At 72.6% G+C, this 224930-nt stretch carries 225 protein-coding genes and 1 tRNA gene (2 of these 226 running past the window's edge); 135 read left to right on the forward strand and 91 right to left on the reverse strand.

Annotation, left to right across the window (positions count from 1 at the left end; translation table 11 throughout):
• Together HGAM_RS10920 and HGAM_RS10925 are read right to left on the reverse strand one after the other, a co-directional pair.
• Window positions 1-368 carry the 5' end (the start) of a sigma-70 family RNA polymerase sigma factor gene (locus tag HGAM_RS10920; RefSeq protein ID WP_019145528.1) on the reverse strand. It extends 577 nt beyond the left edge of the window, so 368 of the gene's 945 nt are visible here — the first part of the coding sequence; the start codon lies at window positions 366-368; the stop codon falls past the left edge of the window.
• An 87-nt stretch (window positions 369-455) separates the two neighbouring features.
• Window positions 456-1034 carry a TetR/AcrR family transcriptional regulator gene (locus HGAM_RS10925; protein ID WP_019145529.1) on the reverse strand — a complete coding sequence of 193 codons (579 nt, stop codon included), beginning with the start codon at window positions 1032-1034 and terminating at the stop codon, window positions 456-458.
• Window positions 1035-1103: 69 nt separating this feature from the next.
• Between HGAM_RS10925 and HGAM_RS10930 the strand changes: the two genes are divergently transcribed.
• A complete protein-coding gene (locus HGAM_RS10930) occupies window positions 1104-1646 on the forward strand; it encodes a hypothetical protein (protein WP_019145530.1) in 543 nt (180 codons plus the stop codon).
• 3 nt (window positions 1647-1649) lie between these two features.
• Here the strand turns inward: HGAM_RS10930 and HGAM_RS10935 are convergent, their stop codons facing one another.
• Window positions 1650-3752, reverse strand: a complete 2103-nt coding sequence (locus HGAM_RS10935) for a S9 family peptidase (RefSeq protein ID WP_019145531.1) — start codon at window positions 3750-3752, stop codon at window positions 1650-1652.
• The gene (locus HGAM_RS18930; RefSeq protein ID WP_019145532.1) at window positions 3749-5068 is read right to left on the reverse strand and encodes a DNA polymerase IV; all 1320 of its coding nucleotides are present in this window, start codon (window positions 5066-5068) and stop codon (window positions 3749-3751) included. The genes HGAM_RS10935 and HGAM_RS18930 overlap by 4 nt, the downstream gene beginning before the upstream one ends.
• A 115-nt stretch (window positions 5069-5183) precedes the next feature.
• Here HGAM_RS18930 and HGAM_RS10945 point away from each other — a divergent pair, with 115 nt between their 5' ends.
• The 5 genes from HGAM_RS10945 (at window position 5184) to HGAM_RS10965 (ending at window position 10045) form a co-directional block, all read left to right on the forward strand.
• On the forward strand, window positions 5184-6188 hold the full coding sequence (locus HGAM_RS10945; RefSeq protein WP_019145533.1) for a DUF4192 domain-containing protein: 1005 nt from the start codon (window positions 5184-5186) through the stop codon (window positions 6186-6188).
• A gap of 10 nt (window positions 6189-6198) precedes the next feature.
• The gene (locus HGAM_RS10950) at window positions 6199-7674 is read left to right on the forward strand and encodes a glutamate-cysteine ligase family protein (protein ID WP_019145534.1); all 1476 of its coding nucleotides are present in this window, start codon (window positions 6199-6201) and stop codon (window positions 7672-7674) included.
• A 130-nt stretch (window positions 7675-7804) separates the two neighbouring features.
• The gene (locus HGAM_RS18935; protein ID WP_019145535.1) at window positions 7805-9133 is read left to right on the forward strand and encodes an RNA polymerase sigma factor; all 1329 of its coding nucleotides are present in this window, start codon (window positions 7805-7807) and stop codon (window positions 9131-9133) included.
• 119 nt (window positions 9134-9252) lie between these two features.
• On the forward strand, window positions 9253-9645 hold the full coding sequence (locus HGAM_RS10960; protein ID WP_147543670.1) for a hypothetical protein: 393 nt from the start codon (window positions 9253-9255) through the stop codon (window positions 9643-9645).
• Between the two features lie 43 nt (window positions 9646-9688).
• Window positions 9689-10045: a VOC family protein gene (locus HGAM_RS10965; RefSeq protein ID WP_019145537.1), complete on the forward strand. Its 357-nt coding sequence runs from the start codon at window positions 9689-9691 to the stop codon at window positions 10043-10045.
• On the opposite strand, the gene HGAM_RS10970 is transcribed toward HGAM_RS10965, so the two are convergent.
• The 3 genes from HGAM_RS10970 to HGAM_RS10980 form a co-directional block, all read right to left on the reverse strand.
• Window positions 9994-10710, reverse strand: a complete 717-nt coding sequence (locus HGAM_RS10970) for a hypothetical protein (protein WP_019145538.1) — start codon at window positions 10708-10710, stop codon at window positions 9994-9996. The two genes, HGAM_RS10965 and HGAM_RS10970, sit on opposite strands and share 52 nt — an antisense overlap.
• Window positions 10711-10790: 80 nt before the next feature.
• Window positions 10791-11165 (reverse strand): PH domain-containing protein, encoded by a 375-nt coding sequence (locus tag HGAM_RS10975; protein ID WP_019145539.1) that lies wholly within the window; start codon window positions 11163-11165, stop codon window positions 10791-10793.
• 90 nt (window positions 11166-11255) lie between these two features.
• Window positions 11256-11480: a DUF7455 domain-containing protein gene (locus HGAM_RS10980; RefSeq protein WP_019145540.1), complete on the reverse strand. Its 225-nt coding sequence runs from the start codon at window positions 11478-11480 to the stop codon at window positions 11256-11258.
• A gap of 158 nt (window positions 11481-11638) precedes the next feature.
• Between HGAM_RS10980 and HGAM_RS18940 the strand changes: the two genes are divergently transcribed.
• The 8 genes from HGAM_RS18940 to HGAM_RS18955 all read left to right on the forward strand — a co-directional run bounded on the left by HGAM_RS18940 (window position 11639) and on the right by HGAM_RS18955 (window position 19062).
• Window positions 11639-13774 (forward strand): DNA gyrase/topoisomerase IV subunit B, encoded by a 2136-nt coding sequence (locus tag HGAM_RS18940; protein ID WP_081591955.1) that lies wholly within the window; start codon window positions 11639-11641, stop codon window positions 13772-13774.
• Between the two features lie 118 nt (window positions 13775-13892).
• Window positions 13893-14441, forward strand: a complete 549-nt coding sequence (gene idi, locus HGAM_RS18945) for an isopentenyl-diphosphate Delta-isomerase (protein WP_049798321.1) — start codon at window positions 13893-13895, stop codon at window positions 14439-14441.
• Window positions 14441-15325: a phytoene/squalene synthase family protein gene (locus tag HGAM_RS10995; protein WP_038951757.1), complete on the forward strand. Its 885-nt coding sequence runs from the start codon at window positions 14441-14443 to the stop codon at window positions 15323-15325. Before idi ends, HGAM_RS10995 begins: the two co-directional genes overlap by 1 nt.
• Complete coding sequence (gene crtI / locus HGAM_RS11000) at window positions 15322-16899, forward strand: phytoene desaturase family protein (protein WP_019145544.1); 1578 nt, start codon at window positions 15322-15324, stop codon at window positions 16897-16899. The genes HGAM_RS10995 and crtI overlap by 4 nt, the downstream gene beginning before the upstream one ends.
• A gap of 76 nt (window positions 16900-16975) precedes the next feature.
• Window positions 16976-17326 carry a lycopene cyclase domain-containing protein gene (locus tag HGAM_RS18950; RefSeq protein ID WP_019145545.1) on the forward strand — a complete coding sequence of 117 codons (351 nt, stop codon included), beginning with the start codon at window positions 16976-16978 and terminating at the stop codon, window positions 17324-17326.
• Complete coding sequence (locus HGAM_RS20395) at window positions 17323-17634, forward strand: lycopene cyclase domain-containing protein (protein WP_019145546.1); 312 nt, start codon at window positions 17323-17325, stop codon at window positions 17632-17634. Before HGAM_RS18950 ends, HGAM_RS20395 begins: the two co-directional genes overlap by 4 nt.
• Window positions 17631-18524 carry a prenyltransferase gene (locus HGAM_RS11015; RefSeq protein WP_019145547.1) on the forward strand — a complete coding sequence of 298 codons (894 nt, stop codon included), beginning with the start codon at window positions 17631-17633 and terminating at the stop codon, window positions 18522-18524. The genes HGAM_RS20395 and HGAM_RS11015 overlap by 4 nt, the downstream gene beginning before the upstream one ends.
• A gap of 145 nt (window positions 18525-18669) precedes the next feature.
• Window positions 18670-19062: an ATP-binding protein gene (locus HGAM_RS18955; RefSeq protein WP_019145548.1), complete on the forward strand. Its 393-nt coding sequence runs from the start codon at window positions 18670-18672 to the stop codon at window positions 19060-19062.
• A gap of 10 nt (window positions 19063-19072) precedes the next feature.
• Here the strand turns inward: HGAM_RS18955 and HGAM_RS11025 are convergent, their stop codons facing one another.
• From HGAM_RS11025 to HGAM_RS11055, 7 genes are all read right to left on the reverse strand, one after another.
• Window positions 19073-19810, reverse strand: a complete 738-nt coding sequence (locus HGAM_RS11025; RefSeq protein WP_019145549.1) for a glycosyltransferase family 2 protein — start codon at window positions 19808-19810, stop codon at window positions 19073-19075.
• Window positions 19807-20409 carry a DUF2238 domain-containing protein gene (locus HGAM_RS11030; protein WP_019145550.1) on the reverse strand — a complete coding sequence of 201 codons (603 nt, stop codon included), beginning with the start codon at window positions 20407-20409 and terminating at the stop codon, window positions 19807-19809. Before HGAM_RS11030 ends, HGAM_RS11025 begins: the two co-directional genes overlap by 4 nt.
• Window positions 20391-20822 (reverse strand): SRPBCC family protein, encoded by a 432-nt coding sequence (locus HGAM_RS11035; protein WP_019145551.1) that lies wholly within the window; start codon window positions 20820-20822, stop codon window positions 20391-20393. The genes HGAM_RS11030 and HGAM_RS11035 overlap by 19 nt, the downstream gene beginning before the upstream one ends.
• A 69-nt stretch (window positions 20823-20891) precedes the next feature.
• Window positions 20892-21389, reverse strand: coding sequence for a beta-class carbonic anhydrase (locus tag HGAM_RS11040; RefSeq protein ID WP_019145552.1), 498 nt, complete (start codon window positions 21387-21389; stop codon window positions 20892-20894).
• A 20-nt stretch (window positions 21390-21409) separates the two neighbouring features.
• Window positions 21410-23146, reverse strand: a complete 1737-nt coding sequence (locus HGAM_RS11045; RefSeq protein ID WP_019145553.1) for an MFS transporter — start codon at window positions 23144-23146, stop codon at window positions 21410-21412.
• A gap of 1 nt (window position 23147) precedes the next feature.
• Window positions 23148-23840 (reverse strand): LppX_LprAFG lipoprotein, encoded by a 693-nt coding sequence (locus tag HGAM_RS18960; protein ID WP_020691627.1) that lies wholly within the window; start codon window positions 23838-23840, stop codon window positions 23148-23150.
• A 7-nt stretch (window positions 23841-23847) separates the two neighbouring features.
• A complete protein-coding gene (locus HGAM_RS11055) occupies window positions 23848-26307 on the reverse strand; it encodes a DNA gyrase/topoisomerase IV subunit A (RefSeq protein WP_019145555.1) in 2460 nt (819 codons plus the stop codon).
• A gap of 121 nt (window positions 26308-26428) precedes the next feature.
• On the opposite strand from HGAM_RS11055, the gene HGAM_RS11060 reads away from it, so the two are divergent.
• Genes HGAM_RS11060 through HGAM_RS11075 form a run of 4 tightly spaced genes read left to right on the forward strand, consistent with a single transcriptional unit; the run spans window position 26429 to window position 31501 of the window.
• Window positions 26429-29122 carry a bifunctional acetate--CoA ligase family protein/GNAT family N-acetyltransferase gene (locus tag HGAM_RS11060; RefSeq protein WP_019145556.1) on the forward strand — a complete coding sequence of 898 codons (2694 nt, stop codon included), beginning with the start codon at window positions 26429-26431 and terminating at the stop codon, window positions 29120-29122.
• Complete coding sequence (locus HGAM_RS11065; RefSeq protein WP_019145557.1) at window positions 29119-29691, forward strand: DUF5998 family protein; 573 nt, start codon at window positions 29119-29121, stop codon at window positions 29689-29691. The genes HGAM_RS11060 and HGAM_RS11065 overlap by 4 nt, the downstream gene beginning before the upstream one ends.
• Window positions 29688-30818 carry an alkaline phosphatase family protein gene (locus HGAM_RS11070; RefSeq protein WP_019145558.1) on the forward strand — a complete coding sequence of 377 codons (1131 nt, stop codon included), beginning with the start codon at window positions 29688-29690 and terminating at the stop codon, window positions 30816-30818. Before HGAM_RS11065 ends, HGAM_RS11070 begins: the two co-directional genes overlap by 4 nt.
• Window positions 30819-30847: 29 nt before the next feature.
• Window positions 30848-31501 (forward strand): thymidine kinase, encoded by a 654-nt coding sequence (locus tag HGAM_RS11075; RefSeq protein ID WP_019145559.1) that lies wholly within the window; start codon window positions 30848-30850, stop codon window positions 31499-31501.
• Between the two features lie 110 nt (window positions 31502-31611).
• Here the strand turns inward: HGAM_RS11075 and sepH are convergent, their stop codons facing one another.
• Window positions 31612-32583 (reverse strand): septation protein SepH, encoded by a 972-nt coding sequence (gene sepH / locus HGAM_RS11080; RefSeq protein WP_019145560.1) that lies wholly within the window; start codon window positions 32581-32583, stop codon window positions 31612-31614.
• Between the two features lie 141 nt (window positions 32584-32724).
• On the opposite strand from sepH, the gene HGAM_RS11085 reads away from it, so the two are divergent.
• On the forward strand, window positions 32725-33120 hold the full coding sequence (locus HGAM_RS11085; protein ID WP_019145561.1) for a VOC family protein: 396 nt from the start codon (window positions 32725-32727) through the stop codon (window positions 33118-33120).
• On the opposite strand, the gene HGAM_RS18965 is transcribed toward HGAM_RS11085, so the two are convergent.
• Window positions 33117-36581 (reverse strand): bifunctional proline dehydrogenase/L-glutamate gamma-semialdehyde dehydrogenase, encoded by a 3465-nt coding sequence (locus HGAM_RS18965; RefSeq protein ID WP_019145562.1) that lies wholly within the window; start codon window positions 36579-36581, stop codon window positions 33117-33119. The two genes, HGAM_RS11085 and HGAM_RS18965, sit on opposite strands and share 4 nt — an antisense overlap.
• An 89-nt stretch (window positions 36582-36670) precedes the next feature.
• Window positions 36671-37882 (reverse strand): MFS transporter, encoded by a 1212-nt coding sequence (locus HGAM_RS11095; protein ID WP_019145563.1) that lies wholly within the window; start codon window positions 37880-37882, stop codon window positions 36671-36673.
• Between the two features lie 69 nt (window positions 37883-37951).
• Here HGAM_RS11095 and HGAM_RS11100 point away from each other — a divergent pair, with 69 nt between their 5' ends.
• The 3 genes from HGAM_RS11100 (at window position 37952) to HGAM_RS11110 (ending at window position 40150) form a co-directional block, all read left to right on the forward strand.
• The gene (locus HGAM_RS11100; protein WP_019145564.1) at window positions 37952-38992 is read left to right on the forward strand and encodes a ferrochelatase; all 1041 of its coding nucleotides are present in this window, start codon (window positions 37952-37954) and stop codon (window positions 38990-38992) included.
• Window positions 38989-39789, forward strand: coding sequence for an inositol monophosphatase family protein (locus tag HGAM_RS11105; protein ID WP_019145565.1), 801 nt, complete (start codon window positions 38989-38991; stop codon window positions 39787-39789). The genes HGAM_RS11100 and HGAM_RS11105 overlap by 4 nt, the downstream gene beginning before the upstream one ends.
• Window positions 39790-39850: 61 nt before the next feature.
• A complete protein-coding gene (locus HGAM_RS11110) occupies window positions 39851-40150 on the forward strand; it encodes a DUF4193 domain-containing protein (RefSeq protein WP_019145566.1) in 300 nt (99 codons plus the stop codon).
• A gap of 79 nt (window positions 40151-40229) precedes the next feature.
• Here the strand turns inward: HGAM_RS11110 and HGAM_RS18970 are convergent, their stop codons facing one another.
• Window positions 40230-40586, reverse strand: coding sequence for a DUF4235 domain-containing protein (locus HGAM_RS18970; protein ID WP_019145567.1), 357 nt, complete (start codon window positions 40584-40586; stop codon window positions 40230-40232).
• A complete protein-coding gene (locus HGAM_RS18975) occupies window positions 40561-41055 on the reverse strand; it encodes a DUF3093 family protein (RefSeq protein WP_019145568.1) in 495 nt (164 codons plus the stop codon). Before HGAM_RS18975 ends, HGAM_RS18970 begins: the two co-directional genes overlap by 26 nt.
• Window positions 41056-41119: 64 nt before the next feature.
• Here HGAM_RS18975 and dut point away from each other — a divergent pair, with 64 nt between their 5' ends.
• The 4 genes from dut (at window position 41120) to HGAM_RS11140 (ending at window position 43422) form a co-directional block, all read left to right on the forward strand.
• Window positions 41120-41563 carry a dUTP diphosphatase gene (dut, locus tag HGAM_RS11125; protein ID WP_019145569.1) on the forward strand — a complete coding sequence of 148 codons (444 nt, stop codon included), beginning with the start codon at window positions 41120-41122 and terminating at the stop codon, window positions 41561-41563.
• 4 nt (window positions 41564-41567) lie between these two features.
• Complete coding sequence (locus tag HGAM_RS11130) at window positions 41568-42131, forward strand: GrpB family protein (protein WP_019145570.1); 564 nt, start codon at window positions 41568-41570, stop codon at window positions 42129-42131.
• 29 nt (window positions 42132-42160) lie between these two features.
• A complete protein-coding gene (locus tag HGAM_RS11135) occupies window positions 42161-42520 on the forward strand; it encodes an OB-fold nucleic acid binding domain-containing protein (RefSeq protein WP_019145571.1) in 360 nt (119 codons plus the stop codon).
• A gap of 236 nt (window positions 42521-42756) precedes the next feature.
• Window positions 42757-43422 carry a DUF3159 domain-containing protein gene (locus HGAM_RS11140; RefSeq protein WP_019145572.1) on the forward strand — a complete coding sequence of 222 codons (666 nt, stop codon included), beginning with the start codon at window positions 42757-42759 and terminating at the stop codon, window positions 43420-43422.
• A gap of 3 nt (window positions 43423-43425) precedes the next feature.
• Here HGAM_RS11140 and HGAM_RS11145 read toward each other — a convergent pair whose 3' ends face one another.
• Window positions 43426-44088: a potassium channel family protein gene (locus HGAM_RS11145; protein WP_019145573.1), complete on the reverse strand. Its 663-nt coding sequence runs from the start codon at window positions 44086-44088 to the stop codon at window positions 43426-43428.
• Window positions 44085-44750 carry a potassium channel family protein gene (locus tag HGAM_RS11150; RefSeq protein ID WP_019145574.1) on the reverse strand — a complete coding sequence of 222 codons (666 nt, stop codon included), beginning with the start codon at window positions 44748-44750 and terminating at the stop codon, window positions 44085-44087. Before HGAM_RS11150 ends, HGAM_RS11145 begins: the two co-directional genes overlap by 4 nt.
• Before the next feature lie 68 nt (window positions 44751-44818).
• Between HGAM_RS11150 and HGAM_RS18980 the strand changes: the two genes are divergently transcribed.
• Both HGAM_RS18980 and HGAM_RS11160 read left to right on the forward strand, forming a co-directional pair.
• Window positions 44819-46822: an APC family permease gene (locus tag HGAM_RS18980; protein ID WP_049798247.1), complete on the forward strand. Its 2004-nt coding sequence runs from the start codon at window positions 44819-44821 to the stop codon at window positions 46820-46822.
• Window positions 46809-48050, forward strand: a complete 1242-nt coding sequence (locus HGAM_RS11160) for a class I SAM-dependent RNA methyltransferase (RefSeq protein ID WP_020691619.1) — start codon at window positions 46809-46811, stop codon at window positions 48048-48050. Before HGAM_RS18980 ends, HGAM_RS11160 begins: the two co-directional genes overlap by 14 nt.
• Window positions 48051-48078: 28 nt before the next feature.
• Here HGAM_RS11160 and HGAM_RS11165 read toward each other — a convergent pair whose 3' ends face one another.
• Window positions 48079-48633: a cyclophilin-like fold protein gene (locus tag HGAM_RS11165; RefSeq protein WP_019145577.1), complete on the reverse strand. Its 555-nt coding sequence runs from the start codon at window positions 48631-48633 to the stop codon at window positions 48079-48081.
• Between the two features lie 152 nt (window positions 48634-48785).
• Here HGAM_RS11165 and HGAM_RS11170 point away from each other — a divergent pair, with 152 nt between their 5' ends.
• The 7 genes from HGAM_RS11170 (at window position 48786) to HGAM_RS11200 (ending at window position 59417) form a co-directional block, all read left to right on the forward strand.
• Window positions 48786-51338 carry an SCO7613 C-terminal domain-containing membrane protein gene (locus HGAM_RS11170; protein WP_019145578.1) on the forward strand — a complete coding sequence of 851 codons (2553 nt, stop codon included), beginning with the start codon at window positions 48786-48788 and terminating at the stop codon, window positions 51336-51338.
• Window positions 51339-51384: 46 nt separating this feature from the next.
• Window positions 51385-52083 (forward strand): RDD family protein, encoded by a 699-nt coding sequence (locus HGAM_RS11175; protein ID WP_019145579.1) that lies wholly within the window; start codon window positions 51385-51387, stop codon window positions 52081-52083.
• A 145-nt stretch (window positions 52084-52228) separates the two neighbouring features.
• The gene (locus HGAM_RS11180; protein WP_019145580.1) at window positions 52229-55072 is read left to right on the forward strand and encodes an aconitate hydratase; all 2844 of its coding nucleotides are present in this window, start codon (window positions 52229-52231) and stop codon (window positions 55070-55072) included.
• A gap of 102 nt (window positions 55073-55174) precedes the next feature.
• Window positions 55175-55684, forward strand: a complete 510-nt coding sequence (locus HGAM_RS11185; protein WP_019145581.1) for a flavin reductase family protein — start codon at window positions 55175-55177, stop codon at window positions 55682-55684.
• 73 nt (window positions 55685-55757) lie between these two features.
• On the forward strand, window positions 55758-57638 hold the full coding sequence (gene dxs, locus HGAM_RS11190) for a 1-deoxy-D-xylulose-5-phosphate synthase (RefSeq protein ID WP_019145582.1): 1881 nt from the start codon (window positions 55758-55760) through the stop codon (window positions 57636-57638).
• A gap of 10 nt (window positions 57639-57648) precedes the next feature.
• The gene (locus tag HGAM_RS18985) at window positions 57649-58542 is read left to right on the forward strand and encodes a PAC2 family protein (RefSeq protein WP_019145583.1); all 894 of its coding nucleotides are present in this window, start codon (window positions 57649-57651) and stop codon (window positions 58540-58542) included.
• Window positions 58539-59417 (forward strand): acyl-CoA thioesterase, encoded by an 879-nt coding sequence (locus tag HGAM_RS11200; protein ID WP_019145584.1) that lies wholly within the window; start codon window positions 58539-58541, stop codon window positions 59415-59417. The genes HGAM_RS18985 and HGAM_RS11200 overlap by 4 nt, the downstream gene beginning before the upstream one ends.
• A gap of 142 nt (window positions 59418-59559) precedes the next feature.
• On the opposite strand, the gene HGAM_RS11205 is transcribed toward HGAM_RS11200, so the two are convergent.
• Window positions 59560-60441: a MaoC/PaaZ C-terminal domain-containing protein gene (locus HGAM_RS11205; protein ID WP_019145585.1), complete on the reverse strand. Its 882-nt coding sequence runs from the start codon at window positions 60439-60441 to the stop codon at window positions 59560-59562.
• A gap of 1 nt (window position 60442) precedes the next feature.
• On the reverse strand, window positions 60443-61789 hold the full coding sequence (locus HGAM_RS11210) for a 3-oxoacyl-ACP reductase (protein ID WP_019145586.1): 1347 nt from the start codon (window positions 61787-61789) through the stop codon (window positions 60443-60445).
• A 142-nt stretch (window positions 61790-61931) separates the two neighbouring features.
• Here HGAM_RS11210 and HGAM_RS11215 point away from each other — a divergent pair, with 142 nt between their 5' ends.
• The 3 genes from HGAM_RS11215 to HGAM_RS11225 all read left to right on the forward strand — a co-directional run bounded on the left by HGAM_RS11215 (window position 61932) and on the right by HGAM_RS11225 (window position 66558).
• Window positions 61932-63254: an acetyl-CoA C-acetyltransferase gene (locus tag HGAM_RS11215; protein WP_019145587.1), complete on the forward strand. Its 1323-nt coding sequence runs from the start codon at window positions 61932-61934 to the stop codon at window positions 63252-63254.
• 61 nt (window positions 63255-63315) lie between these two features.
• A complete protein-coding gene (gene uvrB, locus HGAM_RS11220; protein WP_019145588.1) occupies window positions 63316-65400 on the forward strand; it encodes an excinuclease ABC subunit UvrB in 2085 nt (694 codons plus the stop codon).
• 183 nt (window positions 65401-65583) lie between these two features.
• Window positions 65584-66558, forward strand: coding sequence for a TerC family protein (locus HGAM_RS11225; protein WP_020691616.1), 975 nt, complete (start codon window positions 65584-65586; stop codon window positions 66556-66558).
• 54 nt (window positions 66559-66612) lie between these two features.
• Here HGAM_RS11225 and HGAM_RS11230 read toward each other — a convergent pair whose 3' ends face one another.
• Window positions 66613-68037: an APC family permease gene (locus HGAM_RS11230; protein ID WP_019145590.1), complete on the reverse strand. Its 1425-nt coding sequence runs from the start codon at window positions 68035-68037 to the stop codon at window positions 66613-66615.
• Between the two features lie 91 nt (window positions 68038-68128).
• Here HGAM_RS11230 and HGAM_RS11235 point away from each other — a divergent pair, with 91 nt between their 5' ends.
• Together HGAM_RS11235 and HGAM_RS11240 are read left to right on the forward strand one after the other, a co-directional pair.
• Window positions 68129-69436, forward strand: a complete 1308-nt coding sequence (locus HGAM_RS11235) for a cytochrome P450 (protein ID WP_019145591.1) — start codon at window positions 68129-68131, stop codon at window positions 69434-69436.
• Window positions 69433-70416 carry a hypothetical protein gene (locus HGAM_RS11240; protein WP_019145592.1) on the forward strand — a complete coding sequence of 328 codons (984 nt, stop codon included), beginning with the start codon at window positions 69433-69435 and terminating at the stop codon, window positions 70414-70416. Before HGAM_RS11235 ends, HGAM_RS11240 begins: the two co-directional genes overlap by 4 nt.
• 37 nt (window positions 70417-70453) lie before the next feature.
• Here the strand turns inward: HGAM_RS11240 and HGAM_RS11245 are convergent, their stop codons facing one another.
• A complete protein-coding gene (locus tag HGAM_RS11245) occupies window positions 70454-71224 on the reverse strand; it encodes a putative protein N(5)-glutamine methyltransferase (RefSeq protein WP_019145593.1) in 771 nt (256 codons plus the stop codon).
• A 44-nt stretch (window positions 71225-71268) separates the two neighbouring features.
• On the opposite strand from HGAM_RS11245, the gene HGAM_RS11250 reads away from it, so the two are divergent.
• Window positions 71269-71622, forward strand: a complete 354-nt coding sequence (locus HGAM_RS11250) for a hypothetical protein (protein WP_019145594.1) — start codon at window positions 71269-71271, stop codon at window positions 71620-71622.
• Between the two features lie 118 nt (window positions 71623-71740).
• Here the strand turns inward: HGAM_RS11250 and HGAM_RS11255 are convergent, their stop codons facing one another.
• The gene (locus HGAM_RS11255) at window positions 71741-72397 is read right to left on the reverse strand and encodes an MBL fold metallo-hydrolase (RefSeq protein WP_019145595.1); all 657 of its coding nucleotides are present in this window, start codon (window positions 72395-72397) and stop codon (window positions 71741-71743) included.
• A gap of 122 nt (window positions 72398-72519) precedes the next feature.
• Here HGAM_RS11255 and uvrA point away from each other — a divergent pair, with 122 nt between their 5' ends.
• From uvrA to HGAM_RS11305, 10 genes are all read left to right on the forward strand, one after another.
• A complete protein-coding gene (uvrA, locus tag HGAM_RS11260; protein WP_019145596.1) occupies window positions 72520-75399 on the forward strand; it encodes an excinuclease ABC subunit UvrA in 2880 nt (959 codons plus the stop codon).
• Entirely contained in the window at window positions 75399-77351 is a 1953-nt protein-coding gene (uvrC, locus tag HGAM_RS11265; protein ID WP_019145597.1) for an excinuclease ABC subunit UvrC, read from the forward strand. Before uvrA ends, uvrC begins: the two co-directional genes overlap by 1 nt.
• Window positions 77352-78215: an RNase adapter RapZ gene (rapZ, locus tag HGAM_RS11270; protein ID WP_019145598.1), complete on the forward strand. Its 864-nt coding sequence runs from the start codon at window positions 77352-77354 to the stop codon at window positions 78213-78215. It abuts the gene before it with no gap.
• A complete protein-coding gene (locus HGAM_RS18990; RefSeq protein WP_019145599.1) occupies window positions 78212-79210 on the forward strand; it encodes a gluconeogenesis factor YvcK family protein in 999 nt (332 codons plus the stop codon). The genes rapZ and HGAM_RS18990 overlap by 4 nt, the downstream gene beginning before the upstream one ends.
• A 4-nt stretch (window positions 79211-79214) precedes the next feature.
• The gene (gene whiA, locus HGAM_RS11280) at window positions 79215-80201 is read left to right on the forward strand and encodes a DNA-binding protein WhiA (protein WP_019145600.1); all 987 of its coding nucleotides are present in this window, start codon (window positions 79215-79217) and stop codon (window positions 80199-80201) included.
• Window positions 80202-80299: 98 nt separating this feature from the next.
• Window positions 80300-81304, forward strand: coding sequence for a type I glyceraldehyde-3-phosphate dehydrogenase (gene gap, locus HGAM_RS11285; RefSeq protein ID WP_020691609.1), 1005 nt, complete (start codon window positions 80300-80302; stop codon window positions 81302-81304).
• Window positions 81305-81306: 2 nt separating this feature from the next.
• Complete coding sequence (locus tag HGAM_RS11290; RefSeq protein ID WP_019145602.1) at window positions 81307-82500, forward strand: phosphoglycerate kinase; 1194 nt, start codon at window positions 81307-81309, stop codon at window positions 82498-82500.
• Between the two features lie 17 nt (window positions 82501-82517).
• Window positions 82518-83291 carry a triose-phosphate isomerase gene (gene tpiA / locus HGAM_RS11295; RefSeq protein WP_049798325.1) on the forward strand — a complete coding sequence of 258 codons (774 nt, stop codon included), beginning with the start codon at window positions 82518-82520 and terminating at the stop codon, window positions 83289-83291.
• A gap of 30 nt (window positions 83292-83321) precedes the next feature.
• Entirely contained in the window at window positions 83322-83558 is a 237-nt protein-coding gene (secG, locus tag HGAM_RS11300; protein WP_019145604.1) for a preprotein translocase subunit SecG, read from the forward strand.
• Window positions 83558-83911 carry an RNA polymerase-binding protein RbpA gene (locus HGAM_RS11305; protein WP_019145605.1) on the forward strand — a complete coding sequence of 118 codons (354 nt, stop codon included), beginning with the start codon at window positions 83558-83560 and terminating at the stop codon, window positions 83909-83911. Before secG ends, HGAM_RS11305 begins: the two co-directional genes overlap by 1 nt.
• A 74-nt stretch (window positions 83912-83985) precedes the next feature.
• On the opposite strand, the gene pgl is transcribed toward HGAM_RS11305, so the two are convergent.
• From pgl to tkt, 6 genes are read right to left on the reverse strand one after another with little or no spacing between them, the layout of a single operon-like run.
• A complete protein-coding gene (gene pgl, locus HGAM_RS11310; RefSeq protein ID WP_019145606.1) occupies window positions 83986-84687 on the reverse strand; it encodes a 6-phosphogluconolactonase in 702 nt (233 codons plus the stop codon).
• Window positions 84684-85589, reverse strand: a complete 906-nt coding sequence (locus HGAM_RS11315; RefSeq protein ID WP_019145607.1) for a glucose-6-phosphate dehydrogenase assembly protein OpcA — start codon at window positions 85587-85589, stop codon at window positions 84684-84686. Before HGAM_RS11315 ends, pgl begins: the two co-directional genes overlap by 4 nt.
• Before the next feature lie 18 nt (window positions 85590-85607).
• Window positions 85608-87140 (reverse strand): glucose-6-phosphate dehydrogenase, encoded by a 1533-nt coding sequence (gene zwf, locus HGAM_RS11320; protein ID WP_019145608.1) that lies wholly within the window; start codon window positions 87138-87140, stop codon window positions 85608-85610.
• Complete coding sequence (locus HGAM_RS11325) at window positions 87137-88717, reverse strand: hypothetical protein (RefSeq protein WP_019145609.1); 1581 nt, start codon at window positions 88715-88717, stop codon at window positions 87137-87139. The genes zwf and HGAM_RS11325 overlap by 4 nt, the downstream gene beginning before the upstream one ends.
• Before the next feature lie 3 nt (window positions 88718-88720).
• Window positions 88721-89809 carry a transaldolase gene (tal, locus tag HGAM_RS11330; RefSeq protein ID WP_019145610.1) on the reverse strand — a complete coding sequence of 363 codons (1089 nt, stop codon included), beginning with the start codon at window positions 89807-89809 and terminating at the stop codon, window positions 88721-88723.
• A 26-nt stretch (window positions 89810-89835) separates the two neighbouring features.
• A complete protein-coding gene (gene tkt, locus HGAM_RS18995) occupies window positions 89836-92043 on the reverse strand; it encodes a transketolase (RefSeq protein ID WP_019145611.1) in 2208 nt (735 codons plus the stop codon).
• A 128-nt stretch (window positions 92044-92171) separates the two neighbouring features.
• Between tkt and HGAM_RS19000 the strand changes: the two genes are divergently transcribed.
• The 4 genes from HGAM_RS19000 to HGAM_RS11355 are packed head-to-tail and all read left to right on the forward strand — an operon-like array spanning window position 92172 to window position 94252.
• Window positions 92172-93083, forward strand: a complete 912-nt coding sequence (locus tag HGAM_RS19000) for a heme o synthase (RefSeq protein ID WP_019145612.1) — start codon at window positions 92172-92174, stop codon at window positions 93081-93083.
• Window positions 93080-93439, forward strand: a complete 360-nt coding sequence (locus HGAM_RS19005; RefSeq protein ID WP_019145613.1) for a hypothetical protein — start codon at window positions 93080-93082, stop codon at window positions 93437-93439. The genes HGAM_RS19000 and HGAM_RS19005 overlap by 4 nt, the downstream gene beginning before the upstream one ends.
• A gap of 10 nt (window positions 93440-93449) precedes the next feature.
• Window positions 93450-93836: a hypothetical protein gene (locus tag HGAM_RS11350; RefSeq protein WP_019145614.1), complete on the forward strand. Its 387-nt coding sequence runs from the start codon at window positions 93450-93452 to the stop codon at window positions 93834-93836.
• Between the two features lie 53 nt (window positions 93837-93889).
• Window positions 93890-94252, forward strand: coding sequence for a DUF1330 domain-containing protein (locus HGAM_RS11355; protein WP_019145615.1), 363 nt, complete (start codon window positions 93890-93892; stop codon window positions 94250-94252).
• A gap of 1 nt (window position 94253) precedes the next feature.
• Here the strand turns inward: HGAM_RS11355 and HGAM_RS19010 are convergent, their stop codons facing one another.
• Genes HGAM_RS19010 through HGAM_RS11370 form a run of 3 tightly spaced genes read right to left on the reverse strand, consistent with a single transcriptional unit; the run spans window position 94254 to window position 96843 of the window.
• Window positions 94254-95147, reverse strand: coding sequence for a COX15/CtaA family protein (locus HGAM_RS19010; RefSeq protein WP_245532116.1), 894 nt, complete (start codon window positions 95145-95147; stop codon window positions 94254-94256).
• A 2-nt stretch (window positions 95148-95149) separates the two neighbouring features.
• Complete coding sequence (locus HGAM_RS11365) at window positions 95150-95926, reverse strand: ABC transporter permease (protein WP_019145617.1); 777 nt, start codon at window positions 95924-95926, stop codon at window positions 95150-95152.
• Window positions 95923-96843: an ABC transporter ATP-binding protein gene (locus tag HGAM_RS11370; protein ID WP_038951765.1), complete on the reverse strand. Its 921-nt coding sequence runs from the start codon at window positions 96841-96843 to the stop codon at window positions 95923-95925. Before HGAM_RS11370 ends, HGAM_RS11365 begins: the two co-directional genes overlap by 4 nt.
• Window positions 96844-96925: 82 nt before the next feature.
• Here HGAM_RS11370 and HGAM_RS11375 point away from each other — a divergent pair, with 82 nt between their 5' ends.
• Window positions 96926-97258, forward strand: a complete 333-nt coding sequence (locus HGAM_RS11375) for a VOC family protein (protein WP_038951766.1) — start codon at window positions 96926-96928, stop codon at window positions 97256-97258.
• A gap of 1 nt (window position 97259) precedes the next feature.
• Here the strand turns inward: HGAM_RS11375 and HGAM_RS11380 are convergent, their stop codons facing one another.
• Window positions 97260-98786 carry an ATP-dependent DNA ligase gene (locus HGAM_RS11380; RefSeq protein ID WP_019145620.1) on the reverse strand — a complete coding sequence of 509 codons (1527 nt, stop codon included), beginning with the start codon at window positions 98784-98786 and terminating at the stop codon, window positions 97260-97262.
• A 72-nt stretch (window positions 98787-98858) separates the two neighbouring features.
• Here HGAM_RS11380 and HGAM_RS11385 point away from each other — a divergent pair, with 72 nt between their 5' ends.
• Window positions 98859-99950 (forward strand): ATP-dependent DNA ligase, encoded by a 1092-nt coding sequence (locus HGAM_RS11385; RefSeq protein WP_019145621.1) that lies wholly within the window; start codon window positions 98859-98861, stop codon window positions 99948-99950.
• Window positions 99951-99954: 4 nt separating this feature from the next.
• Here HGAM_RS11385 and HGAM_RS11390 read toward each other — a convergent pair whose 3' ends face one another.
• Together HGAM_RS11390 and HGAM_RS11395 are read right to left on the reverse strand one after the other, a co-directional pair.
• Window positions 99955-101265, reverse strand: a complete 1311-nt coding sequence (locus HGAM_RS11390) for an HNH endonuclease signature motif containing protein (protein ID WP_019145622.1) — start codon at window positions 101263-101265, stop codon at window positions 99955-99957.
• Between the two features lie 275 nt (window positions 101266-101540).
• Window positions 101541-102341: a GTP pyrophosphokinase gene (locus HGAM_RS11395; RefSeq protein WP_019145623.1), complete on the reverse strand. Its 801-nt coding sequence runs from the start codon at window positions 102339-102341 to the stop codon at window positions 101541-101543.
• A 287-nt stretch (window positions 102342-102628) separates the two neighbouring features.
• Here HGAM_RS11395 and HGAM_RS11400 point away from each other — a divergent pair, with 287 nt between their 5' ends.
• The 3 genes from HGAM_RS11400 to HGAM_RS11410 all read left to right on the forward strand — a co-directional run bounded on the left by HGAM_RS11400 (window position 102629) and on the right by HGAM_RS11410 (window position 105031).
• Window positions 102629-103486, forward strand: coding sequence for an ATP-grasp domain-containing protein (locus HGAM_RS11400; RefSeq protein WP_019145624.1), 858 nt, complete (start codon window positions 102629-102631; stop codon window positions 103484-103486).
• Between the two features lie 41 nt (window positions 103487-103527).
• Window positions 103528-103779 (forward strand): hypothetical protein, encoded by a 252-nt coding sequence (locus tag HGAM_RS11405; protein WP_019145625.1) that lies wholly within the window; start codon window positions 103528-103530, stop codon window positions 103777-103779.
• Window positions 103780-103873: 94 nt separating this feature from the next.
• Window positions 103874-105031 carry a GGDEF domain-containing protein gene (locus tag HGAM_RS11410; RefSeq protein WP_019145626.1) on the forward strand — a complete coding sequence of 386 codons (1158 nt, stop codon included), beginning with the start codon at window positions 103874-103876 and terminating at the stop codon, window positions 105029-105031.
• Between the two features lies 1 nt (window position 105032).
• On the opposite strand, the gene HGAM_RS11415 is transcribed toward HGAM_RS11410, so the two are convergent.
• On the reverse strand, window positions 105033-106091 hold the full coding sequence (locus HGAM_RS11415; RefSeq protein ID WP_019145627.1) for a DNA polymerase domain-containing protein: 1059 nt from the start codon (window positions 106089-106091) through the stop codon (window positions 105033-105035).
• A 124-nt stretch (window positions 106092-106215) separates the two neighbouring features.
• Here HGAM_RS11415 and HGAM_RS11420 point away from each other — a divergent pair, with 124 nt between their 5' ends.
• The 9 genes from HGAM_RS11420 to HGAM_RS11460 all read left to right on the forward strand — a co-directional run bounded on the left by HGAM_RS11420 (window position 106216) and on the right by HGAM_RS11460 (window position 114497).
• Window positions 106216-106896 carry a helix-turn-helix transcriptional regulator gene (locus HGAM_RS11420; protein ID WP_019145628.1) on the forward strand — a complete coding sequence of 227 codons (681 nt, stop codon included), beginning with the start codon at window positions 106216-106218 and terminating at the stop codon, window positions 106894-106896.
• On the forward strand, window positions 106893-108329 hold the full coding sequence (sufB, locus tag HGAM_RS11425) for a Fe-S cluster assembly protein SufB (RefSeq protein WP_019145629.1): 1437 nt from the start codon (window positions 106893-106895) through the stop codon (window positions 108327-108329). Before HGAM_RS11420 ends, sufB begins: the two co-directional genes overlap by 4 nt.
• Window positions 108330-108373: 44 nt before the next feature.
• Window positions 108374-109537, forward strand: coding sequence for a Fe-S cluster assembly protein SufD (sufD, locus tag HGAM_RS11430; protein WP_019145630.1), 1164 nt, complete (start codon window positions 108374-108376; stop codon window positions 109535-109537).
• The gene (locus HGAM_RS11435) at window positions 109534-109854 is read left to right on the forward strand and encodes a non-heme iron oxygenase ferredoxin subunit (protein ID WP_019145631.1); all 321 of its coding nucleotides are present in this window, start codon (window positions 109534-109536) and stop codon (window positions 109852-109854) included. The genes sufD and HGAM_RS11435 overlap by 4 nt, the downstream gene beginning before the upstream one ends.
• 6 nt (window positions 109855-109860) lie before the next feature.
• Complete coding sequence (sufC, locus tag HGAM_RS11440) at window positions 109861-110628, forward strand: Fe-S cluster assembly ATPase SufC (RefSeq protein WP_019145632.1); 768 nt, start codon at window positions 109861-109863, stop codon at window positions 110626-110628.
• Window positions 110625-111878, forward strand: a complete 1254-nt coding sequence (locus HGAM_RS11445; protein WP_019145633.1) for a cysteine desulfurase — start codon at window positions 110625-110627, stop codon at window positions 111876-111878. Before sufC ends, HGAM_RS11445 begins: the two co-directional genes overlap by 4 nt.
• 2 nt (window positions 111879-111880) lie before the next feature.
• Entirely contained in the window at window positions 111881-112333 is a 453-nt protein-coding gene (gene sufU, locus HGAM_RS11450; protein ID WP_038951768.1) for a Fe-S cluster assembly sulfur transfer protein SufU, read from the forward strand.
• Window positions 112334-112341: 8 nt separating this feature from the next.
• On the forward strand, window positions 112342-112698 hold the full coding sequence (locus tag HGAM_RS11455) for a metal-sulfur cluster assembly factor (protein WP_038951769.1): 357 nt from the start codon (window positions 112342-112344) through the stop codon (window positions 112696-112698).
• A 200-nt stretch (window positions 112699-112898) separates the two neighbouring features.
• Window positions 112899-114497: an ABC-F family ATP-binding cassette domain-containing protein gene (locus HGAM_RS11460; protein ID WP_019145636.1), complete on the forward strand. Its 1599-nt coding sequence runs from the start codon at window positions 112899-112901 to the stop codon at window positions 114495-114497.
• On the opposite strand, the gene HGAM_RS19015 is transcribed toward HGAM_RS11460, so the two are convergent.
• Entirely contained in the window at window positions 114470-115270 is an 801-nt protein-coding gene (locus tag HGAM_RS19015; RefSeq protein WP_049798248.1) for an SURF1 family cytochrome oxidase biogenesis protein, read from the reverse strand. The two genes, HGAM_RS11460 and HGAM_RS19015, sit on opposite strands and share 28 nt — an antisense overlap.
• A 79-nt stretch (window positions 115271-115349) precedes the next feature.
• Here HGAM_RS19015 and moaA point away from each other — a divergent pair, with 79 nt between their 5' ends.
• The gene (gene moaA, locus HGAM_RS11470; protein WP_019145638.1) at window positions 115350-116336 is read left to right on the forward strand and encodes a GTP 3',8-cyclase MoaA; all 987 of its coding nucleotides are present in this window, start codon (window positions 115350-115352) and stop codon (window positions 116334-116336) included.
• Window positions 116337-116356: 20 nt separating this feature from the next.
• Here the strand turns inward: moaA and HGAM_RS21000 are convergent, their stop codons facing one another.
• Window positions 116357-116479, reverse strand: a complete 123-nt coding sequence (locus tag HGAM_RS21000) for an LbetaH domain-containing protein (RefSeq protein ID WP_019145639.1) — start codon at window positions 116477-116479, stop codon at window positions 116357-116359.
• 86 nt (window positions 116480-116565) lie between these two features.
• On the opposite strand from HGAM_RS21000, the gene HGAM_RS20790 reads away from it, so the two are divergent.
• The gene (locus tag HGAM_RS20790; protein WP_019145640.1) at window positions 116566-116952 is read left to right on the forward strand and encodes a hypothetical protein; all 387 of its coding nucleotides are present in this window, start codon (window positions 116566-116568) and stop codon (window positions 116950-116952) included.
• Here HGAM_RS20790 and HGAM_RS11485 read toward each other — a convergent pair.
• Window positions 116949-117155 carry a hypothetical protein gene (locus HGAM_RS11485; RefSeq protein ID WP_019145641.1) on the reverse strand — a complete coding sequence of 69 codons (207 nt, stop codon included), beginning with the start codon at window positions 117153-117155 and terminating at the stop codon, window positions 116949-116951. The genes HGAM_RS20790 and HGAM_RS11485 overlap by 4 nt on opposite strands.
• Window positions 117148-117465: a DUF3099 domain-containing protein gene (locus HGAM_RS19020; RefSeq protein WP_019145642.1), complete on the reverse strand. Its 318-nt coding sequence runs from the start codon at window positions 117463-117465 to the stop codon at window positions 117148-117150. The genes HGAM_RS11485 and HGAM_RS19020 overlap by 8 nt, the downstream gene beginning before the upstream one ends.
• Before the next feature lie 42 nt (window positions 117466-117507).
• On the opposite strand from HGAM_RS19020, the gene HGAM_RS11495 reads away from it, so the two are divergent.
• Window positions 117508-117723 carry a dodecin gene (locus HGAM_RS11495; RefSeq protein WP_019145643.1) on the forward strand — a complete coding sequence of 72 codons (216 nt, stop codon included), beginning with the start codon at window positions 117508-117510 and terminating at the stop codon, window positions 117721-117723.
• A 3-nt stretch (window positions 117724-117726) separates the two neighbouring features.
• On the opposite strand, the gene HGAM_RS19025 is transcribed toward HGAM_RS11495, so the two are convergent.
• Complete coding sequence (locus tag HGAM_RS19025; RefSeq protein WP_019145644.1) at window positions 117727-118935, reverse strand: MFS transporter; 1209 nt, start codon at window positions 118933-118935, stop codon at window positions 117727-117729.
• A gap of 80 nt (window positions 118936-119015) precedes the next feature.
• Here HGAM_RS19025 and HGAM_RS11505 point away from each other — a divergent pair, with 80 nt between their 5' ends.
• From HGAM_RS11505 to HGAM_RS11515, 3 genes are all read left to right on the forward strand, one after another.
• On the forward strand, window positions 119016-119333 hold the full coding sequence (locus HGAM_RS11505) for an ArsR/SmtB family transcription factor (protein WP_019145645.1): 318 nt from the start codon (window positions 119016-119018) through the stop codon (window positions 119331-119333).
• A gap of 61 nt (window positions 119334-119394) precedes the next feature.
• Complete coding sequence (locus tag HGAM_RS11510) at window positions 119395-120318, forward strand: helix-turn-helix domain-containing protein (protein WP_019145646.1); 924 nt, start codon at window positions 119395-119397, stop codon at window positions 120316-120318.
• Entirely contained in the window at window positions 120315-120869 is a 555-nt protein-coding gene (locus tag HGAM_RS11515; protein WP_019145647.1) for a dihydrofolate reductase family protein, read from the forward strand. The genes HGAM_RS11510 and HGAM_RS11515 overlap by 4 nt, the downstream gene beginning before the upstream one ends.
• Window positions 120870-120964: 95 nt before the next feature.
• On the opposite strand, the gene serB is transcribed toward HGAM_RS11515, so the two are convergent.
• On the reverse strand, window positions 120965-122185 hold the full coding sequence (gene serB, locus HGAM_RS11520; RefSeq protein ID WP_019145648.1) for a phosphoserine phosphatase SerB: 1221 nt from the start codon (window positions 122183-122185) through the stop codon (window positions 120965-120967).
• Window positions 122186-122268: 83 nt separating this feature from the next.
• On the opposite strand from serB, the gene HGAM_RS11525 reads away from it, so the two are divergent.
• From HGAM_RS11525 to HGAM_RS11535, 3 genes are read left to right on the forward strand one after another with little or no spacing between them, the layout of a single operon-like run.
• Entirely contained in the window at window positions 122269-123075 is an 807-nt protein-coding gene (locus HGAM_RS11525; protein WP_019145649.1) for an ABC transporter ATP-binding protein, read from the forward strand.
• Between the two features lie 30 nt (window positions 123076-123105).
• Window positions 123106-123573: an NfeD family protein gene (locus HGAM_RS11530; protein WP_019145650.1), complete on the forward strand. Its 468-nt coding sequence runs from the start codon at window positions 123106-123108 to the stop codon at window positions 123571-123573.
• Window positions 123573-124628: an SPFH domain-containing protein gene (locus tag HGAM_RS11535; protein ID WP_020691603.1), complete on the forward strand. Its 1056-nt coding sequence runs from the start codon at window positions 123573-123575 to the stop codon at window positions 124626-124628. Before HGAM_RS11530 ends, HGAM_RS11535 begins: the two co-directional genes overlap by 1 nt.
• 107 nt (window positions 124629-124735) lie before the next feature.
• On the opposite strand, the gene HGAM_RS11540 is transcribed toward HGAM_RS11535, so the two are convergent.
• Window positions 124736-125263, reverse strand: a complete 528-nt coding sequence (locus HGAM_RS11540; protein WP_019145652.1) for a YbhB/YbcL family Raf kinase inhibitor-like protein — start codon at window positions 125261-125263, stop codon at window positions 124736-124738.
• 18 nt (window positions 125264-125281) lie between these two features.
• On the opposite strand from HGAM_RS11540, the gene HGAM_RS11545 reads away from it, so the two are divergent.
• Window positions 125282-126082 (forward strand): TrmH family RNA methyltransferase, encoded by an 801-nt coding sequence (locus tag HGAM_RS11545; protein WP_019145653.1) that lies wholly within the window; start codon window positions 125282-125284, stop codon window positions 126080-126082.
• Window positions 126083-126184: 102 nt separating this feature from the next.
• On the opposite strand, the gene def is transcribed toward HGAM_RS11545, so the two are convergent.
• A complete protein-coding gene (gene def / locus HGAM_RS11550; RefSeq protein WP_019145654.1) occupies window positions 126185-126775 on the reverse strand; it encodes a peptide deformylase in 591 nt (196 codons plus the stop codon).
• Between the two features lie 129 nt (window positions 126776-126904).
• Between def and HGAM_RS11555 the strand changes: the two genes are divergently transcribed.
• The 3 genes from HGAM_RS11555 to HGAM_RS11565 are packed head-to-tail and all read left to right on the forward strand — an operon-like array spanning window position 126905 to window position 129917.
• The gene (locus HGAM_RS11555; protein WP_019145655.1) at window positions 126905-128215 is read left to right on the forward strand and encodes an acyl-CoA dehydrogenase family protein; all 1311 of its coding nucleotides are present in this window, start codon (window positions 126905-126907) and stop codon (window positions 128213-128215) included.
• 11 nt (window positions 128216-128226) lie between these two features.
• Window positions 128227-129435 (forward strand): acyl-CoA dehydrogenase family protein, encoded by a 1209-nt coding sequence (locus HGAM_RS11560; protein ID WP_019145656.1) that lies wholly within the window; start codon window positions 128227-128229, stop codon window positions 129433-129435.
• 35 nt (window positions 129436-129470) lie between these two features.
• Window positions 129471-129917, forward strand: a complete 447-nt coding sequence (locus HGAM_RS11565; RefSeq protein WP_019145657.1) for a MarR family winged helix-turn-helix transcriptional regulator — start codon at window positions 129471-129473, stop codon at window positions 129915-129917.
• A gap of 6 nt (window positions 129918-129923) precedes the next feature.
• Here the strand turns inward: HGAM_RS11565 and HGAM_RS11570 are convergent, their stop codons facing one another.
• Window positions 129924-130970, reverse strand: a complete 1047-nt coding sequence (locus HGAM_RS11570; RefSeq protein WP_038951774.1) for a zinc-dependent alcohol dehydrogenase family protein — start codon at window positions 130968-130970, stop codon at window positions 129924-129926.
• Between the two features lie 61 nt (window positions 130971-131031).
• Between HGAM_RS11570 and HGAM_RS11575 the strand changes: the two genes are divergently transcribed.
• Window positions 131032-131391 (forward strand): FKBP-type peptidyl-prolyl cis-trans isomerase, encoded by a 360-nt coding sequence (locus HGAM_RS11575; protein ID WP_019145659.1) that lies wholly within the window; start codon window positions 131032-131034, stop codon window positions 131389-131391.
• A gap of 72 nt (window positions 131392-131463) precedes the next feature.
• Here HGAM_RS11575 and hrpA read toward each other — a convergent pair whose 3' ends face one another.
• The 3 genes from hrpA to ypfJ are packed head-to-tail and all read right to left on the reverse strand — an operon-like array spanning window position 131464 to window position 136771.
• Window positions 131464-135108 carry an ATP-dependent RNA helicase HrpA gene (hrpA, locus tag HGAM_RS19030; RefSeq protein ID WP_019145660.1) on the reverse strand — a complete coding sequence of 1215 codons (3645 nt, stop codon included), beginning with the start codon at window positions 135106-135108 and terminating at the stop codon, window positions 131464-131466.
• On the reverse strand, window positions 135108-135878 hold the full coding sequence (locus HGAM_RS19035) for a CPBP family intramembrane glutamic endopeptidase (protein ID WP_019145661.1): 771 nt from the start codon (window positions 135876-135878) through the stop codon (window positions 135108-135110). Before HGAM_RS19035 ends, hrpA begins: the two co-directional genes overlap by 1 nt.
• Entirely contained in the window at window positions 135875-136771 is an 897-nt protein-coding gene (gene ypfJ / locus HGAM_RS11590) for a KPN_02809 family neutral zinc metallopeptidase (protein ID WP_019145662.1), read from the reverse strand. Before ypfJ ends, HGAM_RS19035 begins: the two co-directional genes overlap by 4 nt.
• A 219-nt stretch (window positions 136772-136990) precedes the next feature.
• Between ypfJ and HGAM_RS11595 the strand changes: the two genes are divergently transcribed.
• Window positions 136991-138250 carry a DUF445 domain-containing protein gene (locus tag HGAM_RS11595; protein ID WP_019145663.1) on the forward strand — a complete coding sequence of 420 codons (1260 nt, stop codon included), beginning with the start codon at window positions 136991-136993 and terminating at the stop codon, window positions 138248-138250.
• Window positions 138251-138704: 454 nt separating this feature from the next.
• Window positions 138705-138789: transfer RNA gene (locus tag HGAM_RS11600), tRNA-Leu, on the forward strand.
• A gap of 58 nt (window positions 138790-138847) precedes the next feature.
• Here HGAM_RS11600 and HGAM_RS11605 read toward each other — a convergent pair.
• Entirely contained in the window at window positions 138848-139516 is a 669-nt protein-coding gene (locus HGAM_RS11605) for a TetR/AcrR family transcriptional regulator (RefSeq protein WP_019145664.1), read from the reverse strand.
• Window positions 139517-139622: 106 nt separating this feature from the next.
• Between HGAM_RS11605 and HGAM_RS19040 the strand changes: the two genes are divergently transcribed.
• The 4 genes from HGAM_RS19040 to HGAM_RS11625 all read left to right on the forward strand — a co-directional run bounded on the left by HGAM_RS19040 (window position 139623) and on the right by HGAM_RS11625 (window position 144861).
• Complete coding sequence (locus HGAM_RS19040; protein ID WP_019145665.1) at window positions 139623-141047, forward strand: flavin monoamine oxidase family protein; 1425 nt, start codon at window positions 139623-139625, stop codon at window positions 141045-141047.
• A 2-nt stretch (window positions 141048-141049) separates the two neighbouring features.
• A complete protein-coding gene (locus HGAM_RS11615; RefSeq protein WP_019145666.1) occupies window positions 141050-141925 on the forward strand; it encodes a universal stress protein in 876 nt (291 codons plus the stop codon).
• A gap of 58 nt (window positions 141926-141983) precedes the next feature.
• Window positions 141984-143507 (forward strand): APC family permease, encoded by a 1524-nt coding sequence (locus HGAM_RS11620; RefSeq protein WP_019145667.1) that lies wholly within the window; start codon window positions 141984-141986, stop codon window positions 143505-143507.
• Window positions 143508-143682: 175 nt separating this feature from the next.
• Window positions 143683-144861, forward strand: a complete 1179-nt coding sequence (locus HGAM_RS11625; protein ID WP_019145668.1) for a GGDEF domain-containing protein — start codon at window positions 143683-143685, stop codon at window positions 144859-144861.
• Here the strand turns inward: HGAM_RS11625 and HGAM_RS19045 are convergent.
• Window positions 144858-145748 carry a patatin-like phospholipase family protein gene (locus HGAM_RS19045; RefSeq protein WP_019145669.1) on the reverse strand — a complete coding sequence of 297 codons (891 nt, stop codon included), beginning with the start codon at window positions 145746-145748 and terminating at the stop codon, window positions 144858-144860. The two genes, HGAM_RS11625 and HGAM_RS19045, sit on opposite strands and share 4 nt — an antisense overlap.
• A 226-nt stretch (window positions 145749-145974) precedes the next feature.
• On the opposite strand from HGAM_RS19045, the gene HGAM_RS11635 reads away from it, so the two are divergent.
• Window positions 145975-147120 carry a GGDEF domain-containing protein gene (locus HGAM_RS11635; protein WP_019145670.1) on the forward strand — a complete coding sequence of 382 codons (1146 nt, stop codon included), beginning with the start codon at window positions 145975-145977 and terminating at the stop codon, window positions 147118-147120.
• Window positions 147121-147130: 10 nt separating this feature from the next.
• On the opposite strand, the gene HGAM_RS20400 is transcribed toward HGAM_RS11635, so the two are convergent.
• Window positions 147131-147292, reverse strand: a complete 162-nt coding sequence (locus HGAM_RS20400; RefSeq protein WP_019145671.1) for a hypothetical protein — start codon at window positions 147290-147292, stop codon at window positions 147131-147133.
• 89 nt (window positions 147293-147381) lie between these two features.
• Window positions 147382-147807: a DoxX family protein gene (locus HGAM_RS11645; protein ID WP_019145672.1), complete on the reverse strand. Its 426-nt coding sequence runs from the start codon at window positions 147805-147807 to the stop codon at window positions 147382-147384.
• Between the two features lie 69 nt (window positions 147808-147876).
• Here HGAM_RS11645 and HGAM_RS11650 point away from each other — a divergent pair, with 69 nt between their 5' ends.
• On the forward strand, window positions 147877-150396 hold the full coding sequence (locus HGAM_RS11650; protein ID WP_019145673.1) for a DEAD/DEAH box helicase: 2520 nt from the start codon (window positions 147877-147879) through the stop codon (window positions 150394-150396).
• A gap of 46 nt (window positions 150397-150442) precedes the next feature.
• On the forward strand, window positions 150443-151423 hold the full coding sequence (locus HGAM_RS11655; RefSeq protein WP_019145674.1) for a TIGR03557 family F420-dependent LLM class oxidoreductase: 981 nt from the start codon (window positions 150443-150445) through the stop codon (window positions 151421-151423).
• Between the two features lies 1 nt (window position 151424).
• Here HGAM_RS11655 and HGAM_RS11660 read toward each other — a convergent pair whose 3' ends face one another.
• From HGAM_RS11660 to HGAM_RS11690, 7 genes are all read right to left on the reverse strand, one after another.
• On the reverse strand, window positions 151425-151724 hold the full coding sequence (locus HGAM_RS11660) for a GNAT family N-acetyltransferase (protein WP_019145675.1): 300 nt from the start codon (window positions 151722-151724) through the stop codon (window positions 151425-151427).
• A 14-nt stretch (window positions 151725-151738) separates the two neighbouring features.
• A complete protein-coding gene (locus tag HGAM_RS19050) occupies window positions 151739-152152 on the reverse strand; it encodes a pyridoxamine 5'-phosphate oxidase family protein (protein WP_019145676.1) in 414 nt (137 codons plus the stop codon).
• On the reverse strand, window positions 152149-153003 hold the full coding sequence (locus HGAM_RS11670) for a hypothetical protein (RefSeq protein ID WP_019145677.1): 855 nt from the start codon (window positions 153001-153003) through the stop codon (window positions 152149-152151). Before HGAM_RS11670 ends, HGAM_RS19050 begins: the two co-directional genes overlap by 4 nt.
• A gap of 37 nt (window positions 153004-153040) precedes the next feature.
• A complete protein-coding gene (locus HGAM_RS20890; RefSeq protein WP_019145678.1) occupies window positions 153041-153382 on the reverse strand; it encodes a TraR/DksA family transcriptional regulator in 342 nt (113 codons plus the stop codon).
• 8 nt (window positions 153383-153390) lie between these two features.
• A complete protein-coding gene (locus HGAM_RS20895) occupies window positions 153391-153549 on the reverse strand; it encodes a hypothetical protein (RefSeq protein ID WP_019145679.1) in 159 nt (52 codons plus the stop codon).
• A 97-nt stretch (window positions 153550-153646) separates the two neighbouring features.
• The gene (locus tag HGAM_RS11685) at window positions 153647-155050 is read right to left on the reverse strand and encodes a VWA domain-containing protein (RefSeq protein ID WP_019145680.1); all 1404 of its coding nucleotides are present in this window, start codon (window positions 155048-155050) and stop codon (window positions 153647-153649) included.
• Window positions 155047-155928 (reverse strand): AAA family ATPase, encoded by an 882-nt coding sequence (locus HGAM_RS11690; RefSeq protein WP_019145681.1) that lies wholly within the window; start codon window positions 155926-155928, stop codon window positions 155047-155049. The genes HGAM_RS11685 and HGAM_RS11690 overlap by 4 nt, the downstream gene beginning before the upstream one ends.
• A gap of 50 nt (window positions 155929-155978) precedes the next feature.
• On the opposite strand from HGAM_RS11690, the gene HGAM_RS11695 reads away from it, so the two are divergent.
• Together HGAM_RS11695 and HGAM_RS11700 are read left to right on the forward strand one after the other, a co-directional pair.
• Window positions 155979-156380, forward strand: coding sequence for an SRPBCC family protein (locus HGAM_RS11695; protein ID WP_019145682.1), 402 nt, complete (start codon window positions 155979-155981; stop codon window positions 156378-156380).
• Window positions 156381-156423: 43 nt separating this feature from the next.
• On the forward strand, window positions 156424-157719 hold the full coding sequence (locus HGAM_RS11700) for a M20/M25/M40 family metallo-hydrolase (protein WP_019145683.1): 1296 nt from the start codon (window positions 156424-156426) through the stop codon (window positions 157717-157719).
• Between the two features lie 90 nt (window positions 157720-157809).
• On the opposite strand, the gene HGAM_RS11705 is transcribed toward HGAM_RS11700, so the two are convergent.
• Both HGAM_RS11705 and HGAM_RS11710 read right to left on the reverse strand, forming a co-directional pair.
• Window positions 157810-157992, reverse strand: a complete 183-nt coding sequence (locus HGAM_RS11705) for a DUF5703 family protein (protein WP_019145684.1) — start codon at window positions 157990-157992, stop codon at window positions 157810-157812.
• Window positions 157992-158945, reverse strand: coding sequence for an aldo/keto reductase (locus HGAM_RS11710; protein ID WP_019145685.1), 954 nt, complete (start codon window positions 158943-158945; stop codon window positions 157992-157994). Before HGAM_RS11710 ends, HGAM_RS11705 begins: the two co-directional genes overlap by 1 nt.
• 48 nt (window positions 158946-158993) lie before the next feature.
• Between HGAM_RS11710 and HGAM_RS11715 the strand changes: the two genes are divergently transcribed.
• Entirely contained in the window at window positions 158994-159824 is an 831-nt protein-coding gene (locus HGAM_RS11715) for an undecaprenyl-diphosphate phosphatase (RefSeq protein ID WP_019145686.1), read from the forward strand.
• A gap of 122 nt (window positions 159825-159946) precedes the next feature.
• On the opposite strand, the gene corA is transcribed toward HGAM_RS11715, so the two are convergent.
• A complete protein-coding gene (gene corA, locus HGAM_RS11720) occupies window positions 159947-160912 on the reverse strand; it encodes a magnesium/cobalt transporter CorA (protein WP_019145687.1) in 966 nt (321 codons plus the stop codon).
• Window positions 160913-160994: 82 nt separating this feature from the next.
• Here corA and mshC point away from each other — a divergent pair, with 82 nt between their 5' ends.
• Window positions 160995-162218 (forward strand): cysteine--1-D-myo-inosityl 2-amino-2-deoxy-alpha-D-glucopyranoside ligase, encoded by a 1224-nt coding sequence (gene mshC, locus HGAM_RS11725; RefSeq protein ID WP_019145688.1) that lies wholly within the window; start codon window positions 160995-160997, stop codon window positions 162216-162218.
• Here mshC and HGAM_RS11730 read toward each other — a convergent pair whose 3' ends face one another.
• The 5 genes from HGAM_RS11730 to metH all read right to left on the reverse strand — a co-directional run bounded on the left by HGAM_RS11730 (window position 162219) and on the right by metH (window position 169620).
• Window positions 162219-163061 (reverse strand): PAC2 family protein, encoded by an 843-nt coding sequence (locus tag HGAM_RS11730; protein ID WP_019145689.1) that lies wholly within the window; start codon window positions 163059-163061, stop codon window positions 162219-162221.
• A gap of 60 nt (window positions 163062-163121) precedes the next feature.
• Complete coding sequence (locus HGAM_RS11735) at window positions 163122-164618, reverse strand: FAD-dependent oxidoreductase (protein WP_019145690.1); 1497 nt, start codon at window positions 164616-164618, stop codon at window positions 163122-163124.
• Window positions 164619-164629: 11 nt separating this feature from the next.
• Window positions 164630-164842: a CDGSH iron-sulfur domain-containing protein gene (locus tag HGAM_RS11740; RefSeq protein ID WP_020691588.1), complete on the reverse strand. Its 213-nt coding sequence runs from the start codon at window positions 164840-164842 to the stop codon at window positions 164630-164632.
• Complete coding sequence (locus HGAM_RS11745; RefSeq protein WP_019145692.1) at window positions 164835-165785, reverse strand: iron-containing redox enzyme family protein; 951 nt, start codon at window positions 165783-165785, stop codon at window positions 164835-164837. The genes HGAM_RS11740 and HGAM_RS11745 overlap by 8 nt, the downstream gene beginning before the upstream one ends.
• A 148-nt stretch (window positions 165786-165933) precedes the next feature.
• Entirely contained in the window at window positions 165934-169620 is a 3687-nt protein-coding gene (metH, locus tag HGAM_RS11750; RefSeq protein ID WP_245532125.1) for a methionine synthase, read from the reverse strand.
• 255 nt (window positions 169621-169875) lie between these two features.
• On the opposite strand from metH, the gene HGAM_RS11755 reads away from it, so the two are divergent.
• Entirely contained in the window at window positions 169876-170520 is a 645-nt protein-coding gene (locus tag HGAM_RS11755; protein WP_019145694.1) for an HAD family hydrolase, read from the forward strand.
• A gap of 91 nt (window positions 170521-170611) precedes the next feature.
• Here the strand turns inward: HGAM_RS11755 and HGAM_RS11760 are convergent, their stop codons facing one another.
• Window positions 170612-171463: a RecB family exonuclease gene (locus HGAM_RS11760; protein ID WP_019145695.1), complete on the reverse strand. Its 852-nt coding sequence runs from the start codon at window positions 171461-171463 to the stop codon at window positions 170612-170614.
• An 86-nt stretch (window positions 171464-171549) separates the two neighbouring features.
• Between HGAM_RS11760 and HGAM_RS19055 the strand changes: the two genes are divergently transcribed.
• Together HGAM_RS19055 and HGAM_RS11770 are read left to right on the forward strand one after the other, a co-directional pair.
• Window positions 171550-172482, forward strand: a complete 933-nt coding sequence (locus HGAM_RS19055) for a site-2 protease family protein (RefSeq protein WP_019145696.1) — start codon at window positions 171550-171552, stop codon at window positions 172480-172482.
• Between the two features lie 42 nt (window positions 172483-172524).
• Window positions 172525-173448 (forward strand): tRNA (adenine-N1)-methyltransferase, encoded by a 924-nt coding sequence (locus HGAM_RS11770; protein WP_019145697.1) that lies wholly within the window; start codon window positions 172525-172527, stop codon window positions 173446-173448.
• A gap of 21 nt (window positions 173449-173469) precedes the next feature.
• On the opposite strand, the gene HGAM_RS11775 is transcribed toward HGAM_RS11770, so the two are convergent.
• A complete protein-coding gene (locus tag HGAM_RS11775; protein ID WP_019145698.1) occupies window positions 173470-174012 on the reverse strand; it encodes a dihydrofolate reductase family protein in 543 nt (180 codons plus the stop codon).
• A gap of 28 nt (window positions 174013-174040) precedes the next feature.
• The gene (locus HGAM_RS11780; protein WP_019145699.1) at window positions 174041-175351 is read right to left on the reverse strand and encodes an HNH endonuclease signature motif containing protein; all 1311 of its coding nucleotides are present in this window, start codon (window positions 175349-175351) and stop codon (window positions 174041-174043) included.
• 415 nt (window positions 175352-175766) lie between these two features.
• On the opposite strand from HGAM_RS11780, the gene arc reads away from it, so the two are divergent.
• The 5 genes from arc to dop all read left to right on the forward strand — a co-directional run bounded on the left by arc (window position 175767) and on the right by dop (window position 181195).
• A complete protein-coding gene (gene arc / locus HGAM_RS11785) occupies window positions 175767-177491 on the forward strand; it encodes a proteasome ATPase (RefSeq protein WP_019145700.1) in 1725 nt (574 codons plus the stop codon).
• 50 nt (window positions 177492-177541) lie between these two features.
• Window positions 177542-177958, forward strand: a complete 417-nt coding sequence (locus HGAM_RS11790; protein WP_147543672.1) for a GNAT family N-acetyltransferase — start codon at window positions 177542-177544, stop codon at window positions 177956-177958.
• Window positions 177959-178034: 76 nt separating this feature from the next.
• Window positions 178035-178718, forward strand: a complete 684-nt coding sequence (locus HGAM_RS11795) for a TetR/AcrR family transcriptional regulator (protein WP_038951780.1) — start codon at window positions 178035-178037, stop codon at window positions 178716-178718.
• Window positions 178715-179638: a TIGR01777 family oxidoreductase gene (locus HGAM_RS11800; RefSeq protein WP_019145703.1), complete on the forward strand. Its 924-nt coding sequence runs from the start codon at window positions 178715-178717 to the stop codon at window positions 179636-179638. The genes HGAM_RS11795 and HGAM_RS11800 overlap by 4 nt, the downstream gene beginning before the upstream one ends.
• A gap of 54 nt (window positions 179639-179692) precedes the next feature.
• Complete coding sequence (dop, locus tag HGAM_RS11805) at window positions 179693-181195, forward strand: depupylase/deamidase Dop (protein ID WP_038951781.1); 1503 nt, start codon at window positions 179693-179695, stop codon at window positions 181193-181195.
• 26 nt (window positions 181196-181221) lie between these two features.
• On the opposite strand, the gene HGAM_RS11810 is transcribed toward dop, so the two are convergent.
• Complete coding sequence (locus HGAM_RS11810; RefSeq protein ID WP_019145705.1) at window positions 181222-181629, reverse strand: VOC family protein; 408 nt, start codon at window positions 181627-181629, stop codon at window positions 181222-181224.
• A gap of 92 nt (window positions 181630-181721) precedes the next feature.
• On the opposite strand from HGAM_RS11810, the gene HGAM_RS11815 reads away from it, so the two are divergent.
• The 11 genes from HGAM_RS11815 to HGAM_RS11865 all read left to right on the forward strand — a co-directional run bounded on the left by HGAM_RS11815 (window position 181722) and on the right by HGAM_RS11865 (window position 192518).
• Window positions 181722-181916: a ubiquitin-like protein Pup gene (locus tag HGAM_RS11815; protein ID WP_019145706.1), complete on the forward strand. Its 195-nt coding sequence runs from the start codon at window positions 181722-181724 to the stop codon at window positions 181914-181916.
• Entirely contained in the window at window positions 181917-182732 is an 816-nt protein-coding gene (gene prcB / locus HGAM_RS11820; RefSeq protein WP_019145707.1) for a proteasome subunit beta, read from the forward strand.
• Window positions 182733-182756: 24 nt separating this feature from the next.
• On the forward strand, window positions 182757-183452 hold the full coding sequence (gene prcA, locus HGAM_RS19060) for a proteasome subunit alpha (protein WP_019145708.1): 696 nt from the start codon (window positions 182757-182759) through the stop codon (window positions 183450-183452).
• A gap of 57 nt (window positions 183453-183509) precedes the next feature.
• On the forward strand, window positions 183510-184871 hold the full coding sequence (gene pafA, locus HGAM_RS11830; protein WP_019145709.1) for a Pup--protein ligase: 1362 nt from the start codon (window positions 183510-183512) through the stop codon (window positions 184869-184871).
• A 93-nt stretch (window positions 184872-184964) separates the two neighbouring features.
• On the forward strand, window positions 184965-185882 hold the full coding sequence (locus tag HGAM_RS11835) for an FKBP-type peptidyl-prolyl cis-trans isomerase (protein ID WP_147543674.1): 918 nt from the start codon (window positions 184965-184967) through the stop codon (window positions 185880-185882).
• Window positions 185883-185894: 12 nt separating this feature from the next.
• The gene (locus HGAM_RS11840) at window positions 185895-186857 is read left to right on the forward strand and encodes a helix-turn-helix transcriptional regulator (protein ID WP_019145711.1); all 963 of its coding nucleotides are present in this window, start codon (window positions 185895-185897) and stop codon (window positions 186855-186857) included.
• Complete coding sequence (locus HGAM_RS11845; protein ID WP_019145712.1) at window positions 186854-187840, forward strand: helix-turn-helix transcriptional regulator; 987 nt, start codon at window positions 186854-186856, stop codon at window positions 187838-187840. Before HGAM_RS11840 ends, HGAM_RS11845 begins: the two co-directional genes overlap by 4 nt.
• 1 nt (window position 187841) lies before the next feature.
• Window positions 187842-188066, forward strand: a complete 225-nt coding sequence (tatA, locus tag HGAM_RS11850; protein WP_019145713.1) for a Sec-independent protein translocase subunit TatA — start codon at window positions 187842-187844, stop codon at window positions 188064-188066.
• Window positions 188067-188882 carry a twin-arginine translocase subunit TatC gene (gene tatC / locus HGAM_RS19065; protein WP_019145714.1) on the forward strand — a complete coding sequence of 272 codons (816 nt, stop codon included), beginning with the start codon at window positions 188067-188069 and terminating at the stop codon, window positions 188880-188882.
• A 10-nt stretch (window positions 188883-188892) separates the two neighbouring features.
• The gene (locus HGAM_RS11860; RefSeq protein WP_019145715.1) at window positions 188893-189765 is read left to right on the forward strand and encodes a diacylglycerol/lipid kinase family protein; all 873 of its coding nucleotides are present in this window, start codon (window positions 188893-188895) and stop codon (window positions 189763-189765) included.
• A gap of 29 nt (window positions 189766-189794) precedes the next feature.
• The gene (locus HGAM_RS11865; protein ID WP_019145716.1) at window positions 189795-192518 is read left to right on the forward strand and encodes a DEAD/DEAH box helicase; all 2724 of its coding nucleotides are present in this window, start codon (window positions 189795-189797) and stop codon (window positions 192516-192518) included.
• Between the two features lie 108 nt (window positions 192519-192626).
• Here HGAM_RS11865 and HGAM_RS11870 read toward each other — a convergent pair whose 3' ends face one another.
• Window positions 192627-193559 (reverse strand): 5'-3' exonuclease, encoded by a 933-nt coding sequence (locus HGAM_RS11870; RefSeq protein ID WP_019145717.1) that lies wholly within the window; start codon window positions 193557-193559, stop codon window positions 192627-192629.
• 41 nt (window positions 193560-193600) lie between these two features.
• Between HGAM_RS11870 and HGAM_RS11875 the strand changes: the two genes are divergently transcribed.
• Entirely contained in the window at window positions 193601-194692 is a 1092-nt protein-coding gene (locus HGAM_RS11875) for a M24 family metallopeptidase (RefSeq protein WP_019145718.1), read from the forward strand.
• A gap of 290 nt (window positions 194693-194982) precedes the next feature.
• Window positions 194983-196461 carry an apolipoprotein N-acyltransferase gene (lnt, locus tag HGAM_RS19070; RefSeq protein ID WP_019145719.1) on the forward strand — a complete coding sequence of 493 codons (1479 nt, stop codon included), beginning with the start codon at window positions 194983-194985 and terminating at the stop codon, window positions 196459-196461.
• Between the two features lie 89 nt (window positions 196462-196550).
• Here lnt and HGAM_RS11885 read toward each other — a convergent pair whose 3' ends face one another.
• From HGAM_RS11885 to HGAM_RS11895, 3 genes are all read right to left on the reverse strand, one after another.
• Window positions 196551-196928, reverse strand: coding sequence for an RNA polymerase-binding protein RbpA (locus tag HGAM_RS11885; RefSeq protein ID WP_020691578.1), 378 nt, complete (start codon window positions 196926-196928; stop codon window positions 196551-196553).
• Window positions 196929-197018: 90 nt separating this feature from the next.
• Window positions 197019-198395, reverse strand: coding sequence for an MFS transporter (locus tag HGAM_RS11890; RefSeq protein ID WP_019145721.1), 1377 nt, complete (start codon window positions 198393-198395; stop codon window positions 197019-197021).
• Complete coding sequence (locus HGAM_RS11895) at window positions 198392-199183, reverse strand: glycerophosphodiester phosphodiesterase family protein (RefSeq protein WP_019145722.1); 792 nt, start codon at window positions 199181-199183, stop codon at window positions 198392-198394. Before HGAM_RS11895 ends, HGAM_RS11890 begins: the two co-directional genes overlap by 4 nt.
• 61 nt (window positions 199184-199244) lie before the next feature.
• Here HGAM_RS11895 and HGAM_RS11900 point away from each other — a divergent pair, with 61 nt between their 5' ends.
• Complete coding sequence (locus HGAM_RS11900; RefSeq protein ID WP_019145723.1) at window positions 199245-199865, forward strand: CG0192-related protein; 621 nt, start codon at window positions 199245-199247, stop codon at window positions 199863-199865.
• Window positions 199866-199869: 4 nt separating this feature from the next.
• Here the strand turns inward: HGAM_RS11900 and HGAM_RS11905 are convergent, their stop codons facing one another.
• The 3 genes from HGAM_RS11905 to HGAM_RS19075 all read right to left on the reverse strand — a co-directional run bounded on the left by HGAM_RS11905 (window position 199870) and on the right by HGAM_RS19075 (window position 203753).
• Window positions 199870-201411, reverse strand: a complete 1542-nt coding sequence (locus HGAM_RS11905; RefSeq protein WP_038951784.1) for a UDP-N-acetylglucosamine 1-carboxyvinyltransferase — start codon at window positions 201409-201411, stop codon at window positions 199870-199872.
• A gap of 56 nt (window positions 201412-201467) precedes the next feature.
• The gene (locus HGAM_RS11910; protein ID WP_019145725.1) at window positions 201468-202109 is read right to left on the reverse strand and encodes an MBL fold metallo-hydrolase; all 642 of its coding nucleotides are present in this window, start codon (window positions 202107-202109) and stop codon (window positions 201468-201470) included.
• A 93-nt stretch (window positions 202110-202202) separates the two neighbouring features.
• Window positions 202203-203753, reverse strand: coding sequence for a M20/M25/M40 family metallo-hydrolase (locus HGAM_RS19075; protein ID WP_019145726.1), 1551 nt, complete (start codon window positions 203751-203753; stop codon window positions 202203-202205).
• Between the two features lie 259 nt (window positions 203754-204012).
• On the opposite strand from HGAM_RS19075, the gene HGAM_RS19080 reads away from it, so the two are divergent.
• Complete coding sequence (locus tag HGAM_RS19080; protein WP_019145727.1) at window positions 204013-204795, forward strand: siderophore-interacting protein; 783 nt, start codon at window positions 204013-204015, stop codon at window positions 204793-204795.
• Here HGAM_RS19080 and HGAM_RS11925 read toward each other — a convergent pair.
• Window positions 204792-205121 (reverse strand): hypothetical protein, encoded by a 330-nt coding sequence (locus tag HGAM_RS11925; RefSeq protein WP_019145728.1) that lies wholly within the window; start codon window positions 205119-205121, stop codon window positions 204792-204794. The two genes, HGAM_RS19080 and HGAM_RS11925, sit on opposite strands and share 4 nt — an antisense overlap.
• Window positions 205122-205332: 211 nt before the next feature.
• On the opposite strand from HGAM_RS11925, the gene HGAM_RS11930 reads away from it, so the two are divergent.
• The 5 genes from HGAM_RS11930 (at window position 205333) to HGAM_RS11950 (ending at window position 210124) form a co-directional block, all read left to right on the forward strand.
• Window positions 205333-207711 (forward strand): ATP-binding cassette domain-containing protein, encoded by a 2379-nt coding sequence (locus HGAM_RS11930; RefSeq protein ID WP_019145729.1) that lies wholly within the window; start codon window positions 205333-205335, stop codon window positions 207709-207711.
• Window positions 207712-207864: 153 nt separating this feature from the next.
• Window positions 207865-208161, forward strand: coding sequence for a hypothetical protein (locus tag HGAM_RS11935; RefSeq protein ID WP_019145730.1), 297 nt, complete (start codon window positions 207865-207867; stop codon window positions 208159-208161).
• A gap of 47 nt (window positions 208162-208208) precedes the next feature.
• Entirely contained in the window at window positions 208209-208814 is a 606-nt protein-coding gene (locus tag HGAM_RS11940; protein ID WP_019145731.1) for a helix-turn-helix domain-containing protein, read from the forward strand.
• The gene (locus tag HGAM_RS19085; protein ID WP_019145732.1) at window positions 208807-209691 is read left to right on the forward strand and encodes an EamA family transporter; all 885 of its coding nucleotides are present in this window, start codon (window positions 208807-208809) and stop codon (window positions 209689-209691) included. Before HGAM_RS11940 ends, HGAM_RS19085 begins: the two co-directional genes overlap by 8 nt.
• Before the next feature lie 43 nt (window positions 209692-209734).
• On the forward strand, window positions 209735-210124 hold the full coding sequence (locus HGAM_RS11950; protein WP_019145733.1) for a nuclear transport factor 2 family protein: 390 nt from the start codon (window positions 209735-209737) through the stop codon (window positions 210122-210124).
• Between the two features lie 10 nt (window positions 210125-210134).
• On the opposite strand, the gene HGAM_RS11955 is transcribed toward HGAM_RS11950, so the two are convergent.
• Window positions 210135-210776: an MSMEG_1061 family FMN-dependent PPOX-type flavoprotein gene (locus tag HGAM_RS11955; protein WP_019145734.1), complete on the reverse strand. Its 642-nt coding sequence runs from the start codon at window positions 210774-210776 to the stop codon at window positions 210135-210137.
• Between the two features lie 127 nt (window positions 210777-210903).
• Between HGAM_RS11955 and HGAM_RS19090 the strand changes: the two genes are divergently transcribed.
• Window positions 210904-213060, forward strand: a complete 2157-nt coding sequence (locus HGAM_RS19090) for a zinc-dependent metalloprotease family protein (RefSeq protein ID WP_147543678.1) — start codon at window positions 210904-210906, stop codon at window positions 213058-213060.
• Here HGAM_RS19090 and HGAM_RS11965 read toward each other — a convergent pair.
• Window positions 213057-213725 carry a hypothetical protein gene (locus tag HGAM_RS11965; RefSeq protein WP_019145736.1) on the reverse strand — a complete coding sequence of 223 codons (669 nt, stop codon included), beginning with the start codon at window positions 213723-213725 and terminating at the stop codon, window positions 213057-213059. The genes HGAM_RS19090 and HGAM_RS11965 overlap by 4 nt on opposite strands.
• Window positions 213726-213833: 108 nt before the next feature.
• On the opposite strand from HGAM_RS11965, the gene HGAM_RS11970 reads away from it, so the two are divergent.
• The 5 genes from HGAM_RS11970 to HGAM_RS19095 all read left to right on the forward strand — a co-directional run bounded on the left by HGAM_RS11970 (window position 213834) and on the right by HGAM_RS19095 (window position 216989).
• Complete coding sequence (locus HGAM_RS11970) at window positions 213834-214184, forward strand: DUF1304 domain-containing protein (RefSeq protein ID WP_019145737.1); 351 nt, start codon at window positions 213834-213836, stop codon at window positions 214182-214184.
• Window positions 214185-214245: 61 nt separating this feature from the next.
• A complete protein-coding gene (locus HGAM_RS11975) occupies window positions 214246-214812 on the forward strand; it encodes a DnaJ family domain-containing protein (protein ID WP_019145738.1) in 567 nt (188 codons plus the stop codon).
• A gap of 34 nt (window positions 214813-214846) precedes the next feature.
• Window positions 214847-215761, forward strand: a complete 915-nt coding sequence (locus tag HGAM_RS11980) for a DNA-3-methyladenine glycosylase family protein (protein ID WP_019145739.1) — start codon at window positions 214847-214849, stop codon at window positions 215759-215761.
• Entirely contained in the window at window positions 215761-216420 is a 660-nt protein-coding gene (locus tag HGAM_RS11985) for a maleylpyruvate isomerase N-terminal domain-containing protein (RefSeq protein ID WP_019145740.1), read from the forward strand. Before HGAM_RS11980 ends, HGAM_RS11985 begins: the two co-directional genes overlap by 1 nt.
• Before the next feature lie 71 nt (window positions 216421-216491).
• Window positions 216492-216989 (forward strand): universal stress protein, encoded by a 498-nt coding sequence (locus HGAM_RS19095; RefSeq protein WP_019145741.1) that lies wholly within the window; start codon window positions 216492-216494, stop codon window positions 216987-216989.
• 1 nt (window position 216990) lies between these two features.
• On the opposite strand, the gene HGAM_RS11995 is transcribed toward HGAM_RS19095, so the two are convergent.
• Entirely contained in the window at window positions 216991-217440 is a 450-nt protein-coding gene (locus tag HGAM_RS11995; protein WP_019145742.1) for a GNAT family N-acetyltransferase, read from the reverse strand.
• Window positions 217441-217462: 22 nt separating this feature from the next.
• A complete protein-coding gene (locus HGAM_RS12000) occupies window positions 217463-218086 on the reverse strand; it encodes an L-threonylcarbamoyladenylate synthase (RefSeq protein WP_020691568.1) in 624 nt (207 codons plus the stop codon).
• Window positions 218087-218215: 129 nt separating this feature from the next.
• Here HGAM_RS12000 and HGAM_RS12005 point away from each other — a divergent pair, with 129 nt between their 5' ends.
• Genes HGAM_RS12005 through cobA form a run of 4 tightly spaced genes read left to right on the forward strand, consistent with a single transcriptional unit; the run spans window position 218216 to window position 222406 of the window.
• Window positions 218216-218998, forward strand: coding sequence for a phosphoadenylyl-sulfate reductase (locus HGAM_RS12005; protein ID WP_019145745.1), 783 nt, complete (start codon window positions 218216-218218; stop codon window positions 218996-218998).
• Between the two features lie 11 nt (window positions 218999-219009).
• A complete protein-coding gene (gene cysD / locus HGAM_RS12010; RefSeq protein WP_019145746.1) occupies window positions 219010-219921 on the forward strand; it encodes a sulfate adenylyltransferase subunit CysD in 912 nt (303 codons plus the stop codon).
• A complete protein-coding gene (locus HGAM_RS12015; protein WP_019145747.1) occupies window positions 219921-221204 on the forward strand; it encodes a sulfate adenylyltransferase subunit 1 in 1284 nt (427 codons plus the stop codon). The genes cysD and HGAM_RS12015 overlap by 1 nt, the downstream gene beginning before the upstream one ends.
• Window positions 221204-222406 (forward strand): uroporphyrinogen-III C-methyltransferase, encoded by a 1203-nt coding sequence (gene cobA, locus HGAM_RS19100; RefSeq protein ID WP_019145748.1) that lies wholly within the window; start codon window positions 221204-221206, stop codon window positions 222404-222406. The genes HGAM_RS12015 and cobA overlap by 1 nt, the downstream gene beginning before the upstream one ends.
• A 129-nt stretch (window positions 222407-222535) precedes the next feature.
• On the opposite strand, the gene HGAM_RS12025 is transcribed toward cobA, so the two are convergent.
• The 3 genes from HGAM_RS12025 to HGAM_RS12035 are packed head-to-tail and all read right to left on the reverse strand — an operon-like array spanning window position 222536 to window position 223809.
• Entirely contained in the window at window positions 222536-223012 is a 477-nt protein-coding gene (locus HGAM_RS12025; RefSeq protein WP_019145749.1) for an SRPBCC family protein, read from the reverse strand.
• Between the two features lie 40 nt (window positions 223013-223052).
• Complete coding sequence (locus HGAM_RS12030; protein WP_019145750.1) at window positions 223053-223451, reverse strand: hypothetical protein; 399 nt, start codon at window positions 223449-223451, stop codon at window positions 223053-223055.
• Window positions 223444-223809: a hypothetical protein gene (locus tag HGAM_RS12035; RefSeq protein ID WP_019145751.1), complete on the reverse strand. Its 366-nt coding sequence runs from the start codon at window positions 223807-223809 to the stop codon at window positions 223444-223446. Before HGAM_RS12035 ends, HGAM_RS12030 begins: the two co-directional genes overlap by 8 nt.
• 106 nt (window positions 223810-223915) lie before the next feature.
• Here HGAM_RS12035 and HGAM_RS12040 point away from each other — a divergent pair, with 106 nt between their 5' ends.
• Window positions 223916-224656, forward strand: coding sequence for an alpha/beta fold hydrolase (locus HGAM_RS12040; protein WP_038951787.1), 741 nt, complete (start codon window positions 223916-223918; stop codon window positions 224654-224656).
• Window positions 224657-224659: 3 nt separating this feature from the next.
• Here HGAM_RS12040 and gcvP read toward each other — a convergent pair whose 3' ends face one another.
• Window positions 224660-224930 carry the 3' portion of an aminomethyl-transferring glycine dehydrogenase gene (gcvP, locus tag HGAM_RS12045; protein WP_019145753.1) on the reverse strand. The gene runs 2549 nt beyond the window's last position, so 271 of the gene's 2820 nt are visible here — the last part of the coding sequence; its start codon lies beyond the right edge, outside the window — the gene reads right to left on this strand; the stop codon is at window positions 224660-224662.

Here is a 224930-nt window from a genome sequence, read left to right on the forward strand (position 1 = left end):
TTCTCGACCGCGCGGATCAGGCCGGTGTTGCCCTCCTGGACCAGGTCCAGCATGGGCATCTGGGCGCGGCCGTACTTGCGCGCGATGGAGACGACCAGGCGCAGGTTGGCCTGCGTGAACTCCTCCTGGGCGCGCTCGCCCTCGGCCACCATCCACTCCAGCTCCTCGGCGGTGGCCGACTTCGGGGCGCCGCCCTTGCGGCGTCCGACGCGGCCCGTCTCGAGCAGGTGCTGCGCGAACAGACCGGCCTCGATCGCCTTGGCCAGCTCGACCTCGCGCGCTGCGTCCAGCAGCGGGGTGCGCGCGATCTCGGCCAGGTACATGCCGACGCTGTCCTTGCCCTCGACCTCAGTGCTCGTGCTCGCCATCAGTTCTTCACCACTCTCGTCCGGTTTGCTCCGTCCACGTACCCTCAACGGCCTCCCCGGGTGAATGATTCCGCTCTCAGGCGCTTCTTAGCCGTGGTGTGACGCGATCCGCTCCAGCTCGGCCCGCAGGAGCGTGCGCGCCCACGTGGTGTCCTCCGCCGGGTCCTGGTGCAGGAGGTGGAGCGCGAGGCCGTCCAGCAGGGCGTGCAGGCGGCGGGTCTCGTCGGGGTCCGGACGTCCGGAGAGGTGCTCGACGATCTGGGCGCACAGCCCGCCGAGGGCCTCGTGGGCCTCGTCGCGGATGGCCGCGAGCCGGGGGAGTGCCGGGGCCTCGGCGACCAGGGCGAGGTTGACCTCCATCTCGGTGCGTCGCTCGGCGTCCAGCGGCAGCAGCTCGTCCAGGACGCGCTGGGCGTGCCGCACGGTGTCGTCCTCGGCGGGCACGGCCGCGATCCGCTCGGTGGCCCGCCGCACGATCAGCTCGGTGGAGAACTCGAGCAGCTCGGCGCGGGTGGGGAAGACGTGGCGCAGGGAGCCGACCGCGACGCCGGCCTCCTGGGCGACCGTGCGCACCGACACCGCCCCGACGCCCTGCTCGCGCACGACCCTCCAGACCGCCCCGGCGAGCTCGGCGCGACGGGCTTCGTGGTCCATGCGAGGCGGCATGGCGGCAACCTAGCACGACTGTGCTACGTTCTGTCTGGCACGACCGTGCTACAAGACGCAGGAGGAGAGATGGACCTGATCCTGGCCGTGATCGTGGCCTGCGAGGTGGGCTTCTGGGTGCTGATCGGCGCCGGCCTGGTGGCCCGCTACCTCCTGCGGCGGCCGCGGCTCGGCCTGCTGCTGCTCGCGCTGACGCCGGTGGTCGACCTCGTGCTGCTGGGCGCGACGGTGCTGGACCTGCGGCACGGCGCGACGGCCGGCGTCGCGCACGGGCTGGCGGCGCTGTACCTGGGCTTCTCGCTGGCCTACGGCCACGCGATGATCCGCTGGGCCGACGTGCGGTTCGCCCAGCGGTTCGCCGGCGGACCGCCACCGGTCAAGCTCCATGGCGCGGCGTACGCGCGCAAGTGCTGGACCGACGTGCTGCGCACGGCGTCCGGCGCAGCCGTCGCCGCAGGACTCCTGCTGCTGCTCGAGCACCTCGTGGACGACGCGTCGCGCACCGAGGCCCTGCACGGCCTCTACCCCGTGCTGGGCGTCGTGCTGGTGGTCGAGCTGGTGTGGGCGGTCTCGTACACCCTGTGGCCGCGCCGGGAGCCGGCGCGGACCTGACCCTCAGGCGTCCTGGGTCGCGGTGTCGATGATCCAGGCCAGCTCCCAGGCGCGCTCGTGCCAGGAGGCGTACCGGCCGCTGACCCCGCCGTGGCCGGCGTTCATCTCGGTCTTGAGCAGGATCGGGCGCTCGGTGCGGGCCGTGGCGCGCAGCCGCGCGACCCACTTGGCCGGCTCGACGTAGAGCACGCGGGTGTCGTTGAGGCTCGTGACCGCGCAGATCGCCGGGTAGGCGTGCTCGCCGACGTTCTCGTACGGCGCGTACGACTTCATGTACGCGTACACGTCGGGGTCGTCCAGCGGGTTGCCCCACTCGTCCCACTCGATGACCGTCAGCGGCAGCGAGGGGTCGAGGATCGTCGTGAGGTTGTCGACGAACGGCACCTCGGCCAGGATGCCGCGGAACGCCTGCGGGGCGAGGTTCGCGACGGCGCCCATGAGCAGGCCGCCCGCGCTGCCGCCCTCGGCGACGAGCCGGTCGGCGCTCGTCCAGCCCTCGGCGACCAGGTGCTCGGCCGCGGCCACGAAGTCGGTGAACGTGTTGCGCTTGGTCAGCGTCTTGCCCTCGTCGTACCAGCGGCGGCCCATCTCGCCGCCGCCGCGCACGTGGGCCACGGCGAACACGAAGCCGCGGTCCAGCAGCGACAGCCGGCTGATCGAGAACGCCGGGTCGATGCTGATCTCGTACGAGCCGTAGCCGTAGAGCAGCGCGGGAGCCGTGCCGTCGCGCGGGGTGTCGCGGCGCGCGACGACCGAGACGGGCACCTGCGTGCCGTCCGGGGCCGTGGCCCAGGTGCGGTGCTGCTCGTACTGGCTCGCGTCGTAGCCGCCGCGGACGACGACCTGCTTGCGCAGGTGGCGCTCGCCGGTCTCGACGTCGTAGTCGTAGACCGACGGCGGGGTGACGAACGAGGCGTAGCCGACCCGGACCAGGCGCTGGTCCCACTCGGCGTTCGCGCCGACGCCGGTGCTCGACAGCTCCTCGCCGAAGTCGATCTCGGTGAGGGCGCCGAAGCCGTCGTCGCCCAGGCGCATGAGCGCCACCCGGGGCAGCGCGTCGCGGCGGTAGGAGACGAGCACCTGGCGCTTGAAGACGTCGACGTCCTCGAGCCGGACCTCGTCGCTGCCGGGGATGACGACCGTGCGGCGGTGCGGCGCGTCGACCGGGACGCTGACCAGCTCGAAGTCGGGGGCGCCGTCGTTGTGCAGGATCAGGAAGACGTCCTCGCCGCCGACCACGGCGTGCTCGAGCGAGTACTCGACGCCCTCGCGGCGCGGCCACACGACGCGCGGCTCGCCCTCGGGGTCGTCCGCGGGCAGCACCCGCACCTCGCTGGTGATCTTGGACGAGGCGGCCACGACGATCCACTGCTCGGAGTGGGTCATGCCGACACCGGCGAAGAACCGCTCGTCGGTCTCCTCGTGCACCAGGACGTCGGCGGCGTCCGACCCGAGCGCGTGGCGCCACACGCGGTGAGGACGCCAGGCGTCGTCGACGGTCGTGTAGAAGAGGTGGGTGCCCCGGCCGGACCAGGTGACGCCGGCGGAGGCGCCGGTGATCTCGTCGCCGAGGAGCTCGCCGGTGCGCAGGTCCTTCACGCGGATCGTGTAGCGCTCGTCGCCCTCGACGTCGACCGAGTACGCCAGCAGGTGGCCGTCGGGGGAGACGGTGAAGGCGCCGAGCGAGAAGAACTCGTGGCCCTCGGCCTCGACGTTGGAGTCGAGCAGCACCTGCTCGCCGTCGATCGGCTGCGTGGGGTCGAGCTCGGGCGGCGTCCAGTCGTCCGGGTCGGCCAGCGGGCAGCGGCAGCGCAGGGCGTACTCCTGGCCCTCGACGGTGCGCGAGTAGTACCACCAGCCGTCGTGGCGCGTGGGCACCGACAGGTCGGTCTCCTGCGTGCGTCCCTTGATCTCCTCGAAGATCGTCTGGCGCAGCTCGGCCAGGTGCTCGGTCTGCGCCTCGGTGTAGGCGTTCTCGGCCTGCAGGTAGGCCAGCGTGTCGGGGGAGTCCTTGTCGCGCAGCCACTCGTAGTCGTCGACGAACACGTCGCCGTGGTGCGTGCGGGTGGTGGGGACGACCTTCGCGAGGGGGGCTTCCGACGTCATGTGTGCAAGGTACCCGGGGCGTCCGGGCCGCGGTGCCCGGCGTGCAGGGCGGGGTCGTCGGCCCGGAAGGTGTGCACCGGTCCCGGCGGGGTGTGCCGGGTCTCGAAGCGCACCGTCACGCGTCCGAGCCCGGCGCCCCACACCCAGCCGTCGCCGTGCTCGTCGTGCGAGGCGTCCATGCCCGGGTACCAGCGCGGCACCTCGGGCTCGTACGCCTCGGGGACGTCCTCGTCGGGCTCCTCGGGAGCGCTCGCCCCGAACAGGTCGTCCTGCACCCAGTCGGCCAGCCCGCTGACGCCGACCCCGAGCAGCCGCAGGCCGCCGCCGAGGTCGGTCTGGGCGAGCAGCGCGCGGGCGGTGTCGGCGAGCAGCGCGGCGCTGTCGGTGGGGCCGGCGAGGGTGGTCGAGCGCGTGTGCGTCTCGAAGTCGTGGTGGCGCACCTTCAGCGTCACCGTGCGGCCAGACAGGCCGTGCGAGGCGAGCCGCGCGGCCACGCGCCGGGCCATGCGCTCGGCGACGAGCTCGAGCTGGGCACGGTCGGTGACGTCGGTGGCGAAGGTGTCCTCGACGCTCACCGACTTCGTCTCGCGCTCGGCGACCACCGGACGGTCGTCGTCGGCGCGGGCCAGCCGGTACAGGGAGGTGCCGGACGCGTTGCCGAGCAGCCGCGCCAGCTCGTCCGGCGACGGGCCGCGCAGCTCCTCGACCGTGGTGATGCCGACCCGGCGCAGGCGCTCGGCGGTGGCGGGCCCCACGCCCGGGATGGCCGTGACCTGCATCGGTCCGAGCAGCTCCTGCTCGCTGCCGGGCGCCACGACGAACGAGCCGGCGGGCTTCTCCAGCTCGCTGGCGATCTTGGCCATGAGCTTGCTGGACGCGACGCCGACCGAGGCGGTGAGCCCGCCGGTCAGCCGCTCGACGTCGGCGCGCAGGCGCTCGACCTGGTCACGCACCCGCGCCGGGTCGAAGTCGTCGCCCGCGGCCAGGTCGACGAACGCCTCGTCCAGCGACAGCGGCTCGACGAGCGGCGACTCCTCGCGCAGCCGGTCCATGACGATGCGGCTCGCCTCGCGGTAGGCGTCGAAGCGTCCGCCCAGGAACGCGGCGTGCGGGCAGCGGGCGCGCGCCTCGGTGGTGCGCATGGCGGAGCGGACCCCGTGGACCCGCGCCTCGTAGGACGCGGTCGAGACGACGCCGCGCGGGCCGATGCCGCCGACCACCACCGGCTTGCCACGCAGGGAGGGCTTGTCGCGCTGCTCGACCGAGGCGAAGAACGCGTCGAGGTCGAGGTGCATGATCGACGCCTCCGCCCGCATGGCGTCCATCCTGCCCGAGGCCCCGGACGTCCACAGACGCGCCGTGCGGGGCACCCGTCCACAGCGCCGCGGCAGGACGACCGGCGGCGTCGGCGCTCGCCCACAGCGTGGGGGCATGACCTCACGCCACGTCTGCCACGACGTCCCCGACATCCTCGACCTGCTGCCGGCGCTGTTCGGCTTCGTCCCGCATGAGTCGCTCGTCGCCGTCGCGACCCATGGCGAGCGCGTCCGGTTCGGCTTCCGGCTGCGGCTCGACCTGCCGGCGGCGCCCGACGTCGACGCGGCCGCCCGGGTCGTCGCGCACCACCTGCGTCAGGCGAGCCCCGACGGGCTGGTGCTCGTCACGGTCACCGACGGCGACGGCTACGTGGCCGACGCGCTGTGCGACGCCGTGGCCGACCTCCTCGAGCCGGTCCCGGTCGTCGTCGCCGCCCGCACCGACGGCTGCTCGCGGTACTGGCTGCCCGGTGGTCCGGACGAGGGCACGCCCTACGCGCCGGGCACGAGCCCGGCGACGGTGGCGGCCGTCCTCGACGGCCGCGAGATCCTGCCCTCGCGCGACGCGCTGGTCGCTCGGTACGCCGCGGCCACGGGGGAGCGGCGGGCCCGGGCCGAGGCCGCCACCGAGGCGGCGGTCGACGAGCTCGTCGCGGCGCGGCGCACCCCGGGCCCGCCGTCCCTGGCCGAGCGCGGCCGGCGAGCCCTCGACGAGGTGCGCGACGCCTTCCTGCGCACCGGCCGGGTGCCCGACGACGCGGCGCTGGTGCGGCTCGGCGTCTGGACGGCCGTCCCCGAGGTCCGCGACCACGCCTGGTGGGGACTGAGCCGCGACGAGGCGACGGTGCACCTGCGGCTCTGGACGGCGGCGGCTCCGCTGGCCGTCGCACCGTTCGACGCGCACGTGCTGGCCGTCGCGGGGTTCCTGGCCTGGCGCAGCGGCGACGGAGCGGCCGCCCTCGTGGCCACCGAGCGAGCACTGGCGGCGTCGCCGGTGCAGTCGCTCGCGCGCACCGTCCACGAGCTGCTCGTCGCCGGCGTGCCACCGAGCCGCTGGGACGACCTGCTGGCCGCCGACGGCGGCGGCGCTCGCACGGACGAGAACGGCTCCAGCCCCTAGGCTGAGCGGCATGGGACGCGACGTCGAGGACCGCGAGTTCACCCGCGAGGACCGCACCCGCTACCGCGCCAAGGTGCGCCGGTGCCTGGACGTGCTGGCCCGCATGCTCACCACCCACGACTTCTCGGTGAACGTGCCGCACATCGGCATCGAGATCGAGTTCAACCTGGTCGACGACGACGGACGTCCGGCGCTGCGCAACCAGGAGGCCCTCGACGCCATCGCCGACGAGGATTTCCAGACCGAGCTCGGGCTGTTCAACGTCGAGATCAACGTCCCGCCGCGGCCGCTGACCGGTGACGGCCTGGCCGTGCTCGAGGAGGACCTGCGCGGCGACCTCAACGGCGCCCAGGGCAAGGCGGCCACCATCGGCACGCACCTGCTGATGATCGGCATCCTGCCGACGCTCGACGAGTCGCACATGACCACCGAGGCCATCTCGCCGAACCCGCGCTACAAGCTGCTGTCCGACGAGATCCTCAAGGCGCGCGGCGAGGACATCGCCATCTCCATCGACGGCGTCGACCGGCTCGAGACGACGACCGACACGATCATGCCCGAGGCGGCCTGCACCAGCACCCAGCTGCACCTGCAGGTCGAGCCCGACGACTTCGCGCCCGCGTGGAACGCCTCGCAGGCGATCGCCGGCGTGCAGCTGGCGCTCGGCGCGAACTCGCCGCTGCTGCTGGGCCGTCAGCTGTGGCACGAGACCCGCATCGCGCTGTTCGACCAGTCCACCGACACCCGCAGCGACGAGCTGAAGGCCCAGGGCGTCCGCCCGCGGGTCTGGTTCGGCGAGAAGTGGATCACCTCCGTCTTCGACCTGTTCGAGGAGAACGTCAAGTACTTCCCGGCGCTGCTGCCGATCGTCGAGGACGAGGACCCGGTCGCCGAGGTCGAGGCCGGGCGCATCCCGTCGCTGGCCGAGCTCAACCTGCACAATGGCACCATCTACCGCTGGAACCGGCCGATCTACGACGTCTCGGACGGCTTCCCGCACCTGCGGGTCGAGAACCGCGTCCTGCCGGCCGGCCCGACCGTCGTCGACACGCTGGCCAACGCCGCCCTCTACTACGGCCTCGTGCGGGCGCTGGTGCGGGCCGAGCGTCCGCTGTGGTCGCAGCTGTCGTTCCAGGCGGCGCAGGAGAACTTCTACGCCGGCGCCCGCGAGGGCATCGACGCTCAGCTGTTCTGGCCGGGCCTGGGCACCGTGCCGGCCACCGAGCTGGTGCTGCGCCGTCTGCTGCCGATGGCCCACGACGGGCTGAGGGGTGCCGGCGTCGAGGACGCGCTCCGTGAGCGCCTGCTGGGCGTCGTCGAGCAGCGCTGCCTGACCGGCCGCAACGGGGCGACCTGGCTGATCGAGGAGTTCGGCCACCGTCGCAAGTCCGGCCAGGACCGCGCCGAGGCGCTGCGGGCGACGACGAAGGCCTACCAGGAGCGCATGCACGCGAACGAGCCCGTGCACTCCTGGGGCCACGACTGAGCGATCCGCCTGCCCTCGCAGGCATCCTCCGACCTGGCACATGAGAGTTTGCTGAGACGTGCCACACTGGTCTCGCTGAGGTTGACCGCAGGGCAGTTCGTTGCGCCCTCGATCCGATGAAGGGGTGCTGATGGCCGTCAAGAAGACTGTGTCTCCGGCGACCGCCGACACCTCGACCCCGTCCCCGTCGAAGCCCGCGACCCAAAAGAGCACCGTGACGAAGACTGCTGCCAAGACCACGTCCACCGCCGCCAAGAAGGCGCCCGCCAAGAAGGCCGCTGCGGCCAAGAAGGCGCCTGCGAAGAAGACGGCCGCCGCCAAGAAGGCGGCCGCGAAGGCCGACCAGGTCGACGTGTCCGGTGACGACACGTCCGCCGCGACGGTCCTCGTCGACGCGACCGGCAAGAAGGTGCTGCCCGACATCTCGGACACGGAGTTCGAGAAGGACCTGGCGACCGACCCGACGCTGAAGGAGGACGAGAAGTCCGGCTTCACGCTGTCGGCCGCCGACGAGTCCGACGAGCCCGTCCAGCAGGTCATGGTCGCCGGCGCCACCGCCGACCCGGTCAAGGACTACCTCAAGCAGATCGGCAAGGTCGCGCTGCTGACCGCCGCCGAGGAGGTCGAGCTGGCCAAGCGCATCGAGGCCGGCCTGTTCGCCGAGGAGAAGCTCGCCGCCGGCGGCCGGATCACGCCGAAGGTGCTCGAAGAGCTCGAGTGGATCGTTCAGGACGGTCGCCGGGCCAAGAACCACCTGCTCGAGGCCAACCTGCGTCTCGTCGTCTCGCTGGCCAAGCGCTACACCGGCCGCGGCATGCTCTTCCTGGACCTGATCCAGGAGGGCAACCTCGGTCTGATCCGCGCGGTCGAGAAGTTCGACTACACCAAGGGCTTCAAGTTCTCGACCTACGCGACGTGGTGGATCCGCCAGGCGATCACCCGTGCCATGGCCGACCAGGCCCGCACCATCCGCATCCCGGTGCACATGGTCGAGGTCATCAACAAGCTCGCCCGCGTCCAGCGCCAGATGCTGCAGGACCTGGGCCGCGAGCCCACCCCGGAGGAGCTCGCCAAGGAGCTCGACATGACCCCGGAGAAGGTCGTCGAGGTCCAGAAGTACGGGCGTGAGCCCATCTCGCTGCACACGCCGCTCGGCGAGGACGGCGACAGCGAGTTCGGCGACCTGATCGAGGACTCCGAGGCGATCGTCCCGGCCGACGCGGTCTCGTTCACGCTGCTGCAGGAGCAGCTGCACGCGGTGCTCGACACGCTCAGCGAGCGCGAGGCGGGCGTCGTCTCGATGCGCTTCGGCCTGACCGACGGCCAGCCCAAGACGCTCGACGAGATCGGCAAGGTCTACGGCGTGACGCGTGAGCGCATCCGTCAGATCGAGTCCAAGACGATGAGCAAGCTGCGTCACCCGTCGCGCTCGCAGGTGCTGCGCGACTACCTCGACTGAGTCGCACGCACGCACGAAGGGCCTCGGTTCCGCTCGGAACCGGGGCCCTTCGCCGTCTCGGGCGGCCGTCGTGCCCCCGGGCGCCTAGCCTGGACGGGGTGTCGAGCGAGGGGAGCGTCGTGGACCGCAGGAGCGTCACGCAGCAGGTGATGAAGTACGGGCCCCTGGCGGCCAAGCAGCTGCCTCGGCTGTGGCCGCTGCTGCTGGAGTCGCGCAACCGCGAGAGGGTCACCGGCATGCTCCGCGACCTGTCGGACAAGTCGCCGGCCAAGCGGCTGGACGCCCGGCTCGATCTCACCGCCGCGCTCGCCGAGCAGATCGGCCAGGAGGCGCGGACGCCGCAGGAACGGGAGCAGGCGGACGCGTGGCGCGACCGGGCCCGCAACCTGCAGCGTCGCGCGGAGGTGCCGGTGGGCGGCGTCCGGTCGCGGGCGGCGCACCGGCGCTCCGTGCGCGAGCAGCTCGCGGCCCTGCACGCCGAGATGGACGCGCACCTGGGCGGACCGGCCTAGCCCAGGCCTTGCCGTCGGTGGACGTCGGGCCTAGCGTCCGAGGATGGACCTGTACGCCGGACTGCCCGTGACCGAGGTTGACCGTGCCTCCGCCTGGTACGAACGGCTGCTCGGTGAGCCGGCCACCTTCGTGGCGTCGCCCCAGGAGTCGGTGTGGGACCTGGACGAGGGGCGGGCGGTGTTCGTCGAGCACGCGCCCGAGCACGCCGGCCACGCCCGCGTGATGCTGTTCGTCGACGACCTGGAGGCGCGCGTGGCCGAGGTGGCCGCCCGCGGACTCGAGCCGGTGTCGCGCGAGGAGTACGACAACGGCGTCCGCAAGGCCAACTACCTCGACCCCGACGGCAATCAGGTCAGCCTGGGCGGGCTGACGTCCGTGGATGCCGGGGGAGCGGAGTAACCGGGCGTGCCGCGGTCGGTGTGCGGGCGCAGCCGCTCGCCCCACGCGAACGTCGACTCGGGCAGGCGCTCGGCGAGCTGGTCGGCCAGCGTCTCGCGTGCCTCGACGGCGGTGACGTCGAACCCCGGCTGCCGGAGGTAGAAGCCGACGTCCCCCGGGTAGCCGACCGTGCCGTCGTCGCCGAGCCGCAGCTCCAGCAGCGTGTACAGGTCGTGCTGCTCGAGCCTGGGAAGCACCCGAGCCGCCTCCACCAGGTCGGAGGGCGCAAGCAGGCGGTGCAGGACGGGCGCAGCCACGTCGCACAGGCCCCAGGCGACGCTCCCGGGCTCGAACGCCGATGGCGCCTGGTCGTCGGTGTCGTAGCGGGGCGGCCCCGCCTCGACGTACGGACGCACACGCTCGCCCCAGGCGCAGTCGGTGCGACAGATCGCGTCGGTCAGCCCGGAGGCGAGGGCGTCCCGGGCCTCGGCGCCGCCGTCGCCGGGGTCGTGGTCGTCCACGCCGACGTGCAGCTCGCCCTCGTCGCCGAACGCGAACCGCGCGTCGACCCGTCCCCGCTTGGAGCGGACGGCCACCAGCCGCAACGGGTCGCCCGGCCGCACGACCTGCGCCACCACCGGCGCGACGACCTGGGTCAGCGCCCAGCGCACGGCTCCGTCAGTCATGCCCGCACCCTAGGGGCCGGGGACGCGCAAGGGCCCGGTTCCGAGTGGAACCGGGCCCTGCGGTGGAAGTCTGGTGTCGTCTACAGCACGTACGAGGCGATCAGCCGGCTCACGCCCTGGATGTCGCTCTGGCCCTTCACCTCGAAGCGCACCTTGCCCAGGCCGCTGAAGTACATCTCGAGCTCGGCGTCACGGTCGAACGAGCCGGCGGTCTCGATCGAGAAGGCCTGGATCTTGCTGTAGGGCAGCGACGTGAAGTCCCGCTTCTTGCCGGTGATGCCCTGGACGTTCACGGCGATGATCCGCTTCGTGGTGAAGGTGACGAAGTCCCGCGGTCCCTTGAACGCCAGCACGAGCTGCTCGTCCTGGAGCAGGATCTCGTGCACGGCGCCGGCGATCTCGTCCGGCGCGCAGGGGCTCAGCTTGAAGACGCTGTTGCTGTTGAAGTCGATCATCCCCGCACCCTAGGGGGCCGGGAACGCGCAAGGGCCCGGTTCCGAGTGAAACCGGGCCCTGCGGTGGAAGTCTGGTGTCGTCGTGCCTGCTCAGGCCTCGTCGCCGCTCGCGGCGGCCGGGGTCGCCACGAGGCGTCCGGTCTCGTCGTGGATGCGGCTCGAGACCTCGCGCAGCTTGTCCTCGTGCTCACGGGCGTGGTGCGCGCAGAACAGCAGCTCGCCGCCGCTGCCGAGCGTGACCCGCACGTAGGCCTGGGCGCCGCAACGGTCACACCGGTCGGTGGCGTTCAGCGTGGGCTCTGCGAGTGTCTCCACAGTGACCTTCTCTCCTGGTCGTCGGGTCCGTGCGTTGTCGCTCTGGTCAACATCCAACCACGAAGGGCTATTCCGGGGCGGTCGAGGTGACCTGTGTCCCACGATCCTTGCCGATCGGCCCAAACCCACGCACCTTGAGGCGTGTCCGGCACGGATTCATCAGGGCTCGGTCGTTATCGTGGAGCAGTCAATCTCCCCGGCGCCGCAGGGCGCCACGCATCGAGGCAGGCCGCACCATCGAGAGCACGTACGACGCCCGCAACCTCCTGGTCCTGGAAGGACTCGAGGCGGTCCGCAAGCGACCCGGCATGTACATCGGGTCGACCGACACGCGCGGTCTCATGCACTGCCTGTGGGAGATCATCGACAACGCGGTCGACGAGGCCCTCGGCGGCTACTGCGAGCACATCGACATCCTGCTCCACGCCGACGGCTCGGTGGAGGTGCGTGACGACGGACGCGGCGTCCCGGTCGACGTCGAGCCCAAGACCGGCCTGACCGGCGTCGAGGTCGTCTTCACCAAGCTGCACGCCGGCGGCAAGTTCGGCGGCGGCTCCTACAACGCCACTGGCGGCCTGCACGGCGTCGGCGCCTCGGTCGTCAACGCGCTGTCGCAGCGGCTCGACGTCGAGGTCGACAAGGGCGGCGCCACGTGGGCCATGTCGTTCCGCCGCGGCGTCCCCGGCGTCTTCGACGGCGACGGCCCGGACGCGCCGTTCACGCCGACCAACGAGCTGCGCAAGGTCGGCAAGGTCAAGAAGACCGTCACCGGCACCCGCGTGCGCTACTGGTCGGACCCGCAGATCTTCATCAAGGACGCGGCCTTCAGCTACGACAACCTGGTCTCGCGCGCGCGGCAGACGACGTTCCTGGTGCCCGGCCTGGAGATCGTCATCCGCGACGAGCGCGCCGGCGAGCTGCACGAGGAGAAGTTCCGCCACGAGGGCGGCATCTCGGAGTTCTGCGACTTCCTGGCCGCCGACGAGCCGGTCACCGACGTGCTGCGCCTGCAGGGCGAGGGCACGTTCACCGAGACCGTGCCGGTTCTCGACGAGGCCGGCCACATGACTCCGCAGGACGTCGAGCGCGAGCTGGGTGTCGACATCGCCGTGCGCTGGGGCACCGGCTACGAGAACGACGTGCGCTCGTTCGTGAACATCATCGCCACGCCCAAGGGCGGCACCCACGTGCAGGGCTTCGAGCGGGCGCTGACCAAGACGTTCAACGAGGTGCTGCGCGCCAGCCGGGTGCTCAAGGCCAACGACGCCGACGTGACGAAGGACGACGTGCTCGAGGGCCTCACCGCCGTCGTGACCGTCCGCCTGGCCGAGCCGCAGTTCGAGGGCCAGACCAAGGAGGTGCTGGGCACCCCCGCGGTCACGCGCATCGTCAACAAGGTCGTCGCCGCCGAGCTGAAGACCTTCCTGACGTCCACCAAGGTCGCGCACAAGGCCAAGGCGCGCCTGGTGATGGACAAGGTGGCCTCGGCGGCCCGCACCCGCCTGATGGCGCGCCAGCAGCGCGACACCCAGCGGCGCAAGAACGCGCTGGAGTCCAGCGCGCTGCCGGCCAAGCTCGCCGACTGCCGCGCCACCGACGCCGAGCGCACCGAGCTGTTCATCGTCGAGGGCGACTCCGCGCTGGGCACCGCGAAGGCGGCGCGCGACTCGGAGTTCCAGGCGCTGCTGCCGATCCGCGGCAAGATCCTCAACGTCCAGAAGGCGTCGATCGGCGACATGCTCAAGAACGCCGAGTGCTCCTCGATCATCCAGGTCGTCGGCGCCGGCTCCGGGCGCACGTTCGACCTGGACGCCGCCCGGTACGGCCGGGTCATCTTCATGGCCGACGCCGACTCCGACGGCGCGCACATCCGCTGCCTGCTGGCCACGCTGTTCTTCCGCTACATGCGCCCGCTCGTCGAGGCCGGCCGGGTGTACTCGGCGGTGCCGCCGCTGCACCGCATCGAGCTGGTCAACCCCAAGAAGGGCCAGGACAAGTACGTCTACACGTACTCCGACCCCGAGCTGCAGCGCACGCTCGCGTCGCTGGCCAAGAAGGGCGTCCGCTGGAAGGACCCGGTGCAGCGCTACAAGGGCCTGGGCGAGATGGATGCCCACCAGCTGGCCGAGACCACGATGGAGCCGCAGCACCGCACGCTGCGCCGTCTGACCATGGACGACGCGGAGGAGGCCAGCTCGGTCTTCGAGCTGCTCATGGGCAACGAGGTTGCCCCGCGCAAGCAGTTCATCGTCGCCAACGGCGGCAACATCAGCGACGACGACCTGGACTTCTGACGCCGGCGCGCACCGGAGGGTGCGCGCCTTGCCGGGGCCGTGTTTACTCGGCCTCGCCGGGGGTCACGTTCCCCGGCCCGCCGTCGGGCGTCCCGGCGCCGCCGAGAGGGAGAGAACCCTGCACGCAGCCGAAGACCTCGTGGTCCTGCTCGACGCCGAGCACCGGCCGTCGGGCACCGCGCCGCGCCGCGAGGTGCACACCACCCGCACCCCGCTCCATCTCGCCTTCTCCTGCTACCTGCTGGACGAGGCCGGACGCGTGCTGCTCACCCGCCGGGCGACCTCGAAGCAAACCTTCGCGGGCGTGTGGACGAACTCCTTCTGCGGACACCCTCGTCCGCACGAGCCGATGGAGGACGCCGTGCACCGCTACGCCACCCGCGAGCTCGGCACGACGCTGCGCGACCTGCGCTGCGTGCTGCCGACGTTCCGCTACCGCGCCGTCGACGCGTCCGGGATCGTGGAGAACGAGGTGTGCCCGGTCTTCGTGGCCACCTGCGACGGCCCGCTGCGGCCGAACCCGGACGAGGTCGACGCCCTGCGCTGGGTGACCGACACCGAGCTGCGCGACGCGGTGGCGGCCGCCCCGTGGGCGCTCAGCCCGTGGATGGTGGAGCAGATGGCCGAGCTCGAGTCGTCCGGTGCGTGGGGGCGGGTGGCTTCGTGATGTTGCTCGACCGCCGAGGATCCGCCCGGCCGTGCCCGGCCGACCAGTACGACGCGCTCGCCACGTCGACCGCGCGGCTGGTGATCCGCCGCTACTCCACGTCGTTCGGCCTGGCCGCGCGCCTGCTGGACGAGCCGGTGCGCACCCACGTCCGCAACGTCTACGCGCTGGTCCGGGTGGCCGACGAGATCGTCGACGCGCCGCGGCCGGGGGAGGGCGATGAGGCTCGCCGCACGCTGCTGGACGCGCTGGAGACCGAGACGCTGGCCGCGATGACCAGCGGCCACAGCGCCAACCTGGTCGTGCACGCGTTCGCCCGCACGGCCGTCGCGCGCGGCATCGAGCCGGCGCTCGTCACCCCGTTCTTCGCCTCCATGCGCACCGACCTGGACGTCCTGGAGCACGACCAGGAGAGCCTGGACGCGTACGTGTACGGCTCGGCCGAGGTCGTCGGGCTCATGTGCCTGCGCGTGTTCCTGCGCGACGAGACCGACCCGCAGGGCGCCTACGCGGCCCTGCACCCGGGCGCGTGCCGCCTCGGCGCGGCGTTCCAGAAGCTGAACTTCCTGCGCGACCTGGCCGCCGACCACGAGGAGCTCGGCCGGCGCTACTTCCCGGGCATCGACCCGGCCGCGCTCACCACCGCCCAGCGCGACGCCGTGCTCGACGACATCGAGGCCGACCTGCAGGTGGCGGCCGCGGCGATCGAGCAGCTGCCGCCAAGCAGCCGCCGCGCCGTCCGGGTCGCGCACACGCTGTTCGCCGAGCTGGCCCGGCGCCTGCGGCGCACGCCGGCCGAGCAGATCCGCACCGAGCGCGTCCGCGTGCCCAACACGGTCAAGTCGCGCCTGGTGGCGCGCGAGCTGCTGCGAGGACGCTCGTGAGCGCCCGCGAGCCCGGCCGCGCCGTCGTCGTCGGCGGCGGCGTCGCGGGCCTGGCCACGGCGGCGCTGCTGGCCCGCGACGGCTGGTCGGTGGACCTGGTGGAGAAGCAGCCCGCCCTCGGCGGCCGCGCCGGCACGTGGGAGCAGGACGGCTTCCGGTTCGACACCGGACCGTCCTGGTACCTCATGCCCGAGGTGTTCGAGCACTTCTTCGCGCTCATGGGCACCAGCGCCGACGCCGAGCTCGACCTCGTGCGGCTCGACCCCGCGTACCGGGTCTTCTTCGAGCAGCACGACGAGCCGCTCGAGATGACCGGCGACCGCACGGCGAACGTCGCCGCCTTCGAGGCGGTGGAGCCCGGGGCCGGGCCGGCGCTGGAGCGTTACCTGGACTCCGCGCGCGACGTCTACGACCTGGCGGTGCAGCGGTTCCTGTACGGCACGTTCGCCTCGCGGACGTCGATCGTGCGTCCCGACGTGCTCCGCCGCGGCCCGCGTCTGGCCCGCCTGCTCACCCAGTCGCTGGAGTCGTTCGTGGCCCGCCGGTTCACCGACCCGCGGCTTCGCCAGGTGCTGGGCTACCCGGCGGTCTTCCTCGGCACCTCGCCCGAGCGCGCGCCCAGCCTCTACCACCTGATGAGCTGGCTCGACCTCGACGACGGCGTCTACTACCCGCAGGGCGGCTTCGGCACGTTCGTGGACGCGCTGGTGCGCGTCGCCGAGCGGGCCGGGGTCCGGCTGCACACGTCGACCCCCGCGACCGCCGTGGAGGTCGAGCGCGACGGACGCCCGCGGGTCCGCGGCATCCGCGTCCGGACGCCCGGGGGAGCCGACACGCTCGTCGAGGCCGACCTCGTCGTCGGCGCGGCCGACCTGCACCACGTCGAGACGCAGCTCGTGCCGGCCGACCTGCGCACGTACGACGAGGACTACTGGGCCCGGCGCGACCCCGGGCCCGGTGCGGTGCTCGCGTGCCTGGGCGTGCGCGGCGAGCTGCCGCAGCTCGCGCACCACACGCTGTTCTTCACCGAGGACTGGCGGTCGAACTTCGACGCCATCTTCGAGACGCCGAGCCGCGTGCCCGACCCGGCCTCGCTGTACGTGTGCCGCCCGTCGGCGACCGACCCGAGCGTCGCGCCGGTCGGCCACGAGAACCTGTTCGTGCTGGTGCCGGTGCCGGCCGACCCGGGCCTGGGCCGCGGCGGTCTCGACGGCGCCGGCGACGCGGTCGTCGAGAAGGCGGTCGACGCCGCCATCGCGACCATCGCCGACAAGGCGGGCGTGCCCGACCTCGCCGAGCGCGTCGTGGTGCGCCGCAGCATCGCGCCGGGCGACTTCGCCGCCGACCTGAACGCGTGGTCCGGCGGCGCCCTCGGCCCTGCGCACGTGCTGCGGCAGAGCGCGTTCTTCCGGGCCGGCAACGCGTCGCGGACGATCGACGGACTCGTGTACGCCGGCAACGGCACGATTCCCGGCATCGGCCTGCCGATGTGCCTGATCAGCGCCGAGCTCGCGCTCAAGCGCGTCCGCGGCGACCGCACGACCACCCCGCTGCCCGTGGGTGACCGCCCGTGAGCGAGCGCAGCGAGCGAGCCATGAGCCTCGTCACGGGCGGGCCTACGTACCGTTCCTTCTCCACGGAGGACCGCCGGTGAGCGCGCTGTACCTGCTGGCGATCGTCGGGTCCACGGTCTGCATGGGCCTGGTCGACCGGCGCTGGCGGCTGTTCCTGTTCGACCGTCCGCGCCGGGCCGCCGGCGTCGTGGCGGCCGGCGTCGCGTTCTTCCTCGCGTGGGACGTCGTGGCGATCTCGCTGGGCATCTACGAGCGGGGCGACTCGCCGGCGATGACCGGGCTCGAGGTGGCCGACGAGCTGCCGGTCGAGGAGATCTTCTTCGTGCTGTTCTTCTGCTACCTGACGATGGTGCTCCACCGCCTGCTGCTGCGGGTCGTGCTGCCGGCGCTCGACGCCCGTCCGGTCGGTGGGAGGAGCGGCCGATGACCTACGCGACCCTCGCGGTGCCCTTCGTGGGCCTGGCCGCCGCGCTGCTCGCCGTCGCCGCGGCCGTGCGGCGTCCGGGACGCCGGTGGTGGACGGCCACGGGCCTGACGCTGCTCTCGCTGCTGGTGCTCACGGCGGTCTTCGACAACGTGATGATCGCCGCCGACCTGTTCCGGTACGACGACGCGATCACGTCCGGGCTGCGGGTCGGCCTCGCGCCGCTGGAGGACTTCGCGTGGCCGCTGGCCGCGGGCCTCGGCCTGCCCGCGGTGGCGCTGCTCGTGGGACGCGACGAGGTGCCGGCATGAGCGCGGTGTCGCACGGCGGCGCGCCGGCGCGGCACCCGCTGCGCCAGGTGCTGGGGTCGTCCCGGCCGCTCAGCTGGGTCAACACGGCCTACCCGTTCGGGGCCGCGTACCTGCTGGCCGGCGGCGGTGTCGACCTGGCCTTCGTCGTCGGCGTCCTGTACTTCCTGGTGCCGTACAACCTGCTGATGTACGGCGTGAACGACGTCTTCGACTACGAGTCCGACGTGCGCAACCCGCGCAAGGGCGGCGTCGAGGGCGTCGTGCTCGACCGCCGTGTGCACCGCACGACGATCGTCGCCGCGGTGACCAGCAACGTGCCGTTCCTGGTCGCGCTGCTCGTGCTCGGCGACCTGCGATCGGCGCTCGTGCTGGCGGTCAGCGTGTTCGCGGTGGTCGCCTACTCGGCGCCGGGCCTGCGGTTCAAGGAACGGCCGTTCCTGGACTCGGTCACGTCCAGCACGCACTTCGTCAGCCCGGCCGTGGTCGGCCTGGCGCTGGCCGGTGCGTCGCTCACCGACAACGCCGCGGCCCTCGTCGGCTTCTTCCTGTGGGGCATGGGCTCGCACGCGTTCGGAGCGGTGCAGGACGTCGAGGCCGACCGGGCCGGCGGCATCGGGTCGATCGGCACCGTCCTCGGAGCCGCACCCACCACGTGGTTCGCGCTCGGCTGCTACGTGGTGGGCGGCCTGGTGCTGCTCACGCTGCCGTGGCCCTACACCCTGGCGGCCGCCCTCGCCGTGCCGTACGTGCTCAACGTGCTGCCGTTCCTGCGGCTGCGCGACGCCGACTGCGAGCGGGCGAACGCCGGCTGGCGGCGCTTCCTGTGGCTGAACTACCTGACCGGCTTCCTGCTCACGCAGCTGCTGATCTGGCCGCACGTCTCCTGGTGACGACCGGGGGAGGGCGGACGGTCACGGTTCTGCCGATTCCGGTCGCCTCCTCGGTCGCCGAGGGGTAGCGTCGACGTCACCCGGGCCGGGCCCAGACCCCGCCGACGACCTGGTCTCTCGGTCGTCGACATGGTCTGGATGCGCGATGAACTGGTCGTACCACGTCCTGCTCCCCGGTGAGCCCCGCAGCGCGGGCCACGCACGGGTGTTCGCCCACGGCGTGCTGGAGGACCACGAGCTGAGCCGCCTGCGCGGCGACGTGTCGCTGGTCGTCGGCGAGCTCGCCGCCAACGCCGCGGTCCACGCGCGGACGCCGTTCGTCGTGACCGTGTCCGGGCACAGCACGGCGTTGTTCGTCCGCGTGCGCGACCTGGCCCCGTCCGCGCCCGTGCTGCGCCAGCTCGTCGGCCGCGCGGACGACGACCCGGCCCTCGGTGGACGCGGCCTCATGCTGGTCGAGGCGGTCAGCACGGCGTGGGGCGTCGATCCGGGCCCGGGTGGAGGCAAGTCCGTGTGGGCCATGTTCGACCTCGACTGAACCTCAGCCCTCAGACGCCGCGGTGCAGCCGGTCGCGCCAGCGCAGCCACGGCGGGCTCGTGCGCCAGTTCAGCTCCAGCGTGGTCCGCGCCCGTCCGAAGCGTCGTCGCATCTGGGCACCGCCCCGCACCGACCGCGCCGAGACCCCCACCACGACCGGCACGAGCCGGATGCGGCGAGCCGGGCCCAGGGCGAAGGCGAGGTCCATGTCGTCGTGCACGTCCGCGTCGCGGTGCACGGACGCGGCGACGGCAGTCCAGGACGTGCGGCGCAGCGCCATGTTCGAGCCCCACAGCACGGTGTGGCCCAGCGCGAGGTGCGAGGTCACGTAGTACGCGCCGAGGTAGACGACGGTGAGCATGACCCGCAGGCCGCGCGGTCCGTCGCGGAAGACGCCCAGCCCGGTCACCGCGTCCAGGCGCGGGTCGCGCTCGAGCGGGGCGACGAGCCGTTCCAGCCAGCGCCGGTCCGGCAGGCTGTCGGCGTCGCAGCGGACGATCACGTCCCCGGTCGCCGCGTCGTAGCCGGTCGCGGCCGCCCGCGGGATGCCTCGACGTGGCTCGGTGACGACCCGGGCGCCGTGGGCTCGGGCGACGGCGGCTGAGGCGTCCGTCGAGCCGTTGTCGACCACGACGACCTGGTCCGGCGGCCGGGTCTGCCGTCCGACCCGCTCGAGGCAGTGGGCGAGGGCGGTGGCGTCGTCGAGCACCGGCACGACGACGGTCACGCGGGCGCGGACGGACGTCACCGCGCTGCGTCCGTCGGCCGGAGGCGACAGAGGACGACGGCCGCGACGAGGGCGCCCAGGCCGCCGGCCAGCAGGTCGCCGGCGGTGTCGCTCGCGCCGATCTGGATGCGGTCGTCGAGGTAGGTGTGACCGAGCCACTCGCCGAGCTCCCAGACGGCGGCCAGCACCAGCCCGAGCGCGGTGGTCAGCGCGGCCGAGCCGGCCCCGGATCGCGCCGCGGAGGGCTCGGGCAGCAGGCGGACGCGCGCGAGCGTCAGGTGGGCGACGGCGGCGATCAGCCCGGTGGCGATCGCGTGGACGACGAGGTCGAGCCAGTCGACGGCCAGGTACCAGTCGAGCTGGGCGGCCCAGGCCGCCAGCAGGATCGTCGCGCAGAACGGCATGTCCAGGGCCGTGGGCAGGCCCAGCGCCCGCGGCAGCATGGTGCCGCCGAGCACGAGCAGGAACAGTGCCACGCCGACGAACCCGTACAGCGGCGCGGCCACCACCACGCTGGCCAGCGCCGCCGCGCGCAGCAGGTCGCCCGCCACCCACGTCGGGGCGGCGGGCGACCGGTGGTCGGCGGGCTCGGCGGCCCGGCTCAGAGGCGTCGCAGGCACTGTTCCATCTGCTCCGCGGCGTCGTCGCCGAGCTTCTTCAGGCCCAACGGCAGCAGCGGCTCGACCAGCTTGGCCGCCCCCTGCGGGTGGAACTCCGCGACGTAGCGCACCGTCGTCCGCGGGCCGTCCTGCTCGATCGTGATGGTGTCGTGCAGCTTCACCGAGCCGGCGTCGCCGTCGAGCTCGAGTCGGTGCGGCGCCTCGTGGACGACGACCGTGTAGGTCACCTCGGTCTCCTTCCCCAGCAGTTTGGAGACGTTCCGGTAGACCGTGCCCACCCCGCCGTCGCCGGAGACCCGCTCGGTCGACTGCGTCGGCGGGTCCCACTGCTCGGTCGTGGTGAAGTCGGACAGGAAGTCCCACACCGCCTGCTGGTCGGCGTCGACGGTGATGGTGCGGTCGATGTCAGGCACGGTCGGCTCCGGAGGGGTCGGGGAACGGTCGTCGGCGTCGTACCCGCGGGCACGGGCCGTGAACCGTCCCTACTCCTGGACCGGCTCGAGCAGGCCGGAGTCGACGTCGTAGACGAAGCCGCCGACCTTGGCGCGGTCGCCGATCAGCGGGTGGCTGCGCACGCGGTGCAGGTCGTGGCGGATGGTCTGCTGCTGGTCGGTGATCGCGCCGAGCGTCATCCAGGAGGCATCGAGCCCGGCGCTCTGCGTGATCGCCTCGTGCAGCTCGTGCTCGGGCTTGGAGGCCATCGCGCAGCGAGTGTGCTCGACGACCAGGATGCGCTCGACGCCGAGCAGGTGGACGCCCAGCACCAGGGCGACGAGCGCCTGGTCGGTGACGCGTCCGCCGGGGTTGCGCAGGATCTTGGCGTCGCCCGGCTGGAGCCCGATCATGCCCAGCGGGTCGATGCGCGAGTCCATGCAGGTCACCATGGCGACGCCGGCGCGGGCGACGCCGTCGAAGCCGGCGAGGTCGAAGCGGGACGCGAAGTCCGCATTGGCGTTCAGGAGGTCGTCGAAGTCACCCATGACGGCGAGCGTATCGAGACTCATGCCCGGCGTCGCGGCAGCACCCAGAGAGCGAGAACCGCCGCCACGAGGGCGCACACGGCGGCCCCCACGAACACCGCGTGGAGCTGGCTGATGCCCGCGTCGACGACGGCCTCGCGGTACGCCTTGCAGGCTGCCGCCCTGCCCCCACAGAGCTGCTCGGCCGGCGGGATGTCCGCGGCGGCGTCGTGGAACGCGCGCAGGCCGATCGTGGTCAGCACCGAGATGCCCACGAGCATGCCGACCATCCGGGAGACCACCAGGAGCCCGCTGGCCACGCCGTGGACGTCGTCGGGCGTGTGGGCGAGCAGCGCGGCGTTCACGGGCGCGAGGGCCAGGCCGAAGCCGAGACCGGCCACGACGAGCGAGAGCGTCTCGTACGGCGACTCGAGCGCGGCGCGGTCCCACGTCGCCATGTGCGCGAACGAGCCGGCGGTGAGAAGGAGCGCGACCGCGGTGAGCGGCGCCGGGGCGACGCGGCGCAGCAGCCAGCCGCCCAGCACGGCGCCGATCGGCAGCGCGACCAGGAACCGCACCAGGACGAACGCGGCCGCGACCTGGTCGTCGCGGTAGATCGTCAGCCGGGCGAAGAACGGGATGTCGACGAGCGCGGCGATGAGCGCGGCCCCGACGAAGAACGACACGAGCACGGCGCCCCACGCCGCGCGGTCGGCGAGGGTGCCTGGCGGGACGAGCGGGAACGCGGCGCGCCGCTGCCGGACGGCGAAGCCGGCGAAGCAGACGACGGCCAGCGGCAGCAGCCACCAGGCGGCGTCGCTGATCGCGGCCGACTCCGGCTCGGCCGAGGCGAACGAGACGATGACCGCGCCGAGCCCGCCGCACAGCAGCACGGCGCCCGGCACGTCCGTGCGGCGCAGCACGTCGCCCCACCCGCGCCACTGCACGAGCGGACGCCGCGAGGTGGCTGTGCGCAGCAGGAGCAGAACGACCAGCGCGTACAGGGCGAGCGCGAGCGGGGTCAGCCAGCGGGAGTCGCCCGCGACGGGCAGGAAGGCGCGCCCGACGGTGACGCCCTCGAGCAGTCGCTGCGGTCGCGTCATGACGAGCACCAGGGCGACCACTCCGCCGAGCAGCAGCCCGGCACCGAGCACGTCGGGCCAGGGGCGCCGGGCGTCCGTCCGGCTCGGTGCGGACGCGCGGGTCCGCGCGCCCAGCTGCAGCAGCCCGGCGGCGAGCAGGAGGCCGACGGCGGTGTTGAGCCAGAAGATGGCCCGCCAGTCGGCGACGGCCAGCACGACGGCGCCGAGCAGCGGGCCGAGCACGCTGCCGAGCTCCTGCACGGCGCCGACGACGCCGAGCGGCAGGCCGCGCCGCTCGGCCGGCCACAGGTCGGCGACGAGGGCGAGCGTCGGCGGCACGAGCCCGCCGCCGCCCACGCCCTGCAGGAAGCGCCCGGCGACGATCGACTCCAGGTCGTACGCCGCAGCGGTCACGACCGAGCCGAGCGCGAAGACGAACAGGGTGCCGACCAGCACGGGCAGGCGTCCGCGCAGGTCGCTGATCCGGCCCACGAGCGGCAGCACGCCGACGTAGCCGAGCAGGAAGCCCGACACGATCGGGGCGGCGCGCTGCAGCTCGTCCACGCCGAGGCCGGAGGCGCTCATCATGTCCGGCAGGGCCAGCACGACGACGTAGGTGTCGGCGGCGGCGAAGCAGACGGCCGCGGCGGCCAGGGCCAGCAGGGCGTAGGACGCCCGGCTCACGGTCGCGGGCATGTCAGGGCTTGGTGATCTGGACCGGCTCGTCGGAGGTGCTGACCTTCAGCGTGTACGTGACGTCGGAGTCGTCGTAGAAGGGGCCCTTCACGGTGGCGTCGCGGAGCACGTCGTCGTCGTCCAGACGCCACTCGACGTCGAAGCTGCCGTCGACGTCGGCCGACGGGATGAGGGCCTGGACGTCGCCACCCTCGAGCGTGCCGGTGATCGTGCTCAGCACGTCGGACCCGTCGCGCTTCTCGCCGCCGTCCTCGAGGTCCTCGGTGGCGGGCAGCAGGCCCGAGACGCCCTTGCCGGCGACGAACAGGGACGCCGGGTCCGGCGCCTTGAGCGTGGCCGGGTCGATGGTCAGGAAGGCGGGGGAGAAGCCGGTCTTGGCCCACACCGACCCGCCGGTCGCGATCACGTCCGCGTCCAGGCTGGCGCCGCCCGTGACGACGGTGACGGTGCCCTGGAAGGCCGGGGAGTGGTTGCCCGTGCCCTCGGCCGAGAGCAGGCCCGTGACGCCGTTGGGCAGCTCCTTGGTCGCCAGCGACAGCTCGATCGTCTCGGCGGCGTCCAGCGTCTTCTGCGCCGAGGCCAGGCGGGCGGCCAGGGCGTCGGTGTCGGTCTCGTCGCCACCCCCGTCGTCGCCACCGGTGCAGGCGGTCAGCGTGAGCGTCAGGGTGGCCGCGAGAGCGGCGACTCGGGTCATCACGTGGTCAGTCTGACACGACGCGCGTCGTCAGCAGGGCCGATGCGGGCGCCGAGACGGCGAGCACCGGCTGGGCGAGCGGGACGCCCGACCCGTCGCGGCGCTCGGTGGGCTCGGGCAGGTCGACGGCGGTGCCCGACGAGGCGCACGCCTGCGCGGGCGCCTGACCGGCCCAGGCCAGGACGAGCGCGTCCTCGCCCTTGAGCAGCCGGTGGCAGCGGACGCCGCCGGTGGCGCGTCCCTTCGCCGGGTACAGCGCCAGCGGCGTGACCTTGGCCGAGCCGGTCTGCGTGCCGGGCAGCGCGTCGCTGGACCCCGAGATGGTCACGACCTGGGCGGAGTCGACGTCGGCGACCGCCCCGAACGAGACGACGTGCGCCCCGGCCGCGAGCTTGATGCCGGCCACGCCGCCGCCGGAGCGGCCCTGCGGACGCACCAGGGACGCCGAGAAGCGCAGCAGCTGGGTGTCGCTGGTGACGAAGACGAGCTCCTCCTCGCCGGTGACGAGCGGGACGGCGCCGACGAGCGAGTCGCCGTCCTCGAGCCGGATGACCTCCCAGCTGTCGCGGCCGAGCTGCTCGGGACGCACGCGCTTGACGACGCCCTGCTTGGTGCCGAGCGCCAGGCCGGGCACGTCGTCCTCGAACGTCATGAGGGCGAGCGGCTGACCCTCGACCGCCGGCAGGTCGCGCACGGGCACGCCGCCCTGCAGGTTCGGGGCCGACGCGGTGCCGGGCAGCGCCGGGAGCTCGAGCACGCTCAGGCGGTGGACGCGGCCGTCGGTCGTGACGACGCCGACCTCGCCGCGCGCGGTGCTGCGCACGGCCGCGACGATCGTGTCGTGCTTGGTGCGCCGGCCCTCGGCGCTCAGCGGGGAGTCGTCGTTGGTGCGGGCCATGAGCCCGGTGGCCGACAGCAGCACCCAGCACGGGTCGTCGGGCACCTCGGCCGAGGCGGTCGCCGTGACCGTCTGGCCGGCCGACTCCAGCAGCACCGTGCGGCGGGCGTCGCCGAAGCGGGTGGCCACGTCGGCCAGCTCGCCGCCCACGACGGCGCGCAGCATGGCGTCGTCGGCCAGGATCGCGTCCAGCTCGGCGATGCGCCGGGTCAGCTCGTCGCGCTCCTTCTCCAGCTCCATGCGGGCCAGGCGGGTCAGGCTGCCGAGCGTCCGGTCGAGGATGTGGTTGGCCTGGATCTCGGACAGGTCGAACACGTCGATCAGCCGCTGGCGCGCCTGCTCGCGGTTCTCGCTGGAGCGGATGAGCTGGATGACCTCGTCGATGTCGAGGATCGCGACGAGCAGGCCCTCGACCTTGTGCAGCTGGTCGGCGGCCTTGGTGCGGCGGAACTGGCTGCGCCGGCGCACCACGGTGTAGCGGTGCTGGAGGAAGACCTCGAGCATCTGCTTGAGCGTCAGGGTGCGCGGCTGGCCGTCGACGAGCGCGACGGCGTTGATGCTGAACGACGTCTCCAGCGGGGTGTGCTTGTAGAGCTGCTCGAGCAGCACCTCGGGCACGAAGCCGTTCTTGACCTCGATGACCAGGTGCAGGCCCTTGTGCCGGTCCGAGAGGTTCTTCAGGTCCGAGATGCCCTGGATCTTCTTGGCCTGGACGAGCTTCTTGATCGCCTCGACGACCTTCTCCGGGCCGACGTTGTAGGGCAGCTCGGTGACGACGATGCCCTTCTTGCGCGGCGTGACGTTCTCGATGCGGGCGGTGGCGCGCATCTTGAAGCTGCCGTTGCCGGTGGCGTAGGCGTCGCGGACGCCGTCCAGCCCGACGATCTTGCCGCCGCTGGGCAGGTCGGGGCCGGGGATGAAGCGCATGAGGTCGTCGAGCTCGGCCTCGGGGTGGTCGATCAGGTGGCGCAGGGCACCGACGACCTCGACCACGTTGTGCGGCGCGATGTTGGTCGCCATGCCGACCGCGATGCCGGACGCGCCGTTGACCAGCAGTGCGGGCAGCGCGGCCGGCAGCACGACCGGCTCGGTCTCGCGGCCGTCGTAGTTGGGCCGGAAGTCGACGGTGTCCTCGTCCAGCGACGCGGTCATCGCCTCGGCCGCCTCGGCCATGCGGCACTCGGTGTAGCGCATCGCGGCCGGGCCGTCGTCGAGGTCGCCGAAGTTGCCGTGGCCGTCGATGAACGGCACGCGCAGCGCCCACGACTGGGCCTGGCGCACCAGTGCGTCGTAGATCGCGGTGTCGCCGTGCGGGTGCAGGCGTCCCATCACCTCGCCGACGACGCGGGCGCTCTTGACGTGCCCGCGGTCGTGGCGCAGGTTCTGCTCGTCCATCGTGTAGAGGATGCGGCGCTGCACGGGCTTGAGGCCGTCGCGCGCGTCGGGGAGAGCCCGGGCGTAGATGACCGAGTACGCGTACTCCAGGAAGCTCGAGCGCATCTCCTCCGACACGTCCGTGTCGACGATGTGCTCCTCGAACTCCTCGACGGGCGCGGTGGTCCTGGCCATCGGATCGGATCTCCTCGGGGGACGGGGACGGGACGTCCCATTGTCGCCGCCCCCGCCGCGCGGACGGACACCGCCACGCCGGGTGCGCGCCCGGTGCCGCCCGGGACGGTAGGTTGAGGGCGTGACGAGCACGCCGCCATGGGTCGAGCACTGGGAGGCGGACGTCCTGCTCAAGGACGGGCGCGTCGCCCAGATCCGCGCCATCCAGCCCGAGGACGCCGACGACTTCGTCGCGTTCTACTCCCGGGTCTCCGACGAGTCCAAGTACCTGCGCTTCTTCGCGCCCTACCCGACGCTGTCGCAGCGCGACATCACGCGCTTCACCACCGTCGACCACGACCGCCGCGTGGCGTTCGTCGTGACGGTGCAGGACCACATCATCGCCGTGGGCCGCTACGACGCGGTCGACGACGACGAGGCCGAGGTCGCCTTCCTGGTCGAGGACGCCCACCAGGGCCGCGGCATCTCCCAGCTGCTGCTCGAGCACCTGGCGCAGGCCGGTCGCGAGCGCGGCATCCGCCAGTTCGTCGCCGAGGTGCTGCCGTCCAACGTCCGGATGCTGCAGGTCTTCCGCGAGATGGGCTACACCGTCTCCGGCGAGCTGGCCGAGGGCGTGCAGCGGCTGACCTTCCCGCTCGACCCCACCGAGACCGCGCTGGGCGTCATGCGCGCCCGCGAGCAGCGGGCCGAGGCCGCGTCGATCTCGCGCATCTTCGGCGCCCGCAGCGTCGCGGTCGTCGGCGCCAGCCGGCGGCAGGACTCGATTGGCCAGGCGATGGTGCGCAACCTCGTGCTGGGCGACTACTCCGGCTCGGTCTACGCGGTGAACTCCGCGGCCGAGGCCGTCTCGGGCCTGCCCGCGTACAAGACGGTCAGCGACATCCCGCACGACGTCGACCTGGCCATCGTCGCCGTGCCGGCCGAGTCGGTCGCCGACGTCGTGCTGGACTGCGCGGCCAAGGGCGTCCACGGCCTGGTCGTCATCTCGGCCGGCTTCGCCGAGGAGGGCGCCGAGGGGCGTCAACGTCAGCGCCGCCTGCTCGGCCTGAGCCGCTCGTACGGCCTGCGCCTGGTCGGGCCCAACTGCCTGGGCATCATCAACACCGCCTCGGACGTCCGGCTGAACGCGTCGCTGTCGCCGACCATGCCGCCTCCGGGCCGCGTCGGGTTCTTCTGCCAGTCCGGCGCGCTGGGCACCGCGATCCTGGAGTCCGTCTCCCGCCGCGGCCTGGGCCTGTCGACGTTCGTCTCGGCGGGCAACCGCGCCGACGTCTCGGGCAACGACCTGCTGCAGTACTGGCAGGAGGACTCGGCCACCGAGGTCGTCCTGCTGTACCTGGAGTCCATCGGCAACCCGCGCAAGTTCTCGCGCCTGGCCCGCCGGCTCTCGCGTGAGAAGCCGATCGTGGCGGTGAAGTCCGGACGCACCACGCAGGGCGTCCCGGTCGGCCACGCGGTCAAGCGCACCGCCGCGCCGCAGTGGGCCGTCGACGCGATGTTCCGCCAGGCCGGCGTCATCCAGGTCGACACGCTCGAGGAGATGTTCGACGTCGCGCAGATCCTGGCCCACCAGCCGCTGCCCAGCGGCAACCGCGTGGCCGTGGTCGGCAACTCCGACGCCATGGGGCTGCTCGTCGCTGACGCGGCGACCGCGTCCGGCCTGCGGGTCGGCCAGCCGGTCGCGCTGGGCGCCGGCGCCGGGCCCGAGGACTTCGAGATCGCGATCGAGAAGGCGCTGGCCAACCCCGACGTCGACGCGCTCGTCGTCGTCTACATCCCGCCGCTGAACCAGAGCGGCGAGGAGGTCGCCCAGGTGCTGGCCGCGGTCGGCGAGCAGTCCGACAAGCCGATCGTGTCCTCGTTCCTTGCCAGCGAGGGCGTGCCCGAGCTGCTGCGCGTCCCCGACCTGGAGGGCGCGGCCGGACGCGGCTCGGTGCCGTCCTACTCCGCGCCGGAGGCCGCCGTCCGCGCGCTGGCCCGGGTCGTCAACTACGCCGAGTGGGCCGCGCGCGAGCACGGCGAGTTCCGCTCCGGCCACGAGTTCCGCTCCGGCGACGCCCGGGCCCTCGTCGAGGACGTCCTCAAGGCGGCCCCGCGCGGCGCGATCCTCTCCACCGACCAGGTCCACGACCTGCTCGCCTGCTACGGCATCGACATGTGGACGTGGATCAACGTCCACGACGAGGCCGAGGCCGTCGCGGCGGGGGAGTCGCTGGGCTGGAACGTCGTCCTCAAGGCCGGCAGCGAGCACCTGCGTGCGCGGCCCGACCTCGCTCACGTCTGGCGCGGCATCACCGACGCCGACGACATGCGCAAGGCGTGGCGCGAGATGAACACCTGGGTCGGTATGCGCCGCGACACCCAGTTCTTCGTCCAGAAGCAGGCGCCCGACGGCGTCGCGGTGTCGTTCAGCGCCACCGAGGACCCGCTGTTCGGCCCGCTCGTCTCGTTCGGCCTGGCCGGCGCGCCGAGCGAGCTGCTCGGCGACCGCGCCTACGGCATCCCGCCGCTCACCGACGTCGACGCCGAGGAGATGATCTCCGGCCTGCGCTCCGCCCCGCTGCTCTACGGCTACCGCGGGGCCGAGCCGGTCGACGTCAACGCGCTGGAGGACATCATCCTGCGGCTCGCCGCGCTCCAGGACGACCTGCCCGAGGTGAGCGAGCTCGACGTCGAGCCGGTGCACGTGAGCGCCGACGGCAGCTGGGTGCTCTCGGCCCGGGCGAAGGTCACGCCGTCGGAGGACCGACGCGGCGAGTGGTACGTGCGCCGCCTCAGCCAGCCAGCCGGCGTGGGCGATACGCTGTCGGGGTGACCGGCCCCCAGAACGACGCGCTCTTCGCCGCGGTCTCGCAGAGCGGCTACCACCCCGAGGTGGTGGCCGCCGGCCTGCGTGACGCGCTCGCCGACGAGGACGTCCTCGCCTACGTGCTGCACCACGAGCCGACCTTCGACCGCGACGAGGTGCGCCGCCACCTCACGGCGCTGGCCCTCACGCCGTCGCGGCTCGTCCTCGTGCACACCGACGAGCACCCGGCGGACACCCTGCTGCCCAAGCCGTACACGTCCACCACGAGCGAGGCGGTGCCGCTCAGCGCGGTGACGTCGGTCGTCGTCACCCGCATGGTGCCGGAGGGCTCTCGCGGGGTCGTCGAGGCCGTGCTGACGATCGGCTGGGGCGCGGTGTCGCGGGTCGAGCTCGAGCCCGCCCAGTGCGAGGACCCCGAGTGCGACGCCGACCACGGCTACTCCGGCACGCTGTCCAGCGACGACTTCTCGCTGCGGCTCAGCGCGGTCGCCGAGGGCGGCACCGCCGTCGAGCAGCTGCTGGAGCTCGCCCGCCGGCTCTCGGAGGCCACGTCCCGCACGGCCCTCCCGCGGTGAGCGCCCGCGGCGGGGACGCGCCGCTGCTGCCCTCCTACGGCGGACGCTCCCTCGACATGGTGCTGCCGGCGATCGCGCACCGGCTCGGCCTGCCCGGGTACTCCGACCCGTTCGACCTGCCCGAGACGCCGCGCTACCTGGTCATCCTGGTCGACGGTCTGGGCGCCGACCTGCTGGCCGAGCACGCCGACCTGGCCCCGTTCCTGTCCCGGCTGGCCACACGCGAGCCGATCACCTGCGGCGTGCCGTCCACGACCGCGACCAGCCTGACGTCGCTGGGCACCGGACTGGCCCCGGGCCGCCACGGCGTCACCGGCTTCACCTCGCGCATCCCGGGCACGAACCGCCGGCTCAACTCGCTGACCTGGGACGACCGGATCGACCCGCTGGAGTGGCAGCCGCACCCGACGATGCTGCGCCGCATCCACGACGCCGGGGTGCCGGTCACGGTCGTCAACCAGGCCCGCTTCGCCGGCAGCGGTCTCACCGCGGTCAGCCAGCACGGCGTGCCGTTCGCCGGCATCGACAACCAGTGGGAGCAGCTGGACGTCTGCCTGGACGCGCTCGAGGCCACCGAGCGCGCGGTCGTCTACACCTACGAGCCGCGCCTGGACCACGTCGGTCACCGTCAGGGCTGCCACTCGCAGGACTGGCGCGACACCCTCGTCGCCGTCGACGGCGACGTCCGCCAGCTGCACGAGGAGCTGCCCGCCGGCACGACGCTCGTCGTCACCGCCGACCACGGCATGATCGACCTGCCCGCCGACGGCCGGTTCGACGTCGCCGAGCACCCGCGCCTGCTGGACGACGTCGAGGTGCTGGCCGGCGAGGCCCGGCTGCGCCACCTGCACGTGCGCCCCGGCGCCATGCACGACGTCGCGCGCCGCTGGCGCGACGCCGTGGGCGACCGTGCGCTCGTCCGCACCCGCGACGACGGGCTCGAGGACTGGTTCGGGCCGCTCGACGACACCGTGGCCGAGCGGGTCGGCGACGTGGTCGTCGCCGCGCTCGGCGACTTCGGGGTCTTCGCCACCCTCGACTTCCCCTCCGAGATCGGCATGGTCGGCTTCCACGGCTCGATCACCGGTCCGGAGATGCGCATCCCGCTGCTCGTGGCGACGTCCTGACCCCGGCGGCCCCCTGGCAGAATGGCCGGGTGGCTGAGCTTCGGGCGTTCGTGGGCGTGATGGACAGCGGCAAGAGCACCCTGGCGCTCCAGATGGACCACAACCACCGGGCCCGCGGGCGCGAGGGACGTGTGTTCAGCTCGCGCGACCGAGCCGGTGAGGCCGTCCTCTCCAGCCGGCTGGGCCTGTCCGTCCCGGCGATCGAGGTGAACGAGACCTTCGGCTTCTGGACCTACGTGGTCGACGAGCTGACCCGCGGGGGCCGCGTCGACTACCTCGTGTGCGACGAGGCGCAGTTCTACACCCGCACCCAGATCGACGACCTGGCCAAGATCGTCGACGAGCTGGAGGTCGACGTGTTCGCCTTCGGCATCCTCACCGACTTCCGCACCGAGCTGTTCGAGGGCTCGCGCCGGCTCATGGAGCTGGCCGACCGGGTGCACACGCTGCAGGTCGAGGCGCTGTGCTGGTGCGGCCGCCGGGCGACGCACAACGCCCGCACCGAGGACGGCGTCATGGTGACCGAGGGCGACGTCATCGTCGTCGGCGACGTCGACGACCCCGACCGGCCCAAGCCGACCGTCGGCTACGAGGTGCTGTGCCGCCGGCACCACCGCCGCCGGATGACCGCCGCGACCGCGAAGGCGTCCGCGCTGTCGCCCGACGTCCTCCCCTTCGGCTAGAGCCTCACCCCGGCTCGGCGCTGCCGAGATGTGTGAACAAAAGGACCACTTTCACGCAGAAGGTGGTCCTTTTCTCCACACATCGCGGCGGAGCCGCGTGGCGGTGAGTCTCAGTCGGCGGAGGAGCCGAACATGATCTCGTCCCAGCTGGGGACGCGACGACGCTCGTGACGCTTCTTGCGCGGGCCGTCGTCGGGCAGGTCGTCGGGGACGGCCATCGCGGGACGCTGCTCCTCGGGCTGCGGCTCGGGCTGAGGAGCCGGCTCGTCGTGCTCGGCCGCCGGGGCGGTCTCCGGCTCCGGGTCGGTGGGCAGCGCGAACTGCTCCTCGGCCATGGCCATCTGCTCCATGGCCCGGCGGTCGCGCGCGGCCTTGAGCGAGGAGACGCCGACCGGGTGCAGGTCGACCTCGGCCTCGACGACGACCTCGACGACCGTGGGCTCCTGCGAGGTCGCGGGGGCGTCGCGCAGCGCGTCGGCGATCGCCATCTCGTGCGAGACCGGGGGAGCGAGGTCGCCCACGAGGTCGTGCGCGACCTGGTCGGCGGGCAGGACGTAGCGGCCCTGGACGTCGTAGGTGAAGGTGGCGGGCTCGGTGGCGCCCTCGGGCAGGACGGTCAGCGTCCAGCGACCGTCCTCGCGGCGCCACGAGTCCCAGGCGGCCGCCTCGGCGGAGCCGCCGCGGGCCTGCACCTGCTCGTCGACGAGGCTGCCGAGCACGACGTTGGCCCCGCCCACGTGGCGACGGCGGACGACGGTCTTGCGGGCCTGCTCGACCATGAACTCGCGCTCGGCGAGCACGGGGATGGCGTAGGCCATGACGCGCTCGACGTCCACGCCGGCGGCGTCGGCCACCGCCTCGGGCGTCTCGCCGCGCCGGACACGGGTCTGGATCTCGCGCGGTGACATGTCCATCGTGGTCTCCGATCGACCGGGTCGCGGCCGCGGGGCTCGGCTGAGCTGCGCGACCTGGGACAGCGTGCGGTGGTCGGCCCGCAGGGCGAGCTGCTCCCCGGAGGACGGGTCGCGGGCGACGAGGAACTGCTGGTCGTCGCTGAGTCCGACGAGCTCGAGCTCGCGCATCGTCCACCTCCTCCTCGCCGACCACCGGATGGTGCGTCAGCGACCATCCTAGGGACGCCGGGCCGTGGATCCGGGAGACGCGCCGAGAGCCGCCGCGCGTCGTTCCCGCGTGACGGCGCCACCGCGTCCTACGGTGGCCCGATGCCCCTGGAGCTCTTCTCGCTGGTCGTCGACGACTACGACGACGCGATCGCCTTCTTCACCACCACGCTGGGCTTCGACTTGGTCGAGGACGCGCCCTCCCAGACGTCCGACGGACGCCCCAAGCGCTGGGTCGTCGTGCGTCCGGGCGACGGCGGCCCCGGCCTGGTGCTGGCCCGGGCCGACGGCACCGAGCAGGAGGCCGTCGTGGGTCGTCAGTTCGCCGGACGCGTGGGGCTGTTCCTGCGCGTGGCCGACCTGGACGCGACGCTGGAGCGTCTGGCCGAGGCCGGCTGCGAGCTCGTCCGCCCGGTGCGGGCCGAGGCCTACGGACGCGTGTGCGTCTTCCGCGACCCGTGGGGCAACCTCTGGGACCTGCTGGGCGACGCCGCCTAGGCCGTCCGGCCGTCGCCGGCCAGCACTCGCGCCATGGCCGGGTCGGGGTTGCCGAACCGGTGGGCGGTGATCGAGATCGCCTGCTCGCGCAGGAACGGCAGCAGCTCGACCCGGCCGGCGGGCGTCACCTCGTCGGCGTAGGCCGCGACGTCGGGGTCGCCGTCGAGGGCCACCGCCAGGTCGTGCGCGGACGAACCGACCAGCCGGACGCGCTCGGGCCGCTCGTCCGCGACCCGGCGCAGCCAAGCGGCGTGGTCCTCGACGTGCACGTCGGCGTGCAGCGCGGCGGGGACGTCGACGGCGCTGCTGACCCGGACCAGCGCCCCGGCGCGGCGGGCGGCCAGCAGCACGCGGGCCAGCTGGACCGGCGTGCCCTGCTCGCCCAGGCGCACGGTGACCGGCACCGGCAGGTGGCGCAGCAGGTTGCGCTCCACGCCGAGCGCGGAGACGTCGCGGTGGCCGCCGAGCTCGGCCTCCCAGGCGTGCTGGTCGCTCGCGGCGGCGCCGCGCAGCCACGCCGCGTCCGGCTCGTCCAGCCCGTCCACGGCCGCCTCGAGCAGCGCCGTGACCGGCTCGGACAGGGTCACCGACGCCGGGTCCAGCTCGAGCGGGGCCGGCGACCACGAGCCGAGGTGGAACAGGTGGCTCGGCCCGCCGGCCTTGCTCGTGGCGCCCACGGTGGAGCGCTTCCAGCCGCCGAACGGCTGACGGCGCACGACGGCGCCGGTGATGCCCCGGTTCACGTAGAGGTTGCCGGCCTCGACCCGGTCGGCCCAGCGCTCGACCTCGCGCGCGTCCAGCGAGTGCAGGCCGGCGGTCAGGCCGTAGTCGGTGGCGTTCTGCCAGGCGATCGCCTCGTCCAGGTCGCGCGCGGCCATGAGCCCCAGCACCGGCCCGAAGTACTCGGTGCGGTGGAACTCGCTGCCCGGTCGCACGCCGATCCGGACGCCGGGCGACCAGAGGCGGCCGGTGTCGTCCAGCGGGCGCGGCTCGACCAGCCACTCCTCGCCCTCGCCGAGCTCGGTCAGGCCCTTCGCCAGCTTGCCGCGGGGCGGCTCCACGACCGGGCCCATGACCGAGGTCGGGTCGGTCGGCCAGCCCACCGGCAGCGAGGTGACGTGGTCGACCAGCTGGCGGCGGAAGCGCTCGGACGTCGCGACCGAGCCGACCAGGATGCCCAGGCTGGCCGCCGAGCACTTCTGCCCGGCGTGCCCGAAGGCGCTGCGGACCAGGTCGGCGACGGCGAGGTCGAGGTCGGCGCTGGGCGTGACGACGACGGCGTTCTTGCCGCTGGTCTCGGCCAGCAGCGGCAGGTCCGGGCGCCAGGAGCGGAACAGGCGCGCCGTCTCCCACGCGCCGGTCAGCACGACGCGGTCGACGAGGTGGTGCGCGACGAGGTCACGGCCCAGCTCGGCCTCGCCGACCTCGAGGAAGGTCAGCGCGTCCTGCGGGACGCCGGCGTCCCACAGCGCCTCCACCATGACGGCGGCGCAGCGGCGCGACTGCGGCGCGGGCTTGATGACCACCGCGCTGCCGGCGGCGAGCGCGGCGAGCACCGACCCGGCCGGGATGGCGACCGGGAAGTTCCACGGCGGCGTGACCAGCGTGAGGATCGCGGCGGAGAAGGTCGCGCCGTCCACGGCGTCGAGCCGCAGCGCCTGGTCGGCGTAGTAGCGCGCGAAGTCGACCGCCTCGCTCACCTCGACGTCCGCCTCGGCGAGGGTCTTGCCGGTCTCGGACGCCATGACCGCGACGAGGTCGCCGCGGCGTGAGGCCAGGCTCGCGGCGGCGTCACGCAGCACCGAGGCCCGCTCGGCCGACGGCCGGGCGCCCCACAGGACGCCGCCCTGGCGCGAGCGCACGAGGACGTCCTCGAGCGCGTCCCGCTCGGTGACCGTGTGGGCGGCGACGGTCGGCGAGCCGAGGTCGCACGAGGCGGCGCGGTCGAGGATGCCCGCGGCCCAGGCGCGGTTGGCCGCGACGGCCGGGTCGGTGTCGGGGGTGTTCTCGAAGCCGGGACGGAAGACGGGCCGCTCGTGGCGGCGGTCCTGCACCCGGTGCGGCGCCGGGACGTGGCCGTCGGGCTCGGCGTCGAGCGCCGCCAGCGAGGCCAGGAAGCGGTCGCGCTCGCGGGCGAACAGCTCCTCGGACGTGTGCAGGTCGAACGCGGCGGACATGAAGTTGTCCGGGCTCGCGTTCTCCTCCAGCCGGCGGACGAGGTAGGAGATGGCGACGTCGAACTCCTCCGGCCGCACGACCGGCGTGTAGAGCAGCAGCGGACCGACGTCGCGGCGCACGGCCCCGGTGGGACCGCTGGCCATGCCGAGCAGCATCTCGACGTCGACGGCGTCGCGGACGCCGCGCTCGCCGGCGAGCAGCCAGGCGTGGGCGACGTCGAACAGGTTCTGCCCGGCCACGCCGAGCCGGACCGCGTCCACACGATCGGGCGTCATGGCCCAGCGGAGCACTCGCTTGTAGCTCGTGTCGGTCTCGCGCTTGGTGGCCCAGGTCGCGAGCGGCCAGCCGTGCACGGTCGCGTCGACGGTCTCCATCGCCAGGTTCGCGCCCTTGACGACCCGCACCTTGATGGGCGCGCCGCCGGCGGCCCGGCGCTCGGCCGCCCACGCCTGCAGCCGCTGCATGGCCGCGAGCGCGTCCGGCAGGTACGCCTGCAGGACGACGCCCGCCTCGAGCCGCGGGAAGCCGTCCAGGATGGTGGTGAACACCGCGAGCGTCAGGTCGAGGTCGCGGTACTCCTCCATGTCGAGGTTGATGAACGTCGGCTCGCCCTGCGAGGCCGCCTCGTACAGCGGGCGCAGCCGCTCGACGACGCGCGCGACGGTCTGGTCGAAGGCCCACATCGACAGGTTGCTGGCGACGGCGCTGACCTTGATCGAGACGTAGTCGACGTCCGGGCGCTCGAGCATCGCGCGGGTGCCGTCGAGCCGGCGCTGCGCCTCCTGCTCGCCGAGCACGGCCTCGCCCAGCAGGTTCAGGTTGAGCCGGTCGCCACCGGCTCGCAGGCGCGTCACCGCCTTGCCGAGCGGCTCCGGCCTCGCGTCGACCACCAGGTGGCCGACGAGGCGGCGCAGCGTCCAGCGGGCGAGGCCCACCACGACGCCGGGCAGGACGAACGAGACGACGGCGCCGACCAGGAGCAGCGCCTTCTGGTACCAGGGCAGGAACGCCGGCACGCGCCGGGCGAGCCGGCGCAGGTGGCGCGCGGCGACCTTCGAGTCCTCGGGCCGCACGACGCGGTCGATGAACCCGAGCGTGAACTCCAGGCCGTGCGGGTCCTTGAGCAGGGCGGCGAGCCGCCGGGCCGAGCGGTCCGGCGGGGCGTCGGCGGACGCCTCCAGCCAGGACCGCACGAGCTCGACGGAGGCGGCTCCCAGGTCGTGGGGTCCGGCCGTCTCCTGCGTCTGCGGTGGGTGGTTCGCGGGGCGCGTGTCGTCGGTCATCCCGGCCAGCGTACGGCGGGCCGCCGGTGGCGCGAGCCGGGGCCGGACGGCCCTCCGCGGCCGGCGGGGAGGACCCCGGCGCGGCGCGCTCAGCCCTGCGGCGAGACGTCCGGCAGCCGGTCGGTCCGCCTCGCCGGCTCCTTGGCCAGCCAGGCCAGCGCGGCGGTGACGACGGCGGCGCCGAGCGGCACGACGAAGCCGGTGGCGGCCGTGTGCGCGTCGACGACCCGGCCCGACAGCGCGGCCCCCAGCGCGGTGCCCGCGGCCATGCCGGTCATCGTCCAGGTGATGCCCTCGGTGAGCCGCGTCGGCGCGACGTGACGCTCGACGAGGCTCACGGCGGCGATGAGCGTGGGGGAGACCATGAGGCCGAGCAGCAGCATCGCCACCGACAGGGCCACGACGCCGGGGGAGAACAGGGCGGGAACGACGAGCAGGGCCATCAGCACGGTGGTGACGCGCAGGCGGCGCAGCGGGTCGGCGGCGTTGAGGAAGGCGCCGACCGCGAGCCCGGCCAGCAGGCTGCCGCCGGAGAAGACGGCGAGCACGACGCCGGCGGCACCCGGCTGGCCGGCCTCGTCGGTGAACGCGACCACGACGACCTCGATGGCACCGAACACGACGCCGATGCCGGCCGCCGCGGCGACCATCGGGCCGAGCAGCGCCCAGCCCATCGGGGCGCGGGCCGTGCCGGCGACGTGCGGGGCCGGCGGCGGCGCCGTGCCGTGCTGGGCGGCGAGCGCCCAGCTGCCGACGAGCGCGGCCACGACGGGCAGGGCCAGGCCCGCGGTCTCGTGCACCTGCAGGGTCAGGACGGTGACGAGCACCGGGCCGGCGATGAACACCACCTCGTCCACGACGGCCTCCAGGGCGAAGGCGGTGTCGAGCCCCGGACGTCCACGCAGGGCGTGCGTCCAGCGGGCCCGCACCATGGCCCCGGCCTGCGGGGCGCCGGTGCCGGCGACGGCCGCGGTGACGTAGTACGTCCACTCCGGTGCGCCGGACTCGACGACGACGAGGAACGCGACCATGCCGGACGAGAACAGCAGGCTCGCCGCGCGGAGCACGGGGGCCTGGCCGAGCCGGTCGGCGAGCCGCGCGATCGCCGGTCCGGCCACCCCGGACGTGACCACGTACGCGGCCGAGACCGCGCCAGCGGTGCCGTACGAGCCGGTGCGCAGCTCGACCAGCAGGACGATGCCCAGGCCCGCCATCGAGGCGGGCAGCCGGGCGAGCGCGCCGGCGAGGCAGAACGCGGCGGATCCCGGCGTGGCCAGCACCTGGCGGTACGCGCTCAGCATCGGATCTCCTGTCGTCGGCGACAGGGTAGCCAGCGCGCCGCGCCCAGCCCCCGGTGGGAGGATGAGGCCATGGATCCCCGACCGTACGACGCGCTCTTCCTGGTCTCCTTCGGCGGACCGGAGAAGACCGAGGACGTCGTGCCGTTCCTGCAGAACGTCACGACCGGCAAGAACATCCCCGTCGAGCGTCTGGAGGAGGTGGGCGAGCACTACTACTCCTTCGGCGGCAAGTCCCCGATCAACGACCAGAACCGGGCGCTGCTGGCTGCGCTCCGCGAGGACTTCGCGGCCAACGGCCTCGACCTGCCGGTCTACTGGGGCAACCGCAACTGGGACCCGTACTTCCGCGAGGCCGTCGAGCAGATGAAGGCCGACGGCGTCCAGCGCGCGATCTGCTTCGTCACCAGCGCCTACTCCTCCTACTCCGGCTGCCGGCAGTACCGCGAGAACCTGTTCGAGGCGTCCGCGGGCACCGGCGTCGAGCTCGACCGCCTGCGCCACGGCTTCAACCACCCGGGCTTCGTCGGCCCGTTCGCCGAGGCGCTGGAGGAGGCGCTCGCCAGCGCCCCTGAGGGCACGCACGTGGTGTTCGTGACCCACTCGATCCCCGACACCATGGACGCGGCCAGCGGTGGCCCCGGCGAGCACGCCTACGTCCGCCAGCACCTGTCGGTCGCCGAGGAGGTGGCCAAGCGCGCCGGTGCCGGCAGCTGGGACCTCGCCTTCTGCTCGCGCTCGGGCCCGCCGACCATGCCGTGGCTCGAGCCGGACGTCAACGACCGGCTGCGCGAGCTGAGCACCGAGGGCGTCGAGTCCGTCGTCGTCGTCCCGATCGGCTTCGTCTCGGACCACATGGAGGTCGTCTTCGACCTCGACACCGAGGCCGCGGCCACCGCCGAGGAGCTCGGCCTTCGCTACGTCCGGGTCGCCACTCCGGGCACGCACCCCGACTTCGTCGCGATGGTGCGCGAGCTCGTGCTGGAGCGTGCGGCGGTCGAGCGCGGCGAGGACGTCGAGCGTCCGGCCGTCGGCGCGCTGCCGCCGTGCTGGGACGTGTGCGCGGTCGACTGCTGCGCGAACCCGCGGGCGGACCTGCCGACGATCTCGTGACCGCCGAGCCGCTCGACCTGCTCGACCTCGCCGCCCGGGCGGCCCGCGAGGCGGCGGCGTACGTCCGCGCCGAGCGTCCGGCCGGACGGGTCGAGGTCGCCGCGACCAAGTCCAGCGACACCGACCCGGTGACCCGGATCGACCGTGGCGCCGAGCGGGTCGTCGTCGACCGGCTGCTCGCCGAGCGCCCCGACGACGGCGTGCTGGGGGAGGAGGGCGGCGTACGCGAGGGCACGTCCGGCGTCCGCTGGGTCATCGACCCGATCGACGGCACGGTCAACTTCGTCTACGGCATCGACCGCTACGCCGTGAGCGTGGCGGCCGAGCTCGACGGCGAGGTCGTGGCCGGGGCCGTCGTCGACGTCGTGCACGGCACCGCCTGGCTGGCCGCCCGGGGTCACGGCGCCGTCCGCGAGCACGGGGACGTCCGTGAGCCGCTGCACCTGCCCGGGCCGCCGCCGCTGGCCTCGGCGCTCGTCGGCACGGGCTTCTCCTACGACGCCGAGCGCCGGGCGCGGCAGGGGGCCGCGGTCGCCGCGCTGCTGCCGCAGGTGCGCGACGTGCGCCGGCTCGGGGCGGCCTCGCTCGACCTGTGCTCGGTGGCCGACGGCACCCTCGACGCGTACGTCGAGGAGGGCCTGCAGCCGTGGGACCACGCCGCGGCGGGACTCGTCGTCACCGAGGCCGGCGGCGTGCTCGGCGGGCGCGACGGACGTCCTGGTGAGAGTCTCGTCACGGCCGCACATCCGGCGCTCGCGGAGGAATTTTCCGCGGTCGTCCGGGCTTGTGGCTTCTGACGACGCGGGGGTTGCGACGGTGTGCAACAATCGCCCGCGTTGAGCCGAACAGGAGGAATGCATGGCGACTGATTACGACGCGCCTCGCAAGACTGACGAAGAGCAGTCCGAGGACAGCATCGAGGAGCTGAAGGCACGTCGCCACGAGAAGAACTCGGGCAAGGTCGACGAGGACGAGGTCGAGGCCGCGGAGTCGTTCGAGCTGCCCGGTGCGGACCTGTCCCACGAAGAGCTGTCGGTGCAGGTGGTCCCCAAGCAGTCCGACGAGTTCACGTGCGGCTCCTGCTTCCTGGTGCACCACCGCAGCCAGCTCGCCGAGGAGCGCAACGGCGTGATGGTCTGCCGCGACTGCGCGTACTGATCCAGACTTCTTCTCGGGAGCGAAAGCAAGGCCTCGGTGACCTGACGGTCGCCGAGGCCTTTCTGTGTCCGCAGGCGGGCTACTTGCCCGGACGCACGCGCTTCATGCCCGGCGGCAGGTCGCCGGTGGACCTCACCCAGTAGGTGGCCGCGGCGCGGCGGGTGCCCATGCGGACGAGCTCGACGAGCGCGCCGCCGACGACCGCCCACACGACGGCCTCCCGGGTCGCGACCTCCGGGCTGCGGGAGTTGGTCGGGGCCGGCTTGCCGGTGACGACGCGCCAGGCGCCGGTCGACAGCCGGCGGGCGAGCAGGGCGCCGAGCACCACGCTGCCGCGGTCCATGAGCTTCCAGGTGCTGCGGGCCGAGCGGGACGGCTTGCGCGGCGCGGTCGCCGTCTCCAGGGTGGGCTCAGCCTTCTTCGTGCGTCGTGCCACGGGGGTCCTCTCCACGGGGGTCCGGACCAGTGTGCCCGAGGTCGAGCGCCTCGGCGAGCGCGGCGGGACGGTCGCTGGACACGAGCCAGTACGGCGCCGGGTCGGCGGGGTCGCTCACCTCGACCCGGACGCCGACGCGGGCCCACGGCCGGGTGAACAGGGCCGCGCGGTGGTCGGCTCGCGGTCCGTGCAGGTCGCGGTACCCGGCAGCGTCCAGGGTGGTCGTCGTGCCTCGGTCGGCGGGCCCCAGCACGGCCCGGCCGACGTGCAGCGTGCCGTCGGCGTCGACGGCGATGCGCAGGGTCCAGCGCGAGACGGCGAGCACCGCCAGCCCCCCGACGACGACGAGGCCGACCAGGCCGGCCTCCGGCGTGACCGCGACCCACAGGATCCAGCCCATGACCACGCCGGCCGCGACGGCCAGCGCCCACCAGGCGGACGACGGCCGCAGACGCTCCTCGTACCTCATGGGCTCACTGTGCCCGAACGGGCAAGCCCGCCGGGGCGGCGGGGTCGCCGGTAGGGTCGCGGCCATGGTGCAGGTGCTCATCTCCCGGCTCGACCCGGACGTCCCCCTCCCGTCGTACGCGCACCCCGGCGACGCCGGCGCCGACCTGGTCACCACCGAGGACGTCGAGCTGGCACCGGGGGAGCGCCGTCTCGTCCCCACCGGCGTCGCGATCGCGCTGCCCGAGGGCTACGCCGCGTTCGTCCACCCGCGGTCGGGCCTGGCCGCCCGCCACGGGCTGTCGATCGTCAACGCGCCCGGCACCGTCGACGCCGGCTACCGCGGCGAGATCAAGGTCTGCCTGGTGAACCTGGACCCCACGACGCCCATCCGGCTGTCGCGGCTCGACCGGGTCGCCCAGCTCGTCGTCCAGCGGGTCGAGCTGGCCGCGTTCGCCGAGGTGGACGAGCTGCCGCAGTCCGTCCGCGGCGAGGGCGGCTACGGCTCGACCGGCGGCTTCGCGGTCTGAGCGCGTGACCGGTCCGCGTCGCCCCGACGTCACCGCCCTCGAGCTGGTCGGCGGCGTCGAGAAGCGCACCCTGCTGCTCGCCGACCCCGACCCGCGCTGGACTGACGTGTACGCCGTGCACGCGCAGCGGATCCGCACCGCCCTCGGTGCCGTCGCGGTGCAGGTCGAGCACATCGGCTCCACCGCGGTCCCCGGCCTGGCGGCGAAGTCGATCGTGGACGTCCTCGTGACGGTCGACGACGTCACCGCGGAGGAGGACTACCTCGACCCGCTGCTGGACGCCGGCTACGAGCTCCGGGTGCGCGAGCCGGGGCACCGCCTCGTCCGGACGCCGGCGCGCGACGTCCACGTCCACGTGCTCGCGGTGGGCGACCCGGCCGCGGACGACTACCTGCTGCTCCGCGACCAGCTGCGCGCCGACGCCGGGGACCGCGACCTGTACGAGCGCACCAAGCGGGCGCTGCTCGAGCGCGAGTGGGCGGACATGAACGCGTACGCCGAGGCCAAGACCGAGGTCGTCGAGACCATCAAGGCCCGGGCCCGGGCGACGCGCGAGCAGCGACCCTGACCACCACCGGACGCGCCTACACTGGACGCATGGGACGCCTCTTCTCGCGCGGCAGCACGCCGCGCCGTGACGTGCTGGACCGCCAGGAGCACGACGAGCTGCAGCAGGACGTCGAGCGCGCGGGCTGCCGGGCCATCGCCGCCCAGGGCGAGCGCTGCTCGGTGGACGTCCACGGCGTGCTGCGCTCGGTGACCCTCGAGCCGGTCGGCGGCGCCCCCGCCCTGCAGGCCGAGCTGTACGACGGCACCGAGGCGCTGACCCTCGTCTTCCTGGGCCGGCGCCGCATCGCCGGCATCGAGCCGGGCCGCCAGCTGACCGCGCACGGCCGGGTCGGCCGCCGCGACGGCCAGCGCATCATCTTCAACCCCCGCTACGAGCTGTCCGCGTGAGCGAGCGCAGCGAGCGAGCCATCAGCATCGTCGCGGGCGGACGTCCGTACCGTGCTCTTCCCTCGGAGGTCCGCCCGTGAGCGAGCGCAGCGAGCGAGCCATCAGCATCGTCGCGGGCGGACGTCCGTACCGTGCTCTTCCCTCGGAGGTCCGCCCGTGAGCGAGCGCAGCGAGCGAGCCATCAGCATCGTCGCGGGCGGACGTCCGTACCGTGCTCTTCCCTCGGAGGTCCGCCCGTGAGCGAGCGCAGCGAGCGCACCGCCGACGTCCAGACCGTCGAGCAGCTGGTCCGCCAGCAGCTGGCCGCGGCGCTCGGCGGCGGCCGGGGCATCCTCGAGGCGGCCGTCCCGACCGTCTCGTTCACCATCTCCTGGCTGCTGACCCACGACCTGCGCACGTCGCTGGGCGTGAGCATCGGCCTGGCCGTGCTGCTCATCGTGGTGCGGCTCGTGCAGCGCTCGTCGACGCAGTTCGTGATCAACGCGTTCGTCGGCATCGCGATCGCCGCGGTGTTCGCCTCGCGCACCGGCGAGGCGAAGGACGTCTTCCTGCCAGGCATCCTCTACAACGGCGCGTACGCGGTTGGGCTGGTGCTGTCGATCCTCGTCGGCTGGCCGCTCGTGGGCTTCCTGGTCGGCGCGGTCACCAACGACCCCACCGGCTGGCGCCGCGACCGCGCGATGGTGCGGCTCTGCGCGCGGCTGACCTGGCTCCTGGCGCTGCCGTGCATCGTCCGCGTCGCGGTGCAGTACCCGCTCTACCTGGGCGACCACGTCGGGCTGCTCGGCACGAGCAAGGTCGTGCTCGGCTGGCCGCTGCAGGTCGCCGCGCTGCTCGCGATGGCCGCCCTGCTCGGCCGCAACGCCACCCCGCTCGAGCGGCGCCCGGCCGCCGAGGCCTGAGCCTCAGCCCTTGGGGGCGAGCAGCTCGCCGATCGCGTGCTCGGCCGACTCCGGGCAGACGAACAGCAGCTCGTCGCCGGCCTCCAGCGACCGGTCCGCCTCGGGCGTGTTGATGCCCTGGTCGCGCAGGATGGCGACCAGCACGACGTCCAGCGGCCACGGCACGTCGCCGACCCGCTGGCCGACGAACGGGGAGTCCTCGGGCATCGTCAGCTCGACCAGGTTGGTGGAGTTGTGCCGGAAGGTGAACAGCCGCACGAGGTCGCCGACCGTCACCGCCTCCTCGACCAGGGCCGACATGAGCCGCGGCGTGGAGACCGCGACGTCGACGCCCCAGGACTCGTCGAACAGCCACTCGTTGCTCGGGTGGTTCACGCGGGCGACGGTGCGCGGCACGGTGAACTCGGTCTTGGCCAGCAGCGAGATGACCAGGTTGGCCTTGTCGTCGCCGGTGGCGGCGATCATGACGTCGCAGGTCTGCAGCTGGGCCTCGGTGAGCGAGGAGAACTCGCAGGCGTCGGCCAGCAGCCACTGGGCGTCGGGCACGACGTCGCTGCGGATGGACGTGGCCTGCTTGTCGATGAGCAGCACGGTGTGCCCGTTGTCGAGCAGCTCCTGCGCGACCGAGCGGCCGACGGCGCCGGCTCCGGCGATGGCGACCCTCATGCGTCCTCCTTCGGACCGCGGTCGAGCACGGCGTGCGCGGCCTCGGCGTCGACCTCGCGCACGAAGATGCTGAGGTAGTCGCCCTCCTGGACGACGGTGTCGGGCGTGGCGATGATGCCGGTGCCCAGGCGCAGCAGGTAGGCGACGCGGACGGACGCGGCCTGCTCGAGGTCGGAGACCCGGTGGCCGACCCAGCCGAACGGGGCGTAGACGTGGTCCAGGCGCACCTCGCCGGACGGGTCGCGCCAGATCGGCTCGCTGCCGGCCGGCACCAGGCGGCGCAGCACCTGGTCGGCGGCCCACGGCACGGTGGCGATCGTGGGGATGCCCAGGCGCTCGTAGACCTCGGCGCGGCCCGGGTCGTAGATGCGGGCGACGACGTTCGGCACCTGGAACTGCTCGCGCGCGACACGCGCGGCGATGATGTTCGAGTTGTCGCCGCTGGAGACCGCCGCGAAGGCGTCGGCCTGCTCGATGCCGGCGCGCTTGAGCACGCCGCGGTCGAACCCGACGCCGGTCACGGTGCGGCCGGCGAAGCCGGGGCCGAGCCGGCGGAACGCGTCCGGGTTGGAGTCGATGACGGCCGTGGTGTGGCCGCGGTCCTCCAGGCTCTGGGTGAGCGTCGAGCCGACGCGTCCGCAGCCCATGATCACGATGTGCACGCAGCGACGCTACACCGCGCCGCCCCGCTCGTCGCTCGGTCCGGGGCCCGTGGCCCTACCATCGTCCGGTGGGTGTTTCCGGGACCGTGAAGCGGACGCTCGTCGGCCGCAAGCTCCGCAGCTCGCAGCTCGGCGAGACGCTGCTCCCCAAGAGGCTGGCGCTGCCGATCTTCGCCAGCGACGCGTTGTCGTCCGTGGCGTACGCGCCCGACGAGATCTTCCTGACGCTGTCGATGGCCGGGCTGAGCGCCTACGCCTTCAGCTGGCCGATCGGCGTGGCCGTCGCGGTGGTGATGCTGACGGTCGTCGCGTCGTACCGGCAGAACGTCCACGCGTACCCCAGCGGCGGCGGCGACTACGAGGTCGCGACGGTCAACCTGGGCCCGACCGCCGGCCTGTCGGTGGGCAGCGCGCTGCTCGTCGACTACGTGCTCACGGTGGCGGTGTCGATCTCCTCGGGCGTGCAGAACGCCACGGCGGCGCTGCCGTTCATGGAGGGGCACGAGGCGCTGGCCGCGAGCGTGCTGGTGCTCGTGCTCATGGCCATCAACCTGCGCGGCACGAAGGAGTCCGGTCGCGCGTTCGCCGTGCCCACCTACCTGTTCATGGTCGCGATCATCGGCATGGGCCTGGTCGGCTACTTCCGCTATCTCACCGGCACGCTGCCCGAGGTCGAGAGCGCGCAGTTCGAGATGGTGCCCGAGGCGCCGTACGAGGGCGCGGTGTCGATGCTCGCAATGGTCTTTCTGCTGGCGCGGGCGTTCTCGTCCGGCTGCGCCGCGCTCACCGGCGTCGAGGCGATCAGCAACGGCGTGCCCGCGTTCCGCAAGCCCAAGAGCCGCAACGCCGCCACGACGCTGCTCATGCTCGGCACCATCGCCATCACGATGCTGCTCAGCGTCATCGTCCTGGCCCAGCTGATGGGCCTGCGGTACGTCGAGGACCCGGCGCACCAGCTGCTGCTGGACGGCAAGCCGGTCGGCGACGGCTACGTGCAGGACACGGTGCTGGGCCAGCTGGCCGGCGCGCTGTACGCCGACCTGCCGCCGCTGTTCTACTTCACGATCGCCTGCACCGGCCTGATCCTGGTGCTCGCGGCCAACACCGCCTTCAACGGCTTCCCGGTGCTCGGCTCGATCCTGGCGCGCGACGGCTTCCTGCCCCGCCAGCTCGACACCCGCGGCGACCGGCTCGCGTTCAGCAACGGCATCGTGCTGCTGGCGGTGGCCGCGATCGTCCTCATCATCGCCTTCGACGCCGAGGTGACCCGGCTCATCCAGCTGTACATCGTCGGCGTCTTCGTCTCGTTCACGGTGAGCCAGCTGGGCATGATCCGGCACTGGACGCGGCTGCTGGGCACCGAGACCGACCCGGCCGAGCGTCGGCGCATGATGCGCTCGCGCACGGTCAACGGCTTCGGCCTGGCCATGACCGGCGTCGTGCTCGTCATCGTGCTGATCACCAAGTTCCTGGCCGGCGCCTGGATCGCGATCGCCGCGATGGTGGTCATCTTCGCGGTCATGCGCGGCATCCGCCGGCACTACGACCTGGTCAACGACGAGCTCGCGATCGGCGACGAGGACGTGTCGCTGCCCTCGCGCGTGCACGGCATCGTGCTGGTGAGCCGGCTGCACAAGCCGACCATGCGCGCCCTCGCCTACGCCAAGGTGTCGCGGCCCAGCACGCTCGAGGCGGTCACCGTCCAGCTGGACCCCGACCGCACGCGCGAGCTGCTCGCCGAGTGGGACGCCCGCGACATCAAGGTGCCGCTCACCGTCCTCGACTCGCCGTACCGCGAGCTGGTGCGCCCGGTCGTCCGCTACGTCAAGGAGCGGCGCAAGGCCAGCCCGCGCGACGTCGTGACGGTCTACATCCCCGAGTACGTCGTCGGCCACTGGTGGGAGCAGCTGCTGCACAACCAGACCGCGCTGCGGCTGAAGGGACGCCTGCTGTTCATGCCGGGCGTCATGGTGACGAGCGTGGCCTACCAGCTGCGCTCGGCGAAGGACCGTCGCCCGCCGACGGCCGGCTCCGCGCCGGGGGACGTGCGTCGTGGCTATGTCGGTGAGTGAGGGCCTGGACGTCGGTGACGAGGTCGTCGTCGACGTCGGCCCGGTGGCCCACGGCGGGCACTGTGTGGCTCGGCACGAGGGCCAGGTGCTGTTCGTGCGGCACACGATCCCGGGGGAGCGGGTGACTGCGCGCGTGACCGAGCGGCAGCGCAGCTTCGTGCGCGCCGACGCGGTGGAGGTCCACACGGCCTCGCCCGCGCGGGTGACCCCGCCGTGCCCCTACGCGCGTCCGGGCCTGTGCGGCGGCTGCGACTTCCAGCACGTCGACCCGGCCGAGCAGCGCCGGATGCTCGGCGACGTCGTGTCCGAGCAGCTGCGCCGCCTGGCCGGCCTCGACCGCGAGGTCGTCGTCGAGGAGGTGGAGCCCGTCCTGGGCTGGCGCACACGCATGACCTTCGTGCCCGGTCCGACCGGTCATTTGGGGCTGCGCAAGCACCGCTCGCACGAGGTCGTCGAGGTCGAGCGGTGCTGGATCGCCCACCCCGGGCTGCCCGACGTCCTGGCCCACGACGACTGGGAGTCGCCCAGCGTCGAGGCGGTCGTGTCGTCGACCGGCGACACGCTGGTGGTCGCCGACGGCCCCGTGCCCGACGGGCTGGAGACCGGTGGCGTCGTCAGCCTGAACGGCCGGCGCCGCGAGGGGCGCGGCGGGGTGACCGAGGAGGTCGGGCCGCACCGATTCCGGGTGACCGGGTCGGGCTTCTGGCAGGTGCACCCGGAGTCGGCGCGCACGCTCACCGATGCCGTGATGGAGGCGGGGGACGTGCGTCCGGGCGACGCGGTGGCCGACCTGTACGCGGGCGTGGGCCTGTTCACCGCTCCGCTGGCCGAGGCGACGGGTCCGTCCGGCTCGGTCGTGTCGGTCGAGGCCGACCACGGCGGCACCCGCGACGCCCGGCGCAACCTGCACGGCTTCGAGCACGTCCGCCTCGTCGACGCGACGGTCGAGGCCGCCCTGCGCCGCCGGCTGGTGGGCGAGCGGCTCGACGTCGTCGTGCTCGATCCGCCGCGCACCGGAGCCAAGAAGGCGGTCGCCGGCATCGTCGCGCTCGAGCCGCGCACGATCGTCTACGTCGCCTGCGATCCCGCGGCGCTGGCCCGCGACCTGGCCTCGTTCGCCGCCCGCGGCTACGAGCTCGACGGGCTGCGTGCCTTCGACCTGTTCCCGCAGACGCACCACGTCGAGTGCGTCGCCGTGCTGCGCCGGACCGCGTCCGCGCCGGACTGACGCTCGACGCCGGCGTCGCGCGGCGGGCTCAGCCCGCGGTCGTCACCGTCACGGTCACCGTGCCGTCCATGGCCGCGACGGCCGCGGCGACGCCGTCGCCCAGCCGGCCCAGCACCACGATCCCGGCGAAGTACGACTGGTCGCCGTAGTAGAGGACCAGGTCGTGGCCCGGCGCGTAGTAGCCGAGGTCGCCCACGTCCGGGTCGGCCCCGTCCGGCTGCCCCTCGAGCGAGAGCGGCGACGGCAGCGCGCCGGTCTTCTCGACCGATCCGTGGTCGCGCATCTCGAGGGTGACGGGCAGCTGGGCGACGAGGTCGCGTGCCGCGGCACTGTCGTCGAGCTCGGCGGTGAAGGTGTCGTCGCCGATGCGGAGCTCGAGGTCCATGGCTTCCTCCTGCTGGGGGTCGGTCGGGGCGGACGAGCCTGGGTCACCGGCCGGCGGGCTCGGGGACGGGGACGTCGGTGACGACGCGGAGGGGACCGAGCCGTCGCCCGCACCGTCGCCGGACCCGCAGGCTCCGAGCGTCACCAGCACGGCCAGGGCCAGCGCGGCCCAGGCCCGGTCGTGGGCACGCATGGTCATCGCAGCTCCTTCCGGCCGGTCTCGTCCGCTCAGCCAAGCAGGCACCGCCGCCGCTGAACAGGTCGAGCCGAAGGGGGTGCTCGCAGGACCCCCGTCCGGGCGACCGCGCGTCGGCTTGTGGGCGTCGGTGCCGGCACGCCACAGTGACGGCCATGACCTACGCCGACGCGTCCGTGTGCCCGGACTGCCGGTCGACGCTCGGGGGAGCGGTCCGCTGCCCGGCCTGCGGGCTCGACCTGACCACCCGGCCCGCCCGCGAGCTGTGGCAGACCCTGCGGCGGGCCGACCAGCAGCTCGCCGAGGCGCGGCTCGCGTCCCGGACCGGCGCGTCGCCGGCTCCCGCGGTGGCCGTCCCGCCGCCTGCTGCCGCCGTCCCCGAGGTTCAGCCGGCGGCGGGGCCGTACCCGGGCTACCCGGCGTACCGCGGCGACGCCCGGCCTCCGTTGGTGCCGACCGGGCTAGGGCCGCTCGCCGCACCGCGGGCCCCGAGCCCGGGCGCGTCGGTGGGCTCGATCCTGCTCGGCCTCGGCGCGCTGATGCTGCTCGTCGCCGGCGTGATCTTCGTGTCGTTCGCCTGGGCCGTCGTCGGTGTCGCGGGCCGGGTCGTCATCATGCTCGTGCTCACGGCGCTCGCGACCGCACTCGCGGTGGTGCTGACCCGGCGTCGTCTGCGGGCGTCCGCCGAGACCGCCTGGGTGCTCGTGCTGGGCCTGGTGACGATCGACTGGTTCGCCGCCTACGGGCTCGACCTCGCGGGCCTCCGCGATGCGCCCGTCGAGGCCGTCACGACCGTCTGGTCGCTCGCGCTCCTGGCGCTGGGCCTGGCCGCCGGACGGTGGAGCGTGGGACGGCTCCACGGACGTCTGCGTGCCCCCGGCCTGGTCGGTGCCGGGTCGACGGGCGTGGCCGCGCTCGTGCTGCTCGTCGTCCTCGCCGCCGACCACGGCTGGTCGGTCTCGTGGGCGGTCGCGGTGGCCGCGCTGCTGCCCGCCCTGGCCGCGGGCGCCGCCCACCTGGCCGGGGACACCTGGGCCCGTCTGGTCGGCCTCGCGGGCGTCGGGGCCGGCGCGTTCGTCTTCGTCCTGGCCGCGCTGGCCGAGCTGGTGGACGACCCGTCCGGTGTGGTGTCCGGGCTGACCGGCCTTCCGCTCCTGGTGGTGGCCGTCCTGCTCCTGGCCGCCGCCCAGGCCGTGCCGGCCCGCCGGGCCTGGCTCGCGTGCGCCGGCGCGCTCACCCTCCTCGTCCTGGTGCTGGTGCCGCTCCAGGACGCCGACCCGCTGCGCGCCTCGCTGCTCACGGCGTCCGGGCTCGCCGTCGTGCTGGCGGCCGTGCCGGTGAGCGACGGTGGCTGGTCCCGGGGCCTTCGGGCCGCGGCGCTGCCGCTGGTCGCCCTGCTCGGGCTGGCCCTGCTGAGCTGGTGGGCGGAGATCCTGGCCGCGCCGCGGGGCCTGGACGCGGCCGGTCTCGGGACCGTGCCGGCCGACGACGGTGCCGGCCGGGTGCTCGACGCGTACGTCTCGACGCCGTGGTGGGTCGTGCTGCCCGTCGGCGCCGCCCTGGCCGGCACGGTGCTGCTCGCCCGCCGGTCGCTGCCGGACCTGCCCCGGCCGCTGCACCGCTGGTCGGCGTGGCTGCCGTTCGCGTCCGCGGTGCTGCTCGCGCTCACCGCCGGGCCCGCCGTCCAGGCCGCCGAGCTGCCGCTGGCGCTGGTGGCCGGCGTGACCGTCCTGGGCTTCGCCCTGACGACGCTGGTCGGCCGGAGCCTCCCGTGGCCGGCCTCGGTCGCCGCCGTCGTGGCGTCCGCCGCGGCGGCGCTGCTGGTGGCCGACTCGCTGGAGGCGTCGTTCCTGCTCGTCTGCCTCGTCGCGGTCTGCCTGGGCGTCGTCGCCCTGCTGGACGACCGCGACCGGGTGCTCGCACCGGCCGCCGGGCTCTCGACGCTGGCCGCGGGGACCGCCGTCGTGCTGGCCGTCCGGCTGGTCACCGAGCAGGACCGGGCCTGGACGCTCGCCGCCGTCCTCGCCGGGGCGGTCGTGCTCGGCGCGGCCCTGCTCGCCACCGGCCTGCTGCGGACCGCCGTCCAGGCCGCGGCCGTGCCGCTCGTCCTCGTGGGCCTCGCCGCGGCACCGACCACCGGATGGGCCGCGCTGCTGTGGTGCCTGCTCGGCGTCGCGCTGGTGCTGGTCTCGTGGCGGGTCGAGCGGGGGCCGTGGTGGCGGCTGGCCGGTGCGGTCGCGCTCGGCATCTCCTACGTCCTTCGCCTGGTGGCGAGCGACGTGGAGGTCGTGGAGGCCTACACCGCCCCGTTCGCGGCGGTGCTGCTCGTCGCCGGCGTCCTGGCGATGCGCCGTCGTCCCGCGCTGCACTCGGAGGCGGCGCTGTCGGCCGGCCTGACGCTCGCGCTGCTGCCGACGCTGCCGTACGTCCTGGTCGACGCGGCGTCCTGGCGCGGCCTGCTGCTGGGCCTGGTCGCCCTCGGTGCCCTGGTCGCCGGCCTCGCCCTGCACTGGCGCGCGCCGCTCGTCGCCGGGGCCGTTGTGCTGGCCCTGGTCGCGCTCGCCAGCCTGGGGCCGTACGCGCTGGTGCTGCCCCGCTGGCTGCTGCTCGGCGTCCTCGGCGCCCTGCTGCTGGCCGCCGGCGTGGCCTGGGAGTCCGCCGTCCGGGCCGGCCGCGCCGTGGCCGGACGACTCGCCGCCATGCGGTGACGGCGCGTTGCTTGCCCCGGGTCGGGCGAGGCGGGACAGTGAGGACATGAGCACCGAGGCCGAGGCCCCGACCACGCTGACCGAGAAGCGGCAGGACGCCTTCTTCAACGACGCGCTCCTGTTCAGCGCCGCGTTCACCGGCGCCGTCGTCGTGTACGCCGCGCTCCTCGTCGTCGGCCGCCTGCTCGGCCTCGAGGACGTCGAGCTGTCGTGGAGCGACGGCCTGCCCGACCACCTGCTCGTCGCCGGACTCGTCGCCGGCGAGCTGTTCCTGCTGTGGAACAACGGCCTGCGAGCCGGACGCCGCGGGCACAGCATCGGCATGCACCGGGTCGGCGTGCGCGTGGTCGACCGCGAGAGCGGGGCCCTGCTCGGCGCCGGCCGTGGGCTGGTCCGCGGCCTGGTGCAGGTCGTGCTGCTCGACCTGCTGCTGACCGCGCTGCCGTTCGGCCTGCCCACCGTGCTGCGCACCGCGACGCCCGACGCCTGGCACGTCGGCATCCTGGCCTACGTCGTCCTGGCCGTCGCCGTGGTGCTGCTGGTCGTGCCATCGCTGCCGAACCCCGCCGACCTGCTCGCCCGCAGCCGGGTCGTCAAGGCGACGGGGGAGGACGCTCTCCTGACTCCCAAGCGGCGCACCGTCGTCACCGTCCTGGAGGTCGCGGGCGTCGTCGGCCTGGTCGCCGTGGCCGCGAGCTACGTGTGGTTCGTGTGGCCCGTGCTGCACGCCCCCAGCCTGTGGTGACCGTGTCGCTGCGCTCGCGCTGACCGAATCCTTGATATCGTGTATCTTGATATCAAGATACTTACGGTTAGGCAGACCTGAGCACGCGTCGCATGATGGACCGTGGGCAGGATGGGACCGACCAGCGCCATCGAAGGAGAACACCATGGCAGTCGACAGCTTCCACGCCAAGGAGTCGCTGAAGGTTGGTGAGCAGAGCTACCAGTACTTCCGCCTGGACGCCGTCCAGGGCGACGGGCTGGACGTGGCCACGCTTCCCTACAGCCTGAAGGTGCTCCTCGAGGCGCTGCTGCGCACCGAGGACGGTGCCGACATCACGAAGGCCGACATCGAGGCCCTCGCCGGCTGGGACGCCGAGGCGGACCCCAGCAAGGAGATCCAGTTCACGCCCGCGCGCGTGATCATGCAGGACTTCACCGGCGTCCCGTGCGTCGTCGACCTCGCCACCATGCGTGAGGCGATGGCCGACCTCGGCGGCGACCCGTCCAAGATCAACCCGCTCGCGCCGGCCGAGATGGTCATCGACCACTCGGTCATCGCCGACGTCTTCGGCACGCCGGACGCGTTCGAGCGCAACGTCGAGATCGAGTACCAGCGCAACGGCGAGCGCTACAAGTTCCTGCGCTGGGGCCAGGGCGCGTTCGACGACTTCAAGGTCGTCCCGCCGGGCACCGGCATCGTCCACCAGGTCAACATCGAGAAGCTGGCCCGTGTCGTGTTCACCCGCGACACCGACGGCGAGCTCGTGGCCTACCCCGACTCCTGCGTCGGCACCGACTCGCACACGACCATGGTCAACGGCCTGGGCGTCGTGGGCTGGGGCGTCGGCGGCATCGAGGCCGAGGCCGCGATGCTCGGCCAGCCGATCAGCATGCTGATCCCGCGCGTCGTCGGCTTCAAGCTGTCCGGCGAGCTGCCCGAGGGCGCCACCGCGACCGACCTCGTCCTGACGATCACCGAGCAGCTGCGCAAGCACGGCGTCGTCGGCAAGTTCGTCGAGTTCTACGGCCCCGGCGTCTCGGCCGTCCCGCTGGCCAACCGCGCCACGATCGGCAACATGAGCCCCGAGTACGGCTCGACCGTCGCGATCTTCCCGATCGACGACGAGACGACCAAGTACATGCGTCTCACCGGCCGCGACGAGGAGCAGATCGCGCTCACCGAGGCCTACGCCAAGGCCCAGGGCCTGTGGCACGACCCGTCCGCCGAGCCGCGCTACTCCGAGTACCTCGAGCTCGACCTCGGCGAGGTCGTCCCCTCGATCGCCGGCCCGAAGCGCCCGCAGGACCGCGTCGTGCTGGCCGAGGCCAAGCAGGGCTTCCGCGGCGCGCTGGCCGACTACGCCAGCTACGACGAGGTCGACGCCACGGGCGAGCGCAAGCCCGGCGTCCCGCCGGCGGCCACGCCGGAGTCCGGCTACGACGAGGCCGTCGCCGAGTCCTTCCCGGCCTCGGACGCCCCGTCCAGCCACGACGACGGCAAGAGCGCGCCCAAGGACTACGCGTCCTGCGCTCCGTCCGACGGCGGACGCCCGAGCAACCCCGCCATGGTGACGCTCGAGGACGGCACGCAGTTCGAGCTCGACCACGGTGCGGTCACGATCGCGGCCATCACGTCGTGCACGAACACGTCCAACCCGTCGGTCATGATCGGCGCGGCGCTGCTGGCCAAGAAGGCCGTCGAGAAGGGCCTCGTGCGCAAGCCGTGGGTCAAGACGACGCTGGCCCCCGGCTCGAAGGTCGTCTCGGACTACTACGAGCGCGCCGGCCTCACGCCCTACCTGGACAAGCTCGGCTTCAACCTGGTCGGCTACGGCTGCACCACCTGCATCGGCAACTCCGGCCCGCTCATCCCCGAGGTCAGCGCCGCGGTCAACGAGAACGACCTCGCGGTCGTCTCGGTGCTCTCGGGCAACCGCAACTTCGAGGGCCGGATCAACCCCGACATCAAGATGAACTACCTGGCGTCGCCGCCGCTGGTCGTCGCGTACGCCCTGGCCGGCACGATGGACATGGACATCACCACCGAGCCGCTGGGCAACGACACCGAGGGCAACCCGGTGTACCTCAAGGACATCTGGCCCGCCCCGGCCGAGGTCGAGGACGTCATCCAGCAGGCGATCTCCTCGGACACGTTCAGCCGCGAGTACGCCGACGTCTTCGCCGGTGACGAGCGCTGGCAGAACCTGCCGACGCCCGACGGCGACACCTTCGAGTGGGACGCGGACTCCACCTACGTCCGCAAGGCGCCCTACTTCGACGGCATGCAGCTCGAGCCCAGCCCGGTCGAGGACGTCTCCGGCGCCCGCGTCCTGCTCAAGCTCGGCGACTCGGTCACGACCGACCACATCTCGCCGGCCGGTGCGATCAAGAAGGACAGCCCCGCGGGCAAGTACCTGATGGAGAACGGCGTCGAGCCGCGCGACTTCAACTCGCTGGGGTCGCGTCGCGGCAACCACGAGGTCATGATCCGCGGCACGTTCGCCAACATCCGCCTGCGCAACCAGATCGCGCCCGGCACCGAGGGTGGCTTCACCCGCGACTTCACCGCCGGTGGTGAGGTCACGAGCGTCTTCGAGGCCTCGCAGAACTACCAGGCCGCCGGCACCCCGCTGGTCGTCCTGGCCGGCAAGGAGTACGGCTCGGGCTCGTCGCGCGACTGGGCGGCCAAGGGCACGGCGCTGCTGGGGGTCAAGGTCGTCATCGCCGAGAGCTACGAGCGCATCCACCGCTCGAACCTCATCGGCATGGGCGTCCTGCCGCTGCAGTTCCCCGAGGGCCAGAACGCCGAGAGCCTCGGCCTGACCGGCGAGGAGACCTTCGAGGTCACCGGCGTCACCGAGCTCAACGAGGGCCGCACGCCCAAGACCGTCAAGGTCAAGGCCGGCGACGTGGAGTTCGACGCGGTCGTCCGCATCGACACCCCCGGTGAGGCGAACTACTACCGCAACGGCGGCATCATGCCGTACGTGCTGCGCAGCCTCCTCTGAGCTGAGCAGTCGCCCACGCGCTGAGGGTGACGTTCCGTACGCGACACGCCGATGCCGCCGTACGGGACGTCACCCTCAGCGCTTTCCGGGGAGAGTGAGAGCGTGACGATCCACACCGACCACCCGTTCGTGCCCGGCGAGGGCGACCGCGACCCGCTGCGCCGCCTGCGCGGCCGGCTGGCGGCCCCCGTGACGGTGTGGACGACCGGCGCGGGACGTGACCGGGCGGGCCTGACGATCTCGTCGCTGCTCGTCGCCGACGGCGACCCGGCGCGCGTCCTGGGCCTCGTCGACGAGGACTCCGAGCTGGCCGACGTGCTCGACGACAGCGGGCTCGTCACGGTCAACGTGCTGGGGGAGCGGCACCGCTTCCTGGCCGACGTCTTCGCCGGCCTCGCTCCCGCCCCGGGCGGCCCGTTCACGCAGGGCGAGTGGGCCGACGGCGAGCACGGGCCCCGGCTCGTGGACGCCGTCGGGCACCTCGGCGTGCGGCTCGACCCGGCCCCGCGGCGGCACGCCGGCTGGGCCCTGCTGGTCGAGGGGACGGTCGAGCACGTGGCCGTGGGGGAGGGCGACCCGCTCGTCCACCTGCGTGGCCGGTACCGGACATAGGCGACCGGGCCGCCAGCCGACCCGTCGGTAGACTGGCCCAATGTCGTCGGGCAACGTGGGAGAAGGAGATCGGATGGGCGTCCTGGACCGCTTGACGGGCCCCGCCGACCTCGCCGGGCTGACCGACGCCGAGCTGACCGAGCTCGCCGCGGAGGTGCGCGAGCGGCTGCTCGTCTCGGTCGCGCGCAGCGGCGGGCACCTCGGCCCGAACCTCGGGGTGGTCGAGCTGACCATCGCCATGCACCGGGTCTTCGACTCCCCGCGCGACCGGATGATCTGGGACACCGGCCACCAGTCGTACGTCCACAAGATGCTCACCGGCCGCGCCGAGGGCTTCGAGCGACTGCGCCAGGAGGACGGCCTGTCGGGCTACCCCTCGCAGGCCGAGTCCGAGCACGACTGGGTCGAGAACTCCCACGCGTCCACCAGCCTGTCGTACGCCGACGGCATGGCCCGCGCCAACCAGCTGCGAGGCAGCGACGACCACGTCGTCGCGGTGATCGGCGACGGCGCGCTCACCGGTGGCATGGCCTGGGAGGCGCTCAACAACATCGCCGCCGACCAGACCCGCCGGCTGGTCGTCGTGGTCAACGACAACGGCCGCTCGTACACCCCGACCGTCGGCGGCCTGGCCAACAAGCTGGCCCAGATCCGCACCAACCCGCGCTACGAGCCCACGCTGCGCGCGGTCAAGGAGCGGCTGAGCCGCGGCGGCACGGTCGGCAGCGCCGCCTACGAGGCGCTCCACGCCATGAAGAAGGGCGTCAAGGACGCCTTCGCGCCGCAGGGCCTGTTCGAGGACCTCGGGCTCAAGTACCTCGGCCCGGTCGACGGGCACGACCGGGCCGCCCTCGAGCAGGCGCTGACGCTGGCGCGCAACTTCGGCGGCCCCGTGCTCGTCCACGTCATCACCACCAAGGGCCAGGGCTACGACATCGCCGTGGCCAACGAGAACGACCAGATGCACCAGTCCGGCCCGTTCGACCGGCTCACCGGCGACGCGACCACGGTCGCCCCGGTCGGCTGGACGTCGGTCTTCCGCGACGAGGTCGTGCGCATCGCCGACGAGCGCGACGACGTCGTCGGCATCACCGCGGCCATGCTCTACCCGGTCGGCCTGGACGCCTTCGCCGACAAGTTCCCCGACCGCGTGTTCGACGTCGGCATCGCCGAGCAGCACGCGGTCACCAGCGCCGCAGGCATGGCCATGGCCGGGCTGCACCCGGTGGTCGCGGTCTACGCGACCTTCCTGAACCGCGCGTTCGACCAGGTGCTGCTCGACGTCGCGCTGCACCGCTGCGGCGTCACCTTCGTGCTCGACCGCGCCGGCGTCACCGGTGACGACGGCGCCAGTCACAACGGCATGTGGGACATGTCGTTGTTCCAGCTCGTCCCGCGCCTGCAGATGGCCGCCCCGCGTGACGGCGCCCGCCTGCGCGAGCTGCTGCGCGAGGCCGTGGCCGTCGACGACGCGCCCACGATCGTCCGCTTCGCCAAGGGCGCCGTGCCCGACGACCTGCCCGCGATCGACCGGGTCGGCCGCACCGACGTGCTCAGCCGCGACGACGACGCCGAGGTGCTGCTGGTGGCCGTCGGCTCGTTCGCGCACGCCGGCGAGAAGGCCGCCGCGCTGCTGCGCGAGCAGGGCGTGCGGGTCACCGTCGTCGACCCGCGCTGGGTCAAGCCGGTCGACCAGTCGATCCTCGACCTCGCCGCGCAGCACGAGCTCGTCGTCACGTTCGAGGACAACGGACGCGTCGGGGGCGTCGGCGCCTCGATCACCGCCGCGCTGCAGGATGCCGGCATCGCGACCCCGGTCGCCGTGCACGCTGTCGCCCAGGAGTTCCTCGACCACGCCAAGCGCGACGTCGTGCTCGGCCGCCTGGGCCTCACGCCCGACGCGGTCGCGTCCGACACCCTGCGCCGGCTCGGCCGGAATACCTCCGGGTCCTGAGGCATTGACGATGAAGTGGTTCCGTGAGAAGCGACGCCCCGAGCGTCCGTACACCGAGCGTCCGGTCCTGATCCATGCCCTCGACGGCTTCCTGGGGGCGGGGTCCGCGTCCCGGCTCGCCGCGCAGGCGCTGTCCAGCGGCGAGGGGCAGGTGCTGCACAGCTTCGACGTCGACGAGTTCTACGACTACCGCGCCCGTCGCCCGCTGATGGCGTTCAAGGCCGACCACTACGCCGAGTACGACGAGCCCCGGCTCGACGTCGTGCTCGAGCACGACGTCAACGGTCACCCCTACCTGCTGCTGGCCGGCCCCGAGCCGGACTTCCACTGGGAGGCGTTCATCGAGGAGCTGGCCGACGTGGTCGACCGCTGGGACGTGTCGCTGACCCTCGGCCTGGGTGCGGTGCCGATGGGCGTCCCGCACACCCGCCCCCTGGTGCTCACCTCGCACGGCACCAAGCCGTCGCTGGTCGACCGCAAGAACCTGTGGCAGGGCACCGTCAACGTGCCGTCGTCCGCCGCGTCGCTGCTGGAGCTGCGCTTCGGCGAGCGCGGGCTCGACGCCGCCGGCTACGTCGTCCACGTGCCGCACTACCTGGCCCAGATCGAGTACCCGACCGCCGCCATCGCCCTGCTCGACGCGCTCGAGGCCCGCACCGGGCTCACCGTCGACCTGGACGACCTGCGCCGCCAGCAGTCCGAGACGCTCGTCGAGATCCAGAAGCAGATCGACGAGCAGGACGGCGGCGCGCTGCTGAGCGGGCTGGAGCAGCAGTACGACGCGTTCACCCGCGGTGCCGCCGACTCGCTGCTCGCGCACGACGAGGAGCTGCCGACCGGCGAGGAGCTGGCCGACCAGTTCGAGCAGTTCCTGGCCAAGATCCGCAAGGAGGACCAGGAATGAGCTCCGGAGTCGACGACCTGCTGCGCCTGCTCGACCTGGAGCCGCTGGAGGTCGGGCTGTTCCGCGGCTTCCCGCCGGCCAACCCGAGCCGTCCGGACCGCGTCTACGGCGGTCACGTCGCCGCCCAGGCGATGGCCGCGGCCCAGCTGACGGTGCCCGAGGACTGCCTCGTGCACTCCTTCCACGCCTACTTCATCCTGGCCGGCGACGCCACGGTGCCGGTGGTCTACGACGTCGAGAACGTCCGCGACGGCCGCACCTTCCGCACGCGGCGCGTGGCCGCCCGCCAGCACGGCGCGATCATCTTCTACATGACCGCCTCGTTCCAGAAGGACGAGCCGGGCCTGGACCACCACGACGCGATGCCGCCGGTCATGGCGCCCGAGGACGCGACGCCGCTGGCCGACATCGTCAAGCTGCTCGACCCCGAGCAGGGCGAGCAGTGGAAGTCCCAGTGGGGCGCGATCGACCTGCGCTACGTCGGCGACGACCGTCCGGCCGACGACCCCATGCGCGAGCGCGAGCCGGCCGTCCAGCGGTTCTGGTTCCGCACCGCGTCGCCGCTGCCGTCCGACGACCCGCGCCTGCACGTCAACGCACTCACCTACATGAGCGACCTGACGCTGCTCGGTGCCTCGCTGGTGCCGCACGGCAAGGTCATCGGCGACCCGAGCATCATGCCGGCCTCGCTCGACCACACGCTGTGGTTCCACCGCCGCTTCCGGGCCGACGAGTGGCTGCTGTACGACCAGCACTCGCCGTCCGCGTCCGGCGCCCGTGGCCTGTCGACGGCCCGCATCTTCGACCAGCAGGGACGCCTCGTCGCCAGCGCGGCGCAGGAGGGGCTCATCCGCCCCATCACCCCGCGCTCCTGAGCCGCCCGCTCGGGCCCCTGAGCCCCTACCGGCCCCTGGCCCCCGACCGGCCCCTGAGCCGGCCGCCCGCCTCCTGAGCCCGCCGCCCGCCTTCTGAGCCTGTCGAAGGGGCTCCGACCGGCTCAGCCAGCGGTGGACCGGCTCAGTCGAGCGGCGTGACGCGCCCGACGAGGTGCGTGACCGGCTTCCGCTCGCCGCGGACGCCGAAGTCGATCGTGCCGCCCTCGCCGGGGGCCGAGCCCAGCACCACCGTGGTCGGCAGCAGCACGGGCTTGCGAAACTCGACGTCGACCCGGAACGCCCCGGGCAGCCGGTTCTCCAGCGCCGCCAGGCAGCGGGCCTTCGTCCACATGCCGTGCGCGATGTTGCTCGGGAAGCCGAACGCCTTGGCCGTCCACGGGTGCAGGTGGATGGGGTTGCGGTCGCCCGACACCGCCGCGTAGCGACGGCCCAGGCCGCCGTCGAGCCGCCACTGCACGACCCCGGGGGGCGGCTCGACGCCCTCGAGCGGGGCCGCCTCCTCCGGGCCGCGTCCGGCGCCGCGCGCGAACAGCGTCGTGGTCTCCTCCCACACCGTCTCGCCGCGGGTGCGGGCGACCGTCACGAGGTCGACGAGACGTCCCTTGGGGTGCGGGCGCAGCCCCTCGGCGTGCACCGCCACCGACAGCGGCTCGGTGACGCCGATCGGCCGGTGCTGGACGATCGTGTTCCGCAGGTGCACCAGCCCCATCGGCGCGAACGGGAACCGGGTGTCGGTCATGAGCGCCAGGTGCAGCGCGAAGGCGTGCATGTGCGGATAGGTCGCCGGCAGGGTGTCGCGCAGCCCGAACCCGCACACCTCGCGGTACGCCCGCAGGTGCGCCGGGTCGGCCGAGACGTTCTTGCGCTCCAGCACGACGTCCGGCACGCCGTCGGAGGCGTGCTTGACGCCCGGCAGGGAGCCGACGCCCGGCAGGGCGGGCAGGACCGCCCGGCCGTACAGCGGCAGGGTCGCCGGGGGCTTCTCGTACAGCCGGCGCGTCACGTCAGGCGCCCAGCAGGCTCTGGCCGCACACCCGCACGACGTTGCCGGACACCGCGGACGAGCCCGGGTGCGCGATCCAGGCGACCGTCTCGGCCACGTCGATCGGCAGGCCGCCCTGCGACATCGAGCTCAGCCGGCGGCCGGCCTCGCGGATGCCCAGCGGCATCGTCTTGACCATGTCGGTCTCGATGAAGCCCGGGGCGACGGCGTTCACGGTGACGCCCTGCTCGGCGAGCCGCGGCGCGAGGTCCTGCACGAGGCCGATGACGCCGGCCTTGGCGGCGCCGTAGTTCGTCTGGCCGGAGTTGCCCGCGATGCCGGCGATGGACGAGACGCCCAGCACGCGGCCGCCGGGCCGGATAAGCCCCTGCGAGACCAGCTCCTCGGTGATGCGCTGCGGGGCGCCGACGCTGATGTCGACGACCAGTGCGAAGCTCTCCGGCTTCATGTTCTTGAGCCGCTTGTCGCGGGTGATGCCGGCGTTGTGCACCACGACGTCCACGCCACCGTGGTGCTCCTTCAGGTACGCCGCGATGCGCTGCGGCGCGTCCGTGACGGTGATGTCGAGCGCGAGCCAGCCGCCCTCGAGCTCGTCGGCGAGCTTCTTGAGGTCGTCGGCCATGGCCGGGACGTCGAGGCCGACGACGGTCGCACCGTCGCGGTGCAGCGTCCGGGCCATCGCGGCGCCGAGCCCGCGGGACGCGCCGGTCACGAGCGCGACCTTGCCGGCCAGCGGACGCTCCGGGTCGGTGACCGGGTCGGCCGCCGTCAGCGTCGTGGTGCCGAGCCGGACGACCTGGCCCGAGACGAACGCCGAGCGCGGCGAGAGCAGGAAGCCGACGGTCGAGGCGAAGGAGTCCTCGGTGCCGTCGCCGACGTAGACCAGGTTGACCGCGCCGCCGTTGCCGATCTCCTTGCCGAGCGAGCGGGTAAACCCCTCCAGGGCGCGCTGGGCGATCGCGGCACCGGTGCTGCCGGCCTGCTCGGGCAGGCGGCCCACCACCACGACGTGGGCGCTGGACGACACGCTGCGCAGCACCGGGGTGAAGAAGCGCTGCAGCTCGACCAGCCCCTCGGGCGAGTCGATGCCGGTGGCGTCGAACAGCAGCCCCTTGTAGCGCTCGCCCTCGGCGAACGAGCCCGTGGCGGTGACGCCGAGCGTGGTCAGCGCGGCGCCGACCCGGTCGCCCAGGACGCTGCCCGGGGCGGCGCCGACCAGGACCGTCCCCTTGACCGTGGGATCGCCGGGGCTCCAGCGGTCCAGGTACGGCGGGTTCGGCAGGCCGAGGTTCTTGACCAGCAGCTTGCCGACGGGGGAGTGGGCCAAGGCCTGGTAACGGTCGCTCATTCGACGGGTTCCTTCATCTCGCATACCATCGGTATCTGGATCTGGTCCGGAACGATAGCCTCATGCCACGGCGTCGTCCACACCGCGAGTGTGCCGTGACCGTCCGGACCGCACGACCCGAGTCGACCCAGCAGGAGAGAACATGGCCGCCAAGAACGCCCCGCAGTCCTCCACCGCGTCCGCGCTCGCGCCCTCGGTGCGCCGCGTCGCCGTCGTCGGCGGCAACCGCATCCCGTTCGCCCGCTCGAACACCGCGTACACCGAGGCGTCCAACCAGGACATGCTGACCGCGGCGATCGACGGGCTGGCGCACCGCTACGGGCTCGAGGGGGAGCGGGTCGGCCAGGTCGTGGCCGGCGCGGTGCTCAAGCACTCGCGCGACTTCAACCTGGCGCGCGAGTCGGTGCTCGGCTCGGTGCTCTCGGCCGACACTCCCGCGCACGACGTGCAGCAGGCCTGCGACACCGGCATCCGCGCGATCATCGACGTCGCCGACAAGATCGCGCTGGGCAAGATCGAGTCCGGCATCGGCGGCGGCACCGACACCACCTCCGACGCCCCGCTGGCCGTCGGCGAGCGCCTGCGCAAGCACCTGCTCGCCGCCAACCGGGCCAAGGACGTCAAGGGCCGGCTCAAGGCGCTCGTGAAGATCCGCCCGCAGGACCTCGCGCCGTCGATCCCGCAGAACTCCGAGCCCCGCACCGGCCTGTCCATGGGCGAGAGCCAGGCGCTGACCACCGTCGAGTGGCAGATCGGCCGCGAGGAGCAGGACGAGCTGGCCGTCGCCTCCCACCACCACTTGGCCCAGTCGTACGACGAGGGCTGGCAGGACGACCTGGTCACGCCGTTCCAGGGGCTCGAGCGCGACAACAACCTGCGTCCGGACTCGTCGGTGGAGAAGCTGGCCAAGCTCAAGCCGGTGTTCGGCAAGGGCGAGGCGGCCACGATGACCGCCGCGAACTCCACGCCGCTCACCGACGGCGCGTCCGTCGTGCTGCTGGCCAGCGACGAGGAGGCCGAGCGACGCGGCTGGACGCCGCTCGCGTACCTGGTCGACTACGAGACCGCCGCGGTCGACTACGTCGGCGGCCACGAGGGCCTGCTCATGGCTCCGGCCTACGCCGTCCCGCGCATGCTCGAGCGCCAGGGCCTGACGCTGCAGGACTTCGACTTCTACGAGATCCACGAGGCGTTCGCCTCGCAGGTGCTCAGCACGCTCAAGGCGTGGGAGGACCCGATCTTCTGCAAGGAGCGCCTCGGCCTCGACGCGCCGCTCGGCTCGATCGACCGCACCGGGCTGAACGTCAAGGGCTCGTCGCTCGCCGCCGGGCACCCGTTCGCCGCGACCGGCGGACGCATCGTCGCCAACCTGGCCAAGCTGCTGCACGAGAAGGGCTCGGGCCGCGGCCTGATCTCCATCTGCGCGGCCGGCGGGCAGGGCGTCGTGGCCATCCTGGAGGCCTGACGGCCGGGCCGGGTGGCCCGACGACGGGTGCCTGTCGGAGGGGGACCGTAGGCTCGGTGGCATGAGGCCTCGTTCCCAGCTCAAGCGCCAGGTCGCGCCGTTCAAGGTCGTCTCGGACTTCCAGCCCGGGGGCGACCAGCCCACCGCCATCGCGGCCCTCGAGCAGCGGATCAAGAACGGCGAGCAGGACGTCGTCCTCATGGGTGCCACCGGCACCGGCAAGACGGCGACCGTCGCCTGGATGACCGAGAAGCTGCAGCGGCCGGTGCTCGTCCTGCAGCCCAACAAGACCCTCGCGGCGCAGTTCGCCAACGAGCTGCGCGAGCTGTTCCCCGACAACGCGGTCGAGTACTTCGTCTCGTACTACGACTACTACCAGCCCGAGGCGTACGTCCCGCAGACCGACACCTACATCGAGAAGGACTCCTCGATCAACGAGGAGGTCGAGCGGCTGCGCCACTCGGCCACGTGGTCGCTGCTGACCCGCCGCGACGTCATCGTGGTGGCCACCGTGTCGTGCATCTACGGCCTCGGCTCGGCCGAGGAGTACACGAACCGCATGCTCGGGTTCAAGGTCGGCGAGGAGTACCCCCGCGAGGAGCTGCTGCGCACCCTGGTCGAGGCGCAGTACGTCCGCAACGACGTCACCGCGACCCGCGGCACCTTCCGGGTGCGTGGCGACACCGTCGAGATCTTCCCGGTGTACCAGGAGATGGCCGTCCGCATCGAGTTCTTCGGCGACGAGATCGAGCGGCTCATGACGCTGCACCCGCTCACCGGTGAGGTGCTCAGCGACGACCAGGAGCTCTACGTCGGGGCCGCCACCCACTACGCGGTGGGCAGCGACATCATGGAGCGCGCGATGAAGGGCATCGAGCTCGAGCTGGCCGACCGGCTCGCCGAGCTCGAGCGCGACGGCAAGCTCCTGGAGGCCCAGCGGCTGCGCATGCGCACCACGTACGACCTGGAGATGATGCAGCAGATCGGCACCTGCTCGGGCATCGAGAACTACTCCCGGCACATGGACGGACGTCCGCCGGGCTCGGCCCCGAACTGCCTGCTCGACTACTTCCCCGACGACTTCGTGCTCGTGGTCGACGAGTCGCACGTGACGATCCCGCAGATCGGCGCGATGTACGAGGGCGACATGTCGCGCAAGCGCACCCTGGTCGAGCACGGCTTCCGGCTGCCCAGCGCGATGGACAACCGCCCGCTCAAGTGGGGCGAGTTCCTCGAGCGCATCGGCCAGACCGTCTACCTGTCGGCCACCCCCGGCAACTACGAGATGGAGAAGTCCGGCGGCGACGTCGTCGAGCAGATCATCCGACCCACCGGACTTGTCGACCCGGAGGTCGTGGTGAAGCCGACGAAGGGTCAGATCGACGACCTGATCAGCGAGATCCGCGGCCGGGTCGAGAAGAACGAGCGCGTCCTGGTCACCACGCTGACCAAGAAGATGTCCGAGGACCTCACCGACTACCTGCTCGAGGCCGGCCTGCGCACCCGCTACCTGCACAGCGAGGTCGACACGCTGCGCCGGGTCGAGCTGCTGCGCGAGCTGCGCATGGGCGAGTACGACGTCCTGGTCGGCATCAACCTGCTGCGCGAGGGCCTCGACCTGCCCGAGGTGAGCCTGGTGGCCATCCTCGACGCCGACAAAGAGGGCTTCCTGCGCTCCAACCGGTCGCTCATCCAGACGATCGGCCGCGCGGCGCGCAACGTGTCGGGCCAGGTGATCATGTACGCCGACACGATCACGGCGTCGATGGCCGACGCGATCGAGGAGACCAACCGCCGGCGCGAGAAGCAGCAGGCCTACAACCGCGCGCACGGGGTCGACCCTCAGCCGCTCCGCAAGAAGATCGGTGACATCACCGACATGCTCGCGCGCGAGGACGCCGACACGTCCGCGCTGCTCGCCGCCACGGGCGACAAGCGGCGCAAGGGCGCCCCGGTGCCGCTGGGCCAGCACACCAAGTCGCTGGCCGACCGCCCGGCCGGCGAGCTGGCCCAGCTCATCGAGTCGCTCAACGACCAGATGCACGCCGCGGCGGCCGACCTGCAGTTCGAGGTCGCGGCCCGCCTGCGCGACGAGGTCCACGAGCTCAAGAAGGAGCTGCGGGGCATGATCGACGCCGGCGTGTGAGCCACCCGGAGCCGTCCGATCGCGTGCGACGTGGGCGCGCCTGACAGAATGTCCCGCGGAGGGGAGTATTCCTTCGCCGCAGTGTCGTCATCACGGGAGCCGTCCAGTGCTCCCCGGTGCTGCGGGTCACCGATCCCGGTGGCGGAAGAGACCTCCGGACGCCTGTAGACGACCGGAGGATCAGTGGACGTTTCCACTCTGGAATGGACGATCACCATCGCGGTGACCGTCGCTGTGTTGTTGTTCGACGTGGTGGTCATCGCGCGGAACCCGCACGAGCCGACGCTCAAGGAGTGCGCCACCGCGCTGTCGGTGTACGTCGGCCTGGCCATCGCCTTCGGCATCTGGACCTGGACGTACCACGGTCACGACTACGGCGTGCAGTTCTTCGCCGGCTGGTTGACCGAATACAGCCTGTCCGTCGACAACCTGTTCATCTTCATCATCATCATGGCCAGCTTCTCGGTGCCGCGTAAGTACCAGCAGGAAGCGCTGATGGTCGGCATCATCCTGGCCCTCATCTTCCGCGGCATCTTCATCGCGCTGGGCGCCGCCGCGATCAACAACTTCTCGTGGGTGTTCTACATCTTCGGCGCCTTCCTGGTGTTCACCGCGTACAAGCTGGTGGGCAACCACGACGACGACACCGACGGCGACAACGCGGTCGTGAAGTTCGCCCGCAAGCGCCTGCCGATGACCGACCGCTGGGACGGCCTCAAGCTCAGCGTCCGCGAGAACGGCAAGCGGCTCTACACGCCGATGCTGCTGGTGATCATCTCGCTCGGCACGACCGACCTGCTGTTCGCGCTGGACTCGATCCCGGCCATCTACGGCCTCACCCAGGAGCCGTACCTGGTCTTCACGGCCAACGTGTTCGCCCTCATGGGCCTGCGCCAGCTGTACTTCCTGCTCGGCGACCTGGTGAACCGTCTGGTCTACCTGTCGTACGGCCTGGCGTTCATCCTGGCCTTCATCGGCGTGAAGCTCGTCCTGCACGCGCTGCACGAGAACGAGCTGCCGTTCATCAACGGCGGCGAGCACGTGAAGGTGCCCGAGATCCCGACGCTGCTGAGCCTCGGCGTCATCATCGTGACCCTCGTGGTCACGGCGGTGCTGAGCCTCATGAAGACGCGCAAGCAGGACCGCGCGCAGTCCTGAGCCGCACGCGCGTCGGCCCCGGTCCCACGCAGGGACCGGGGCCGACGGGCGTCCTCAGTCGATCTGGTGCGGCGGGATGTCCTCGGGGTCGCGCAGCTCCATCCGCTCGCCCTGGCGCCGTCGGTGGAGGTAGACCGGCACCGACAGCAGCAGGCCGAGGAGCAGCAGCAGGCCCGCCACCTCGTACTGCTGTCCGTCGCGACCCGACAGCGGCGTCACGAGGTACAGGCAGCTGGCCGCCCCCAGCAGCGCCACGGGCACCCGGGTGCGGAAGTGGTCGCGATCGACCGGGTCGCGACGCAGCACCAGCACGGCGATGTTGACGACCGCGAAGACCGCGAGCAGCAGCAGCGACGTCGTGCCTCCGAGCACCGCCACGGCGTCGTCGCTGGCGTACGAGACGTACGCGATGAGCGCGAACGACAGCAGCGTGGTGAACGCGATCGCGGTGTACGGGGTGCGGCGCTTGCTGACCTTGCCGAGCGAGCGCGGCAGCACGTCCTGCCGCGCCATGCCGTAGAGCAGCCGGCTGGCCATCATCATGTTGATGAGCGCGGAGTTGGCGACCGCGAACATCGAGATGAACGGCAGGACGTCGTCGACCGGGAAGTCCGGCGCCCCGCGCTCGACGACGAGCACGAGCGGGGTGTCGGTGGCGGCCAGCTCGCCGACCGGCACGATCGCGACCGCGCAGATCGCCACGAGCGCGTAGATGAGCCCGGCGATGCCCAGGCCGGTCAGCATCATCCGCGGGAAGATGCGGTGCGGGTCCTTGCACTCCTCGGCCATGTTGACCGAGTCCTCGAAGCCGACCATCGCGAAGAAGGCCAGCGACGTCGCGGTCGTGACGGACAGGAAGACGTTCTTGTCGTCCGGGGTGTCGAAGGCGACCACGCGGCCCCAGTCGGCGTCGCCGCCGGCGACGACCCACAGGCCGACCACGATGACCAGCGCGAGGCCGGACAGCTCGACCAGGGTGAGCACGACGTTCGCCTTGACGCTCTCGCTGACGCCGCGCAGGTTGACCGCGGCGACCAGCGCCATGAAGCCCAGGGCCACGAGCAGGATGCCGGTGTCGCCGGCCTCCCAACCGATGCCGACGGCCAGGTTCGACGCGAACGCGCGTGCCGCGGTGGAGGCCGAAGTAATCCCGCTGCTCATGACCGCGAACGCGATCATGAAGGTGACCAGGTGGATGCCGAACGCCTTGTGCACGTACAGCGCGGCGCCGGCGGCCTGCGGGTACTTCGTGACCAGCTCCAGGTAGGAGAACGCGGTCAGCAGGGCCACGGCGAACGCCACCATGAACGGCAGCCACGCGGCTCCGCCGACCTCGGCCGCGACCTGTCCGGTCAGGGCGTAGACGCCGGTGCCGAGGATGTCGCCGATGATGAACAGCAGCAGCAGGCCCGGTCCCATCACCCGCTTGAGCTCGTGCTGGTCGGCGCCCTGCGCGGGTGCCTCGTCGTGGACCGCCATGTCGCTCGCCTCCGGTGGATGGGGCTGAAAGTTGCGTCCAGACTCGTGCTGATGTCCGTCCCGCGCAAGAGCGCGTAGTAGTTTCAAGCCCGTGGTCACCTCGTCGTCCTGGATCAAGCGGCTCGTCGCGCGCCTCCTCGTGCGCCGGATCCAGAAGAAGGGCATCGACCTCTCGAGCATCACCGTGATCCCCGAGCAGACCCGCATCCCGCTGGAGCGCGACGGCACCGATCCCAAGCCGCAGATCGCCCAGTGGCGCGAGGCCGGTCCGCTCAAGGTGCTCGAGATGCCGTTCGACTTCACGCTCTACCTGGTCACCGGGCACGACGAGGCGCGTGCCGTGCTGACCGACACCACGAGCTACAGCAACGACATCCGGCACCTGCTGCTCGGCGACGGCCCGGCGACCAAGGACGACATCGGCGGCCTGGGCTTCACCGACCCGCCGCTGCACACCCGGCTGCGCAAGCTCGTGACCCCGGAGTTCACGATGCGCCGCCTGGCCCGGCTCGAGCCGCTCATCGAGCGCATCGTGGACGACGCCCTGGACGCGATGGAGGAGGTCGGCCCGACCGCCGACCTCGCTTCGCAGGTCGCGTTCCCGGTGCCGTTCCAGACCGTCTGCGACCTGCTCGGCCTGGCCTACGACGACCGCGACGTGTTCATGAAGCTGGCCACGACTCGGTTCGACGCCACCGGCGGCGCCGCGGCCGCGTTCGGCGCCGTGTCTGCCCAGCGCGAGTTCCTGTTCGAGGCGGTCGCCCGCCAGCGGCTCGAGCCGGGTCCGGGCCTCATCGGCCAGATCCTCGAGCGCGAGGGCGACGCCATCTCCGACGCCGACCTGGCGGGGCTGGCCGACGGCATCTTCACCGGCGGCTTCGAGACCACCGCGGGCATGATCAGCCTGGGCACGATGGTGCTCCTGCGCGACCCGGCGTACGCGGCGCTCGTCCGCGACGGGAGCCGTGAGGACGTCGACCGCGTCGTCGACGAGCTGCTGCGCTACCTGTCCGTCGTCCAGGTCGCCTTCCCGCGCTTCGCCAAGCAGGACATGGACCTGTTCGGCCAGCCGATCAAGGCCGGCGACGTCGTCATCGCCTCGCTGAGCGGCGCGAACCGCGACCCGGCGTCCGCTGGGCCCGCCCCGGAGGAGTTCGACCCGTTCCGTGTCCCGGCCAGCGGGCACCTGGCCTTCGGCCACGGTCTGCACCGCTGCATCGGGGCCGAGCTGGCCCGCATGGAGCTGCGCATCCTGTTCCCGAAGCTGCTCCGCCGCTTCCCCGACCTGGCACTGTCCGTGCCGGAGTCGCAGATGAGCTTCCGGCAGATGTCGTTCGTCTACGGCGTCGACGAGCTGCCGGTGCACCTGGGCGTCCCGGCCCGCACGCCGGTCACGTGAGCGCCGCGACGACCGACGTCCGCGCGGTCGAGCGCTGGTTCGAGGCCCAGGGCCTGCCCTACTTCGTCGGCGACCACGCCGACCGGGTCGAGTCGTGGCTGTCGAGCCGGCGCATCCTGGCGTCGCTCGTCCTGGTGCTGGCCGTGTCGGTGGGGGCGGGCTGGCTGGTCGGCCACCGCGCCGGCACCGAGTGGGGCACCACCGTCGGTGTGCTGCTCTTCCTCGTGCTGCTCGGCGGCTACGCGGGCGGGCTGCTGCGCATGACGACGATGATTCGTTGGGCGGTGCGCCGCACGTTCGGCTCGCTCGGGCTGATGGTGCCGCTGCTGACCCGGGCCCTGCCGCTGCTGCTGCTCGCGGTCACCTTCCTGTTCGTGAACGCCGAGGTCTGGCAGGTCGCTGCGCTGATGCCCCGCCCGCGGCTGTGGCTGGCGGTGCTCGCGTTCGCGGCCGTCGCGGTGCTGTTCCTGCTCGTACGGCTGCCCGAGGAGGTGCGTGGCGTCGAGCGGGACGCGTCGGGGGAGCGGCTCGTCGAGCTGTGTGCGGGCACGCCCGCCGCGGCGCTCGCCGGGCCCGGCGCGACGTCCGCCGGTCTGCCCCGGTTCGCGCGCGTGAACCTCGTGCTGGTGCTGCTGTTCAACCAGGCGGTCCAGGTGCTGCTCCTCGCCGTGCTGCTGCTGGGCTTCTTCGTCGCGTTCGGGCTGCTCGCGATCCCCGACGCGACCGTCGAGTCCTGGACGGGCGCGCCGGTCACCGACCTGCCGTCGCTCGGTGCGAGCGTGCCGGTCAGCAACGAGCTGTTCCAGGTGTCGGTCTTCCTGGCCGCGTTCGCCGGGCTCTACTTCACGGTCTACGCGGTCACGGACGCGACGTACCGCGAGCAGTTCTTCTCCTCGGTCTCCGAGGAGCTCGAGCGGGCCGTCGCCGTCCACGCCGTCTACGCCGCCGCCCGTCAGGACGCCACCACCGCCGAGCGGTGAGTGGCGGTCACCTTCGGGTGCCTGAAGTGACCAGGACTCACCGGCCGGGGTGGGTGGCGACGACCACGGTGGCGTCGCGCTCCTCGTCGTGCACGACCGCGGGCACCAGGCCGGCACGCTCCAGCAGCGACGCGGTTCCGGGCGCCTGGGCCACGCTGGTCTCGACGACCACGACGCCGTCAAGGGAGAGCCACCCGGACACCTCGGCCGCCACCCGGCGGTGGACGTCCAGGCCGTCCGTCCCGCCGTCGAGCGCCACGAGCGGCTCGTGGTCGCGGGCCTCGGGTGGCATGAGCGCCACCGCGCTGGTCGGGACGTAGGGGGCGTTGACCGCCAGCACGTCCACCCGGCCGCGCAGGGACGGGGGGAGCGCGGCGAAGAGGTCGCCCTCGTGGACATCGGCCCCGAGCGGCTCGAGGTTGCGCCGGGCACAGGCGACCGCGGCCGGCTCGACGTCCGCCGCGTGCACCTGGGCGCCGGGCACGTGCGTGGCGACGACCAGGCCGACGGCCCCGGTGCCGCAGCACAGGTCGACCACCGTCGATCCCGAGCGCGTCCGGTCGAGGGCCTGCTCGGCGAGCAGCTCGGTGCGGCGACGCGGCACGAAGACGGCGGGGGAGACGAGCACGCGGAGCCCGCAGAACGAGGCCCAGCCCACCACGGCCTCCAGCGGCTCACCGGCCACGCGACGGACGACCATCCGATCGAGCTCGGCGTCGTCCGCGGCGGACTCGCGCAGCACGAGCGCCTCGTCCTCGGCGAAGACGCAGCCCGCGGTCCGGAGCCGCTCCGCCAGCGCATCGCTCACGCGAGAACCGTACGGCGACCCGGTGGCGGGCCTAGCGTGTGCCCGTGATCGAGCACGCCGAGCGAGCGAAGACGCTGCCGCCGCCCCCGCACGTGGTCTGGGCCGACCTCGTGGACCCGCGGACGGAGGGGCCGCGGCCGTGGATGGTGCTCGAGGCCGGTGAGACGACGCCGCGGGTGCTCGAGTCGGTGGCTCCGACCCTGGTGGTCTGGTCGTCGCTGTGGCCCGACCGACCCGACGACCAGGTGCGGCTGGAGCTCTCGCGGGCCGGTGCGCAGACGCGGCTGCGCGTCGTTCTTCTCTCGCCGGAGCCGCCGGACGGGCCGATCTCGTCGGCGATGGCCCACCGGGTGTCGCAGCTGCTGTTCAACGACCTGCGCCTCACCTACGGCGGCTGAGGACGCGTGCCCCCGGTGGGGCGGTGAGCCTGCGTCCACGGCGAGGCGCCCGGTGGACGCAGGCTCACCGCCGCGCGCCGTCGGTGGACGCCAGGTCACCGCCGACCCGGCGGGTGGCTCACCAGCCGCGCTCCCGCCACTCGGGCAGGTGCGGACGCTCGGCGCCGAGCGTCGAGTCGTCCCCGTGGCCGGGGTAGAACCAGGTGGCGTCGTCGAAACGTCCGAAGAGCTTGGTCTCGACGTCGTCGACGAGGCGAGCGAAGTCGTCCTTCGACCAGGTCTTGCCGACCCCGCCGGGGAACAGCGAGTCGCCAGTGAACAGGTGCGTGCTGCCGTCGGAGCCGCGGTGGACGAGCACGATCGAGCCCGGCGTGTGGCCGACGACCTGGATCACCTCGAGCCCGATCTCGCCGAAGCGCAGCGTGTCGCCGTCGGCCAGCCGGACGTCGGTCGGCACGGGGATGCCGTCGGCGTCGTCCGCGCCGGCGAACGTGCGCGCGACGGTCTCCTTCACGACCTCGTCGAGCGCGGCCCAGTGATCGGGGTGGCGGTGGGTGGTGACGATCCCGTCGAGCGCCTCGGTGCTGCCGACCAGCTCCATCAGCTTCATGGGCTCGGCGGCCGCGTCGACCAGCAGCCGCTTGCCGGTGGACCGGCACTCGAGCAGGTAGGCGTTGTTGCTCATCTCGCCGACGGCGAGCTTGGTGATCGTGAGGTCGGCGAGCTCGCGCACGTCCGCGGGACCCCCGACGCTGACCTGTCCGGTGTACGTCATGGCCCGACGATAGGCCAGGGACGGTGAGTCCGGTCACCTCGCGACCGGCGTCGGGATGTTCTTGTCGGTGGGCGTCGTTAGGCTCGGTGATGTCCCACACCACCTCTGACCTCAGGAGCCGCGTGAACGACCGCCTCGTCATCGAGGGCGCCCGCGAGCACAACCTCAAGAACGTCTCGCTGGACCTGCCGCGCGACTCCCTCATCGTCTTCACCGGCCTGTCCGGCTCGGGCAAGTCGTCGCTGGCCTTCGACACGATCTTCGCCGAGGGGCAGCGCCGCTACGTCGAGTCGCTCTCGGCGTACGCGCGCCAGTTCCTGGGCCAGATGGACAAGCCGGACGTCGACTTCATCGAGGGCCTGTCGCCCGCGGTGTCGATCGACCAGAAGTCGACCTCGCGCAACCCGCGCTCGACCGTCGGCACGATCACCGAGGTCCACGACTACCTGCGCCTGCTGTTCGCCCGCGCGGGCCGCGCCCACTGCCCCGAGTGCGGCGAGCGCATCTCCAAGCAGACGCCCCAGCAGATCGTCGACCGCGTCATGACGATGGACGAGGGCACCCGCTTCCAGGTGCTCGCGCCGGTCATCCGCGGTCGCAAGGGCGAGTACCTCGAGCTGTTCCGCTCGCTGCAGCAGCAGGGCTTCAGCCGCGTCGTGGTCGACGGCGAGACCCACATGCTCGCCGACGAGCCGCCGAAGCTGGCCAAGACGAAGAAGCACACCATCGACGTCGTGGTCGACCGGCTGCAGGTCAAGCCGACCCAGAAGCAGCGGCTCACCGACTCCGTCGAGACCGCGCTGGGCCTGGCCGACGGCCTGGTGCTCATCGAGGTCGTCGACCTGCCGGCCGACGACCCGCAGCGCGTGCGCCGGTTCAGCGAGAAGCTGGCCTGCCCCAACGACCACCCGCTCGCCGTCGACGAGCTCGAGCCGCGCTCGTTCTCGTTCAACGCGCCGTTCGGCGCCTGCCCGGTCTGTCACGGCCTGGGCACGCGGCTCGAGGTCGACCCCGAGCTGGTCGTCCCCGACCCCGGCAAGACGCTCGCCGAGGGCGCGCTGGCGCCGTGGAGCAACACCCAGTCCAGCGACTACTTCGGCCGCATCCTGCAGGCGCTGGGCGAGGAGCTGGGCTTCGACCTCGACACCCCGTTCGAGCGGCTGGCCAAGGACGTCCAGAAGGCGCTCCTGCACGGGCACCCGACCAAGGTGCACGTCCGCTACCGCAACCGGTACGGCCGCGAGCGCTCGTACTACACGTCCTTCGAGGGCGCGATCGGCTACATCGAGCGCCGCCACGAGGAGACCGAGTCCGAGGCGAGCAAGGAGCGCTACGAGGGCTTCATGCGCGAGGTCGCCTGCCCGACCTGCCAGGGCACCCGGCTCAAGCCGGTCATCCTCGCGGTGACGGTCGAGAACCCCGAGCTGGGCGAGAAGAACATCGCCGAGGTCTCGAACCTGTCGATCCGTGAGGCGTCGGAGTACCTGGCCGGCCTGGAGATGACCTCCCGCGAGAAGCAGATCGCCGCGCAGGTGCTCAAGGAGATCAACGCCCGGCTGCGGTTCCTGCTCGACGTCGGCCTCGACTACCTGTCGCTCGACCGTGCCGCCGGCACGCTGTCCGGCGGCGAGGCCCAGCGCATCCGCCTGGCCACGCAGATCGGCGCCGGCCTGGTCGGAGTGCTCTACGTGCTCGACGAGCCGTCCATCGGCCTGCACCAGCGCGACAACGAGCGACTGATCGAGACCCTCGTCCGGCTGAAGAACCTGGGCAACACGCTCATCGTCGTCGAGCACGACGAGGACACCATCCGCGCCGCCGACTGGGCGGTCGACATCGGCCCCGGGGCCGGCGAGCGCGGCGGCAACGTCATCGTGTCCGGCCCGGTCGACGAGCTGCTGTCCAGCGACGACTCGATCACCGGCAAGTACCTGTCCGGACGGCTCGAGATCCCCGTGCCCGACAAGCGGCGCCCGGCCCAGAAGGGCCGCGAGCTCGTCGTGCGCGGCGCGCGCGAGAACAACCTGCGCAACGTCGACGTGAAGTTCCCGCTCGGCCAGCTGGTCGCCGTCACCGGCGTCTCCGGCTCGGGCAAGTCGACGCTGGTCAACGACATCCTCTACACGTCGCTGGCCCGCTCGATCTACAAGGCGCGGGCCATCCCCGGCCGGCACCGCACGATCGAGGGCACCGACCAGCTCGACAAGATCATCCACGTCGACCAGTCGCCGATCGGCCGCACGCCGCGCTCGAACCCGGCCACCTACACCGGCGTGTTCGACCACGTCCGCAAGCTGTTCGCGCAGACGCCCGAGGCGAAGATGCGCGGCTACCAGCAGGGCCGGTTCTCGTTCAACATCAAGGGCGGACGCTGCGAGGGCTGCTCGGGCGACGGCACGATCAAGATCGAGATGAACTTCCTGCCCGACGTGTACGTGCCGTGCGAGGTCTGCGGCGGGGCGCGCTACAACCGCGAGACGCTCGAGGTCCGCTACAAGGGCAAGACGATCGCCGAGGTCCTCGACATGCCGATCGAGGAGGCCGCGGAGTTCTTCGAGCCGATCACGGTCATCCACCGTCACCTCAAGACGCTCGTCGAGGTCGGCCTGGGCTACGTCCGGCTGGGCCAGCCGGCCACGACGCTGTCCGGCGGCGAGGCGCAGCGGGTCAAGCTGGCCACCGAGCTCCAGCGCCGCAGCACCGGCCGCACGATGTACGTGCTCGACGAGCCGACCACCGGCCTGCACTTCGAGGACATCCGCAAGCTGCTCGAGGTGCTGCACCGCCTGGTCGACCAGGGCAACTCGATCATCGTGATCGAGCACAACCTGGACGTCATCAAGACGGCCGACCACATCATCGACATGGGTCCGGAGGGTGGCAGCGGCGGCGGCCAGGTCGTCGTCACCGGCACGCCGGAGAAGGTGGCAGCCTCGCCGGACAGCCACACCGGACGCTTCCTCGCGCCGCTGCTCGAGCGCGGTCGCGTCCCGGTCGGCTGATGGCCGACCCGGCGACCTACCGGCCCCGGCCGGGGGAGATCCCGACCGACCCCGGCGTCTACCGCTTCCGCGACGCCGAGGGCCGGGTCATCTACGTCGGCAAGGCCAAGTCGCTGCGCCAGCGGCTGAACTCGTACTTCGCCGACCTGGCGGGCCTGCACGAGCGCACCCGGCGCATGGTGACGACCGCGGCCGGCGTCGACTGGACGGTCGTCGGCACCGAGGTCGAGGCGCTCGCGCTCGAGTACACCTGGATCAAGGAGTTCGACCCGCGGTTCAACGTGAAGTACCGCGACGACAAGTCCTACCCGTGGCTCGCGGTCACCGTCGGCGAGGAGTACCCGCGCGTGCAGGTCATGCGCGGCGCCCAGCGCAAGGGCGTGCGCTACTTCGGGCCCTACGGCCACGCCTGGGCGATCCGCGACACCGTCGACACGCTGCTGCGCGTCTTCCCGATGCGCTCCTGCTCGGGCGGCGTGTTCCGCCGGGCCCGTGCCATCGGACGTCCGTGCCTGCTCGGCGACATCGGCAAGTGCGCCGCCCCGTGCGTCGGCCGGGTCGACGCCGACGAGCACCGCGACATCGTCGAGGACTTCATGTCCTTCATGGGCGGCCAGACCGCGGGGTTCACCCGCGAGCTGGAGCGCAAGATGCGCGACGCCGCCGGCAAGCAGGAGTACGAGCTCGCGGCCAAGTACCGCGACGACCTCGGCGCCCTCAACCGCGTCCTGGAGAAGCAGACCGTCGTGCTGGGTGACGGCACCGACGCCGACGTGCTCGGCTTCGAGCTCGACCCGCTCGAGGTCGCCGTGCAGATCTTCAACGTCCGCGGCGGACGCATCCGCGGCCAGCGCGGCTGGGTCGCCGACCGGGCCGACGACGCGCCGCTGCCCGAGCTCGTCGAGCGGGCCGTCATGGCGCTCTACCAGGACGCCGCGCCCGCCGGCATCCCGCGCGAGGTGCTCGTCCCGGCCGTGCCGGCCGACGTCGAGGCTCTGGAGTCGCTGCTCGCCGAGCTGCGCGGCGGCCCGGTCACGCTGCGCGTGCCGCAGCGCGGCGACAAGAAGCGGCTGCTCGAGACCGTGGGCCAGAACGCCAAGCAGGTCATGGCCCGGCACAAGCTCAAGCGCGCCGGCGACCTGACCGCCCGCAGCCAGGCGCTGGAGGAGATCCAGGAGACGCTCGGCCTGCCGACCGCGCCGCTGCGCATCGAGTGCTACGACATCTCGAACCTCCAGGGCACCGAGATCGTCGCGTCCATGGTCGTCTTCGAGGACGGCCTGCCGCGCAAGTCCGAGTACCGCCGGTTCACGATCCGGCACGAGGGCCAGAGCGACGTCGCCGCGATGCACGAGGTCATCACCCGGCGGTTCGAGCGGCTGCTCAAGGCCCGGGCCGAGGGGGCGGACGCCTCCGGCATCGACCCCGAGACCGGCAAGCCGAAGAAGTTCGCCTACGCCCCGGCGCTCGTCGTCGTCGACGGCGGCCCGCCTCAGGTCGCCGCCGCACAGCAGGCCATGGACGAGCTGGGCATCTCCGACGTCGCCCTGTGCGGCCTGGCCAAGCGGCTGGAGGAGGTCTGGGTCCCCGACGACGAGGACCCGGTCATCATGCCGCGCACCAGCGAGGGGCTGTACCTGCTGCAGCGCGTCCGCGACGAGGCCCACCGCTTCGCCATCACGCACCACCGTCAGCGGCGCAGCAGGTCGATGGTGGTGAGCGAGCTCGACGCCGTCCCCGGCCTCGGCCCGACGCGCATCAAGGCGCTGCGGAAGACGTTCGGCTCGGTCAAGGCGATGCGCCAGGCGTCCGTCGACGAGCTCGCCGCGGTGCCCGGCATCGGCCCGGCGACCGCCGCGGCGATCCATGCCGCCCTGAACGACGGCGACGCCCAGGCGGCGTCCGGTACGGTCGCGGTCAACACCGCCACCGGCGAGATCCTGGAGGACTAGATGGCCCGGCTCGACGAGCTCGTGCTGGTGACCGGCATGACCGGCGCCGGGCGCGGCACCGCGGCGAAGACGCTCGAGAAGCTCGGCTACTACGTGGTCGACAACCTGCCCGCCGCCCTGCTGCCCGACGTCGTGCGCACCGCCCGCGACCTCGACGGCTTCGTGGGTCTCGCCGTCGTCGTCGACGCCCGGTCGGGCCCGTTCTTCGGTGAGCTGTTCGAGGCGGTCGAGTCGGTGCGCGACTCCGGCGTCACCCCGCTGGTGCTCTACCTCGAGGCCGCCGACGAGGTGCTGGTGCGCCGGCAGGAGGCCGCCCGCCGTCCGCACCCGCTCAGCCGCGAGGGACGCCTCATGGACGGCTTCGCCCGCGAGCGCGAGCTGCTGCGCTCCTGGCGCGGCCGCGCGAACGTCGTCATCGACACCACGAACCTCAACACCCACCAGCTGGCCTCGCGGGTGCGGGCCGCCTTCCACGACCCGGAGTCCGGCGGCCTGCGCGCGTCGGTCGTCTCGTTCGGCTTCAAGTACGGCCTGCCGATCGACGCCGACATGGTCGCCGACATGCGCTTCCTGCCCAACCCGTTCTGGGTCGACGACCTGCGACCGCTGAGCGGCCTGGACGACCCGGTCCGCGAGTACGTCCGGTCCCAGCCGCGGGCCGAGGAGTTCCTGGAGCGCTACGAGGAGCTGGTCGCGTTCCTGACCGACGGCTTCCTCAAGGAGGACAAGCACTTCCTCACCATCGCGATCGGCTGCACCGGCGGACGCCACCGCAGCGTCGCCATGGCCGAGGCGTTCGCCGACCGGCTGCGCCGGCACAACGTCCCCACGCTCGTCGTCCACCGCGACCTGGGACGCGAGTGAGCGCCACCCGCCGGCTGCCGCCGCAGCGGGCCCGTCGCGTCGTCGCCCTGGGCGGCGGCCACGGCCTGGCCGCGAGCCTGTCCGCGCTGCGCCTGCTGCCCACCGACCTGACCGGCGTCGTCACCGTCGCCGACAACGGCGGCTCGTCCGGCCGGCTCCGCGACGAGCTCGGCATCCTGCCGCCCGGCGACCTGCGCATGGCCCTGGCCGCCCTGTGCGGCGACGACCAGTGGGGACGCACCTGGGCCGACGTCCTGCAGCACCGGTTCCGGACGGAGGGCGAGCTGCACGGGCACGCCGTCGGCAACCTGCTCATCGCCGCCGTGTGGGAGCGGCTGGGCGACCACGTCGCGGGGCTCGACCTCGTCGGCCGCCTGCTGGGCGCCCAGGGCCGCGTCCTGCCCATGACGTCGGTGCCGATCGAGATCACCGCCGAGGTCGTCATGCACGACCAGCCCGGCGAGCTCACCACGATCCGTGGGCAGGTCGAGGTCGCGTCCACCGACGGCGACGTCGTGTCGGTCTCGCTCGAGCCGTCCGACCCGCCGGCGTGCCCGGAGGCGGTCGAGGCGATCCTCGCCGCCGACGACGTGGTCATCGGGCCCGGCTCGTGGTTCACCAGCGTCATCCCGAACCTGCTCGTCCCGGAGCTGCGCGACGCCCTCGTGCGCACGAGCGCGAAGCGCGTGCTGGTGCTCAACCTGGCCAACCAGCCGGGGGAGACCGACGGCTTCACCGCCGAGACGCACCTGGAGGTGCTCGCGGCGCACGCGCCCGAGCTCGACATCGACGTCGTGCTGGCCGACGACCGGGTCGTTGACGAGACCGGTAGTCTCGACGCGATGGTGAAGGGCCTCGGCGGCCGCCTCGTGCGCACGCCGGTGGCGACCTCGCCGCAGTCCGACCAGCACGACTCGCTGCGCCTTGCGGCAGCGTTCCGGCGGATCTTCGACGAGCTGGACGACAGGGGTCGCGGGGCGACCGGAAGGTGGTAGCCGCATGGCGATGACCGCACAGGTGAAGTCCGAGCTCGCGAGCACGAACGTCACGAAGGCCTGCTGCCGCAAGGCGGAGGTCTCCTCGATGCTCCGCTTCGCCGGCGGGCTGCACCTCTCGGCCGGACGCATCGTCGTCGAGGCCGAGCTCGACACCGGTGCGGCCGCGCGGCGCCTGCGCAAGGACATCGCCGAGGTCTACGGCCACGACAGCGAGATCGCGATGCTCCGCGGCGGCTCGAGCCTGCGCAAGAGCGCCCACTACCTGGTGCGGGTCAGCCGCGACGGCGAGGCGCTCGCCCGCCAGACCGGCCTCATCGACGGCCGCGGACGTCCCGTGCGGGGCCTGCCCCCGCAGGTCGTCTCCGGGGCCACCTGCGACGCCGTGGCGGCCTGGCGCGGCACGTTCCTGGCCCGCGGCTCGCTCACCGAGCCCGGCCGCTCGTCGGCGCTCGAGGTCACCTGCCCCGGCTCCGAGGCCGCCCTCGCCCTGGTCGGCGCGGCCCGCCGCCTCGGCATCGGCGCCAAGGCGCGCGAGGTGCGCGGCGTCGACCGCGTCGTCATCCGCGACGGCGAGGCCATCGGCGCGCTGCTGACCCGGCTGGGTGCGCACGAGACGCTGCTGGCCTGGGAGGAGCGCCGCATGCGCCGCGAGGTGCGCGCCACGGCCAACCGGCTGGCCAACTTCGACGACGCCAACCTGCGCCGCTCGGCCCGGGCGGCCGTGGCCGCCGGCGCGCGCGCCCAGCGTGCGCTGGAGATCCTCGGCGAGGAGGTGCCCGACCACCTCAAGATGGCCGGCGAGCTGCGCGTCGAGCACCGCCAGGCGAGCCTGGAGGAGCTGGGCCGCCTGCACGAGCCCGTGCTGACCAAGGACGCCATCGCCGGACGCATCCGGCGCCTGCTCGCGATGGCCGACAAGCGGGCCGAGGAGCTTGGCATCCCTGACACCGAGGCGGGCCTGTCCGAGGACGTCCTGGACGACGAGTGAGGGATACCCGCGCGTAACCTGGGTCACCCGCGGAGCGGTGGGCCGACTCGATAGGCTGGGCTCGGACCTACCCATCATCGAGACCAGGAGCGAACCTCGTGACCGTACGCGTGGGCATCAACGGATTTGGCCGCATCGGCCGCAACTTCTTCCGCGCGGTTCGCGCGTCCGGCGAGGACATCCAGGTCGTCGCCGTCAACGACCTCACCGACAACAAGACGCTGGCGACGCTGCTCAAGTACGACTCGATCCTGGGCCGCCTCGACGCCGACGTCACCTTCGACGAGTCGGCCATCTACGTCGGCGACCAGAAGATCGCCGCCTTCGAGGAGCGCGACCCCGCGAAGCTCGACTGGGCCTCGGTCGGCGTCGACGTCGTCGTGGAGTCCACCGGCTTCTTCACCGACGCCACCAAGGCGAAGGCGCACGTCGACGGCGGCGCCAAGAAGGTCATCATCTCGGCGCCCGCGTCGAACGAGGACATCACCATCGTCATGGGCGTCAACCACGACCTGTACGACGGCGACAAGCACACCGTCATCTCGAACGCCTCGTGCACCACGAACTGCCTCGCCCCGATGGCCAAGGCGCTCAACGACGCGCTGGGCATCGAGAAGGGCCTGATGACCACGATCCACGCGTACACGCAGGACCAGAACCTGCAGGACGCGCCGCACAAGGACCTGCGTCGCGCCCGCGCCGCCGCGCTCAACATCGTCCCCACCTCGACCGGTGCGGCCAAGGCGGTCAGCCTGGTCCTGCCCGAGCTCAAGGGCAAGCTCGACGGCTACGCGCTCCGCGTCCCGGTGCCGACCGGCTCGGCCACCGACCTCAGCTTCGAGGCCTCGCGCGAGACCACCGTCGAGGAGGTCAACGCGATCATGAAGGCGGCGGCCGAGGGCCCGCTCAAGGGCTTCCTGACCTACACCGAGGACCCGATCGTCTCCTCGGACATCGTCACCGACCCGTCGTCGTGCACCTTCGACTCGGGCCTGACGAAGGTCATCGGCAACCAGGTCAAGGTCGTCGGCTGGTACGACAACGAGTGGGGCTACTCCAACCGTCTCGTCGACCTGGTCAAGCACGTCGGCGCGTCGCTCTGACCGTGCAGACCATCGACGACCTCGGCGACCTGCGCGGCAAGCGCGTCCTGGTCCGCAGCGACCTGAACGTGCCGCTCGACGGCACGACGATCACCGACGACGGTCGCGTCCGCGCGAGCGTCCCGACGATCCAGCGGCTCGCGGACGCGGGTGCGCGCGTGCTCGTCACGGCGCACCTCGGCCGTCCCGACGGCACGCCCAACCCGACGTACTCGCTGGCCCCGGTGGCCGAGCGGCTCGCTGAGCTGCTCGGCCGTCCGGTGCTCTTCGCGAACGACACCGTGGGTGCCGAGGCGCAGCGCATCAGCGCGGCGCTGGAGGACGGCGACGTCGCGGTGCTCGAGAACGTCCGGTTCAACCCGGGCGAGACGAGCAAGGACGACGCCGTCCGCGGCGCGTTCGCCGACGAGCTGGCCGCCCTGGCCGACGTGTTCGTGTCCGACGGCTTCGGCGTCGTGCACCGCAAGCAGGCCAGCGTCTACGACGTCGCCACGCGTCTGCCGGCCGCAGTCGGCGGGCTCGTGCAGGCCGAGGTCGAGGTGCTGAAGCGGCTCACCGAGACGCCCGAGCGCCCGTACGTGGTCGTGCTGGGCGGCTCGAAGGTGTCCGACAAGCTCGGCGTCATCGACAACCTGCTCGACAAGGCCGACGCGCTGCTGATCGGCGGCGGCATGCTGTTCACCTTCCTCAAGGCCCAGGGCCACGAGGTCGGCACGTCGCTGCTCGAGGCCGACCAGCTCGACACCGCCCGCTCGTACCTGGAGCGCGCCGCCGCGCAGGGCGTGGAGCTGCTGCTGCCGACCGACGTGGTCGTCGCGCCGGAGTTCAAGGACGCCGGCGCCGAGACGGTCGCGGCCGACGCGATCCCGGCCGACCGCATGGGCCTGGACATCGGCCCCGACTCGGCGGACGCGTTCGCCGAGCGCATCCGCGGTGCGCGCACGGTCTTCTGGAACGGCCCCATGGGTGTGTTCGAGATGGCGTCGTTCGCCGAGGGCACCCGCACGGTCGCGCAGGCGCTCACCGAGGTCGACGGCCTGTCGGTCGTCGGCGGTGGCGACTCCGCCGCCGCGGTGCGCCAGCTCGGCTTCGAGGACGCGCAGTTCGGTCACATCTCCACCGGTGGCGGTGCGAGCCTGGAGTACCTCGAGGGCAAGACGCTCCCGGGCCTGGACGTCCTGGAGGAGCAGTCGTGAGCACCCGTACCCCGCTGATGGCCGGCAACTGGAAGAGCAACCTCAACCACCAGGAAGCGGTGGTGCTCGTCCAGAAGCTCGCGTGGACGCTGCAGGACAAGAAGCACGACTTCGACAAGGCCGAGGTCGTCGTGGTCCCGCCGTTCACCGATCTGCGCAGCGTCCAGACGCTCGTGGACGGCGACCGGCTGAAGATCCGCTACGGCGCGCAGGACGTGTCGGCGCACGACGGCGGCGCGCACACCGGCGAGATCTCCGCCGCGATGCTGGCCAAGCTCGGCTGCTCCTACGTCGTCGTGGGCCACTCCGAGCGCCGCCAGGACCACGCCGAGACCGACGAGGTCGTGGCCACCAAGGCGCGCAAGGCGCTGGCGGCGGGCATGACCCCGATCGTGTGCGTCGGCGAGGGCCTGGAGGTCCGTCAGGCCGGCGAGCACGTCGCCCACACCCTGGCCCAGGTCGACGGCTCGCTCGCCGGGTTCTCGCCCGAGGAGGTCGCCGGGCTGGTCGTCGCGTACGAGCCGGTCTGGGCGATCGGCACCGGCGAGGTGGCCACCCCCGAGGACGCCCAGGAGGTGTGCTCGGCGATCCGTCAGCGTGTCGCGGAGACCTGCTCGTCGGACGCGGCCGCGTCGTTGCGTATCCTTTACGGCGGATCGGTCAAGGCGGCGAACGTCGCGTCGATCATGGCCCAGCCCGACGTGGACGGGGCCCTGGTCGGCGGTGCGAGCCTCGAGGCCGAGGAGTTCGCCGGGATCGCCCGGTTCTACGCCCTGCCGAGCATCGGCTAACGTCCGCAAGGACATCCAGAAAGGTCCGACGTGGTTCTCTTCTTCTCGGTCGTGCTCGCCATCAGCAGCCTGCTGATGATCGTGCTCGTCCTCATGCACAAGGGTCGCGGTGGCGGCCTGTCGGACATGTTCGGTGGTGGCGTCTCCAGCTCCCTGGGCGGTTCGTCCGTCGCCGAGCGCAACCTCGACCGCATCACCGTCGGCTTCGCGGTCATCTGGGCCGTGTGCGTCGTCGCCCTCGGGCTGCTCCTGAAGGTGGCCAACTGATGGCCGCCGGAGCGATCCGGGGCAGCCGCATCGGCTCGGGCCCCATGGGCGAGGCGGAGCGTGGCGAGGCCGCGCCCCGCAAGGCCGTGACGTACTTCTGCCACAACGACCACCGCACGGTGCTGCAGTTCGCCATCGAGGCGGAGGTGCCGGACGAGTGGGACTGCCCGCGCTGCGGCCTGCCGGCCAGCGTCGACGCCGCGAACCGGCCCGACGCGCCCAAGACCGAGCCGTACAAGACGCACCTGGCCTACGTGAAGGAGCGTCGCTCCGAGACGGAGGCCACCGAGATCCTCGACGAGGCGCTGCAGCTGCTCCGCAGCCGCCGCAAGTCCGGCGAGGTCATCTTCTGATCCGCTGACGCGGACGCACGAAGGCCCGGCACCCCACGAGGGGTGCCGGGCCTTCGTCGTGCGTCGTGGGCCGGTCAGGCGGGGAGCTGCGACGCGGCGTCCGTGTCGAGGAACCAGCGGGTCTCCTGCGTGCCGTGCACCCCGGTGGCGGGCACCTCGGTGACCGGCTCGCCGGCCGCGGCCCGGGCGACGGCCTCGGCCTTGCCCTCGCCGCTCACGACCAGCCACGTGCGGCGCGTGTGGTTGAGCACCGGGAAGGTGAGCGTCAGCCGGTTCGGCGGCGGCTTGGGGGAGTCCTCGACGTCGACGACCGGCCGCACCGTCTCGTGCAGCTGGGCGAACCCGGGGAACAGCGAGGCGACGTGCCCGTCGGGCCCGACGCCGAGCAGCACGACGTCGAACGGGTCGGTCGGCAGCACCGCGGCGTACGCGTCGGCCGCCTCCGCCGCGGACAGCCCGCCGTCGGTCGACGGGAACGCGTGGATGCGCTCCTCGGGCACGTCGAGGCGGTCCAGGAAGCTCTCGCGGGCCTGGCGCTCGTTGCGATCCTCGGAGTCGCCGGCGACGAACCGCTCGTCGCCCCAGTACCAGTCGACGTCGGACCAGTCGGCCGCGTCCGGGTCCATGCGCTCGAACGCGCGCGTCGCGATGGTGCCGCCGGTGAGGACGACCGACGGCGTCCGGCCCTCGGCCTGGGCCTCGCGCACGACGTCGGCCAGGGCCGCGTTGAGCGCGTCGACGAGCGCGTCGGGACCGTCGTGGACGTCGTGGTTCATCGGGTGCCCTTCTCCAGCATGTGCTTGACGGTGGACTCGTAGACGTCGTCGGCGTCCAGGCGGCGCAGGTCCTCGGCCAGGAGCTCGGGGACGGTGCGGGTCACGAGCGGTACCTGCCGCTCGGACGCGCCGGGCACCGAGAACGTCGTGGTGTCGGCCTCGCGGGTGATGAGCACGTCGCCGGCGTCGGTGTGCAGCTTCACCTGGCTGACGTGGGGGTAGGAGCCCTCGGTCAGCGAGACGTCGATGCGCAGCCGGTCCTCCAGCCAGGCGGCCAGCAGGACGGCGGCCGGGTTGCCGGGGCCGGCGACCAGCTCGGCCGAGCGCACCTTCGACCGGGTCTGGTCGAGGGCGGCGGCCAGCAGCCCGCGCATCGGCGTGAGCCGGGTCCAGGCCAGGTCGGTGTCGCCCGGCTCGTAGCGGCGGGCCACGGCGCGGAGCGCGTGCACCGGCTTGCTGCTCGCCTCGGAGTCGGTCAGCCGGCGCTGGGCCAGGCGTCCGATCGGGTCCTCGGCCGGGTCGGCGGGGGCCTCGCCGGGCCACCACACGACCACGGGGGAGTCGGGCAGCAGCAGCGGCAGCACGACGGACTCGGCGTGCTTGACCAGCTGCCCGGACATCCGCAGCAGCACGGACTCGCCGGACGTCTCCTGCCCGACCCGCACCTTCGCGTGCAGCGTCGCGGCACCGCGGCCGGAGCCGCGGATCACGCCGATGACCCGGGCCGGGTGCTCCTTGGCCAGGTCGGTGGCGTCGCGCAGGGCGTCGGCGACGCCGTCCTCGTCGGTGATGACGACGAACGTCAGCACCATGTCCATCGCCGGGCTGCCCGAAGCCATCCGGGCCTTGACCATCGCCCGGGCGATCTCCGAGGCGTTGGTGTCGTTGAGCTCGATCTGCATCAGCGCGTCACTCTCGTCTCACGGACGGCGCCAGCGACGACCGTCGCGGGCGAGCATCTTGTCGGCGGACTCCGGGCCCCACGTGCCGGCCGGATAGGTGTCGATCCGCTTCTGCCGGGCCCAGTGCTCGATGATCGGGTCCAGGATGCGCCAGGACAGCTCGACCTCCTCGTGCTGGGGGAACAGCGGCGGGTCGCCGAGCAGGACGTCCAGGATCAGCCGCTCGTAGGCCTCCGGGCTCGACTGCACGAACGTGCCGCCGTAGGCGAAGTCCATGTTGACGTCGCGGATCTCCATCGTGGTGCCGGGCACCTTGGCGCCGAAGCGCAGCGTGACGCCCTCGTCGGGCTGGATGCGCATGACGAGCGCGTTCTGGCCCAGCTCCTCGACCTCGAGCTTGCTGAACGGCAGGTGCGGGGCCTGCTTGAACACGACGGCCACCTCGGTGACGCGCCGGCCCAGGCGCTTGCCCGCCCGCAGGTAGAACGGGACGCCGGCCCAGCGGCGGGTGCCGATGTCGACCCGGATGGCCGCGTAGGTCTCGGTGAGCGAGTCCGGCGGGATGCCCTCCTCGCCCAGGTAGCCGTCGACCTCGACGCCCCCGGCCCAGCCCTCGACGTACTGCGCGCGGGCCGTGTGCAGGTCCAGGCGCTGCGGGGGACGGGCGTTGGCCAGGATCTTCTGCTTCTCGATGCGCAGGCTGCCCGCGTCGAAGGAGACCGGCTCCTCCATCGCGATGAGCGCCATGAGCTGCAGCAGGTGGTTCTGGATGACGTCGCGGGCAGCACCGATGCCGTCGTAGTAGCCGGCGCGGGTGCCGATGCCGATGTCCTCGGCCATCGTGATCTGGACGTGGTCGACGTAGTGGTTGTTCCAGATCGGCTCGAACATCCCGTTGGCGAAGCGGAAGGCCAGGATGTTCTGGACCGTCTCCTTGCCCAGGTAGTGGTCGATGCGGAAGACGCTCTCGCGCGGGAAGACCTCGGCGACGGCGGCGTTGAGCTTCTGCGCCGACTGCAGGTCGTGCCCGAACGGCTTCTCGACCACGACGCGGCGCCAGGAGCCCTCGTCGTCGGGGTCGGCCAGGCCGTGCTGCTTGAGCTTGCTGACCACGACGTCGAAGAACGCCGGCGGGATCGACAGGTAGAAGGCGTGGTTGCCGCCCGTGCCCTGCTGCTGGTCCAGCTCCTTCATCGTCGACGCGAGGTTCAGCCAGGCCGCGTCGTCGTCGAAGGTGCCCGGGACGAACCGCAGGCCGCCGGCCAGCTGGTCCCAGACCGAGTCGCGCCACTGGGTGCGCGCCCCCGCCTTGGCCGCCGCCTTCGTGCGCTCGGCGAACTCCTCGATGTCGAAGTCGTGCCGGGCGAAGCCGATGAGCGAGAAGCTCGGCGGCAGCAGGCCGCGGTTGGCCAGGTCGTAGATCGCCGGTATCAGCTTGCGCTGGGCCAGGTCGCCGGTGACGCCGAAGATGACCAGCCCGCACGGCCCGGCGATGCGGGGCAGGCGGCGGTCGTTCGGGTCGCGCAGCGGGTTGGAGTACTGGGTGCTCATCCGAGCGCCTCCCGCAGGCGGGCCAGGCCCGCGTCGACGTCGTGCAGGTGCAGGCTCAGCACCGGGCGTCCCTTGTCGCGCAGCACCTTGGCGTCGCCCGCAGCCTGGGAGCCGATGAACGAGCCGAAGCTGAAGTCGCGTCCGGGGACGTCCAGGTCGCGCAGCGGCTCGCCGGTGACCTGCAGGTAGACGCCGGTGGCCGGTCCGCCCTTGTGGTACTGGCCGGTCGAGTGCAGGAACCGGGGTCCCCAGCCGAAGGTGACCGGACGACCGAGCCGCGCGGCCAGCGTCTCGCGCACCTGCGCGAAGTCCGCGTGCGCCTGACGGTCCAGGTAGACCTGCACGGCCAGGTAGCCGTGCTCGCGGTCGATCGAGCCCAGCAGGGTGGCCAGCGCCTCGGCGAGCGTGCTCGCGTCGGTGCCGTACAGGTCGATGCCGGCGTCTGTGGCGTCGGGCGCGGCCTGCTCGCCGCCGCCGCCCAGCAGGTCGCGGGCGGCCTGCTTGGCGCTCTCGACGTCGGGCTGGTCGAACGGGTTGATGCCGAGGAGGCGTCCGGCGTGGGCCGTGGCGTGCTCCCACAGCAGCATGAGCGCGCCGAGGTCGCCCTCGACGCCCGCGCCGAAGCCGGACGTGGACTCCGGCGCCGTGTCGGCCCCGATCGTCACCAGGACGGCGTCGGCGGTGCTGGGGGAGAAGCCCGGGGCGTCCTCGCCCGGCACGACGACGGGCAGCACGCCCTTGCCGTCCTTGCCGGTGGACTCGGCCACGAGCTGCTCGATCCAGTCGCCCAGGCCGTGGCCGGTGCGGTCGGCCAGGACCAGCTTGTCGGCGCCGGCCCGGTTGGCCAGGCCGAGTAGCCCGCCCAGGACAAGCGCCGGGTTGGCGGTGCCGTCGGCGGCGAGCTCGGTGGCGACCGTGGCCGCCTGCTCGAGCAGGTCGCCGATCGGCGCGCCGGCCAGGCCGCTCGGCACGAGGCCGAAGGCGGTCAGCGCGGAGTAGCGGCCGCCGACGTGCGGGTCGGCGCTGAACAGCCGGTAGCCCGCTTCGCGGGCGGCCTGCTCCAGCGGCGAGCCGGGATCGGTGACGACCACGATGCGCTCGGCCGGGTCGATGCCGGCATCACGGAACGCCTGCTCGTAGGCGCGGCGCTGGCTGTCGGTCTCGACGGTGCCGCCGGACTTGCTGGAGACGACGACGACCGTGCGGTCGAGGTCGGTCTCCAGCGCGTCGCGGACCATGTCGGGCTGCGAGGAGTCGAGGACGACGAGCGGGACGCCCGCGGCCCGGCAGATGACCTCCGGGGCCAGCGAGGAGCCGCCCATGCCGCAGAGCACGACGCGGTCGACGCCGCGCTCGGCCAGGTCGGCCCGCAGCTGCTCGATCTCGGCGACGAGCGGACGGGAGGACTCGTGGAGGCCGACCCACGACAGGCGGATCGAGGCCTCCTCGACGGCCGCCGGGCCCCACAGCGTGGGGTCCTGCGCGGTCAGCCGGGACGCGACGGCGTCGTCGACCTGGTGGGCGACGACCTCGTCGAGCGCGGCGTGGTCAGGGACGTTGACGTGGACCGCGACCATCGATCAGGCCTTGTCGAGCTCGCCCTGGACGGTCTCCAGGAGCTCGGCCCAGGAGGCGTCGAACTTCTGCAGGCCCTCGGCCTCGAGCTGCTGGACGACCTCGTCGTACGAGATGCCCTGCTCCTCGAGCTGCGCGAACAGCTTCCGGGCGTCGTCGTAGGTGCCTCGCACCGTGTCGCCGGTGACCTCGCCGTGGTCGGCGAAGGCCTGCAGCGTCTTCTCCGGCATCGTGTTGACGGTGCCGTCGACGACGAGCTCGGACACGTACAGCGTGTCGGGCAGGGCCGGGTCCTTGACGCCGGTCGAGGCCCACAGCGGACGCTGGACGTTCGCGCCCTGCGCCTTCAGCGCCGCGAAGCGCTCGCTGCCGAAGACCTCCTCGTACGCCTCGTAGGCCAGGCGGGCGTTGGCCAGCGCGGCCTTGCCGCGCAGCGGGCTGTCGTCGCCCAGGCGCTTGTCGACCTCGGAGTCGACGCGGCTGACGAAGAACGACGCCACCGAGTGGATCTGCGACAGGTCGCGGCCCTCGGCGACGGCCTGCTCGAGGCCGTACAGGTAGGCGTCCATCACTCCGCGGTAGCGCTCGAGCGAGAAGATCAGCGTGACGTTGACGCTGATGCCGGCCGCGATCGTCGCGGCGATCGCCGGCAGGCCCTCCTCGGTGGCGGGGATCTTGATCAGCAGGTTGGGCCGGTCGACCTTCTCCCACAGCTTCTTGGCCATCGCGACCGTCGCGTCGGCGTCGCGGGCGAGACCCGGCTCGACCTCGATCGAGACGCGGCCGTCGACGCCGCCGGTGGCGTCGTAGACCGGCCGCATGATGTCGCAGGCCTGCTGGACGTCCAGCGTGGTGATCTCGAAGACCGCGGTGTCGACGTCGGCGCCGGCGGCCTTGAGCTCACGGACCTGCGGGTTGTACTTCTCGCCCTTGGAGAGCGCGGAGGCGAAGATCGTCGGGTTCGTCGTGACGCCGACGACCGACCACTCCTTCACGAGCTCGGTGAGGTTGCCGGTCTCGATGCGCTCGCGCGACAGGTCGTCGAGCCAGATCGACACTCCCGCGTCGGACAGGGCCTGGAGGCGTGCATTCATGCTGTTCTCCTTCGGGTGCGGGACGATCAGGCGCCGGTGGCCGCGTTCTGCTGCGGTCCCTCGGGAGCGTCCGGGTTGTCACCCGGGCCCACGGGGCCGGCAGGACGCGCGTGGAACGGGGCGAGGGGCTCGCCCGCCGCAGCGGCGATCGAGTCCTTGGCCGCGGCCACGACGGCGTCGGTCGTGATGTGGAAGTTCTCGTACAGCGTCTTGTAGTCGGCCGAGGCGCCGAAGTGCTCGAGGCTGACGATGCGGCCGGCGTCGCCGACCACGTCGCGCCAGCCCAGGGCCACGCCGGCCTCGACGCTGACCCGGGCGCGCAGCGACGGCGGGAACACGCTGTCGCGGTACGCCTCGTCCTGCTGCTCGAACCACTCGCGCGAGGGCATCGAGACGACGCGGGCGGCGATGCCCTCCGCGGCGAGAGCCGTGCGGGCCTCGACCGCCAGCTGCACCTCCGAGCCGGTCGCGACCAGGATCACGTCGGGCGTGCCCTCGGTGTCGACCAGGACGTAGGCGCCCTTGGCGGTCAGGTCGGCCGATCCCCACTGGGTGCCGTCGGCGTCGGTGCCGCGCGGGAAGGTCGGCAGGTTCTGCCGGCTCAGGGCGAGCGCCGCGGGACGGTCGTTGAGTCCGAGCAGCGTGCGCCAGGCGGCCACGGTCTCGTTGGCGTCCGCCGGGCGGATGACGTCGAGGCCGGGGATGGCGCGCAGCGCGGCGAGGTGCTCGACCGGCTGGTGGGTCGGGCCGTCCTCACCCAGGCCGATCGAGTCGTGCGTCCAGACGTACGTGACGGGCAGCTCCTGCAGCGCCGCGAGGCGCACCGCGCCGCGCATGTAGTCGCTGAAGACCAGGAACGTGCCGCCGTACGGGCGGGTGGGCCCGTGCAGCGCGATGCCGTTCATGATCGAGCCCATCGCGTGCTCGCGGATGCCGAAGTGCAGCACCCGGCCGTACCAGTCGCCGCTGAACTTCGCGGTCGAGCGCTGCGGCGGCAGGAACGACGGCTCACCCTTCGGCGTGGTGTTGTTCGAGCCCGCGAGGTCGGCCGAGCCGCCCCACAGCTCGGGCAGCACCGGCGCGATGGCGGTGAGCACGTCGCCGGACGCCACACGGGTCGCGACGCCCTTGGCGTCGGCCTCGTAGGTCGGCAGCGCGTCCTCCCAGCCGTCGGGGAGCTTGCGGTCGGCGAGGCGGTCGTAGAGCGCGGCGGCCTCGGCGTTGCCGGTGCGCCACGCGTCGAGGTGCTTGGTCCACTCGGCCTGAAGCTGCTGGCCGCGCTCGCGGGCCTGCTGCGTGTGGGCGATGACCTCGTCGCTGACCGCGAAGGTCTCGTCGGGGTCGAAGCCGAGCAGCTCCTTGGTGGCGCGGATCTCGTCGTCGCCGAGGGCCGAGCCGTGCGAGGCGCCGGTGTTCTGCGCGTTCGGGGCCGGCCAGGCGATGATCGTGCGCAGGACGATGAACGACGGCTTGTCGGTGACCTGCTTGGCGGCCTGGACCGCGTCCCACAAAGCCTGGACGTCCTCGTGGTAGCCGGTGCCGCCCTGGGTCCAGTCGACCGTCTGCACGTGCCAGCCGTACGCGGCGTAACGGGCGCCGACGTCCTCACTGAACGCGACGTCGGTGTCGTCCTCGATCGAGATGCGGTTGTCGTCGTAGATCACCGTCAGGTTGCCGAGCTGCTGGTGGCCGGCGAGCGACGACGCCTCGGCCGAGACGCCCTCCTGCAGGTCGCCGTCGGAGGCGATGACGTAGACGTCGTGGTCGAACGGGCTGGTGCCGGCCGCGGCGGTCGGGTCGTACAGACCGCGCTCGCGACGGGCCGCCATGGCCATGCCGACGGCGTTCGCGATGCCCTGGCCCAGCGGGCCGGTGGTGACCTCGACGCCGGGGGTGTGGCGGTACTCGGGGTGACCCGGCGTCTGGCTGCCCCACGTGCGCAGCGACTTGAGGTCGTCGAGCGTCATCGGGTAGCCGGCCAGGTACAGCTGGATGTACTGGGTGAGGCTGCTGTGGCCGCACGAGAGCACGAAGCGGTCGCGGCCGGCCCACTGCGGATCGGCGGGGCTGTGCCGCATGACCTTCTGGTAGAGCAGGTAGGCCGCCGGGGCGAGGCTCATCGCCGTGCCCGGGTGTCCGTTGCCTGCCTTCTGGACCGCGTCCGCGGCCAGCAGCCTGATGGTGTCGACCGCCTTGGCGTCGACCTCGTTCCACTCCAGAGCCGTCGTGGTCACCGTGTGGATTCCTCCTGTGAAAGGGGTGTGAAGGGGGTCCCGCGTGCCTACGTCGTCCACACTATCGCCCGGCGCGTAGACTGCTCACCGTGACCGACGTTCGAACCGACGATGCTCCTGACGTCGACGTGACGACGTCGCACGCTCCCGCTGCCGGCCCCCTGGAGGTCGTCCAGGCCTACGTGGCGCTGACCAAGCCGCGCATCATCGAGCTGCTGCTGCTGACCACCATCCCGGTCATGTTCGTCGCCGCCGAGGGCGTCCCGTCGCTCGGCCTGGTGATCGCCACGTTCGTCGGCGGCACGCTGTCGGCCGGCAGCGCCAACGCGCTGAACTGCGTCTACGACGCCGACATGGACGCCAAGATGCGCCGCACGCGGCGTCGTCCGCTGGCCCGCCACCAGGTCTCGCCGCGCGCGGCCCTGGTGTTCGGCCTGGTGCTCGGCGTGGTCTCGACCGTCATGCTCGGCCTGCTCGTCAACTGGCTCTCGGCGGCGCTCGCGCTCACCGCGAACCTGTTCTACGTGCTCGTCTACACGATGGTGCTCAAGCGCCGCACGTGGCAGAACGTCATCTGGGGCGGTGCGGCCGGATGCTTCCCGGCGCTCATCGGCTGGTCGGCCGTCACCGGCGACCTGGCCTGGACGCCGGTCGTCATGTTCATGGTCGTGTTCTTCTGGACGCCGCCGCACACCTGGGCGCTGGGCATGCGCTACCGCGAGGACTACGCCGCCGGCGGCGTGCCGATGCTGCCGGTCATCGCGTCGTCCGACACGGTCTCCAAGCAGATCGTCATGTACACCTGGCTGACCGTCGCGACCTCGCTGCTGCTGTGGCCGGTCGCCGGCACCGGCTGGTTCTACCCGGCCGCGGCGATCTCGCTCGGCATCGTGTTCCTGGTCGAGGCGTACGACCTGCGCTCGCGGGCCCGCGACACCGAGGAGCTGTCGGTCATCAAGCCGATGCGCCTGTTCCACTTCTCGAACGCCTACCTCGCGCTGCTGTTCGTGGCCGCCGCGGCCGACCCCTTCCTGCGGTGATCCCCGCCGACTGGACGCCGCACCGGCGTCCCGGCGACCGTAAGCTCATCGGCTGGTTGGCGCCCGACGGCGACGACGTCGTCCCCATGTCGCTGCTCGGCGTGCCGCTGGGCGAGCCGACGGACTGGATCTCGGCCGAGCAGGTCCTCGAGGACGCCGGGCTGCGCTGGCTGGCCGAGCCGCTGTGGCTGCGCGAGGACGACGGCACCCGGCGCTGCGTCGTCGTGCTGGAGATCGATGCCGAGCGGGTCGTGCTGGGCGACGCCGACAGCGCCCTGGTCGTCGGTCGTCCGGCCGAGCTCTCGGCCCGCACGGTCGTCGGGCTGCCCACCGACCGGCTGACGCCCGCCCGATAGGTTCGCGTCCGTGCAGAAGCGGATCGTGGGTGCCCTCGGCGTCGTCGTGCTGGCCTGGGCCTCGTGGTGGGGCTGGATGGGCTGGGACACCGAGTACCAGCTGGACCCGGCGACCGGGAACGAGAGCGGCCCGTACGAGACCTGGCAGGTCGTGGGGTCGGCGCTGTGCGTCGTGCTGCTCGTGGCCGTCGCCACCCTCGTCCGGGGTCGGCGCACCGCGATCGTGGCCACCACGCTGGGCTACACGCTCGGCTGGTGCGTGACGTCGCTGCCCGAGGACGAGTCCGGCCTCGCGCTCGTCGGCGCGTTCATGGTGCTCGTCGGCGTCGGCGCGGGGTCCGCCGTCGTGGCCTGGCTGGCCGACCGCCTGCTGCATCGGCGTCCCGCCCGCGCCTGAGCCGGCCCGTCGCTACGGTGGCCGCGGCCCGTCCGCGCGTCCCGAGGAGACCCATGTCCGTCGACCCCACCGGTGCCGACCTGAAGCGCTTCCTGGCCGAAGACCCCGGCGGTCCGGTCGTGATGCTGAACCTGCTGCGATTCGCCGACGGCGGACGGGCGTCCTATGGCGCGTACTCGGGGGCGATCGGCCCGTTCCTGCGCTCGGTGGGCGCCCGCGTCGTGTACGCGGGGGACACCTCGACCGCCCTGGTGGCGCCCGACGGCCACGAGTGGGACGCCGTGCTGCTGGTGGAGTACCCCAGCCGGGAAGCGTTCTCGCGGATGGTGGCCGACCCGGACTACCAGCGGATCACCGAGCAGCGCACGGCCGCGCTGTCGCACGCCGTGCTGCAGGCCACGACGCCCTGGGCCTGAGTCAGCCGACGCGGACCGGCGTGCCCACGCGCGAGCGGACGTTCACGAGCTGCCAGGCGGCCAGCGACATGAGGATCGTGGCGCCGACCATGTGCAGCGCCACCAGCACGACCGGCACGTCGTTGACGTACTGCACGTAGCCGATGACGCCCTGGGCGAGCTCGGCGACGAGCAGCCAGGCCGTGGCGAGGAACGCGGTGCGCGGGCCCTTGCGCAGGGCGACGAGCCCGGCCAGCGTGAGCGCGACCAGCACGACGACGGCGTACCCGTGCACGGTGCTCCAGACGTCCGGACGCAGCCCGTTGCGCGGCGCGTCGAGGTCGCCGGCGTGCGGACCGCTGCCGGTGACGATCGTGCCGAGGTAGACCACGACCCACATGGCCGCGAACGTCGCACGCACCAGCCACAGGCGTCCGGCGTCGACCGGCGCGGGCTCGACGCCGCGGACCAGGCGCAGCAGCCACGCCGACAGGCAGATGAGCACCATCGACAGCAGGAAGTGCAGCGACACGACCCACGGGTTCAGGTCGGTGAGCACGGTGATGCCGCCGACGACGCCCTGGGCCGGGATGCCGATGGCGATGGCGACGGTCAGCGCCGAGGCACGCACCGGGGCGTCCGCCCAGCGCCGCACCGCGAACCACGTCGCGATCGCGATGGCGACCAGGACGTAGGTGAGCATCCGGTTGCCGAACTCGATGACGCCGTGGGCGCCGAGCGCCCCGTGCGGGACGAACGACTGGTCCGTGCAGCGCGGCCAGGTCGGGCAGCCCAGGCCGGACGCGGTGAGCCGCACCAGGCCGCCGGTGACGACGATGACGCAGTTCGCGACGAGCGAGGCCCAGGCCCAGCCGACGACGAACCCACGGGTCGGATGACGGAAACGGTCGAGCACGGTCACTCCCAGCGGAAGGTGCGGGCGGTGGCGGCGGCCGCGACGGCGGACCAGATCACGAGGACGAGGACGGGCAGCAGACCGGGCGCGCCGGACGCGAACGCGTCGCGCAGGCCCTGGCCGAGGGCGCCGGAGGGCAGCAGCTCCAGCACCGCACGGGCGCCGTCGGGGTAGCGCTCGAGCGGCACCAGGATGCCGCCGCCGACGAGCAGCAGGACGTACACGAGGTTGGCGACCGCGAGCGTGGCCTCGGCCCGCAGCGAGCCGGCGATCAGCAGGCCCAGCGCGCCGAACGCGGTGGTGCCGAGCACGAGGAGCACGCCGGCCCACAGCCAGCCGGTCACGCCGCCGTCGGGCTGCCAGCCGAGCGCGAACGCGACCGCGGCGAGCACGGCGACCTGCACGACCTCGACCACGACGACGGCCAGCGTCTTGCCGGCCAGCAGGCCCCAGCGGGGGAGCGGCGAGGCACCGAGCCGCTTGAGCACGCCGTAGCGGCGCTCGAAGCCGGTGGCGATGGCCAGCGAGGTGAACGACGCGGACAGCACGGCGAGGGCCAGCACGCCGGGTGCGAGGACGTCGATGGGGCGTCCCTCGCCGAGGTCAACGATGCTGCCGGCCTTCGTGCCCGCCACGAGCAGCAGGAGCGGGACGACGAGCGTGATGCCGAGCTGCTCGCCGTTGCGGGCCAGGAGGCGCAGCTCCATCGACGCGTGGGCGCGGAGCATCGCCCCGGTCGGCGCGGCACCGGGACGCGGGCTGAGGTCGAGGTTGGTCATCGCAGGCTCCGGCCGGTGAGGTCGAGGAACCGGTCCTCGAGGGTCTGGCGCTCGACCAGGACCGACTGGACGAGGACGCCCTGGCGGGCGCACCAAGCGGTGACGGCGGCGACGAGCGCCGGGTCGACGTCGCCCGCGACGACGTACGAGCCCGGCTCGGTCTCCTCGACCTTCGCCTCGTGCCCGAGCGCGTCCATGAGGTCGGCGACGTCGAGGCCGGGGGCGGCGGTGAAGCGCACGGTGTTGCGCGCCCCCTCGGCGGTGAGGGCCGCGGGGGAGCCGGACGCGATGACCCGGCCGGCGTCGACGACGTGCACCACGTCGGACAGCGCCTCGGCCTCGTCCATGTAGTGGGTGGTGAGCACGACGGTCACGCCCGCGTCGCGCAGCTCGGCGACGAGGTCCCACGTGGCCCGCCGGGCCTGCGGGTCGAGGCCGGCGGTCGGCTCGTCGAGGAACACGAGCTCGGGACGGCCGACGACGGCCATGGCCAGGCCGAGCCGCTGCTGCTGCCCGCCGGACAGCCGCCGGAAGGGAGTGCGGGCCGAGCGCTCCAGGCCGAGCCGCTCGATGAGGGCATCGGGGTCGAGCGGGTGCGCGTGCAGCGACGCGATGTGGCGCAGCATCTCCGGGGGACGGACGCCGGACCAGGCGCCGCCGCTCTGCAGCATGACGCCGACGCGCGGTCGCAGCTCGCGGGCGTCGGACACGGGATCGAGGCCGAGCACACGGACGCTGCCCTCCTGCGGAGAGCGGTAGCCCTCGCAGGTCTCGATCGTGGTGGTCTTGCCGGCGCCGTTCGGGCCGAGGATGGCGGTGACGGTGCCCCGCTCCACGGTCAGGTCGAGCCCGTCCGCGGCGACGGTCGAGCCGTACCGCATGACGAGTCCACGGACGTCCACGACCGGTGCTTGCACCCGGCCAGTCTAGGCGGCTCGCCCCGTCGTCCCGGTGCCGGGCTCTTGCCGGTGGGCCGGGCCACGTGTGACCGTGGCGACCGTGCTGAGGCTCGGAGCGGTGGTGCTGAACGTGAGCGACGGCGGGCGCGCCGCCGCCTTCTGGACGCAGGCGCTCGGGCACGCGCCGATCGCCGAGAACCCGGCGTTCCTGGTGCCCACCCGGCCGCAGGAGGCCCGGCTGCACCTGGACGAGAGCGACCGGACGCACCTGGACCTGTGGGTCGACTCCGCCGCCGAGCAGCGGGCCGAGGTGGAGCGGCTGGTCGGCCTCGGCGCCCGGAGGGTCGAGTGGGAGTACCCGGACGACGCCGACTTCGTCGTCCTGGCCGACCCCGACGGCAACCTGTTCTGCGTCGTCGACGCGAGCCGCTAGCTCACGCCAGGAAGCCGCGCACGGTCTCGAGCGTGTCGGCCTCGGCCGCCGTCTTGTCGTCGCGGTAGCGGACGACGCGGGCGAACCGCAGGGCCAGGCCGCCGGGGTAGCGGGTGGACCGCTGGACGCCGTCGAAGGCGATCTCGACGACCTGCTCGGGCCGCACGGTGACGGTGTAGCCGTCGTCGTCCGTGGCCAGCTCGCGGAACCGCTCGGTCTGCCACGCGAGGGTCTCGTCGGTCATGCCCTTGAACGTCTTGCCGAGCATGACGAACCCGTCGCCGTCGCGGGCGCCGAGGTGGATGTTCGACAGCAGTCCGCTGCGGCGGCCGCTGCCGCGCTCGACCCCGAGCACGACCAGGTCGAGCGTGTGGACCGGCTTGACCTTCACCCAGCCCGACCCGCGGCGCCCGGCCTCGTACGGCGCGTCCGGGTCCTTGACCACGACGCCCTCGTGCCCGGCGGCGACCAGGGTGCGGAAGAACGTCTCGGCCTGGCCCGGGTCGCTGGTCACGACCCGCGGCACCTGGGCCGTGGCCGGCAGCGTGGCGCGCAGCCGGTCGAGCCGCTCGCTCAGCGGCCGGTCGAGCAGGTCCTCGCCGTCCAGGTGCAGGACGTCGAAGAAGTACGTCGTCAGCGGCGTGCGGGTGCGCAGCGTCTCGACGTCCGTGCGGCTGGCGGTGCGGGCGCCGGTCTCCTGGAACGGACGCGGGCTGCCGTCGTCGCGCAGGGCGATCGCCTCGCCGTCGAGCACCGCGGTGGTGACGTCGAGCGCCGCGACGGTCTCGACCACCTCCGGCACCCGGCTGGTCACGTCGTCCAGGCTGCGCGTGTAGACGCGGACGTCGTCGCCGACCCGGTGCACCTGGACGCGGATGCCGTCGAGCTTGGCGTCCACCACCACGTCGCGGCCCTCCGGGACCGCCTTGGCCACCGCCGCGGGGACGTCCGTGGCGCTGGCCGCGAGCATCGGCAGGACCGGGCGGCCCGGCTCGAGCGCGAACGCCTCGAGCGACTCGGTGCCGCCGGTCATGGCGGCATGGGCCACGGACGTCAGTCCGCCGCCGAGCATCGCCGCCCGTCGCACCAGGGGGGCCGGTACTTCCGCCGCCTCGGCGACGGCGTCGAGCACCAGGCTCTCGAGGGCACCCTGGCGCAGCTCGCCGGTCAGCAGGCCGACCAGCCACGTCTGCTCCTCCGGCGTCGCCCGGCCGAACAGGTCGTCGACCAGGGCCCGGCGGCGCTCTCGCGACCCACCACCGGCGACGGCGGCGAGCTCGTCCAGCCGGGTGACGACGTCGTCGACGGTGAGGGTGGGCTCGAGGGCCGGGTCGGGGAGCGAGGTGAGGCCGCGCCACCCGACGCCGGTGCGTCGCTGGGTCGCGCTGCCGGCCAGGTAGGACGCGACGGTTGCGACGTCGTCGGCGGACGCCTCGGCCAGCACGGCGGCCAGCAGCGTGCGTTTGGCGACCCGCGAGCGCGTGGCGGCCACGGCGGTGGAGGTCTGGACCAGTCGGGCGAGCAGCACGCACCCATCGTGGCCTGCCGCGGGTCCGCGGCAACCCGGGCGCGCGACGTCCCCGCGCCGTACTGTCTGGCCATGGACCTGCCCGTCATGCCGCCCGTCCGTCCGATGCTCGCCAAGTCGGTGAAGGGAGTCCCCGCCGCCGACTCGGTCGAGGGCGGTCTGCTCTACGAGCCGAAGTGGGACGGGTTCCGCTGCCTGGTCTTCCGTGACGGCGACGAGGTCGAGCTGATGAGCCGTTCGACCAAGCCGTTGACTCGGTACTTCCCGGACGTCGTCACAGCGGTCAAGGCGCAGCTGCCCGAGCGGTGCGTCGTGGATGGCGAGATCGTGGCGATCGTGGGGGACCGGCTCGACTTCGACACGCTGAGCCAGCGCATCCACCCGGCGGCCTCGCGGGTGACGATGCTGGCCGAGCAGACGCCCGCGTCGCTGGTCGTGTTCGACCTGCTCGCCCTCGGCGACGAGGCGCTCGATGCGGTGCCGTTCGTCGAGCGACGGGCCCGGCTCGAGGACGCGCTCGCGGACGTCGAGGCGCCGGTGCACCTGACGCGCACGACGACCGACGCGACCGTCGCTGAGGACTGGTTCGGCCAGTTCGAGGGCGCCGGCCTGGACGGGGTCGTGGCCAAGCCGCTGGCCCGCGGCTACGAGCAGAACGCCCGTGTGATGCTCAAGGTCAAGCACGCGCGGACGGCGGACGTCGTCCTGGCGGGCTACCGGCTGCACAAGACGTCCACGGAGGAGCGTCCGCTGCTCGGCTCGATGTTGCTGGGCCTCTACGACGACGAAGGCACTTTGCAGCACGTCGGCGTCTGCGGCTCGTTCACCGAGGCCCGTCGCGCCGAGCTGCACGACGAGCTGCAGGAGCTGCGCATCGGCCTGGACGAGCACCCGTGGGCCCGCTGGCAGTCGGCCGAGGCGCAGGCGTCCGGACGGCTTCCTGGCGGCCAGAGCCGGTGGAGCGGCGGCAAGGACCTGTCGTTCGTCCCGCTCGCGCCGACGCGCGTGCTGGAGGTCGGCTACGAGCACATGGAGGGCGACCGCTTCCGGCACCTGGCGCAGTTCAAGCGTTGGCGTCCGGACCGTGAGCCCACTTCGTGCACCTACGAGCAGCTCGAGGAGGTCGTCTCGTACGACCTCGCCGACGTGCTGTCAGGGGCCTAGCCGCTCAGGTGGGTTCGAGCACGCGGGGTCGCAGCCGGACGTGTCTGGCGTGGCGCAGGGGTCTGCGTTGCGGGTCGATCCGTGGTGGTGGGATGACCTCGACGACGCCGTCTTCACTCAATCTGGCGGACCAGTCGGTGTCGTGGAGCAGGTGGTGGTGGAAGAAGCAGAACAGGGCGCCGTTGTCGATGCTCGTGTCGCCGCCGTGGCTCCATGGTGTGAGGTGGTGGGCCTCGCACCATCCGGGTGGGCGGTCGCAGCCCTTCCAGGAGCAGCCGCCGTCGCGGGTGGCGAGGGCGATGCGCTGGTAGCGGTCGTGGAGACGTTTGCTCGTTCCGAGGTCGAGCACTCGAGAGTCGCCGTCGAGCACGACGGGGATCAGGTTGGCGCTGCAGGCGAGCCGTCGCGCTTGCGATGCGCTCATGTCGCTCCCGGTCGAGAGGGTCGCCCGGGAGACCCGCTCGCGCAGGTCGTCGTAGTCCAGGTTGATCGTCACGGTCGCGGCGACACCGCCGGCCTGCGGGAAGCACTCCGTCGGGAGGTGCTCGACCAGCTCGCAGAGCGCCAGACCCATCCGGCGGGCGTGGTCGAGCCTTCCGATCTCGGCGTCGGAGTGCTCCCCGTCGACGTCGCGGAAGACCGCACCCTCACGCCGCGGTGAGGCCAGGCCCTCCAGCACCGTCTTGAGCATGTCGGCCTGCACGTCCGGCAGCACCCCGCGGATGCTGCTGCGACCACGACCCATCCTCGTGATGGACAGGTGGGTCTCGTCCCACGCCTGCTTCTCCTGCCGCTCCAGCTGCGCCCCGATGATCTCGTCAGGACTGTCCGGGTCGACGACCTCCACGATGCGGTTCGCCAGGCGGCGCAGGTCGTCCGCCCCGAACTCTGATGCGTGCAGCAGGAGGGTGGCTTCGGCGTCGTCGTGCTGCTCGTCCACGAACCACTCGGGCAGGGCATCGAGCGCCTTGAGGATGATGTGGGCCTGCTCGGTCGTCAGCCGGCCGGTGCCCCACCGCTCGCGCGTGATGGTGCCGCGCGTCGGGTCGAAGCGGGTCAGCGAGACGAGCTTCGACGCCTCCCGCTTCGAGACGTTCGTGGTGCTGGCCAGCCAGACCGTGGGGGAGGTGCAGCCGTCCTCACGCGGGAGGGCCAGGTCTTCGGCGGCCGCGGCCAGCTTCACGGTGAGCGACTGCAGCGCGGCGACCGCCTCGGCCGCGGCCCGCAGTTCCGAACGGATCTGATCGCCGGTCAGGCGCCACGGCTCGAGCGTGCTGGACTCCTCCAGCAGTGCCTGAACTTGGTCGCTGATCATCCGAGACCCCCGGGTCGAACGTTTGTTCTAGTCTACCGTGCGGCGGTGACAGGAACAACGCAGAATCCCCAGGATCGCGGCATTTTTCTCGCTTCGACAAGCTCAGCGAGCGGGGTACGGGCGAGCCGACGAGCTGACCGATCTGTGCACCCAGCTCCGGCGTCATCAGCCCCTAAGGCGACCACGCGAGAAGGCGCTTCGACAGGCTCAGCGAGCAGGTCGAGCGAGCCGCCGAGCTGGCCGCGCCAAGGGCCCGGCTCCGTCGTCCTCGAGCTTCAGCTGTCCTCGCCGAGGCGGCGCAGCTGCTCGAGCAGCACCTGCGTCGAGGCGGCCTCGGCGCGGTCGCGGACGTCGGACACGAGGTCGCGCGGCAGGTCGTTCATCGAGCGCACCTCGGCGTGGAGCATCTCCATCGTCGAGTCCAGCGTCGCGGCGGTCTCGGCCGCCTCCTTGAGGCCGCCGAGCAGGTTCTCGGGCACCGCGTCGCGGTACTTGTAGTAGATCTTGTGCTCGAGGCTGGCCCAGAAGTCCATGGCGATGGTGCGCAGCTGCACCTCGACCGTCACCGGCACGACGCCGTCGGACAGGAACACCGGCACCTCGACGAGCACGTGCAGGCTCCGGTAGCCGTTCGGCTTGGGCTGGGCGATGTAGTCGCGGACGTCCACGATCCGCACGTCGTCCTGGGACGTGAGCATGTCGAACACGTGGTAGACGTCCGAGACGAAGCTGCAGGTGACGCGCACGCCGGCGATGTCGGTGATGTGCTCGCGCAGCGCCTCGAAGGTGATCGGGCAGCTCTTGCGCTGGGCCTTCTCGAGCAGGCTCTCGGGCGACTTCAGCCGTGACGCCAGGTGCTCGATCGGGTTGTAGTCGTGCAGGTGGGCGAACTCGTCGCGCAGGATGTTCAGCTTGGTGACGACCTGCTCCATGCCGAACTTGTAGCGCATCATGAAGCGGGTGAACTCCTGGCGCATCTCGCGCAGGTTCTCGGCGTCGACCCGGTCGGCGAGCGAGCCGTCCAGCACCTCGGCGGGCAGCTCGAGGTTCGGGTCGATCGATGCATCTGATGCCACACGGACACCGTACGCGACGGCCGGGGACGCGGCCCGGCGCTCTTCCGGTGACCGGTCGGACGACCGGCGAGACCGGCGCGACGCGGCTCCGATGCCCGCTGCGAGCGCGGGACCGAGGCGCGAACAGGGGCTCGGACGCTCGAAAGCCCCCGGCACAGTGCGTGACGTGCGCCGAGGGCCTTCTGCTGAGTGTTGCGTGGTGCTGCTCCCAGGGTAGGCCCGGACGGCCGGGTCCGCACCCCGAGAACTCCTGCTTTTCCGGGGTCGAGGCCCCTACCGTGGTGCCCATGATCGGACGACTGGCGTGGGTCACCGCGCGCGAGGCCCGGGGGCACGACGAGGACGAGACGGTCGCGCTGGACGCCCTGGAGCGCACCGGCGTCGTCGTGGAGGTCGTCGACTGGGACGACGCGTCGGTGGACTGGGCCGGCTTCGACCGGGTGGTGCTGCGGTCGCCCTGGGACTACCCGGCGCGCCTCGTGGACTTCCTCGCCTGGCTGGACGCCACCGCGGCGGTGACCGAGGTGGTCAACGAACCCAGCACGGTGCGCTGGAGCATCGACAAGCGCTACCTGGCCGAGCTCGAGGACGCCGGGGTGCCCATCACCGACACCGTGTTCGTCGCGCCGGGGGAGTCCGTCGCGTTCCCCGAGGGCGACTTCGTCGTGAAGCCCGCCGTCGGCGCCGGCAGCAAGGACGCCGCCTCGTACGGCCCCGAGCAGCACGACGTCGCGCGCGACCACGTCGACCGCCTGCACGCGGCCGGCCAGGTCGTGCTCGTCCAGCCCTACGTCGCCTCGGTCGCGACCGACGGCGAGTGGGCCCTGGTCTACCTGGACGGCCGGTTCAGCCACGCCGCCAGCAAGCGGGTCGCCCTGCCGCGGGCCGGGCTCGTGGAGGACCTGTTCGCCGCCGAGACCAACGCGCCGCACGAGGCCACGGCCGAGCAGCGAGCCGTGGCGGACGCCGCGATGGACCACGTCCGCGCGCGTCTCGGCACCCCGGCCTACGCGCGCATCGACCTCGTGCGCCACGACGACGGCGGGCACCGCGTGCTGGAGGTCGAGCTCGTCGAGCCGTCGCTGTTCCTGCCCTACGCGGACCCGTCCGCGGCGGACCGGCTCGCCGAGGTGCTGACCGCCTGACCTCGAGCCCATCGTTCGAACGGATGTTCTATCGTTCGTCCGTGGGAGCGAATCCGGGCAGGCGGGACGCGTGGCCGCGGCCGCGGCGCGCTCGCTTCGTCTGGGTCCGGGCGGTCGGCAAGCAGCACCCGCGACCCGGGCTCATCGTCGCGTGGCGCCGCCACGGCACGTCCTGGGAGGCGCTGGTCACCTATCTGGACGACAGCAAGCGCGACCCGCAGCTCGTCCAGCGCTGGGTCGACGCCCGGCAGATGTCACCGGTGTGGGCGGACCCCAACGACACCGGCTGGTGACCTTGCCGACACTCGTCGCCCGCTCGGACGATCGTTGCCAACAACACCGGTCGATTCACCTAGGGTCCGCGACCGGGGCGCCGATCAGACGGCCATGCCCCACCTGGATGCCACGTCGATGCGCCTGGAGCTCGGCGTCGTCCTGGTGACCACGCTCGTGCTCTTCTACGGCGTCACCTACCGCACCACCCGCTCGCGCTACGTGGGCCTGTGGTGCCTGGCGCTGCTCGCCATCGCCGCCGGGACCATCGCGTACCTGGGCGACGGCACGGCGGTCCAGTGGTGGGCCAACCCGCTCGGCAGCGCGCTCTACGCCCTCGGCGCCTGGCTCATCTGGCGGGCCGCGCGGACGCTCGACGGACGCCATCGCTGGCCGCGCTGGCTCGTGCTGGTCGTGCCGGGCATGGTGCTGCTCTCCGCGCTGGCCGACTCGCCGGCGACGAACTCGTGGGCGGGCGCCTGGGCGCTGTTCCCGGCGGTCAGCGTGCTCATCGCCCTGGCGTCGTGGGTCATGTGGTCGACGCGGCGCACGCACGTCGGCACGCTGCGCCGCGCGACGTCGGCGACGGGCTACGTCGTCTCGGTCTACTACGCGGGACGGTTCGTCACGTTCATGCTCTTCGGACCGGACAGCCCGTGGTTCTTCGACGTGTTCGGCACGTCCATGACGACGATCGTGATGACGTTCCTGCTCGTCGGGGCGACGTTCAGCATGACCGCCCTGAGCTACGAGCAGGAGACCGCCGACCTGCGCCGGCGTGCGTCGTTCGACGGGCTCACCGGCCTGCTCAACCGGACGACCTTCCTGGAGCGGGCCGAGCTCCTGCGCCGCGACGCCGGGCGCCGCGACGTCCCCTGCGTCCTGGCGATGGCCGACCTGGACCACTTCAAGCAGGTCAACGACACCTACGGTCACGAGGCCGGCGACCGCCTGCTCGTCGGGTTCGCCGAGGCCTGCCGGTCGACGGTGCGGTCGATGGACCTCGTCGGTCGGTTCGGCGGCGAGGAGTTCGTCGTCATGCTCGCCGGTGCGACGCCCGACGGCGCCCGGCTCGTGTGCGAGGAGATCGCCCACCGCCTGCGGGCGGTGCAGGAGGCGGCGGGGACACCCACGGCGACGATCAGCTTCGGCCTGGTCGACGTGCGGTCGCGGGTCCCGCTCTCCGAGCTGCTCGTCGAGGCGGACCAGGCGCTCTACCGTGCCAAGGCCGAGGGCCGCGACCGCGTGGTCGTCGCCGGCGCCGCCGCCTGACCTACTCCTTGCGCTCGCGCGAGGGCTGGACGCGCTTCGGCTCGCCGGGCATCTTCGGGTAGTCCGGGGGATACGGCAGGTCGCCGTGGCCCTCCTCCTCGTCGCGCGCGTGCCACTCGAGCAACGTCTCGAGCGAGTGCGCGACGTCGTCGATCTCGGCGTGCGCGTCGCCCAGCTCGTCCAGGCGCTGCGGCACGGTGTGCAGGTTGAGCGTGCGCGGGTCGTCGACGGCGTCCAGCTCGTCCCAGGTCAGCGGCGTCGACACCGGGGCGCCCGGCTTGGCGCGCAGGCTGTAGGCGCTGGCGATCGTCCGGTCGCGCGCGTTCTGGTTGTAGTCGACGAAGATCGAGCCCTCCGGACGCTCCTCCTTCCACCAGTTCACCGTCACGCCCTCGGTCCGCCGCCCGAGCTCGCGGCCGAAGGCGATCGCGGCGTGGCGCAGGTCGGTGAACGTCCAGCGCGGCTCGACCCGTACGTAGATGTGCACCCCGCGGTTGCCGCTCGTCTTGGGGAAGCCCCGGATGCCGATCTCCTCCAGCAGCGCGCGGGCCGTGCGGGCGACCCGGCGGGCGTCGGCGAAGGTGGCGCCGGGCTGCGGGTCCAGGTCGATGCGCAGCTCGTCGGGGTGCTCGACGTCGGCGCGGCGCACCGGCCACGGGTGGAAGGTCAGCGTGCCCATGTGCGCGGCCCAGGCGACGACGGCCACCTCGGTCGGGCAGATCTCGTCGGCGACCCGCCCGGACGGGAACTGGATGCGGGCGGACTCCAGGTACTCGGGAGCGCCCTGCGGGACGCGCTTCTGGTAGAACGCGTCGCCGTGCCCGTCGGCGCGCGTGGCCATCACCATGTCCTCGCGGAAGCCCTTCGGCCAGCGCTCGAGCGTGGTCGGACGCTCGCGCAGGGCGCGCATGATGCCGTCCTCGACCGCGACGTAGTACTCGGCCACCATCAGCTTCGTGACCTCGGCCGACCACGGGGTCGCCTCGTAGATCACCCGGTCGGGGCTGGAGATCCGCACCGTGCGTCCGCCGGCCTCGATCTCGGTCGCGCTGCTCGCCATGGCGTCACCCTAGGGGCGCGCGGGGGCCTGCGGCAGGACGAGCGAGCCGCGTGACCCAGGCCACTGAGGGTCACCTTCGTTGAACGCGGGGAATCATTAACGTCACACTGCTGTTGTGAAAAGCATGCGCACTGTCGAGAAGTCGTCGTCCGACGACGCCCCGACGCGTTCGCGTGTGGCCCAGAGCATCCTCGAGCACGGGCCCTCCACCGCGGTCGCGCTGGCCGAGCGTCTGTCGTTGACGCCTGCCGCCGTGCGACGCCACCTCGACCAGCTGGTCGCCGAGGGGCACGTCGCGGCGTCCGAGCAGCGTCTCAACGCGCCGCGCGGTCGTGGACGTCCGGCCAAGGTGTTCGCCCTGACCGACGCGGGCCGTGACCAGTTCGAGCACGCCTACGACGACCTCGCCGCCGAGGCGCTGCGCTTCCTGCGCCGCACCGGGGGAGACGCCGCCGTCGGCGCGTTCGCCCGGCACCGGCTCGCCGAGATCGAGGACGAGCTGCGCGCCGCGGTCGAGGCCGCCAAGCCCGACGAGCGCGCCCGCGTGCTCGCCGAGGCGCTGACCGGCGACGGCTTCGCGGCGTCGGTCATTTCGACCGACCGCGGCGAGCAGATGTGCCAGCACCACTGCCCGGTCGCGCACGTCGCGGGGGAGTTCCCCGAGCTGTGCGAGGCCGAGGCCGAGATGTTCTCCCGGGTGCTCGGCACCCACGTCCAGAGGCTGGCGACGATCGCCCACGGCGACGGCGTCTGCACCACGTTCCTTCCCCGTACCACCGTCCAGGCAGAGAGGCGCCACGCATGACCATCTCGCAGGAGACCAACACCATCGAGGAGCTCAACCCCGGGCTCAAGGACGTCGGCCGCTACGAGTTCGGCTGGGCCGACGCCGACGTCGCCGGCGCGAACGTGCAGCGCGGCCTCAACGAGGACGTCGTGCGCAACATCTCGGGCCTGAAGGACGAGCCGCAGTGGATGCTCGACCTGCGCCTGAAGGGCCTCAAGCTCTTCGGCCGCAAGCCGATGCCCGCGTGGGGCGCCGACCTGAGCGGCATCGACTTCGACAACATCAAGTACTTCGTGCGGTCCACCGAGAAGCAGGCCGCCACCTGGGACGACCTGCCCGAGGACATCAAGAACACGTACGACAAGCTCGGCATCCCGGAGGCGGAGAAGCAGCGCCTCGTCTCGGGCGTCGCGGCCCAGTACGAGTCCGAGGTCGTCTACCACTCCATCCGCGAGGACCTCGAGGCCCAGGGCGTGCTGTTCCTGGACACCGACACCGCGCTCAAGGAGCACCCGGAGATCTTCCAGGAGTACTTCGGCACGGTCATCCCGGTCGGCGACAACAAGTTCGCCGCGCTGAACACGGCCGTGTGGTCCGGCGGCTCGTTCATCTACGTGCCCAAGGGCGTCCACGTCGACATCCCGCTGCAGGCCTACTTCCGCATCAACACCGAGAACATGGGCCAGTTCGAGCGGACGCTGATCATCGCCGACGAGGACTCCTACGTCCACTACGTCGAGGGCTGCACGGCGCCGATCTACTCCTCGGACTCGCTGCACTCGGCGGTCGTGGAGATCATCGTGAAGAAGGGCGCCCGCGTCCGCTACACGACGATCCAGAACTGGTCGAACAACGTGTACAACCTGGTCACCAAGCGCGCCGTCTGCGAGGAGGGCGCGACCATGGAGTGGGTCGACGGCAACATCGGCTCCAAGGTCACCATGAAGTACCCGGCCGTCTACCTCATGGGCGAGCACGCCAAGGGCGAGACGCTGTCCATCGCCTTCGCCGGCGAGGGCCAGCACCAGGACGCCGGCGCCAAGATGGTGCACGCCGCCCCGAACACGTCCAGCTCGATCCTGAGCAAGTCGGTCGCCCGCGGCGGCGGACGCACGTCCTACCGCGGCCTGCTGCAGGTGCTCGAGGGCGCCGAGGGCTCGGCCAGCACGGTCAAGTGCGACGCGCTCCTGGTCGACCAGATCAGCCGCTCGGACACCTACCCGTACGTCGACGTCCGCGAGGACGACGTGACGCTGGGCCACGAGGCCACGGTCTCCAAGGTCAGCGACGACCAGCTCTTCTACTTCATGTCGCGAGGCATGGAGGAGGACGAGGCCATGGCCATGATCGTGCGCGGCTTCGTCGAGCCGATCGCCCGCGAGCTGCCGATGGAGTACGCCCTCGAGCTCAACCGCCTCATCGAGCTGCAGATGGAGGGCGCGGTCGGCTGACGCCGGTCCGTCCCCGTCCCGCCCGTTCACACAGGAAGACATCAGTGGAGAACCTCAGCAACGTCCTGGAGCTCGAGCCCGTCGAGTCCCACCTGCACCCCGAGGGGTCGTTCGACCTCGCCGACCACGCGGTCCCCACCGGCCTCGAGGAGATCTGGCGCTTCACGCCGCTCAAGCGGCTGCGTGACGTGCACGGCGAGGCCCCGCTCGACGCGGGTCACCTCAGCGCGCAGGTCACCGGCCCCGACGCCGTGACGGTCGAGCTCGTCCCGGCCGCGGAGTCGGCGCGCGGCGCGTCGGGCTACGTCCCGACCGACCGCGTGTCGGCCCGCGCCTGGGCGGCCGCGTCGCAGGTGCGCGAGGTGACGGTGCCCGCCGACACGATCGTCGACGAGCCGGTCACCATCGCGCTGACCGGCCAGGGCGTCGACGCCGCGGGCGCCGGTCACCTGCTCGTGCGCGCCGGACGCTTCAGCAAGGCCGTCGTCGTCGTGACCTACGAGGGCTCGGCCACCTGGACCGAGAACATCGAGGTCGTCCTCGAGGACGGTGCCGACCTGACGTTCGTCACCATCCAGGACTGGGCCGACGACGCGGTCCACGTCGCCACGCAGCACGCCCGCGTGGGCCGCGACGCGCACCTCAAGCACGTCGCGGTCTCGCTCGGCGGTGACGTGGTGCGCGCCAGCACCTCGGCCGACTACCTGGGCACCGGCGGCAGCGTCGACCTGCTCGGCATCTACTTCGCCGACGCCGGCCAGCACATCGAGCACCGCCTGTTCGCCGACCACACGGCGCCCAAGACGCGCAGCAACGTCGAGTACAAGGGCGCGCTGCAGGGCGACGGGGCGCACACGGTCTGGATCGGCAACGTGCTGATCCGCAAGGTCGCCGAGGGCATCGACACGTTCGAACAGAACGACAACCTGGTGCTCACCGACGGCGCGAAGGCCGACTCGGTGCCGAACCTGGAGATCGAGACCGGCGACATCGCCGGCGCCGGTCACGCGTCGACGACCGGCCGCTTCGACGACCAGCACCTGTTCTACCTGATGAGCCGCGGCATCCCCGAGGACGACGCCCGTCGCCTCGTCGTGCACGGCTTCTTCAACGACGTCATCCGCCGCATCGGCGTGCCGGACCTCGAGCAGCGGCTCGTCGCCGCGGTCGAGCGCGAGCTCGCCGCGTACGTCGGAGGCGTCGCGTGACCTTCGTCGAGGCGGCGAAGCTCGGCGACGTCGTCAAGGGCAAGGCCCTGGGCCTGGTCATCGACGAGGTCGACGTGGCCCTCGTCCGCGACGGCGACAACGTCTACGCGATCTCCGACTGGTGCTCGCACGCGCAGGTGCCGCTGTCCGACGGCGACGTCGAGGGCTGCGAGATCGAGTGCTACCTGCACGGCTCGCGCTTCGACGTCCGCACCGGCGAGGCGCTGAACCTGCCCGCCACCGAACCCGTACCGACCTACCCCACGAAGATCGAGGGAGACACCGTCTGGGTGGATCTCTCCGCGAACAGGAGCTGAACGCACATGGCCACCCTTGAGATCAAGGACCTGCACGTCTCGGTCGAGACCGAGGACGGCGCGAAGGAGATCCTGCGCGGCGTCGACCTCACCGTCCGCTCGGGCGAGATCCACGCGATCATGGGCCCGAACGGCTCGGGCAAGTCGACCCTGGCGTACACGATCGCCGGTCACCCGAAGTACACCGTCACCCAGGGCGAGGTCCTGCTCGACGGCGAGAACATCCTGGAGATGAGCGTCGACGAGCGCGCCCGCGCGGGCCTGTTCCTGGCGATGCAGTACCCGGTCGAGATCCCGGGCGTCTCCGTGGCGAACTTCCTGCGCACGGCCAAGACGGCCATCGACGGCGAGTCGCCGAAGCTGCGCACCTGGGTCAAGGACGTCAACGAGGCGCTCGAGCGCATGGACCTGGACGCGTCGTTCTCGCAGCGCAGCGTCAACGAGGGCTTCTCCGGCGGCGAGAAGAAGCGCCACGAGATGGCCCAGCTCGACCTGCTCGACCCGAAGTTCGCGCTGCTGGACGAGACCGACTCCGGCCTGGACATCGACGCCCTGCGCGTCGTCTCCGACGGCGTCAACCGCTACCACGGTCGTGGCGACCGCGGCGTCCTGCTGATCACGCACTACACGCGCATCCTGCAGTACATCAAGCCCGACTACGTGCACGTCTTCGTCGCCGGCAAGGTCGCCGAGAGCGGCGGCCGCGACCTGGCCGACCAGCTCGAGGCCAACGGCTACGACAAGTACGTGAAGGCTGCGGCGGCGACGCGATGACGACCGCCGAGGCGACCGGCTACGACGTCGAGCGGGTGCGCCAGGACTTCCCCGTCCTGGCGCGCCGGCTCGCCGGCGACCTGCCGCTGGTCTACCTCGACAGCGCGAACACCTCGCAGAAGCCGGCGAGCGTGATCGCCGCGGTCGAGGAGCACTACCGGCTGCACAACGCGAACGTGGCCCGGGCCATGCACCAGATCGGCGCCGAGGCGACCGAGGCGTTCGAGGGAGCGCGCGACAAGGTCGCCGGCTTCATCGGCGCGCCGAGCCGCGACGAGGTCGTGTTCACCAAGAACGCGTCCGAGGCGCTCAACCTGGTCGCCCGTGTGCTCGGCGACGCCGGACGCGTGGGGCGGGGCGACGAGATCGTCATCACCCAGCTGGAGCACCACTCCAACATCGTCCCGTGGCAGCAGGTCTGCCAGCGCACGGGCGCGACGCTCCGCTGGTTCGGGCTGACCCCCGAGGGCCGGCTCGACCTGTCCGACATCGACACGCTCATCACCGAGCGCACCAAGGTCGTGTCGGTCGCGTGGGTCTCGAACATGCTCGGCTCGGTCAGCCCGCTGACCACGATCATCGCCAAGGCCCGCTCCGTCGGTGCCCTCGTGGTGGTCGACGCCTCGCAGGCCGTGCCGCAGCTGCCGGTCGACGTGAGCACGCTGGGCGCCGACTTCGTCGCGTTCACCGGGCACAAGATGCTCGGCCCGACCGGCATCGGCGTGCTGTGGGGACGCTACGACCTGCTCGCCGAGCTGCCGCCCTTCATGGGTGGCGGCGAGATGATCGAGACGGTCACGATGGAGCGCACGACGTACGCCCCGCCGCCGGCCCGGTTCGAGGCCGGCACCCCGCCGATCGCGCAGGCCGTGGGCCTGGGCGCCGCGGTGGACTACCTGACCGCGCTCGGCATGGAGAACGTCGCGGCGCACGAGCACGCGATCACGGCCTACGCGCTGGATCGCCTGCAGGAGATCGACGGGCTGCGCATCGTCGGCCCGACCGAGGCCGTCGACCGCGGGGGAGCGATCAGCTTCGCGCTCGAGGGCGTCCACCCGCACGACGTGGCCCAGCTGCTCGACAGCCGGGGCATCGCGGTGCGGGCGGGCAACCACTGCGCCAAGCCGGCGCACGCCTGCTTCGGCGTGCAGTCGACGTCGCGGGCGTCGTTCTACCTGTACACGACCGAGCAGGAGGTCGACGCCCTCGTGGACGGCCTGCTGCACACCCAGAAGTACTTCGGAGCGTGACCATGGACGTCGACGCGCTGTACCAGGAGATCATCCTGGACCACTACAAGAAGCCGCACGGCGCGGGCCTGCGGGAGGACTTCGACACCGAGGTCCACCACGTGAACCCGACCTGCGGCGACGAGATCACCCTGCGGGTCCACCTGGACGGCGACACCGTCACCGACGTGTCGTACGCCGCCCAGGGCTGCTCGATCAGCCAGGCGTCCGCCTCGGTGCTCAACGACCTGGTCGTCGGGCACAGCGTCGAGGAGGGCATGGCCGTGCTGGGCTCGTTCGCCGAGCTCATGCAGGGCAAGGGCAAGGTCGAGCCCGACGAGGACGTGCTGGAGGACGGCGTCGCGTTCGCCGGCGTCGCCCAGTTCCCGGCTCGCGTGAAGTGCGCCCTCCTGGCCTGGATGGCCTGGAAGGACGCCGTCGCGCAGGCCGTCACCGACAAGGAGGACCACCAGTGACCGAGCCCATGACCGACCACACCGACCTGCCGGACGTCGCCACGGCGCCCGCGGGCGCCACGACGTCCGAGGACGTCACCGAGGCGATGAAGGACGTCGTCGACCCCGAGCTCGGCATCAACGTCGTCGACCTCGGCCTGGTCTACGGCGTCGACGTCGACGAGCACAGCAACGCGGTGCTCTCCATGACGCTGACGTCCGCGGCCTGCCCGCTGACCGACGTCATCGAGGACCAGACGCGCTCGGCGCTCGACGGCATCGTCAACGACTTCCGGATCGAGTGGGTCTGGATGCCGCCGTGGGGCCCGGACAAGATCACCGACGACGGCCGCGAGATGCTGCGCGCCCTCGGCTTCAACGTCTGAGCCACCGCTCGACCTGCGACCTCCTCCGGCCCCGCCGGGGGAGGTCGCGGCGCGTGAGGTCCGACACCCCGGGTTCCTGGGGCTTCGACTCCGCGGCCTCCGCCCCTAGACTGGTGCGGTGGACATCATCCGGCTGGAGTGACGTGCGGGCCCCTGCCCGCTCTTTCGTCCTCGCCATCCACGCTCACTGAAGGTTCCTCATGCTCACCGTCTCCGGAGTGGAGCTGCGCTTCGGCGCGCGCGTCCTCATGTCCGACGTCTCGTTCCGTGTCGACAAGGGCGACAAGGTCGGCCTCGTCGGCCGCAACGGCGCCGGCAAGACCACGCTGACCCGCATGCTGTCCGGCGACGGCCAGCCCGCCGCCGGCACGATCACCAGCACCGGCAAGATCGGCTACCTGCCGCAGGACCCCAAGTCCGGCGACCTGTCGACCACCGCCCGCGACCGCATCCTCGGCGCCCGCGGCCTGGACGACGCGCTCGTGCGCATGCGCAAGGCCGAGATCGACATGGGCTCGCCCGATCCGGAGATCGCCGAGAAGGCGATGCGCTCGTACGCCAACGCCGAGGGCGAGTTCTCCGCCGGTGGTGGCTACAGCGCCGAGGCCGAGGCGGTCACCATCGCCACCAGCCTGGGCCTGCCCGACCGCATCATGGAGCAGCCGCTCTCGACGCTGTCCGGCGGTCAGCGCCGCCGCATCGAGCTGGCGCGCATCCTGTTCTCCGACGCCGACACGCTGCTGCTCGACGAGCCCACCAACCACCTGGACGCGGACTCGATCAGCTGGCTGCGCGGCTTCCTCAAGAACTTCGCCGGCGGGCTCATCATCATCAGCCACGACGTCGACCTGATCGAGGAGACCGTCACGAAGGTCCTGTACCTGGACGCGAACCGGGCGACGATCGACATCTACAACATGGGCTGGAAGTCCTACCTCAAGCAGCGCCAGGCCGACGAGCAGCGTCGCCGCCGGGAGCGCGAGATCGCCACCAAGACCGCCGAGCGGCTCACCGCGCAGGGCAACAAGATGCGGGCCAAGGCGAGCAAGGCGTCGGCTGCCCAGCAGATGCTGCGCCGCGCCGAGCAGCTCATGTCCGGGCTCGAGGACGAGCGCCAGAGCGACAAGGTCGCCCACATCACCTTCCCCAAGCCGGCCCCGTGCGGCAAGACGCCGCTCATGGCCGAGGGCCTGTCGAAGTCGTACGGCGCGCTGGAGATCTTCGCCGGCGTCGACCTGGCCATCGACCGGGGGAGCCGGGTCGTCATCCTGGGCCTCAACGGCGCGGGCAAGACGACCCTGCTGCGGATGCTGGCCGGCACGCTGACCCCCGACACCGGCGAGGTCATCCCCGGTCACGGGCTGAAGATCGGCTACTTCGCGCAGGAGCACGAGACGCTCGACACGAGCCGCACCGTGCTGCAGAACATGCAGGCGAGCGCCCCGCAGCTGACCGACACCGAGGCGCGCAGCGTGCTGGGCTCGTTCCTGTTCAGCGGCGACGACACGTCCAAGCCCGCCGGCGTGCTGTCGGGCGGCGAGAAGACGCGTCTGGCCCTGGCCAGCCTGATCGTCTCCAGCGCCAACGTGCTGCTGCTCGACGAGCCCACCAACAACCTGGACCCGGCCTCGCGCGAGGAGGTGCTGCGCGCCATCCGCACCTACGAGGGCGCGATCGTGCTCGTCTCGCACGACGAGGGCGCCGTGCGGGCCCTGGAGCCCGACCGGGTGCTGCTGCTGCCCGACGGCGACGAGGACCTGTGGAGCGACTCCTACGCCGAGCTGGTCTCGCTGGCCTGACGCTCGTCCGTGCCCGCGGCGGACGCCTCGTCCGCCCGGGCCGCACGGCGCTGGCGCAGCTCCAGGACCGACTGGCGGCCGAAGTACACGGCGCCGACGAGTCCGAGCACCCCGAAGAACCACCACTGCCAGGCGTAGAAGAAGTTCTGCGCCGACGACTCCTCGGGCGCCGGCTCGTGGGCGAGCGACTCGGCCGGGGCCGGGTCCTCCTCCTGCAGCTCGACGAAGCCGGGGTAGAGCGTGTAGCCCGTGTGGTCGGCCAGCACCTCGCTGGAGATCGCCCGGACCTGGTCGTCCTGCACGGCGATCGCGCTGCCGTCGGCGCCGGTGTCGGGCCGCAGCCAGGCGGTGATCGTCACCTCGCCCGCCGGCGGGTCGGGGATGTCGATGCTCTCGACGTCGTTGTTGGGCACCTGCACCCAGCCGCGGTTCACCAGCACGGCGGTGCCGTCGTCGGTGACCAGGGGCGTGACGACGTCGACACCCGGCTGCTTGTCGCGGGTCGTGAAGCGCACGGTGACCTGCTGGGACGTGTCGTACGTGCCCGAGACGGTGACCGGACGCCACTCCTCGTCCTTCGCGACCGCGTCGCCCGGGCGCACGAGGGAGTCGAGCGGCACGGGCGGCTCGTCCAGGTAGCGCTGGATGCGGGCGGAGTCGGCGTCGATGCGGTCGTGCTTGTCCCACTGCCACTGGCCCAGGGCCCAGCAGGCCCAGGCCAGGAACGCCACGACGACGACCGCGAACGTCCAGCGGAGGAGGGTGCGCACCACGTCCTCGACGATAGGCCGTCGCGGCAAGTCGTCCGCGCGCGGGGCGGTGCTCGTCAGGTGGGCGACGTAGGGTGAGGGCATGGAGCTCGGGGACCGGCACGGACGCGTCGCGACGGACCTGCGCGTCTCGCTCACCGACCGGTGCAACCTGCGCTGCCAGTACTGCATGCCGGCCGAGGGCCTGGACTGGATGCCGGCCGAGGAGACGCTGACCGACGACGAGCTCAACCGGCTCATCGCGATCGCCGTGACCCGCCTGGGCGTCACCGACGTCCGGTTCACCGGTGGCGAGCCGCTGCTGCGCCGCGGGCTGCCGGCCATCGTCGCGGCCACCAAGGCACTGCCGGGCTCGCCGCGCACGGCGATCACCACCAACGCGCTCGGGCTCAAGCACACCGCGGCCGCGCTGGCCGCCGCCGGCCTCGACCGGGTCAACGTCAGCCTCGACACCACCGACCCCGAGACGTTCGAGCGCATCACGCGCCGTCCCCGCCTGCACGACGTCCTCGACGGGCTCGCCGCGGCCCAGGCCGCCGGCATGCGTCCGGTGAAGGTCAACGCCGTGCTGCTGCGCGGCATCAACGACCACGAGGCGCCCGACCTGCTGCGCTGGTGCATGAAGCACGAGTACGAGCTGCGGTTCATCGAGCAGATGCCGCTGGACGCCCAGCACGGCTGGGACCGCGCCAGCATGGTCACCGCCGACGAGACGCTGGCCCTGCTCGGCGAGAGCTTCCGGCTGACCCCGCTCGACGGACGCGGCTCGGCGCCGGCCGAGAAGTTCCTGGTCGACGACGGGCCGCACACGGTCGGCATCATCGGGTCGGTCACGCGCCCGTTCTGCGGCGACTGCAACCGGGTGCGGCTCACCGCCGACGGACAGGTGCGCAACTGTCTGTTCGCGCGCGAGGAGTCCGACCTGCGGGCCGCCCTGCGCTCCGGCGCCAGCGACGACGAGCTGGCCCAGCGCTGGGTCGCGGCGATGGCCACCAAGCGTCCGGGCCACGGCATCGACGACCCGGCGTTCCTGCAGCCGACCCGGCCGATGTCGGCCATCGGCGGCTAGCGGCCCCGGGCCTGCGCGGTCTACAGGTGCTTGACCACCTTCGCGGGCACACCCGCCACGACGACGCGGTCGGGCACGTCGCGGGTGACGACCGCTCCGGCGGCCACCACCGAGTCCTCGCCGACCGAGACGCCCTGCAGCACCGTCGCGCCGCGCCGATCCAGACCCCGCGGCCGATCTCGATCCGGGCGACGACGACCCCGGACCGGCGTTCCGCCGGGTCGACCGGGTGCCCGCCACTGAGGATCTGGACGTTCGGGCCGACCAGGACGTCGTCGCCGATCACCACGCCGCCCAGGTCGTCGATCGTGCAGCCGTGGTTGATGAACACGCGTTCGCCGAGCGTCAGCGACCGGCCGTGGTCGCACCAGAACGGCGGAGCCAGGCGCAGGGTCGCGTGGACGGGTGTCCCGGTCAGGTCCGCGACCGCCGCTCGGATCGCGTCTTGGTCGGCGTAGGGCAGCCGGTTCAGCCGCTCGCACGCGGCGAACGCGCGCTCGACCCCGGCGACCATCGCCGCGGACTCGTCCGTCCCGGGGAGGATGCGGCGGCTCTCGAACACGACCTCAACCTAGTCGCGTCGGCCGACCGTCCGGGTCCGGCGACCGCCGGCTAGCGGGCCTCGGCCTGCGCGGCGGGCACGGTCTCGCGCCAGAACCCGCGGGCGTCCAGGAACTGCTGCAGCGACTCGGTGTGCTCGGGGCACGCCATCCAGACCTTGCGCCGGTCGGGCGTGTGGATCTTCGGGTTGTTCCACTGCAGGCCGGACGTCGCCTCCGCGGCGCAGCCCTTCGCCGAGCAGGTCAGCGGCTCAGCCACGCGGACCCTCGATCGACGGCCGGTCCTCGGGACCGAACGGGCTCGGCCCGGCGCCCTTGCGCCGCACGCCGGCGTTGGCCATGACGACGGCCACGTAGGGGAGCACGATCGCGGCGGCCATGAGCAGCAGCGCGACCACGAGCCAGTGCAGCCAGGTCGCGGCGAGCACGGCGAGGACGAAGCACACCGACCGGATGCCCATGGACAACGCGTAGCGCTTCATGCGCCCGTCGAGCTCCTCGGTGTGAGGCACGCTCGCGGAGGTGATGGACGGGACCTCGGCGTCGCGGCGACCTCTGCTGCGTTCCATGCTGCCAGCCTACGCCGGACCTCCGCACGGCATGATGGACGCATGAGCGACCGCACCTACCGAGTCACCGAGATCGTCGGCACGTCCCCCGAGGGCGTCACCGAGGCCGTGCAGAACGGCATCAAGCGCGCCGGACAGACGCTGCGCCACCTGGACTGGTTCGAGGTCGTCGGCATCCGCGGACAGATCGTCGACACCGAGGTCTCGCACTACCAGGTCACGATGAAGCTGGGCTTCCGGCTCGAGGACGACGAGTAGCCGCTACTCGGTCGTCGCGAACCGGCGCAGCAGCGCGGCCGTCGTCGCCAGCACGGTGATGGCCGCGCCGTAGACGTACGTCGTCGTCTCCAGGCCCAGGTGGGGCACGGCAAAGCCGGCGGCGACCGCGGGCAGTCCGAACGCGACGTAGCTGAACACGAACACGGCGGCGAACAGCTCGCCGCGCTCGGCCGGGCCGACCGTCGGTGTCACCGAGCGCATCACGCCCATGAACGCCGTGCCGAAGCCGGTCGCGGCCACGGCGACCGCGGCGACGAACCAGCCCAGGGCGTCCGTCGCCAGCGCACCCAGGGTCAGCGCCGTGCCGACGGCCAGGGCGCTCGTGCCGTAGAGGGTGAGGGCTCGCGGGCTCAGCGAGCGCATGAGGAAGGCGGCCAGGGCGCCGCCGCCGGTGAGCACGCTGACGACCAGGCCCTGCGCCAGGTGGCTCTCACCGCCGAGCTGCCCGATGAGCGGCGCGCCCAGCGAGAGGTACAGGCCTCCGGTCGCCCAGCCGGCGACGATCGCCGGCGTGCTGCGCAGGAACGCCGAGCGGGCCGCGGGCGGGACGCCCACGCGCGGGCGCAGCGAGTGCAGCAGCCCGTCGTGCCCCGGGGACGTCTCGGGCAGGGCCCAGACCGCCAAAGCGACGACGACGTAGACGCCGGTGAGCACGCCGAACACGACCGGCTCGGGTGAGTCCGACACGTCCAGGACCCAGCCGCTCGCGGCGGCACCGATCGCCATGCCGGCGAGCGGGAGCACGGCGTTGGCGACCGCGGCGCTGCCCGGCCGCGACGGCGGCTCCAGGTCCACGACGGCGGCGGTCAGCGCCGACAGCAGCAGGCCGGCGGCGAGACCCTGGACGACGCGCGCGGCCAGGAGTGACTCGACCGAGCCGGCGTGCCAGAACACGACCATGCTCACCGCGAGCACGGCGAACCCGGCCGAGAGGACCGGACGGCGCCCGACGTGGTCCGACAGCGACCCGGTGACGAGCAGCGCCACCAGCAGCGCGAAGGCGTACACGGCGAAGATCGACGTCGAGGCCAGCGCGGAGAAGCCGATCTCGGCCTGCAGCACGGGGTAGAACGGCGACGGGGCGCTGGCCGCGCCCATCATCGCCACGGCGGACGCCAGGGCCAGCGCGAACGCGGCGGAGCCCCCGGCCCGGAGGGAGCGGGTCGGGCGTGGGGGAGCGGTCGCGGACACGGCGGGCCAATCGTTCGAAGGAAGTAGAACGGGTCAGACGATAGACCGCCGCGACCCGATCGTTCAAGTATGATCGAACCATGCCCGGACCGAGCGTGCTCACCCATCCCGACGTGCGGGACGTCCCCGTCACCGAGGTGCTGTTCGCGCTGAGCGACCCGGCGCGGCTCGCGATCGTCCGCGAGCTGGCCGACGGGCCGCTCGACATGGCCGACTGCACCGCGGTGCCCGACATGCCCAAGTCGACCCGCTCCCACCTCATGAAGGTGCTGCGCGAGGCCGGCGTCATCCGCAACGACCCGGTCGGCCGCAACCGCCGCATCAGCCTGCGCCGCGAGGAGCTCGACACCGCGTACCCCGGCCTGCTGGACGCGGTGCTGGCCGCCGCCCCGGACTGACCCGACCGACCGGGCAAGAACGGTCAAGCGCGCGGGGCGCCGCGACGGCCAGACTGGTCGCATGACCGGACGGGACCGCCTGCGCGAGCTGCTGGACGCCGTGCTCGACGAGGACAACCGCAGCCTCGACGACATGGCCCAGGACGCCTACGCCTCGCCGTTCCACCTCTCGCGCACCCTGTCGCGCGCCGCAGGTGAGGCGCCGGTGGCGATGCGTCGCCGGGTGATGCTCGAGCGGGCCGCGTGGCGGCTGCGGAGCGGCACGAGCGTGACCGACGCCGCCTGGGAGGCCGGGTACGAGTCCGTCGAGGGCTTCGGCCGGGCCTTCGCCCGCGCGTTCGGGCACCCGCCGAGCCAGCTGCCCGACGGCGGCGAGCCGTGGCTGCCCGCCCCGAACGGCATCCACTTCCACCCGCCCACCTCGTTGTGGGTCCGCAGCACGGAGCACGCCATGAACCCGCTCACCGAGCAGCTCGTCCGTCACGACCTCGACGACGCTCGGCACCTGCTCGAGGTCGCCAAGCGCCTGGACGACGACGTCCTGCGCCGGCCCTGGGCGCCCGGGCTGACCGTGCTGACCTGGGACGGGCCGGAGGAGTCCGTCCTCGCCGTCCTCGACCGGCTGGTGCGGACGCTGGAGATCTGGCTGGCCTCGATCCAGGGGCTCGACCTCCCGCCGGAGCACGAGGCGGCGGACGTCGCCGAGCTGCTGGAGCGGCACGAGTCCGCCGCCGCGCGCTGGCTGGCCGTGGTGCGCGACCTCGACCGGCGCGGGGCCTGGGACGACCGGCTCGTGGACGCGCTCTGCGACCCGCCGGAGAGCTTCGTGCTCAGCAGCGTCGTGGCCCACGTGCTCACCTACTCCGCGCACCGCCGCCAGCTCGTGCGGCACATGCTGCGCGCCGCCGGGGTCGAGGTCGACCACGGCGACCCCATCGAGTGGCTGCGCAGCCGGCGCGCCGCGGACCCGGAGGACGACGCATGACCACCACGTTCCACACCGCCACCACGCTCGACGGCTTCCTGGCCGACCCGGACGACTCGCTGGACTGGCTGCTGCGCCAGCAGCAGGGCGCGGAGGGCGAGGACGAGTTCGCCGCGTTCATGGCCGGGGTCGGCGCCATCCTCATGGGCTCCACGACGTACGAGTGGGTGGTGCGTCATCTGGACGAGGCGGGTGGCGGGGAGTGGCCGTACCGCGTCCCGAGCTGGGTCATGACGACCCGCGATCTCGAGCCCGTGCCCGGCGCCGACGTGCGGTTCGCCTCCGGGGACGTCCGGGCCGTGCACGAGCAGATGGCCGAGGCGGCCGGCGACCGGGACCTGTGGGTGGTCGGCGGGGGAGACCTGGCCGGCCAGCTGGCCGAGGCCGGGCTGCTCGACGAGGTGGTCGTGTCCGTGGCGCCCGTCGTGCTGGGGGCCGGACGTCCGCTGCTGCCGCGCCGGCTCGACCTCGAGCTCGTGGAGACGCACCGCGCCGGCGCCTTCGTGGTGTCGCGGTACCGCGTGGCCGGGCCGCTGCTCGAGGACCGCTAGCCGCAGAGCACGTCCTGGCCGCGGCCCCGCTCTCGATCCTGCTCTGTCCGCTCCCTGAGCCTGTCGAAGGGAGGCCTCGACAGGCTGCGTGCGGCTCAGCCGGCGGGGGTGGCGTCGGCGGCGTCGGCCGCCTCGACCTCCTCGCGCGTGATGCCCATGAGGTACACGATCGCGTCGAGGTAGGGGACGTTCACGCTGGTGCGGGCCTGGTCGCGGACCACGGGCTTGGCGTTGAACGCGATGCCCAGGCCGGCGGCCGCGAGCATGTCCAGGTCGTTGGCGCCGTCGCCGATCGCGACGGTGTTCTTGACCGGGATGCGGGCCTGCTCGGCGAAGTCGCGCAGCGCCGCCGCCTTGCCCGGCCGGTCGACGATGCGGCCCACGACGCGTCCGGTCAGGCGTCCGTCGGCGACCTCGAGCTCGTTGGCGGCGAAGTAGTCGATCTCCAGCTCGCCGGCGATCTGCTCGATGACCTGGGTGAAGCCGCCGCTGACGAGGGCGAACCGGTAGCCCAGGCGCTTGAGCGTGCGGATCATCGTGCGGGCGCCGGGCGCGTACTGCAGGTTCGCGTAGACCTCGTCGAGCGCCGAGACGGGCACGCCCTCCAGCCGGGCGACGCGCTCGCGCAGCGACTCGGCGAAGTCCAGCTCGCCGCGCATCGCGCGCTCGGTGACCTCGGCGACCTGCTCCTCGCAGCCGGCGTGGGCGGCGAGCATCTCGATGACCTCGCCCTGGATGAGCGTGGAGTCGACGTCCATGACGACCAGGCGCTGCGCGTGGCGGCGGATGCCGTTCTCCTGCACCGCGACGTCGACGCCGTTCTCGTGCGCGACGGCGCCGAGGTCGGACTGCAGCCGGTCGGGGTCGACGCCGGAGACCTCCATGCGGATCGCCGTGACCGGGTACCGGCCCATGCGGACGATGCGGTCGATGTTGCCGCCGCCGGCCTTGATGCCGGCGGTGATCGCGGCCATCGCACCGGGACGCAGGGGAGCGCCGAGCACGACGACCTGCGCCCGCCCCACGCGGCGCGGACGGTTGTCGCCGCTGCCGTGCTCGACCTCGACGTGCAGGCCGAAGCCGTCGCCGACCCGGCGGAGCGTGCGCTCCAGCGCGTCCGGGTCGTCCGGCGCGGTCATCAGGACGCTCAGCACCAGGCGTCCGCGGACGACCAGCTGCTCGACGTCGACGACCTCCACGTCGAAGCCCGACAGGGCGTCGAACAGGCGGGTGGAGACGCCGCTCTGGTCCGGACCGGTGAGGGTCACCAGGACGGTCGGCGCGGTCAGGTGCACGGCGGGCACGTGGTCGGTCATCGGGGTCGAGGCTACCGTCCGCGCCGTGGGCGGCTCCGATAGGTTGTTGGTCACACGGACGAGGTCGTCGGGAGGGAGCCTGCATGGAGCCGGTCGTGAAGCTGTCCGCAGTGTCGGTGGTGCGTTCGGGGACCACGCTGCTCGACGGGATCGACTGGGAGGTCATGCCGGACCAGCGTTGGGTCGTGCTCGGTCCCAACGGCGCCGGCAAGAGCACGCTGCTCCAGGTCGTGGGCGCCCAGATGCACCCCACCAGCGGCACCGCCCAGGTGCTCGGCGAGACCCTCGGCCAGGTCGACGTCTTCGACCTGCGCACCCGCATCGGCCACACCGCCGTCACCATCGCCGACCGGCTGCCGCGTGACGAGGCCGTCGAGAACGTCGTCCTGTCCGCCGCCTACGCCGTCACCGGTCGCTGGCGCGAGAAGTACGACGACGAGGACTACCGGCGCTGCCAGCAGATCCTCGGCGAGATGGGCGTCCAGCACCTGGCCCGCCGCACGTTCGGCACGCTGAGCGAGGGCGAGCGCAAGCGCGTCCTCATCGCCCGTGCGCTCATGACCGACCCCGAGCTGCTCCTGCTCGACGAGCCCGGCGCGGGCCTGGACCTCGGCGCCCGCGAGGACCTGCTGCTGAGCCTCACGGTGCTCGCCACGTCCCCGCAGGCGCCAGCGACGATCATGGTGTCCCACCACGTCGAGGAGATCCCGGTCGGCTTCACCCACGTGCTCATGCTCCGCGAGGGCAAGGTCGTGGCCGCGGGGCCGATCGACGACGTGCTCAGCACCGACAACCTGGGCGCCACCTTCGGCATGCGGCTGCACATCTTCGTGGACGACGGCCGCTACATGGCCCGCCGTTCCACGTACGGCACGCGCCGCGCGCTGTAGCGTGCCGGCCACCACGACGAGAGGCGCCGCATGACCGAGCTGATCCAGGACAACCCCTGGGTGGCCTGGGCCGCCCTGGCCGTGGTCCTGGCCGTCGCCGAGGTGCTCGGCCTGGACCTGGTGCTGCTCATGCTTGCGGTGGGGGCCGGCGTCGCGGCCGTCGCCAGCGTGATCGGTGCCCCGTTCTGGCTGTGCATGGCGGTGTTCATCATCGTGTCCGCCGCCCTGCTCGTCCTGGCGCGCCCGCCCATCGTCGCGCGCCTGCACGCCGGACCCACCGTGCGCAGCGGAACCTCCGGCCTCGTGGGTCACCGCGCGATCGCCCTCACGGTCGTCGACGAGCGCGACGGCCGGGTCCGCCTGGCCGGCGAGGAGTGGTCGGCCCGCACCGCCGACCGCGGCACCGTCATCGACCCCGACGCCGACGTGCTCGTCGTCGCCATCGACGGCGCGACCGCCGTCGTGACCCCCGATCCCGACCCACGAAAGGGGCCGTGATGCTCGGCTCAGCCGTGACCGTGGCCATCGTCCTGCTCGCCGTCCTCGTGGTGGTGGTCCTGACGATGACCGTCAAGATCGTCCCGCAGGCCCGCGCGGGCATCGTCGAGCGCTTCGGCAAGTACCGCACGACCCTGTCGGCCGGCCTGAACATCGTCGTGCCGTTCATCGACAAGGTGCGCTACAAGATCGACCTGCGCGAACAGGTCGTCTCGTTCCCGCCGCAGCCCGTGATCACCGAGGACAACCTCGTCGTCTCGATCGACACGGTCATCTACTTCCAGGTGACGGACGCCGTCGCTGCGACCTACGAGATCGCCAACTACATCCAGGCCATCGAGCAGCTCACCATGACCACGCTGCGCAACATCATCGGTGGCATGACCCTGGAGCACGCGCTCACCAGCCGCGACCAGATCAACTCCGGCCTGCGCGGCGAGCTCGACGGCGCCACGGGCCGCTGGGGCATCCGCGTGAACCGGGTCGAGCTCAAGGGCATCGACCCGCCGCCGTCGATCATCGACGCCATGGAGCAGCAGATGCGCGCCGAGCGGAACAAGCGCGCCGCGATCCTCACCGCGGAGGGCGACCGCCAGTCGGCCATCCTCACCGCGGAGGGCGAGAAGCAGTCGTCCATCCTCACGGCCGAGGGCGACCGCCAGGCCGCGATCCTGCGCGCCCAGGCCGACCGCCAGGCGGCCATCCTGCGCGCCCAGGGCGAGGCCCAGGCCATCGAGGCGGTCTTCCAGGCCATCCACGACGGCAACCCCGACCAAAAGCTGCTCTCATACCAGTACCTGCAGATGCTGCCGAAGATCGCCGAGGGCGAGGGCAGCACGGTGTGGGTCATCCCGGCCGAGCTGACCGAGGCGCTGGGCACCATCGGCGGCGCGATCGGCAAGATCCCGGTCGACGGCGGCGGCAGCAAGAAGCGCGTCGACCTCGACGAGCCGGTCGTGGACGAGAGCTCGTCGCAGACGTCCGCGGCGGTCGAGGAGGCGCTCGAGGCGGCCAAGGAGGCCGAGGCGCCCGGCCTGGGCAGCCCCGAGAAGTAGCTCCCCGCGCCTCGGCGCCGCCGAGAAGTGTGAAGAAAAGGACCCCGTCCGGGCTGGACGGGGTCCTTTTCTTCACGAATCGCGGCAGCGCCGCGGACGGGTGAGGCTCAGTGCTGGTAGGTGCCGTGCAGGATCGCGCGGCCGAGCGTCTTGAACGCCAGGTTGAAGCCGACGACGGCGGGGGAGACGGACGCGTCGACGCCCAGCGTCTCCTCGCCCACGGCGTGGACGACGAAGAAGTAGCGGTGCGGCTGGTCGCCCTGCGGCGGTGCGGCGCCGGTGAAGTCGAGCGTCCCCGCGTCGTTGCGGACGTGGAAGGCGCCGTCGGGCAGCGTGTCGTCCGAGGCGCCGGCACCGGTGTCCAGGCTCGTGACGGACGCCGGCAGGTCGACGACGATCCAGTGCCAGAAGCCCGAGACGGTCGGCGCGTCGGGGTCGAAGCAGGTCACGACGTACGACTTCGTGCCCTCGGGGGCGCCGGACCAGGACAGCTGGGGCGAGGTGTTGCCCAGGGCGCCCACCTGGTCGTCCTTGAGCGGCTGGCCGTCGGTGACGTCGTCGCTGGTGACGGTGAAGCTCGCGACGGCGGGCAGGAGCGGGTACGGGTCCGGGGTGACGGGTCGGTCGAGGCTCATGCTCCGTACGCTAACGGCGTGGCTGCGATCGTGACACTGGACGACCCGACCGACCCGCGGCTGCGCGACTACACCGACCTGCGCGACGTGCACCTGCGCAAGCTGCTGGAGTCCGAGCGCGGGATCTTCCTGGCCGAGGGCGAGAAGGTCGTCCGCCGGGCGCTGGAGTCCGGGCACGAGGCCCGCTCGTTCCTCATGGCGCCGCGGTGGCTCGAGCCGCTCGCCGACCTGCTCGAGGCCAGCGACGCGACCTGCTTCGTCCTGCCGGACACGGCGATCGAGCAGCTGACCGGCTTCCACGTGCACCGCGGCGCGCTCGCCGCGCTGGAGCGCCAGCCGCTGCCGACGCCGCAGGAGGTGCTGCGCGACGCCCGCCGCGTCGTCGTGCTGGAGGACCTGGCCGACCACACCAACGTCGGCGCGGCCTTCCGCAACGTCGCCGCGTTCGGCTTCGACGCCGTGCTGCTCTCGCCGCGCTGCGCCGACCCGCTGTACCGCCGGGCGGTCAAGGTGGCGATGGGGACGGTGTTCTCGCTGCCCTACGCCCGCATCGACGACTGGTACGCCGCGCCGGACATGCTCCGCGAGGCCGGCTTCACGACCTACGCGATGACGCTGGCCGACGACGCGGTCGCGCTCGACGAGGTGCCGTTGGCCGAGCGCATGGCGCTCGTGTTCGGCTCGGAGGGGCACGGCCTCACGCACCGCTGGGAGTCGGCGGCCGACCACCGGGTGACGATCCCGATGGCGCCGCAGATCGACTCGCTCAACATCGCCGCGTCCGTCGCGGTGGCCTGCTGGCAGATGCGTCCGCGCTGACGGTCGCGGCACCCGGTCCCTGAGCCCGTCGAAGGGCCTCGACGGGCTCAGCCAGCGGGGACGGGCCTCGACAGGCTCAGCCGGCGGGGACGGCGGGCCGGGTCAGTCCTCGTCGGTGGCGGGGGAGACCGGCCAGTCGTCGGGGTAGAGCTCGGCGACCTGCTCGTGCTGCTTGTAGAGCTTCTTGCGCAGCCGGTTGGGGACGCGGTCGCCGAACACGGTGCCGTGCAGGTGGTCGGTCTCGTGCTGCAGGCAGCGGGCCAGGACGCCGGTGCCCTCGAACGCGACCGCGTCGCCGTTCTCGTCGGTGCCGGTGACCCAGGCGCGGTCCGGACGCGCGCACTCGACGAACGCGCCGGGCAGCGACAGGCAGCCCTCGTCGTCCGGGTCGAGCTGGCGGTCGACGCCCTCGGGCAGCGTGAGGATCGGGTTGCACACGACGCCGGTGACCCGCTCGTGGTCGGCATCGGGGCAGTCGAAGACGAACACCTTGAGGTCGCGCCCGACCTGGTTGGCCGCGAGGCCGACGCCGTTGGCGGCGTACATCGTGGCGGTCATGTCGGCGACCAGCGTCCGGAGCTCGTCGTCGTACACCGTCACGTCCCGCAGCTCGTGGTGCATGACGGGGGTGCCCCACCGGGTGATGGGCAGGATCTTGCCCCCCTCGGGCAACGGACGGGACTGGCTCGACACGCTTCACTCCTAGTTCGTCGACAGCAGGTGCGAGCCTAGCGAAACGCGTCCGGCCGGTCGCCCTGGACCGGGTGACCCCGGTTCGGATACTCTCGGTATCTGACGTTGTCCACCGCGACAGGAGCACCCATGCCCGTGCGCACCGACCCGATGGCCGCCGGCCTGGCCGTCCTCAACCGGCTGGCCGGATCGCCGCTGCTCGACCGGCTCAACCTGCGCCGTCCGGCCGAGCGGTCGGTCTACCACGGAGCCCGGGTGGGCTTCACCGCCGCGACGCGGGCGGGCCGTGCGTTCGCCCGCCGGGGCGGCTCCGGGCAGCCGGTCCGGCCGGCGACGGCACGCTCGACCGGCGTCTTCGACCTCACCCCGACGGACGACCAGGACATGATCGTCGGCGTCGTGCGCGAGCTCGCCGCCGAGCTGCTGCGCCCGGCCGCCGAGTCCGCGGAGGCGGCGAACGCCACCTCGCCCGAGGTGCTCGCCCAGGCGAACGAGCTCGGCCTGAGCCAGCTCGGGGTGCCGGAGTCGCTCGGCGGCCTGGCCGAGGAGCGTTCGGCGGTCACCGCCGCGCTCGTGGCCGAGGCGCTCGCGCACGGAGACATGGGCCAGGCCGTCGCGTGCCTGTCGCCGGCGGCGGTGTCGACGGCGCTGACGCTCTACGGCACGGACGTCCAGCAGCAGACCTACCTGCCTGCGTTCGTCGGCGACGACGTCCCCGCCGCCGCGCTCGCGGTCACCGAGCCGCAGCCGCTGTTCGACCCGACCGCGCCCGCCACGACCGCGGTGCGCACCGCCGACGGGTTCCGCCTCGACGGCGTGAAGTCGGCCGTCGTCCGGGGCACCGACGCCGAGCTGTTCGTGGTCGCTGCCGACCTCGAGGGCGAGGGGCCGCGGCTGTTCGTCGTCGAGTCCGGCGCCGAGGGCCTGGGCGTCGCGCCCGACCCCGGCATGGGCCTGCGTGCAGCCGCGCTGAGCCGGCTCACGCTCGACGGCGTCGCCGTCGGGCCGGACGCGCTGCTGGGCGACGGCGACGACTACCGCGACGCCCTGCGCCGGGCGCGTGTCGCGTGGGCGGCCCTGGCCGTCGGCACCGGCCAGGCCGTCCTCGACTACGTCAAGCAGTACGTGCTGGAGCGGCAGGCGTTCGGCGAGCCGATCGCCCACCGCCAGGCGGTCGCGTTCATGGTCGCCGACATCGCCATCGAGCTGGAGGGGATGCGCCTGGCCGTCCGCCGGGCCGCGTCCCGGGCCGACCAGGGACTGGACCTGGCCCGCGAGGCGGGCATCGCGCACAGCCTGGCCGCCCGGCACGGCATGCGGATCGGCACCGACGGCGTCCAGCTGCTCGGTGGGCACGGCTTCGTCAAGGAGCACCCGGTGGAGCGGTGGTACCGCGACCTGCGGGCCGTCGGCGTCATGGAAGGAGCACTCCTCGTCTGAGGGGGACCGCGATGATCAACCTGGAGACCCCCGCCCGCCTGCGCGGCTTCGTGAAGCAGGCCCACGACGTGGCCGACCAGTTCCTGCGCGCCAACTCGCGCAAGTACGACCTGGCCGAGCACAGCTACCCGGTCGAGCTCGACCTGCTCGCCTCCCTCGTCGACGGCATGAACGACTCGGGCAACGGCCACGGCGCGGGTGCCGGCGGCGTGCGCCGCAGCGAGGCCGGCGACGAGGGCGTCCGCAACGGCACCCACATGGCGTCGGTGCTGTCGGTCATCGAGATGTGCTGGGGCGACGTCGGGCTGCTGCTGTCGATGCCCCGCCAGGGCCTGGGCAACTCGGCCATCGCCTCCGTCGCCACCGACGAGCAGCTGGAGCGGTTCAAGGGCACCTGGGCGGCCATGGCGATCACCGAGCCGGGCGTCGGCTCGGACTCGGCCCAGATCACCACCACTGCGGTGAAGGACGGCGACCACTACGTCCTCAACGGCGAGAAGATCTTCGTGACGTCGGGGGAGCGGGCCGACTCCGTCGTGGTGTGGGCGACCCTCGACCGGGCCAAGGGGCGCGCGGCGATCAAGTCGTTCGTCGTGCCCAAGTCGCTGCCCGGCATCCGGGTCGAGCGCCTGGAGCACAAGCTCGGCATCCGGGCCTCCGACACCGCCGTCATTGTGCTGGACGACTGCCGGGTGCCGGCCGAGAACCTGCTCGGCAGCCCGGACGTCGACACCTCCCAGGGCTTCGCCGGCGCGATGGCGACGTTCGACAACACGCGTCCGCTCGTCGCCGGCATGGCCGTCGGCTGCGCCCGCGCCGCGCTCGAGCGCACCCGCGAGCTGCTCGAGGAGGCCGGCGAGACGCTCGACCCCGACCGCGCGCCGGGCCGGCAGAGCCACGCGGTCGCCACCTACCTGGACCTCGAGGCGGACTGGGAGGCGGCCTACCTGCTCACCCTCCAGGCCGCGTGGATGGCCGACAACGGACGACCCAACTCGATGCAGGCGTCGATGGCCAAGGCGAAGGCCGGCCGCTCCGGCAACGCGATCACGCTGCGCTGCGTCGAGCTGCTCGGCACGGTCGGCTACGGCGAGGGCGAGCTGCTGGAGAAGTGGGCCCGCGACAGCAAGATCCTGGACATCTTCGAGGGCACGCAGCAGATCCAGCAGCTCATCGTGGCGCGGCGCCTGCTCGGCCTGGGGTCGGCACAGCTTCGCTGAGCCGTGAGGTGGGGCACGCCCGGTACGATGACGCCGTGCCTCACCAGATGCCGGACGACTTCGACGTCGACGTGCAGTTCACCCGGTTCTTCCGCCGCGCCCGCGTCCGCACCATGGGGCTGCTGTCCAGCATCAACCCCGGTCTCGACTACGGCTCGTACCTCGTCCTCGTGGCCATCCACGACGCGCCCGACGGCATCCGTGCCTCCGAGCTCGCCGAGACGTTCGACGTCCACAAGTCGACGATCAGTCGCGCCGTGTCGTCGCTCGAGCGGCTCGGCCTGGTCGAGCGCGAGCCCGACCCCGAGGACGGCCGCGCCCAGCTGCTCACCGTGCCCGCCGACGCCGCCGTGCGGCTCAAGGACTTCCGCCGCGACGTGCACCAGTGGTTCGCCGGCCTGCTCGAGGGCTGGACGGCCGAGGAGCGCACCACGCTGGCCCGCCTGGTCAAGCGCCTCAACGAGACGCCCGACCCGGCCTGACCCGGCTCAGAGCGTCAGCAGCGACTTGATCGCGGTGCGCTCGTCCATGGCCCGGTAGGCGTCGGCCACCTGCTCCAGCGGCAGGCTCAGGTCGAAGACCCGTCCGGGCTGGATGCGTCCCTCCCACACGTCGGGCAGCAGCTCGTCGAGGTACGCGCGCACCGGCGCGACGCCGCCGTTGAGGCCCACGTTGCGGCCGAACATCGTCGGCACGTCCAGCGTCACGCCGTGGGGTACGCCGACGTAGCCGACCATGCCGCCGGGACGGGCGCTGCGCAGCGCCTGGTCCATCGACGCACCGGTGCCGACGCACTCGAGCACGCAGTCGGCGCCCAGTCCGTCGAAGATCACCTTCACCGCCTGTGCGCCCTCCTTGCCGCGGGTCTCCACGACGTCGTCGGCGCCGAACGCACGGGCGAGCTCCTGGCGGTCGGCGTGCCGCGACATCGCCACCACGCGAGAGGCGCCCAGTCGCTTGGCGGCGAGCACCGCGCTCAGGCCGACGGCTCCGTCGCCGACGACCGCGACGGTGCTGCCCTCGGTGACGCCCGCGCTGACCGCGGCGTGGTGCCCGGTCGGGAAGACGTCGCTCAGGGTGAGCAGGTGCGGGACGAGCTCGGGGTCGGGCATGCCCGGCGTGGCGACGAGCGTTCCGTCGGCCAGCGGCACGCGCACGAGCTCACCCTGCAGCCCGTCGACGAAGTGCCCGTCGCGGTCGTCGCCGCCCCAGAACCCGCCGTGCCGGCACGAGGTCTGCACGCCGACCCGGCACGCCGGGCAGGTGTTGTCGCTGTAGGCGAACGGGGCGATGACGAAGTCACCGGGCTTCACCGTGCTCACGTCGCTGCCGACCTGCTCGACGACGCCGACCATCTCGTGGCCGATGCGCTTGGGCTCGGTGACGTCGTTGACGCCGCGGTAGCTCCACAGGTCCGAGCCGCACACGCAGGCCGCGACGACGCGGACGACGGCGTCGGAGTCGAGGACCAGCTGCGGGTCGGGCACGGTGTCGAGGCGGACGTCGAACGGGGCGTGGAGGACGGTGGCGCGCATGTCGCCATCGTGCCAGGACGTCGCCCGGCCGGCCGCCCGGGCCTGTGCGAGGATCGGGACCATGAGTGAGAAGCCTGAAGTCGACTTCATCCCCGGACCCCCGCCCACCGAGCTGACGGTCACCGACCTGGTCGTCGGCGACGGTCCCGAGGCCATCGAGGGTGGCGTCGTGGACGTCCACTACGTCGGCGTCGAGTTCGAGACCGGCGAGCAGTTCGACTCGTCCTGGGACCGCGGCCAGTCCGCGCGCTTCCCGCTGCCGCAGCTGATCGCCGCCTGGCAGCAGGGCATCCCGGGCATGAAGGTCGGCGGCCGCCGCCAGATCGTCGCCCCGCCGGAGCTGGCCTACGGCACCGGCCGCGGCCACCACCTGTCGGGCAAGACGCTCGTCTTCGTCATCGACCTGCTCGGCGTCGGCTGAGCACGCACCGACCCACACCGCGAAGGCGGGCCCAGGATCATCCTGGGCCCGCCCTCGTGCGTCTGGCGGTGCTCAGCGCGACTCGATGGCGTCCAGCAGCTTGGTCATGCGCTTGAGCGAGATCGGGTGCGCGGTGCGCAGGTCCTGGGCCCACAGACCGATCCGCAGCTCCTCCAGCGCCCAGCGCGCGTGCCGCACGTCCGGCTCCTGGCGCTGCCACGGCCGCAGCCGGTCGCTGATCGCGTAGAAGCGGGCCTCGAGGTCCTGCACGTCGGGCAGGTGCGGGTGCGTGCCGGCGGTGAGCAGGCGACGCATCGCCTCCAGGTAGAGCGGCATCCGGCGCACGTGGGTGAGGCCGGCGTCCCGGACGAAGCCCGGGTACAGGAGCCACGACAGCTGCACCTTCGCGTCCTCGGCCGCGTCGGAGGTGCCGGTCACGGGCACCACGTCGCCCAGCTTCTGCAGCGTCTGGACGACGCCGCGCAGCACCTGCTCGGCGACGTCGAACACGTCCGCCCGCACCTGCTCGCGCAGCAGCTCGAACTCCGCCTCGTCCCACGCCGGGCCGCCGTGGCGGACCACGAGCTCGTCCAGCGCGGCCAGGAAGCAGTCCTCGATCACCGCCGCCGCGTCGGCGTAGGGCCCGGTCGAGAGCAGCAGCTTGGTGCGCACGTCCAGCGTGCGGCCCAGCTGAGGCACCGGGGTCGCCACGACGTACGAGAGCAGCCGGGCCTGCGCCTTGACCATGGCGGCACGCTGCTCGCCCTCGGTCTCGAGCACGCGCAGCGCGACGCCGGCCTGCGCGCCCTCGTCGACCAGCGCCGGGTAGCCGGTGACCTGTCCCGCGGTGATGGCGCGCTCGATGGTGCCGACGTCCCAGCGGGTGATGCCGGTGCGCTCCTCGGCCTTGGCGGTCTCGGTCAGGTCGGCGCGCAGGTGGTCGCGCAGACGCACGCGCAGCTCGTCGAGCGAGTCGCCGCGGGCCAGCTCGTCGCCGTCCTCGACCACGCGGTACGTCATGCGCAGGTGGGGCGGCAGCGACGACCAGTCGAAGTCGGACGGCTCGACGACCACGCCGGTCTGGAGCCGGACCTGTCGCGCCAGCGCGGTGCCCAGGTCGCCGTCGGCCGGGTCGAGCGCGGGCGCCAGCGTCGCGGCGTGCTGCGGCGCGGGCACGAGCTGGCGGCGCAACTGCTTGGGCAGGCTGCGGATGAGCGCCGCGACCAGCTCGGTGCGCTGGCCCGGGACGCCCCACGCGAACTCGCCCTCCGAGACCTGCAGCAGCCGCTCCAGCGGGATGTCGACCGTCACGCCGTCCTCGACGACGCCGGGCTCGAAGCGGTAGGTCAGGGGGTAGGCCGCGCCGTCGGAGAACCACTCGGTCGGGTAGAGCTCGTCGACGTCCACGTCGACGTCGTCGGCCAGCAGCATGGACGGGTCGAACGTGAGCAGCTCGGGCTGCTCGAGCTTGGCCTTCTTCCACCAGGCGTCGAAGTGGCGGGCCGAGACGACGTCGGCCGGCACACGCTCGTCGTAGAAGGCGAACAGCGTCTCGTCGTCCACGCGCAGGCCGCGGCGGCGCAGCCGGTCCTCCAGCTCGCCGACCTCGTCGAGGAACGCGCGGTTGCGCTCGAAGAACCGGTGGTGCGTGCGCCACTCGCCCTGCACGAGCGCGTGCCGGATGAACAGCTCGCGCGAGACGACCGGGTCGACCTTGCCGTACTGCACGAGCCGGTCGGCCACGAGCGGGACGCCGTAGAGCGACACCCGCTCGCGGGCCATCACCGCGCCGCGCTTGGTCGACCAGTGCGGCTCGCTGTAGCTGCGCTTGACCAGGTGCTCGCCGGCCTTCTCGGCCCACTCGGGCTGGATCTTGGCCACGTCGCGGGCCCACAGCCGGCTCGTCTCGACCAGCTCGCCGGCCATGACGAGCCGCGGCGGCTTCTTGGCCAGGCCCGAGCCCGGGAAGATGGCGAACTTCGCGTTGCGTGCGCCGAGGTACTCGCGGGTGTCGCCCTCGCGCAGGCCCACGTGCGACAGCAGGCCGTGCAGCAGGGCCTGGTGGACGGCGTCGGGGTCGGCGCCGTTGCGACCCGGCTTCATGCCGAGCTCCTTGACCGTGCGGCGCAGCTGGGAGTGCACGTCGTGCCACTCGCGGATGCGCAGGTAGTGCAGGAACTCGTCGCGGCACATGCGCCGGAAGGCCGAGTGGCTCATGAGGTCGCGCTGCTCGCGCAGGTACGTCCAGAGGGTCAGGTACGACAGGAAGTCCGAGTCGGGCTCGCGGAAGCGCGAGTGCTTCTCGTCGGCCGCCTGCTGGTGCTCGAGCGGACGCTCACGCGGGTCCTGGATGCTCAACGCCGACACGATGACCAGGACGTCGGCCAGGCAGCCGAGCCGGTCGGCGGCCAGCACCATGCGGGCCATGCGCGGGTCGAGCGGCAGGCGGGCGAGCGTGCGGCCCAGCCTCGTCAGCCGCGGGGTGCCGTCGCGGCCGTGGACGATCGCGCCGAGCTCGGTGAGCAGCACGACGCCGTCGCCCACCGCCCGCGAGTCCGGCTTGTCCAGGAACGGGAAGGACTTGACGTCGCCGAGCTCGAGGTCGGCCATCTGCAGCAGCACCGACGCCAGGTTGGTGCGCTGGATCTCGGGGTCGGTGAACTCCGGACGGCTCTCGTAGTCCTCCTCGGAGTACAGCCGGATGCAGATGCCCTCCGCGACACGGCCGCAGCGGCCGGCGCGCTGCCGGGCGGACGCCTGCGAGACCGGCTCGATCGGCAGGCGCTGCACCTTGAGCCGCTGGCTGTAGCGCGAGACGCGGGCGAATCCGGGGTCGACGACGTAGCGGATGCCCGGCACGGTCAGCGACGTCTCGGCCACGTTGGTGGCCAGCACGATGCGCCGGCCCCCGCTCGGCGCGGCGAAGATCTTCTGCTGGTCCTGCGTCGACAGGCGTCCGTACAGCGGCAGGATCTCGGTGCGCGGCCACTTCTTGCCCTGCAGGTGCTCGGCGGTGTCGCGGATCTCGCGCTCGCCGGACAGGAAGACGAGCACGTCGCCCTCGCGCGGCAGCTCGGTGATCGCGTCGGCGATGGCCTGGAGCGGGTCGCCGTCCTCGCGCTCGACGAACGGGCGGTAGCGCATCTCGATCGGGAACGTGCGGCCGCTGACCTCGATGATCGGCGCTCCGCCGAACATCTCGGCGAACCGCTCGACCGCGATGGTGGCCGAGGTGATGACGACCTTGAGGTCAGGACGCCGGGGGAGCAGCTGGACCAGGTAGCCCAGCAGGAAGTCGATCGCCAGGCTCCGCTCGTGGGCCTCGTCGATGATGATCGTGTCGTAGCGGCTCAGCTCGCGGTCGTGGCTGAGCTCGGCCAGCAGCAGGCCGTCGGTGAGCAGCGTGATCGCGTCGCCGCGCTGGTCGTCGAAGCGCACCGCGTAGCCGACCTCGGTGCCGAGCTCGACGCCGCACTCGTCGGCGATGCGCTTGGCGACCGAGCGGGCGGCGATGCGCCGCGGCTGGGTGTGCGCGATCGCGCGGCGGCCGAGCTCGTAGGCGATCTTCGGCAGCTGCGTGGTCTTGCCCGAGCCGGTCTCGCCGGCCACCACCACGACCTGGTGGTCGCGCAGCGCCGCCGCGATCTCGTCGTGGCGGTCGGTGATCGGGAGCGCGGGGTCGTACTCGATCCGCATCGTGCTCTCCGTCGTGCTCATCAGCGCAGTCCCAAGGTGTCGGCCAGCAGGGCGTACCCGACGAACGCGACGACGTCCAGGATCGTGTGGGCGACGATCAACGGCCACAGCCGTCCGGTCCGCAGGTAGAACCATCCCAGCAGAAGCCCCATCGCGACGTTCCCCAGCCCCTGCCCCACGCCCTGGTAGAGGTGGTACGAGCCGCGCAGCAGGGCGGCGACGACGACGATCGCGACCGGGCCCCGGCGCAGCTGGCGCAGGCGGGTGAACAGGTACCCGACGACCACGACCTCCTCGAGGACCGCGTTCTGCACGGCCGACAGGACGAGGACGGGCACGGTCCACCAGTGCGCCGACAGGTCGCTGGCCACGACGTCCGCGGTGACGCCCAGCGCGCGTCCGGCGAAGTAGACGCCGAGACCGGGGATGCCGATGACCGCCGCCAGCAGTGCGCCCCAGGCGACGTCGTGGCCGGGACGGTCGCCGAGCAGCCCGAGCCGTTCACGGACGCGGGGGAGCGTCGGGTCCCAGCGCCGGTCGGCCGAGAGCAGGTACAGCGCCAAGGCGACGGGGACGAGGGCGAACCCGATGCTGAGCAGGTTCAGCACCAGGTCGAGCCACGCGTTCGTGTCGCGGGTGGGATTGAGCGTGGCGGTCGAGCCGCCGACGCCCGCGTCCGACAGCGCCTTGCGCAGCAGGCTGACCACGGCGTAGACCGCGGACTGGCCCAGGGACAGGCCCAGGACGATCCAGACCTCCGCCCGCAGCGCTCGGCGCGGGACGGTGGTCACAGCGAGTTCGTCGCGAAGGTGTCGCACGCCCCGATGGTGCCCGACTCGTACCCGGCGATGAACCACCGCTGGCGCTGCTCGCTCGAGCCGTGCGTCCAGGAGTCCTGGTTCACCGAGCCGCCGCCGAGCTCGGACTGGATGTGGTCGTCGCCCACGGCGGCCGCGGCCGACAGGGCCGAGTCGATGTCGCGCCGGGTGAGCGGCTCGATGAGCGTCACCCCCTGGTCGTCCTGCGTGGACGCCGCGTGGTCGGCCCAGACCCCGGCGAGGCAGTCGGCCATGAGCTCGATGCGTACGCCGTTGCTCGTGGCGCCGGTGCGGCCGTCCTGGTACTTGCTGAGGATGCCCAGGACGTTCTCGACGTGGTGGCCGTACTCGTGCGCGACCACGTACATCTGGGCGAGGGTGCCGCCGTCGGCCCCGTAGGTGCTCGACAGCTGGTCGAAGAACGACGCGTCGATGTAGACCCGCTCGTCGGTCGGGCAGTAGAACGGCCCGGTCTGGTTGGACGCCGTGCCGCACGGCGACTGGGTCGCACCGGAGTAGATGACGGTGCGGGCGTCGCGGTACTGACGTCCGACGTCGGCCGGGAGCGCGTCGCGCCAGTAGTCCTGGACGCTGTTGACGGTGCCGACGATGCGGCAGTCGTCGTACTGGTTGGCGTCGGCGCCGGTCTTGCAGTGGGAGAAGTCGCCGCTGCTGCTGGAGACGGTGCTCGTCTCGAACGGGTTCGTCGAGCCGCCGCCGGTGAGGCCGGACAGGTCGACGCCGAGGAACGCGCCGATCAGCAGGATGACGACGCCACCGATGCCGCCGCCGATGAGGGCGCCACCGCGTCCGCCGCCGCCGCTGACCTGGCTGGTGTCGAGTCCCGCATCGTCGTTGAAGCTCACCCCTCGGATCGTAGTGAGCCGAGCCCATCCCGGCCCGCCGAGCGCCGCCCACCCCGCAGGCCGGGTGCCGCGCCGGTGACCCTGCGTCCACGGCCCTGCGCTGGACGCAGGGTCACCGCCCGGGCGGACCGGCGGACGCCAGGTCATCGCTCGGCCGTAGGGATCGGGTGTGACGCTTTCGACGGGCTGGGGTGGTGGGGTGCGCCCTACGGTGGCCCGGTGACGTCCTTCGCCGTGCCGGCCGCGATGTCGGCCTCCGACCAGAACCGCCGCCGTGGGCTGCGCCGCATGCGCATCGTGGCCACCGGCCTGCTGCTGCTCGCCGCCGTCGTCTACGTCGCCACCCACGGCCAGGACGGTTGGCAGGGATACGTGAACGCGGCCGCGGAGGCGGCCATGGTCGGCGCCGTGGCCGACTGGTTCGCGGTCACCGCGCTGTTCCGTCACCCGCTCGGTGTGCCGGTGCCGCACACGGCGATCATCCCGCGCAAGAAGCAGATGCTCGGCGAGAGCCTGCAGGAGTTCGTCACCGACAACTTCCTGCACGAGGACGTCGTCCGCGCCCGCCTGGCCGATGCCCGGGTCAGCGAGCGCGTCGGCGCCTGGCTCAGCGAGCCCGAGCACGCGCACCGACTCGTCCAGATCGGGTCACGGGTCACGGCCGACGCGCTGGCCAGGGTCAAGCCCGACGACGTCAAGGCCGTCGTCGACGCCGCGATCGTGCCGCGGCTGCGCGAGGAGGAGCTCGGTCCGGTGGCCGGCCAGCTGCTCGAGTCCGTGCTGGCCGACGACGCCCACCGCGGCCTGGTCGACCTCGCGCTCGCCGAGCTGGAGCGCTGGCTCGTCGACCACGCCGGCGACGTCGCGGCGATCATCGAGCAGCGGGCCCCCGCCTGGACGCCCCAGTGGCTCGACCGGCGCGTCGCCGGCTGGGCGCAGGACCAGGCCCTGGAGTGGGTGCGCGACATCGTCCGCGACCCGCAGCACCGCGTGCGCCGGGCGCTGGACGGCTACCTGGCGACGCTCGCCGACGACCTGCAGCACGACCCGGCCACCCGCGAGCGGGCCGAGCGGCTCAAGGCCCGCGTGCTCGACCAGCCGCAGGTCACCGTCACCGCCGTCCGGCTGTGGGACGCCCTGCGCCGGGCCCTGGTCGAGGCGCTCGAGCAGCCGGACGGCCCGCTGCGCGCCCGGGCGGTCGCCGAGCTCACCGCGCTGGGGGAGCGGCTCAGCACCGACGCGGCCTTCGCCCAGCGGGCCGACGACCTGCTCGCCGACGGCGCCGCCTACGTCGTGGACCGCTACGGGCACGAGCTCGCCTCGGTCATCTCGGCGACGGTCGACCGCTGGGACGGGAAGGAGACGGCCGAGCGCATCGAGCTGCACGTCGGTCGCGACCTGCAGTTCATCCGGATCAACGGCACGGTGGTGGGCGGGCTCGTCGGTCTGCTCATCCACGCGATCGGGTCGACGTTCTGATCGTCCCCACCTGTGGACGGACCTGTGGGTGGAGCGTGCACAACCGGGTCCTGCCTGTGGGCGGCGAGCGCCAGCCTGTGGGCGTCCGGTGGACCGGCGTCCGGTCTCCGCCTTTCTTCGGCAAACTGCTTGCGCCGGAGGGTGCCCGGCCCCTAGAAAGGAACCACGCTCCGGTCCGCCGGAGCGCGTAGGCAGCGGGGACATCGCATCCCAGTCGCCACGGTTTTGCCCCCTGACGCGCGCCGCCGGTGATGCGGACGGTCGGGACCGATGACAGCCGCTGCCGGATCCGGGCGAGAGACATCACGCTCGCTCGTGACGGGGCCCCGAGAGCTCATACCTCCCGGGGCCCCTCCGTCGTCCTGGGGACGCGTGAGGGGGACCCGGGTTTGGGAGCCCCGAGCGAGGTTTGGTAGTCTTCGGGAGTTGTCACAGCGGGTTCGCAAGAGCCCGAGTCCGGGTGGCGGAATAGGTAGACGCGCTAGCTTGAGGTGCTAGTGCCCGTATAGGGCATGGGGGTTCAAGTCCCCCCTCGGACACAGCAGAGCAGGTCCCCGATCATCGGGGGCCTGCTCTTTTCTTTCCCCGCGAGGGGCCTCAGCCGCGCGACGCCAGCAGGCCCGCCACCATGGCCCGCAGGCCCACGGCGAAGGCGGCGTCCGCGCTGCGCTTCCCGGTCGCCCGCTGCGCGCCTACCGCGTCCTCGAACTGCGGCAGGGTGCCGGCGTGCTCGCCGGGGTCGAAGATGTCCGCCGGCGCCGTCGCGTCGAGCGCGGAGCCGAAGACGAAGGACTCCAGCGCGACGATGGCGGGAACGATCGCCTCCCGCGGCCACCCGGCCCGGACGAACCCGGCGGTGACCGACTCGTACATCTCGAGCAGACGTCGTGAGCTCGAGACCGGCATGACCGCGATGAGCGGGATCAGCGGCGCGTGGTCGGCGAACACGTCGCGGTAGGTCTGAGCCCAGCGCACGAGCGCCTCGTCGAGCGGACGGGTGGCGAACAGCGAGTGGTCCACGCCGTCCATCACCAGCTCCTGGATCCACTGCAGCAGCTCCTGCTTGGAGCCGACGTGGTTGTAGAGCGCGGACGGGGCGACGTCCAGCGCCCTCGCGACCGCCGACATGGTGAGGCCGGCGTACCCGTGGGCCGACACGACGTCCAGCGCGGCCCGCGCGATGAGCCGGCGGTCGAGCACGCCGGACGCCGGCCGTCCGGCTCGACGCCGACGTGCCGGAGCCGGACCGGTGGTGGGCTGGCTCACGGTCGCCTCCTGACGGGGATGTGCGTGATGCGGGACACGTCGGCTACTATCGCAGGCGCAGTTAAATGAATCCAGTTCATTTAGATCCTCCCAGGAAGAAGGCATCATGCGATTCCTCGAGCGCGACGTCGTCGTGGTCGGCGCCGGCCCGTCCGGTCTCACCGCGGCCCATGAGCTGCGCAAGGCGGGACGGACGGTGGCGGTGCTCGAGGCCCGCGACCGCGTCGGCGGCCGGACGTGGACCGAGCGGATGGACGGCGCGACGATCGAGATCGGCGGCCAGTGGGTCTCGCCGGACCAGACCGCGCTGTACTCGCTGATCGACGAGCTCGGCCTGGAGACGTTCGAGCGCTACCGCGAGGGCGCGTCGGTCTACGTCGCCGCGGACGGCACCCGCACGGTCTTCACCGGGGACGACTTCCCGCTGGCCGACCCGACGGTCGCGCAGATGCGGTCCCTCGTCGCGGCGATCGACGCCGTCGTCGCCGAGGTCGACCCCGACGCGCCCTGGGACCACCCCCGCGCCGAGGAGCTCGACCGCATCTCCTTCCACGACTGGCTGCGGACGCTCTCGCCCGACGAGGAGGCGTGCGCCAACGTCGCGCCGTTCATCGCCGGCGGCATGCTGACCAAGCCGGCCTACGCCTTCTCGGCGCTGCAGGCGCTGCTCATGGCGGCGTCCGCCGGGTCGTTCTCGAACCTCGTGGACGAGGACTTCATCCTCGACCGCCGTGTGGTCGGCACGATGCAGGGCGTGTCCCTGGCGCTGGCCGAGCGCCTGGGCGACGACGTCCACCTCGCGAACCCCGTGCTGCGGCTCGAGTGGTCCGAGGACGGCGTCGTGGCGCACGGCGCGGACGTGACGGTGAAGGCTCGCAAGGTCGTGCTCGCGGTGCCGCCGAACCTGTACTCGCGCATCTCCTACGACCCGCCGCTGCCTCGCCGCCAGCACGTGACGCACCAGCACCAGTCGATGGGCCTGGTCATCAAGATCCACGCCGTCTACGACCGCCCGTTCTGGCGCGAGCAGGGCCTGTCGGGCACGGGCTTCGCCCCGGCCGGCGTGGTGAGCGAGGTCTACGACAACACCTACGTCGGCGAGTCCACCGGCACGCTCGTCGGGTTCATCTCCGACCTGCGCGCCGACGAGATGTTCGCGCTGGCGCCCGAGGACCGCAAGGCCGCCGTGCTGCGGAGCGTCGCCTCGTTCCTGGGTGACGAGGCCCTCGACCCGGTCGTCTACTACGAGTCCGACTTCGCCTCCGAGGAGTGGACGCGCGGCGCCTACGCCACCAGCTACGACCTGGGCGGGCTCCACCGGTTCGGTCCCGACCAGCACCAGAACGTCGGTCCGATCTACTTCTCCTCGTCCGACCTGGCCGGCGAGGGGTACCAGCACGTCGACGGCGCCGTCCGCATGGGCCGGCGCACCGCGGCGCGCATCGTCGCGGCGCTGGACGGCACCACGCCCGACCCGGACCTCGACGGCGCCACCTCGCCGTTCGGTGCCCTCACCTCGAAGGGGGCCTGACCATGCGTTGGCTCGTCGGGTACACCGCGGACGACCGCGGCGCCGAGGCGATCGCCCTGGCCTGCGCGCTCGGCGGACCCGGCGCCCACCTGGACCTGGCCATCGTGCTGCCCGAGCACACTCCGTTCTCGGCCGTCTACCCCGGCAGCGACCACGGGTACTCCTCCGTGCTGGCCGACCAGGTCGACGCCTGGGCCGAGGAGGCGCTGGCCCTGGTGCCCGAGGGGTTCAGCGCCCGGGTCATGGCCCGCGCGGTCTCCTCGCCGGCCGAGGGACTCGTCGCGATGGCCCAGGAGACCGGCGCGCAGGCGATCGTCCTCGGCGGACGCAAGCGTCACGTCGCCGGGTTCTTCGCGCCCGGTGCCGTCGCCAGCGCCCTGCTGCACTCCTCGCCGATCCCCGTCGCCATGGGCTCCCCGGAGGCGGTCGCCTCGTTGGAGCAGGCCCAGGGACGGCTGGAGCGGTACACCGTCCTGGTCGGGAACCGGCCCGGCCACAAGGCGCTGCTGCGCTTCGCCGCCGAGTCGGCCGCTGCCCAGGGACTTCCCCTGCGCATCGTCTCCCTGCTGGCCCAGGACGAGCTGCCGGACGGTTCCGCGACCGTCGCGGAGCTCGTGGCCGCCGAGCGGGCCCGGGTCGCCGAGCTCGTCGCGGAGCTCGGGATCGACGCCGAGGTCACCGTGGCGTCCGGCAGCAGCATCGACGACGCCGTCGCCGAGCTGACCTGGAAGCCCGGGGAGATCGCCGTCGTCGGGTCCAGCCGGCTGGCGCGCAAGCGTCGTCTGTTCCTCGGCGCCACCGCCCAGCGGGTGCTGCGCACCCTGCCGGTCCCGCTGATGGTCGTCCCCAAGAGCTACAAGACCCCCACCTCGTCGTAGCAGCACCCACCCCAGGGCGCCGTCGACGTACGACGCCTCGGAGCGAAGGATCACCGACATGAGTCGTGCAGACAGCACCCTCGAGCCCGCCCCGCCGTCCGAGACCGGCCTGAGCAGCAAGGGCCTCAGCACCGGCACCGTCGGCGTGCTCGGCGCGGTCGTCATCGGCATCTCGTGCATCGCGCCGGCGTACACCCTGACCGCGGCCCTCGGCCCGACGGTGGCCGAGGTCGGGACCCAGCTGCCCGCCGTCTTCATCGCCGGGTTCCTGCCGATGCTGCTGGTCGCACTGGGCTACCGCGAGCTCAACCGTGCGATGCCCGACTCGGGCACGTCGTTCACCTGGGCCACGCGCGCGTTCGGGCCGTGGATCGGCTGGATGGGCGGCTGGGGCCTGATCGCCGCCACGATCATCGTGCTGTCGAACCTGGCGGCGGTGGCGGTGGACTTCTTCTACATCATGCTCGGGCAGGTCACGGGGAACGACGACCTCGCCGACCTGACCACGAACCTGTGGATCAACATCCCGACCACGCTCGTGTTCATCGCCGCCGCCTGCTGGATCTCCTACCGCGGCATGGAGGCGACCAAGGCGTTCCAGTACGTCCTGGTGACGTTCCAGGTGGTGGTGCTCACCTGGTTCGCCGTGTCGGCGTTCGTCCACGTGAACAACGGCACGGCCTTCGACGCCACGCCGGTCTCCCTGGAGTGGTTCGACCCGACGGCGATCGAGTCGTTCGGCGCCTTCGCCGCCGGCGTCTCGCTGTCGATCTTTATCTTCTGGGGCTGGGACGTGACGCTCACGATGAACGAGGAGACCACGGACCCCGAGAAGGTCCCGGGCCGCGCCGCGACCCTGACGGTGCTGGTCATCATGGCGATCTACATGCTGTGCTCGGTGGCGGTCATCGCCTACGCGGGCATCGGCACGACGGGTCTGGGCGCGGGGAACCCCGACAACCAGGAGTCGATGTTCGCCGTCCTGGCCGAGCCGATCATGGGGCCGTTCGCGATCCTCATGTCGCTCGCGATCCTGTCGTCGTCGGCCGCGTCGCTGCAGTCGACCCTCGTCTCGCCGGCCCGCACGATGCTGGCCATGAGCCACTACAAGGCGCTGCCGTCCGGCCTGTCCCGCATCTCGCCGCGCTTCATGTCGCCGTCGGTCGCGACGATCACCGCCGGCGCGACGGCGGGCGGGTTCTACGTCATCACCCGCCTGCTCAGCGAGAACGCGCTGTGGGACACGATCACCGCGCTGGGCCTGATGATCTGCTTCTACTACGGCGTGACCGCGCTGGCGTGCGTCTGGTACTTCCGTCGCGAGGCGTTCTCCTCGGCGCGCAGCTTCGCCTTCAAGCTGCTCGCGCCGCTGCTCGGCGGCCTCATCCTCCTGGTGATGTTCGTCAGCACTGCCCGCGACTCGATGGACCCCGGGTACGGCTCGGGCTCGAGCGTCCTCGGCATCGGCACGGTCTTCGTCCTCGGCGCTGCAGTGCTGCTGCTGGGGGTCGTGATCATGGTCGTGATGCGCGTCCTCCAGCCCGGGTTCTTCCGCGGCGAGACCATCAAGCGACTGCGCTAGCCGGACGGCCGAGCCCGCCCGGGCACGGACGGCGCGAGCCCCGGACCCCTCGTGGGGGCCGGGGCTCCGTCGTTCGACCCGGACGTGCCTAGCCCGTCCGGGTGGTTCCGTGCCAAACCGGTCCGCCACCGGTGCCGACCTGGCACGCTGGCCGTACTCTCCGGGGAGGTCGAGCGTGGAAGCACTGGACATCGCGTCGCTGCGCATCAGCCTGGGCGTGGTCGTCCTGGCCGCCCTGGTGCTGTTCTACGTCGTCACCTACCGGGTGACGCGCGCCGCCTACGCCGCCCTGTGGTGCCTGGCGCTGCTGTCCATCGTGCTGGGCACGACGCTCCTCCTGGGCGTCGGAACGTCCGCCCAGGCGCTGGTGCTGCCGCCGGCGAACGCGCTGCTGCTCGGCGGCGCGATCGCGCTGTACGCCGGCGTCCGCCTCGTCGACGGCCTCACGGCGTCCTGGACCCTGGTGGTCCCGCCCGTGCTCGTCGCCGCCGTGACCGCCGCGGACGAGCCCGGAACGAAGGTCTGGGCGGGGGACTGGCTCTACCTCCCGCTGCTCGGCCTCGCCACCGGCGCGACCGCCGTGCACCTGTGGACCACCACCGGCCCCCGTGCGGGCCTGCGCCGGGCGCTCGCCTGCGCGATCGCCGTGGAGTCCGCGTTCTACCTCGTCCGTACGGTCTCGTTCCTGACGATGGGCCCGCAGGACGAGCGGTACGAGGTCCTGTTCGGTCCGGTGCCCGCCACGCTGGTCAACCTGGCCGTGCTCGTCGGCGGCGTGCTCGGCATGACCGCCCTGTCGACCGAGCAGCAGGTGCGCGAGCTACGCAGCCAGGCCACGCGCGACGGCCTGACCCAGCTGCTCAACCGCGCCGAGTTCGACCGTCGTGCGTCGATCGCCGTCGAGCGCATGCGCCGCGGCGGCATGCCCGGCACCCTCGTCATCGCCGACCTCGACCACTTCAAGGCGGTCAACGACACCTGGGGCCACGAGGAGGGTAACCGGGTGTTGTGCGCGTTCGCCGACGCCTGCCGCTCCGTGGTGCGGGCCTCCGACCTGGTGGCGCGGATCGGCGGCGAGGAGTTCGTCCTGCTGCTGCCCGGCTCGTCGCCGAAGGACGCCGAGCGCGTCGTCCGTGAGCTGCGGGCGCGGTTGTGCGCCCTGCCGATGCCCGACCCGGCCCTGCAGGTGACTGCGAGCTACGGCGTCGTGTCGACCACCGCCCACCGCGGGCTCCCGGCCGTGGTCGCCGCGGCCGACGCCGCGCTGTACCGGGCGAAGCGGGCCGGCCGCGACCGGCTCGGTCACGCCGACGCCGCCGATCGCACCCCCGGCGAGCTCGTCGAGCTGGCTTAGGCCACCTGCTCGCGCGAGCGGCGACGCAGCCCGGGCAGCAGCCGCAGGCGCGGCACCTCGGCCGACTCGGCCGCCACGGTGTCGAGCACGGCGGCAGCAGCCTCGTGCCCGGCCTCGACGAGCGCGTCGGTCTGGGTGAAGTCGGTCATCGGCACGTCCAGCTCGGGGAAGGTGAGCTGCACGACGCGGGTCTGCGGGCCCAGGTCGACGACGGGTCGCAGGCGCATCGACGCGCCCAGCGACATGATCAGCACGTCGATCGGGTTGCGCGGCGCCCGCGCCCGCACCGGCGGGCTGACGTTGAGCACGTAGACGGTCGTGGGCTCCAGGTCGACGGCACCGGCGAGCGGCACGTTGTCGGTGATGCCGCCGTCGACATGGATGGACTCCTCGCCGGTCAGCGGGCTGCTGAGCCGTACGGGCGGGAACACCGCCGGCAGGGCGGTGGACGCCAGCAGGACGTCCCGCAGCGCGCCGGAGTCGTGGTACGACGGCAGGCCCGAGCCGAGCTCGGAGGTCACGATGCGCACGGGGGTGGGCAGGTCCTCGACCCGCTCGAACGGCACCCAGTCGTCGATCAGGCCGGCCAGGTTCGCGTTGTCGTACAGGTACGGCCGCCGGCGCATCAGGTGACGTACGCGGGTGAGGGTGCCGCCGGGGAAGATCGTGCCGCCGCTGAGCCCGCGCCATCCCTCGTGCAGCTCGTCGACCCGGGCCGGCGTCGGGTCGCAGGACACGAAGGCGGCGTTGAGCGCGCCCACGGACGTGCCGACCAGGTGGTCGGGGACGATGTCGCGCTCGAGCAGGGCCCGCAGCATGCCGATCTGCGCGGCGCCGCGCGAGGCCCCGCCCGACAGCACCATCACGGTCCGGCCCTGCTCCGTCATGCGACCTCCTCGTCCGGGGACGGCGTCTTCCCTCGTGACTCGCAGTTCTACACCGAAGATGTCACGTTCACATGTCGAGCACGGCCCGCCGGGTTACGGGCGGGTGACAGGTCGGTGGGGCGGACGGGTTCGGCGCAGGTCGTCCGAGCCGGATCCCGCGACTCGCCACGAGGGACGGGCGGACCGTGCCATGATGCTGGCGCCGGCCGGGGACCACGGAGGATCCATGACGCTCGAGCTCGACCCCGCGACGCTGCGCGTGGCGCTGTGCCTCGTCCTGGTCACGACCCTGCTGCTCTTCTACGCGGTCACCTACCGGATCACCCGGGCGGCCTTCGTCGGGCACTGGTGCCTGGCCCTGCTGAGCATCGGCGGCGGGACGCTGCTGTACGTGCTCAACGGCACCCAGGCCCAGCGCTGGGCCAACCCGCTCGGCAACGCGGTGGTGGTGCTGGGCGTGACCTTCGCCGTCTCGGGAGCGCGCTCCCTGCGTGGCCTGCGCACACCGTCGTGGTTCCTGGCCGTCCCCCCGGTGGCGGCCCTGGCCGCGTCCTGGTGGGACGACGCGGAGACGAACGTGTGGTCCGGCGCGGAGGTCGTGCTCGGGCTCGTCGGCGTCCTGTCGTGGATCGCGGCCGCGACGCTGTGGACCGACCGCCGCGGTGACGTCGCCCGGCTGCAGCGCGTGGTCGGTGCGGCCGGCGCCCTGTTCGGCACCTACTACCTCCTCCGCCTGGTGTTCTTCGTGCTTCTCGGCCCGGACGACGCGTTCTTCCGGCGCACGTTCGGCGCCGTGCCCACGACGCTCGCGATCCTCGTCCTGCTCATCGCGATCACCTTCACCGTCGCCGCGCTGCACACCGAGCAGCAGACGATGGACCTGCAGGTGCGGGCCAGCCGGGACGGGCTGACCGGCCTGCTCAACCGGCAGGAGTTCCTGCGCCTGGCCGAGGTCGAGGCGCGGCTGCTGGCCCGGGCGCGTCGGCCCGCGGCCGTCGTCCTGGTCGACATCGACCACTTCAAGCAGGTGAACGACCAGCACGGGCACGACGCCGGCGACCAGGTGCTGCGCTCGTTCGCCACGAGCAGCCGGCAGGCCCTGCGCTCGACCGACCTGCTCGGGAGGTACGGCGGCGAGGAGTTCGTGTTCCTGCTGCCGGGCGCCAGCACCGCGGAGGCCGAGCACGTCATGCAGGACGTGCGCCTGCACGTCACGGGAGCGGGACACGACGGGCCGCCGGTGACCGCCAGCTTCGGCGTGGCGCCGCTGGAGCCGGGGGAGAGAGTCGAGGAGGCCATCGCCGCGGCCGACGCGGCGCTCTACCGCGCGAAGGCGCAGGGACGCGACCGGGTGGTCGTCGCGGAGGGCTGACCGGGCGCGATCAGCCGAGCGCCAGCTCGGCCTCGAGGTCCTCGAGCTCGTCCAGCAGGGCGCGCAGCTCGGCGCTCCCGGGGTGCTCGGCGGTGCGGAGGTCAGCCACGAGGGACAGCACCTCGTCGCGTCGCCAGCGGGCCTCGGCCGCGGCCAGGGGATCGATCGTCACACCCTCCATCGTCGGCCTGCGGACCAAGCAGATGAGGGATTTTCGGCCCCGGCGAGTCTGTGACGTCGATCGTCACAGCGCCGACGGGCTCAGCGACCCCGACGCCAGGCGCCGGTCGACCACAGCGCCCACAGGACGAGCAGGGGTTGGAACAGCAGCCGGACGCCGCGCTTGGCGTCCGAGTCCAGGCCGAAGGCGTCGGTGTGGGTGGCGTACTGGGAGATGTTGCCGGGGAAGATCGCGACGAAGAACGCCGCGAGCAGCCAGCCGACGGCGACCTTGCGGCGCCCGAGCAGCAGGGCCGCGCCACCGAGCGTGATCTCCACGACGCCGGAGACGACCACGACGGTGTCCTCGTCGAGCGGCGTCCAGCCCGGCACCTGCGCGCGGAACTCGTCGCGCGCGAACGTCAGGTGCGAGACGCCGGCGAGGACGAGGAACGAGCCCAGCGCGAGCCGGCCGATCGTCTGCGGGGCGGTCGTGCGCGGGTTCTCGTCGAGCGGCGTGAGCGGCATGGGCCGAGTCTGTCAGCGTCGGGGCCGCCCGGCACGCCGGCGCGTCGCGGCACCCGCGACAATGGGACGATGCGCCTCGTCGACCTGCTGCCCACCGGCACCACCACCGACGAGGACGTCGTCTACGACGCGTTCACGCAGTGGGTCGAGAAGCGCGGGCTCACGCTGTACCCGCACCAGGACGAGGCCGTGCTGGAGTGCCTGTCCGGCGCCAACGTCGTCCTGGCCACGCCCACCGGCTCGGGCAAGAGCCTGGTCGCCACCGGCGCGATGGCGGCCGCGCTCGCGCGCGGGGAGTGCAGCGTCTACACCGCCCCGATCAAGGCGCTGGTCAGCGAGAAGTTCTTCGACCTGTGCGAGGTGTTCGGCGCCGAGAACGTCGGCATGATCACCGGCGACGCCGCGGTCAACGCCGACGCCCCGATCATCGCCGCGACCGCCGAGGTGCTCGCCAACATGGCCCTGCGCGAGGGCGAGCAGACCGACGTCGGGCTGGTCGTGATGGACGAGTTCCACTACTACGCCGACCCCGACCGGGGCTGGGCGTGGCAGGTGCCGCTGCTGGAGCTGCCGCGGGCCCAGTTCCTGCTCATGTCGGCGACGCTGGGCGACACGACCCGGCTGCAGGAGCGACTCGCCGAGCGCACCGGACGTCCGACGGTCGCCGTCACCACCGCCGAGCGTCCGGTGCCGCTGGTCAGCGAGTACGTCATGTCGCCGGTGCAGGAGACGCTGGAGAACCTGGTCGAGACCCACCAGACGCCGGTCTACGTCGTCCACTTCACCCAGGCCTCGGCGCTGGAGCGCGCGCAGGCGCTCACCAGCGTCAAGGTGGCCACGCGCGAGGAGCGTGACGCGATCGCCGAGCAGATCGGCGACTTCCGCTTCACCTCCGCGTTCGGCAAGACCCTGTCGCGCCTGGTGCGCATGGGCATCGGCGTGCACCACGCGGGCATGCTGCCGCGCTACCGCCGGCTCGTCGAGACGCTCACCCAGGCCGGCCTGCTCAAGGTCGTCTGCGGCACCGACACCCTCGGCGTGGGCATCAACGTGCCGATCCGCACCGTGCTGTTCAGCGGGCTGAGCAAGTACGACGGCACCCGCCAGCGCCAGCTGCAGGTACGTGAGTTCCAGCAGATCGCCGGCCGGGCCGGGCGCGCCGGGTTCGACACCGTCGGGCACGTCGTGGTGCTCGCCCCCGAGCACGAGATCGAGAACGCCAAGGCGCTGGCCAAGGCCGGTGACGACCCCAAGAAGCGCCGCAAGGTCGTGCGCAAGAAGGCCCCCGAGGGCTTCGTGTCCTGGAACGAGACGACCTTCGAGAAGCTGGTGCACGGCACGCCCGAGCCGCTCGTCTCGCGCATGCGGGTCAGCCACGCGATGGTGCTCGACGTCGTGAGCCGTCCGGGCGACGCCCGGGCGTCCCTGGAGCGCATGCTGCGCGAGAGCGACGAGACGCCCGAGCGCCAGGACGCGCTGCTGGCCCAGGTCGACGAGATCCTCGACGCGCTGCTGACCGGCGGCGTCGTCGAGCGGATCGACCCGCCGGACGACGAGGGACGCACCCTGCGGCTCACCGTGGACCTGCAGGCCAACTTCGCGCTGAACCAGCCGCTGAGCCCGTTCGCCGTGGCCACCCTGGAGCTGCTCGACCCCGAGTCCGAGACCTTCGCGCTGGACGTCGTCTCGGTGCTGGAGGCCACCCTCGACGACCCGCGACCGATCATCTCCGCGCAGCGCTTCCGGGCCCGCGGCGAGGCGGTGGCCGAGATGAAGGCCGAGGGCATGGAGTACGAGGAGCGCATGGACGCCCTCGAGGACGTCGAGCACCCGCAGCCGCTGCGCGACCTGCTCGAGGCCGCGTACGAGACCTACCGCGCCGGCCACCCGTGGGTCGCCGACCACCAGCTGCGGCCCAAGTCGGTCGTGCGCGAGATGTGGGAGCGGGCGATGACCTTCTCCGAGCTCGTCTCCGAGTACGGGCTGGCGCGCTCGGAGGGCATGGTGCTGCGCTACCTGTCCGACGTCTACAAGACGCTCGTGCGCACCGTGCCCGAGCGCGTCCGCACCGAGGAGCTGGGCGACCTCACCGAGTGGCTCGGCGAGCTGGTCCGCCAGACCGACTCGAGCCTGCTGGACGAGTGGGAGCAGCTCGTCCACCCCGGCGAGGACGTGGCCGAGGTGCGGCCGCAGGCCGACGGCAGCGCTCCGCCGCGCCCGGTCACCGGCAACGCGCGAGCGTTCCGCGTGCTGGTGCGCAACGCCCTCTTCCGCCGGGTCGAGCTCGCCGCGCTCGGTCGCTGGGACGCGCTCGGTGACCTCGACGCCGAGGCGGGCTGGACCGCCGACGCCTGGCGTGAGGCGGTCGACGAGTACCTGGACGAGTACGAGTCGATCGGCACCGGTCCCGCGGCCCGAGGTCCGCAGCTGTTCATGGTCGCCGAGGAGGGCGACACCTGGCGCGTGCGCCAGACCTTCGACGACCCCGCGGGCGACCGCGACTGGGGCATCAGCGCCGAGGTCGACCTGCCGGCGTCCGACGCCGCGGGGGAGGCCGTCGTGCGGGTGCTGGACGTCGGCCCGGCCTGACCGCGCTCGAGGTGTGAGCCCCGCGGCCCCCGCCTAGCGTGGGGCCATGATGCGTTTCGGGTACACCCTCATGACCGAGCAGGCCCCGCCGCAGCGGCTCGTCCAGCACGCCGTCACCGCCGAGCAGGCCGGCTTCGACTTCGCCGTGAGCAGCGACCACTTCTTCCCGTGGGTCGACGAGCAGGGCCACAGCCCCAACGCCTGGGTGCTGCTCGGCGCCGTCGCCCAGGCGACCAGCACGCTCCCGCTGATGACCTACGTGACCGCGCCGATCATGCGCTACCACCCGGCGGTGGTCGCCCAGCAGGCCGCGACCCTGGGCATCCTCAGCGAGGGACGCTTCACGCTCGGGCTGGGCGCCGGCGAGAACCTCAACGAGCACGTCGTGGGCCGCGGCTGGCCGCCGGTCAACGTGCGGCACGAGATGTTCTCCGAGGCGCTCGACATCATCAACGCGCTCTTCGACGGCGGCTACGTGTCGTACCAGGGCAAGCACCTGAGCGTGGACTCGGCGAAGCTCTGGGACCTGCCCGAGCAGCGCGTCCCGATCGGCGTCGCGGTCAGCGGCGAGCAGTCGATCAGGGTCGGTGCTCCGCGGGCGGACGTCATGATCTCCACCGAGCCCGACCCGTCGCTCGCGCCGCTGTGGGACGAGCACGCGCGCGGTGGAGCGGGCGGGCGCAAGGTCGCGCAGCTGCCGATCGCGTGGGGCGCGGACGCCGAGGCCGCGAAGCAGCGGGCGCACGAGCAGTTCCGCTGGTTCGCCGGCGGCTGGAAGGTCAACGCCGAGCTTCCCGGGCCGGCCGGCTTCGCCGGGGCGACCCAGTTCGTCCGTCCCGAGGACGTGGCGGACCAGATCCCGTGCGGTGACGACGTCGACGCGGTCGTGGAGGCCGTGCGGCCGTTCGCCGAGGCCGGCTACACCGACCTGGCCCTGGTGCAGATCGGCGACGAGGCGCAGGAGGAGCTGTTCGACACCGGCGTGGCCCGCCTGCTGCCCGCCCTGCGCGAGGCGTTCGACGACTGAGCTAGGCCGAGGGCTCGCCGGCCGGCTCGACCAGGTCGGCGAGCTCGGGGTGCTCGTCGAGGTAGTGCCGCACGTACGAGCAGGTCGGGCGCACCCGGCGACCCGACGCGCGGACGTCCTGCAGCGCGGCACCGACCAGCTCGGCCGCCATGCCCTGCCCGGAGAACGCGTCGTCCACGACGGTGTGGTCCATGACCACGACGTCGCCCTCGACCCGGGCCTGGGTGAACCCGGCCTGCTCGCCGTCGACGTGGATCACGTAGCGCTGGCCGGTCTCGTCGTGCTCGATGGAGGTGCTCATGCGCCCACTGAACCTCAGGCCGGGGCCAGGCGCACGCGGCGGCCGGTGATGGCGGTCGAGCGCAGACGCACGAGCGTGGTGCGCTCGCCGGCGGCCCACGGCCGCAGGCCGCGGTCGCGCAGGGTGGCGGCGAGCTCGTCGTCGTGGACGACCTCGGCACGTCCGCGCAGCAGGATGCTCCAGCCGCTCTGGAAGGTGTCGTCGTGGTGGTCGACCTGGAACAGCACCTCGTCGGCGTCGGCGGACCGCGCGAGCAGGCCGTCGGCGAGCGTCAGCCAGAAGACGTCGCCGTCGAGCTCGCGGTAGTTCACCGGCACCAGCTGCAGCGCGCCGTCGTGGTCGACGAAGGCGATGCGCCCGACGACCCCGGCGCCCAGCAGCCGCCGGGCCTCGTCGGGGTCGAGGACGGTGGGTCCGTGCTCGCTCATGTCGCTCCTTCGTCGTCGGGGTCGAGGCCCAGCCGGGCCTGCTCGTGGCGGACCTCGGCCCGGGTGAGCGCGGCGTCGGCGGACTCCTGGGCCGTGACGGCCGTCTCGAGCTCCGCGCTGGCGTGCGCCAGGCGCTCGGTGAGGTCCTCGACGTCGCGCTGGGCCTGGGCCAGGCGCAACGAGGTCTCGTCGTAGGCGGTGCGGCTGATGGCCAGCTCCTGTTCGGCCGCGGCCAGCTCGCGCAGGGCGGCGGCTCGACGCCGCAGGGCCTCGCGCTCGGCGCGGTCGTCGGCCGGCTCGGCCGAGCGTCGGGAGGCACCGACCCGGGGCAGCTCGAGGGCGTCGGGCACGGCGACCGACTCGCGGACGTCGAGCGGCTCGAGCCCGGTGGCGACCAGGGGACGGACGAGCAGGCCCGAACGGGCCGCGACGGCGGCGCCCTCGTCGGACACCACGGCGCGCAGCGTGGCGTCGAGCTCGCGCAGGGCCACTGCGCCGATGCGCTGGCCGAGGACGCGTCCACGGCCGGTCGCGACCTGGACCGCCTCGGACATCAGGGTGCGGCGGCGGGCGTCGAGCGTCCGCCGGGCGGCGCGGTCGGTGCCGGCGCCGTCGCGCAGCTGCTCGCCGATGTCGGCCAGCTCCTCCAGCAGCGCCGGGCCGCCCTCGCCGAGCAGGTCGACGAGCCAGGCGGCCACGGAGGGCTTGGGCAGCCGCTTGACGGCGTCGGCGAGCTCCTTGTCGACCTCGCGCGCGGCCTTCACGGCGTCGTCGCGCGCGGCGGTGAAGTCGCTGAGCGGGGCGCGGTACAGCTCGCGCGCCACCTCGGCGACCTGCGCGGACGTCGTCATGGCGCCACCGTAGAGCACCGGGCCCGCGCCGACGACCTCACCGGACGGCGGCGCAGCGCAGGCACAGGGACGCCGTGGGGCGCGCGGCGAGCCGCTCGGCCGGGATCGGCTCGCCGCACCGCTCGCACGTGCCGTACGTGCCCTCGTCGAGCCGGCGGAGCGCGGCGCGGGCCTCGTCGGCGCGCCGGCGAGCCTGCTGGGCGAGCGCCTCGACCTGGGCGCGCTCGAAGGCGATGGTGGCGCCCTCGGGGTCGTGCTCGTCGTCGGCGTTGGAGCCCTCGGACGCGCTCACGATCGCCGCGTGGTCGTCGTCGAGCGCCGCGAGCCGGCCGAGGGCAGCGGCCAGCTCCGCGTCGAGCCGCTGCCGGACGTCGGGCACGGGCGTGGCTAGCGTCGCGGGGACTCGTCGTTGCCGGTCGTGATCACGAGCAGGCCGGCAGCGACGACGATAGCCAGCACCACGCCGGTGACGACACCGGTGCGGAGGCTGCCGAACAGGGCCGACAGCAGCAGGCAGAGGGCGACCGCGGAGGTCGCGAACGCCATGAGGAGAGGGTCTTTCGTGGGGCGGGGAAGGGTGGGGAAGCTCACCGGTCAAGGATAGGTCGGATCCCCCGGAATCTCGCATTCGTGCCCGGGTGTGTCAGGCCGGCAGCAGCCGCGTCACGAAGCGGCTGAGCTGCTCGACGTTGCAGCACTCGTGCATCGGCACCACGTCCGCGTACTCCAGGGCCACGGAGTCGCCCAGTCCCCAGCGTCCGGCGGCCTCCGGGTTGAGCCAGAAGGTGCGCCGCGAGCGCTGCGCGACCCGGTGCAGGGCCTCCAGGTTGGGGTCGAGGTTGTTGTTGCGGGCGTCGCCCAGCACGAGCACGGCGGTGCGCGGCCCGACGGCGTCCAGGTGGTCGGCCACGAAGTCGGCGAACGCCTCGCCGTAGTCGCTGCTGGTGTGCCACTTGGTGACCCGGGCCTCGGCCCGGATGCGGTCGGTGAGGTCGTCGCCGCCGTCCTTCACGAGGTCCGTGACCTCGGCCATGGCGTTGACGAAGGCGAACACGCGGATCTTGCTGAACTGGTCGCTGAGCGCCTGCACCAGGAGCATCGTGAACTCCGAGAAGCCCGCGACCGAGCCGGACACGTCGCACAGCAGCACGAGCTCGGGCCGCGTCGGGCGCGGACGCTGCCAGGCCGGCTTGACCGGCACCCCGCCGGTGGAGGCGGCCCGGCGCAGCGTCCGGCGGACGTCGATGCGTCCGCGCCGGGCGGCCCGGCGGCGCGAGGCCAGGCGGGTGGCGAGCTTGCGCGATAGCGGACGCACCGTGAGCCGCAGGCGGCGCAGCTGCTCGTGGTTGGCCGCCAGGAAGTCGACCTGGTCGCTGCTGCGGGTCACGGCGTGCTTGGCGACCACCGAGCGCCCTCGCACCTCGGCGGTGCGGCGCCGGGCCTCGGCCTGCACCCGGCCACGGAACAGCTCGACCGCCTCGCGCACCTCGGGCCGGTCGAGCCGCGACGTGAAGCCGGAGGTGGACGCCTGGCCGGTGCCCGCGCCGGCCGACGCGCCGCCGGAGCCGCGCAGCTGCAGCGCGCGGGCGACCAGCGTCTGCGGGGCCAGTCGGTCGAGCGTCTGGTACGCCGACCAGCCGCCGCTGCCCTCGTCGCCGACGCCACCGAGCAGGTCGACGGCGACCTGGGCCATGCGGTTCAGCGCCGCGTCGTCGCCGGCGGCCAGCGCCTCGGCCAGGCGGTCACGCAACCCGGCCAGGTCCAGCCCCTCCTCCTGGGCGTCGCGCACGGCCTCACCGGCCCCGACGCCGGCGGGGAAGTACAGGTCGAAGACCGTGTCGAACACGTCGCGCTGGCCGCCGCGGCGCACGAGCGCGGCGGCGAGTCCCTCGCGCAGCAGCCCGCGGTCGTGCATCCCGAGCACGCGGACGACCGCGGCGGCGTCGACGGTCTCGCTGGGACCGGCCGGCACGCCCTTCGCCCGCAGCGCCTCGACGAAGGCGACGAGCCGCTGGGGGACCGTCTCGGCGTCCGGCAGCGTGCTCATGACGGCGCGAGCACCGCGTCGAGGTCGAGCTTCGCGGCCGCGCGGTCGATGTCGTCGGTGTGCTTGAGCACGACGTTCAACGTCTGCCGGACGACGTCGGCGTCCAGACTGGTCGTGCCCAGCGTCAGCAGCGTCCGCGCCCAGTCGACGGACTCCGAGACCGACGGCGCCTTGCGCAGCGGCATGGCCCGCAGCGCGTCGACGACTCGCACCAGCGACGTCACCAGCACGTCGTCCAGCTCGGGCACCCGCAGCCGCACGATCCGCTCCTCGAGCTCGGCGTCGGGGAAGCCGACGTGCAGGAACAGGCAGCGGCGGCGCAGCGCCTCGCTCAGCTCGCGCGTGGCGTTGGAGGTCAGCACGACAAACGGGCGGCGCGCGGCGGTGATCGTGCCGAGCTCGGGCACGGTCACCTGGAAGTCGCCGAGCACCTCCAGCAGCAGGCCCTCGATCTCGACGTCCGCCTTGTCCGTCTCGTCGACCAGCAGGACGGTCGGCTCGGTCTGCCGGATCGCGGTCAGCAGCGGCCGGGGGAGCAGGAACTCCTCGCTGAACACGTCGGTGCGGGTGTCCTCCCACGACTCGTCGCGGGCCGCGGTGATGCGCAGCAGCTGCTTGGCGTGGTTCCACTCGTACAGCGCCCGGGCCTCGTCGACGCCCTCGTAGCACTGCAGCCGCACCAGCGACGCGTCCGCAGCCCGGGCCACAGCGCGGGCCAGCTCGGTCTTGCCGGTGCCGGCCGGTCCCTCGACCAGCAGCGGCTTGCCCAGCTCGCTGGCCAGGTAGACGGTCGTCGCGATCGCGTCGGACGCGAGGTAGTCGGCGTCCGCCAGCTGCTGCTTGACGTCCTCGACGGACGTGAACGGCATCGTGCCCATGGGGGTCCTCTCGTCGGGCGGGAGCGCCGCCACGTTCCTACCATCGTGACGTGGCGCTCATCCAGGTGGACCGTGACCCCGACCTCACTCCCGAGCAGGTCTGGGAGCGGGTCACCGACTGGCGACGGCACGGCGACGTCGTCCCGCTGACCCGCGTGACGGTCGACGGCGACCGGTTCACCGCGCGCACGGCCCTGGGGCCGCTCGGCTTCGACGACGTCATGGAGGTCGTCTCGTGGGACCCGCCGCGGCGGTGCCGCATCGAGAAGCGCGGCCGGCTCGTGCGCGGCTGGGCCGAGATCGACGTCCGCCCGCGTGCCGACGGGGGAGCGCACCTGACCTGGCGCGAGGACGTCCACGTGCGCGGCGTCCCGCGGTTCCTGGCGCCGCTCGAGGCGTCCGCCGGGCGGCTGCTGTTCACCCGCACCGTCGACGCGCTGCTCGCCGGCTGAGCCGTCGGCGCGCGCGTCCGCGGCCGGTGCCTAGGGTGGGGGCATGGCGCACGCACCGGAGTCCGAGACGGTCCAGATCGTCCGTGACCTGATCCGCATCGACACCTCCAACTACGGCGACTCGTCCGGTCCGGGCGAGCGCAAGGCGGCCGAGCTCGTCGCGGCGCTGCTCGACGAGGTGGGCATCGAGTCGACCATCGTGGAGTCCGAGACCGGCCGCGCGACGCTCGTCGCCCGCTGGGGCAACCAGGACAGCCCGCGGCCCGGCCTGCTGATCCACGGCCACCTGGACGTCGTGCCGGCGCAGGCCTCCGACTGGACGGTCGACCCGTTCGCCGCCGAGATCGTCGACGACCACCTGTACGGCCGCGGCGCGGTCGACATGAAGGACTTCGACGGCATGCTGCTGTCGGTCGTCCGCGCCCGCCAGCGCGACGGCCGCATCCCCGACCGCCCCATCACGCTCGTCTTCACCGCCGACGAGGAGGCCGGTGGCGTGCTCGGCAGCCGCTGGCTGGTCGAGAACCACCCCCAGCTGCTCGAGGGCTGCACCGAGGCGGTCGGCGAGGTCGGCGGCTTCTCCACCGAGGTCGGCGGCAAGCGGCTGTACCTGCTGGAGACCGGCGAGAAGGGCATCGCCTGGATGCGCCTGACCGCCAAGGGCACCGCCGGCCACGGCTCCATGCAGCAGCACGACAACCCGATCACCCACCTGTCCGAGGCGCTGGCCCGGCTGGGGACGCACGCGTGGCCGGCCGAGCCGGGGCCGTCCATGCAGCACCTGATGGCGACCATCCGCGAGCTGACCGGGGAGACGTCCACCGACCCCGACGAGGTGCTGCGCCACGTGGGCCCGGCCATCCGCATGGTCGGCTCGGGCATCCGCAACTCGACCAACGCGACCATGCTGGCTGCCGGCTACAAGCACAACGTGGTGCCCGGCGAGGCCACCGCCTACGTCGACGGCCGCTACCTGCCCGGCCACCAGGACACATTCGTCCCGGCGGTGAAGGAGCTGCTGGGCGACCGCGTCACCGTCGACCTGCACCACACCGACGACGCGCTGGAGTACCCGTTCGGTGGCGACCTGGTGGACGCGATGACCGTCTCGCTGCTGCGCCACGACCCCGAGGCGCACGTCGCGCCGTTCCTCATGAGCGGCGGCACCGACGCCAAGGCGTGGGACCGGCTCGGCATCACGTCCTACGGCTTCGTGCCGCTGGCCCTGCCGGCCGACCTGGACTTCACCGCGCTGTTCCACGGTGTGGACGAGCGGGTGCCGGTGGCCAGCCTCGAGCACGGCTCCCGGGTCTTCGACACCTTCCTCGACCTGGTCTGAGCCCTCACGTCCTCGCTGGGAGTGACGTTCTGCACGCCTCGACCGGCGTGTCGCGTGCAGAACGTCACGCTCAGCGCGCAGGTGCCAGCCTCAGAGGGTGGCGCGCATCCGGATGATCTTGCGGCGCAGCACGACGGTGCGCTTGCCGGTGCGGTCCTTGCGCAGCCGGGCGAGCTCCCAGCCCTGGTACTCGGCGTAGTCGGTCAGCAGCTTGCGCACGGCGTTGCGCGACTCGCTCCGGTCGATGGTGAGGTTCCGGAACTCGTACTCCACTAGCGCGCTCCTTCGGAGACGTCGTCCAGGGCCTGGACGATCTCGACGGGCAGCTCCACGTGCTCGGAGGCGAGCGCGTGCTCGAGCTGGTCGGTGGTGCGGGCGCCCAGCAGCGCGGTGCCCACCTGCGGGCGGTCGCGCAGCCAGGCGAGGGCGACGTGCGTGGGGGAGACGTCCAGCCCCTCGGCGGCGCGGGCCACGGCCTCGACGATGCGCGACCGGGCCGGCGTCAGGTAGGCGCCGACGAACGACTCCCACTCCGGGTGCGCGGCGCGCGAGTCGCCGGGGACGCCACCGCGGTACTTGCCGGTGAGCACGCCGCGCCCGAGCGGCGACCAGGCCAGCAGGCCCAGGCCGTGGGCGGCCGCGGCGGGCACGAGGTCGGTCTCGACGGTGCGGCGCAGCAGCGAGTACTCGACCTGCGTCGCGGCCAGGTGGACGCCCGCCGGCCGCGCGGCGAGCCAGCCCGCGGCCCAGGACGTCTGCCAGGCGCTGAAGTTCGAGACGCCGACGTAGCGGGCACGGCCGGTCTCGACGGCGTGCTCGAGCGCGGCGAACGTCTCCTCGGCGGGGGTGGCGTCGTCCCAGACGTGGACGAGCCACAGGTCGAGGTGGTCGGTGCCGAGGGCGGCGAGCGTGCGGTCGAGCTGGGTCAGCAGGTGCCCGCGGGACGTGTCGCGGACGACGTCCTCGCCGCGGCGGCGCAGGCCGGACTTGCTCACCAGCTCGAGGTCGTCGCGGCAGCCGAGCTTGTCGACGAGCTCGCCGAGGAGTCCCTCGGCCCGCCCGTCGCCGTAGAGCGCGGCGGTGTCGACGAGCGACCCGCCGGCGTCCAGGAAGGCCGTCAGCTGCTCGCCCGCGGTCGCCGCGTCGACGCCACGGCCCCACTGCATCGTGCCCAGGCCGAGGCGCGAGACCTCCAGCCCGGTGCGTCCGAGACGACGTCGCTCCATGCGGCCAGGCTAGTGGGCCGCTCGCGACGGCGTCGGTAGGCTCGCGCCGTGGATCTGTTCAAGGCCGTGGTTCTCGGCGTCCTCCAAGGCCTGACGGAGTTCCTCCCGATCTCCAGCAGCGCCCACCTCGCGATCTTCCCCAAGTTCTTCGGCTGGGAGGACCCCGGCGCGGCCTTCACCGCCGTGGTCCAGATCGGCACCGAGCTCGCCGTCGTCCTGTACTTCTGGCGCGACATCTGGACGATCGCGACCGGCTGGCTACGGGGTCTCGTCAAGCCCGAGGCGCGCGAGGCGCTCGAGTGGCGGATGGGCTGGTTCGTGATCGTCGGCTCGGTGCCGATCGTCATCCTCGGCCTGCTCCTGCAGGACCTGATCGACAGCGAGTTCCGCAACCTGTGGGTCATCGGCACCACCCTGATCGTCCTGGGCGTCGTGCTGGGCATCGCCGAGCGCGTGGGGCGCAAGACCCGGCCGATCGAGTCGCTCACCTGGGGCCACGCGGTGCTGTTCGGCCTGGCCCAGGCCGCGGCGCTCGTGCCGGGCGTCTCCCGTTCCGGCGCGACCATCTCGATGGGCCTGTTCCTGGGGTACGAGCGCGCGGCGGCCACCCGCTACGCCTTCCTGCTCGCCATCCCCGCCGTCGTCGGCGCCGGCCTGTTCAGCCTCAAGGACATCCCCGGCGGCGAGAACGAGTACGGCACGGTGCCGACGCTGGTGGGCACGGTCGTGTCGTTCGTCATCGGTCTGGCGGTGATCCACTGGCTGCTCCGGTACGTCAGCACCCGCTCGTACGCGCCGTTCGTGGCCTACCGCATCGCGCTGGGCAGCTTGGTGCTGATCCTGGCCGGCGCGGGCGTCATCACCGCCGGCGTCGCCTGAGCCGTCCGCTCACCCCGCCGCATGGCGGTGAGTGCGCAAGCCTTCCGCCCGTTCAGCGGTGAGCTCGCAACCGAATGGGGTACCAGTTCGGTTGCCGGCTCACCGCTCAGGCTGGGGACGGTCTACAGCCAGCCGGAGCGCTTGAAGCGCCAGTAGATGTAGCCGCAGACGACGCCCATGAACGCCAGGCACACCGGGTAGCCGTAGGTCCAGGTCAGCTCGGGCATGTGCTCGAAGTTCATGCCGTAGACGCCCGCGATGGCCGTCGGGACGGCGAAGATCGTGGCGCCCGCGGTGAGCTTCCGCATGTCCTCGTTCTGCTGGACGCTCAGCTGGGCCAGGTGGGCGTTGAGCGCGTTGTCGAGCAGGTGGTCGATGTTGTCGATGGTGTCGGCGGCCCGGTTGAGGTGGTCCGAGACGTCGCGGAAGTACGGCCGGCTCGGCTCGGGCATCGCGCTGGTCGCGAACCGGTGCAGCGGCTCGCGCAGCGGCAGGACGGCCCGGCGCAGCTCGAGCGTCTCGCGCTTGAGCCGGTAGATCCGGGACGAGTCCGACGTCCGCTCGCGCGAGAACACCGACGTCTCGACCTCCTGCACGTCCGCCTCCAGCTCGGCGGCGACGGCCTCGTACTGGTCGACGACGTGGTCCAGCACGGCGTACAGCGCGGCGACCGGGCCGTGCTCGAGCTCGTGGTCGGCCCGCTCGGCGTCGCGCCGTGCCGCCTTCAGGTCCGCGCCCTTCCCGTGCCGGACGGTCAGCAGGTAGTGCTCGCCCAGGAACGCGTTGATCTCCTGCGTGCGCACGTCGTCGTCGCGGTACGTGACGGTCTTGACGCTCGCGAACAGGTGGTCGGAGTAGCGCTCGACCTTCGGCCGCTGGTGGGCCTCGATCGCGTCCTCGACGGCCAGCGGGTGCAGCTGCAGGGGCCCGGCGACCGCGTCCAGCTCCTGGCGCGTGGGCTCGTGCATGCCGATCCACAGGAAGTCGCAGGCGTCGTCCAGCTCGGCCAGCGCCGCCTTGAGCGAGACCGGGTCGGTGTCGACCTCGTGCCGCTCGCCGTGCCGGTAGACCGCGCAGTCGATGATCATGGGAGCCATTGTCGCGGGCCCGGTCACGCGCGGCGCGGTGACGGGGCCGTGCGGCTCGGGCGGCTCCCGATAGGCTCGGTGCATGCGTTCGTGGTCGGCACCTGACATCCCCTCGCTCGACGCTCTCGGACTGGGCCGCGGCCCGGCCCCGCAGGTGCACGACACCGCGGCCGGTGCGGCGCGCGAGCTCGACCCCGAGGGCACCGCCCGCATGTACGTCTGCGGCATCACCCCCTACGACGCGACCCACCTGGGCCACGCGTCCACCTACCTGGCCTTCGACCTGCTGCAGCGCGTGTGGCGCGACCGCGGCCTCGACGTCACCTACGTGCAGAACGTGACCGACGTCGACGACCCGCTGCTCGAGCGCGCGGACGCCACCGGCGAGGACTGGGTCGCGCTGGCCGAGCGCGAGACCGAGCTGTTCCGCACCGACATGACGGCGCTGCGCATCATCCCGCCGCAGCACTACATGGGCGCGGTCGAGGCGATCGACCTCGTCGTGGCCCTGATCGGACGTCTGGAGGAGGCCGGCGCGGTCTACCGCGTCGACGACGACCTGTACTTCGACGTCCACGCCGACCCCGCCTTCGGTGGCGTGTCGCACCTGGACGCCGCGGTGATGGCGACGGTGTTCGCCGAGCGCGGCGGCGACCCCGAGCGTGAGGGCAAGAAGGACCCGCTGGACTGCCTGCTGTGGCTCGCCGAGCGACCGGGCGAGCCGTCGTGGGACAGCCCGTTCGGCAAGGGCCGCCCCGGCTGGCACGTCGAGTGCTCGGCGATGGCGCTGCACCACCTGGGCACCGGCTTCGACGTCCAGGGCGGCGGCTCGGACCTGGTCTTCCCGCACCACGAGATGTCGGCCTCCGAGGCGCAGGTCGCCACCGGCGAGCCGTTCGCGAAGGCGTACGTGCACGCCGGCATGGTCGCGCTCGACGGCGAGAAGATGAGCAAGTCCAAGGGCAACCTCGAGCTCGTCTCGCGCCTGCGCGAGGCCGGGCACGACCCGATGGCCATCCGCCTGGCGCTGCTCGGCCACCACTACCGCAGCGACTGGGAGTGGTTCGCGGGCGACCTCGAGGCCGCCGAGCAGCGGCTCGCGCGCTGGCGGGCCGCCGTGGAGCGTCCGGCCGGGGCCGACGCCGGCTCGCTGGTCGCCGACGTCCGCGACGCGATGTCGTCCGACCTGGACGCGCCGCGTGCGCTCACGATCATCGACGAGTGGGCCGCGACCGAGGGCACGGACGAGTCCGCGCCGGCCACCGTGCGGGCCGTGGTGGACGCCCTGCTGGGCGTCGCGCTCTAGCTACTCGCCGGTGCCCCGGCGACGCAGGTAGCGCTCGAACTCGCGCGCGATCGCATCGCCGGACGCCTCGGGCAGCTCGCTCTCGTCGCGCTCGCTCTCGAGCGCCTGCACGTACTCGGCGACGTCGGGATCGTTGTCGAGCAGCTCGTCGGCGCCGCGCTGCCACGCGTCGGCCATCTCGGGCAGCACGCCTTGGGGGAGCGGCACCTGCATGACGTCCTCGAGCCGGTGCAGCAGCGCCAGCGTCGCCTTCGGGCACGGCGGCTCGGCCAGGTAGTGCGGCACCGCCGCCCACAGCGAGACGACGCCCATGCCCTGCTCGGCGGCGGAGTCGGCCACGACGGAGTTGATGCCGACGGGCCCGGTGTACGTCGACTCGGTCAGCGACAGCCGGTCGGTCATGACCGGGTCCGTGCTCTGCCCCTGCACCGGCACGGGCCGGGTGTGCGGGCTGTCGGCGAGCAGGGCGCCGAGCAGCACGACGTCGGTCGCTCCGGCGAGGCTGGCCAGACCGGTGAGGGTCGAGGCGAACAGCCGCCAGCGGTAGTTGGGCTCCAGGCCGCGCACGAGCAGCACGTCGCGGTCCCAGCCGGGCGGGGAGGCGTAGTAGATGGCGCTGGTCTGCCACTGGATCACGCGGTTGCCGTCGTCGTCGCGCACCATGTGCGGACGGCTCACCTGGAAGTCGTAGAAGTCCTCCGGGTCCATCTCCACCAGCGGCTTGGCGTCCCACTCGTCGATCAGGTGGTCGACGACGCCCGACGCGGCGTCGGCCGCGTCGTTCCAGCCCTCGAAGGAGGCGATGAGCCAGGGCCGGCGGAGCTCGGGGATCTCAGGTTCCACATGTCCACCCTACGGGCCGGACGCGATGCGGCGCGCCGACGCGCAGGGGGACGGACGTGGTCAGGGCCTCGGTGCCTCGGTGCGGGACAGCGGACGCGTCGCCGGGCCCTCCAGCACGCTGCCGTCGGCCGCGAAGCGCGAGCCGTGCAGCGGGCAGTCCCAGCTCTTCTCGGCGTCGTTCCAGCGCAGCACGCCGCCGAGGTGGGTGCACACGCCGCTGACCGCGCAGGTGCGTCCGTCGACGGTCGACACCGCGACCGGCTTGACGCCGCGGCGCCCCACGACGCCCTCGCCCTCCGCCGGCGCGCGGGCGGGCAGCGGGGCCAGCTCGGCGCGGACGTAGCCCTTGGCCAGCTCGAGCCCGACCTTGGCGTTCGTCAGGGCCGACTTCGCCGCGCCGCTCAGCGTGGGCATGCTGGCGCGCATGGGGCGGGCCCACTCGGGGTCGTTGCCCAGGATCCAGGACGAGATCGCCCGGGCCGCGGCCACGCCCTGCGACATGCCCCACTTGTCGTAGCCGGTGGCCACGAAGATGCGTCCGCCGGAGCCGGGCAGCTCGCCCACGTACGGGATGTGGTCGGCGGGGGAGTAGTCCTGGGCCGACCAGGCGTGCGTCTCGACGGCGCCGGGGAAGTTCCGCTGCGTCCAGGCGCGGAGCTCGTCCAGGTGCTTGGCCGGGCTCGGGTCGCGGCCCACGTCGTGGCCGGAGCCGCCGACCATGAGCAGCGTGCCGTCGGCCCGCGGGACGTCACGGATCGAGCGGCTGGGCTGCCCGGCCGACAGGTACATGCCCTCGGGCGCGGGGACGCCGGAGAAGGTCAAGGCGTACGACCGCTTCGGGTCCAGGCGCGCGAAGTGCAGGCCACGATCGAGGAACGGCGTTCCGGTGGCGACGACGAGGTGCCGCCCCACGACCGTGCGGCCGTCCGTGACCTGCGCCCTGACCTCGTCGCCGTGGACGCGCACCTTCGTCACGCGCGTGCCGTGCACGATCGTGCCGCCGTGAGCCTCGAGGCCGCGGGCGAGCGCCGTGACGAGCTGGCCGGCCTCGACCTGGCCCTGGCCGGGCAGGAGCGTGGCGCCGAACAGCTCGAACGGGACGTCCAGCCGGTCGTGCCAGCGGACGTCCAGGCCCAGCGACGACGCAGCCTCGTGCTCGCGCCGGACGGTCGAGACCTGCTGCGGCGACGAGGCGTACGTGACGGCGGGCCGGATCTGGGCGTCGACACCGTGGTCCTCGCAGAAGCGCAGCAGCCACTGCTGGCCCTCGCGGTTGGCCTCGACGTAGTCTCGCGCCACGGCCGGGCCGCGGCGGCTGAGCACCTGCGACAGCTTGGTGCCCTGCAGCAGCGACACCTTGGCCGTCGTGTTGCCGGTGGTCACGGCGCCGGGCGTGCGGGCCTCGACGACGCAGACGCTCTCACCGGCCCGGGCGAGCAGCAGCGCGGTCGCGAGCCCGGTGAGCCCGGCGCCGACGACGACGTGGTCGTAGCGGGCGCCGTCCTCGAGCGGGGCGGAAGGGTCGTGCGGCAGGTCAGCGTTCCAGACCGAGGTCATCGGGTCTCCGTTCAGGGTCGGTCGCGCTCGGGAAGCACCTTGTGGGTGCCGTCGCACCAGGGCTGGAGCGCGGACTTGCCGCAGCGGCACACCGCGCTCACCGGACGTCGGGTCTCGTGCAGGTTGCCGTCGGCGTCCTCGACGACGTGCTTGCCGCGCAGCAGCATGGGGCCGCCCGGGCACATGACGACCGTGGGCGTCGGTGCCTGTGCCGGCTCACGCATCGTTCGCGCCCCACCGGGTCAGCGCCGCCTCGGCGAAGCGGTCCTCCAGGTCCAGGCAGGTGAACGCGCCCAGGACGACGTCCTGCACCAGCGACGGGTCCTCGGCGACGACCGCACCGGCGATCGTGCGGACGGCGAGCTGCTCGTGGACGGCGTCGGCCTCGACGTGCTCGTCGTAGTAGGCCGACATCTCCGCCGGGAAGCCGAGCCGGTTCAACCCGCGGGACATGCGCCGCGACGGGCCGGAGCTGGTCGCCTCGAAGGCCGCCAGGTGGCCGAGCGACGCGGCGCGCAGCCGGCGGTGCAGGCCGAACAGGCTCATCGCGTTGTTCTCCTCCAGCACCTCCACCGGGGCCTCGTCGATGTAGGCGCCGTAGTCGGGTCGCAGGCCGCTGGCCGCCAGCCCCTGCGCGAACAGGTGGGCGTGGAGCAGCTGCGGATCGCCGTTGCCGAACTCGTCGTACTGCAGCTCCATCAGTGCGGCCTTGGGGCCGGGCGAGAGCCGGGGGACGACCCAGGCCTGCGGGTCGCTCTCCTTGAGGTGGTAGATCGAGCGCCAGCGCAGCAGGTCCATGACCTGCTCGTGCGTCGCGTCGCGCTGCACGAAGCGCGCGACCGACGGGCCGTCGTGGTCCTCGATGAACGAGAACAGACCGGCGGCGAAGTCGTCGCCGAGGTCGACCTCGGGGCAGCGGTCGCGCAGCGTCGCCTCGAGCTCGGCCTCCAGGCCGGCACGGACGGCGAGCAGGTCGGGGTGCCACTCGAGGGCGTCGTCGACGTCCTCGAAGCCGCGGTAGTGCAGCTCGTACAGGGACCAGAGCGTGACCTGGGCGTCCTCGTGACCGTCGTGGGCGACGTCGCGGAGGGCAGGGGAGACCTGCCCGGACGTGAGCGCGGAGAGCACCTGCTCGCTGAGCGAGCCACGGGCCTTCGGGGCTAGCAAGCGGCACCTGCCGGGGGAAGCGGGTTCGTCATGGCGACCTCCATCGTTCGACTGCTCCCACTCTGCCCAACCGGGCGTGGGTCCGCTCGTCGAGACGGACGTGAGGAGCGCCGCTCCCCGCTCGGGGTGCGAGGCCGTCCGGCGGAGGTCAGTCCTCCGGCTCGTAGCCGAGGTTCGGCGCCAGCCAGCGCTCGGCCTCGGCCATCGTCCAGCCCTTGCGGGCGGCGTAGTCCTCGACCTGGTCCTGACCCACTCGACCCAGCACGAAGTACTGCGACTGCGGGTGCGAGAAGTACAGGCCGCTGACCGACGCGCCCGGCCACATGGCCATCGAGTCGGTGAGCTGGATGCCGGTCGCCCGCTCGACGTCGAGCAGCTCCCAGATGGTGCGCTTCTCGGTGTGCTCGGGGCAGGCGGGGTAGCCCGGGGCCGGGCGGATGCCGCGGTACTTCTCGGCGATGAGCTCCTCGTTGCCGAGCTGCTCGTCGGGCACGTACGCCCACAGCTCGGTGCGGACGATCTCGTGCAGCCGCTCGGCGAAGGCCTCGGCCAGGCGGTCGGCCAGGGACTCGAGCAGGATCGCGCTGTAGTCGTCCAGCTCGGCCTTGAACGCGGCGATGCGCTCGGTGCTGCCGAGCCCCGCGGTGACGGCGAACGCACCGACGTGGTCGGCCAGGCCGGTCTCGTGCGGCGCGACGAAGTCGGCCAGGCTGCGCCGCGGCGCCCCCTCGCGTCCCTCGGTCTGCTGGCGCAGCTGGTGCAGCACGGCGCGCACCTGCGTGCGCGAGTCGTCGGCGTAGACCGCGACGTCCTCCCCGCCCACCCGGTCGGCGGGGAACAGGCCCACGACGCCGTTGGCGGTCAACCACTTCTCGGCGACGACCTTGTCGAGCATCTGCTGGGCGTCCTCGTACAGCTTGCGCGCGGCCTCGCCGGACGCCGGGTTGTTGAGGATGTCGGGGAAGCGGCCGCGCATCTCCCAGGCGTTGAAGAACGGCTGCCAGTCGATGTACGGGCGCAGGTCGTCGAGCGGGTGCTCGTGCAGGTGCCTCACGTACAGACCGGTCTCGGCGCCGCAGTGCTCGCACGTCGTGACCGGCTGGTCGAGCATCGGCGGCCGCGGCGGCTCGTAGCCGGACCAGTCGATGGGCGTGGCCTTCGCACGGGCCTGCTCCAGCGGCAGCAGCCGCCGCTTGTCCTGGCGGCCGGCGTGCCGCTCGCGCAGCTGGACGTAGTCGGCCTCGACCTCGGCCAGCAGCGCGTCGCGGCGGGTCTCGGACATGAGCGCCGAGACGACCGGCACCGAGCGGGACGCGTCCTTCACCCAGACGACCGGGCCGTGGTACTTCTGGTCGACCTTGACCGCGGTGTGGGCGCGCGAGGTGGTCGCACCGCCGATGAGCAGCGGCAGGTCCAGGCCCTGGCGCTCCATCTCCGCGGCGAACGACACCATCTCGTCCAGCGACGGGGTGATGAGGCCCGACAGGCCGATGACGTCGGCGTCGTGCTCCTTCGCCGCGTCGAGGATCTTCTGCGCGGGCACCATGACGCCCAGGTCGATGACCTCGTAGTTGTTGCACTGCAGCACGACGCCGACGATGTTCTTGCCGATGTCGTGCACGTCGCCCTTGACCGTCGCCAGCACGACGGTGCCGGCGGTGTCGCGCGTGCTCGTGCCCTGCTTCTCGGCCTCGATGAACGGGATCAGGTAGGCCACGGCCTTCTTCATGACCCGCGCGGACTTCACGACCTGGGGGAGGAACATCTTGCCCGAGCCGAACAGGTCGCCGACGACGCCCATGCCGTCCATGAGCGGGCCCTCGATGACCTCGATCGGACGCGCACCACGGGCGGCCAGGTCGGCGCGCAGCTCCTCGGTGTCGGCCTCCACGTGGTCGTCGATGCCCTTCACCAGCGCGTGGGTGATGCGTTCGGCCACGGGCAGCGAGCGCCACTGCTCGACGGCGGCCTCCTCGACCGTGCCGTCGCCCGCGTGCTCGGCCGCGATCTCCAGCAGGCGCTCGGCGGCGTCCGGGCGTCGGTTGAGGACGACGTCCTCGATGCGGTCGCGCAGCTCTGGGTCGACGTCGTCGTAGACGACCAGGGCGCCGGCGTTGACGATGCCCATGGTGAGGCCCGCCTCGACGGCGTGGAACAGGAAGACGGCGTGGATGGCCTCGCGCACCGCGTTGTTGCCGCGGAAGGAGAACGAGACGTTCGAGATGCCGCCCGACGTGCGCGCGTGCGGCAGGTTCTCGTGGATCCAGCGCACGCCCTCGATGAAGTCTTGGCCGTAGGTGGCGTGCTCCTCGATGCCGGTGGCCACGGCGAAGACGTTGGGGTCGAACACGATGTCCTCGGGCGGGAACCCGACCTGCTCGACCAGGATGCGGTAGGCGCGGCCGCAGATCTCCTGCCGGCGCTCGAGCGAGTCGGCCTGGCCGTCCTCGTCGAAGGCCATGACCACCGCGGCGGCGCCGTACTTGCGGCACAGCCGGGCGTGCGCGACGAACGCCTCCTCGCCCTCCTTGAGCGAGATCGAGTTCACGATGCTCTTGCCCTGGACGTTCTTGAGCCCGGCCTCGATGACCTCCCACTTGGAGGAGTCGATCATCACCGGCACGCGGCAGACGTCGGGCTCGGAGCCGACCAGGCGCAGGAAGTGCACCATCGCCTCGACGCCGTCGATCATGCCCTCGTCCATGTTGACGTCGATGACCTGCGCGCCGTTCTCGACCTGCTGGCGGGCCACCTGGAGCGCGGTCGTGTAGTCGCCCTCCTTGATGAGCCGGCGGAATCGGGCCGAGCCGGTGATGTTCGTGCGCTCGCCGACGTTGACGAACAGAGAGTCGTCGTCGATGGTGACCGGCTCCAGCCCGGACAGGCGCAGCGCGGGCGGCAAGACCCGCGGCACGCGCGGGGTCGCACCGGCGACGTCGCGGGCCATCGCGGCGACGTGGTCGGGCGTGGTGCCGCAGCAGCCGCCGACCAGGTTGACCAGCCCGCTCTCGGCGAACTCCTTGACCGTGCCGGCGGTGTCGTCGGGGGCCTCGTCGTACTCGCCGAACGCGTTGGGCAGGCCGGCGTTGGGGTACGCGTGCACGAAGCAGTCGGCGATGCGGGCCAGCTCGGCGACGTACGGCCGCAGCTCCTTGCCGCCGAGGCTGCAGTTGAGCCCGACCATGAGCGGACGGGCGTGGCGCACCGAGTTCCAGAACGCCTCGGTGGTCTGCCCGGTCAGGGTGCGGCCGGACGCGTCGGTGATCGTGCCCGAGATGACGACCGGCCAGCGCCGGCCGTGCTCCTCGAACAACGTCTCGGCCGCGAAGATGGCCGCCTTGGCGTTCAGCGTGTCGAAGATGGTCTCGATGAGCAGCAGGTCGGCACCGCCGTCGACCAGGCCCCGGGCCTGCTCGAGGTAGGCCTCGACCATCGTGTCGAAGTCGATGTTGCGTGCCGCCGGGTCGTTGACGTCCGGCGAGATCGAGCCGGTGCGGTTGAGCGGCCCGATCGCGCCGGCCACCCAACGCGGACGCTCGTCGGTGGCGACGGCGTCGGCCGCCTCGCGGGCCAGCCGGGCCGAGGCGACGTTGAGCTCGTAGGCCAGCTCCTGCATGCCGTAGTCGGCCAGCGACACCCGCTGGGCGTTGAACGTGTTGGTCTCGACGACGTCCGCGCCGGCCTCGAGGTACTCGCGGTGGATCTCGCGGATGACGTCGGGCTGCGTGAGGCTCAGCAGGTCGTTGTTGCCGCGCACGTCGCTGGGCCAGTCGGCGAACCGCTCGCCGCGGTAGTCGGCCTCCTCGAGCCGGCGACGCTGGATCATCGTGCCCATGGCGCCGTCCAGCACGAGCACGCGCGCGTGCAGGGCCGAGGTCAGCGCGTCAGTCGCGTCGGGGCGGTGAGCAGCAGGGAGGTTCAAGGAGGGTCCTCGCAGTCGTGGGGCAGTGCCACGGTACTCGCGGAGGGCGACTTCGCACGGGACCGTCTCGGGGCGTGGTCTCACGTGTCGGTCAGGTGTCTCGCCAGACGGACTCGGCGAGGCGTGCCCGTCGCCGGTGCCCGGCGGCGCCTCCGTAGGGTTGTCGGCATGACCGCGCTCGCTGCCGTCCTGTGGGACATGGACGGGACCCTCGTCGACACCGAGCCGCTGTGGATGGCGGCGGAGGGGCGCATCGCCGCCGAGCACGGGAAGGTCTGGACCGAGCAGGACGGGCTGGACCTCGTCGGCAGCGCGCTCGAGGTCAGCGGCGAGATCATCCGCACGAAGCTGGACCTGCCACTGACGTCGGCCGAGATCGTCGACCGCCTCGTCACCGAGGTCGCGGCCGGGCTCGCCGGCGGTGACGCCTCCTGGCGCCCCGGAGCGGTCGAGCTGGTCAAGGCGCTGGACGCCGAGGGCGTGCCGCAGGCGCTCGTGACGATGTCGTACGTGCCCCTGGCCAAGGTCGTGGCCGACCAGCTGCCGTTCGCGGCGGTGGTGACCGGTGACGCGGTGACCCACGGCAAGCCGCACCCCGAGCCGTACGAGACCGCCGCCCGGATGCTCGGCGTCGACCCGGCCGCCTGCGTGGCGGTCGAGGACTCCTCGACCGGTGCGACGTCGGCCAACGCCGCGGGCTGCCACGTGCTGGCGGTGCCGAACATGGTCGCCGTGCCGCAGGCCGCGCAGCGGACCCACCGGACGACGCTGGCCGGGATGACCCCGGACGACCTGCGCGCCCTGCTGGCCTGAGCCCCCTTCGACAAGCTCAGGGAGCGGGGCACCGCTCGCTGCGACGAGCCCCGCCGGCTGAGCCTGTCGAAGCCGCGAACGGCGGCGCCGCTCAGGACGCGGTGGCGGCGGGCAGCTCGTGGCCCGGGTACGGCGGCGGCGTGCCGCCCCAGGCCGGGCAGAGCGCCTGGAACGAGCACCAGCCGCACAGCGGCCCCTTGCGCGGCAGGAACTCGCCGGTGCGCGTGGCCGTCTCGATCGCGGACCACAGCGCCTTGACCCGTCGCTCGGTGGCGAGCAGGTCGGCCTCCTCGGGCACGTAGTGCAGGAAGGTGCCGTCGCCCAGGTACATCAGCTGGAGCAGCGACGGCATCACGCCGCGCGTGCGCCACACGACGAGCGCGTAGAACCGCATCTGGAACATGGCCTTGTCGGCGAAGCGCTCGTTCGGCGCCTTGCCGGTCTTGTAGTCGACGACGCGGATGCGTCCGTCGGGCGCCACGTCGAGCCGGTCGACGATGCCGCGCAGGCGCAGGCCGCCGTCGAGGACGTGCTCGACCTTGATCTCGCGCTCGGCCGGCTCGACCCACTGCGGGTCCTCCATGCGGAAGTAGCTGGCCAGCAGCTGCTCGCACTCGGCCAGCCAGGCGGCCTCGTGCTCGGCGTCGGCGTCGAACAGCGAGCCGCAGCGCTCGTCCTCGTCGGACAGGGCGGCCCAGCTGCCGGGCAGCAGGCCGCGAGCGGCGTCGAGCGTGCGCTGCGGCGCCTCGGCGTCGAACAGCTTCTCGAGCACCGCGTGCACGAGCGTGCCGCGCACCGCGACGGGGTCGAGCGGCTCGGGCACCTTGTCGATGACCCGCAGCCGGTACTTGAGCGGGCACGCGGTGAAGTCGGAGGCCCGGCTGGGCGACAGCGACCCCACGACGGCGGGCTCGGAGGTCTCGCTCGGCACGGTCTCGGTCATGGCCCCGAGCCTAGTGGCGGGCACCGACAGTCCCCGGACGCGCGGCGGGCGCGCCGCGCGGGGGCGCGACCTCTACGTTTGGTCGCGTGAGCACGAGACTGCCCGGTGGGCTCAGGCTGGGCCGCGTCGCGGGCGTCGACGTGCTGGTGCGCCCGTCGCTGCTCGTCATGGCGGTCGTGCTCGTCGCGCTGTTCGCCCCGCAGTTCGAGCTCGTCGGCTACTCGTCGCCGGTGCTCGCGGCGCTCGTCCTCGTGGTCGTCCTCTACGTGTCGGTGTTCCTGCACGAGTGCGCGCACCTGGTCGCGGCCCGGCTCTACCGGATGCCGGTCTCGTCGATCACGCTCCACCTGCTCGGCGGCGAGACGGTCATCGAGGGGGAGAGCCGCACCCCCGCGCAGGAGCTGTGGACGTCCGTCGTCGGTCCGCTCACCTCGCTCGCCCTCGGCGGTCTGTCCCTCGTGGCGGCACCGCACACACCACCCGCGGTCGAGGGCATCCTGCTGGCCAGCGCCTACGTCAACATCGTCGTCGGCGCGGTCAACCTCGTCCCGGGCCTTCCGCTCGACGGCGGCCACGTGCTCCGCGCGGTGCTCTGGGGCCTGCTGCGCGACCAGTCGCTGGCGACGGTCGTGGCCGCGCGCTGCGGGCAGGTCTTCGCGGTCGGTGCGCTGGCCCTGCCGTTCGTCCTCGCCCGCACGCGCGGCACGGACGTCCAGCCGTTCGACGTCGTGCTGGCGGCACTCATCGCGTGGTTCCTGTGGTCCGGCGCCGTCCAGAGCCTGCAGGCGACCCGCTGGGCCGCGGCGCTGGACGTCATCGTCGCCCGCGACCTGGCCGTCGCCGAGCCACCGCCCGAGGGCGCGCCCCCGCTGCCGGTCGACCTGCGCGGCGTGGCGCTGCTCCGGTCGGTGGCGATGAACCCGGCGCCGGTCTACGCGCTCGTCGACGAGGGCGGGCGCCCGGTGGGGTCGCTGCGCGCCGCCGACGTCGACGCCGCGTACCGGCGCGCCACCGCCTGACCCTGTCGTCCCGGGCGCGCCTGCGGCTGGGAGGATTCACCCATGAGCCAGGACCCCACCACCGACGCCGCCCAGCCCGCCGAGCCCACCTGGTCCGGGGTGCGCCGCGGACCGATGGCCGAGGGCGACTGGGTGCGGCTCGTGGACGCCAAGGGCCGCAAGCACAACATCCAGCTGGTGGCCGGCAAGGAGTTCTCGACCAAGAAGGGTCAGATCAAGCACGACGACCTGATCGGACGTCCCGAGGGCGTGATCGTGCGGTCCTCGCTCGACGGTGAGTACCAGGTCTTCCGGCCGCTGCTGAGCGAGTACGTCGTCTCGATGCCGCGCGGCGCCGCGATCATCTACCCCAAGGACGCTGCCCAGATCCTGGTGCAGACCGACATCTTCCCCGGCGCGCACGTGGTCGAGGCGGGTGCCGGCTCGGGCTCGCTGACCTCGTACCTGCTGCGCGCGATCGGCCCCACGGGCCGGCTCTCGTCGTACGAGATCCGTGAGGAGTTCGCCGAGACCGCGCGCAAGAACGTCCACCAGCTGCTGGGCGAGCACCCGGCCTGGAACCTGACCGTCGGCGACCTGCGCGAGACCTGCACCGACACCGACGTCGACCGCTTCATCCTCGACATGGTCGACCCGTGGACGTGCGTCGAGCTCGTCGCCGACCGGCTCACGCCCGGCGGCATCGTGTGCGCCTACGTGGCGACGACGACGCAGATGTCGCTGTTCGTCGAGACCGTCCGGGCGCACGGCGGGTTCACCGAGCCGCACGCGTTCGAGACGCTGACCCGCGACTGGCACCTCGAGGGCCTGGCCGTGCGTCCCGCACACGGCGCCGGCGCCCACACGGCGTACCTGGTGACGGCCCGCCGGATGGCTCCGGGGGAGCGGTCGCTGGGCAAGACCCGTCGCCCGGCGCCCGGTGCGTACGGCCCCGACTACAAGGGTCCGCGTCCCGAAGGCGTCTGACCGTCGGATGACGACCGAGGCCTAGCGTCGCGTCTCGTACCTGCGAGCGACGACGCCGGAGCCGACCTCCTCGGTGCCGGTCAGCACGAGGTCGAGCGGCGCGGTCAGCCCGTCGAGCAGCCGCGGCCCCTGTCCGTAGACCCGCGGGTGGACCACGAGCTCGTACTCATCGATCAGTCCGAGCTCGGCCAGGGCGCGTGGCAGCTGGACGCCGCCGGTGCGCACGCGGTCGTGCTCGGCCTTGATGGTCGTCACCGCGGTGGCGAGGTCGCCCCGCACCAGGTCGGCGTTCCAGTCGACGCTCTCCAGCGTGCTGGACACGACGTACTTGCGGGACGCGTCCATGACCCGGGCGAACGGCTGCGTCCACTCCGGCATCGCGTCGGACGCCGGAGGCCGCCATGCGTCCTCCATCATCTGGTAGGTCACGCGCCCGAAGACCAGGGCGTCGGCCGAGGCGAGCCCGTCCATGGCGTGCCGGTGCAGCGCCTCGTCGGCGAGCGCGGAGCGGTGGTCGACGCAGCCGTCGAGGGTGACGTTGATCGAGTAGAGGAGACGTCCCATGGCAGGACGCTAGCCCCGTGCGGGTGCGTCAGGCGGGTTCTAGCGCGCGTGGTCGGTGGTGGACGTGGCGGGCGTGACGCAAGGGTCGCTGCTGGGGGTCGATGCGTGGTGGTGGGATGACTTCGACGACGCCGTCCTGGCTCAATCTGGCTTGCCAGTCGGTGTCGTGGAGCAGGTGGTGGTGGAAGAAGCAGAACAGGGCGCCGTTGTCGATGCTCGTGTCGCCGCCGTGGCTCCATGGTGTGAGGTGGTGGGCCTCGCACCATCCGGGTGGGCGGTCGCAGCCCTTCCAGGAGCAGCCCTTGTCGCGGGTGGCGAGGGCGATGCGCTGGTAGCGGTCGTGGAGACGCTTGCTGGTGCCGAGGTCGAGGACCCGGGAGTCGCCGTCGAGCACGACGGGGATCAGGTTGGCGCTGCAGGCGAGCCGTCGCGCTTGCGATGCGCTCACGTCGCTCCCGGTCGAGAGGGTCGCCCGGGAGACCCGCTCACGCAGGTCGTCGTAGTCCAGGTTGATCGTCACGGTCGCGGCGACACCACCGGCCTGCGGGAACGCGTCTTGCGGGAGGTGCTCGACGAGCTCGCACAGGGCCAAGCCCGTGCGGCGGGCGTGGTCGAGCCGTCCGATCTCGGCGTCGGAGTGCTCGCCGTCGACGTCGCGGAAGATCGCCCCGTCACGCCGCGGTGAGGCGAGTCCTTCGAGGACGGTCTTGAGCATGTCGGCCTGCACGTCCGGCAGCACCCCGCGGATGCTGCTGCGACCACGACCCATCCTCGTGATGGACAGGTGGGTCTCGTCCCACGCCTGCTTCTCCTGCCGCTCCAGCTGAGCCCCGATGATCTCGTCCGCGGAGTCCGGGTCCACGACCTCCACGATCCGGTTCGCCAGCCGGCGCAGGTCGTCCGCCCCGAACTCTGATGCGTGCTCGAGCAGCGTGGCTTCGGCGTCGTCGTGCTGCTCGTCCACGAACCACTCCGGCAGCTGGTCGAGGGCCTTCAAGATGATGTGGGCCTGCTCGGTCGTGAGCCGGCCGGACGCCCATCGCTCGCGGGTGATGGTGCCGCGCGTCGGGTCGAGGCGGGCCAGGGAGACGAGCTTGGAGGCCTCCCGCTTCGAGACGTTGGTCGTGCTGGCCAGCCAGACGGTGGGGGAGGTGCAGCCATCCTCACGGGGAAGGTCGAGGCCTTCGGCGGCAGCCGTCAGCTTCACGGTGAGGGCCTGCAACCCGGCCACCGCCTCAGCCGCGGCTCGCAGCTCCGAACGGATCTGATCGCCGGTCAGGCGCCACGGCTCGAGCACGCTGGACTCCTCCAGCAGTGCCTGAACCTGGTCGCTGATCATCCGAGACCCCCGTGTCGAACGTTTGTTCTAGTCTACCTCGGAGGGGCGACAGGAACAATGGGAAATCCCCAGCAGCTCAGCACTTTTCCCGCACCGACAAGCCCAGCGAACGGGGCCGACGAACCGCAGCGCTGAGCACCCAACGACCTCGTCATCAGCCCGTAGGTCGCCCACACGAGAAAGAGCTTCGACAAGCTCAGCGAACGGGGCGAGGGCGAGCCGACAACCCGCCCCGCCAAGCACCCAACAGCGTCATCATCGGCCGCTTAGGCGACCACGCACCCGGGCCTCCTGCCGACAGCCCCGAGGAGCAAGCCGACCACCCGCCACGCCGCAACCCAGCCGCAACGTCCGTGCAACGCGCTTGCTGGCCCGATCCTTGTAGGGTCGATCGCAAGAGCCCAGGAGGTGCACCATGAGCGACCACCAGCAGCCCTCTGTCCACGCCCTCGAGCAGGAAGCGGCCCAGCTCCGCGCCGAGGTCGAGCACCTGCGCCGGCGGGTCTCGCACGAGTCCGGCACCGACACCCGGCTCGCCGAGCTCGAGCACCGGCTGTCGACCACCGCCGCGCAGAACGAGCGGCTCGGCGCCACCCTCCGCGAGGCGCGCGACCAGATCATCGCGCTCAAGGAGGAGGTCGACCGCCTCGCCCAGCCGCCCACGGGCTTCGGCACCTTCCTGCAGGGCAACGACGACGAGACCGTCGACGTCTTCACCGGCGGCCGCAAGCTCCGGGTCAACGTGAGCCCCGCCGTCGACCGCGAGGGCCTGCGCAAGGGCCAGGAGCTCATCCTCAACGAGGCGATGAACGTCGTGGCCGCGCTCGACTTCGAGCAGACCGGCGACGTCGTCATGCTCAAGGAGCTGCTGGCCGACGGCGAGCGCGCCCTCGTGCTCGGCAACGCCGACGAGGAGCGCATCGTCCGGCTCGCCGACTCGCTGCGCGGCACCAAGATCCGCGCCGGCGACTCGCTGCTGCTCGACGCCCGCTCCGGCTACGTCTACGAGCGCATCCCCAAGAGCGAGGTCGAGGAGCTCGTGCTGGAGGAGGTGCCCGACGTCGACTACGAGTCGATCGGCGGCCTTCGCGGCCAGATCGACTCCATCAAGGACGCCGTCGAGCTGCCCTACCTGCACCCGGACGTCTTCATCGAGCACGAGCTCAAGCCGCCGAAGGGCGTCCTGCTCTACGGCCCGCCCGGCTGCGGCAAGACGATGATCGCCAAGGCGGTCGCCGCGTCGCTGGCCAAGAAGGTCTCCGAGCGCACGGGGGAGGAGGGGCGTTCCTACTTCCTCAACATCAAGGGCCCCGAGCTGCTCAACAAGTACGTCGGCGAGACCGAGCGGCACATCCGGCTGGTCTTCCAGCGAGCGCGCGAGAAGGCGAGCGAGGGCACGCCGGTCATCGTGTTCTTCGACGAGATGGACTCGCTGTTCCGCACGCGCGGCTCGGGCGTCAGCTCGGACGTGGAGAACACGATCGTGCCGCAGCTGCTGAGCGAGATCGACGGCGTCGAGGGCCTGGAGAACGTGCTGGTCATCGGCGCATCCAACCGCGAGGACATGATCGACCCGGCCATCCTGCGTCCCGGCCGGCTGGACGTGAAGATCAAGATCGAGCGCCCGGACGCCGAGTCCGCCCGCGACATCTTCAGCAAGTACCTGCGCACGTCGCTGCCGCTGCACGCCGACGACCTGGCCGAGTGGGGCGGCGACCGCGAGGGCTGCGTGAACGCGATGATCCAGCGGGTCGTCGAGCACATGTACGCCGAGACCGAGGCGAACCAGTTCCTGGAGGTGACCTACGCCAACGGCGACAAGGAGGTCATGTACTTCAAGGACTTCAACTCCGGCGCGATGATCCAGAACATCGTCGACCGGGCCAAGAAGATGGCGATCAAGGACCTGCTGGACCACGGCAGCAAGGGCCTGCGCGTGCAGCACCTCCTGCAGGCGTGCGTCGACGAGTTCAAGGAGAACGAGGACCTGCCGAACACCACGAACCCGGACGACTGGGCCCGCATCTCGGGCAAGAAGGGCGAGCGGATCGTCTTCATCCGCACGCTCATCTCGGGCAAGGGCGGCAACGAGCCCGGACGCTCGATCGACACCGTCGCGAACACGGGGCAGTACCTCTGAGCACCATCACGTTGCGCGTCGGCGCCTACGACGACCCGGAGGTCGTGGCCATGACGCAGGAGGTCCAGGCCGAGTACGCCGTGCTGTACGGCGGTGACGGCGACACCGCACCGATCGCCGCGGACGAGTTCGTCGCGCCGAACGGGCACTTCATCGTCGCCGAGGTCGACGGCGAGGCGGCCGCCATGGGTGGTTGGCGTCGTGGCGGCCCCGAGCCGGGCGACGCCGAGGTCAAGCGGATGTTCGTCCGCGCCCGCTTCCGCCGCCAGGGCCTGTCGCGGCTCGTGCTGGCCGAGGTCGAGCGCACGGCCGCCGAGGCCGGCGTCCGGCGTCTCGTCCTGGAGACCGGGCTCAAGCAGCCCGAGGCGATCGCGCTGTACCGGGCCAGCGGCTACGAGGACGTCCCGCCGTTCGGCTACTACGCCGAGTCGCCGTCGAGCGTCCCGCTCGGCAAGTCGCTGGTCTGACCCTCCGAAACCTGAACGCGTTCAAGTCTGGTGCGCTACGGTCTAGTTGAACACGTTCAACTGAGAGGTGGCCGGCATGGCACGGACCGGGGTGGAGACCCGCGCGTTGCTCGTCGAGACGGCGCTGCGCCTGTTCCGCGAGCAGGGGTTCGACGGCACGACGATGCGAGGCATCGCGCGGGACGCCGGGGTCTCTCTCGGCAACGCGTACCACTACTTCGCGGGCAAGGACGAGCTCGTCCAAGAGCTCTACCGCGTCGTGCAGGTCGAGCACCGCGACCTCGTGCTGCCGAGGCTGGACCCCGGCGCGCCGCTCGCCGAGAACCTGCGCACCACGCTGCACGCCGGGATCGACGTCATGGCCCCGTACCACGCGTTCGGCCAGGCGTTCGTGCGTGTCGCCCTGCCGACGACGTCGGCCGCCAGCCCGTTCTCGCCGGAGTCGTCGGGCCCGCGCGAGATGGCCGTCGACCTGATGCGGATCGTCGTCGAGACCTCGGGCACCCGCGTCCCCGCTCGACTCAAGGAGCGTCTGCCGCACCTGCTGTGGCTGGCCTACCTCGGCGTGACGCTGCACTGGGTCACCGACGGCTCGCCCGACCAGCGCCGCACCCGGCGGCTCGTCGACGGCCTGGCGCCGGTCGTCGGACGAGCCCTGACCCTCTCCCGGCTTCCGGTCGCCCGGGGCCTGGTCGACGACGTCCTCACCCTCGCCACCGGTCTCGACGAGGCCGACCGTCCCACCCAGGAGCACGCATGACCCGCACCGTCGTCATCGCCGGAGCGTCCGGCTTCCTCGGCCGCCACCTGCGCACCGGCTACGAGCAGGCGGGCGTCCGCGTGCTGACCGTCGGACGGGGCGGCACGGCGGACGCCGACTGGTCCGACGAGACCCGCCTGCCCACCGTGCTCGACGGGGCCGACCTGCTGGTCAACCTGGCCGGCCGCTCGGTCAGCTGCCGCTACACGAAGCGGACCGCCGACGAGATCTTCTCCTCTCGCGTGCAGACCACGGCGGCGCTCGGACGCGCCCTCGCCGCCTGCGACGCGCCGCCCGAGCTGTGGGTCAACGCCAGCACCGGCACCATCTACCGCGACGCCCGCGACCGTCCGATGGACGAGCTCACGGGCGAGATCGGGACGGGGTTCTCGGTCTCCGTGGCGCAGGCGTGGGAGCGGACGTTCTTCGACTCACCGGCGCCGGTGCGCAAGGTGGCCCTGCGGATGTCGATCATCCTGGGCGCCGGCGGGGGAGCGGTGAACCCGCTGATCAACCTGGCCCGGGTCGGGCTGGGCGGCCGCATGGGTGACGGCGGGCAGGTGTTCAGCTGGGCGCACGCGGACGACGTGGCCGGTGCCATCGAGCACGTCGCCGCGCACCCGGAGATCTCCGGGCCGGTGAACGTCGCGACCGACGACCACGTCACGAACGCCGAGCTCATGGCCCGGGTGCGTGCGGCGGTCGGACGCCGCGTCGGCGTGCCCACCCCGGCCTGGCTGCTCGAGCTGGGTGCGCGCGTCATCCGCACGGAGCCCGAGCTCGTGCTGAAGAGCCGCTGGGTCGACCCGCGGGTCCTGCGCGAGAGCGGCTACACGTTCCGGTTCCCGGCGCTCGCCGGTGCTCTCGAGGACGTGGTGGACCACTCGCCGCGCGGTCTGCTGCCCGTGCAGCTGGGGTAGTCGCCCCTAGGGTGGAGCCATGAGCGCACGAGCCATGGGGACGGAGGCCTGACCGTGAGCGTCCGACGGGTGCAGGGCAGCGAGGTGGAGTACGGCATCGCCGTGCAGGGACAGCCGCGCGCCAACCCGATGGTCAGCTCGACCCACCTGGTCAACGCCTACGCGGCCGCGCACGGCCTGACCCGCCGCGCCCGCTGGGACTTCGAGGAGGAGAGCCCGCTGCGCGACGCGCGGGGGTTCGACCTCACGCGTGACGCGGCCGACCCGTCGCAGCTCACCGACGAGGACCTCGGCCTCGCGAACATCATCCTGACCAACGGGGCCCGGCTGTACGTCGACCACGCGCACCCGGAGTACTCCAGCCCCGAGTGCACGAACCCGCGCGACGTCGCCCTGTGGGAGAAGGCCGGCGAGCTGGTCATGGGCCGCGGCGCCGACCTCGCCGGTCAGGTGCCGGGTCAGCCGTCGCTGCTGCTCTACAAGAACAACATCGACAACAAGGGCGCCTCGTACGGCTCGCACGAGAACTACCTGATGGACCGTCAGGTGCCGTTCGACCGCATCGTCGCCCAGCTGACGCCGTTCTTCGTCTCGCGCCTGGTCGTCATCGGCGCCGGACGGGTCGGGCGCAAGCAGGACGGCAGCGAGAGCGGCTTCCAGATCAGCCAGCGCGCGGACTACTTCGAGGTCAACGTCGGCCTCGAGACGACACTCAAGCGGCCGATCATCAACACCCGCGACGAGCCGCACGCCGACGCCAAGAAGTACCGCCGGCTGCACGTGATCATCGGCGACGCGAACCTCAGCGAGACCGCCATCTACCTCAAGCACGGCACCACGTCGCTCGTGCTGGCCATGATCGAGGCGGGCTTCCTGGCCGACGTGCCGGTGCTGGCGAAGCCGATCAAGGCGCTGCACGCCATCTCGTACGACCCGACGCTGCGCACGGCGGTGCCGCTGGAGGACGGACGCACGGTCACCGCCCTGCAGCTGCAGCGCTGGTACCTGGAGCAGGCGCAGAAGTTCGTCGCCGCCGAGGGCGGCGACGAGATGACCGACGACGTGCTGCGCCGCTGGGACGACGTGCTGACCCGGCTCGAGCGCGACCCGATGGAGTGCCGCAGCGAGCTGGACTGGGTGGCCAAGCTGTCGCTGCTGGAGCGCTACCGCGAGCGCGACGGCCTGGACTGGGACCACGCCAAGCTGCACCTGGTCGACCTGCAGTACCACGACCTCCGCCCGGCGAAGGGGCTGTTCCACCAGCTCGTGCGCACCGGCCGGATGCAGCGACTGTTCACCGACGCCGAGGTGCGGGCCGCGGTCGAGCACCCGCCCGAGGACACCCGCGCCTACTTCCGCGGTCGCTGCCTGGCCAAGTTCTCGCGCGACGTGGCCGCCGCGTCGTGGGACTCGGTGGTCTTCGACCTGCCCGGCCACGACTCGCTGCAGCGGGTGCCCACCATGGAGCCGTTGCGCGGCACCCGCGAGCACGTGGGGCAGCTGCTGGACGATTGCGACACCGCGAGCGAGCTGGTGCGCACCCTCACCGGCCGCTGAGCCGGAGCGTTCGACCTGGTGATCGACTAGCCGACGAACAGGCAGAACGGGTGGCCGGCCGGGTCGGCGTACACGTACAGCGCCTCGTCGGGGTCGTCGGACTCGTCCAGCAGCAGCCGCGCGCCCAGGCCGAGGATGCGCTCGTGCTCGGCCCGCATCGACTCCTGGTCGGGCACCGTGAGGTCGAGGTGCAGCTGCTGGGGGACGCCGTCCTCGGGCCAGGTCGACTCCGGCAGGCTCGGTACCTGCTGGAAGCAGACCTGCACGCCGCCGCCGGGCGGGACGAGCGAGAGCCATCCGTCGTCGGGGTCGGGCGTCTCGTCGCCGTCGCGGTACTCGTAGCCGAGCAGCTCGCGGTAGAACTCGGCGAGCGCGCGGGTGTCGGTCGTGTCGAGCACCACCTGGCGCAGGGACGCTCGTGTGTGCTGGGTCATGGGACCACCTCCGACCCCGAGCGTCGCACGACGCGCCGACACCGGCACGCGATCCACCGAGCGCGCCTCCGCCTGCGTACTAGGGTGGCGGCATGGCCGAGCAGCAGCACCGGAGCACCCGCAAGAACAACGAGGACGAGGTCCAGACCGACGTCCCCGAGGTCGACGCCGAGCGCCGCGAGAAGCTCGACGACGACGTGGACGCGATCCTCGACGAGATCGACGACGTGCTGGAGGAGAACGCCGAGGAGTTCGTACGCAGCTTCGTCCAGAAGGGTGGCGAGTAGATGCTGCCGGAGGAGTACCGCGCCGTCGGTGGTTCCTCGTTCGCAGACTTCCTCGCCTCCCGGGCGCCGGACATGCTGCCGGGCGCCCGCTACAACGGCACGACCGAGCTCGAGGGCGTCACCCACGGCACGACGATCGTGGCCGCCACGTTCGACGGCGGCGTCGTCATGGCCGGTGACCGGCGCGCCACGATGGGCAACGTCATCGCCCAGCGCGACATCCAGAAGGTCTTCCCGACCGACGAGTACTCCTGCGTCGGCATCGCCGGCACCGCCGGCATCGCCGTGGAGATGACCCGGCTGTTCCAGGTCGAGCTCGAGCACTACGAGAAGATCGAGGGCGCCACGCTGTCCACGGACGGCAAGGCGAACCGGCTGGCCGCGCTCATCCGCGGCAACCTCGGCATGGCGATGCAGGGCCTCGCGGTCGTGCCGCTGTTCGCCGGCTACGACCTCGACGCCGGGGTGGGGCGCATCTTCGCCTTCGACGTCACGGGCAACAAGAACGAGGAGCGCACCTTCCACTCGGTGGGCTCGGGCTCGACGTTCGCCCGCGGGTCGCTCAAGAAGCTCTACCGCGCCGGCATGAGCGAGTCCGACGCGGTCACCGCCGTCGTGCAGGCGCTCTACGACGCCGCCGACGACGACACCGCCACCGGCGGTCCCGACCTCGCCCGCCGCATCTTCCCGCTCGTCTCGGTCATCACCGCCGACGGCTACCGGGCCTGGACCGAGGAGCAGACCGCCGCGGTCGCCGACCAGGTCATCTCCGCCCGGATGCACGCGCCGGACGGCCCGCACGCCCCGCTGACATGACGGCCGCTCGACCAGGAGACTCCCATGACCGCACCTTTCTACGTCTCGCCCGAGCAGCTCATGAAGGACCGGGCGGACTTCGCCCGCAAGGGCATCTCGCGCGGCCGCAGCGTCGTCGTCGTGCAGTTCACCGACGGCATCCTGCTGGTGGCCGAGAACCCGTCCAAGGCGCTGCACAAGATCAGCGAGATCTACGACCACATCGGCTTCGCCGCCGTGGGCCGCTACAACGAGTTCGAGAACCTGCGCATCGCCGGCATCCGGCTCGCGGACGTCCGCGGCTACTCCTACGACCGGCGCGACGTCACGGGTCGCAGCCTGGCCAACGCGTACGCCCAGACGCTCGGCACGATCTTCTCCTCCGGGGCCGAGAAGCCGTACGAGGTCGAGCTGTTCGTGGCCGAGGTCGGGCACGCGCCCGAGGACGACCAGGTGTACCGGCTGACCTACGACGGCTCGGTCGCCGACGTCCAGGGCTACGGCGTGATGGGCGGGCAGAACGAGCTCGTCGAGACCTACCTGCAGGAGCACTACGCGCCCGGGCTCGACCTGGCCGGCGCGATGCGCCTGGCCGCGTCCGCGCTGGGCGCCGACAGCACTCCGGCGCGCACCGTCACCGCGGAGTCGCTGGAGGTCGCCGTGCTCGACCGCACCCGCACCCAGCCGCGCAAGTTCAAGCGGCTCGCCGACGTCCAGGTGGCCACCGCGCTGCAGGGCTGAGCGCGCCCCGCCGTGAGATCACCTGGCGCGACCTGGTCCGCGGACTAGGGTTCCTACATGGACCGGCGGATCTTCGGGATCGAGAACGAGTACGGCGTCACGTGCTCGTTCAAGGGCCAGCGCCGACTGTCGCCCGACGAGGTGGCGCGCTACCTGTTCCGGCGGGTCGTCTCGTGGGGACGCAGCAGCAACGTGTTCCTCAAGAACGGCGCCCGCCTCTACCTGGACGTCGGCAGCCACCCCGAGTACGCGACGCCCGAGTGCGACGACATCGTCGACCTGGTCACCCACGACCGGGCCGGCGAGCGCATCCTCGAGGGCCTCATGCTCGACGCGCAGAACCGGCTCGCCGAGGACGGCGTCGAGGGCGACATCTACCTGTTCAAGAACAACACCGACTCGGCCGGCAACTCCTACGGCTGCCACGAGAACTACCTCGTCGGCCGCCAGGGCGAGTTCAGCCGGCTGGCCGACGTGCTCATCCCGTTCCTCGTCTCGCGCCAGATCATCGTCGGCGCCGGCAAGGTGCAGCAGACGCCCCGGGGCACGGTCTTCTCGGTGAGCCAGCGGGCCGAGCACATCTGGGAGGGCGTCTCCAGCGCCACGACCCGCTCGCGCCCGATCATCAACACCCGCGACGAGCCGCACGCGGACGCCGAGCGCTACCGCCGCCTGCACGTCATCGTCGGCGACTCGAACATGAGCGAGACCACGACGATGCTCAAGGTCGCGTCCACCGACCTCGTGCTGCGGATGATCGAGGCCGGCGTGCCCATGCGCGACATGACGCTGGAGAACCCGATCCGGGCCATCCGCGAGATCTCCCACGACATGACCGGACGCCGCAAGGTGCAGCTGGCCAACGGCCGCGAGCTGTCGGCGCTGGAGATCCAGGCCGAGTACTTCTCGAAGGCGGCCGACTTCGTCGACCGCACCGGCCTGACGTCGCCCACGCTGCTGCGGGCGCTCGACCTGTGGGAGCGCACGCTCAAGGCGGTCGAGTCCGAGGACCTCTCCCTGGTCGAGCGCGAGATCGACTGGGTGATCAAGTACAAGCTGCTCGAGCGCTACCGCACCACGCACGACCTGGCCTGGTCCGACGCCCGCATCGCCCAGCTCGACCTGGCCTACCACGACATCCGCCGTGATCGCGGCCTGTTCCACCTGCTCGAGCGCCGCGGGTCGGTCGCCCGCGTGTCGCGCGACCTCGACGTCTTCACGGCCAAGAGCGTCCCGCCGCAGACGACCCGCGCCCGGCTGCGCGGGGAGTTCATCAAGCGTGCGCAGGAGCGCCGGCGCGACTTCACGGTCGACTGGGTGCACCTCAAGCTCAACGACCAGGCCCAGCGCACGGTGCTGTGCAAGGACCCGTTCCGGGCCCACGACGAGCGCGTCCAGAAGCTCATCGACGGCATGTGACGGGCTGCCGGAGACACACAGCCGCCTGTCAGCATCCTCTTGGTCTCCGTCGCTAGGGTGGGGGAGGTTTTCCCGTCCTCCAGGAGGTACTTCGTGCGCCGTCTTCTCGCTGTGGCCCTCGGGTCGATGCTCGTCCTGTCCGGCTGTGGTGGCGGTGACGACGCCGGCTCCAAGGCGCTGTCCGACGTGAAGGTGACCGGCACCGCCGACAAGGAGCCGAAGGTCGACCTGGAGAAGGGCCTCGAGGTCGACAAGACGTCCACGAAGGTCATCGAGGAGGGCGACGGCGAGGAGCTGAAGGAGGGCGACGTCGTCAAGCTCAGCTACGTCGCCTACAACGGCCGCACGGCCAAGGAGGTCGACAACTCCTGGAAGGCCGACCAGCGCCTGGTCGCCACCCTCAAGGAGGGCGCGATCCTGCCCGGCTTCGTCAAGGGCCTGACCGGCCAGAAGGTCGGCAGCCGCGTGCTCGTCGGCATCGCTCCGAAGGACGGCTTCGGCCAGGACAACACCCAGATCGACGTCAAGAAGGACGACTCGATGGTGTTCGTCTTCGACGTGGTCGCCAAGCTGCCCACCGAGGCGACGGGCGCCGAGCAGAAGGTCCCCGCCACCGTCCCGGCCGTGCAGCTGGACGACCAGGGCCACCCGAAGGGCTTCAAGGCGAGCAAGCAGACGCCCAAGAAGGTCTCGAAGCAGGCCGCGTACGTCGCGATCAAGGGCGACGGCCCCAAGGTCGAGAAGCAGCAGGCCATCACGATCAACTACACCGGCCAGGTCTACCCGCAGGGCGCCGTGTTCGACGAGTCCTGGTCGAAGGGCCAGCCGTTCACGAGCACCATCGGCACCGGCCAGCTCATCCCGTGCTGGGACCAGCTGATCGGCCAGACCGTCGGCAGCCGCGTGCTGCTGGTGTGCCCCGCCGACACCGCGTACGGCGACCAGGGCCAGGGCGACATCAAGCCCGGCGACACGCTGCTGTTCGCAGTGGACGTGCTGGACGCCGACTGACATCCTGCGGACATGGTGGCGCGCAAGACCGAGCGGTTGATGAACCTGGTCATCGCGCTCCTCGTCTCACGGCAGTTCCTCACGAAGGACCGCATCCGTCAGGTGGTCGAGGGGTACCGCGACCAGTCCGACGAGGCGTTCGACCGGATGTTCGAGCGTGACAAGGACGAGCTGCGCGAGATCGGGATCGTCATCGAGACCGGGTCGCACGACAAGCTGTTCGACGACGAGATCGGCTACCGCATCAGCCGCGGTGACTTCGAGCTCGGCGACATCGACCTCACGCCCGAGGAGGCCGCCGTCGTCGGCCTGGCCGGACGTGTGTGGGAGCACGCGGGTCTGGCGGGGGAGTCGGGCCAGGCGCTGGTGAAGCTCAAGGCCGCCGGCATCGAGGTCGACGACCGGGTGCTGTCCATGGTCGAGCCGCGGCTGTCGGCCAACGAGCCGTCCTTCGACGCCGTCTGGGACGCCGCCACCCGTCGCGTGCCGATCTCGTTCAGCTACGCGCGTCCGGGACGTGAGCCGTCCGTGCGGCACGTGCAGCCGTGGGGCGTCCTGTCCTGGCACGGGCGCTGGTACCTGGCCGGCTTCGACGTCGACCGCGACGCGCCGCGGGTGTTCCGCCTGACCCGGGTCATCGGCGACGTCACCCGCACCGGCGCAGCCGGTTCGTACGAGGTGCCGGCCGATCTCGACCTCAAGGCGCTCGCGCACGAGCTGTTCCCCGCCCCGGCGGTGGAGCCGGCCCGGCTGCGCGTGCGGCGGGGCCGGGGCAACTCGCTGCGCCGTACCGCGCACAGCACCGTCCCGGTCGACGACGAGTGGGACGAGGTGCTGGTCGCCTACGCCTCCCCGTGGGAGCTGGCCTCGGAGGCCGCGTCCTTCGGGCCCGACGTCGTCGTGCTCGAGCCGGCCGACGTCCGCGAGCAGACCGTGGCGCGCCTGCGCGCCGCCGCCCAGGAGGCCGTCCGATGACTGGCGGTTCGTCGCGCGACCAGCTGGCGCGCATGCTGACGCTCGTGCCGTACCTGCACGGGCGCGACGGCATCCCGGTCAAGCAGGTCGCCCACGACTTCGGCGTGAGCACCAAGCAGATCGTCAAGGACCTCAACGTGCTGTGGTTCTGCGGCCTGCCGCAGGCGATGCCCGGCGAGATGATCGACGTCGACATGGACGCGCTCGAGCTGGACGGCATCGTGCGCATCGACAACGCCGACTACCTCGACCGGCCCCTGCGCCTGGACCGCGGCGAGGCCGCCGCCCTCATCGTCGCCCTGCGCACCCTGCGGGCGTCCTCGACGCAGGCCCAGTCCGACGTCATCGACGGCGTGCTGGCCAAGCTCGAGGCGCTCGTCGGCGAGCTGGCGACGTCGCCGGCGCACGTGCACGTCGAGGAGGCCGACCCGGTCGTGCAGGACACGCTGACGCGCGCCCTGGCCGAGCGCGAGTGCGTCCGCATCACCTACGCCACGCCGGCGCGCGACGAGGTCACCGAGCGCACCATCGAGCCGCTGCGGCTGTTCGCCGCCCAGGGCCGCCGCTTCGTCGAGGCCTGGTGCCAGCGGGTCGACGACCTGCGCACCTTCCGCCTGGACCGCATCGAGACCGCGGAGCCGACCGGCGAGCACTACGAGCCCCGCCAGGTCGCCCCGGAGGCGATGTCCGAGGGCACGTTCCGGGTGGGGGAGGAGACGCCGTCCGCGGTGCTCGACCTGAGCCCCGACGCGCACTGGCTGACCGAGTACTACGACGTCGAGCGGCTCGGCGAGCTCGAGCCCGACGTCGTCCGCATCCGCCTGCACGGCAGCACGATGGAGTGGCTGCGCCGCCTCGTGCTGCGCAACGGCGGCGCCGTGCGCGTGGTCGAGCCGGCCGAGCTGGCCGCCGAGGTCACCACCACCGCCGCCCGTGCACTCGCGGCGTACGATGAACAGACGTCCCCCCACGAGGAGTCCTGACATGCCCAGCCTTGGCCCCACCGAAGTCCTGCTCATCCTGGCGGTGGTCGTGCTGCTGTTCGGCGCGAAGAAGCTGCCTGAGCTCGCCCGTGGCTCCGGCCGCGCCCTGCGCATCTTCAAGTCCGAGGTGCGGGGGCTCGAGGAGGACGACAAGCGTCACGACGAGGCCACCCGCCACGAGGCCATCGACCCGCTCGAGGTCGACAAGAAGACCGACCGCCCGTAGGTGGCGCTGTTCAAGCGTCGCCCGGCCCCCGCGCCGGGCGGCACCATGACGCTCGTCGAGCACCTGGCCGAGCTACGCAATCGGCTGTTCAAGGCCGTGCTCGCCATCGCGATCGGCAGCGTGGTGGGCTGGTTCCTCTACCCGCAGGTGCTCGACCTGCTCACCGGTCCCTACGAGACCGGCATCGCGCCGCTGCTGGAGGAGCGCGGCCTCGACGCTTCCATCGTCATCACCGGTGTCGGCGGCGCGCTGCAGTTCCAGCTGAAGATCTCGTTCATCGTCGGGCTCATCCTGTCCAGCCCCGTCTGGTTCTGGCAGATCTGGGCCTTCGTGCTGCCCGCCATGCACAAGCACGAGAAGAAGTGGGCCGTGCTGCTCACCGGCACCGGCGTGCCGCTGTTCCTGGCCGGCGCGGCTCTGGGCTACCTCGTGCTGCCCAAGGGCATCGAGGTGCTGCTCGGCTTCGTGCCCGAGGGCTGGGAGTCGCTGCTGACCGGCGCGGAGTACCTCGACTTCGTCACCCGGATGCTGCTGGTGTTCGGCCTCGCCGCCGAGATCCCGCTCGTCGTCATCCTGCTCAACCGCATCGGGGCGGTCAGCCACCGGGCCCTGGTGCGGGCGCGGCCGTGGATCGTCATCGCGATCTTCGTCTTCTCCGCGATCGCGACGCCGACGACCGACCCGCTGACGATGCTCTTCCTCGCAACTCCGATGACCGCCCTGTACTTCATCGCCGAGGTCATCACGCTGTTCACCGACCAGCGCCGCGCGACCGCGCAGCCGGACTGGTCCGACGACGAGGCCTCGCCGCTCTAGGGTGAGCGCCATGCGTCTCGCCGTCGTCGTCAACCCGCTCTCCGGTCGCCAGCAGGGTGACCGTGTCGCCGGTGAGGCGGCCGCCCTCCTGGGCCGGGCCGGGCACACCGTCGTGGTCGTCCCCGGCCAGACCGCTCGCGAGCGCAGCGCGGCGCTGCGGCTCGAGCTCGAGTCCGGACTCGTCGACGGCGTGGTCGTGGTCGGCGGCGACGGGGCCCTGCACGGCGTGCTGGACGTGCTGATCGACTCCGACGTGCCGGTCGGGCTCGTGCCGGCCGGCACCGGCAACGACGTCGCCCGCACCCTGGACCTGCCGCTGCGCTCGGTGCTCGCGGCCGTCGACGTCGTCCACGCCGGACGCACCCGCGAGATCGACCTCATGGACGTCGACGGCACGCCGGTCGCGTCCGTCCTGGCGTCGGGCTTCGACTCCAAGGTCAACGAGCGCGCGAACGCCCTGCGCTGGCCGCACGGACGTCTGCGCTACCTGCGGGCCGTGGCCCAGGAGCTGCGCGTGTTCGAGCCGCTGCCGTTCGACCTCGTGCTGGACGGCGTCCCGCTGAGCACCGAGGCCATGCTGGTCGCCGTCGGCAACGGCGAGTCGTTCGGCGGCGGGCTGCGCATCTGCGCCGGCGCCGAGCCCGACGACGGCCTGCTGGACGTGGTCGTCATCAAGCCGGTCTCCAAGGCCGAGCTGCTCAAGGTCTTCCCGCAGCTGCCGGCCGGCCGCCACGTCGACCACCCGGCGTTCGAGCGGCACCGCGTGCGCAGCGCGCGGCTGTCGTCGCCGGGCGTCGTGGCGTACGGCGACGGCGAGCGGCTCGGCCCGCTGCCGTGCACCGCGACCGTCCGCCCCGGCGCGCTGCGCGTCTTCGTTCCGTGACCTCACGGCGCGCTCACTAGGCTGGAGCCATGAGCACGACGAGGAGTCCCGCCGAGGCCTACGCCCAGGCGAAGCGGGACCGCCAGCACCCCCATCTCGCCGACTTCCGGGGGGCCTACCCGTTCGGGCTCGACCCGTTCCAGGAGGAGGCCTGCCGGCACGTCGAGGACGGCCACGGCGTGCTGGTCGCAGCCCCCACCGGCGCGGGCAAGACCGTCGTCGGCGAGTTCGCGGTGCACCTGGCCCTCGCGCGGGGCCAGAAGGCGTTCTACACGACGCCGATCAAGGCGCTGTCGAACCAGAAGTTCCACGACCTGGTCGAGCGGCACGGCGCCGAGAACGTCGGGCTGCTCACCGGCGACAACTCGATCAACGGCGAGGCGCCGATCGTCGTCATGACGACCGAGGTGCTGCGCAACATGCTGTACGCGGGCAGCCGCACGCTCGTCGGCCTGGCGTTCGTCGTCATGGACGAGGTGCACTACCTGGCCGACCGGTTCCGCGGTGCGGTGTGGGAGGAGGTCATCATCAACCTCCCCGAGTCCGTCTCGGTCATCGCGCTGTCGGCCACCGTCTCCAACGCCGAGGAGTTCGGCGACTGGCTCACGGAGGTGCGTGGCTCCAACGTCACCGTCATGGAGGAGCGCCGGCCCGTCCCGCTGCACCAGCACGTGCTCGTAGGCCGCCGCATGTTCCCGCTGTTCGAGGACGACGGCATGACCGTCAACAAGGCGTTGGAGCGGGTCGCGCGCGAAGACTGGCAGCTCTCGCGCATCCCGCGCGACCGGCGCCCGGGCAAGGGCGGCAAGCGGCCGCACGCCAAGCGCTTCCACACGCCCAGCCGTCCCGACCTGGTGGCCAAGCTCGATTCCGAGGGCCTGCTGCCGGCCATCGTGTTCATCTTCAGCCGGGCCGGCTGCGACGCCGCCGTGCGGCAGTGCGCCGACGCCCGGCTGACGCTGACCACGCCAGAGGAGCGCGAGGAGATCCGCGGCTACGTCGACGCCGCCGTCTCCGAGCTCTCCGACGACGACCTGCACGTGCTGGGCTACCACGACTTCGCCGAGTCGCTCGTGCGCGGCGTCGCCGCCCACCACGCCGGCGTCCTGCCGACGTTCAAGGAGTGCGTCGAGAAGCTGTTCAGCCGCGGCCTGGTCAAGGTCGTGTTCGCCACCGAGACGCTCGCGCTGGGCATCAACATGCCGGCCCGCTCGGTCGTGCTGGAGAAGCTGACCAAGTGGAACGGCGAGACCCACGCCGACGTCACGCCGGGGGAGTACACCCAGCTGACCGGACGCGCCGGACGCCGCGGCATCGATGTCGAGGGCCACGGGGTGGTGCTGTTCCAGCCCGGGCTCGACCCGCGCCAGGTCGCCGGCCTCGCCTCGACCCGCACCTATCCGCTCAAGTCGAGCTTCAAGCCGTCCTACAACATGGCGGTCAACCTGGTGCACCAGGTCGGACGCTCCTCGGCGCGCGAGCTGCTGGAGCAGTCGTTCGCCCAGTTCCAGGCCGACCGCTCCGTCGTCGGGCTCGCCCGGCAGATCCACCAGGCCGAGGAGGCGCTCGAGGGCTACGCCGAGGCGGCGACCTGCCACCTGGGCGACTTCATGGAGTACCAGTCCATCCGGCGCGAGATCAGCGATCTGGAGGCTCAGGGCGCCCGGCGGCGCAAGGCTCAGGTGCGCGAGCAGGTCGTCGACTCGCTGCTGGCGCTCAAGGTCGGCGACGTCATCGACGTCCCGGCCGGCAAGTTCTCCGGGCTCGCCGTCGTGCTCGACCCGGCCAGCCAGGCCGACCGCGACGGGCCCCGCCCGCTCGTGCTCACCGAGTCGCGGCACGCCCGCCGGCTGGGCACGATCGACTTCCCCGTGCCGGCCGAGCCGTTGCTGCGCATGCGCGTGCCGCGCCAGTTCAACGCGCGCAACGCCCAGGCCCGCCGCGACCTGGCGAACACGCTGCGTCTGCAGGCCGAGAAGGCCGACTACCAGCGCACCCGGCAGCGTCCGCGTCCCGCGCGCGACGGGCACGACGACCCGCAGATCGCCGAGCTGCGCCGCCGGATGAAGGACCACCCCTGCCACCAGTGCCCCGACCGGGAGTCGCACGCGCGCTGGGCCGAGCGGCACCTCAAGCTCGACCGCGACACGTCCAATCAGCGCCGTCGCATCGAGCAGCGCACCAACACCGTCGCGCGCGAGTTCGACCGCGTGTGCGAGGTGCTGGAGACCCTGGGCTACCTCGACGGCGACACCGTCACCGACGAGGGCCAGCGGCTGCAGCGGCTCTACAGCGAGTCCGACCTGCTCATCAGCGAGTGCCTGCGCCAGGGGCTGTGGAACGGTCTGGGCCCGGCCGAGCTGGCCGCGGTGCTCAGCGGGCTGACGTTCAGCAGCCGGGCGAACGAGGACACCCCAGCTCCGCGGTTCCCGAGCGAGTCGCTGCGCGAGGTCGCGGTCGACATGGACCGGCTGGCCGGCGAGCTGGCCATGGTCGAGCGCGAGCACCGGCTGCGCTTCCTGCGTCCGCCGGACTTCGGCTTCGCGCACACCGCGTACCGGTGGGCGTCCGGGGCCGAGCTCGACGAGGTGCTCTACGAGGCCGACGTGGCGCCGGGCGACTTCGTCCGGGCGATCAAGCAGCTGATCGACCTGACCGCCCAGGTGGCCGACGCCGCCGGATCGGGCGACCTGCGGAGGACGGCGCGCGAGGCCGTCTCGCTGATGCGCCACGGCGTCGTCGACACCGCCTGAACATCCCGTCGCCCCGCTCGTGGGGTCACCGTCGCGCTGAGTGTGACGTTCCGGGGGTGGATCGGGCGTCCTGACCCCCGAGACGTCACGCTCAGCGGGAACCGGGGCTCAGTCGTCGGTGGGGTGGCCGAGCGCGGTGAGGACGCGCTGGGCCGATCCGCCCAGGTTCCAGCGCTCGGCGAATGCGGCGAACCCGTCCAGGTCCGGCGGGGCCATCGCCGGCTGCGGCAGGTTCGGCAGGTCCGGCTTGACCGTCACGACCTCGACGGCCGCGGTGATGTAGGCCAGCGAGTCGCGCAGGCTCTGGCGCACGCGCGGCTTCAGCGTGGACGCGTCGTCGTGGGCCGCCTGCGCGATCGCGAGCACGTCCGGGTAGGTGTCCAGCAGCGCGGCGGCGGTCTTCTCGCCGATGCCCGCCACGCCCGGCAGGCCGTCGGACGCGTCGCCGCGCATGACGGCGTAGTCGACGTACTGGTCGGCCTCTATGCCGTACTTGTCGCGCACCCACGCCTCGTCCACCACGTCGTGCTGGCGGACCCCGCGGGCGGTGTAGAGCACCCGGACCGGCTTGGCGTCGTCGACGAGCTGGAACAGGTCGCGGTCGCCGGTGACCACGTCGACCGGGCCGTCCCACGACACCGCGTAGGTGCCCAGGACGTCGTCGGCCTCGGCGTCGGGCGCGCCGACCACCGGGATGCCGAGCCGGCCGAGCGCCTCGCGGATGAGCGGCACCTGCGGGGCGAGGCCCTCCGGCGACTCCTCGGCCTGCTCCGAGGCCGGCGCCTGCGGGTCGGCGAGCCGGTGCGTCTTGTAGGTGGGCAGCAGGTCGACCCGCCACTGCGGACGCCACGCGTCGTCCCAGCACGCCACGACGACGTCGGGGGAGTGCGCCTCGGTCAGCGTCGCGACGAAGTCGAGCAGCCCGCGGACGGCGTTGACCGGCGTCCCGTCGGGTGCCTTGAGCGAGTCCGGGACGCCGTAGAAGGCGCGGAAGTACAGGCTCGCGGTGTCGAGGGCGAGGAGGCGGGGGCGCGACGGCATGGCCGTGAGTCTAGTGACGAGCGCGGCCGTAGGGTGGCGGCGTGACTTCTCGACTCGACCGTGCCCAGGCCCTCGCGCAGCGCGAGGGCGTCGACGCCCTCCTGGTGACTCCCGGAGCGGACCTGCGCTACCTCACCGGGTACGCCGCGAAGCCGCTCGAGCGCCTGACCTGCCTGGTCGTGCGCGCGTCCGGCGACCCCGTGCTGGTCGTGCCGCGGCTGGAGAAGCAGGCGGCGCTGGACTCCGGCACGTCCGTCGAGCTGGCCACCTGGGACGAGTCCGACGACCCGTTCGCGCTGGTCGCCTCGATCGTCGGCGACCAGGCGAGCACGGTGGCGCTGGACGACCAGATGTGGGCCTCGCGGGTCTTCGCCCTGGGCGAGGCGCTGCCGGTCACCGACCAGGTGCTGGCCGGGCCGCTGCTCACCGAGCTGCGCATGCGCAAGGACGCCGCCGAGGTCGCCGCGCTGCGCGCCGCCGGCGAGGCGATCGATCGCGTCCACGCCCGCATGGGCGAGTTCCTGCGCGTCGGCCGCACCGAGCGCGAGGTCGGCGCCGACATCGCCCGGGCCATCCTCGAGGAGGGGCACGAGACGGTCGACTTCGTCATCGTCGGCTCCGGCCCGAACGGTGCCTCACCGCACCACGAGGTCTCCGACCGGGTCATCGGCGCCGGTGAGCCCGTCGTCGTCGACCTGGGCGGCACGACCCCCGAGGGCTACTGCTCGGACTCCACGCGCAACTACGTCGCCGGGGGCGAGCCGCCGGCCGACTACCTGGCCAAGTACGAGGTGCTGCTGGCCGCGCAGGCCGCGCAGCGCGAGCACGCCCGTGCCGGGGTCAGCGCCGAGTCGGTGGACGCGGTCGGCCGCGACCTCATGACCGAGGCCGGCATCGGCGAGCTGTTCCTGCACCGCACGGGGCACGGCATCGGCCAGGAGACCCACGAGGAGCCGTACATCATCGCCGGCAACGACCTCGCCCTCGAGCCGGGCATGGCGTTCTCGATCGAGCCGGGCTTCTACGTCGAGGGCTCCTACGGCGCCCGCATCGAGGACATCGCCGTCATCGGCGAGGACGGCGCGCTCGAGGTGCTGAACGTCCGCCCGCGCGAGCTCGTCCGGCTTCCCTGACCAAAGGTCCCGGCGTCGGCAAACCGCTTGACAGGGCCGCCCGCCGGGCGGAAGAGTCGTCCCGTCCACCAACCGCCGCTGGGCCGTCCGCGCCCTGTCTCGACGTAGCCTCCCGGTCTCCCGCCAAGCCCGGGGACTGCGTCCGACAGGCCCCGCCGGGCGCCACGCGGTGGACGACGTCAAGGGTCCCGGCTCCAGTAGACAACGGCACCGCGCGGGCCTCCAGCTCGTTCGGTGTCGGTCCGAAGGGGCCGGGCTCTTGGCGTGGACGATCCCTGTACGGTAACCGCGTGCGAACGACCGTGGCCCTGGTGGCGAGTGCCGCCGCCGGCGTCGTGTCCGCGCTGGCCTTCGACCCGCTCGCCGTGCCGTACGCGATGGTGGTCGGCGTGGCCGTCCTGCTGGTCGTCGTCCACCACCTGCAGCCGCGCCGCGCGCGGGTCACCCTCGCCGCCGGCGCCCTCTACGGGCTCGCCTTCATGGCCGTCCTCATCTGGTGGATGCGTGCGGTCAGCGACGGCGCGTACGTCGCGCTCGTCCTGGCCCAGGTGCCCTTCCTCGCGCTCGCCGCGCTCGGCCTGCGCCGGTCGATGCGCCTGCGCTGGTGGCCGGTCTGGGCCACGGGCGTGTGGGTGGGCGTCGAGATGCTGCGCGGCCGCGTGCCGTTCAGCGGCTTCCCGTGGGGGCGGCTCGGCCACACCGCCATCGACACCCCGTTCGAGTCCAGCGTCCGCTACGTCGGGGTCCCGGGCACGAGCGCGATCCTGTTCGCGATCGCGGCCGGCATCGCGTCGCTGGTCATCGCGTTCAGCGTCCGCCGCGCCCTCGGGGTGGTGGCCGGGGTCGTCGCGGCCACCGTCGTGTGCGCGCTGCTGCCGACCGGCGTGGCCGGGCCCGGCGGCACCCGGCAGTTCTCGCTCGTCCAGGGCGACGTGCCGGGCGTGTTCCTGACCTGGCCGCGCGGCGAGATCTTCGGCCTCCACGTGGCCGAGACCCGCCGCCTGGCCGACGACGTGCGGGCGGGCCGCGTGCCGCAGCCGGACGTCGTGCTGTGGCCCGAGAACGCCACCGACATCGATCCGCTGAAGGACGCGAACGCCGCCGCGGTGCTCGACGACCTCGTGGCCGACCTGGGTGCCCCGCTGCTCGTCGGCGGGATCCTCGACGGTCCCACCGACACCACGGCCCTCAACGCCGGTCTGGTCTGGACCGCGGACGGTCCCGGCGAGAAGTACGTGAAGCGGCGGCCGGTGCCGTACGGCGAGTACGTGCCGTTCCGCCAGCAGCTCGGCTCGATCGTGCCGCGGATCGACCGCGACATCCCGCGCGACTTCGTGGCCGGCGAGGACCCCGGTGCGCTCACGATCGGCGGCACCGAGGTCGGCGACACCATCTGCTGGGACATCGCCTACGACGACGTGGTGCGCGACGACGTCGAGGGCGGTGCCGAGGTGATGGTCGTGCAGACGTCCAACGCCGCGTTCACCGGCACCGCGCAGCCCGACCAGCAGTTCAAGATCTCGCGGCTGCGCGCCATCGAGACCGGACGCTGGGTGCTCGTGCCCTCGACCAACGGCGTGAGCGGCGTGGTGGACGCCGACGGCGACGTCGTGGAGGTGGCGCCGCGTCAGCAGCCGGCCACGCTGAGCGCGTCCGTGCCGCTGGCCACTGAGCAGACCCTCGGCGTGCGCTGGGGCCGCGAGATCGGCTGGCTGCTCGTCGCGATCGGCCTGGTCGGGTTCGTCGGCCGGGCGCCGCGCCGCCGCTGACAGGCCCCTGGACGCACGAAGACCCCGGCCGGTGGCCGGGGTCTCGCGCACGGTCGGCGTCGCCGGGGGAGAGCTGACGCCGCCGCGCTCTAGGCGGGCTTCTTCTTGGTGCCGCGGTGCAGGTGCGGCGGGCCGATCTCGCCGGCGCGCAGCATCTCCAGCCGCTCGGTCAGGATCTCCTCGAGCTCGTCGACGGATCGACGCTCGAGCAGCATGTCCCAGTGGGTGCGGACGGCCTTCTCGTCCTTCGCCTCGGGCTCTCCGGCGTCCTTGCGACGGGCCACGACCCCGGTCTTGGGGTCCTCCCACTCGTCGGGAACCTCGGCCTCGACCGACATCGTGACGGCGAACGTGCTGCCGTCCGGCAGGACGTACTCGATCTGCTGCCGGGGCGCCATCTCGACGCCGCGCTCGTCCTCGAAGCTCTGGGTTCCGAGACGCGCTCCCCGTAGTGCGCGCTCTGCCATGAGTCATCCACTCCTTCGTCCGTTACGAATGTATGAACGTCCGAGGGCCTCGCGAGATTCCCCGAAGGGGGTGAAGGTGTCCCCGAGATTTCACAGTACGGCAGGCTCGGCGTTGCCCGCCTCCCGAACTCCGCGACGCGGATCGACCTTGAGCAGCAGCGCGCCGCCGATGACGAAGAACACGATGAGCGCCAGGATCGCCGGGCGGTAGGAGCCGGTCACCTGGTGCACGACGGCGAACACGAGGGTGCCGAACCAGCTCGTGCCGCGCTCGCACGCCTGGTACAGGCTGAAGTACTCCGCCTCGCGCCCGGCCGGGATGAGCTGGCTGAAGAACGAGCGCGACAGGGCCTGCGTGCCGCCCATGACCAGGCCGATGCCGGCGGCCATCACCAGGAACGGGACGATCTGGCCCGCGGGCAGGACGTAGCCCGCACAGACGATGAGGATCCACACGGCCAGGCCACCCAGGATCGTCCGGCGGGCCCCGATGCGCTCGGCGACCCGGCCGAACAGCAGCGCCCCGCCGAAGGCGACGAACTGCACGAGCAGGATCGTGGCCATGAGGACGTTCGTGTCGAAGCCGAGCTCCTTCTCGCCGTAGACCGACGAGGCCGAGATGACCGTCTGGATGCCGTCGTTGAAGAACAGGTACGCGGCCAGGAACAGCATCGTCTGCGGGTACGCGCGCAGGCCGCGCAGCGTCGTCCAGAGCTGCACGAAGCTGCCCCGCACCGTGACGGTGCCGGCCTCGGGGTGGACGACCGCTCGCGGCGGGTGGTCCTTGAGGCCGCGGAACGGGATGATCGTGAACCCGGCCCACCAGATCGCGGCGCTCAGCATGGAGACGCGGACGGCCTCCTGGGTGGTCATGCCCAGGGCGTCGTGCATCGTGACGACGGCCAGGTTGATCGCCAGCAGGATCGCGCCGCCCAGGTAGCCCAACGCCCAGCCGCGGGACGAGATGCGGTCCCGGTCGTCCGGCGGCGTGATGTCGACGAGGATCGCGTCGTAGACCACGATCGAGGACGCGAAGCACAGGTTGGCGCCGATCAGCAGCAGGGCCCCCAGCTCCCAGCTCGAGCCGGTCACCAGGAACATCGCGGCGGCGAACACGCTGCCGGTCCAGCCGATGCCGGCGAGCAGCTTGCGCTTGGACGCCGTGCGGTCGGCCAGGACGCCGACGATCGGCAGCAGGATCGCCGACAGCAGCGTCGTGAAGGTGATGACGTAGAAGACCAGCGAGCCGGCCGACAGGCTCAGGAAGCCCAGCACGTCGACGTCCTCGCGGCAGGGCCGGTCCGACGTGCCGGCGTACCCGCAGGCCGCCTGCTCGGCGACGCTCGTGAGGTACGGCGAGAACAGCACGGTGGCCGTCGTCGTCCAGTAGCCGCTGTTGGCCCAGTCGTAGAAGAACCACGCCCGCTGCTCGCGGGTGATCGTCGGCTTGGGGGACAGGGTGGTCATGCGGCGTCCTTCCACTGGCCCCGCTCGAGCAGGACGTCCTTGAGCAGGTCGGGGCGGTCGGTCACGATCCCGTCGACCCCGAGGTCGAGCAGCGCGTGCATCTCGTCCGGGTCGTCGATCGTCCAGACGTGGACGACGCAGCCGGCGGCGTGCGCCCGCTCCACGAACCGACGGCCGACGAGGGTGAGCGGGCCGCGCGTGCGCGGCACCTGCAGGCAGCGCGCGCCGCGGCGGACGCCCCGCTCGCGCCAGCCGCGGGTCGGCGCGAGCACGAACGCGGCCACCTCGCGGCTGGCGAACGACGTGAGCGCCTGCGGCCGGGCCGTCCGGACCCGCTGGATGCGCTCGACCGAGAACGACCCCAGGCACACGCGGTCGTACGCGTGCAGCCGGTCCAGCAGCGCCAGCGCGGGGTCGACGACGTCGTCGGACTTCAGGTCGATGTTGAACCGTGCCTGCGGGAACGCCGCGAGCGCGTCCTCGAGCCGGACGAAGGGCTCGTGGTCGCCGACGCGCAGCTCCCGCAGCTCGGCCTCCAGCATGGACGCGATGGGGCGCTCGGCGCCGGCCAGGCGCAGCAGGTCGGCGTCGTGGCACAGGTACACGACGCCGTCCTGGGTGGCTCGGACGTCGGTCTCCAGGTACCGGTAGCCGAGGTCGACGGCGCGCTGCAGCGCGGCGAGGGTGTTCTCCAGCCCCTCGTTGCCGGCCATCGAGGCGCCGCCGCGGTGCGCGAAGGCGATCGGTCCGTCGACGTCGAGGTAGGGGTGGACGCGGGGGAGTGTCACGCAGGTCACGCTAGGGCACGGTCCGGGCCGCGTGCCCCGCGCCACGCCTAGGCTCGGGCCCATGGCGCTCATCCACGACGCGACGCTGACCCCGGGCAAGCTCGACCTGCTGGCGGCCTGGCTGCCCGGCCGTCCCTGGTGGCGGGGTGACGCCACCGCTCTGCACAAGGTCGCGACCTTCCGGTTCGACGACCCCGACGGCGAGGTGGGCATGGAGACGTTCCTCCTCCGCGGCGGCGACGGACCGCTCGTCCAGGTGCCGCTGACCTACCGCGGCGCGCCGCTCGAGGGCGCCGAGGAGTGGCTGGTCGGCACGATGCAGCACTCGGTGCTGGGCGAGCGGTGGGTCTACGACGCGTGCGCCGACCCGGTCCACCTGCAGGTGCTGGTCTCGACGATCGTCACGGCGGGCCGCGAGGCCGACCAGGAGCTCGCGACGCCGGACGGCACGCGTCCGCTCACCGACTCAGCGACCGTCCGCGGCGACGGCGCCCCGGACCTGACGGTGCCGCCCACCACCCGGACCGAGCCGCGGGACTCCGACGACGCCACGACCGTGGCCCTCGGCGACCTCGTGCTCCGGGTGCAGCGCCGCCCCGCGACGTCCGAGGACGTCGCCGGGGCGGGGCTGTGGCTGCGCCGCGACGAGGGCGACGAGCTGCTGCTCGCCAGCCTCGCCTAGCGGCTCAGATGTCGCGGAAGGTCTCGATGCTGGCGCCGAGCGCGTTGAGCCGCTCCGCCAGGTCCTCGTAGCCGCGGTTGATCACGTACACGCTGCGCAGCACCGAGGTGCCCTTGGCCGCGAGCATCGCGATGAGGATGACGACCGCCGGACGCAGCGCGGGTGGGCAGACCAGCTCGGCGCCGCTCCAGTGGGTCGGGCCCTCGATGAGGACGCGGTGCGGGTCGAGCAGCTTCACCTGGGCGCCGAGCTTGTTGAGCTCGGTCAGGTAGATGGCGCGGTTCTCGTAGACCCAGTCGTGCAGCAGGGTCTGGCCCTCCGCCGTCGCGGCGATGACCGCGAAGAACGGCAGGTTGTCGATGTTCAGGCCCGGGAACGGCATCGGGTGAATCTTGTCGATCGGCGCCTTGAGCGTCGACGGGTAGGTCGTGATGTCGACCAGGCGCGTGCGCTCGTTCTCGGCGGCGTACTCGGGGGAGCGGTCGTACTGGAAGCCCATCTCCTCGAGCAGCGCGAGCTCGATCTCCATGAACTCGATCGGCACGCGGCGCACGGTGATGCTCGACTTGGTGACGATCGCAGCCGCGATGAGGCTCATGGCCTCGATCGGGTCCTCGCTCGGCGCGTAGTCGACGTCGACGTTGATCCGCGGCTTGCCCGTGACGCGCAGCGTCGTGGTGCCGATGCCCTCGATCTGGACGCCGAGCTTCGTCAGGAAGAAGCACAGGTCCTGGACCATGTAGTTGGGGCTCGCGTTGCGGATGACGGTGGTGCCGTCGTAGCGGGCCGCGGCCAGCAGCGCGTTCTCGGTGACCGTGTCGCCGCGCTCGGTGAGCACGATCGGACGCTCGGGACCGACGCCCTGCGCGGTCGAGGCGTGGTAGCTGCCCTCGGTGGCGACGACCTTGAGGCCGAACGGGCGCAGCGCGGTCATGTGCGGCTCGACGGTGCGGGTGCCGAGGTCGCAGCCGCCGGCGTAGGGCAGCTCGAAGTCGTCGTAGCGCTGCATCAGCGGGCCGAGGAACATGATGATGCTGCGGGTGCGGCGAGCGGCGTTCTCGTCCATGGCGGCGAGGTCGAGCCGCTCGGGCGCGACCAGCTCGAGGTCGTTCTGGTCGTTCATCCAGCGGGTCTTGACGCCGATCGACTCCAGCACCTCGAGCAGGCGGTTGACCTCCTCGATGCGGGCGACCTTGCGCAGGACCGTGCGGCCCTCGTTCAGCAGCGCGGCGCACAGCAGCGCGACGCCGGCGTTTTTGCTGGACTTGACGTCGATGGCGCCCGAGAGGGTCGTGCCGCCGGCCACGCGCAGGTGGCTGGGACCGGAGGTGCCGACGCTGACCAGCTCGGAGTCGAGCGCGGCGCCGATGCGGGCGAGCATGTCCAGGGTCAGGTTCTGCTGACCCTTCTCGATGCGGTTGATGGCGCTCTGGCTGGTCTTCAGCTCGGCGGCGAGCTGAGCCTGGGTGAGGCCGCTGTGCTGGCGGGCGTCGCGGATGAGCGAGCCGATCCTCATGAGATAATCGTTGTCCCCGGAGTTATCCATGGCCACCACCGTATCTCAGTCATGAGATAAGTCCAGCCACCGCGCTGTCTGGCGCGTCACACCTCGGTGGACTCGTCCGGACCGAGCCGGCGGGCGTCCGCCACCCCGCCCAGGTTAGCGGTGTGACCCCAGTAGATGTCGTACGCCGCCGGGGCGATCGTCGCGTCGTGCACCGGCAGGAAGACGCGCGGCGACACGCGCTGCAGGAAGTCGATCGTCTCGGCCACCTTCGTCCACGGCGCGCTCAGCGGCAGCGCGAGCACGTCGACGCCGTCGGGCGCGACCGCGTAGGAGTCGCCCGGGTGGAGCAGCGTCGGCTCGCCGGGGGAGGACACCAGGACGCCGACGTTGCCGACGCGGGGGAGCTGCGGGGCGATGACCGCGTGCTGCTCGCCGACACCGGTCAGCGTCACGTCCTTCACGGTCACGGAACGGCCGTCGGCCGTGGGCGACCACGCGTCGCCGAGCGCCTGCTGCGTCTGCGGCTCGGCCAGGAGCACGGCGTCGGGGTTCAGCGCGAGCAGCCCGGGCAGCCGGTCGTGGTCGACGTGGTCGGGGTGCTGGTGGGTGACGACGACGGCGTCCAGACCAGTCAGGGCGAACGCGGCGTCCGGGCTGAAGACGCCGGGATCGACGAGCACACGGGCCTCGCCGGTCTCGACCAGCAGACAGGCATGACCGTGACGGGTGAGACGCATGCGGCCATCATGCCCCGGCCGTCCACGCCCGGCACCCGCACGCGCGTCCGGCCCCGGGCGGACCCGGGGCCGGACGATCGGTGGTGCGTGCGGTCAGCGCCGCGGGCCGTGCTCGGCCGAGCGCCACGTGCGGTCGTGGTGCTTCTTCGTGCCGTGGTGACCGCGCGGGCGGTCGTCGCGGCTGAAGCCGTCACGCGACGTCAGCAGCGTGCCGGTGGCGAAGGCCGCGGCGTCCCCGAGCTCGGACAGCGCCCGGTTGCTCAGGTTCGACAGGTCGTCGCACGCGGCGTGGTAGCAGGAGTCGTACGCCTCGCCGGCCGTGCCGCCGTAGACCGCCGCCTGCTCGGGCGTCTTCACGCCCTCGGCACCGCTGAACAGGCCGCCCGCCGGGATGCCGGCCGCGATGAACGGGCCGTAGTCGGACCGCCCGTCGAAGTCGGTCGGCTCGGACGCCAGGCCACGCCGGTCGAAGTAGTCGGTGAAGACCTCCTCGATCTGCGCCGAGCCCTCCGGTCCGGCCTCGCCGCCCTCCGACCCGTCGCCGTCGTAGACGAAGCGGACGTAGTTGGGCGAGCCCAGCATGTCGAAGTTGAGGTTGGCGTGGATGGACGCCAGCTCGTCCGGGCTCAGCGACGCCACGTAGTGCTCCGAGCCGAGCAGGCCGGCCTCCTCAGCGCCCCAGAAGGCGAACCGCACCGGGCGGCGCAGGTCGCGGAAGCCCTGGTCGGACAGCTCCTCGGCGATCTCGAGCACCGTGCCCGAGCCGGAGCCGTTGTCGTTGATGCCCGGGCCCTCGGTGACGCTGTCCAGGTGGGCGCCCACGACGACGACCTCGTCCTCGGCGAGACGCGGCTTCTTGCCCTTGCCCTGGGACTTGCCGTGACCCTGGTGACGGGCCGGCAGGTCCGCGATGATGTTCTCGGTCTCGCGCTCGAGGTCGGTCTCGGTCTGCGTCGTCACGCGCACCTGGGCGCCGGCGGTCTGCGCCAGGGCCGAGCCGTCGGCGAACGACAGCCCGACGACGGGCACCGTCACCGGGGCGCCGAGCGTGCCGGTCGTCAGGTCGGTGCGTCCGGGCTGGCCCTCGTTGAAGATGATCACCGCGTCGTAGCCCGCGGCCACGGCGTTCGCGACCTTGACCGCGAAGTCGCACGACCCGCGCTGCACGAGCGCGACCGTCGGGGCGGCGGGGGCCGGCGTGAAGTCGGCGGCCTCGCAGCCGGACGTGCTGCTGGGCTCCGGGGTCGGCGGGAGCGTCAGGTCGACCGGCACGACGGCGCCGGCGACGTCGCCGCTGCCGGAGTAGGTGAACGACCCGGTCTCGTAGTCGACCGATCCGGGGGCCGTCTGCGCGAGCGTCGGCGGCGCGACGTCGCGCCAGAACGGGAAGGTGAAGGTCTGACGGGTGACCTCGTAGCCGGCCCGCTCGAGCCGGTTGGCCACGTAGTCGGCGGAGGCGTCGTACCCCGGCAGGCCGGACGCGCGGTTGCCCTCGTTGCGGTCGGCGATGCGCTGGAAGGCGCGAGCGTGCTTGAGCACCCCGTCGACGGTGACCGCGCGGGCGAGCCTGGTGCCCAGCTCGCGGTCCTGATGGCCCTTGCCGCCGTGGGCGAGGGCGGGTGTGCCGGCCGACAACGCGGCCATGACTGCCACGGTCGTGGCTACGGCGATGGATCGTCGCATGTGGATCCCCCCTGGATCTCGACTGTCCTGGCAACGTAAGCCCGGTCACACCGGGGAGTCACGGAACGGATGCAGCGCGCAACGAGAGCCCGCCGAACCCGCAACGGTCCGCAAACGCCGAGCGGGTCTGTCGGCGGGGCGACGGACCGGGCGCGAGGGGCCGTCCGGACCGCAGCGGCTAGCCTGCTGGTCGCACCCGACGACGTCCTGGAGGAAGCCCGTGACCACGCCCGACGGACCCCGCGCCGAGCACCTGGAGCGTCCGCACTCGGTGCACGGGCTGCGGCTGCTGCGACGCGAGCAGGTGACGCCGCGGATGGTCCGGCTCGTGCTGGGCGGCGACGAGGTGGCGGCGCTGGAGCCGCGCACGCCGGACGAGCACGTCAAGATCATCTTCCCCGACGCGGACGGCGGCGTGCGGCTGCCGACGGTGGGGGAGAAGGGGCTGGACTGGCCGCGGCCGTTCCCGGAGACGCGCGAGTACACGATCCGCCGGATCGACCACGCGGCCGGCGAGGTCTGGATCGACTTCGTGGTGCACGAGGGCGGCCTCGCCTCGGACTGGGCCCAGCGGGTCGAGCCCGGCACCGACGTGTGGATCACCGGGCCGCGGCCGACCTACCTGCTGCCGGACGCGTTCGGTCACCACGTGCTGCTCGCCGACCACACGGCGCTGCCGGCGGTGGCCCGCTGGCTGGAGGAGCTCGGACCCACGACGTCCGCCCAGGTGGCGGTCGCGGTGCCCGGCGCGGCCGACGAGCAGCCGCTGGCCGTGGGGGAGCGGGTCGACCTCACCTGGTTCCACGAGGACGACCCGAACTACGACCTCGGCACCCTGGGCCGGCACCTGGAGTCGCTGGCCCTGCCGGCGGACGTGCCCACGTACCTGTGGGCCGCGGGGGAGGCCAGCGTGCTCAAGCCGGTGCGCGTCTGGGCGCGGAAGCGCGGGTTCGCGCGGGGGACGTGCGACATCGCCGGCTACTGGCGCCGGCCGCGCGGCTAGGCCTCGTGGCCGAGCACCGGCACGCCGGCGTCGACCAGCGGCAGCAGGCCGAGCCGGTCGAGGTCGGCGTCGGTGAAGCCGTGGCGCGAGCGCAGGATCGCCTCGGCCCGGCCCGCGGCAGTGCTCAGGAGACCGACGGCGGTCGGCGCCCACGGCGCGGACGGGTGGGCGGCGTACAGCTCGTCGACCTCGCGCCGCGCGGACACGAGGTCCTGCGCGACGTGGACGACGTCGGGATCGCCGGGCTCGAGCTGCAGCAGGTTGTCGACGAGCATGGAGGACCAGCGGACCGTGTTGCGCGCGCGGCGCTCGTCCACCTCGTCCATGTCGCTCGTCCGTTCCGCTCGGGACACCTGCTGGTCGCGGTGCCGTCATGTCGACCTTACCGGCCCGGTCCGACGTCGACGCCGGCTCCGCGTTCCTGAGACGATCGGACGTCCGGGAGCGGACCTGAGCCGTGGGACCGTCCCGTTCACGCCCGAGGTGTCACCCGGGCCTGGCAGGATGCGTGCGACGTCCGCTCCCGAGAGGCAGCCCATGACCCAGACCGCCGACCCGTCCGCGCCGCACGCCGCCGACACCCACGACCTGATCCGGGTGCGCGGGGCGCGGGTCAACAACCTGCGCGACGTCAGCCTCGACCTGCCCAAGCGGCGGCTGACCGTGTTCACCGGGGTCTCCGGCTCGGGCAAGAGCTCGCTGGTGTTCGGCACCGTGGCGGCGGAGTCCCAGCGGCTCATCAACGAGACGTACAGCGCGTTCGTGCAGGGCTTCATGCCCACGCTCGCCCGGCCCGAGGTCGACCTGCTCGAGGGGCTGACCACGGCGATTATCGTCGACCAGGAGCGCATGGGCGCCAACCCGCGCTCGACCGTCGGCACCGCCACCGACGCCAACGCGATGATGCGCATCCTGTTCAGCCGGCTCGGCGACCCGCAGATCGGCTCGCCGAACGCGTACTCGTTCAACGTCCCGTCGGTGCGTGCCAGCGGCGCGATCACCATCGAGAAGGGCGGTCGCACGAAGGCCGAGAAGGCGACGTTCCACCGGCTGGGCGGCATGTGCCCGCGCTGCGAAGGGACCGGCCACGTCCAGGACTTCGACCTCACGGCCCTCTTCGACGCCTCCAAGTCGCTGAACGAGGGCGCGATCACCGTGCCCGGCTACAGCATGGACGGCTGGTACGGACGCATCTACCGCGGCTGCGGCTGGTTCGACCCCGACAAGCCGGTCGGGGAGTACAGCGCCACCGAGCTGGACGACCTGCTGCACCGCGAGGCCACCAAGATCAAGGTCGACGGCATCAACGTCACGTACCTGGGTCTGGTGCCGCAGATCCGCAAGTCCTTCCTGTCCAAGGACGTGGAGGCGATGCAGCCGCACGTGCGCCGCTTCGTGGATCGCGCGATCACGTTCACCACGTGCCCCGACTGCCAGGGCACCCGGCTCAGCCCGGAGGCGCTCTCGTCGCGCATCCGCGGGCGGAACATCGCCGACCTGTGCGCCATGCAGATCACCGACCTCGCCGCCTGGGTGCGTGAGCTGGACGAGCCGTCCGTCGGACCGCTGCTGGCCGGGCTGAGCCACCTGCTCGACTCGTTCGTCGAGATCGGTCTGGGCTACCTGTCGCTCGACCGGCCGGCCGGCACGCTGTCGGGCGGCGAGGCCCAGCGCACCAAGATGATCCGCCACCTCGGCTCGTCGCTCACCGACGTCACCTACGTCTTCGACGAGCCGACGGTGGGCCTGCACCCGCACGACATCGACCGCATGAATGCCCTGTTGCGCCAGCTGCGCGACAAGGGCAACACGGTGCTGGTCGTCGAGCACAAGCCGGAGACCATCGCGATCGCCGACCACGTCGTCGACCTGGGTCCCTCGGCCGGCTCGGGCGGGGGAGAGATCTGCTTCCAGGGCACGGTCGACGAGCTGCGCAAGGCCGACACCGTCACCGGCCGGCACCTGGACGACCGGGCGCGGCTCAAGGACGAGGTGCGCACGCCCACCGGCGTCCTCGAGGTGCGCGGCGCCTCGGCCAACAACCTGCGCGACGTCGACGTCGACGTGCCGCTCGGCGTGCTCGTCGTGGTGACCGGTGTGGCCGGCTCGGGCAAGAGCTCGCTCGTCCACGGCTCGATCGCGTCCCGCGACGACGTCGTCGCCGTCGACCAGGGGGCGATCAAGGGGTCCCGGCGCAGCAACCCGGCGACCTACTCGGGCCTGCTCGAGCCGGTGCGCAAGGCGTTCGCGAAGGCGAACGGCGTCAAGCCGGGCCTGTTCAGCGCCAACTCCGAGGGCGCGTGCCCGGTCTGCAACGGGGCCGGCGTTGTCTACACCGACCTGGCGATGATGGCCGGTGTCGCCGCCCCCTGCGAGGAGTGCGAGGGCCGCCGGTTCCAGGCCTCGGTGCTCGAGCTCCGCCTGGGCGGTCGCAACATCGCCGAGGTGCTCGCCATGCCGGTGGACGAGGCGGCGGCGTTCTTCGCCGAGGGTGAGGCCCGCGTGCCGGCCGCCGCGAAGATCCTCGACCGCCTCGCGGGGGTCGGCCTGGGGTACGTGACGCTGGGCCAGCCGCTGACGACGCTGTCCGGTGGCGAGCGTCAACGGCTCAAGCTCGCGGTGCAGATGGGCGAGGGCAGCGGCGTGCTGGTGCTGGACGAGCCGACCACCGGACTGCACCTGGCCGACGTCGAGCAGCTGCTCGGCCTGCTCGACCGCCTCGTGGACGGCGGCACGTCGGTGATCGTCGTCGAGCACCACCAGGCGGTCATGGCGCACGCCGACTGGATCATCGACCTCGGGCCGGGCGCCGGCCACGACGGCGGGCACGTCGTGTTCGAGGGCAAGCCTGCCGACCTCGTGGCCCAGCGCTCGACGCTGACCGGTCAGCACCTCGCCGCCTACGTCGAGGCCTGAGACCGTCACACGTCCGTCAGGAGCGGCACAGCACCGCGATCGCCTCACTTGTCCAGTTGTCCGATAATGCACATTATGTCAACTCGCGTACCTATTCAGGACGACGTGCGCTCCTCCGCGACTGGACGGGTCCCTCGTGGGTACGCCGTCGGCATGGCGCGACGGATCAGTGCAGCGACGGCGGCGACCGGCTCGTGGACCGACCCGGACGGCTTCCGCAGCCCGGCCGGCGAGGTGCACGCCTGGCTGTCCGGGACGAACCAGACGCTGTGCGGCGTCCCGCTGGCCCGGGCCCAGCTGACGCGGCTCGCCGGCGTCCCGTTCGAGGAGGCGCAACCGGCCACCGGCAACGCGGCGGATCGCGTGACATCGGTGTGCCCGCGGTGCCTGTCCGCCACCGGGCACCGTCGCGGTGAGCGCCGCTGGCAGCGCGTGAACCCCCGGCCATGATCCCCGGCACTTGCTCATAGTGCATCAGAGTGCACTATGATGCACTCATGGACTCCTCCGCCACCGAGCTCGCCCGTCTGATCGGCGACCGCGTCCGCGATGCCCGCGCTGCGCAGGGCTGGACGCTGGACCGGCTCGCCGAGATGACCGGCCTGAGCCGACGCGCCCTGGTCAACGTCGAGCAGGGCGCCACGAACCCGAGCGTCGCCACGCTGCTCGCGCTCAGCGACGCGCTCGGCATCGGACTCCCCTCGCTCGTCGAGCCGCCGCACCGCACCGGCCCGCAGGTGACACGCGCCGGTGAGGGCGCGACCCTGTGGACCGGTGAGCACGGCGGCCGCGGCGTCCTGGTGGCCGGCACCGAGCCACCGGACGTCCTGGAGCTGTGGGACTGGACGCTGGGACCCGGTGACGAGCACACGAGCGAGCCGCACACGCGCGGCACCACCGAGCTGGTGCACGTCCTGGAGGGCGAGGTCGAGATCCGCGTCGGCGACGAGCGGACGGTCCTGGCCACCGGGGACGCCATGAGCTTCCGCAGCGACGTGGAGCACGCCTACGCCCACCGCGGCGACGGACCGGCCCGGTTCGCGCTGACCGTCATGGAGCCCGGCGTCGGCTCCCGTCCGGGAAGCAGGGACCCCCGTGGCTGACCTGCGTCGCACTCCCCTGGCGGTCCCGCCGTGGTCGATGGCCCTGCTGGCGATGTTCTCCGTGCAGCTCGGCTCCGCGCTGTCCGTCGGGCTGATCGACGACGTCGGTCCCGCCGGGACCGCCTGGCTGCGCCTGACCATGGGCGCGCTGGTGTTCGTGGTGCTGGTGCGTCCGTCGGTCCGGACGCTGCGCCGCGCCGACGTGCCCGTCGTGCTGGCGCTCGGCGTCGCCACCGGCCTCATGACCCTGTCGTTCCTGGCCGCGCTCGACCGGATCGACCTGGGCACCGCCGTGGCGATCGAGTTCCTCGGACCGCTCACCGTCGCGGCCGTGCGCAGCGGCACCCGCCGCGGACTGGCCCTCCCCCTGCTCGCACTGGCCGGCGTCGTCCTGCTCACCGAGCCCTGGCACGGCGACGTCGACCCGGTCGGCGTCGGGTTCGCCGCCCTGGGCGCGGTCGGCTGGGCCAGCTACATCCTGCTGACGCAGCACGTCGGTGACCGCTTCAACGGCGTCGACGGGCTCGCGTTCACCATCCCGGTCGCCGCGCTGACCGCCGCGGTCGTCGGCGTCCCGCAGGCCGCGGGCCACCTCTCCCCCGGCATCCTCGCGACCGCGCTGGGCCTGGCCCTGCTGCTGCCGTGCCTGCCGTTCGCGCTGGAGATGCTCGCCCTGCGGCGGATGACGCCGCTCGCCTTCGGCACCCTCATGGCCCTCGAGCCGGCCATCGGCGCCCTGCTCGGGCTCGTCGTGCTCGGCCAGCAGCCCGGACCGCTGCAGGTGCTCGGCGTCGCGCTCGTGGTCACCGCCGGGGCGGCGGCCCAGCGCGGCGGCCTGCGCGAGCCCGTGACACCGGACCAGGACGTCCTGACCTGACCTCTCCCCTAGCCTCGGCGTGACCCGACCACAGGAGGACGTCGTGACCACCTTCCGCGAGGCCGTCGAGGCCCACGACATGGACGCCGTCGACCGGCTGCTCGCCGACGACGTCGTGTTCCGCAGCCCGGTGGCCCACACGCCGTATCCCGGCAAGCCGATCACGAGCGCGATCCTGCACGCGGTCGTCGAGGTGTTCGAGGACTTCCGCTACGTCCGCCAGCTCCAGGACGGCCAGGAGCACGCCTACGTCTTCGAGGCGACGGTGGACGGTCTGCAGCTGACCGGCTGCGACTTCCTCACGCTGGACTCCGAGGGACGCATCACCGACCTCATGGTGATGGTGCGGCCGCTGAAGGCCGCCCAGGCGCTGGCCGGCCGGATGGCCGAGCGCTACCCGTCGATCGTCGCCGACGCGCAGTCCCGCGCCTGAGCGGCCCGGCTCAGGCGTAGAGGCCCTTGGCGTACTGCTCGGGGTCGTAGTAGCGGTCGAGCTCGTCGAGCGTCTGGCCGGTCGGCTCCAGCTGCGAGGCCAGCACCGCGCGGCGGGGCACGTGGGCCTCGGGGTCCCAGGTCTCCGGCTCCCACAGGCGTGAGCGCATGAACGCCTTCGCGCAGTGGAAGAAGACCTCCTCGACGTCGACGACCATCGCCAGCACCGGCCGGCTCCCCCGCACGTGCATCTCGTCGAGGAAGGGCGCGTCGCTGACCAGCCGCGCCCGCCCGTTGACCCGCAGCGTGTCGCCGCGGCCCGGGATGACGAAGAGCAGCCCGACGCGCGGGTCCTGCAGCACGTTCCGGTAGCCGTCGGCCCGTCGGTTGCCGGGCCGCTCCGCGAGCGCGATCGTCCGGTCGTCGAGCACGTGCACCAGGCGTCCGGCCGGGTCGCCCTTCGGCGAGGCGTCGCCACCGTCCTCACCACAGGTCGCCAGGACGCAGAACGGTGTCGCCGCCAGCCACGCCCGGACGGCGTCGGTCAGCCGGGTGCGGACCTTGCCGCGGGCGCGGGCCGCCGGCTCCCCCAGCAGCGCGGTCAGCGCCTCGTCGGAGTCCACCGTCGTCCAGCCGCGCTCGTCCGTTCCCATGGCCGCAGGCTACGCCGGGACGGTCGTGGCAGATGCACGCTCCGATGTCCTCAGGTCCGGTCCCGGCCTGCCGATGGTCGGGCATCGTCCTGCACGGATGCGGGACGCTCGTGACCCAGGAGCTCGTATGTCACACCGCAGGACGCACTCGTTGCTCGTCGCCGCCCTGATCAGCACCGCGGTGCTGGCAGCCGGCGCCACCACCGTCGACGGACCCGCGGCCGTGGCCGCCTCCGCGACGTGCACCCGCCCCCTCCTCGACGAGGCCCAGCCCGCCCAGGACGCGCTGCCCGAGGTGCCGGACGCCACCGTCGCCGACCTCAACAAGATCCCCGTCCGCACGCTGCAGCACGAGGCGGCCGAGGACGACGCCCTCTGGCTCGACGAGTGCGGACGCCTGTTCGTCGTCGACGAGCTGCCCACCGAGGCCGTCGTCACCGCCCCCACCACGCCGGTGGCCAACGCCAGCGTGAAGCCGGCGGACGCGTTCTCGCTGCACTCGCGCAAGGGCGCCTCGAAGGTCATCTACCTCGACTTCCGTGGCCGCACGCTCAGCGGCACGGCGTGGAACACCTCGCGCGGACGCACCTCGATCCCGCTGGGCGCCTACGACACGAACGGCGTCCCGGGCACCTTCACCGACGCCGAGCGCGCGGCCGTCGCCGCCGTCTGGGAGTCGGTCGCGGCCGACTACGCCGCCTGGGACGTCGACGTGACGACCCAGGACCCGGGCACCGCCGCGCTGTCGCGCACGGCCGGCACGGACACCAAGTACGGCATCCGCGTGGTCGTGACCAGCAAGAGCAGCGGCATGCAGGCCGAGTGCGGATGCGGCGGCATCGCCTACGTCAACGTGTTCGAGCACGTCGGCGTGCAGTACCAGCCCGCCCTGGTGTTCGCCGAGGCGCTCGGCTCGGCCAAGGCGATCGCCGAGGCCGCCTCGCACGAGGCCGGGCACAACTTCGGCCTGTTCCACGACGGCGACGCCAACGCCGGCTACCACACCGGCACCGACCCCTGGGCGCCGATCATGGGCGTCGGCTACTACCAGCCGGTGTCGCAGTGGAGCCGTGGCGAGTACGCCACCGCCACGAACCAGCAGGACGACACCGCGATCATCGGCCGCCAGCTCGGCGTCGCCGCCGACGACCACCCGGGCACCACCGACCCGGCCGCGGCCACGCGGCTGGGCACCAGCCTCACCGGGCTGGTCACCGGCCCGGACGACGCCGACAGCTTCGTCGTCTCGTCCGCGACCCCGATGGACGTCTTCGCCGAGCCGCTCACCGCGTGGAGCAACCTCGACGTCGAGCTGACGGTGACCGACGCGTCCGGCTCGACGGTGCAGGTCGTGAACCCCGGCACCTCGCGCGTCCACGCCGCGCTCGCCCAGGGTCTCGGCGCGACCGCGACCCTGCCGGCCGGCACCCACGTCGTGACCGTCCGCGGTGCGGACGGGCCCGGCTACTCCTCGTACGGCTCGACCGGCGCCTACCGCGTCCGGCTGCGCGGCGAGCCGACCGGCCAGCCGCTCACGACGGCGACGACCGTCCCGTCGGGCGTGGTGGGCCAGGCGGTGTCGCAGCCGGTCGTCACGGGCGGCACTCCCCCCTACACCTGGACCGGCGTCCCGAAGGTCGCGTGGCTGACGTTCGGCGCCGACGGGCGCCTCACCGGCACGCCGACCGCGGCGATGCGGGCGGCCGCCGTCACCCCGACGGTGACCGACGCCGACGGACGCACCGCGACGTTCCCCGGCTGGCGCACGTTCCTGGTGCAGACGCCGCTGACCATCCCCGTCCAGGTCCCGGCCAAGGGGACGACGGGCCGGTCGTACTCGACGACGCTGCGCGCGAGCGGTGCCGTGGCGCCGTACACCTGGACGGCGTCCGGGCTGCCCGACGGGCTCGTCCTCAAGGGCGCGCTCGTGACCGGCGTCCCGCAGCGCTCGGGCACCTACCCGGTCGAGGTCACCGTCCGCAGCGGTCTGCAGACACGCACGAGCACCCTCACGCTCACGATCGTGGACCCGGCGGTGACGCTGCGCACGCCGTCCCCGACAGCCGGCAAGGTAGGCACGGCCTACCGGTTCGCGCTCCTCGCCGCGGGCGGCAGCGGCAGCTACACCTGGACCGCGACCGGCGTCCCGGCCGGGCTGACCCTGTCCTCGGACGGCGTGCTGAGCGGCACCCCGGTCGCGGCGGGAACGGCGCGCATCGCGGTCCGCGTGGTCAGTGGCACGGCGACGTACGCCACGACGCTGAGCCTGGTGGTGCGGCCCTAGGCGGCCTCGAGGGAGCCGGCGAGGTCGTCCACGGCGCGGGCGACCACGTCCGGCTCCCACAGGTGGTGCAGGTGGGTACCGGCCAGGCGGCGCACCGGCCAGCCCTGGACCTCGGCCCAGCCCGCCTCGTCCTCGTACGCCTGGCTCATGACGAGGTAGGCGTTGCGACGCCGGCTCCACGCCCGCGGCGCCACCGCGACGCTGTCGAGGTAGCCGAGCGGCACGCGCGGGCAGGCGGCGTCGAGCTCGTCGAGCAGCCGGGCCGGCACCACCCGCCGGACGGCGTCGCGGCCCCACCACCGGGTCCACGGCGGCAGGCAGCCCTCGTCGTCCAGGGGCAGGGAACCGAGCCAGGTGCGCAGGTCGGGTGGCGCGAGACGGGTGAGGCCGTCCGCCGGCGGAAGCGCGGCGTCCACGAGCACCAGCGCGGCGTCCGAGCGGGCCGCGGCCCGGACCGCCGGGGCCAGGTAGCCGGCGTTGCTGTGGGCGACGACGAGGCTGGCGTCCCGCGCCTCGCGGGCCCAGCGCGAGGTCATCTGCCAGCCCGAACGGGGGCCCGAGCCGTCGGCCAGCCGCACGTCGCGACCACGACGCCGCATCGCCTCCGCCAGCGGCTCGTAGGCGAGGGCCGGGAGCAGAGGGCTCGGCAGCAGCAGCACCGTCACCGCGCCACCGTACGCCCGGCCCGGACGCGCCGCCCGCCGATCGACGCCCCTGTCCCGCACCACCGGCGAGGGCCTAGGCTCCTCGGCGTCCCGCTGAAGGAGAACCCCGTGTCCGTCGTCGCCACCGTCCTCGTCGCCCTCGTGGCGCTGATCCACGTCTACATCGTGGTGCTCGAGATGGTCCTGTGGACCACGCCCCGCGGACGCGCCGCGTTCGGCCTGGAGGAGCAGTTCGCGATCGACACGCGGGCGCTCGCCGCCAACCAGGGGCTCTACAACGGCTTCCTCGCCGCCGGCCTCGCGTACGGCCTGCTGCGTGACGACGTCGAGATCCAGGCGCTTTTCCTGGTCTTCGTGCTGGTCGCCGGCCTGTTCGGGGCGGCCACGGCGAGCCGGCGCATCCTCGTCGTCCAGGCGCTGCCCGCCGCGCTGGCCCTCGGAGCCCTGGCCCTCGCCTGAGCCGCCGCGCCCGGGTGCGCGCCTCGTCCGCCTGGCTACCGTGGACGATGCAGGAGGTGGCATGTCCGAGCGAGACCGACGGCTCCACGAGTACCGCCTGCGCCTGGAGCAGGAGGCGCAGGGCGACGACGAGCGGCAGCAGGAGCAGGACGACGACGAGAAGCGCCGGTCGCTGCGGGCCCAGCACCGCGGACGCTGGGTCGAGGCCCAGGTGCAGGCGGCGATCGACCGCGGCGAGTTCGACGACCTCGAGTACGCGGGCAAGCCCATCCCCGCCCTGCAGCAGCCGTACGACCCGGACTGGTGGCTCAAGCGGCTCGCCGAGCGTGAGGACGTCAGCGGCGCGATGCCGCCCGCGCTCGGGCTGCGCAAGGAGGACGCCGACCTCGAGGCCGCGCTCGACGCCCTGACCACCGAGCAGGCCGTCCGCGCCCACCTGGACGACTTCAACGCGCGCGTCCGCGACGCCCGCCGCCAGCTGCTGGGCGGGCCCCCGGTCGTCACGCCGCTGCGCGACGTCGACGCCGAGCTGACCGCCTGGCACGAGCGCCGCGCCGCCCGGCGCCGGGCCCGCGAGGCCGTGGTCACCCCGCCTCCCCCGCCCCGCCGCCGCTGGTGGCGACGTTGACGGCCGTGTCGGGCCCGCGTGTCAGGCTGGAGGCATGAGCGCTGACGTCGACGCGGTGGTGGAGCTCGGCTTCGGCGTCGACCTGTGGCGCACGCTGGCGCCGCTGCGCCGCGGCCCGGGCGACCCGACCATGCGCCGCGAGGGTGACGTCGTGTGGCGCACCAGCCGCATGCCGTCGGGCACCGTGACCTACGCGCTCGTCCAGCTCGACCCCCGCCGTGTGCGGGTGCGGGCGTGGGGCGCCGGCGCGGCCGAGCTGCTCGACGGCGTCCCCGACCTGCTCGGCGCCCGCGACGACCCGGCCGGCTTCGACCCGATCCACCCGCTGCTGGCCGACGCCCACCGACGCTTTCCCGGCCTGCGCGTGCCGGCCACGCACCGGGTCATGGAGTCGCTGGTGCCGGCGATCATCGAGCAGAAGGTCGTGGGGCTCGACGCGTTCGCGTCCTTCCGCCGCCTGGTGACGCGGCTCGGCGATCCCGCCCCCGGCCCCTCTCCCCAGGGCATGCGCGTCTTCCCGACCGCCGAGACCTGGGCGTCGATCCCGTCCTGGGACTACCACCGCGCCGGCATCGGCCCCGAGCGTGCCCGCACCCTGCAGGCCGCGGCCCGGCTGGCGCCCAGCATCGAGCGGCTCGGCACCGACGACCCGGCGAGGCTGTACGCCGGGCTGCGCAGCATCCGCGGCATCGGCGTATGGACGATCGCCGAGGTCGGCCAGCGGGCGCTGGGCGACCCCGACGCCGTCTCGATCGGCGACTACCACCTGCCCGCCGTCGTCGGCGTGCCGCTGACCGGCCGCCCGCTGCCCGAGGACGAGGTCGAGCAGTTCCTCGAACCCTGGCGGCCGCACCGGTGGCGGGTCTTCCGGCTGCTCGGGCTCAGCCCGATCGCCCGGGCCCCGCGTCGCGGACCCCGCATGTCGCGCATCGACTACCGGGCGCTGTGATGGTCGACCCCGGGGCCGGACTGCTCGCCGACGTCTACGAGCGCGTCGGCCAGGTGGTGCGTCGCCCCGAGACGTGGGCGCGTCCCACCCGGACGGAGTGGACCGTCCACGAGCTGCTCGCCCACCTGCTGCTGGACGCCCGCCGGGCGCTGGTCACCCTGAACACCCCGGCGGACGCGCTGCCCGACACCGACCGGGTGACGTACTGGCGCGGCTTCCGCCCGCAGGACACCGACGGGGCGTCGGCCCACGTCGCGTTCGTCCGCGCGACGGCCGCCGCGTACCCCGACCCGTCCACGCTGGTCGACGAATGGGACGAGACGTCCCGGGCCGCCGCGCACGCCTGCCGCGTCGCCGAGCCCGACGTGGTCGCGACCCAGGGGCACGCGCTCACCACGGCCGACTTCGTGCACACGCTGGTGCTCGAGGCGACCGTCCACCTGCTCGACCTGACCGTCGCCGTGCCCGACGCGCCGGCGCCGCCGGACGCCGCGCTCGGCCAGGTGCGCGCTGTGCTTGAGGCGCTCGCCCGCGGCCCGCTCCCCGCCCGGTGGGACGACCTCACCGCCGTCCTCAAAGGCACCGGACGCGCCCCGCTGGACGAGGCCGACCGCGCCTGGCTCGGCCCGCGCGCCGAGCTGTTCCCGCTGCTCGGCTGACCCTGGTTGCCCACCGCACCCGCTCGAACGGTGCACGAGGACGCGGCACGCACGCTGGATAGAGTCGGGCCATGAGCGCAGACAGCCACCTGATCCTGGTCGGACACGACGGTTCGTCGTTCGCCGACGACGCCCTCACCTGGGCCCTCGACCTGGCGCGCCGCTCCGGTGCCTCGGTCAAGGTCCTGCGGTCCTGGACGATGGCCACCGCGCCGCGCCCGGACACCTGGGAGCGTGGCTACGTGCCGCCGCTCTCGGACTTCGGCGACGCGGTGCGCAAGGCGCTCGAGTCGGACACGGCGGCGCTCCGGGCGCGCTTCGACGACGTGCCGGTCGAGCTGGACGCGCCGCACGGCTCGGCCGCCAACACGCTCATCGACGCCTCGTCGAGCGCCAACCTGCTCGTGGTCGGCCCGCGCGGCCTCGGCGGCTTCAAGGGGCTCGTGCTCGGCTCGGTCAGCGAGCAGTGCGTGCGCCACTCGCAGTGCCCGGTCGTGGTCGTCCGCGGCCAGATCGACGTCGCCGGCGCCGAGCGCCAGATGCACCTCGACAGCACGTTCGAGGACTGAGCTACAGCTCCTTGGCGTAGCAGAGCGACCACGCCGAGCCGACGTACGGGCCGAACGGCTCGATCGCGTTGTAGCCCGACGACTCGTAGAGGCCGACCGCCTCGTGCTGGCGGGTGCCCGTCTCCAGCACGAGGCGCGTCCAGCCGAGGTCGCGCGCCTTCTGCTCGAGGGCGGCCAGGACGACCCGCGACGCCCCGCGGCCGCGATGGGCCGGGTCGACGAACATCCGCTTGAGCTCGCCGTGCTCGGCGTCGATCGTCCGCAGCGCACCGCAGGCCACCGGCTCGCCGGCGTCGTCCTGCGCCACCACGAAGACGGTCACGTCCGCCGCGGTCGGCGGCGTGCTCGGGTCGCTGTCGTCGGTGCCGTAGCGCTCGGCCATCTCGACGCGCTGCGCAGCACGCAGTCGCTCTCCGGCCGGGTCGTCCCAGGGACGTTCGTGCACGATCACCCGACGATCGTGCCAGGGCAGCTCACTCGAAGCGGGACGGGTCCCCCGCGCCGACGCGGACGACTTGCGGCGCGTCCTCGGACAGGTCGACCACCGTGGTCGGCTCGCCGACGACCTCGTCGCCCGGGTCGACGATCGCGTCGACCTGGTTGTCCAGCGCCTCCTGGATCTCCCACGCGGTCGTCATCGCCGTGGTCTCGCCGGGCAGGATGAGCGTGGTCGACAGGATCGGCTCGCCGAGCTCCGCCAGCAGGGCGGTGACGATCGGGTAGTCGGGGATGCGCACGCCCACGGTCTTCTTCTTGGGGTGCAGCAGCCGGCGCGGCACCTCGCGGGTGGCCGGCAGGATGAACGTGTACGGCCCGGGCGTCGCCGCCTTCACCGCGCGGAAGATCGAGTTGTCGACGTGCACGAACTGCCCGAGCTGGGCGAAGTCGCGGCACACCAGCGTGAAGTGGTGCTTGTCGTCGAGCTTGCGGATCTCACGGATGCGGTCGATCGCGTCCTTGTCGCCGAGCTGGGCGCCGAGGGCGTAGCCGGAGTCCGTCGGGTAGGCGATGAGCCCACCGTCGCGCAGGATGCCCACCGCCTGGTCGACCGTTCGCTGCTGCGGGTTCACGGGATGGATGTCCAGGTAGCGGGCCATGCCCCGAGCGTACGGTCACGCGTCCCGTCCCGACACCCGTCACGGGGCCGCGTCCGCCATGCGGATGTCCTCCGGAACCCCTCGGAACCGACCCTAGGCTTGACGCAGCCGTCCGGAAGGGGGTCGACCATGACCAGCACGTTCGCCGAGCAGCGTGAGCGCCAGCGCGCCCACGACGACGCCCGCGCCGCGCACCACGACGCCCGCGACCTGTCGCCGCGCCGCGACAACGCCACCCTGCGCGCGATCGCCGAGGAGGCGTCGCAGCGGCTCGCCGACGCGACCACCGACGAGGTGCTCGCCTGGGTCGCCGAGGAGTTCGGCTACCGCACCGCCGTGGCCTGCTCGATGCAGGACGCCGTCCTCCCCCACGTCGTCGCCCGGCACCTGCCCTGGGTCGACACGCTCTTCCTGGAGACCGGCTACCACTTCGCCGAGACGTCCGGCACGCGCGACGCGGTCGAGTCGGCCATGGAGCTGACGATCGTCGACGTGATGCCCCGCCAGACGGTCGCCGAGCAGGACGCCGAGCACGGCCCGCGCCTGTACGAGCGCGACCCCGGCCTGTGCTGCGCGCTGCGCAAGGTCGAGCCCCTGACGCGGACGCTGGCCGAGTACGAGGTGTGGATCACCGGCGTGCGGCGCGACGAGGGCCCGACCCGGGCCGACACGCCGCTGGTGACCTGGGACGAGAAGAACCACCTCGTGAAGATCAACCCGCTCGCGGGGTGGACGTTCGACGAGCTGCTCGCCTACGCCGGCGAGCACGACGTGATCCTCAACCCGCTCATGGCCGACGGCTACCCGTCGATCGGCTGCGCCCCCTGCACGCGTCGCGTCGCGCCTGGCGAGGACCCGCGCGCCGGACGCTGGGCGGGCTTCGCCAAGACCGAGTGCGGCCTGCACACCTGACGAGAGAGCCGATGACCGACACCGACACGCGTCGCCTGACCCAGCTGCAGTGGCTGGAGTCCGAGGCGATCCACATCATCCGCGAGGTGGGCGCCGAGTTCGAGCGTCCCGTCCTGCTGTTCAGCGGCGGCAAGGACTCCGTGGTCATGCTGCACCTGGCCGTCAAGGCGTTCTGGCCCGCGCCGGTGCCGTTCGGCGTGCTGCACGTCGACACCGGGCACAACTTCCCCGAGGTGCTCGCGTTCCGCGACGCGACGGTCGAGCGTCTGGGCATCCGCCTGGAGGTCGCCAGCGTCCAGGACTACATCGACGACGGACGCCTGCGCGAGCGCGCCGACGGCACCCGCAACCCGCTGCAGACCCAGCCGCTGCTGGACGCCATCGCCGGCCACCGCTTCGACGCCGTCTTCGGCGGCGGCCGCCGCGACGAGGAGAAGGCGCGGGCCAAGGAGAGGGTGTTCAGCCTGCGCGACGAGTTCGGCCAGTGGGACCCGCGCAACCAGCGGCCCGAGCTGTGGAACCTCTACAACGGCCGCCACCGCCCCGGCGAGCACGTGCGCGTCTTCCCGCTGAGCAACTGGACCGAGCTGGACGTCTGGCAGTACATCGCGCAGGAGAAGATCGACCTGCCGAGCCTCTACTACGCCCACGAGCGCGACCTGTTCGAGCGCGACGGCATGCTGCTGGCCGTCGGCGAGCACTCCCAGCCGCGCGACGGCGAGCCGGTCGAGCGCCGCCAGGTGCGCTACCGCACTGTCGGTGACATGTCGTGCACCGGCGCCGTCGAGAGCGACGCGGTCACCGTGGCCGACGTCGTCACCGAGGTCGCGGCCACCCGGGTCACCGAGCGCGGCGCGACCCGCGCCGACGACCGGATGTCCGAGGCCGCCATGGAGGACCGCAAGAAGGAGGGCTACTTCTGATGAGCACGCTCCTGCGCCTGGCCACGGCCGGCTCGGTGGACGACGGCAAGTCCACGCTGGTCGGACGCCTGCTGTTCGACTCCAAGTCGGTCCTGGCCGACCAGTTCGACTCGATCGAGCGCGTCAGCCGCGACCGCGGCCTCGCGACCGCCGACCTCGCGCTGCTCACCGACGGGCTGCGGTCCGAGCGCGAACAGGGCATCACGATCGACGTCGCCTACCGCTACTTCGCCACCGCGAACCGCTCGTTCATCCTGGCCGACTGCCCCGGCCACGTGCAGTACACCCGCAACACCGTCACCGGCGCGAGCACGGCCGACGTCGTCGTGCTGCTGGTGGACGTGCGCCACGGCGTGCAGGAGCAGACCCGGCGCCACCTGGCCGTCGCGTCGCTGCTGCGGGTGCCACACGTCGTCGTCGTGGTCAACAAGATCGACCTCGTCGACTTCGACGGCGACGTCTACGCCGCGGTCTCCCAGCAGGTGGGGCAGACGGCACGCGGCCTCGGCCTGGCCGACGTGACCACGGTGCCGGTCTCGGCGCTCGAGGGCGACAACGTCGTCACCGCGTCCGAGCGCACGCCCTGGTACGACGGGCCGACGCTGCTGGAGCTGCTCGAGACCCTCTCCCCCGTCGGCGACCCGGACGTCGAGCCGCTGCGGTTCCCCGTGCAGCTCGTCATCCGCCCGCAGAGCGCCGCCGACGACCGGTTCCGCGACTACCGCGGCTACGCCGGCCAGGTCGCGTCCGGCACCGTGCGAGTGGGCGACCCGGTCACGGCGCTGCCGAGCGGACGCACGTCCACCGTGGTCGGCATCGACACCGCCGACGGCGAGCTGACCGAGGCGTTCGCGCCGCAGTCGGTCACGCTGCGCCTGGCCGACGACATCGACCTCGCCCGCGGCGACCTGCTCGCCGGGTCCGACGACGTTCCGGTCGCGACCCAGGACGTCGAGGGCACGCTCGCCTGGCTGTCCGACGCCCCGCTGCACCCCGGCGCCCGCGTGCTCGTCAAGCACGGCACCCGCACCGTCCAGGCGATCGTCCGCACCATCGACGGCGTGCTCGACCTGGACGCCGCGGCGCTGGTGCCGGCCGCGACGCTCGGCCTCAACGACATCGGGCACGTGACCCTGCGCCTGGCCCAGGCGGTGCCGGCCGAGCAGTACACCCGCTCGCGCAGCACCGGCGCGTTCCTGGTCGTCGACCCGCAGGAGGGCCACACGCTCGCCGCCGGCATGGTCGGCGACGCGCTGCTCGCGCACGCGGCCCCCGTCGGCTGATGGACCACCCGCCGCTGCCGCTGAGCCTGCGCCTGGCCGGCCGCAAGGTCGTCGTCGTCGGCGGCGGGCACGTCGCCACCCGGCGGGCGGCCAGCTACGTCGACGCCGGCGCCCTCGTCACGGTCGTGTCGCCCGAGCTCTCGGAGTCGCTGCGCGCGAGCGTCGAGCGCGGCGACGTGACGTGGGTCGAGCGCACCTACCGCACCGGTGACCTCGACGGGGCGTGGCTCGTGCAGACCGCCACCGCCGAGCCGGGCGTGGACGACCGTGTGGCCGCCGACGCCGAGGACGCGCGCGTCTGGTGCCTCAAGGGCGGCGACCCGGCCGGTGCGTCCGCCTGGACGCCCGCCGTGTCGCGGGTCGACGACGTCGTCGTCGCGGTGAGCGGCGGCGGCGACGCCCGCCGGGCCGCCGTGCTGCGCGACGCGATCGCCACCGCCCTCGAGGCCGGCGAGCTGCCGCTGCGCCACCGCACCCACCACCCCGGTGGTCGCGTCGCGCTGGTCGGTGGCGGTCCTGGCGACCCCGGCCTGCTGACCGCCCGCGGCCGGCGGCTGCTGGCCGAGGCGGACGTCGTCGTGGTCGACCGGCTCGCCCCGCACACCGTGCTCGACGAGCTCGATCCCGACGTCGAGGTCATCGACGTCGGCAAGAAGCCCGACCACCACCCGGTGCCGCAGGAGCAGATCAACGCGCTGCTCGTCGACCGGGCGCGGGCCGGCAAGGTCGTGGTGCGGCTCAAGGGCGGCGACCCCTACGTCTTCGGCCGCGGCGGTGAGGAGCGCGAGGCCTGCGAGGCGGCGGGCGTCCCGGTGGAGGTCGTGCCCGGGGTGACGAGCGCGATCGCCGTGTGCGCGGCCGCGGGCATCCCGGTCACGCACCGTGGCGTCGCCAACGGCTTCAGCGTCCTGACCGGCCACGAGGAGCTCGACACGCTGCCCGTCGAGCCTTCGCACACCGTCGTGCTGCTCATGGGCGTGCGCCGGCTGCGCGAGAGCGCCGCGGCCCTGGTGGCCGCCGGACGCTCGCCGCAGACGCCGGTCGCAGTCGTCGAGCGCGGCACCACGCCACAGCAGCGGGTCACCGTGGGCACCCTGGAGACGATCGCGGACGAGGCCGTGCGGGTCGGCTGTCGGGCACCGGCGATCACCGTGCTCGGCGACGTCGTGCGGCTCGCCCACGCCTGGCCCGACGCCCCCTGAGGCCGGCGACCGTCCCCTGAGCCTGTCGAAGGGTCCTCTCGACAAGCTCGAGGAACGGATCCTGGGCTCCCTGAGCGCGTCGACCGGTCCCCGACCGTCCCCGATCCCTGAGCCGGTCGACGGGTCGCGCTACTCCCAGCCGTCGACGGGCAGCTGCGGCGAGAGCCAGCGGACGAACGCCTTGCGGCCCTGGCGCATCACCTGGGCGTGCGCGGCGACGAACGCCGGCCGGGCGACGGGACCGACGACGCGCATCCACCGGCGCGTGGTCTCGACCTCCCAGTCGACCTCGATCGCGCTGCACGGCCCGTCGGGGCGGATGCGCACGATCCCCTGGCCCTGGAGGTCGCCGGACGCCCGCACCGTCACCCGGTCGGGACGCTGCACCTGCACGTCGTCGAGGACGAAGCGCAGCACGTAGCCCAGGCGGCTGCTGGTCACCACGTGGATGCCGTCGGCGTCACGGCCCTCCACGGTGACGGCGCTCCACCACGCGAACGGGTCGTCGGAGGCGAGCAGCGACTCCACGACGTCCCAGGCGTGGTCGACGTCGGCGGGCAGGCGCCAGCGCGAGTGCAGCTGGTACCGGGCGATGCCCTCGGACATGCGTGCCTCCCCGTGCGTGTGGCGGTGCGGCAGGACGCTCCTACCGGCGTGCGGTGTGCCGCAGCCACCACAGCCCGACGAGGGGCAGCAGCAGCGGCACGTACCCGTAGCCTGCACCGAACCCGGACCACACGGAGTCGTCGGGGAACAGCTCGGCGTCCGCGAGCGACAGGACGCCGACGGTCAGCACGCCGACGAGCTCGAAGCCGATGGTGACCAGGGCGAGGCGCCGGTTCGACCGCGCGAGCGCCACGGTGGCCAGCACGTAGACGACGCCGGCGACCGCGGAGAGCAGGTACGCGACCGGCGCGGCGTCGAAGTCGGTGGCCAGCTGGAAGGCCGAGCGCGCCGTCGCGGCCAGCGCGAAGACCGCGTAGACGGCCACCAGCATCCGGCCGAACCCGTGCGAGGTCTCGTGGGCGGTGGTCGGCTCAGACATAGCTGCCCGTCCAGATGTCGACGACGCGCACCATGAGCACCGCCACGGTCAGCATCGCCACGACGAGCACGCCGGTGCCCCACCGGGACTTCTCGGCGATCGCCCACACGAGCGCGACGGGCACGGCCAGCACGGCGGCCAGGAAGTAGGAGACGAACAGGACGCCGTCGACGTCGCGGCTCGTGCCGGCCAGGGCGACGCAGCCCGCCACGAACCCGCCGACCAGCAGGAGCTCGAGCACGGCGGTGGCGTAGAAGAACGGGTTGTCGACCTGGCGGTCGCGCACCATGAGCACCACGGCCCACGCCCCCACCAGCAGCGCGCCCACCGCCAGCGCGTACCCGACGACCTCGTTCACCTGTGCTCCGCTCCTCGTCCTGACCGCCGACCAGTCTCCCACGCACCTCTCGGCCGGGCGGCGGCCAGGGTGGGACGCTGACAGTGATGCTGTCATGATGGTCCGCATGTCCGACCCGATCGTGCTGATCTGCCCTGCCATGGCCGTGCCGGCGGCGTTCTACCGTCCGCTCGTCGCCGCGTTCGCCGAGCGGGGCTGGGAGGCTGAGGCTCTGCCCCGCCGTGGCTTCGTCAAGGGCGAGCCGGTGGCCTCGCGGACGAACGACTGGTCGTACGCGGACGAGACGGCCGACGTCGCGCGGGCGGTCGAGCGCGTCCGGGCCGAGCGCCCGGACCGGCCCGTCGTGCTGCTCGGGCACAGCCTCGGCGGCCACCTGGCCGTGGCCAACCAGCTCACCGGCACCCCGGCGGACGGCCTGGTGCTGGTCGGCGCCGGCGCCCCGTACTTCCGGCTGTACCCGCACGGCGGCGCGCACATCCTGCTGCTCAACGCGCTCGTGCGGGCGAGCAACGCCGTGCGCGGGTTCGTCGCTCCCCCGCTGTTCGGCGCGCCCGGCGCCCGCACCCTCATGGCCGAGTGGTCGCGCTTCTCGATGCGCGGCACCCCGCCGTGGGGTCCGGGGCGGGTCAGCCAGCCCACGCTCGCGGTGCACCTGCAGCGCGACCACTACGCCGTCTCGGCCGCGACCAAGTGGTTCGGCGAGCGGTTCGTCGAGCCCCAGGCGATGGAGCGCTGGGTCTACACGCAGGACGCGGCGCCCGAGGGCGCCACGACCGACCACCTGCACTGGGTGCGCAGCCCGGCGCCGGTGGTCGAGCGCGTCCTCACCTGGTGGAAGGACCGGTAGCCCTCACGCGTCGGCGAACGCCTCCAGCGGCGGGCAGGCGCAGACCAGGTTGCGGTCGCCGTAGGCCTGGTCGATGCGCGCGACCGGCGGCCAGTACTTGTCGTCGGTGCTGCCCGAGGGGAACACACCGGTGGCCACCGAGTAGGCGTGCGACCACTCCAGCAGCTCGCGCGCGGTGTGCGGGGCGTTGGCCAGGGGGTTGTCACCCTCGGGGTACTCCCCCGCCGCGACGGCGTCGATCTCGCTGCGGATGGCCAGCATGGCGTCGACGAAG

This window comes from Aeromicrobium massiliense JC14, assembly GCF_000312105.1.
Taxonomy (GTDB): domain Bacteria; phylum Actinomycetota; class Actinomycetes; order Propionibacteriales; family Nocardioidaceae; genus Aeromicrobium; species Aeromicrobium massiliense.

Coding starts and splice junctions, on each gene's coding strand:
- HGAM_RS10925 (WP_019145529.1), bottom strand. CDS start 1,034: ATGCCGCCTCGCATGGACCACGAAGCCCGTCGCGCCGAGCTCGCCGGG.
- HGAM_RS10930 (WP_019145530.1), top strand. CDS start 1,104: ATGGACCTGATCCTGGCCGTGATCGTGGCCTGCGAGGTGGGCTTCTGG.
- HGAM_RS10935 (WP_019145531.1), bottom strand. CDS start 3,752: ATGACGTCGGAAGCCCCCCTCGCGAAGGTCGTCCCCACCACCCGCACG.
- HGAM_RS18930 (WP_019145532.1), bottom strand. CDS start 5,068: ATGCGGGCGGAGGCGTCGATCATGCACCTCGACCTCGACGCGTTCTTC.
- HGAM_RS10945 (WP_019145533.1), top strand. CDS start 5,184: ATGACCTCACGCCACGTCTGCCACGACGTCCCCGACATCCTCGACCTG.
- HGAM_RS10950 (WP_019145534.1), top strand. CDS start 6,199: ATGGGACGCGACGTCGAGGACCGCGAGTTCACCCGCGAGGACCGCACC.
- HGAM_RS18935 (WP_019145535.1), top strand. CDS start 7,805: ATGGCCGTCAAGAAGACTGTGTCTCCGGCGACCGCCGACACCTCGACC.
- HGAM_RS10965 (WP_019145537.1), top strand. CDS start 9,689: ATGGACCTGTACGCCGGACTGCCCGTGACCGAGGTTGACCGTGCCTCC.
- HGAM_RS10970 (WP_019145538.1), bottom strand. CDS start 10,710: ATGACTGACGGAGCCGTGCGCTGGGCGCTGACCCAGGTCGTCGCGCCG.
- HGAM_RS10975 (WP_019145539.1), bottom strand. CDS start 11,165: ATGATCGACTTCAACAGCAACAGCGTCTTCAAGCTGAGCCCCTGCGCG.
- HGAM_RS10995 (WP_038951757.1), top strand. CDS start 14,441: ATGTTGCTCGACCGCCGAGGATCCGCCCGGCCGTGCCCGGCCGACCAG.
- HGAM_RS20395 (WP_019145546.1), top strand. CDS start 17,323: ATGACCTACGCGACCCTCGCGGTGCCCTTCGTGGGCCTGGCCGCCGCG.
- HGAM_RS11015 (WP_019145547.1), top strand. CDS start 17,631: ATGAGCGCGGTGTCGCACGGCGGCGCGCCGGCGCGGCACCCGCTGCGC.
- HGAM_RS18955 (WP_019145548.1), top strand. CDS start 18,670: ATGAACTGGTCGTACCACGTCCTGCTCCCCGGTGAGCCCCGCAGCGCG.
- HGAM_RS11040 (WP_019145552.1), bottom strand. CDS start 21,389: ATGGGTGACTTCGACGACCTCCTGAACGCCAATGCGGACTTCGCGTCC.
- HGAM_RS11045 (WP_019145553.1), bottom strand. CDS start 23,146: ATGCCCGCGACCGTGAGCCGGGCGTCCTACGCCCTGCTGGCCCTGGCC.
- HGAM_RS18960 (WP_020691627.1), bottom strand. CDS start 23,840: ATGACCCGAGTCGCCGCTCTCGCGGCCACCCTGACGCTCACGCTGACC.
- HGAM_RS11055 (WP_019145555.1), bottom strand. CDS start 26,307: ATGGCCAGGACCACCGCGCCCGTCGAGGAGTTCGAGGAGCACATCGTC.
- sepH (WP_019145560.1), bottom strand. CDS start 32,583: ATGCGCGAGCTCGAGCTCGTCGGACTCAGCGACGACCAGCAGTTCCTC.
- HGAM_RS11085 (WP_019145561.1), top strand. CDS start 32,725: ATGCCCCTGGAGCTCTTCTCGCTGGTCGTCGACGACTACGACGACGCG.
- HGAM_RS18965 (WP_019145562.1), bottom strand. CDS start 36,581: ATGACCGACGACACGCGCCCCGCGAACCACCCACCGCAGACGCAGGAG.
- HGAM_RS11095 (WP_019145563.1), bottom strand. CDS start 37,882: ATGCTGAGCGCGTACCGCCAGGTGCTGGCCACGCCGGGATCCGCCGCG.
- HGAM_RS11100 (WP_019145564.1), top strand. CDS start 37,952: ATGGATCCCCGACCGTACGACGCGCTCTTCCTGGTCTCCTTCGGCGGA.
- HGAM_RS11110 (WP_019145566.1), top strand. CDS start 39,851: ATGGCGACTGATTACGACGCGCCTCGCAAGACTGACGAAGAGCAGTCC.
- HGAM_RS18975 (WP_019145568.1), bottom strand. CDS start 41,055: ATGAGGTACGAGGAGCGTCTGCGGCCGTCGTCCGCCTGGTGGGCGCTG.
- dut (WP_019145569.1), top strand. CDS start 41,120: ATGGTGCAGGTGCTCATCTCCCGGCTCGACCCGGACGTCCCCCTCCCG.
- HGAM_RS11135 (WP_019145571.1), top strand. CDS start 42,161: ATGGGACGCCTCTTCTCGCGCGGCAGCACGCCGCGCCGTGACGTGCTG.
- HGAM_RS11145 (WP_019145573.1), bottom strand. CDS start 44,088: ATGAGGGTCGCCATCGCCGGAGCCGGCGCCGTCGGCCGCTCGGTCGCG.
- HGAM_RS11160 (WP_020691619.1), top strand. CDS start 46,809: ATGTCGGTGAGTGAGGGCCTGGACGTCGGTGACGAGGTCGTCGTCGAC.
- HGAM_RS11165 (WP_019145577.1), bottom strand. CDS start 48,633: ATGACCATGCGTGCCCACGACCGGGCCTGGGCCGCGCTGGCCCTGGCC.
- HGAM_RS11170 (WP_019145578.1), top strand. CDS start 48,786: ATGACCTACGCCGACGCGTCCGTGTGCCCGGACTGCCGGTCGACGCTC.
- HGAM_RS11175 (WP_019145579.1), top strand. CDS start 51,385: ATGAGCACCGAGGCCGAGGCCCCGACCACGCTGACCGAGAAGCGGCAG.
- HGAM_RS11180 (WP_019145580.1), top strand. CDS start 52,229: ATGGCAGTCGACAGCTTCCACGCCAAGGAGTCGCTGAAGGTTGGTGAG.
- dxs (WP_019145582.1), top strand. CDS start 55,758: ATGGGCGTCCTGGACCGCTTGACGGGCCCCGCCGACCTCGCCGGGCTG.
- HGAM_RS18985 (WP_019145583.1), top strand. CDS start 57,649: ATGAAGTGGTTCCGTGAGAAGCGACGCCCCGAGCGTCCGTACACCGAG.
- HGAM_RS11200 (WP_019145584.1), top strand. CDS start 58,539: ATGAGCTCCGGAGTCGACGACCTGCTGCGCCTGCTCGACCTGGAGCCG.
- HGAM_RS11210 (WP_019145586.1), bottom strand. CDS start 61,789: ATGAGCGACCGTTACCAGGCCTTGGCCCACTCCCCCGTCGGCAAGCTG.
- HGAM_RS11215 (WP_019145587.1), top strand. CDS start 61,932: ATGGCCGCCAAGAACGCCCCGCAGTCCTCCACCGCGTCCGCGCTCGCG.
- uvrB (WP_019145588.1), top strand. CDS start 63,316: ATGAGGCCTCGTTCCCAGCTCAAGCGCCAGGTCGCGCCGTTCAAGGTC.
- HGAM_RS11230 (WP_019145590.1), bottom strand. CDS start 68,037: ATGGCGGTCCACGACGAGGCACCCGCGCAGGGCGCCGACCAGCACGAG.
- HGAM_RS11255 (WP_019145595.1), bottom strand. CDS start 72,397: ATGACGTACACCGGACAGGTCAGCGTCGGGGGTCCCGCGGACGTGCGC.
- uvrC (WP_019145597.1), top strand. CDS start 75,399: ATGGCCGACCCGGCGACCTACCGGCCCCGGCCGGGGGAGATCCCGACC.
- rapZ (WP_019145598.1), top strand. CDS start 77,352: ATGGCCCGGCTCGACGAGCTCGTGCTGGTGACCGGCATGACCGGCGCC.
- whiA (WP_019145600.1), top strand. CDS start 79,215: ATGGCGATGACCGCACAGGTGAAGTCCGAGCTCGCGAGCACGAACGTC.
- tpiA (WP_049798325.1), top strand. CDS start 82,518: ATGGCCGGCAACTGGAAGAGCAACCTCAACCACCAGGAAGCGGTGGTG.
- HGAM_RS11305 (WP_019145605.1), top strand. CDS start 83,558: ATGGCCGCCGGAGCGATCCGGGGCAGCCGCATCGGCTCGGGCCCCATG.
- pgl (WP_019145606.1), bottom strand. CDS start 84,687: ATGAACCACGACGTCCACGACGGTCCCGACGCGCTCGTCGACGCGCTC.
- HGAM_RS11315 (WP_019145607.1), bottom strand. CDS start 85,589: ATGCAGATCGAGCTCAACGACACCAACGCCTCGGAGATCGCCCGGGCG.
- zwf (WP_019145608.1), bottom strand. CDS start 87,140: ATGAGCACCCAGTACTCCAACCCGCTGCGCGACCCGAACGACCGCCGC.
- HGAM_RS11325 (WP_019145609.1), bottom strand. CDS start 88,717: ATGGTCGCGGTCCACGTCAACGTCCCTGACCACGCCGCGCTCGACGAG.
- tal (WP_019145610.1), bottom strand. CDS start 89,809: ATGAATGCACGCCTCCAGGCCCTGTCCGACGCGGGAGTGTCGATCTGG.
- HGAM_RS11355 (WP_019145615.1), top strand. CDS start 93,890: ATGTCCGTCGACCCCACCGGTGCCGACCTGAAGCGCTTCCTGGCCGAA.
- HGAM_RS11365 (WP_019145617.1), bottom strand. CDS start 95,926: ATGACCAACCTCGACCTCAGCCCGCGTCCCGGTGCCGCGCCGACCGGG.
- HGAM_RS11385 (WP_019145621.1), top strand. CDS start 98,859: ATGGACCTGCCCGTCATGCCGCCCGTCCGTCCGATGCTCGCCAAGTCG.
- HGAM_RS11390 (WP_019145622.1), bottom strand. CDS start 101,265: ATGATCAGCGACCAAGTTCAGGCACTGCTGGAGGAGTCCAGCACGCTC.
- HGAM_RS11400 (WP_019145624.1), top strand. CDS start 102,629: ATGATCGGACGACTGGCGTGGGTCACCGCGCGCGAGGCCCGGGGGCAC.
- HGAM_RS11410 (WP_019145626.1), top strand. CDS start 103,874: ATGCCCCACCTGGATGCCACGTCGATGCGCCTGGAGCTCGGCGTCGTC.
- HGAM_RS11415 (WP_019145627.1), bottom strand. CDS start 106,091: ATGGCGAGCAGCGCGACCGAGATCGAGGCCGGCGGACGCACGGTGCGG.
- HGAM_RS11420 (WP_019145628.1), top strand. CDS start 106,216: ATGCGCACTGTCGAGAAGTCGTCGTCCGACGACGCCCCGACGCGTTCG.
- sufB (WP_019145629.1), top strand. CDS start 106,893: ATGACCATCTCGCAGGAGACCAACACCATCGAGGAGCTCAACCCCGGG.
- sufC (WP_019145632.1), top strand. CDS start 109,861: ATGGCCACCCTTGAGATCAAGGACCTGCACGTCTCGGTCGAGACCGAG.
- HGAM_RS11445 (WP_019145633.1), top strand. CDS start 110,625: ATGACGACCGCCGAGGCGACCGGCTACGACGTCGAGCGGGTGCGCCAG.
- sufU (WP_038951768.1), top strand. CDS start 111,881: ATGGACGTCGACGCGCTGTACCAGGAGATCATCCTGGACCACTACAAG.
- HGAM_RS11455 (WP_038951769.1), top strand. CDS start 112,342: ATGACCGACCACACCGACCTGCCGGACGTCGCCACGGCGCCCGCGGGC.
- HGAM_RS11460 (WP_019145636.1), top strand. CDS start 112,899: ATGCTCACCGTCTCCGGAGTGGAGCTGCGCTTCGGCGCGCGCGTCCTC.
- moaA (WP_019145638.1), top strand. CDS start 115,350: ATGGAGCTCGGGGACCGGCACGGACGCGTCGCGACGGACCTGCGCGTC.
- HGAM_RS19020 (WP_019145642.1), bottom strand. CDS start 117,465: ATGGAACGCAGCAGAGGTCGCCGCGACGCCGAGGTCCCGTCCATCACC.
- HGAM_RS11495 (WP_019145643.1), top strand. CDS start 117,508: ATGAGCGACCGCACCTACCGAGTCACCGAGATCGTCGGCACGTCCCCC.
- HGAM_RS11505 (WP_019145645.1), top strand. CDS start 119,016: ATGCCCGGACCGAGCGTGCTCACCCATCCCGACGTGCGGGACGTCCCC.
- HGAM_RS11510 (WP_019145646.1), top strand. CDS start 119,395: ATGACCGGACGGGACCGCCTGCGCGAGCTGCTGGACGCCGTGCTCGAC.
- HGAM_RS11515 (WP_019145647.1), top strand. CDS start 120,315: ATGACCACCACGTTCCACACCGCCACCACGCTCGACGGCTTCCTGGCC.
- serB (WP_019145648.1), bottom strand. CDS start 122,185: ATGACCGACCACGTGCCCGCCGTGCACCTGACCGCGCCGACCGTCCTG.
- HGAM_RS11525 (WP_019145649.1), top strand. CDS start 122,269: ATGGAGCCGGTCGTGAAGCTGTCCGCAGTGTCGGTGGTGCGTTCGGGG.
- HGAM_RS11530 (WP_019145650.1), top strand. CDS start 123,106: ATGACCGAGCTGATCCAGGACAACCCCTGGGTGGCCTGGGCCGCCCTG.
- HGAM_RS11535 (WP_020691603.1), top strand. CDS start 123,573: ATGCTCGGCTCAGCCGTGACCGTGGCCATCGTCCTGCTCGCCGTCCTC.
- HGAM_RS11540 (WP_019145652.1), bottom strand. CDS start 125,263: ATGAGCCTCGACCGACCCGTCACCCCGGACCCGTACCCGCTCCTGCCC.
- HGAM_RS11555 (WP_019145655.1), top strand. CDS start 126,905: ATGCCCGTGCGCACCGACCCGATGGCCGCCGGCCTGGCCGTCCTCAAC.
- HGAM_RS11560 (WP_019145656.1), top strand. CDS start 128,227: ATGATCAACCTGGAGACCCCCGCCCGCCTGCGCGGCTTCGTGAAGCAG.
- HGAM_RS11570 (WP_038951774.1), bottom strand. CDS start 130,970: ATGCGCGCCACCGTCCTCCACGCCCCGTTCGACGTCCGCCTCGACACC.
- HGAM_RS11575 (WP_019145659.1), top strand. CDS start 131,032: ATGAGTGAGAAGCCTGAAGTCGACTTCATCCCCGGACCCCCGCCCACC.
- hrpA (WP_019145660.1), bottom strand. CDS start 135,108: ATGAGCACGACGGAGAGCACGATGCGGATCGAGTACGACCCCGCGCTC.
- HGAM_RS19040 (WP_019145665.1), top strand. CDS start 139,623: ATGCGATTCCTCGAGCGCGACGTCGTCGTGGTCGGCGCCGGCCCGTCC.
- HGAM_RS11615 (WP_019145666.1), top strand. CDS start 141,050: ATGCGTTGGCTCGTCGGGTACACCGCGGACGACCGCGGCGCCGAGGCG.
- HGAM_RS11620 (WP_019145667.1), top strand. CDS start 141,984: ATGAGTCGTGCAGACAGCACCCTCGAGCCCGCCCCGCCGTCCGAGACC.
- HGAM_RS19045 (WP_019145669.1), bottom strand. CDS start 145,748: ATGACGGAGCAGGGCCGGACCGTGATGGTGCTGTCGGGCGGGGCCTCG.
- HGAM_RS11635 (WP_019145670.1), top strand. CDS start 145,975: ATGACGCTCGAGCTCGACCCCGCGACGCTGCGCGTGGCGCTGTGCCTC.
- HGAM_RS11645 (WP_019145672.1), bottom strand. CDS start 147,807: ATGCCGCTCACGCCGCTCGACGAGAACCCGCGCACGACCGCCCCGCAG.
- HGAM_RS11650 (WP_019145673.1), top strand. CDS start 147,877: ATGCGCCTCGTCGACCTGCTGCCCACCGGCACCACCACCGACGAGGAC.
- HGAM_RS11655 (WP_019145674.1), top strand. CDS start 150,443: ATGATGCGTTTCGGGTACACCCTCATGACCGAGCAGGCCCCGCCGCAG.
- HGAM_RS11660 (WP_019145675.1), bottom strand. CDS start 151,724: ATGAGCACCTCCATCGAGCACGACGAGACCGGCCAGCGCTACGTGATC.
- HGAM_RS19050 (WP_019145676.1), bottom strand. CDS start 152,152: ATGAGCGAGCACGGACCCACCGTCCTCGACCCCGACGAGGCCCGGCGG.
- HGAM_RS11670 (WP_019145677.1), bottom strand. CDS start 153,003: ATGACGACGTCCGCGCAGGTCGCCGAGGTGGCGCGCGAGCTGTACCGC.
- HGAM_RS20895 (WP_019145679.1), bottom strand. CDS start 153,549: ATGGCGTTCGCGACCTCCGCGGTCGCCCTCTGCCTGCTGCTGTCGGCC.
- HGAM_RS11685 (WP_019145680.1), bottom strand. CDS start 155,050: ATGAGCACGCTGCCGGACGCCGAGACGGTCCCCCAGCGGCTCGTCGCC.
- HGAM_RS11690 (WP_019145681.1), bottom strand. CDS start 155,928: ATGGGCACGATGCCGTTCACGTCCGTCGAGGACGTCAAGCAGCAGCTG.
- HGAM_RS11700 (WP_019145683.1), top strand. CDS start 156,424: ATGGCGCACGCACCGGAGTCCGAGACGGTCCAGATCGTCCGTGACCTG.
- HGAM_RS11710 (WP_019145685.1), bottom strand. CDS start 158,945: ATGGAGCGACGTCGTCTCGGACGCACCGGGCTGGAGGTCTCGCGCCTC.
- corA (WP_019145687.1), bottom strand. CDS start 160,912: ATGATCATCGACTGCGCGGTCTACCGGCACGGCGAGCGGCACGAGGTC.
- mshC (WP_019145688.1), top strand. CDS start 160,995: ATGCGTTCGTGGTCGGCACCTGACATCCCCTCGCTCGACGCTCTCGGA.
- HGAM_RS11735 (WP_019145690.1), bottom strand. CDS start 164,618: ATGACCTCGGTCTGGAACGCTGACCTGCCGCACGACCCTTCCGCCCCG.
- HGAM_RS11740 (WP_020691588.1), bottom strand. CDS start 164,842: ATGCGTGAGCCGGCACAGGCACCGACGCCCACGGTCGTCATGTGCCCG.
- metH (WP_245532125.1), bottom strand. CDS start 169,620: ATGGGCACGATGATCCAGCGTCGCCGGCTCGAGGAGGCCGACTACCGC.
- HGAM_RS11755 (WP_019145694.1), top strand. CDS start 169,876: ATGACCGCGCTCGCTGCCGTCCTGTGGGACATGGACGGGACCCTCGTC.
- HGAM_RS11760 (WP_019145695.1), bottom strand. CDS start 171,463: ATGACCGAGACCGTGCCGAGCGAGACCTCCGAGCCCGCCGTCGTGGGG.
- HGAM_RS11770 (WP_019145697.1), top strand. CDS start 172,525: ATGAGCCAGGACCCCACCACCGACGCCGCCCAGCCCGCCGAGCCCACC.
- HGAM_RS11775 (WP_019145698.1), bottom strand. CDS start 174,012: ATGGGACGTCTCCTCTACTCGATCAACGTCACCCTCGACGGCTGCGTC.
- HGAM_RS11780 (WP_019145699.1), bottom strand. CDS start 175,351: ATGATCAGCGACCAGGTTCAGGCACTGCTGGAGGAGTCCAGCGTGCTC.
- arc (WP_019145700.1), top strand. CDS start 175,767: ATGAGCGACCACCAGCAGCCCTCTGTCCACGCCCTCGAGCAGGAAGCG.
- HGAM_RS11790 (WP_147543672.1), top strand. CDS start 177,542: ATGACGCAGGAGGTCCAGGCCGAGTACGCCGTGCTGTACGGCGGTGAC.
- HGAM_RS11795 (WP_038951780.1), top strand. CDS start 178,035: ATGGCACGGACCGGGGTGGAGACCCGCGCGTTGCTCGTCGAGACGGCG.
- HGAM_RS11800 (WP_019145703.1), top strand. CDS start 178,715: ATGACCCGCACCGTCGTCATCGCCGGAGCGTCCGGCTTCCTCGGCCGC.
- HGAM_RS11810 (WP_019145705.1), bottom strand. CDS start 181,629: ATGACCCAGCACACACGAGCGTCCCTGCGCCAGGTGGTGCTCGACACG.
- HGAM_RS11815 (WP_019145706.1), top strand. CDS start 181,722: ATGGCCGAGCAGCAGCACCGGAGCACCCGCAAGAACAACGAGGACGAG.
- prcB (WP_019145707.1), top strand. CDS start 181,917: ATGCTGCCGGAGGAGTACCGCGCCGTCGGTGGTTCCTCGTTCGCAGAC.
- prcA (WP_019145708.1), top strand. CDS start 182,757: ATGACCGCACCTTTCTACGTCTCGCCCGAGCAGCTCATGAAGGACCGG.
- pafA (WP_019145709.1), top strand. CDS start 183,510: ATGGACCGGCGGATCTTCGGGATCGAGAACGAGTACGGCGTCACGTGC.
- HGAM_RS11840 (WP_019145711.1), top strand. CDS start 185,895: ATGGTGGCGCGCAAGACCGAGCGGTTGATGAACCTGGTCATCGCGCTC.
- HGAM_RS11845 (WP_019145712.1), top strand. CDS start 186,854: ATGACTGGCGGTTCGTCGCGCGACCAGCTGGCGCGCATGCTGACGCTC.
- tatA (WP_019145713.1), top strand. CDS start 187,842: ATGCCCAGCCTTGGCCCCACCGAAGTCCTGCTCATCCTGGCGGTGGTC.
- HGAM_RS11860 (WP_019145715.1), top strand. CDS start 188,893: ATGCGTCTCGCCGTCGTCGTCAACCCGCTCTCCGGTCGCCAGCAGGGT.
- HGAM_RS11865 (WP_019145716.1), top strand. CDS start 189,795: ATGAGCACGACGAGGAGTCCCGCCGAGGCCTACGCCCAGGCGAAGCGG.
- HGAM_RS11870 (WP_019145717.1), bottom strand. CDS start 193,559: ATGCCGTCGCGCCCCCGCCTCCTCGCCCTCGACACCGCGAGCCTGTAC.
- HGAM_RS11885 (WP_020691578.1), bottom strand. CDS start 196,928: ATGGCAGAGCGCGCACTACGGGGAGCGCGTCTCGGAACCCAGAGCTTC.
- HGAM_RS11890 (WP_019145721.1), bottom strand. CDS start 198,395: ATGACCACCCTGTCCCCCAAGCCGACGATCACCCGCGAGCAGCGGGCG.
- HGAM_RS11900 (WP_019145723.1), top strand. CDS start 199,245: ATGGCGCTCATCCACGACGCGACGCTGACCCCGGGCAAGCTCGACCTG.
- HGAM_RS11905 (WP_038951784.1), bottom strand. CDS start 201,411: ATGGATAACTCCGGGGACAACGATTATCTCATGAGGATCGGCTCGCTC.
- HGAM_RS11910 (WP_019145725.1), bottom strand. CDS start 202,109: ATGCGTCTCACCCGTCACGGTCATGCCTGTCTGCTGGTCGAGACCGGC.
- HGAM_RS19075 (WP_019145726.1), bottom strand. CDS start 203,753: ATGGCCGCGTTGTCGGCCGGCACACCCGCCCTCGCCCACGGCGGCAAG.
- HGAM_RS11925 (WP_019145728.1), bottom strand. CDS start 205,121: ATGGACGAGGTGGACGAGCGCCGCGCGCGCAACACGGTCCGCTGGTCC.
- HGAM_RS11930 (WP_019145729.1), top strand. CDS start 205,333: ATGACCCAGACCGCCGACCCGTCCGCGCCGCACGCCGCCGACACCCAC.
- HGAM_RS11935 (WP_019145730.1), top strand. CDS start 207,865: ATGGCGCGACGGATCAGTGCAGCGACGGCGGCGACCGGCTCGTGGACC.
- HGAM_RS11940 (WP_019145731.1), top strand. CDS start 208,209: ATGGACTCCTCCGCCACCGAGCTCGCCCGTCTGATCGGCGACCGCGTC.
- HGAM_RS11955 (WP_019145734.1), bottom strand. CDS start 210,776: ATGGGAACGGACGAGCGCGGCTGGACGACGGTGGACTCCGACGAGGCG.
- HGAM_RS19090 (WP_147543678.1), top strand. CDS start 210,904: ATGTCACACCGCAGGACGCACTCGTTGCTCGTCGCCGCCCTGATCAGC.
- HGAM_RS11975 (WP_019145738.1), top strand. CDS start 214,246: ATGTCCGAGCGAGACCGACGGCTCCACGAGTACCGCCTGCGCCTGGAG.
- HGAM_RS11980 (WP_019145739.1), top strand. CDS start 214,847: ATGAGCGCTGACGTCGACGCGGTGGTGGAGCTCGGCTTCGGCGTCGAC.
- HGAM_RS11985 (WP_019145740.1), top strand. CDS start 215,761: ATGGTCGACCCCGGGGCCGGACTGCTCGCCGACGTCTACGAGCGCGTC.
- HGAM_RS19095 (WP_019145741.1), top strand. CDS start 216,492: ATGAGCGCAGACAGCCACCTGATCCTGGTCGGACACGACGGTTCGTCG.
- HGAM_RS12000 (WP_020691568.1), bottom strand. CDS start 218,086: ATGGCCCGCTACCTGGACATCCATCCCGTGAACCCGCAGCAGCGAACG.
- HGAM_RS12005 (WP_019145745.1), top strand. CDS start 218,216: ATGACCAGCACGTTCGCCGAGCAGCGTGAGCGCCAGCGCGCCCACGAC.
- cysD (WP_019145746.1), top strand. CDS start 219,010: ATGACCGACACCGACACGCGTCGCCTGACCCAGCTGCAGTGGCTGGAG.
- HGAM_RS12015 (WP_019145747.1), top strand. CDS start 219,921: ATGAGCACGCTCCTGCGCCTGGCCACGGCCGGCTCGGTGGACGACGGC.
- cobA (WP_019145748.1), top strand. CDS start 221,204: ATGGACCACCCGCCGCTGCCGCTGAGCCTGCGCCTGGCCGGCCGCAAG.
- HGAM_RS12025 (WP_019145749.1), bottom strand. CDS start 223,012: ATGTCCGAGGGCATCGCCCGGTACCAGCTGCACTCGCGCTGGCGCCTG.
- HGAM_RS12030 (WP_019145750.1), bottom strand. CDS start 223,451: ATGTCTGAGCCGACCACCGCCCACGAGACCTCGCACGGGTTCGGCCGG.
- HGAM_RS12040 (WP_038951787.1), top strand. CDS start 223,916: ATGTCCGACCCGATCGTGCTGATCTGCCCTGCCATGGCCGTGCCGGCG.